This window comes from Arthrobacter sp. 10N44_2 (assembly GCF_056394385.1).
The window spans coordinates 1-223,504 of record NZ_JBFTHT010000001.1; the positions used below are offsets into that span (position 1 = coordinate 1).

Genomic DNA, 223,504 nt, shown 5'->3' on the forward strand with positions numbered 1-223,504 from the left:
AATGTACTGGGCACGTTCGGTGCCTTGTTCCTGAATCAGGGTATCCAGGGACTCCAGCCATTCGGCGGTCTCTTCCGGATCACGATCAGGCAGCTGGTTTGTCAACCCGCTGAGGATATGGGAGGTATCTTCTCCTGCAGCCACGTCCAACCTCTCTTTGAGCGCATCTATCGGCACCCTCAGCTCCGGGCAGGGTGACTGCCTGGCGTGAACGCGACGTGTGCGACATATCGGTTACATCAGCCCGGTCGTATGCGCCGGGCAAGGTCCAATCACGGTACGCCTGCCTGTATTAGCCGGGCGGTTGCCCGCGCAGGCGTAGTCGTCATCAGCCACTCTAGCCGTGCGGGCTGATGGATGCGTAGCCGCCCTATGGACCCGCCGCCGTATTTCACGGGCATACTGGTTGTGTGACGAAGCGCTGCCCGGCAGCCTCCGGATCGTCCTGTGTGACGCAGAATATGGCGGATCGCGGTACCAACAGCTTGAAGCGAGAGCCCAAAGGGTGTTGGCTTGGAGTAATGGAAATCACTAGTGCCATTGAAAACATGAAGCAATTCAAAAAGCATAGGAGCAACACGTGAGCGAGGCCGACGCCGCCACTTCGGTAAATGTGGCGGAGAAACTGGGTTTCAAAGACGGGGACCTGATTCAGGAATTCGGTTATGACGACGATGTCGACTTCGACTTGCGGGACGATATCGAAGATCTCACGGGCTCTGAGCTTCTCGATGAGGACGATCACGAGGTGGTCGATGCCGCCATTCTCTGGTGGCGGGCAGGTGACGGAGACCTTGTGGACACGCTGGTCGATTCGCTGACCACTCTCACCGAGGGCGGCGTTGTCTGGGTCCTGACTCCCAAGTCCGGCCGGGACGGCTACGTCTCGCCCGCGGACATCCAGGACGCCGCGCCCACCGCAGGGCTCCACTACACCACCTCCGCCGGCGTCTCGAAGGACTGGAGCGCCACCCGGTTGGTCACGCGGAAGAACAAGTGACCCAAGCGGTCCAGCACGAGGCCTCCGGGCCGGGCTCCGCCGTGAGCCCCGTTCCCGGTGCCGTTCCCGGCGTCGGCGATGCCGCGCCGGATTTCGAGCTCGCCAATCAATTCGGCGAACCGGTGCGCCTCTCAGACTTCCGCGGCCGCAACGTCGCCATAGTCTTCTACCCGTTTGCCTTCTCCGGGATCTGCACCGGGGAACTGTGCGAAATCCGGGACAACCTGGCACTGTTCGAGGATGCCGACGCCGCCGTGCTGGCAGTCTCGGTGGACAGCAAATTCGCCCAGCGTGCCTATGCCGAAAAGGAAGGCTACGGCTTCGATCTGCTGGCCGACTTCTGGCCGCACGGGGCCGTGGCCTCGGCTTACGGTGTGTTCGACCCTGACAGTGGCATGGCGCTGCGCGGCACCTTCATCATCGACGCGGCGGGAATCGTCCGCTACGTCGTGGTGAATCCGCGCGGCCAGGCCCGGGACTTCGCCGAATACCGGGCGGCCCTCGCGGGACTCGGCGGGAGCTGATCCGGTGAGGCAGCGGCGGCCAGGAATCGGCATGACCGGGTTTGCCAGCCTCCCGCCGGTCACGGCCGCCGGGAGCGCCGCGGAACTCCAGCGCACCGAGTTGGAGGCCCTGCAGGACATCCATGGCCTCCTGTCCGGGGAGCAGTTCGCCGTGCTGACGGGTGCCGGCCTGAGTACGGATTCAGGCATCCCGGACTACCGTGGGCCCGGCGCCGCACCGCGGACCCCCATGACCTACCAGGAATTCATCGGCGAGCCGGGAAACCGGCAGCGCTACTGGGCCCGCAACCACATCGGCTGGTCACATCTGCGCAGGGCGGATCCGAACGATGGCCATGCCGCTGTAGCCCGGCTGGAGCAGCGGGGGCTTCTCACCGGCCTCATCACCCAAAACGTGGACCGGCTCCACGAGGACGCCGGCAGCGTCAACGTCGTGGACCTGCACGGCCGGTTCGACCAGGTGGTGTGCCTGGACTGCCACCGGCGGTTCAGCCGCCGGATGCTGGCCGGTGTCCTGGAAGAACTCAACCCCGGGTTCCTGGAACGGGCGCAGGCGGCCGGGGTGGTTGAAATGGCACCGGACGCCGATGCCGCCGTCGAGGACGCCGAACTGATTGGATCGTTCATCGTCGCCCGCTGTCCGGCCTGCGGCGGCACCCTGAAACCGGACTTCGTGTACTTCGGGGAAAACGTGCCCAAGGACCGGGTGGAGCGCTCGTACGCCATGGTCGACGCCGCCCGGGCGCTCCTGGTGGCCGGCTCGTCGCTGACCGTGATGAGCGGCCTGCGTTTTGTCCGCCACGCGGCGAAGCAGGGCAAAGCCGTGGTCATCATCAACAGGGGACCGACCCGTGGGGACGGCCTCGCCACCATCAAGCTGGAGGCAGGCGTCAGCGGGGCCTTGACCTGGCTCGCCGCCGAGCTGCCGCCCCTGTAGCGACGGCCGGGCCGATTGGCGCTTGGCCGGTGACATCCGGTACAGTAGCTGTTCGTTGGTTGAAGCGCTGAGGCGCGGAAACCGCGGTTTGGGTCTTTAGCTCAGCTGGTAGAGCGCCACGTTTACACCGTGGATGTCATCGGTTCGATCCCGGTAGGACCCACCACAGAAAACCCCGTCATTCCGGACCACATGGTCCGCAAGGGCGGGGTTTTGTGCATCTCGGCAGGTGGATGCTGCCCCGCCCCGAAAAATGTCAGGGCTCCGCCTTACTGTGACGGGCATGGAGCACGTGATGGTGAAAACAGGCCCGGACGGGCGGCCCTTGGCCGTGGTCCGCGGGGGCAGGGAATGGTTGATCGGCGCCGAGCCCGTGCGTTGGTTCGAGCGGGTCAGCTGGTGGGAGGCCGAGCGCCGGATGCCCAAGGGCCTGAGCCGCGTGGATGTTGAGGTCTGGCAGGTCCAGGCGAGGCTCGGCCGCAACCGCGGATCTGCCCTGACCACCATGGAACTGATCCGGGATGGCCTCGGTGGGGGCTGGCGGCTGCGGGGGGCCGTTGCGGACGCCGCGTAGGCTGCCTGCGCGGGCAACAATCGCCCGGCCCGGCCCGCTAAAAAGGGGATCCCGGACCCTGGTATCACCCGGGCATTGGAAAAGCCTTCCACCGCGACTATTGGGGGATGCCGCGGTGGAAGGCTTGTAATGAATATACCGTGAACGCTTGGAAATGTGAAACACCGGCGGTGTTTCTGCGCGCCAGAATTACGCCAGTCGATGGCCTAATCGCGGCCCCCGGGAGTCCGCCGCCTAGGATGTTTTCATGACCGCCACGAGTGCCCGCCGAATCGCCAGAGTCCGCCCGCTTTCCCCGGCTGCCGGGGACGAAAACTTCTTCGTCGCCAACGACGCAGCGGATTTTGGCAGTGCGGCGGGCAGGGTGTGGACGGTGACACCCTCTCCGTTCCCGGGTTCTGCCGCCAATGCCGGCAGCCTGCCACGCAGTGGTTGGGAGGTCGGCGCGACAGTGGAGGAAGCGTCGTTCACGTTCCTCGCGCCCTGTGTCCCGGCCAACGTCCTGGGCATGGCGCACAATACCGGTGCCGCCGGTCGCGGGCTTCCGCCGCAGGCCTTCCACAAGGCTTCCACCAGCGTGGTCGGCCCAGGGGACGCGGTTGAACTCCGGCCAGGCGTGGGACGCGTCGAGCCGGAGGCCGAACTGACCCTCGTGATCGGGAGCAGCGCCCGCGGACTGACGCCCGGCAACGCCATGGGCGCGGTCCTGGGCTACACCATAGGAAATGACGTCTCCGCCAGGAACCTGCAGGAATCCGATCAGCTGTGGATCAGCGCCAAGAGCCAGGACACCTTCACGCCCGTGGGGCCCTGGATCGTCACGGACCTGAACGGTGACGACCTGGCGATCGGCATCAAACACAACGGTCAGGAACTCCAGGCAGCCAGCTCCGCCGACCTTGGCTGGAAGGTCGAGGAAATCCTCGCCTATCTCACATCCTTCATGACCCTTCACCCGGGTGACCTGGTGCTGACGGGATTCCCCGCCGAGTGTGCGCCGATCGTCCCCGGCGACACCGTCACGTGCCACATTGCCGGCATCGGCGAGCTGACGAATCCCGTGGTGTCTGCCGCCTAAGGGGCCGGCGGTCCCCGACGAGGCCCGCCGACGGGGAGCAATGGATGCGCGGGCCCTGCCGGTCCCGGTTCAGGGCGCCAGACATTATGATGGTTAGTGTTCAGCTGACTGGACGGCATTCGAACGAGTGGCGCGGCGACTTGCGCGCGATACCTGAAGGAGAATCATGGCCGATTCCCGAGTTTCCCGACCCTCCGACGGATTGGGGAGCGCGTCACCCGCGCCGGCTGTCACCCGTGCCGCCGCCGTGCTGGAAGCCCTGGCGGCATCCGCGACCGGACGCCTCACGCTCAGTGATCTGTCCCGGGAACTGGGAATCCCGAAGTCCTCCACCTCCAACCTCCTGCTCGCGCTCGAGGAGGCGAGGCTGATCAGCCGCCAGGGCGCGGAGTTCACCCTCGGCCGGAAGTTGGTTGAGCTCGGCGCTGCCTACCTCAGCCGCCTCGACGAGGTCCAGGAGTTCTACCGCTTCTGTGAACAGGCCCCGACGCTCTCGGGAGAGACGGTCCGGATCGCCATGCTGGACGGAACAAATGTCATCTACCTGGCCCGCTACGAAGGGCACCCGGCGGTGCGCCTGACGTCCAATATTGGCGACAAGATGCCCGTGTCCCTCTGTGCCGTGGGCAAGGCCCTGATCGCGCGGCTGCATGACCACGACGTCGACGAGATGTTTCCCGACGACGCCACTCTTCCGGTCCTGACGCCGAAGTCGCTGCGCACGGGTGCCGAGCTCAAGGCGCAGCTCACGCTCATCCGGGAGCAGGGGTATGCGTTCGAGGACGAGGAATCCACCACCGGAGTCGTGTGCCTGGCCGTCGCCGTCCCGACCCGGGGCGCACACGGGCCCAGCCTAGGCCTGTCGGTCACCGCGCTGAAGGCGACTTACTCGCAGGAGCAGGGCGCCCTGATGGTGAAGGAACTCCAGGACCTCGCCCGGTCCCTCGGCAATCCCATGGGCTAGGGGCCCGCGCCGCTGGGCGTTTCGGGACGCCCCGGAATAATCTGATTATTCATTGGCTAGCCGATCACTATGCTGTACGCTGTTCAGCATAGTGATCGACTCCTTGGGGTTGCTCACACCCACCAGACCAACGGGGGTCTGGAGTGTTCTTGAGGGAGTGCTTGTGACAACTAGTACTAATACACCGCTCGCTGAAGCGGACGGCGCCGTCGTCGATCCGGAACAGCTGCGACGGGCAACGCTTGCCAGCTCTGTGGGCTCCGCGCTGGAGTACTACGACTTCTACATCTACGGGCTGGCCTCCGCCCTGATCTTCGGCCCGCTGTTTTTCAAGCCGCTCGGCGAGGACGGGGCCCTGATTGCATCCTTCGCCACGTACGGTGTGGGCTTCGCGGCCCGGCCCTTCGGCGGGATGGTCTTCGGCTACATCGGCGACCGGTTCGGCCGCAAGATGGTCCTGATCCTCACCATCGGCCTGATGGGGACCGCCAGCTTCGCCATCGGCCTGCTGCCGACGTACGAACAGGCCGGCATGCTCGGCGCCGTTCTTCTGGTGACGCTGCGCATCCTGCAGGGACTGGGTGCCGGCGCTGAACAGGCGGGCGCCACCACGCTCATTTCCGAAGTCGCGCCGCGCCGCCGTCGTGGCTTCTTCGCGTCGCTCCCGTTCGTCGGCATCCAGCTGGGGACCCTGCTCGGCGCCGGAACGTTTGCGCTCATTGCCATGGCAGACAAGGCCGTCCTGGAGGGCTGGCTGTGGCGGGTGCCCTTCCTGGCCAGCGTGCTCCTGGTTGTGGTGGCCATCTTCATTCGGCTCCGTCTGAAGGAAACGCCCGTCTTCCAGGAACTGGAAAAGCACAAGAGCGTGGTCAAGAACCCCATCGGCCAGCTGTGGAAGCACTCGAAGAAGAACGTGCTGATCGGCATCGGCCTGCGGATGGGCGAAAACGGCAATTCCTCGATCTACTCCGCGCTGCTCATCGCGTTCCTGGCGGCCAAGGACGGCGTTTTTCCCGGCGACAAGTTCATCGGTCCGGTCGGCCTGCTCATCGCCGCGGGCTTCGCGGCCGTCATGGTGATCACCTTCGGTGCGCTGTCCGACAGGTTCGGCCGGGTGCCCGTCTACCGCTACGGCGCGCTGTTTCAGGCGCTCATCGCGCTGCCGGCGTTCTACCTGGTGACGCTGGGCAATGTCACGCTGGTCTGGATTGTCATGGTGGTCGGCATCGCCCTCGGCGTTCAGTCCATGCTCGGCCCGCAGTGCCCGCTGCTGCCTGAACTCTTCGGCTCGCAGTACCGTTTCACCGGCGTGGCCATGAGCCGGGAGCTCTCCGCCGTCCTGGCCGGCGGCCTGGTCCCGCTGGTCGGCGCCGCGCTGCTGGCCGCCACGGACCATTCCTGGCTGGTGCTCGCCATCTACTCGCTGGTCCTGGCGCTGATCTCGTTCGTCACCACCTTCTTCACGCCCGAGACGGTGGGACGCGACCTTCTCCTGACGGAGGATGCGCGCTAGGCGGAATCCGGGCTCCAGACCCTCCGTCCGCGCCGCACAGGCCGTGGCCCCTTCCACCCAGGAAGGGGCCACGGCCGTTTCTGCGCCACGGAAAGCGCCCGGCGACGCGCACTATGCGCGTCGCCGGGCGGATCCCGCGGCGCAGGCACGGTCCGGCGTCGCTGGGCAGAACCTTCCTCGCCCAACGCAAAGGGCGGCCCAACCGTTTCCGGTGGGCCGCCCTGTGTGCGCTGCGGCGCTGGTGCAGTGCGGAAGAGTGGACTCAGTAGAAGTGCACCGTGTCCACCAGGTGGGGGAGTTCGCCGCCGTCGAGGTAGGTCCGCAGGTTGCTGCAGAAGCGTTCGGTGATCAGCCGGTTTTCGGCGGCGCTGAGCGCCGAGGTGTGCGGGGACACCATCACCCTGGGGTGGTTCCACAGCGGGCTGTCCTGCGGCAGTGGCTCCACGGCGAAGACATCGAGGCAGGCATAGGAGACCTGGCCGTTGCCCAGGGCCTCCAGAAGCGCCTCTTCATCGACCACGGTGCCGCGGCCCACGTTGACGAAGACTGTTCCGGGCTTCATGGCGGCGAAGACGTCGCGGCTGAAGAGCTTCTCGGTGTACGGCGTGCCGGGCAGGGTATTGACGACGGCGTCTGCGGTGCCCAGCAGGCCGGCGAGGCCGTCGTTGTCCGTGACCGTCTCGATCCCGTCGATGGCCTCCACGGTCCGCTTGGTCCCGCTGACGCTCATGCCCAGGGCGCGGGCGATCCGTGCGGTCTCGAGCCCGATCTCGCCGAGCCCGGTGACCACCAGGCGGGAGCCGTTGACCAGGCGGGTGGGGGTGCGGAGCTCGGGCCAGAGCTTGGCCGCCTGGTCCTGGGCCAGCTCGGCGCTGCGCTTGAAGCCGTTGAGGATGCCCAGGGCGGCGAACTCGGCGAGCGGCAGGGCGTGCACCCCGGCCGAGGTGGTGACCCTGAACTTCTGCAGCGTCGCGGCGTCCAGCCCCGATGCCTTTACGGCACCGCCGGCGCCGGCCGCCATGGCATGGATCCACTCAAGCCGGGGATTGCTGCCGGCGATCCGGGCGAGGCCTGCCGGGCTTTCGTTGGGGAGCCCGTACAGGACCTGGGCCTTGTTGAGCATGTCCCAGTAGCGCTCTTCCTGCTCCGGCGTCCGGCGGAAGTCCGGGTCACCCGCATGGTCGGCGGGAAAACGTTCCGGCGGCAAGAGCTCGGGGTCGTAGAGGACGGTCACGGACGGATCTGCGGCGCGGATGCGGTCCACCAGCTCTGCTTCGAGCGGGACGGCGATCGCGACGGTGGTTTTGGTCGTCATAGTGTTCATCATACTGAATGGAGGCTAGGATGCTGAACAGAATTCCAAGATTAACCACGACGAAGTGAGGGCAACGCTATGGAGATGGACCGCAGGGAGGCCGGGTTCGTCGGCCTCGGCCTGATGGGCGCGCCGATGGCCGCCAACCTCCTCGCGGCAGGATGGACCGTCACGGCCTGGAACCGTTCGCCGGCGGCGCTGGACGCCTTCGAGACCCTGGGCGGCTCGCGTGTGGCCAGGGTCGAGGCGCTTCGAGACCAGCCAGTCATTGTCTTCATGCTGCCGGATCTGTCCGACATTGAGGAGGCGAGTGCCGCGCTCCTGGCCGGCTGGACCGCCAGCCCGCCCGCGCCCGGAACCGCCGTCGTGGTGATGAGCAGCGTGTCGCCGTCCGGCGTGCGGGACTTCGGGGCACGGGTCGCGGAGGCGAGCGGGGGCAACGCCGTCGTCGTCGATGCGCCGGTCAGCGGCGGCACCAAGGGCGCGGCGGACGGCACCCTTGCCATCATGGCGGGCGCCAGCGACAGCGACTTCCGCCGGCTCCTGCCGCTCTTTGGCGCGATGGGCAGCACCGTGCGGCGGCTGGGACCGCTGGGATCGGGGTCGCTCGCCAAGGCGTGCAACCAGCTGATCGTGGGAACCACGACGGCGGCGCTCGCCGAGGCCGCGGAGCTCGCCGAACGCTCCGGCATGGAGGTGCCCGCCCTTTACGAGGTGCTCGCGGGCGGACTGGCGGGCAGCCGGGTCCTGGACATCGTGGGGCCACGGCTCGCCGCCAGGGACTACGAGCCCACCGGGCCCGCCAAGTTCATGCACAAGGACCTCTCCTTCGTGCTCGAGAGCGCCGCGGCCGCGGGTGCCGCAGTGCCGATGGCGGCCGCCGGCGCCGAGCTCTACGCTGCCCTGCTGCGCCAGGGGCTGGGGGACCGGGACCTCGCCGTCGTGCGGCAAACCATCGCCAATCTCAGCGACAATGCACGTGACAACCCCAGCGATAAGCCAACAGCCAACACAGCAGCAAAGACCAAATGAGGATCAGTGAACCATGAGTGGACTTTTTGACCTGACCGGGCGTGTGGCCCTGGTGACCGGTTCGAGCCGGGGGATCGGCAACGCCCTGGCCCGGGCCCTGGCCGACGCCGGCGCCACCGTGGTGCTCAACGGCATCAACCCCGAGCGGCTCAAGGCCGCCGAGGCCGCGATGGCCGCGGACTACGCGCCGGGCCGGGTGCACAGCTGCGCCTTCGACGTCACCAGCGACACCGGGGCCGCCCGGGGCATCGCCTGGGTGGAGGAGAACGTCGGCCCGCTGGACATCCTGGTCAACAACGCCGGCATCCAGCACCGGGTGCCGATGCTCGAGCTCGACGTGGCCGACTGGGAACGGGTGATCTCCACGGACCTGACCAGCGCGTTCCTGGTGGGGCGGGAAGCGGCCCGGCACATGATCCCTCGGGGCCGGGGCAAGATCATCAACATCTGCTCGGTCCAGACCGACCTCGCCCGGCCCACCATCGCGCCCTACATCGCGGCGAAGGGCGGCCTGCGGAACCTGACCCGGGCCATGACCGCGGAATGGGCCGCCTCGGGCCTGCAGATCAACGGGATCGCGCCGGGCTACATCCACACCGAGATGACCCAAAACCTCGTCGACGATGAGCAGTTCAACGCCTGGATCCTGGGCCGGACCCCCGCGCACCGCTGGGGGACCGTGCAGGACCTGGCCGGACCCGCAGTGTGGCTGGCCTCCGACGGGTCCGACTTCGTCAACGGCCAGACCATCTTCATCGACGGCGGAATGACGGTGGTGGTCTGATGGGCGGCGTGGCAGCACTTCCGGCCACGGCCGCGGCGGTGGTGGCCCACGCCGCGGGCGACCTGCGGATCGAGGACATCCCCGTGCCCGCGCCGGCCCCCGGTGAAGCCGTCATCGACGTGGCCTTCGGCGGCATCTGCGGCTCCGACCTGCACTACTGGCTGCACGGCGCCGCGGGCGAATCCGTCCTCAAGGCTCCCATGGTCCTGGGCCACGAGATTGTAGGGACCGTGATCCGCGCCGCCGCTGACGGCTCCGGGCCGGGGCCCGGCACGGCCGTCGCGGTGCATCCCGCAACGCCGGGCCCGGGCGGCGCCCGGTACCCGGCGGAGCGTCCGAATCTGTCGCCGGGCTGCACGTATCTGGGCAGCGCCGCACGGTTTCCGCACGCGGACGGAGCGTTCAGCCGGTATGTGAACCTGCCGGCCCGGATGCTCCGGCCGCTGCCGGCGGGGCTGGACCTGCGGACCGCGGCACTGGCGGAACCGGCCAGCGTCGCCTGGCACGCCGTGTCGCGCGCCGGCGACGTGGCGGGAAAGACGGCGCTGGTGATCGGCAGCGGTCCCATCGGTGCCCTGGCCGTGGCCGTGCTCAAACGTGCCGGCGCCGGCCGGATCGTGGCCGTGGACATGCACAAGCTGCCGCTGGAGATAGCCCGTGCCGTGGGGGCCGACGCGGTCCTCAAGGGGGACGACGCCGGGGCGATCGCCGCGGTTGAGGCGGACGTCGTCATCGAGTCCTCGGGCAGCCACCAGGGCCTGGCCTCGGCGATCACCGGCGCGGTCCGTGGCGGCAGGGTGGTGATGGTGGGGCTGCTGCCATCCGGCCCGCAGCCGGTCCTGATCTCCCTGGCCATTACGCGCGAGTTGGAGCTGGTGGGCTCCTTCCGCTTCAATGACGAAATCGATGAGGTCATAGCGGCGCTCGCCGACGGCTCTCTGCGGGTGGACCCCGTGGTGACCCACACCTTTGGCCTGGACCGCGGACTGGAAGCGTTCGAGGTCGCCAGGAACGCGGCTGTTTCGGGGAAGGTGCTGCTGGACTTCAGGCGGGCCCCTGCGTGAGGAGCTCCGCCGTCGGGCCCGGGACGGCCAGTGGCGGGTTAGTGGCGCTCGACCGGGACAAACACCCGCGGCTGGTTCTTCCAGCTCGGCTCCATCTCCGAGATGGTCTCGCGCATGATCCGGTTCGAGGCCTCGCGGGCGGCGGCGGCATCCCCGGCGGCGATGGCCTCGGCGACCTCCACGTGCCAGCGCAGCGCCGTCTCGCGCGGGTGGTCCGGCATCAGGCCGTGGATGGTGCGGCCGGTCAGCGTCTCGGTCACCTGGCCCACCATGTTGGCGAACATCTCGTTTCCCGAGCCGGTCAGCAGCAGGGAATGAAACAGGATGTCCAGCTCGAGGAACCGGGGCACGTCCCCGGCCTGCCCGGCGTCGCGCATGGCGTGCGAGATCTCCACGAGTTCGCGGCGGAGCTCCTCGGGGGCGTTGGCCGCGGCCAGCTCGGCGGCCACCGGCTCGACGGCGGTGCGGAGTTCGGCCAGGGAGCGCAGCTGGGCGCCGCGGCCTTCGCCGGCCAGCCGCCAGCGGATCACGAGCGGGTCGAAGGGGTTCCACCGGTTCGAGGGCAGCACCCGGATGCCGACGCGTTTGATGGTCTCCACCAGGCCCAGGGACTGGAGGACCCGGACCGCCTCCCGGACCACCGAGCGGGAGACCTTGAGTTCGTCCTCAAGGTGCTCGGCAAGCATGACGTGCCCGGCCGGAAGCTCGCCGGCCACGATCCGGGTCCCGAGGTGCTCAATGGCACGGTGGTGGAGGCTGGTTGACATAGTCGTAAGCATAATGCGGTGGGCCCGGTCCGGGCCGACCGGAGGGGCGGACGCCGGTGATCATAGACTGTTTATGACGCGCAGCATTCCGCTCCGTGGGCGCGGCTTTCCCGCGGCCCGCGGAAATACATATGGTTTAAGGACAGCCACAATCCTCAAGAGTGGGTTCCGCCCTCCGCGGCGCAACCTGCCGAGTCCTAGATGAACGTCTGAGACGAATCGCCGTACACGTGGTCTACAGAAATCATCGTGTACAAAAATGAATTGGAGTTTTTGATGTCAGCACACATCGGTGTTACCGGCCTCGCGGTGATGGGGGCCAACCTCGCACGCAACCTGGCCCGGAACGGCTTCACCGTTGCCCTGCACAACCGGTCCGTGGAAAAGACAGACACCCTGCTAGCCAAGTATGGCGATGAGGGCGACTTCGTCCGCACCGAGACCCTCCAGGAACTCGTTGATTCGCTGGAGAAGCCGCGCCGCGTGCTGATCATGGTCAAGGCCGGCAAGCCGGTCGACTCCGTGATCGAGCAGCTCGAGCCGCTGCTGGAAGCGGGCGACATCATCATCGACGCCGGCAACTCGCACTACGAGGACACCCGCCGCCGCGAGGCTGCGCTGGCCAAGAAGGACCTGCACTTCGTCGGCATCGGTGTCTCCGGTGGCGAGGAGGGTGCCCTCAACGGCCCCTCAATCATGCCGGGCGGTTCCAAGGAGTCCTACGACGCCTTGGGCCCGCTGCTGGAAAAGATCGCCGCGCACGTCGACGGCCAGCCCTGCTGCGCCTGGATCGGCACCGACGGCGCCGGCCACTTCGTCAAGATGGTCCACAACGGCATCGAATACGCCGACATGCAGGTCATCGGCGAGGCCTTCGACCTCCTGCGCTCCGGCGCCGGGATCGAACCGGCCGAGCAGGCCAAGATCTTCGAAGAGTGGAACAAGGGCGACCTCGCCTCCTTCCTGATCGAAATCTCCGCCGAGGTCCTCGGCCACGTCGATGCGAAGACCGGCAAGCCGTTCGTCGACGTCGTGGTGGATGCCGCCGGCCAGAAGGGCACCGGCCGCTGGACGGTCATCTCCGCCCTTGAGCTCGGCTCCCCGACTTCGGGCATCGCCGAGTCCGTCTTCGCCCGGGCACTGTCCTCCCAGGCCGAGCAGCGCGTGCTGGCACAGGAGCTGCTGGCCGGCGGCGAGGCCGCCGTCGAGGTCCCCGAGAGCTTCGTCGAGGACGTCCGCCAGGCGCTCTACGCCTCCAAGCTGGTCTCCTACGCCCAGGGACTGGACATGCTCACCTCCGCGGCCAAGGAATACGGCTGGGACCTGAAGCTGGATGAAATCGCCTCGCTGTGGCGCGGCGGCTGCATCATCCGTGCGGAACTGCTCAAGGAGATCACCAAGGCCTACGCCGCCGCGGAGAAGCCGGCCAACCTGCTCTTCGCCCCGGCGTTCACCAAGGCGATCGCCGAAGTCCTCCCGGCCTGGCGCCGGGTGGTGTCCACCGCGGTGCAGCTCGGCATCCCGGTGCCGGTGTTCTCCTCCTCGCTGGCCTACTACGACGGCCTGCGCCGCAAGCGCCTGCCGGCCGCCGTCATCCAGGGCCAGCGTGACCTCTTCGGGGCGCACACCTACGGCCGCGTCGATGCCGAGGGCACGTTCCACACCCTCTGGGGCGAGGACAAGTCCGAGATCGAGGCAGTCGACACCCACTGACCCACCCCGTTCCGACGCGACGGCCGGTACTTTCCAGATACGCTGGGAGGCGCCGGCCGTCCGTGATTCCGCACCGCTCCGACCCCAGGAGTTCAGCGCCCAAGGAGTTCAACTCATGCCCCAGCCCGTAGCGTTTGTCACCGGAGCCTCCACCGGCATCGGCTTCGAAACCGCGAAAAAGCTTGCCTCGGCCGGCTTCACCGTCTATGCCGGGGCCCGCCGGGTGGAGCTGATGGAGCCGCTGAAGGCATCCGGGGTCAAGGTGGTGGCACTGGACGTGACCGATGAGGCCTCGATGAGCGCCGCCGTCGGGGACGTGCTGGCCGCGCACGGCCGGATCGACGTCCTGGTCAACAACGCCGGCTACGGGACGTACGGTTCGCTCGAGGAGGTCGAGCTGGCTGAGGGCCGGCGGCAGTTCGACGTGAACGTCTTCGGTCTGGCGCGCATGACGCAGCTCGTGATCCCCGCCATGCGGGCCGCCGGTGCGGGCAGGATTATCAACATCTCATCGATCGGCGGCAAGATGTACGAGCCGTTGGGCGCCTGGTACCACGCGACCAAGTTCGCCGTGGAGGGCCTGAGCGATTCGCTGCGGCTCGAGCTCAAGCCGCACGGTATTGATGTGGCCGTCATCGAGCCGGCCGGGACGCAGTCCGAGTGGGGCGCCATTGCGGCGCAGGGGCTGCTGGCCAGCTCCGGAAACGGTCCATATGCGGCCCAGGCCAAGGTGGTGGCGGCGGCGCTGGGCACCACGGACAACCCCGCAACGTCGTCGCGGCCCGAGCTCGTGGCCGAGGCGATCCTGCACGCAGCGACCGCCCGGCGGCCCAGGACCCGCTACCCGGTGGGTGCCAGCGCCCGCGGGATCCTGCTGCTGCGCCACCTGCTGCCGGACCGGGCGTTCGACGCCGTCCTGTGGAACATCTACAAGAGGTTCCCGGGTAGGGCTGCCTAGATACCGGTTCAGCCGGGAGCCGGTCGGGAGCCGGTCGGGAGCCGGTCCAGAGCCCGGTCTAGATCCGGTATTCGATCAGGTACTCGGCCGGGTCGACGGCGGGCTTGGTCTCGCGCTGCGCGTCGCGGTGCCGCCAGGTGGCCGGCACGCCGGTGACGATTGATTCGGCCGGAGCGTCCTTGACCACCACGGCGTTGGCGCCGACGGCGCTGTCCCGGCCGATGGTGATGGGGCCCAGGATCTTGGCGCCCGCGCCGATCACCACACGGTCCTCGATGGTGGGGTGGCGTTTGATCTTGGCGAGCGAGCGGCCGCCGAGGGTCACGCCGTGGTAGATCATGACGTCCTCGCCGATCTCGGCCGTCTCGCCGATGACCACGCCCATGCCGTGGTCGATGAAGAAGCGCCGGCCGATCGTCGCGCCGGGGTGGATCTCGATGCCGGTCAGGAACCGGGCGAGCTGGGAGATCAGCCGCGCTGGGAACCGCAGCGCCGGGTTCTGCCACAGCCGGTGCGTCAGGCGGTGGAACCAGATCGCGTGCAGGCCGGAATAGGCGAAGAAGTTCTCAAAAGAACCTCGAGCCGCCGGGTCGTGGGACCGGGCGGCGTCGAGGTCTTCCTTCAGTCTTGCGAAGAAGCTCACAAAGACCTTTCTGGGCAATCGTGGGTCAGCGGACTTAGCCGCGGATGTCGTCGTACAGCACGGTGGAGATGTAGCGCTCACCAAAGTCGCAAACCACAGCAACAATGAGTTTACCGGCGTTTTCCGGGCGCTTGGCGAGCTCCAGGGCCGCCCAGACGATGGCGCCGGAGGAGATGCCGCCCAGGATGCCTTCCTTGATGCCGAGTTCGCGCGCCACCCGGACGGAATCTTCCAGCGTGGCGTCGATGACCTCGTCATAGACGTTGGTGTCCAGGATGTCGGGGACGAAGTTCGCGCCGAGGCCCTGGATCTTGTGCGGGCCCGGGGCGCCGCCGTTGAGGATGGCGGAGTCCTTCGGCTCGACGGCCACGATCTGGACCTCCGGCTTGCGTTCCTTCAGGACCTGTCCGACGCCGGTGACGGTGCCGCCGGTGCCGACGCCGGCGACGAAGATGTCCACCTTGCCGTTGGTGTCGGCCCAGACTTCCTCGGCCGTCGTGCGGCGGTGGATCTCCGGGTTGGCCTCATTGGCGAACTGCTGGGCCCAGATGGAGTTCTCCGTGTTGGCCACGATCTCCTGGGCTTTCTCCACGGCGCCGCGCATGCCCTCGGAACCGGGGGTCAGGACAATCTCGGCGCCGTACGCGCGCAGCATGACCCGGCGCTCGGTGGACATGGTTTCCGGCATGGTCAGGATGACCTTGTAGCCGCGGGCCGCGCCCACCATGGCCAGCGCGATTCCGGTGTTGCCGGACGTGCCTTCGACGATGGTGCCGCCGGGCTTGAGTGCACCGGACTTCTCGGCGGCGTCAACAATCGCGACGCCGATCCGGTCCTTGACGCTGTTGGCCGGGTTGTAGAACTCCAGCTTGACGGCCACGGTGGCGTCAAGGCCTTCGGTCAGCCGGTTCAGACGGACCAGCGGAGTTCCGCCTACCAGCTGGGTTACATCGTCATAGATCGGTGCCATGTATGTATGCCTGTCTTTGAAGAGGGTTGACTGAGGTCAGCCTAACGAGCGCCTACAGGCCCTAGCTAAGCATTAAGCCATGCAGAGTAATATTTCCTCGCCTTGGCCAGCTTGGGGTTAATGATGACCTGGCAGTAGCCCTGCTCCGGGTATTTGGCGAAGTAGTCCTGGTGGATTTCCTCGGCCACATGGAACTGGGGCAGCCGGCTGACCTCGGTGACGATCGGGTGCCGCCACAGGGCCTGGTTCCGCTCGATCGCCTCCTCGAACAGGATCTTTTCCTCGGTCGTCTCGTAGAACATCGAGGAACGGTACTGGGTTCCGACGTCGTAGCCCTGCCGGTTCAGCGTGGTGGGGTCGTGGAGGGCGAAGAACATGTCCAGGATGACCTCGGCGGGAATGACGTCCTCGTCGAACGTCACTGCCACCACCTCGGCGTGGCCTGTGGTCCCGGAACACACAGAGTAGTAGTCGGGGCTGCGGTCATGGCCTCCGGTGTAGCCCGACACGACCGAGCTGACGCCCTTGGTTTTCTGGTAGACGGCGTCGAGGCACCAGAAGCAGCCTCCGCCGAGGACAAAAGTTCTCATGATCTCTTCAATGGTTCGAGGGCCCCGATGATTCCCCACCCACCTTACGAGAGTGTTACGAGTGACCGGGCCGCCCGCGGATAGGGTAAAAATGGGGGTATGGAACCTGTGAACACCGATGTTTCAGCGGAATCCGACCGCCCTGCTGCCGCCGTCGACGCCGGTACCGGCACCGGGGAGGACACCGGCGCCGCGACGCTGGGCCTGATCCAGCTGGCGGTGGAGGAGCTCTGGCCCGAATCCCTGGCCGAGGACTGGGATGAGGTGGGTCTGGTGGCCGGCCACCCGAACGCCGAGGTGCGCCGGGTCATGTTCGCGGTCGATCCGACAATTGACGTGATCGAGGAAGCGATCGACTTCGGTGCCGAGCTGCTCATCACGCACCATCCGCTGCTGCTCAAGGGCGTGACGTCCGTGGCCGCGAATACGGCCAAGGGCAAGGCCGTGCACCGCCTCATCGAGTCCGGGACCGCGCTGCTGACCGTGCACACCAACGGTGACTCCGCCGTCGGGGGCGTTTCCGACGTCCTGGCCGACGCGCTGGGCCTGCAGAACGTGGCCCCGCTGACGCCGGCCGCGAACGGGCTCCCCGAGGAAGGCATCGGCCGCGTCGGTGACCTCGACGAGGTCCTGACGCTGGGTGATTTCGCGGCCCGCGTGTACGGCATCCTGCCCTCGGTGGCCGGCGGCGTGCGTGTCTCGGGGGACCGGGACGGGCTGATCCGGCGGGTGGCTGTCTGCGGCGGCGCCGGCGATTCCCTCTTCGGCGAGGTGCGGGCGAGCAACGCGGACGTCTACGTCACGGCGGACCTGCGGCACCACCCGGCATCGGAAGCCCGGGAGGCGGCGGTCAATGACCGGCCGTACCTGATCGACGTTTCCCACTTCGCCAGCGAATGGCTGTGGCTGCCTGCGGCCGCCGAAGCGCTGGGCAATGTGCTCACCGACCAGGGCCACGACGTCGAGATCCGGGTCAGCACCACCAACAGCGACCCGTGGGACTTCATTCTGACTCCGGGCTAAGCCTGGCGTGCGAGGGGCCCCGGGTGAGCGTAGCGAGGCCGGGGAGCACGCTAGGCGCTAGAGTCTAAGGAGCGCCGGGACGGTGCCCGGCTTCGGCCGGATTGGATTTAGCGGAGGTAAATAGTGGCCAAGGCAGCACCGGCGGAACAGTTGAAGTTGCTCGAATTGCAGGGACTCGATGCCAAGCTCAAGTCCTTGTCCAACCGCCGGCGAAGCCTTGAAAGCGACTCCCGCATCACGGACCTGGAGGCCGCCCTCAGCGTGGCCAACGGTGAGCTCGGTGCCGCGAAGGTGGCCGTCCACGACGCTGAACTGGAGCTCAAGCGCTCAGAGGCCGACGTCGAGCAGGTTGCCTCCCGGATCGAACGCGACGAGGCGCGGCTCAACAGCGGCACGGGCCTGTCCAAGGACCTCGTCGCCCTGCAGCGGGACCTCGTCTCCCTGAACAAGCGCCGCTCGGACCTCGAGGACGTGGAGCTTGAAGTCCTCGAACGGCTCGACTCGCTCCGCGCCCGCCAAGGGGCGCAGCAGCAGATTGTGGACGATATCCAGGGCTCCTTCGGCTCCATCCGTGCCGAGCTGGACGAGCAGCTGGCCGAGATCGCCGCCGAAGCCACGGTGGTGCGCGGGCAGCGTGCCGAGTTCGCCGCCGGACTCGACGCCGGCATGCTCGCCGTCTACGAGAAGACCCTGGCCAAGCGTGGCGTCGGCGCTGCCCGGCTCTTCCACGGCACCTCGGAAGGCTCCGGCATGCACCTGAGCCCGGGCGACCTGGCCGAGATTAAGGCCGCGGCCGAGGACGACATCGTGTTCTGCCCGGACTCCGGCTGCATCCTGGTCCGCTCGGCCGAGTGGGCCTAAGCGGTTCCTAGCCCGGCAGGATGATGTTCAGGGTGTGCGGCTTCCGGGCCGTGCCCTCAACGAGTTCCGCAACCCACTTCTCCGCCGCCGCCTTCTGCAGCTGCGCCGGGGTTTGGGGCGCCTTGCCCCGGCGGCTGAGCAAATGCCGTGCCAGTTCGCCCCGGGTGTGCTTGGCAAAGTGGCTGACCACCTTGCGCACGCCGGCGGTCTCGGTGAAGACGTTCACGGCCACCGTCTGTTCCGGCGGGGGAGTCCACGCCGCGGCGTAGGTGCTGGACCGGCAATCCACTAACAGCTCACCCGTAGTGGCCGCCGCCAGGGCGTCGTTCAGTTGCGGCTTCCAGAATGAGGCGAGCCGTCCGACGTCGGGCAGCGAAGTCCCCATCGACAGCCGGTAGGCGGGCACGCGGTCGGCGAAACGGATGGCGCCCCACAGGGCGGAGACCACCAGCACCGATTCGTCGGCCTTCCTCCGCTGCGACGGGGTCAGCGTGTTGTAGCCGAGGGCGTCAAAGAGCACCCCGGAATACACCTGGTGGGCCGGGGCGGCAGGTTCCGCGTGCAGCCGTGTATTGCGTTCGACGTCGGCGCTCAGTGAAGCGCCGACGCCCAGCAGTGCCAGCGCGTCCTCGTGGGCGCTGACGGTGCCGAGCGCCTCCAGGACCTTGGCGCGGGAGCTGTTGAGGGCGGGAAAGCTCAAGGCGCCCCAGTCGGCGGCGTCCCCGCGCACAGCGGGAGTCTTGCCCTCGGAGGGCGGCAACAGAATTAGCACCATACGATCCTACCGGCGGCGCGTGCCGTGGGTTCCGCGATAATTAGGTCTGGCGGTCGGGGCTACGCGGCCTTGATCGGTGGTGCCGGCGTCGTTGTCGGTGCCTCTGGCGTCGCCGTCGCCGTCATCGCCGTCTTGGCCACATGGTCCTCGCGTGCCAGGAAAGCGGCCAGTTCGGCGATGGTGCTCATCAGGGGCGCCGGGAAGACGACGGTTGAGTTCTTGTCCACCCCGATCTCCACAAGGGACTGAAGATTCCGCAACTGCAGGGCGACCGGGTGGGCCATCATCGTGTCAGATGCCGCGCCGAGCGCCACGGCGGCGATCGCCTCTCCTTCGGCCGAAATGATCTTGGCCCGCTTCTCCCGCTCGGCCTCCGCCTGCCGGGCCATCGCCCGCTTCATGCTCTCCGGGAGCTGGATGTCCTTGAGTTCGACGAGTGTCACTTCGACACCCCATTCCAGGGTCATCGCGTCCAGGATTATCCGAATGTCGCTGTTGATGCGCTCAGTCTCCGACAGCGTCTGGTCCAGGCTGTGGCGGCCGACCACTTTCCGCAGGGTGGTCTGGGCGATCTGGTTGATGGCCGCGGCCACGTCTTCGATCGCCACGACGGACTTCACGGAGTCGATCACTCGGTAGTACGCCACTGCCGAGATATCGACGCTGACGTTGTCCTGGGTGATGATGCCCTGTGACTGGATCGGCATTGTCACGATCCGCAGGCTCACCAGCTGAAGCCGGTCCACCACCGGGATGATGAACCGCAGGCCGGGCATCCGTACCGCGACCACCCGGCCCAGGCGGAACAGGACGCCCTGTTCGTACTGGCGCACAATCTTGATCGACATCTTGGCGAGAATAGCCACCAGGACGATGGCCAACAGCCAGATGATGATGGCGGTCCAGTTCATCGGGATCACTCTTCCTTGACTAGCAGGAACGCTGCTTAAATTCTCCCACCGGCAGCCCCGAAAGGCCGCGGTGCGGCTGCGACGGCCGGGAGAACGTAGAATGAACAGCGGATGGGTTGACCAGGCGGCCGCGCGTCACGCAAGTGGCTCGAGGAACGTCCGGGCTCCGCAGAGCAGGGTGGTGGGTAACGCCCACTCGGGGTGACCCGCAGGCCAGTGCCACAGAGAACAGACCGCCTGCGTGGGGCGTGTGCTTGCACAGGCCGCAGGGCAGGTAAGGGTGAAACGGTGGTGTAAGAGACCACCAGCTTCCCGGGTGACCGGGAAGGCTAGGTAAACCCCACCCGGAGCAAGGCCAGACAGGACACGTTTGAGGGCTGCTCGCCCGAGTGTTCGGGTAGGCCGCTGGAGGGCGTCGGCAACGGCGTCCGTAGATGGATGGTCGCTACTCCCGCGCCGGCAACAGCGCGGGAACACAGAACCCGGCGTATCGGTCAACCCATCCACCCATTGGCCTGATTCCCGCGTGAGCTCGGGGACTTTCGGCTATTCTCCGGGGTCCACCGTCCGTTGGCTGGCCCTGCAGTATGGCACGTACATGCGAGTAGGAATGATGTTCTCTGCGGAAGACGTGGAGGCGCTGCTCTATAGGATCAGGAATCGGACTCCTGGGGTTCCTACCAACGTAACGCAGGGCCCATAGCCCCGCGAGTCCGCTGCAGGGAAATTCAAAGGCCGCATGCCTATTGTCGTGTCAGGTCGGGGCCCACGAGCCCCTTGGGGGGAGCCGTTCAGCATCATACGCACAGGGTGCCGGTTGGCACTGGCGATGTTGACGCCCCAGATTCGGACCCGTGGTCTTGAAATCATGGGGCTGACTCGCCCTTTTTCGGCGGCATTCTGGAGCCTATGCAGTCACGAACCCGGGCAGCCGTTGCCACAACGAATGGCCCGGAGCTGCTCCGGGCACCGCGGGCAGTCCTCTATCTCCCATTCGGAATCGGAGACGCGACAGACGTTGCCGGCCGGGATCCAGGCCGAATGCGCGTGGTCCCCGTCGTCATCCCAAGACGCGAGGAATGCGGGAGGGGTTCCAGCGCTCGGTGGCGACGAAGACGTTAAGGACCAGGGCAGGGCTTCATTTATCGTCCTCAAGGGACGCTGCTAATCTTGGGCCATGCCCAGAGACTCCCAAGACGTTGACCTCGTGACCATCACTTTCGAGGGAGACATCCGACTTACGGTCCTCCAGATCCTCTCGGTGGACCGGCTCCTGGACCACTCAAATATCGGCCGATACATCGTTGTGCTGAACGGACAGGACAACGCCCGGCTGGAGGGCTTCCTGAAAACCAGCACTGAATCCCGCATCGCGCCCGGGCTGGCGGCGAAAATCGACTACGTCAAGGCTTCTACCTTGCTGCCCGGCCACGACCCCCTAGGATGGCGGGGGCAGCAACTCCTCAAGCTCGTAGTGGCGAACCATTTGGCCGCCCGCTATTACTTGGTACTGGATGCAAAAAACCACTTCGTACACCGAACGCTGGTCCGGGACTTCTTTACCGAAACGGCAATCAAGACTTTCCGTCGAGCTGCGCCCCAGAACTACCACTCCCACATCAAGAAATCGTTCGGCGCATTCGCTGCAGAGGACCGAGCCGGCGAATTCGCGGACTCCGCGATGCCCACCATTACCCCCTACCTCATGGATGCCGGACTCGTGCGGGGACTAATGTCAGAGCTGGAGACCATATACGCCGGCAGGTCTCTTGAAGATCTCTTTGAGAAGGAGCTGTCCGGGACCACCGAGTTCTTCCTCTACTGCGCCTATCTCGTCACCACCGGCCAGGAGAGCTTGTACGAGCACAGCGCCAAAATGGCAGCCACGCTCTTCACCAAGTGGCCCCGGGAGCACAAAGACGTGATGAAGCTAGTCAACTCGGCAAGATCTAACAAGGTCGCGATTTTCGGACTTCATCGCCGGCGTCTTCCCCAGTTGAATAGTGAGCAACGGGACAACATCGTGAAACTTTGGAACACCGAACTCTTGGCCGCCGACGAGAACGCGGCCTGGTTCATGGAGACCGATAGCCCCATGTCGACGCCGTGACTGTGCCTTGTCGTAGTATCCGCGTGTCGCTAATGGCTGGCCACGGCTAGGGGAACGCACAAAAGCGCGAACTTCGCGCAATGGGAGCTGATGGTGTTGACGTGGGACACGGACGTCGCCATGACACCGGTGGCAAAGTGGAACTGGCCATGTTCGTCGGCGTGTGTCTGCGACATGGCAGCAAGCTTCACGTCTTCTAACGTGCACCTAGCGGTCGAGCCATCACCGCTCACGGTCACGGTTCCCGAGGCGACACCGGTCATCAGCCCGGTGACGTCGCGGACGCCTGCGTAGCCACGCGATACGCCCGGCGGATTTGTCAACGGTGAAGTCAAGATCGGAGCCGGTAAATAGGGTCAGTGTGGGATCGGCCATGAGTTGGTTCGTTACCAAGTTGAGGACGGGTGTTGCTGCGGATAGAGATTGCGGCGTCGCCCGGACGACAAGCTCCCCGGAAGGTAGGGATGGCGTAGTAAGTGCCGGCGGTGGAATCCCAAACCCAGGCGCCGGGTTCAAGGCGCACACATTTGGCTGCCTGCTTCGCTGCGGCTGAGGCGGTCATCCCCTTCCGCGCCGCCGGACGGGCTGGCACGAGCTCCGGCACTAAGAAGCCGCGCAGCTGATCGCCTGTGGCATGTCCCCTGTGGCCTTGGCCCCACCGGCTAGGGCACAAAGAGGTTACTGAGATCCTCCAGACGTCCGCCCACCTATGGCCGGACGATGCCACCACGCGCCAGCCCTCACGGATGGGCTCCTAGCCTTTGATGACCCCGGTTTACCCCGGGCCTAGCCCCCACCCCTTTCTGGGCAACTAATCGTCCAGAACCCGGCGTGTCGGTCAACCCATCCACTTAACGTGGCCCGTTTCCCTGTCCTGCCCGGAGCGGGATTCCGCCGTCACAGGCTGCCGGCCGGGGGTCGCGTGCCTGCACAGTTGCAAGCTTGGGAAAACCTTGAGGCATGCTTGACATCATCCCGGCGAGCCCCGACACTTCAATGAACGCTTCAGATAACGGTGCATGCGATGGTTGAGGAGTCATAGTGCCGGATGACGCAGCATACGACTATGTCATCGCCGGCGGTGGCACAGGTGGCAGCGTTCTGGCCGGCAGATTGAGTGAAGACCCCTCAGTCCGTGTGCTTCTGCTCGAGGCGGGCAGGTCCGACCGCCATCCCTTCATCCATATGCCCGCGGGCTTCCCGAGATTGAAGGGAGGACCGTACCAGTGGGCCTATAGCAGTGTTCCGCAAAAGCACAGCAATGGCCGGAGCATCCCGCTCCCTCAAGGCCGCGGGCTTGGCGGCGGCGGGTCCATCAACTCCCAGGTCTTCACCCGGGGCGTGGCTGGGGACTACGACGGGTGGGCCGGGGACTATGGATGTGAGGGCTGGTCCGCCGCCGAGGTGTCTAAGTATTTCATTCGCTCGGAGTCAAACACCAGGCTCTCAGGACCCCACCATGGAACCACAGGGCCGCTCGGCGTCTCTGACCTCCGGCGTCCGCACACGCTCTCGGCGGCATTCGTGCAGGCGGGCCAGGAGTTCGGGCTGCCCTACAACAGCGATTTTAATGGGGCGAAGCAGTTGGGCGTTGGCTTCTACCAGACCACCACCAGGAATGGGCGCCGGTGCAGCGCAGCCGTCGCGTATCTGAAACCCGCGCGCAGGCGGCCCAATCTCACTGTCCGCGTCAACGTGGCCGTCTCCAAGGTGGTCATCAAGAATGGCCGCGCCGTCGGCATCCAGGCGATTGAAGGCGGAGTCGCGCGAACCTACGGTGCCCGGCGCGAGGTGCTGATCGCCAGCGGCGCGTTTGGCTCGCCCAAGTTGCTGCAGCTTTCAGGCATCGGCGACCCGGCAGACCTTGCTGCCGCCGGCATCGACGTGATCCACGCCCTGCCCGGGGTCGGGAAGAACCTGCAGGACCACCTTGACCTGGACATCATTTACGAACTCACCGATGACCACAGCCTGGACCGGTTCAATCGGGTGCGCCCGGCGACAATGCTGGCGGGCCTCGAGTATCTGGCTTTCCGCTCGGGACCGTTCGCGTCCAACCTCGTCGAGGCCGGTGGCTTCAGCTACGCCAACACAGATGAGAAGACCCCGGACCTGCAGTTCCACTTCCTGCCCGCGGCGAGGTCGGAGCCGGGCATTGCGTCGCTGCGGCCCGGATTCGGGGCGACGCTCAACTCGTACTTCCTGCGCCCCCGCAGCCGGGGGACAGTTCGCGTCGCGTCCTCAGATCCCACAATGACACCGCTCATCGATCCGGATTTCCTGGCGGATGACTACGATCTGGAGATGACGATCGCCGGGGTGCAGCAGAGCCGGCAGATCATGGAGCAGTCATCGATGGCGGCGTTCATCCAGAAGGAGCACATCGGCGACGGCTCCCGGGTGGCAACCCGCGACGAGTACGTGAATTTCGTGCGCTCCTACGGGCGGACCTCGTACCACCCGGTCGGCACTTGCGCCATGGGTACCACCGACGATTCCGTTGTCTCCCCGCGGCTGAAGGTCCACGGGCTGGAGGGATTGCGGGTCGTTGACTCCTCGATCATGCCCCGGCTGGTCAGTGCCAACACCCAGGCACCCACCATCATGATCGCGGAAAAGGCCGTCGACATGATCCTTGAGGACGCGGCGGGGCTGACGCCCGGCGCGGATGGTTTTGCCGACTTCGACGTGGCCCCGGACAGTGTGTGAGTCAATTCACGCGCAACAGGCACCCCACCCTGGCTGGCCGCCCTTAGAATTGATGGTGAACGTAGAAGTTCTGCCGCCGGGTCTGCGTTCGCAGCCGGCGGTTTTTCTTTGCGCTCGATGAGGCGCCCGGGGTGGACCGAATCCCCGCCGGTGCCCGGTACCGGACACCCTCCGGCGGCCGACTTCCCCCTACGAGGACGTAGGGGGTGGATTCTAGGAAGGTAGTTCTGTGAGCCAGACGTCAGATTCTTGTCTTGATACGTGGATGGGCCGTGAGGCACTCGCCGAGGCGATGATCCCCGTGATCGGCCGGCTGTACCGCGAGAACAACGTGGTGACTTCAATCCACGGACGCAGCCTGATCAACAAGTCCACCATGAATATCCTCAAGGCCCACCGCTTCGCCCGCCGGATGAGCAAGGAAGAACTGCGCCTTGAGGAGACGGCCCCGCTGCTGGAGGCCCTGACCAAGCTGGACCTCGGCGCCGCGGCGATCGACATTGCCCGCCTCACCGAGAAATACCGCGCCGAGGGCGACGGCGCCAGCCTGGATGAGTTCCTCCGCGCCGAACTCGCCGAGGTTGTCGGCAAGCGCGGCGGCGACGACCGCACCAGCACCGATGTCGTCCTCTATGGCTTCGGCCGCATCGGCCGGCTCCTGGCCCGGCTCCTGATCGAAAAGGCAGGCGGCGGCCACGGCCTGCGCCTGCGTGCCATCGTGGTCCGCCGCGGTTCAGACAACGACCTCAGCAAGCGCGCGAGCCTGCTGCGCCGCGACTCCGTCCACGGCTCCTTCGAAGGCACCATCAAGGTTGACCTCGAAAACGACACCATCACGGCCAACGGTGTCCAGATCCAGGTCATCTACTCGGACAACCCCTCGACGGTGGACTACACCGCCTACGGCATCCAGGACGCGCTCGTCGTGGACAACACGGGCCGCTGGCGCGACGCCGAGGGCCTGTCCCAGCACCTGTTGAGCAAGGGTGTTGCCCGCGTTCTCCTCACCGCACCGGGCAAGGGCGAGTTGAAGAACATCGTGCACGGCATCAACCACGGCACCATCGACGACTCGGACACGATCGTCTCGGCGGCGTCCTGCACCACGAACGCCATCACCCCTGTGCTTAAGGCGATCAACGACCGCTACGGCGTGGTGCACGGCCACGTGGAGACGGTCCACTCCTTCACGAACGACCAGAACCTGATCGACAACTTCCACAAGGGCGACCGCCGTGGACGCTCTGCCGCGCTGAACATGGTGATCACCGAGACCGGTGCCGCCAAGGCCGTGGCCAAGGCCCTGCCGGAACTGCTCGGCAAGCTCACGGGCAGCTCCATCCGCGTCCCCACCCCGGACGTCTCGCTGGCCATCCTGAACCTGAACCTGGAGAACGGCACCACCAAGGACGAGGTCAACGACTACCTGCGGGAAATGTCGCTGCACTCCGAGCTGCGCAAGCAGATCGATTACATCGATTCGCCCGAGGTTGTCTCCACGGACTTCGTCGGCTCACGCCGGGCAGGCATCGTCGACGGCCTGGCCACCATCTCCAACGAGAAGAACCTCGTCCTGTACGTCTGGTACGACAACGAGTTCGGCTACAGCTGCCAGGTGGTCCGCGTCATGGAGGAAATGGCCGGGGTCAACCCGCCGTCCTTCCCCGCTAAGGACGCTGCGTCCATCCTCGAGGCCGCAGGGCTGCCCGTCGAGGTCTAGTCAGGGCGAATGTCCCTGACCGGGACATGTTCCTCCTTTCCCGGCCGATGCACTGGAATCGGCCGGGAAAGGGAACCACAATGGAGCCATGGAACCGAACCCGGCTGTTGAACACGAGACCACCCTGGAACACGCGCTGGACGTCGCGCGGAGCAACGCGAAAGAAGCGAAGCGGCTGCTGGACGACGCCCTCGTCAAACGCCAGTCCGGTGAAGTCAACGACGACCGGGTGACCCAGCTCCAGGGCCTGCTGGATCTTGCCAACGAAGACCTGAAACGGGTCACACGGGAGCAATAGGCCCCCGCGTTCCGCCACCGGTCCCCAACACTGTGGACAACCGCCCGAGTGGCATGGCGTCCGCATAGGCTCAGGGCGTGCAGCCAGAACGCCGCGAGCGGCCGCCCACATGACCGTCACCTGGATGGATTTCCGCCGCGCCCGCCGCCACTCCCGCCAGGCCTGGATTCTCCTGGCCGCGGCCGGCCTGGCCGTCCTGGGCGGTCTGGTCTGGTTCTTCACGGCTGGCCAGTTTGCCGCCGCGGAGCCGCAAATCGCCGGCCCCCGCGAGGCCCCCGTCATTGCCCGAGGGTGGATGAACGCGGTGGACGCCGTCCGGGCCGTGCCGCAGGGAAGCGCTGCCGGCGTGCTCGACACCCTCGCGGTCAAGGGACGGTCGGCGAAGAACAACTATGACCGGGGCGCCTTCGGCCAGGCGTGGCTCGACGTCGACCGCAACGGCTGCGATACGCGCAACGACATCCTCCGCCGCGACCTGGCGGCCGCCGAATTCGTCAGTGGCTCCCGCTGCCAGGTGGCCGGCGGCACGTTCCAGGAACCGTACACCGGCCGCATGATCGTGTTCCGGCGCGGCGCCGAAACCAGTGCTGCGGTGCAGATCGACCACGTCGTGGCGCTGGGGGACGCGTGGCAAAAGGGCGCCCAGCAGCTCACCTCGCAGCAGCGTGAACACCTGGCCAACGATCCGCTCAACCTGATCGCCGTCGACGGTCCCGCCAACCAGGACAAGAGTGCCTCCGACGCCGCCACCTGGCTGCCGCCAAACAAGGCTTTCCGCTGCCACTACGTCGCCCGCCAAATTTCGGTTAAGGCGGCCTACCGGCTGTGGGTTACTGCGGCAGAGAAGGAGGCGATGAAACGGATCCTGGCCTCTTGCCCAGGGCAACAGACGATCGTGCCGCGCTGACGCGCCCGTCCCGGCTTCCGGGCTGGAGGACCCTTGCAGCCGTTCTGATGCACGGCGAGAATGGGCGCGGCGGGACAAACCGCGCGCCCCAAATGCTGGAACGGAAACCATGGCACATCGCACGGACAAATCAGGCAAGGGGCACGCCGGCCACAAGAAGGGCTCCGCACGGCGGCCGGCCCGGCTCGATGCCGGAATCTACGAGGCCGAACTTCTGCGGCTCCAGGCGGAACTGGTTGCCCTCCAGGAGTGGGTCCGGAGCACCGGGGCGCGGGTCCTCATCATCTTCGAGGGGCGGGATGCAGCCGGCAAGGGGAGTGCGATCAAGCGGGTCACCGAGTACCTGAATCCGCGGTTTGCCCGGATAGTCGCCTTGCCGGCGCCGACTGAGCGCGAACGCGGTGAATGGTACTTCCAGCGCTATGTGGCGCATCTGCCGGCCGCCGGGGAAATCGTCCTGATGGACCGCTCCTGGTACAACCGCGCCGGCGTCGAACACGTGATGGGCTTTTGCACCCCGGCGGAGCACAAACGCTTCATGGCCCAGTGCCCGGTTTTTGAACGGCTCCTCATCCAGGACGGCATCCTCTTCTTCAAGTACTGGTTCTCGATCAGCCATGGGGAACAGGAGCGGCGGTTCAAATCCCGGATGGATGATCCCATGCGGCAATGGAAGCTCTCGCCGATGGACCGGGAGGCAATCCTGCGCTGGGAAGACTACTCAAGGGCCAAAGACGACATGTTCGTACAGACAGACACCGCGGAATCTCCCTGGTACGTGGTGGAAGCCGAAGACAAACGCCGGGCAAGGATCAACCTCATCGCCCACCTGCTCTCCAGCATCGACTACACCGAAGTACGGACAGAACAGGTGACCTTGCCGGAGCGGCCGAAGGCCGTCAACTACACGCGCCCGCCGCGGGAACTGTTCCGCTACGTCCCGGACTTCGCGGCGAGCCTCGAAAGGCCGGCCAAGGACTGAGCAGGATCGATTGGCTCAGTAGACTGCAGCATGGACATTGTGAAATACGTGACACCGTTCCTTGGCGCCTGGCAGGGACAAAACCGCTTGCGGCTCATGCCCACGGACGACTACAAGGCTTCGGCGGCCACCGCCACGGTGACGGTGACCGCCGCACACTTCGCGAGTGTCGCCTACACCTGGTCAGACGGTGAGAGCCCGCAGGAAGGCCTCCTGATCCTGGCCGGCGGCGCGTCCGGCGCGGATCCCGCCACCGCTGTGTGGCTGGACTCCTGGCACACGGGCAAGGCGCTGATGCAGTTCTCCGGCACTGTGGGCGGCGACGGTGTCCTCCGGCTCAACGGCTCCTATGAGGCGCCGACCGGCCCGGACTGGGGCTGGCAGATCCACCTGCACCCGGCGGACGGCACAGGCGGACGCATCACCATGCACAACCTGGTCCCGGGCGAGGACCCATATCAGGTGGTGGAGCTGGTACTCGACCGGTAGGGTACCGGCATGGACATCATCCTCGTACCCGGATTCTGGTTGGACGCCTCGTCGTGGGCGGACGTCACCCCGCCGCTGACCGCGGCCGGGCACAAGGTCCATCCGTTGACCCTGCCGGGCCTGGAGTCGGCGGATGCGCCGCGCGCCGGGATCGGCCTGCGCACCCACATCGACGCCGTCGTGGAGAAGATCGATTCCTTCGACGCGCCGGTGGTCCTGGTGGGCCACTCCGGCGGCGGGGCCATCATCCACGGCGCCGTCGACGCCCGCCCGGACCGGGTGGCCCGGGCTGTCTACGTGGACAGCGGACCGCTGGGGGAGGGCGGGGTCATCAATGACGAACTCCCGGCCGACGGCGACGAGGTGCCGCTGCCGCCGTGGGAGCTCTTCGAGGACCAGGACCTCACCGACCTGACCGACGAGCTGCGCGCCATGTTCCGTGCCCGTGCCATCCCGCAGCCCCGCGGCGTGGCCCAGGACCGGCAGCAGCTCTCGGATGAACGCCGCTTCGAGGTTCCGGTCACCATCATCGCCTGCGAATTCCCGTCCTCGATGCTGACGGAAATGGTTGCCGGCGGCCACCCGTTCGTGGCGGAGCTCGGACGGATCCGCCAGGTCGACTATGTGGACCTGCCTACCGGACACTGGCCGCAGTTCACCAGGCCGGCCGAGCTCGGCGCCGCCATTCTGGCCGCCGTCGACCGCACCTAAAGGAACCGGCTGGCCGGGTCACTGCTGAACTGGGGAAATCCCGCCGAAATTCCCCACCTTTGGGACCCGCCGCCGGCGCGTCCCGCCAAACCGCCGGCGATTTCCTGCGCATCGGCGTCAAACGTGGGGAAATCCGCGTGCAGCAGCGCCCAGCCGCGGCCGTCAGTGGCCGAACGGGTCCGGGTCCACTCCCGGCATCCAGGTCAGGCCGGGAACGCCCCAGCCGCTGCGCTTGGCCTGCTTCATGGCCCGGCGGGCATAGCGGTCAATGAGCCGGTTGACGTAGAGCTTGCCATCGAGGTGGTCGTACTCGTGCTGGATGACCCGGGCGAACCAGCCGGTCGCCTCGAATTCCACCGGCTTCCCGTCACCGTCGAAGCCCTGGACCCTCGCCCATTCCGCCCGCTTGAGCGGATACTGGCCGCCGGGGAAGGACAGGCAGCCTTCCTCTTCCTCGTCGGGGTCCGGCAGGGCGCCGGAGATCTTGGAAAGTGTCAGGACAGGGTTGACCACGACGCCGGTGGGCGCGGCGCCGTCGTCGTTGTCGTACTTGTACACGAAGAGCCGCTTGCCGACCCCCACCTGGGGGGCCGCCAGCCCGACGCCGTTCGCGGCGTCGTTGGTCTCGAACATGTCGGCGATCAGGCTGCGGAGCTCGTCGTCGAAGACTTCGACTTCCGCGGCCCGGCGGTGCAGCACGGGCTCGCCCCAGATCGTGATGGGCAGGACGGTCATATCAGGAAAGTTCCTCGGGTGCAGGTGGAGTCGCGGCGTCTCAGCCGGCGATGGTGCGGCCGACGACGTCGCGCATGATTTCGTTGGTGCCGCCGAAGATCGTCAGCAGCCGGGCGGCGAGGTAGGCCTGGGCCACCGGGTATTCCATGATGTAGCCGTACCCGCCGTGCAGCTGCAGGCAGCGGTCCGTGACGGACTTGGCGCGCTCGGACGCCCACAGTTTGGCACGGGCGGCGCCTGCGGCGTCGAGCTCTCCGGCGTTGAACGCCAGGATGGCCTGGTCCACATACGCTTCGGTGACCTCGACCTCCGTGAGGATGTCGGCGAGTTCGAAGCGGCTGTTCTGGAAATCGATGATCCGCTCGCCGAACGCGTTGCGGTCCTTCGTGTAGCGGACAGTCGCCTCGTAGGTGGCGCGCACGACGGCGGAGCTGGCCACGGCGATCGCCAGCCGGCCCTGGGGGAGCTGTTCGGCCGCGTACTGCAGGCCCTTGCCCTCCTCGCCGACGAGGTCCGCGTGCGGGACGCGGACGTTGTCGAAGAACAGCTCGGCCGTGTCGGAGGCCTTGAGGCCCATCTTGTCCAGCTGTTTGCCGGTGTTGTAGCCCTCGCCCTTCTGGACCATGAAAAGCGAGAACGAGTCGCGGTTTCCGCGTCCGGTACCGCCGTCGGTGCGAGCCAGGACCAGGGAGGCGTCGCCGGAGATGCCGTTGCCGATAAACGTTTTCTGGCCAGTGATCAGCCAGTCGTCGCCGTCACGGACCGCCTTGGTGCGGATGCCGCGCAGGTCGGAGCCGGCCCCCGGTTCGGTCCAGGCGACCGAGGTGACCTTTTCGCCCGAGACCATGCCCGGGAGCCAGCGGGCCTTGAGGTCATCGGAGCCGTAGGCCAGCAGGTGGGGGAGGACCATGTCATCGTGCAGGTGGAACGCCAGGCCGACCGCGAGGTGGTTGCTCTTGGCGAATTCTTCATCGAGCACTGTCCGGAAGCGGTAGTCGGACATCCCCATGCCGCCGAACTCTTCCGGCACGGCCAGGCCCAGCAGGCCCTGCTCGCCGGCAGCGGACCACAGTTCCCGGGGCATCATGTGGTCCTCGTCCCACTGGGTGTAGTGGGGAGCGACCGCGCGCGCGTTGAACTCGGCGGCCATCTCACGGAACATCTCGTGGTCTTCTTCAAACAGCTTGCGCTTCACTGCGATTCCTTCCCATACAGACAACAAAGGCCGCACCGGATAACCGGTGCGGCCTTTGGAAAAGGTCGGACAATCACTGCCGTCCTTCATGAGGGTGAGCGACGGGGGTTGAACCCGCGACCTCCTGGACCACAACCAGGCGCTCTGCCAACTGAGCTACGCCCACCATGTGCCATATCAGGCCCTCCGGCGAACCGGCTGGCTGGAAAGGCAACGACAAATAGCTTACCTGCTGTTTGGGGGTGGTTTTGCCACTTTTGCGATTTTCGCCGAAATTTCCGCGAAACGTGGCGCAGATTACTTTTCCGCGCCACGTCCCCGGCGACGTTTCACCGGCCCCGCTGCGCGGAGGGTAGGTGTGCGGCCGCTACTCCGCCGGGGTGGGCTCGGCTGGTTCGCCGCCCATGACGCGTTTGGCGATCCGCTGCGCCGTGGCACTGTCCGGGCCCGGCGCGGGGACAAACACGGCCTCGCGGTAATACCGGAGTTCGTCGATGGAGTCCTTGATGTCGCCGAGCGCCCGGTGGCCGCCCAGCTTGGCCGGGGACTGGAAGTAGGCCCGGGCAAACCAGCGGCGGGAGAGTTCCTTGATGGTGCTCACATCGATGACCCGGTAGTGCAGGTGCTCCACCACGTCGGGCATATCGCGGACAAGGAACACGCGGTCGGTGCCCACCGAGTTGCCGCCGAGCGGCGCCTTCCGGGGATCCGGCACCCATTTCTTGATGTAGGCGAGCACCGCTGCCTGCGCTTCGGCCATCGTCTTGCCGTGCGGAAGCTCCGCCAGCAGGCCGGAGCGTGTGTGCATGTCGCGGACAAAGTCGTTCATCTGGGCCAGCGCGGCGTCGTCGGGCTTGATCACGACGTCGACGCCGTCCCCCAGGATGTTGAGCTCCGAATCGGTCACCAGCGCGGCCACCTCGATAAGGGCGTCATTCTTGGTGTCCAGGCCGGTCATTTCGCAGTCGATCCAGACGATGCGTTCGTTAGTAATAGGCACCCGCCCAGCCTACCGTTCCGACGCCACAGAGCCGTCCGGTGCTAGGATTTCGAATACGCGGCCGCCGAATTATTTCGGCACTGATTTCTTCGACGCGGCGCCCCGGGCCGGACACTGCGGCCGGCTGTGGGCGGAATTGTGGCCCACAACAGATTGGACGATCCTGACATGACGGCGCCTGTGCCTGCGGCGGGGGAAACGGCTGCCGGTACGTCCCGCCCGTCCACGTCCCGCCCCTCCGCGTCCGGCCGGACCGCGCTCACCCCGGCTGTGGCCTCCACTGAGGGGGAAGGGGCCGTCGGCGACGTCGACAACCCGCGGTCCCCGATCCTTGCCGGGTTCCTGGGCTCGCTGTTCATGACGATCGGTTCGATCGGCGTCGGCTGGCTTGCCCCCGCGTCCGAACTCCGCCGCGTCCCGCTGTTCATCTTTATGCGCACCGAGGCCCTGGGCGTCGCCCTCTGCATTGTCCTGCTGGCCTTCGGCGGCATGCTGCTGGTCCGCGCCTGGCTCCGGCTCGGCCAGCGCGTCCGGGTCTGGGGGGCCGGCGCCCGCAAGGCCACGCTCCAGGCGACGGCGGCGTGGGGGCTGCCGCTGATGTTCTCTGTGCCGCTGTTCAGCCGCGACGTCTACGCGTACATCGGCCAGGGCCGGCTCATGGTGGAGGGCTTCAACCCCTACGAAAACGGCATTTCGGCGCTGTCCAACTACTTCCAGCTGGGCGCCGACAGAATGTGGACCGAAGCCCCCGTCCCCTACGGGCAACTGTTCCTGTGGATCGAACAGTTCGTGGTCTGGGCCACCAACGTGCACCCTGAAGGCAGCATCATGCTGTTCCGGATCGCGGCCCTGGTGGGCGTGGTCCTCTGCGTGATCTACGTGCCCAAACTGGCCGAACTGCACGGAGTGAACCCGAACCGGGCCCTGTGGCTGACGGCGGCCAACCCGCTGTTCCTCACCAACTTCATCGCCAGCGTCCACAACGATGCCCTCATGATCGGCCTGGCCCTGGCCGGCCTTTATTACTGCGCCACGCGCCGGGTCATCCTCGGCATCGTGCTGGTCACGCTCTCCATCTCGGTCAAGCCCATCACGGTGGTCTTCCTGCCGTTCATCGGCCTGCTCTGGGCGGGCAAGGGCGCCAGCTGGCCGCGCAAGTTCGTCTTCTGGGCCCTCACGGCCGGCATCAGCCTGGCCTTGCTTTATCTCATGAGCCGGGTCAATGGCTTCGGCTTCGGCTGGATCAACGGGCTGTCCGCCCCGGGCAGCATCTGGATCTGGTACGCGCCTGTTGGCCTGGTGGGCCTGATCGTGGCCTCCATCTCCAACGCCTTCGGGCTCGACGGCTGGGGACTGGCCAAGTGGGCGTTCGACGCCGGCAAGCTGCTCGCCGTCGGCATCGTCGCCTGGCAGATTTTCCGCGGCGACTACGACCGCCTGATGCGCCGGCTCACCCTGGCGTTCGCCGCCGTCGTGCTGCTGTCCCCGATGATCCAGTCCTGGTACATCGTCTGGCTCATCCCGCTCTTCGCCGTCACGGGCATCCGCGACGACTGGCAGGTCAAGGCGCTCTACTTCATCGTGTCCTTCTTCATGGTGTACGCGATCTCGGACCAGCTCGACGTCTTCCCGTACCTGCAGACCGCGGATCTGGGCCTGGCCCTGGCGCTGGCCCGCAACGCCGCGGCGATCATTGCGTTGCTGTTCGCGCTGTACCTGATCTTCCTTGACCCGAAGACCAAGCTGCTGTTCACCAAGTCGGACGAGCCGGTCACGACGCGGCCGATCATCTAGCGCTGATTCTGGCTAAGCCGCCAGATTTCTGAGCGCTTCCTTGCGCGAGAGCGGACTGAGCTGGTCCGCATGCCGCCGCACGAACGCTTTCACCCAGGCCGGATCCGTCCTGGCGTACTGGCGCAGCGCCCACCCGATCGCCTTGCGGATGAAGAACTCCCGGTCCTCGAGGTTGGCCTCGATCACAGCGGCCAGGAGCTCCGTGTCCGTGGCGCCCTTCGCCCCCAGCTGTGCGGTGATCGCGGCCCGCCGGACCCAGAAGTCCTCGTCCCGGCTCCAGCGTTCGAGCACCGGCGTCAGTTCTGCCCGGTGGGCCTGCAACAGGGCGCCCAGCCGGTGGGCCACCCCGTCCACCAGGTCCCACCAGGCTCCGGTGCGGATGATTTCCTCATAGAGGGCCAGCATGCTCAGTTCCCCGGCTGCGGGCTTGAGCCCCGTGAGCTCGATCGCGGCATAGCGTTCCTCACGGTGGCCGGCGTTGCGCCACAGCACAAGAACCGCGGACTGCAGTTCCGCCAGGCTGCCCGGCGGGTGGTTCGCGGCCGCGGCCCTGACAATGCTGCGAATCTCGGGAACCCGCACGCCCAGGGATGGCATCTGCGATTTCATGTAGGCCTGTGCCCCCGCGGCGCGGCCAGGATCGGCAGCAGCCTGGAGGCTGCCGCGGATCGCGTCAATGAGTTCCGTGGTGGTCATGAGGCCACTGTAGACACGCCGCGGCGGGCTTTAGAGTTGAAGCCAGCAAGCCGCGGCTCCGCGTCGGAAGGGAAAGCCATGTCCATGATCAAGAGTCCCGAAGAGATCGCACTGATGCGCGAGGCCGGCCGGGTGGTCGCCACCACCCTCGCCCGGGTCCGGGAGGCGGCCGCCGTCGGCGTTTCGCTCAAGGAACTGGACGATGTCGCCGCAGCGTCAATCGCCGACGCGGGAGCCACCCCGGCGTTCCTGAACTACCGGCCGCGGTGGGCGTCAGTGCCGTTCCCGGGGGTCATCTGCACTTCCGTCAACGACGCCGTCGTGCACGGCATCCCCAACGAGTACCGGCTCCAGGACGGGGACCTCCTGAGCGTGGATTGCGGCGCGTTCCTGGCCGGGTGGTGCGGCGATGCGGCAGTCAGCTTCATCGTGGGGACCGTGGACCCGGTGGACCAGGCCCTCATCGACGCCACGGACGCCGCCCTGGCCAGGGGGATCGAAGCGGCAAGGATCGGGAACAAGATGGGGGATCTCGCCTACGCGATCGGCGGGGCAGCGCGCCGGGCAGGCTACGGGCTGCTCGCCGACCACGGCGGCCACGGGATCGGCCGGACCATGCACGCCGAGCCGCACGTGCCCAACGACGGACGTCCCGGTCGCGGCATCAAACTGACCGAGGGCCTGGTCATCGCCATCGAGCCAATGCTGATTCTCGGCCGCAAGGACGACTACTACCATGACGACGACGAATGGACCCTCCGCTCAGCGAACGGCCGCCGCGCCGCGCACAGCGAACACACCGTTGCCATCACCGCCGACGGGCCGGTGATCCTGACCCTGCCTTAGCGCCCGCGGTTCCTGCCGGGCCGGGGCACCGTCAGGCGGACGACGGCGCGTCCCGGCACCGCGCCGCTGACCACTTCGCCGCTGACTACTGTGAAGCCGGCCGCCAAAAAGAGTCCCAGCGTGCCGTGGTAGAGGTCTGCCGGGCCGGCCTTGGGCCGTTGCGCGGGGTCGACCGGATAACCCTCCACCACCGTGGCGCCGTGCGCGGCGGCGTGTTCGACGGCGGCGGCAAGCAACGCCCCCGCCACGCCGGTCCGTCGGTGGCCGGGGGAGACGACAAAGCAACTGACGGACCACACATGGTCCACGCCGGGATCCCGGGCGGCGTCAGGGGCCGACGCCAGCACCTTCGAGCGCAGGATCCTTGGGTAGCACCCGCGGGGCTCGACGGCGCACCAGCCCACCGGATTCCCGTCGCGGAAGGCCAGGACCCCGGGCGCCGGCTGGCCGCCGTCGAACTTGTCCCGCAACTGGTTCTTCCGCTCCTCCGGGGTGGACGCGGACCACTGCAGGCCGGTCAAGGCAAAGAACCGGCACCAGCATCGTGAGGGCTCGCCGCGGACGCCAAAGAGACGCTCGACGTCGGGCCAGTCCGCCGCGGCGGTGGTGATGGCTGCCTGGGCCCGGGGTTCTGCGTCGCGCATGGAAAGAGGGTAGCGCCTGGCGGTTTCCGCGTCAGCGCGTGCGCGTGCCCGGGCTGGCCTGCCGCCGGACGCGGTGCGCGGCGAGCCGGAGCTGAATGATGCGGGCGGCTCCGGCGATGGCGACCAGAACGCCGCCGCCGACGGCCGCGATGAACAAGGCGATGCCCAGCGGGACCGAGCCTTCGAGGCCAAAGAACTTCACCTGCACGTATTCCTGATTCTGCAGGATGAAAGCGATCAGCAGGATCAGCACCACGAGCGCGCACGCAACCGCGGCCCAAACCATTCCCGCACGGGTGACCTGGCGCGTGTCCGGAGCGGGAGCCGGCGCGGGAGCCTGAGCCGTGGGTTCCTCGGGGCGGGAGGTTTCGGCGCGCCCCGCCGTCGTGGCGGCCACATCGGTGCCGGTCGCGGCCACGTCCGTGCTGAGGCCCTGCTCGGCGGACGAGGGCCCGGGCGTGGCGTCAGCGGACCCCGCGTACTGGGAGGTGGAGGCGTCGTCTGGATTGGTGGGGTCGAATCTGCGGGGTGTCTCGGTCATGGCGGCCGTACCTTTCGATTGCGGGCAGGGCGCACAGGCTATCCCTGCCGGCCTGCCAGTCCACTCAATACTAAGCGTGCTGAGGGCTGGCGGGGCTCAGGGCAAAGGGTGTGCACGGTTCGGGCGATCTGCCCCAAGCCAGCATCTGTGCGTTGGAGCCCTGGCGGCGGCCGTCGGCGTAGTTCTTCCCGGCAGTCTTTCCGGGGAATGTTCCCGGAAAACCAGCGGCGCCCACGGGGCAGTGCGGGCTGTTGGCACCGGCCCGGGGACGGTATAACGTCACAGCAAAGCGAATGCCTTGAAGAGGAGGCGCGGCCGTGACGATTATTGACAACGCCGTCTATGTGGACGGTCACCGGACCGCCGACCCGGAAGGGCTCGAGGAGACGTACTTTTTGCTGCGGCAGCGCCAGGGCATGGCCTGGATCGGGCTCTACCGGCCCGAAGCCGAGGAGCTGCGCTCTGTGGCCGAGGAATTTGACCTGAGCCACCTGGCCGTGGAGGACGCGCTCGCCGGCCACCAGCGGGCCAAGCTGGAGCACTATGGCGAGACGTTGTTCCTGGTGCTGCGGCCCGCGCGGTACCTGGACGACGTGGAGAAGGTCGAGTTCGGCGAGATCCATGTGTTTTCCGGCCCGGACTTTGTGGTGACTGTCCGCCGGGCGGAGTCTCCCGACCTGGCCCGGGTGCGCCGGCGGATGGAGTCCGAGCCGGAGTTCCTGGCGCTTGGACCGGATGCGGTGTTGTACGCGATCCTGGACCAGGTGGTGGACGAGTACGAGCCGGTGGCGGCAGGGCTGGAAAACGATATCGATGAAATCGAAGACGACCTGTTCGCTGCCGACCCCGGCGTATCGCGCAGGATCTATGAACTCTCCCGCCAGGTCATCACGTTCCAGCGTGCCACGGCCCCGCTGGCCGGAATCCTGCAGAGCCTCATGGGCGGCGGACCGGACGGCGTGCCGGACCCCGAACTGCAGGATCATTTCCGCGACGTCCTGGACCACGCCATCAGGTTGGGGGAGCGGGTGTCTGCCTTCCGGGCGTTGCTGCAGAACGCGCTGGCCGTCAACGCGGCCCTGGTTGCCCAGCGGCAGAACGACGAAATGCGGCTCCTGACGGAGTCGAGCTTCGCCCAGAACGAGCAGGTCAAGCGGATCTCGTCGTGGGCTGCCATCCTGTTTGCGCCGACGTTGATCGCCTCGATTTACGGCATGAACTTCCGCGACATGCCCGAGCTCGACTGGATCTTCGGCTATCCGATGGCACTCGCGCTCATGCTCGGCATGGGCGGGATCCTGTTCCTGACGTTCAAACACAACAAGTGGATCTGATGTTCTGGTTGAAATCGGAGTTGGCGTAGGAAGCGGCCCTGACCTTGCGTTGTCGCAGGTCAGAGCCGCTCTCTTGTGCCCCAGGAGGGAATCGAACCCCCGACCGGCGGATTAGAAGGCCGCTGCTCTATCCCCTGAGCTACTGGGGCGCGCTGGCGCCCACCGGCTGCTGCCGGTGACGCCTCAAAAAGTTTACAGTGCCGGACGGCCGGTGGAGGTCAACGCCGTCCGGTTGGCTGGCCCTGCCGGCCCTGACTTCTCCCCAACACGGTCCCCACACCGTTGCCGGCAGCCGGTTATCCACATGGCACAGCCGGGTCCTCCCCGGCCACGGTCCACGGCGGGATGCTGGAACTGCCCGGCAGGGCACGACAATTCGAGACAGGACATGAGAATGAGCGACAACATTACGGTCCGTGGCTTCGTCGCCTCGGAGATCAGAAGCTCGACCACACCCGGTGGCGTGGCCACGGCGTCCTTCCGGTTCGGCGCCACCGAGCGCCGGTACGACCGCGGCTCCAGCACCTGGGTGGATGGCAACACCAACTGGTTCACCGTCCAGGGATACCGGCAGCTGGCTGGCAACATTGGCTGCAGCATCAAGAAGGGCCAGCGGGTCATCGTGGTTGGCAGGCTGAAGATGCGGAGCTGGGAGAAGGACGGCAGGGTCTACCACGTCGCCGAAATTGACGCGGAGTCAGTTGGCCACGACCTCATGTGGGGCTCTGCCAACTTCACCCGCTCAGCCGCAGCCGGAAGCCAGGCGGCCGCCGGACCCGGTTCCCCAGACGCGCCCGGTAGCGGTGACGGCGACGGCGGCGGACCGCAGAGCCCGCCAGGGGACGACGACGGGGACGGCGACCACGGTGCCGACCACCACGGGACCTTCATCCATGACGACAGCGGTGAGGAGGAGGAAGTGGACCAGGAAACCGGAGAACTGAAAGGGGCCGCAGCCTGAATCCGCTAGACCGGCGGGCAGCGCCGTGGACGCCGGGACTGGGCACCGGAACGCCGGAACGCGGCACTGCCGCGTGGCAGAATTGCCCGATGCAACACGCCAGGATCGCTGCGGGACGGGCGGGCCCCACTCGCACTGCGGGAGGGGACGCCCGTCGCGGCGGCTGGGCCGTTCCGGCCGCCGCAACCTTGGTGCTCCTGCTTTCGGCCTCCGCCTGTGCGACGCCGGCCGGCAGCAGCGGAGCCATGGCCTCTGAAGCCGCGGATTCTCAGGGGACACCTTCCGCAACGTCCCCGGCACCGGCAGCCACTGCGTCGCCGCTGGCGAAACCCGGCCTGAAACCCGACGGGGAATCCGCCATGAAGTCCACGGTCGCGGCGGTCCTGAACGCCGTCATCCGCGCCGGCGGTCAGCCCGAAACGGCGGGCCTCCGCGCGTCGTTGATTAAGGCAGGGATTCCGGCCGACGCTGTGGAAGTCACAGCCGGGCGGACGCCCACCGGTTTGGCTGTCGACGCCGTCGAGGCCGGAGTGCGCGACGGCAGCGACTGCATCGTGGCCCAGATCCGCACCGGCAGCGTCACCGTCGCTGTGCTGCCGGGTCTGGCCTCCGGCGGCTGCCTCGTGGGCGTCCGGGACTGAGCCGAACCCCCGGACGCCGTTAAGTGGCCGATCCGGGCTCACGGAATGTGAGTTATCCCGCCCGAACCACTAGATTTGTAGGCATGGCGGAATTTATCTACACAATGACCAAGGCCCGTAAGGCTGTCGGCGAAAAACTCATCCTCGATGACGTAAGCATGTCCTTCTTCCCGGGGGCCAAGATTGGCGTTGTCGGCCCGAATGGTGCCGGTAAGTCCACCATTCTCAAGATCATGGCCGGCCTGGACACTCCCTCCAACGGTGAGGCCCGGCTCAGCCCCGGCTACACGGTAGGCATCCTGCTGCAGGAGCCGCCGCTGAACGAAGACAAGACCGTCCTGGGCAACGTCCAGGAAGGCGTCGGCGAAATCTACGGCAAGATCCAGCGCTTCAACGCGATCTCCGAGGAAATGGCCAGCCCCGACGCTGACTACGATGCCCTCCTCGAGGAAATGGGACAGCTGCAGGAAGCGATCGACGCGGCCGACGCCTGGGACATCGATTCCCAGCTGGAACAGGCTATGGACGCACTGCGCTGCCCGCCCGCCGACGCCGACGTCACCCTGCTCTCCGGTGGTGAGCGCCGCCGCGTCGCGCTGTGCAAGCTCCTGCTGCAGAAGCCGGACCTGTTGCTCCTCGACGAGCCCACCAACCACCTTGACGCCGAGAGCGTGCTGTGGCTGGAACAGCACCTCTCCAGCTACTCCGGTGCCGTCCTTGCCGTCACACACGACCGGTACTTCCTCGACCACGTGGCCGAGTGGATCGCCGAAGTCGACCGCGGCCACCTGTACCCGTACGAGGGCAACTACTCCACGTACTTGGAGAAGAAGCGCGCCCGACTGGAAGTCCAGGGCAAGAAGGACGCCAAGCAGGCCAAGCGCCTGACCGAGGAACTCGAATGGGTCCGGTCCAACGCCAAGGGACGACAGACCAAGTCCAAGGCCCGTCTGGCCCGCTACGAGGAAATGGCTGCCGAGGCAGACCGTACCCGCAAGCTCGACTTCGAAGAGATCCAGATCCCGCCGGGCCCGCGCCTGGGCGGACTCGTGCTGGAGGCCAAGGGGCTCCAGAAGGGCTTCGATGACCGCACCCTGATCGACGGACTGTCCTTCAGCCTGCCCCGCAACGGCATCGTCGGCGTCATCGGCCCCAACGGCGTCGGCAAATCGACCCTCTTCAAGACCATCGTGGGCCTGGAACCGCTCGACGGCGGCGAACTGAAGATCGGCGATTCCGTCAAGATCTCCTACGCCGACCAGAGCCGCGGCGGCATTGACCCGAACAAGACCCTGTGGGAGGTCGTCTCCGACGGCCTCGACTACATCCAGGTCGGCCACGTCGAAATGCCGTCCCGCGCCTACGTGGCCGCTTTCGGCTTCAAGGGCCCGGACCAGCAGAAGAAGGCCGGGGTGCTCTCCGGTGGTGAGCGCAACCGCCTCAACCTGGCGCTGACCCTCAAGCAGGGTGGCAACCTGCTGCTCCTCGACGAACCGACCAACGACCTCGACGTCGAAACCCTCAGCAGCCTCGAAAACGCCCTGCTCGAATTCCCGGGCTGCGCCGTCGTCGTCTCGCACGACCGCTGGTTCCTGGACCGGGTGGCCACCCACATCCTCGCCTACGAAGGCGACGAGGAGAACCCGTCCAAGTGGTACTGGTTCGAGGGCAACTTCGAGTCCTACGAGGAGAACAAGGTCGAGCGCCTGGGCCCGGATGCGGCCAAGCCGCACCGCGTAACCCACCGCCGCCTCACCCGCGACTAAGCCCGCAAGGCTTACAGCGCCACGAAAAAAGCCGGCTCCCGCCTGAACTGTTTCAGGGGGAGCCGGCTTTTTGTGTGCGGTGGGCCTGTGTGCCGTTGACGCTATGTGCCGTTGACGCCGTGTGCCGAGGACACCGTGTCCCAGCCGCTGCTGGGGAGTACTGGCAGCCCTTGGCCTTGCGGATCTGGTGCTGCAGCGCCCTCGATCAGACGGCGGCCTGCACGGCGCCCTTCTCCGTGTTCTTCAGGTCGGTGTTTTTGAAGTCGTTCGGGACGCGGATCATGCCTTCCTGGGCCACCGTCGCCACGTGCCGGCCGTCCCGGCTGAAGATTTTGCCCGTCGCGAGGCCCCGTGCGCCCTGCGCGCTGGGCGATTCCTGGACGTACAGGAGCCACTCGTCGACCCTGACCGGCCGGTGCCACCACATGGCGTGGTCCAGGCTTGCCACGGACATCCCCGGCGTAATCCAGCTCATGCCGTGCTTGCGGAGGATGGATTCGAGCAAAGTGTAGTCGCTCGCGTAGGCCAGGGCCGCCCGGTGCAGGCCGGCGTCGTCGGGCATCGGACCGAACGTCTTCATCCACACGGCGTTGCGGGCTTCCCGGGGTCCCTTGGCCGAGACATACAGCGCCGGATCGACGTGGCGGATGTCGAACGGCCGCTCGTAGGCCCAGTGCCGGGCCACGGGGTGATCGAACTTGCCCAGCAGGTCGGCCGTGCTCGGCAGCGATTCGGGGTCCGGGATCCCGGCGGGCATCTCGGACTGGTGCTCGATCCCGTCGTCCTCGGCCTGGAAGGACGCGATCATCGACAGGATGGGCATGCCCTCCTGATAGGCGTGGACCCGGCGGGCCGAGAAGGACCGCCCGTCGCGCAGTCGCTGCACACCGAAGGTGATCGGCTTGTTGGCGTCTCCGGGCCGGAGGAAGTAACCGTGCATGGAGTGCACGCTGCGATCCGGATCGACGGTGCGGCTGCCGGCTATCAGGGACTGCGCCAGCACCTGGCCGCCAAAGACGCGCTGCTTGGGCTGTTGCTGGGAGGGACCCATGAAGATGTCCTCGTCCGTCCGGGCGCCCTCGAGCTCGCCGAGGTTGAGAAGTTGGATGAGCGAGGAGGTGGGGTCCTGGGTCGGGAGCCCCAGCAGTCCGGCTTCGGCTTCAGTCATGGTCTGACTCTAGACGGCGTCCAGCGCCGCTCCAAAGAAGCGCAGCCGGTAGAGTCAGTAGTGTGTCTGATGTCCTAACCCAGCCCCTGCAGTTCACCGATCCCCGCGACCTCGACGACCTGCGCACCTTCGCGACGCGCGCCAGGTCCATTGACGACGGCGCCATCCGGCTCCAGGCCGCGGGCCCCGTCCTGGCCGCCTACGTCTGCGTCCTGCGGCCCCGGCTCCTGGGCGAATCCACCCCCACCATCCTGGGCCTGCGGACCATGGCGCTGGCGCAGCCGGCGGACACTGACGTGACAGTGCCGCTGTCCGCCGTGCTGGACCGCCTGGCACGGGCGGGGGAGCACGACGTCGAACTTCCCGTCCCGCCGGTGACCGTCAGCGAGTCGTGGGCCGGGATCGGCGCGCCGCGGGCCGGCTGGGAACTGCTCGGCACCGTCCAGGACACTGCCCTGCGGACCGCAGCGGAGGCCGGGATCAGGGAGATCGCCGCGATCATTCCGGACAAGCCCGGTGCGCTGATCGTCAACAACGCCAGGGCAACGGTCTGGGGCCGGGAACTGCCCGACGCCGGCGGCCTGCCGGCCGGGGCCGCGTTCGCCGCGCTCACCCTGGGTTTCCTGGCAGAGAGCGAACAACGGCTCTACCGCGCCGGGCGCTGGTTCCGGCTCAGCGGCACCCGCGGCCACGTGCTGGTCCGGACCGGCACCGGGCTCTAGGAAGCTCCGGCGCCCTCCGCACTCAGGCCTCTGACGGGCTGTTCACCATGGACAGGGCTGCCCGCTCCATGTAATCCCAGAGCGTTCCCTCATACAGCGGCGGCAGTTCCAGGGCATCCACCGCGGCACGCATGTGGAACAGCCAGCGCTCCTTGGCCTCCGGCGTCACCCGGAACGGCATGTGGCGCATCCGCAGCCGCGGATGCCCGCGCTCCTCGCCGTACGTCGTCGGCCCGCCCCAGTACTGTTCCAGGAACATCAGGAAGCGCCGCTTGGCCGGGCCAAGGTCCTCTTCCGGGTACATGGCGCGCAACAGCGGATCTGTTGCGACGCCGTCGTAGAAGACGTCGATGAGCTTCACAAATGTCTCGTGGCCGCCCACGGCGTCATAGAAGTTGTCCGTGTAGCCGGGCTGGCTGAACGGATCGTTCTGCAGCAGCTGCCTGGGCTGGCTGGGGTCGCTGGCGCTGGGAATCGTCATTTCACTATTCTCCGGCCTTCTGCTGGGGTGCGCTGTCGGCCTCGTCCGCCGGGGACGTCTCGGGCGGAATGTATGTGCCCTGGGAGCGGTTGCCCACGCGCAGGATTTCGCCGTTGCGCAGGTACCAGATGGTGCCGTCGTCGGCCCGGACCCGGGTGATCCGCAGGTTCATGGCCTCGACCGTGCCCACCACCTCGGAAGTCTCGATAATGTCGCCAATGCCGTACTGGTCCTCGAAGGTAATGAAGATGCCGGCGAGGAAGTCGCGGATCAACTGCTGGGCACCGAAGCCGATCGCCACACCGAGGATCCCGACGCTCGTCAGGATGGGAGCCACGTCCACGTTCAGGTACTTGAGCACGTACACGATGGTGAGGACGGCGATCAGGACGCCGACCACGCTGCGGAGCAGTGCGCCGATAGTCTCTGCCCGCTGGACGCGGCGTTCGTGGTCCAGGGCGCGGAACGCCGGAGCCACCCAGCGGAAGTGCGACTTCTTGAAAAGTGTGCTGCCCGCCGCGACCCGTTTGGTGATTCCGGTGATCACGAAGGATGCCACCAGCCACACGGCGACGCCGATGCCCAGGCTGATGAGGCCACCTGGCAGGTTGACAGCCGAGATGTCCGGCGCGGTGATTGGTTCGATGGTGGTCAGGCTGATCATCGGTGAGGGAAAACTCCTTGTTTACTGCAGCCCTGCTGCCGGCCGGCAGCAGGGCTGGGCGTCCGGAAAGACGGCTGGCGTTCGCCGGGCGCATAACGCTCTGGTCTACTTCAACATTAGCGCCGTAGCGTGGCCCCATGCGCATCCTGGTCGTTGGCGGCACCGTCTTCCTGTCAGCTGAAATAGCCCGGCAGGCCCTCGCCGCCGGTCACGACGTTACATGCCTGGCCCGCGGTACCGCCGCCGCGCCGCCCGACGGCGCCACCTGGCTGCGCGCGGACCGCGCGCAGGGGAAGGCCGCGTACCAAGGGGCCGCCGGCAGCGGCGGGTGGGACGCTGTCGTCGACGTCTCGCGGGACCCCGCCCAGGCACGGGAGGCCCTCGAGACGCTGGCCGGCTCGGCCCGGCACTGGACCTTCATCTCCAGCTGCTCGGTCTACGCTGACCACTCAGTGGCCGGCGAGGCCGAAGACGCCCAGATGCTCCCGCCGCTGGCCCCGGGCACGGAACTGACCATGGATAACTACGGCGAGGCCAAGTCCGCGATCGAGCACCTGACCCGGGAACTGGCAGGGGACAAGGCGCACCTCTGCCGCGCCGGCCTGATCGGCGGCCCCGGGGACGGCTCCGACCGCTACGGGTACTGGCCGGCCCGATTCGCCCGGGACAACGATCCCGTCCTGGTCCCGGACATCCCCGCCGACGCCACCCAGATCATCGACGTCCGCGACCTCGCGGCCTGGATCCTCACCGCCGCCGAAAACGGAACCACAGGGGCGCTGAACGCCGTCGGTGAGCCGGTGCCCTTTGCCGCCTACCTGGAGGAAGCCCGCCAGCTGGCCGACGCCGAGTCAGAGGTGGTTGTCGCCCCCGAGGACTGGCTGGCGTCGCACGGTGCGAACTACTGGGCCGGCCCGGACTCGCTGCCGCTGTGGCTGCCGCCAGGCCACGAGGGCTTCGCGACCCGCAGCAACGACGCTGCCCGGACAGCAGGGCTGCGGCTTCGGCCCTGGATGGACACGCTGCGGGACACCCTGGCGGATGAACGCCGCCGCGGACTCGGCCGTGAACGCAAGGCCGGAATGAGCCCGGAGACGGAGCGCCGGCTGGTGTCCGAGTACCGGGCAGAGGCCTCGGCCGGCCCGGCTGACGGCGCCGCCTGAAAACTATTCAGTCAGCCTGGCCCTCCACCACAGCCGTCGGCTCGTGCAACACCGGGAAGTTCACGCTGCGGGCGATGAAACAGACCTTGTTGGCCTCCACGTGGAGTTCCTCGAGGACATCCGGTGCCGCCGCTTCCGCCACCGTCACCCGGGGCCTCAGCGTGACGGATTCGAACTGCCCGCTGCCGTCCCTGTTGGTCCGCATCAGGCCCTCGGCCCGGTCCTCGTAGGCCGTCACCACAACGCCGTGCTTCACGGCCACGTGCAGGAAGGAGAGCATGTGGCACTGCGAGAGCGCGGCCAGCAGGAGCTGTTCGGGGTTGTAGCGCTCCCGGTCCCCGTGGAAGGTCGGATCGGCCGAGCCGCGCAGCACCGGCAGCCCGGGGATCTCGACGTCGTGGTCCCGTGAGTAACCGCGGTACGAGGACGTCCCGGCCCCGCGGTTCCCGGTCCAGCGGACGGTCAGCGCATAGTGATGTTCGTCAAGGCTCATGACTCCAGCCTAGAACGACAGAACCCCGGCGCCGCACAGGGGCGGCGCCGGGGTTCCAGGCCTTCGGGGGTCCGGTGCCTTGGTCGTTAGCCGACGTCGGCCTGGCGGGCGCGCAGGGCGCGGGCAACGCCGTCGCGGTTCTCCAGCATCATCCGGCGCAGCGCCGCACTGCCCTCCGGCAGCGAGGCCAGGAACTCATCCGTGCGGTCCACCGTGGCCTGCGTGGTCAGCTGGGCCGGGTAGAGCCCGACGACGATCTGCGAGGCCAGCGCGTGGGTGCGGCTTGCCATGATGCCGGGGACGGCCTCGAAGTACTTCTCGGCGTACGGCTCGAGCAGGGACGTGTCCAGGACCCGGGTAAAGCCGGTCACCGCGGAGCCCTGCAGGGCGTTGGACAGATCGCCCTTGACCACGATCGATTCCCAGGCCGCGGCCTTGGCCTCCGGGGTGGGGATGGCGGCCGTGGCCAGGGCCGCCGCGTTCTGGCCGTTGGAGGTGTTGTCGTGCTCCAGTTCCTCGTCGATCCGCTCCTGCCCGGCGCGGCCGCCTGCCACGAGGGAGGCCAGCAGCTCCCACCGCAGGTCCTGGTCCACGCTCAGCCCATCGAGGGAAAGTGAGCCGTCCAGCAGCCCGGAGACCGTGTCCAGCTGCCCGGCGCTGCGGGCCAGCAGGGCGTAGGACTTCACGAACTGGAGCTGGGCGTCCGAGCCGGCCGGCACCGCCGAGGCGAGCTCCCAGAGCTTGTCGGCCGCGGCGACGGCGGTCGCCTCCTGGTGCTCCCCGGCCACGTAGAAGGTCAGCGTGGTGGCCAGCTGCCGGAGCTGGACCAGGATCACGGAGGAATCGGATTCCTCGGCAATGTTGGCGAGGATCAGCTCCACGTACCCGCGGGCCGGGGACTCGCCGTCGCGCGCCGCATCCCAGGCCGAGCCCCACACGAGCGTGCGGGGGAGGCTCTGGCTGAAGTCCTTCAGGTGCGCCGTTGCGGTGGCGAGGGACTTCGGATCCAGGCGGACCTTGGCATAGGCGAGGTCGTCGTCATTGAGCAGGATCAGGTCCGGCTGGGCCAGGCCGGCCAGGGCCGGAACTTCGGTGCGCTCGCCGTCGACGTCGAGCTCCTCGCGGTGCACCCGCTCCAGCTTGCCGGCCCCGTTGAGGTTGTAGAAGCCGACCGCGAGGCGGTGCGGGCGCAGGGTCGGTTCGCTCTCGATCGCCGACTGCACGATGGCGAAGGACTCGATGGTGCCGTCCGCGGCCGCCGAGATTTCCGGTGTCAGGGTGTTCACGCCGGCGGTCTCCAGCCAGAGCTGCCCCCACCGTTCCAGGTCGCGGCCGCTGGCCTTCTCGAGTTCGGCCATGAGGTCGCTGAGCTCGGTGTTCTGCCAGGCGTGCTTGCTGAAGTACTCCCGCACCCCGGACATGAATTGCTCCGGGCCCACCCAGGCGACGAGCTGGCGCAGTACCGACGCGCCCTTGGCGTAGGTGATCCCGTCGAAGTTCACCTCGACGTCCTGGAGGTCGTTGATCTCGGCGAAGATCGGGTGCGTGGTGGGCAGCTGATCCTGCCGGTAGGCCCAGGACTTCTCCACGGACGCGAACGTGGTCCAGGCGTGGCCGAACTCGGTGTTCTCGACGGCGGCCAGGTGGGACATGTATTCGGCGAAGGACTCGTTGAGCCAGAGGTCGTTCCACCAGCGCATGGTGACGAGGTCGCCGAACCACATGTGCGCGAGCTCGTGCAGCACGGTGATGGCGCGGCGTTCCACCTGGGCGTCGGTGACCTTGCCGCGGAAGACGTAGCCTTCCAGGATGGTGACGGCCCCGGCGTTCTCCATGGCGCCGGCGTTGAACTCCGGCACGAAGAGCTGGTCGTACTTCTCGAACGGGTACGGGCAGCCGAACTGGGCCTCGAAGAACTCGAAGCCCTGCCGGGTGAGTTCGAAGATGTTGTCCGCATCGAGGTATTGCATGAGCGACTTGCGTGCGAAGATGCCCAGCGGGGTGACCTTGCCCGCCGCCGACGTGACCTCGCTGCGCACCGACTGGTACGGCCCGGCGATCAGCGCGGTGACATAGGAGGACAGCCGCGGTGTCGGCGTGAACTCCCAGACAGAGCGGGCGCCCCCATCCGCGCCGGGGATGGTCTCCACCGGCACCGGGGTGGGGGAGTTGGACACGACATCCCAGTGCGAGGGGGCGGTGACGGTGAACGTGAAGCTGGCCTTCAGGTCGGGCTGTTCGAAGACGGCGAACATGCGCCGCGAATCCGGGACCTCGAACTGGGTGTACAGGTAGACCTCGTTGTCCACCGGATCCACGAAGCGGTGCAGGCCTTCACCGGTGTTCATGTACGGGGCGTCGGCGACCACCAGCAGGTGGTTCTCGGCTGCGAGGTCCGGGAGCTGGATCCGGACGCCGTCGGAGACCTCGGCCGGATCCAGTTCGCGGCCGTTGAGGCTCACGCTGTGCACGGCGTGGGTGACGGCGTCGATGAAGGTCGACGAGCCCGGTTTGGCACGGAACTTCACGGCCGTGGTGGAGCCGAAGACCTTCTCGCCGCGGGTCAGGTCCAGGCTGACCTCGTAGGAGTCGACGTCGATCAGGGCGGCGCGCTCGCGGGCTTCGGCGCGGGTCAGGTTCATACCGGGCAAAGGGGCCTCCAGAAGAAGATGGATACTGCCGGCCGGCCGCGGCCGCGGTCGCCGGCGATACTGTGAAATTATTCTTTCACGTTAGCGGCCCTTGGCAAGTTTGCCCGTTCACAACCGGCCCCAAGGCCTCGGCATCCAGCCCACGATTTGCCACGAATGGCCGCTAAGCCGATGCCCTTGGCGGCCATTCGTGTCAGATGGGTACGGTTGGGGCGGCCACGTTGACGTTGCCCCGGCGGTCTCTTCTTGCTCGTGGCGAGGTCCGGGCGCCGGGCTACGTGCCTGATCCCACATTTGCTTCCCGTCCACCTCCTGACCTGCGCGCACGTCCCCAGATCCATCAAGGTGCGTCCGCGGTAGCGTTGGAGCATGGGAAAGATCCGTGACTCCGTCGATGCCAGGGCGTTGCGCTTTGCCATCGGTTTCCCCCTGATGCTGGCGGCAGGATTCGTGGTGTGTGCGCTTCTGGTACGCCCGGATCTGCCCGAGCCGCTGGCCGTCCGCTGGACCGCCGCCGGTGCCGCCGACTTCGCGCCGTTCGTGACGGTCGCGGGAGCCGGGGCCTCGCTGATCGTGGTGATTGGCTGGGCCGTGCTGCTGCAGGCCGTGCCGCTGTCGCGCCCCGCGATGATGCGCCGCATCATGATGGGCGCCGGCCTGTCCATGAGCCTGTTCGTCACCACAGTCCTTGCCGCCGTGCTCGTGGGCCAGCTGGGCCTGCCCGATGCGCGGGGATCCCATGTGGACGCCTCGGTCCTGGCCCTCGGCAGCGGCGCGGCCCTCGGTCTGGGCGTCGTGATGGGTTTTGTCTTCAAGGCCGACGAGCGCTGGTCCGTCGATGACGACGTCGCCGTCCGGCAGGCCCTTGAGCGCGAACAGGATCCGGATTTGGCCAGGGACCGGGTCAGCCTCTGGGTCCACGCCCGCAGCTCCATCTTCGTCATGCTCGGCATCGCAACGCTTCTGCCGGCCGCCCTCCTGACCGTTGCCGTGCCGTGGCTGTCTGTCCTCCTGGTGGCGGCGGCCCTGGTGGCCGCGGCGTTCCTGGTGGCCCGGATCCGGGTCGACCGCGGCGGCCTGCACGTCTTCGCGGCAGGCTTCGTCCGGGTCATGGAAGTTCCGGCCGCGGCCATCGACGCCGCGACGCCCAGGGACGTCACGGCGGCTGACTATGGCGGGTGGGGCTACCGGACCCATGGCAACACCACCGCGATGTTGGTCAGCAGCGGCCCCGCGGTGGTCATCGACCGCTCGGACGGGCGCCGGCTGGCGGTGAGCGGCGGCAGTGCCACCGCGGCGGACAATATCGCCCAAACGCTGTCCCGGGTGGCGGACAGGGCCCGGCGGAACGGTGGGACCACCGCCGTGTAGCACGGCCGTGTAGCACGGCGGTGTCGGTCCCCGGTGGAGTAGGACGGCGGAGCAAGACGGCGGAGTACGACGGCGTGCCGGGCCTGTGTAACACGACCGTCCAGTGAGGGGTCCGGCGGGCTGCAGCAAGGTCCCGGGAGGCCCGGCCTAGTACGCTTGGACCAGACCCCAACCGCCCCGGCCGCCGCCCGGCGCCGCAACCGAACGGAACAGCCGTGACCATTTCTGACCTGCCCCGCGTGCACATTGCCACCGACCACGCCGGAATGGAGCTCAGCGCCCACCTGGTCAGCCACCTCGGCGCCAAGGGCTATGAGGTGGTGGACCACGGACCGAAGGTCTACGACGCCCTGGATGACTACCCGTCGTTCTGCATCAACGCCGCCCTCGCCGTCGTCGCGGACCAGGAGGCCGGAACCCACGCCCTCGGCATAGTCCTCGGCGGCTCTGGCAATGGCGAGCAGATCGCCGCCAACAAGGTCAAGGGCGTCCGTGCCGCGCTGGCCTGGAACCTGTCCACCGCCCAGCTGGCACGTGAGCACAACGACGCCAACGTCGTCGCCGTCGGCGGCCGCCAGCACAGCGTCGACGAGGCCACGGAAATCATCGAGGCGTTCCTGGCCGAACCCTTCAGCAACGATGAGCGCCACGTCCGCCGGATCGGCAAGATCGCCACGTACGAGCGCACCGGCGAGGTCATCGACTAGTGCCGGAGGGGCATTCCGTCCACCGGCTGGCCCGCCAGTTCGGGGACGTCTTCGCGGGGGAGCGGCTCGCGGTCTCCAGTCCGCAGGGCCGGTTTGCCCAGGGCGCGGCGCTGCTGGACGGCCACACCCTCGTCAGTTCCGTGGCGCACGGAAAGCACCTCTTCCTGGAGTTCGGGCACGGGCTTCTCCTGCATGTCCACCTGGGCCTCTATGGCGCCTGGGATTTCGGCGGTGACGCCACCTTCCGCGGCGCCTCCAGCATTGGCGCGCCCCGGAAGGTGGGGGAGCGGGAAGTCTACGACGACGCTGAGGCGGCCGGGCTGGCCGCATATGAGGGCCCGCCCGCGCCGGTCGGTGCCGTCCGCGTCCGGCTCGCCGGCGCGCACGGCTGGGCCGATCTCCGCGGCGCGACCACGTGCGAGGCGATCACGGACGCGGAAGCGGCGGCCGTACTGGCGCGGCTCGGCCCGGACCCGCTGCGGAACCTTCCGGGAGACCGGGACACCTTCAGCGCCAGCGTGGCGGCCAAACGCACACCGCTGGCGGCCCTGCTGATGGACCAAAAGGTGATTGCCGGCGTCGGGAACGTCTACCGGGCCGAACTCCTGTTCCGGCAGCGGCTCAACCCCTGGCTGCCCGGCGCCGAACTGTCACCGGACGCGGCCCGCCGGCTCTGGGACGACACCGCGGCCATGATGACCGACGGCGTCCGGGACGGCCGGATCATCACGACGCCGCCGCAGTACTGGAACGGGGCCGGAGCCGGCATATCCCGCGGCGTCCTGCCGGCCCCGGAGGAGGCGCACTTCGTCTACCGGCGGCACGGACTTGGCTGCAGGGACTGCGGAACGCCGGTGGCGCTGACCGAGCTCGGCGCCAGGAAGCTTTACTGGTGCCCGGCCTGCCAGCCGGCCTGAGCCGGTACGCCTGCCCTTGCACGCCTGCCCTTCCAAGCCCCGGCCGCCGGGGCCTGGAGGGCAACGGAAAAAGCCCCTCCGGAGAGGGGCTTTTTTCGTCATATTTCTGAGGGGACGACGGGAATCGAACCCGCGTAATCAGTTTGGAAGACTGAGGCTTTACCATTAAGCTACGTCCCCGGGATCTCACTGGAACTCCAGCAAAACTTCCGGGCGGCTGTTCAAGCCGGATACAACTAAACCCAATTCAAGGCCCCGGTGTCAAATGTGCAAATCGGCACAGTATGACCGTAGACTGTTCTGTGCACTTACGGGGTGTAGCTCAGCTTGGCTAGAGCGCCTGCTTTGGGAGCAGGAAGTCGCAGGTTCAAATCCTGTCACCCCGACTCTGCAAGCACTGCCAGCACGTGGCAATGCAGAACCCCATACCCCCCACACCAGGAGTACTTAGACTGTGAAGAGCGCTGTCGAGAACCTCACCCCCACGCGGGTCAAGCTCAATGTTGAGGTCCCCTTTGAGGAATTGAAGCCCAGCATCGCAGAGGCATACAAGACTGTTGCTTCGCAGATCCAGGTCCCCGGTTTCCGCAAGGGCAAGGTCCCCTCCAAGCTCATTGACCAGCGCGTTGGCCGCGGCTACGTCCTGGAGACGGCCATCAACGAAGGCCTCAACGGCTGGTACCAGGCCGCCGTGCAGGAAACCGGCATCCGCCCGCTGAGCCGTCCCGAGGTCGAGATCACCGAGGTTCCGGACCCGTCCGCCACCGACGGCGAGCTCAAGTTCCACGCCGAGGTTGACATCCGCCCCGAAATCGAACTGCCCGACTACGCAGGCATCAAGGTTGAGGTCGCCGCCGCCGAGTCCTCCGACGCCGACGTCGACAAGGCCCTGGACGAGCTCCGCGGCCGCTTCGGCACGCTGAAGTCCGTGGACCGCCCGGCCGCCGATGGCGACTTCCTGACGATCGACATCGCAGCCTCGATCGACGGCGCCGATGTTGACTCCGCTTCCGGCCTGTCCTACCAGGTTGGCGCCGGCACCATGCTCGAAGGCCTCGACGAGGCCGTCACCGGCCTCAGCGCCGACGAGGACGCCATCTTTGACACCACGCTGGTCGGCGGCGAGCACGCCGGCGAGTCCGCTCAGGTCAAGGTCACCGTCAAGGCCGTCAAGGAGCGCGAGCTCCCCGTCGCCGACGACGACTTCGCCCAGCTCGCCAGCGAATTCGACACCCTGGCCGAACTCCGTGAGGACCTCGCCAAGCAGGCCGCTGAGTCCAAGATTGTTGACCAGGGCGTCGAGGCCCGCGACAAGGTCCTGGACAAGCTCGTTGAGCTCGTCGAGGTTCCCGTCCCGGCGTCGATCGTCGAAGAGCAGCTCGAGCAGCACTTCAACGCCGAAAACGCCCACGGTGAAGGCGAGCACGACACCGAGGAACACCGCGCCGAGGTCAAGGCCAACACCGAGCGCGCCTTCCAGAACGAGATCATCCTCGACGCCATCGCGGAGAAGGAAGAAGTCAACGTCAGCCAGAACGAGCTGATCGACTACATCGTCACCACCGCCAGCCAGTACGGCATGGACCCGAACCAGTTCGCCCAGATCATCGATCAGAGCGGCCAGGTGCCCATGATGGTTTCCGAGGTCCGCCGCCGCAAGGCACTGGCCGTCGTGCTGGGCCAGGCCGAGGTCACCGACTCCGAGGGCAACAAGGTTGACCTGAGCGACTTCGTCCGCCCCGGCGACGAAGCCGCCCCGGCCGCCGAGACCGTTGAGGACGAAGCGGCTTCGGCAGAAGCCAGCACCGAGGCCACGCCGAGCGATGACCCCGCAGCAGTGAAGTTCTAGCAGTCACTGAGACTTAGAACAGTCGGCCCCCGGATCACCGATCCGGGGGCCGTCTGTTTAAGCCCCCGCCTTCGGCCATGCCCGGCCGGCACGGTCTGTTCGGGAGCCGGGAAGGGCCCGCATCCAGGACCCGGCGCGCGGGGTCCCGGCAATCGTGCGCCGTCAGCGAACAGCCCGGCGCCAGCGAACAAAGCGGGCGTGAAAACGGTTAGTGTCGCTGTAGGAAAGTTCAGTGATGTCGTCCAGTGGCGTCACCGTCGCCAGCGAGAGGTAAGTACATATGTCACAGCAAGCAGGGGCACCCCGGATGGCCACGGTCGATCCGGCAGCCCAGGATAACTACATTTACAACCGCCTGCTGAAAGAGCGCATCATCTGGCTCGGCTCCGAGGTCCGCGACGATAACGCCAACGCGATCTGCTCCCAGCTGCTGCTGCTCTCGGCGGAGAATCCTGAAAGGGACATCTACCTTTACATCAACTCACCCGGCGGCTCCGTCACCGCCGGTATGGCCATCTACGACACCATGCAGTTCATCCCGAACGATGTTGTCACGGTCGCCACCGGCCTCGCCGCGTCCATGGGCCAGTTCCTGCTCTCCTCCGGCACCAAGGGCAAGCGCTACGCCACCCCCAACGCCCGCATCCTCATGCACCAGCCCTCCGGCGGCATCGGCGGCACGGCGTCGGACATCAAGATCCAGGCCGAGCTGATCCTGCACATGAAGAAAGTCATGGCCGAGCTGACCGCGGACCAGACCGGCCAGAGTGTGGACACCATCCTCAAGGACAACGACCGCGACAAGTGGTTCACGGCCCCGGAAGCCCTCGAATACGGCTTCTTCGACAAGATCGCCGCACACGCCGGATCCGTGGCAGGCGGCGGCGGAACCAACGCCAACGGCTCCGGGAACAGCGGCGGCGCTGCGACAGCCACCGAGAACTGACCGGCAGGTAGACAGCAATGAATTCAGGAGCAATGAACATGAACTACAACTTCGGTTCGACTGCCGGCAACCTGCCGAGCAGCCGCTACGTGCTGCCCCAGTTCGAAGAGCGCACCCCCTACGGCTTCAAGCGCCAGGACCCGTACACCAAGCTGTTCGAGGACCGCATCATCTTCCTCGGCGTCCAGGTCGACGACGCCTCGGCCGACGACGTCATGGCCCAGCTGCTGGTGCTCGAGTCCACCGACCCAGACCGCGACATCACGCTCTACATCAACTCGCCTGGCGGTTCCTTCACCGCCATGACCGCGATCTACGACACCATGACGTACATCCGGCCCGAGATCCAGACCGTCTGCCTCGGCCAGGCGGCCAGCGCCGCCGCCGTGCTGCTCGCGGCCGGCACGCCGGGCAAGCGCCTCGCACTGCCGAACGCCCGCGTACTGATCCACCAGCCTTCGCTGTCCGGCGGACAGGGCGGGCAGGCCTCGGACCTCGAGATCCAGGCCGCCGAGGTCATGCGCATGCGCTCCTGGCTCGAGGACACGCTGGCCAAGCACTCCGGCCGGACGCCGGAACAGGTCAACAACGACATCGAGCGGGACAAGATCCTCACGGCCGCCGAGGCCATGCAGTACGGCCTCATTGACCAGGTCCTCGATTCCCGCAAGATCAAGCCCCAGGCAATCGCGCGCTAATCAGCAATCCGCGGCGCCGGTGCGGCATTTTTACTTGGCCGCACCGGCGTCCGCTTTCCACCCAACGGGCCCAAAGTGACCTAGAGTGGAACATGTCACAGCCAGCAGCAAGCTACTAAAGGGGTTCACACATGGCTCGGATTGGCGAGAGCACAGATCTGCTGAAGTGTTCTTTCTGCGGAAAGAGCCAGAAGCAGGTCCGCAAGCTCATTGCCGGGCCCGGCGTCTACATCTGCGACGAGTGCATCGAACTCTGCAACGAGATCATCGAAGAGGAACTCGCGGAAGTAGCTGACCTGGGCAGTTTCGAGTTGCCCAAGCCCCGCGAAATCTTTGATTTCCTGCAGGAATACGTGATTGGCCAGGAACCCGCCAAGCGTTCGCTCGCCGTCGCGGTGTACAACCACTACAAGCGGATCCAGGCCGGCCACGCGCCGAAGAGCGGCAGCCTCGCCGACGGCGTGCACCACGACGACGTCGAGATCGCCAAGTCCAACATCCTGCTGATCGGACCCACCGGCTGCGGCAAGACCTATCTGGCCCAAACCCTCGCCCGCCGCCTCAACGTCCCGTTCGCCGTCGCCGACGCCACGGCCCTGACCGAAGCCGGCTACGTCGGTGAGGACGTTGAAAACATCCTCCTCAAACTCATCCAGGCCGCCGACTACGACGTCAAAAAGGCCGAGCAGGGCATCATCTACATCGATGAGATCGACAAGATCTCACGCAAGAGCGAGAATCCGTCCATTACCCGGGACGTCTCGGGGGAGGGCGTGCAGCAGGCGCTCCTGAAAATCCTCGAGGGCACGGTGGCCTCGGTCCCGCCGCAGGGCGGACGCAAGCACCCGCACCAGGAATTCATCCAGATCGACACCACCAACGTGCTCTTCATCGTGGCCGGCGCCTTCGCGGGGCTCGAGGACATCATCGGTTCGCGGTCCGGGCGCAAGGGCATCGGATTCGGCGCCCCGCTCAACGAGGTCAAGAACACCACGGATTCCTACGGCGAGGTCATGCCGGAAGACCTGCTCAAGTTCGGGCTGATCCCGGAGTTCATCGGCCGGTTGCCCGTCATCACCACCGTCTCCAACCTGGACCGCGCCGCGCTCATCCAGATCCTCTCGACGCCGAAGAATGCCCTCGTCAAGCAGTACCAGAAGATGTTCCAGCTCGACGGCGTCGAGCTCATCTTCGAGGACGAGGCCCTCAACACCATTGCCGACCAGGCGCTTGAGCGCGGCACCGGGGCCCGGGGGCTGCGCGCCATCATGGAGGAAGTCCTGCTCCCGGTCATGTTCGACCTCCCCAGCCGCGACGACGTCGCCAGCGTCGTGATCACCGAAGAGGTCGTGACCAAGAAGGCGACGCCCACGATGATCGCCCACGACGAGGTCAAACGGCGCAAATCCGCCTGATCCGGAATATTAACGCGGCCAAGGTCGCTGTAATTTTTAGCGCGCCGTGTGCGTGATCCGCGCCGGCGCTTTCCCCGCAGACTTCCCTAAGGAGAACACCTGTGTCTGAAACCATGACCAACAAAGCCGACTTCTGGTTCGACCCGATGTGCCCCTTCGCCTGGGTCACCTCCCGCTGGATCGGTGAAGTCGAAGAAGTCCGCGACATCAAGACCGAGTGGCATGTCATGAGCCTCGCCGTGCTCAATGAGGGCCGCGAGGAACTGCCCGAGCAGTACCGCGAGTTCATGAAGAAGGCGTGGGCTCCGGTCCGCGTCATCACCGCCGCCGCTGAACAGCACGGTGCCGAATTCATCAAGGCGCTCTATGACTCCATGGGCACCAAGATCCACAACGAAGGCATCAAGGACATTGACGAGGTCATCGCCAAGTCGCTGGCCGAGGCCGGACTGCCGGCCGAGCTTGCCGCCGCGGGCCAGAGCGACGAATTCGATGCAAAGCTGCGCGCCAGCCACGAGGCAGGCATCTCGCTGGTCGGACAGGACGTGGGCACACCCGTCGTCGCCTTCAACGGCACGGCCTTCTTCGGCCCGGTCCTGACGCGCATCCCGCGCGGCGAGGAAGCAGGACAGATCTGGGACGCCACGGTGACCCTGGCATCCTTCCCGTACTTCTTCGAAATCAAGCGCAGCCGTACCGAAAGCCCGGTCTTTAACTAGGCCTGAACACGCCGGGCCGGGCCGCTGCCCGGCCTCCCGGGAGCCCCGGCAGAACTACTCCGATGTAGTTCTGCCGGGGCTCTTGTGCACGGCAGGCCGGGGGACAACAATAGGACTTACCCACTTCGAAAGAAGAGGGACGCAGGAACCAAAGATTCAGTGACACTCATCCGACGCAGCCTTCGGCAAAGTCAGATGATGGCTACCAGTGACGAGGTAGGAAGACCTGGAAGTCTAAGGATCCCGCCAGATTGTCTAAGACGTCACGTGACAATCGAAAAGTCGAAGCCCCACCAACGGCTAACGCTGATGGGGCTTCCCCTTTGCCCAAAAACACTTTGCTTTGCCCAAAAACACCGTGCCCAAAAACAGTGCGGCCCAAAGCAGTGTGCTCAAATTCGGCAGATCGCAGTCCCGGGATGTTTCCCCGGTTGGGGGAGCGGGCATTGTGCAGGTGCGCACGACCCAGGCGGGTCCTGCGCACCTGCGGGTGCCCGGGGCCGCCTCCGCGTCGTCAGTCGCGGGGGTCAGCCGAGGGTGTTAGTCGCGGCGGTCTTCCCGGCGGTCGCCGCGGTCGTCACGGCGGTCTTCCCGCCGGTCGCCGCGACGGTTGATCCCGTGGGCGACGACAACGGCCCCGCCGACGGCGGCTGCGGTCCTGCGTCTGCGTCGTGCTGCCAGTGGCATGTCAGGCTCCTTCTATCGCTTCTTCAGGGGACTGGTCTTCGGCGTCGGCCTGGAAGGCGGCGATGACGGCCTGGGTCGGGATCCGGCCGCTGGCCACGAGTTGGCCGCCGGCCTTGCGGACTGCCGTGCCGAACGGGGCCGCCCACAGGTTCTCCCAGACGAGCACCGCGGCGGAGTGGCCGGGCGCGATCGTCTCGGCCAGGTCCATGACATCCTGCTCAGAGAGCACCATGGCCAGGTCGGCCTCGGCCGTGCGCACCTCGCCGAGCTCGCTCGGGTCCAGGTCGGAGATCTCCGCCGTCTCGAGCGTGCCGTCCTCCATCTTCCTCAGGAACACCATGTCGAGCACCCTGACGAGGTCACGCTGGACCAGGTCCTCCAGGAACGGGGCGATCTGGCCCTTGCCGAAATCGGGTCCGGGGAATTCAACGACGATCCAGTCGACCGGCCCCAGTTCATCGAGTGTCTCAGTCATGCGTATGACCTCCGCTTCTTCTTGGGGTTCGAGGCGATCCGACGGACCGCTGCACCTTCATTCTGTGCCCCCGGTGAGGTGCGGCGCCTCACCCGTGCCGGGTGACCTCACGCCTCAGCGGTAGGACTTGCTTGTGCTGCCCCGGTTTCCGGGCCGAAGGAACAAGCCCGGCGGCCCGGCTGTTGCTTCCAATGACGGGGCAGCGGTCCCTGTGCCGTGATCTCCGGGCAACCCGCCCGGTTGTACCCGGTTTTGTCCTGTCCCCACCTGCGAACATTGGAGCGCCATGCCTGTTACAGCCCATCTCGACTTGAACGTCAAAGCCGAAGCCCTGCCCACGGCGCCCGCGGTGCTCCGCGATATTCTCTCCGATACGCGCGCCTTTGACGGCTGCCTCGGCGTCGACGTGCTGGTCGACAGCGCGGATCCGGCGCATTTTCTCGTGGTCGAACAGTGGGTATCGATGGAACACGACGCCGCCTATCGCGCCTGGCGCGCAGGCGACGGCGCTAGCGGGCTGGCAGAACTCCTGGCCGCCCCGCCGGTGCTGACGCACTTCGAGACGTCCTTCGCGGTCTGAGCCTCCCCGCGACGCCGAAGGGGCCCCGCCGGATCAGAATTGCTTCTCTGAACCGGGCCGAGGGCCCCTTCGTGTTGTTTCCGCCGGAGACTACGCCTGGACGGGCGGCTCGGCAGGTGCCAGCACGACGTCGCTGACGGCCAGTTCACCCTCGCCGGCGACAAGCGCCAGTTCACGGGCGTTGGCCGCGGCCTTGAGGTCGGCGAGGCCGGCCTTGAGCTGGGTCGTGAGGGATTCCGAGGCCGTGATCGTCGCGGACAGCACCTCGGTGCGCTGCTTGACCTTGGCCTCGGACTTGGCCTTGCGAATGCCGCTGAGCGCGGTGCCCACCGTGGCCAGGAGGGTAGTGTCGCCGTCGACCGCGATGGCGGAGGGCCACTGGGCGCGGTGCACGGAACCGGTGCGCCACCAGCTCCAGACTTCCTCCGTGGCAAACGGCAGGAACGGCGCGAAGAGCCGCAGGAGGGTGTCCAGGCTCGTCGCGAGGGCGGCCAGCACGGATGCCTGCTGCTCCTCGCCGGCCGCACCGTAGGCACGGTCCTTGATGAGTTCCACGTAGTCGTCGGTGAAGTTCCAGAAGAAGCTCTCGGTGATCTGCAGCGCCCGGGCGTAGTCGTAGCCCTCGAATGCCTTGGTCGCCTGCTCGACGACGTCGGCGAGCTGGGCCAGGACGGCCCGGTCTAAGGGGTTGCTCAGCACGGACAGGTCGCCGGAGACGACCGAGTCCTCGGTGGCGCCCAGGTTCAGGACGAACTTGGAGGCGTTGAGCAGCTTGATGGCCAGGCGGCGGCCGATCTTCATCTGCGCGATCTCGTAGGCGGTGTCCGCGCCGAGCTTGGCCGAGGCAGCCCAGTAGCGCACGGCGTCGGAGCCGTACTCCTCCAGCACATCCGTGGGCACAATGACGTTGCCCTTGGACTTGGACATCTTCTTCCGGTCCGGGTCCAGGATCCAGCCGGAGATGGCCGCGTGCTTCCACGGTGCGGTCTTCTGCAGCGCGTCGGCGCGGACGGCGGAGGAGAACAGCCAGGTCCGGATGATGTCATGGCCCTGCGGGCGCACGTCGAAGGGGTAGACCTTGGCGAAGAGCGCCTCGTCGGTGCTCCAGCCGCCCACAATCTGGGGGGTCAGGGAGGACGTGGCCCAGGTGTCGAGGACGTCCGCGTCGCCGGTGAAGCCGCCGGGCACGTCGCGCTGGGCTTCCTCGTAGCCGGGGGCCGCATCTGCCGCGGGGTCCACGGGCAGCTGCGCGTCCGACGGGACGATCGGTGCGTCGTATTCGGGGTTGCCGTCGGCATCCAGGGGGTACCAGACCGGTACCGGCACGCCGAAGAAGCGCTGGCGGGACACGAGCCAGTCGCCGTTGAGCCCCGAGATCCAGTTCTCGTAGCGGGAGCGCATGAAGGCGGGGTGGAACTCGATCTCGTTGCCGCGGCCGATCAGCCGTTCGCGCCGGTCCTCGTCGCGTCCGCCGTTGCGGATGTACCACTGGCGTGAGGTGACGACCTCGAGGGGCTTGTCGCCCTTCTCGAAGAAGTTCACCGGGTGCATGATCTTCTTGGGCTCGCCGTCAAGCAGTTCCGCGGCGGCCAGGAGCTCCACCACGGACTCCTTGGCACTGAACACCGTCTTGCCGGCGATGGCCGCGAAGTTGGCGCGGCCTTCTTCGGTGGTGATCCATTCCGGGGTCTCGCCGATGATGCGGCCGTCGCGGCCCACGATCGCGCGGGTGGGCAGCTGCAGTTCGCGCCACCAGGTGACGTCGGTGAGGTCGCCGAAGGTGCAGACCATGGCGACGCCGGAGCCCTTGTCCGCCTTGGCCAGCGGGTGGGCCTTGACCTCTACCTCGACACCGAACAGGGGAGAGGTGACCTTCTTGCCGAACAGCGGCTTGTAGCGCTCGTCGTCGGGGTTGGCCACGATCGCGGCGCAGGCGGCCAGCAGCTCGGGGCGGGTGGTTTCGATGAAGATCTTTTCGCCGTCTTCGGTGAAGAAGGGGTAGCGGTAGTAGGCGCCAGCGACTTCGCGGTCTTCGAGCTCGGCCTGGGCCACGGCGGTGCGGAACGTGACATCCCACAGGGTGGGGGCCTCTGCCATGTACGCGTCGCCTGCGGCCAGGTTGGCCAGGAAGGCGCGCTGCGAGATGGCGCGGGACTTGTCATCGATCGTCCGGTAGGTCAGATCCCAGTCCACGGACAGGCCCAGGGTCTGGAACAGGTGCTCGAAGACCTTCTCGTCCTCGACCGCGAGCTCCTCGCACAGCTCGATGAAGTTCTTGCGGGAGATGACGTCGAAGTCGCGCTGGTTCTTGGCGGGCTCGGCCGGGGGGCGGTAGCCGGCGTCGTAGGCGATCGCGGGATCGCAGCGCACCCCGTAGTAGTTCTGCACGCGGCGCTCGGTGGGCAGGCCGTTGTCGTCCCAGCCCATGGGGTAGAAGACGTTCTTGCCGGTCATGCGCTGATAGCGCGCCAGGACGTCGGTCTGGGTGTAGGAGAACATGTGTCCCACGTGGAGGGATCCCGATGCCGTGGGCGGGGGAGTGTCGATCGAGTAGACCTGCTCCCGGGTGGTGTCCGGGTTGAACTTGTAGGTCCCTTCGCCAAGCCAGCGCTGCGTAAGCGCCTCTTCCAGCCCCTCCAGGGCGGGCTTGTCCGGAACGTTGATGGGGGCGGTGGTGGGCGTGTCTGTACCCTGATTGTCTTCAGCCATGGGCCAATTCTTCCACTAACTCCCATCCCCTGATGTACGGGATGCGGCCGGCGGCGGGATCTCCGGGTGTGGGCGCCGCCCAAGTAACGTGAAGTAGCATGCGCAGATGGGCAATTCTCAGGGTAATTCTGCCGGAACCTTCGTGATCAAGCGCATCTACGACGACCCTTCCGACGACGACGGCTGCCGGGTCCTGGTGGACCGGCTCTGGCCCCGCGGAGTCAGCAAGGAACGGGCCCACCTGGAGCTCTGGCTCAAGGACGTGGCACCGTCTGCACCGCTGCGCAAGGAATTCGGGCACATGCAGGAACGGTTCGCGGACTTCCGGGCGGCCTACGAAGCCGAGCTCGAGGGCAACCCGGCCGTGCAGGCGCTGTACGGACTCGCGGCGGAGCACGGGAAAGTGACGCTGCTGTTCGGTGCACGGGACCCGGAGACCAACCATGCCCGGGTGCTGCAGGAGTTCCTGGAGCACGGCAGCAGCAGCAGGAAATGAGCCCGGCATTGCCGTTACTGTGGTGCCATGACTGAGGGAATCGACAACAACACACAAGAATTCACTGCAGCAGGAGCCAAAGCAGCAGTAGTCACCGGCGCCAGCACCGGAATCGGCGAGGCCACGGTGCGTGCGCTCCGCAAGGAAGGCTGGACCGTGTTCGCCGTCGCCCGCCGTGCCGACCGGCTCGAAGCGCTCGCCGCCGAAACCGGCGCCGTCGCCCTTCCCGCCGATGTGACCGACGACGCCGATGTGGCCCGGCTGCTCGATGAGGTGACCCGCGCCGGCGGCATCGACACGCTGATCAACATCGCCGGTGGTGCCCGCGGCGCCGACAAGGTCGCCGGGGCCAAAACCGAGGACTGGGAATGGATGTTCCAGGTCAACGTGCTGGGCAGCATGAAGCTGATCCGCGCGTTCCTGCCCATGCTGCGTGCCTGCGGCGAGGGAACCGTGCTGAACCTGACCTCCACGGCCGGGCTCGCGGCCTATGAGGGCGGCGGCGGCTACAACGCGGCCAAGTTCGCCCAGCACGCCCTGACCGGCGCCCTGCGGCTCGAAGAGGCCGAGCACAACCTCCGCGTGATCGAGGTGGCCCCCGGGCTGGTGCAGACCGAGGAATTCGCCCTGAACCGCCTCGGCGACCAGGACGCGGCGGCCAAGGTGTACCAGGGAGTCGAGAAGCCACTGACCGCCGAGGACGTGGCCGATGTGGTCCGCTACGCCGTCGTCGCGCCGCACCACATCAACCTGGACCAGATCGTGATCCGCCCGGTGGCGCAGGCGGCCAACTACAAGCTGATCCGCAAGAACCAGTAGGGCGGGGCCAGGAGCGGGGCCAAGGGCGGGGCAAGGGGCCGGGACATCCGGCTGCGACACCTGACGTTCACCGAGGCGTGGGGCGCAGGTCAGGCTGCGCTGGTCCGGAGTTGGCCGGGGTTGGGCAAGGTGGCGCATGCAACTGCACACCACCAGAGTGGAGAACTTTCCCATGCGAACCCCGACGAAGCTCGGCGCTGCCGTACTCAGCGCAGCCCTGCTCCTCGCCGCCGCTGCCCAGGCAAACGCCGCCCAGGCAAACGCCGCCGAGGCCCACGCGGCCGACACGAACCCCAACAGCCAGGGCAACCACTTTGACCTCGAGGCCCATCGAGGCGGCATCGGCTTGACTGTCGAGTCAACCCTGGCGTCCTTCGCCAAGGGGATCGAGACCGGCGTTTCCACCCTCGAACTGGACCTCCAGATCACCAAGGACGGCCACGAGGTCATCACCCACGACCGCAAGATCAGCGGCCAGAAGTGCCTGGATACGGCTCCTGTCACGCCGAACGACCCACAGTTCCCCTACGTGGGCAAATACATCAAGGACCTGACGTTCGCGCAGGTCCGCAGCCTGGACTGCGGCACCCTCACGCTGCCCCAGTTCCCGGGCCAGGTGGCCTCGCCGGGCGCCAAGATGCCCACGCTGGCCGAGGTCTTCGCCCTGGCGGACTCGCACCGCGCCAGCCAGGTGAAGTTCAACATCGAAACCAAGGTCGAGGCAGGGGCGCCGCAGGAAACGGCCCCGCGGGAGCAGTTCGTCGACGTCGCGCTCCGCGAAATCAAGGCCGCCCACATGCAGAGCCGCGTCTCAATCGAGAGTTTCGACTGGGGCTCACTGCGCCTGGTCCAGCAGCGCGATCCCCAGATCCGCACCGTGGCCCTGACCAACAAGGACTTCCTCCAGGCAGGCCAGCCCGGCAAGTCGCCGTGGCTGGGCGGCATCGACGCCGATGACTTCGGCGGTGACCTCGTCGCCGCAGCCTCGTCCCTGGGCTTCGACGCCATCTCTCCCGTGCACGGCACGCCGCAGGACGGCGCCGTGACGGATCCGGGCTATGTTCCCTACGTCACCGCCGACATGGTCCGCCGTGCCCATGCGGCAGGCATGCAGGTCATTCCGTGGACCGTTGATGACAAGCCCACCATGCGGGCGCTCATCGGTGCCGGCGTGGACGGGCTGATCACGGATTACCCGGACCGGCTCCGGGACGTGATGGCCGAGTCCGGCATGAAACTGCCGCGCAGCTAGTCCGCCGCGGGGACGGACAACGTGGCCAGGACCGCCGCGTGGTCCGTCCCGGCCACCGGCAGCACGGCATAGCCGCTGCTGCCCACCTGCGGGCTGGTCACGATGTGGTCGATCACCACGCCCGGCAGCGGGGGCCCGGCCATCGGCCAGGTCGGAACCAGCCGTGCCAGGGCGGCGGCGCCCGCGTCGACGCGGGGGCCGCCGGGCCCGGTGCCGTCAGGGCCCTGAAGGATCTGGCGGAACTCGGCGTGGTCGAGGGTGGCGTTGAAGTCGCCCAGCAGCAGCATGCTGCCGGGACGGGCGGCAAGGCGGCCCAGGGCAGCCAATTCACTCCGCCACTGCCCGGCCCGGCCCCACACCGGAGCCTTGGTGTGCACGTTGGTCACGGTGAGGGGGGCCGGCCGGCCGCCGGCGTCGAGCTCCAGCTGCACCGTTGGCATGTGGAAGGCGGAACCGTCCACGGAGTCCACCGGAATGATCGGGCGTGAGGAGTACACGGCGCCGCCGCCCGCGCCGTCCCTCGAGCGGCTGATCCGGTGCGGAAGCAGCGCGTCCAGCCCCTCCGCGTCCAGCCGTTTTTCCAGGTCCGGGGAGAGTTCCTGGACGGCGAGCAGCCCGACACCGTTTTCACGCACCAGCCGGACAACTTCCGCGGCGTCCGCCTGGCCTTTCCAGGCGTTGAGGCTCATGACCGTAAGTTCCGCCGTCGCCGCCGGGGCTGTGGACTGTGCCTGCCCCGTGCTCCGTTGCTCGCCAGGCAGCGAATCCGCCTGCCGGGGCAGAAGCCTGTCCGCCACCCGGTCCGGCGGGAACAGCCACAGCAGCTGGAGGGCCAGGAGGGCGCCGGCCGGGAGGGCCGCCCAGGGACGCCGCCCCGGCAGCGCGAGCAGGAGGGCCGCGCCCGCAGGGAGCGCGAACCAGGGCGTGAAGGCCACGAGCTGGACCACCGGGGCCGGCCAGGGCCCCGGGACCGCCCGGAAGATGGATACCACCGCAACGGGCGCGGCGCAGAGGACAGAGGACACCTGCCACCGGCGGCTGGCGCTGCGGCGCTTCACGGGTAGGCCCGGGGCGGCCGGGGGACGGTCATGGCATGAGTCTATGCAGTCGGACCGCCGGCGTCGCCCCTCACAGCGGAGTTAGTAGCTGTGAAATGCAGTCGCACTGCCCGTCACTGCAGCGGGGCAGTGAAACGCACTATTTTCTCCGGTACCATCGACGTAGCAGCTTTGACCCGGCCATCACCGGTGAGCTTCCGGAAGAACACCCTCGCGTGAGGTGGAGATTTAGTCGCCACGGTGCGTGCACGGGCCAGTAGAACCGGACGGGTAAGCCCGTCACAGCAGTAATGAGCGGCCGACGCCGGTGCAGAACCTTTCGCGAAGGGGAGCGGACCGGTGGCGGTAAGTGAGGTGGTACCGCGGTCCGTGGTGTCGGAAGACAACAGGGCCGTCCTCGCATCCTGAATGCATGTGTTCACCAGCTCAACCCAGGATGTCGAGATGACTTATTACCCCAAGGCCTCCGCCACAGGCGCCGGCTCCACCACCTCTGCGTCAAACGCGGCTTCCAACGCAGTTTCCAACACCTCCGGTGTGTCTGCCTCCGTGAAGTTCCCGGAGATCGAAGAGCGCATCCTCAAATACTGGGACCAGGACGGCACCTTCCAGGCGAGCATCGACCAGCGGGATGCTGGTCAGGACGGGTCCAACGAGTTCGTCTTCTACGACGGCCCGCCCTTCGCCAACGGCCTGCCGCACTACGGCCACCTCCTGACCGGCTACGCCAAAGACCTCGTGGGCCGCTACCAGACCCAGCGCGGCCGCCGCGTGGAGCGCCGCTTCGGCTGGGACACCCACGGCCTGCCCGCCGAGCTGGAAGCCATGAAGCAGTTGGGCATGACGGACAAGACCCAGATCGAGGCCATGGGCATCGACAAGTTCAACGACGCCTGCCGCGCCTCCGTCATGAAGTACGCCGACGAATGGAAGAGCTACGTCACCCGCCAGGCGCGCTGGGTGGACTTCGAAAACGACTATAAGACGCTCAACGTCGAGTACATGGAGTCCGTGCTCTGGGCCTTCAAGCAGCTGCACGAAAAAGGCCTGACCTACAACGGCTACCGCGTCCTGCCGTACTGCTGGAAGGACGAGACGCCGCTGTCCAACCATGAGCTGCGCATGGACGACGACGTCTACAAGAACCGCCAGGACCAGACCGTCACGGTCACGTTCCCCATCACGGCAGGGGACTCGGAGCTGTCCAGGCAGCTCGCCGGGGTACAGGCACTTGCCTGGACCACCACGCCCTGGACGCTGCCCACCAACCTGGCGCTCGCCGTCGGGCCCGACATCAGCTACGTGGTCCTGCCTGCCGGCCCGCACGGGATCAAGGCCGCGGCGGCCGACGCCCCCGTCACGGGCAGCTTCCTGCTGGCCGCGGACCTCCTGGCCGCCTACGCCAAGGACCTCGGCTACGGCGACGGGGCCGAGGGTGCCGCCGCCGCGGAAGCCGCGATCACCTCCCGCCACACCGGCGCCGAGCTCAACGGCTTGAGCTATGAGCCGCTCTGGGACTACTTCCACGACGCCGAAAAGTACGGCACCGAGAACGCCTGGCGCTTCCTCGTGGCCGACTATGTCACCACCACCGACGGCACCGGCATCGTCCACCAGGCCCCCGCTTACGGCGAAGACGACCAGAAGATCTGTGAAGAGGCCGGCATCCCCGTTGTCCTCTCGGTCGACGAAGGCGCAAAGTTCCTGCCGCTCTTCGGCCACGGCGACCTCGCCGAAATCGCCGGGCTGCAGGTATTCGAGGCCAACAAGCCCATCACCCAGGTGCTCCGCGCCCAGGGCCGCCTGGTCCGCCAGGCCAGCTACGAGCACAGCTACCCGCACTGCTGGCGCTGCCGCAACCCGCTGATCTACCGCGCCGTGTCCTCCTGGTACGTCGAGGTCACCAAGTTCAAGGACCGCATGTCCGAGCTCAACCAGGACATCAACTGGATCCCGGGCAACGTCAAGGACGGCCAGTTCGGCAAGTGGCTCGCCAACGCCCGCGACTGGTCCATCAGCCGCAACCGCTACTGGGGCAGCCCCATCCCCGTCTGGCAGTCCACCGACCCGGACTACCCGCGCACCGACGTCTACGGCTCCCTGGCCGAGATCGAGGCCGACTTCGGCCGCCTGCCGCTGAACAAGGCCGGCCAGGTGGACCTGCACCGGCCGTTCATCGACGAGCTCACCCGCCCGAACCCGGATGACCCCCGCACTCCGGAAGAAGGCCAGTCCGTGATGCGCCGCGTCGAGGACGTCCTGGACGTCTGGTTCGACTCCGGTTCCATGCCCTACGGCCAGGTCCACTACCCGTTCCAGAACGAGGAATGGTTCGACACGCACAACCCGGCGGACTTCATCGTCGAGTACATCGGCCAGACCCGCGGCTGGTTCTACATGCTGCACATCCTTTCCACCGCGCTGTTCGACCGTCCGGCCTTCCGCAACGTCATCAGCCACGGCATCGTGCTGGGTTCGGACGGGCAGAAGATGTCCAAGAGCCTGCGCAACTACCCGGACGTCTCCGAGGTCCTGGACCGCGACGGCTCCGACGCCATGCGCTGGTTCCTGATGTCCAGCCCGATCCTGCGCGGCGGCAACCTCGTGGTCACCGAGCAGGGCATCCGCGACGGCGTCCGTCAGGTCATACTGCCGCTGTGGAACGTTTACAGTTTCTTCACGCTGTACACGAACGCGGCAGATGGCGGGCGCGGGTACGACGCGAAGCTCCGCTACGACGGCTACGCCGACACCCTGGACCAGTACCTCATGGCCAACACCGGGGACCTGGTCCGGAACATGACCGCCCAGCTGGACGGCTACGACATCTCCGGCGCCTGCGACGAGCTGCGCAGCTACCTGGACATGCTCACCAACTGGTACGTCCGCCGCAGCCGCCAGCGCTTCTTCGACGAGAGTGTGGACGCCTTCGACGCGCTCTACACCGCGCTGGAGACCGTCACCCGCGTGGCCGCCTCTCTGCTGCCGCTGATCTCCGAGGAGATCTGGCGCGGCCTCACCGGCGGGCGTTCCGTGCACCTGGCCGACTGGCCGGATGCCGGACTGTTCCCGGCCAACCCGGGCCTGGTCGAGGCGATAAATAGCACTCGGGAAATTGTGTCCGTCGGTTCAAGTCTTAGAAAAGCCGCGAATCTCCGTGTGCGTCAGCCGCTCCTTGACATGACCATAGTCCTCCCGGAGAGCCTCAAAGCAACGCTCGCCGCGGTGCAAAAGTCGATGGCCGATGCCTTTGCTCCGACTATGAAGCGGGTGAGCGACGACATCGTCAGCGCCATTCAAAGCGAGCTGAATATTCACAGAGTTAACCTCATGGACGCGATTTCGACGGCGATGGAGGACTACGGCATCGAGCAGAAGCTCGTGGTCAACGCCCGGGCCGCCGGCCCGCGGCTGGGCAAGAACGTCCAGCAGGCAATCAAGGGCTCCAAGTCCGGTGACTGGTCGGTCAGCGAAGCCGGGGTGGTCACCGCCGGCGGCCTCGAACTCGAACCACAGGAGTACAGTCTCGAAACAGTCGCTGCTGGCGCTGGTGTCGAAGGGGCGGCAACTAAAGCGGTGGCCGTCCTGCCAGGTGGAGGATTCGTCGTTCTAAATACTCAGCTGACACCCGAGCTTGAGGCGGAAGGTCTGGCTCGGGACGTGATCCGTGCGATCCAGCAGGCAAGGAAAGATGAGGGGCTGAACGTTAGCGACCGAATCCATACTCTTATCCGAGCAACTCGCGAGGCGGCAGCGCGACTATCACCCTTCGAGAAACTGATCTCTACTGAGACACTCACTTCGGATCTGACGTTTTCGTCTAGTGAGCCAACGACATTGTCCAACTCGCAGGTGGTTTTGGTGGCCGAGGGCGTCGAGAGCGTGTTTGTGAAGAAAGTTGGAGCCTAAACCATGACCGATGAATTCTCCGTTGAAAGCGTCTACGCCGAGCTCCTGGGCCGGGCGCCGGAAAACAAAATAGAGCCGCGGCTCGCCCCGCTGCACCGGGCCATGGAAATCCTGGGGGAGCCGAACAAGGCGTTCCCGATCATCCACGTCACCGGCACCAACGGCAAGACCTCCACGGCCCGGATGATCGAGGCCGGGCTGCGCGCCCACGGCCTGAGCACCGGCCGCTACACGAGCCCGCACCTGTCCAAGGTCACCGAGCGGATCAGCATCGACGGCGCCCCGGTGCCGGATGAGACGTTCGTCCGGATCTGGGACGAGATCCGTCCCTACCTGCAGATCGTGGACGGCGAACTCGAGGCGGCGGGCCAGCCCCGGCTGACCTACTTCGAGTGCCTGACCATCCTGGGCTTCGCGGTCTTCGCTGACCAGCCGGTCAACGTCGCCGTGATCGAAGTGGGCCTGGGCGGCATCACCGACGCCACGAACGTCGGCGATGGCCAGGTGGCCGTCATCACCCCGATCTCGCTGGACCACACCGATCTGCTGGGCGACACCACCGGGGACATCGCCTACGAGAAGGCCGGCATCATCAAGCCCGGCAGCTTCCTCATCAGCGCGGCGCAGCCGGTCGACGCGGCCCAGGTCCTGCTGGAAAAGGCCAAAGAGGTCAACGTGCCGTTCCGCTTCGAGGGCGTGGAGTTCGGCGTCGAATCCCGCACCGTCGCGGTCGGCGGCCAGATGGTCACCATCCAGGGCATCGCCGGACGCTACGAGGACCTGCTGGTGCCGCTGCACGGCGCGCACCAGGCCGAGAACGCCGCCGTCGCCATTGCCGCGCTGGAAGCGTTCTTTGGCGGGGAAAAGGCGATCGACGCCGAGATCCTGCAGGAGGCCTTCGCCTCCGTCACCTCCCCGGGTCGGCTTGAGGTGGTCCGCACCGCGCCGACCATCATCGTGGACGCGGCCCACAACCCGGAGGGCATCCGGGTCTCCGCCGAGGCCATCCACGAGGCCTTCAACTTCACCAAGCTGGTGGTGGTGGTCGGCGTGCTGCGGGAGAAGGACGCCGAGGAGATCCTGCGCCAGCTCAAGGAATCCCTGGGCGGCCTCGCCACCGAATACTGCTTCACCCAGTCCAACTCGCCCCGGGCCGTCCCGGCCGAGGACCTGGCCGAAATCGCGGTTGACCTGGGCTTCGGCGAGGAGAACATCCACGTCGCCGGGAAGCTCGATGATGCCCTCGAATGGGCCGTGGAACGGGCCGAAGCCGATGACGAGCCCGCCGGCGGGGTCCTCGTGACCGGTTCCATCACGCTCGTCGCGGACGCCCGGATCCTGCTCGGAAAGGCGGACGCTTAAGCGATGGCGAAGCTCACCAAAGCCCAACGCGAATGGCGCCCGGGCATGCCCAAAAAACGACGGTCGACGAAGGTCATGTTCGCCTCCACGGTCCTGCTGCTGGAAGCGTTCGTGGTGCTCTTCGGCACACTGGCCGTCTTTGGACTGCACCGGAACGAATACCCTGCGGCCCTGGTCTTCTCGGTCGGGATCGGCCTGTGCCTGGTCTTCGTCTTCACCTGCGCTGTCCTCTCGAAGCCGTGGGGAGTGGCCCTGGGCTGGGTCCTGCAGCTCGTGCTGATCCTGGGCGGCATCGTGGAACCGGCGATGTACCTCGTCGGCGCGCTCTTCGCCGTGGCGTGGTGGTACGGGATCCGGACCGGCATCCGGATTGACCGGGAAGCTGCCCAGCGGGAGCGCGAGCAAGCTGACTGGGATGCCGCCCACCCCCAGGGCCCCGCGCCGGGAAAGAGCGCCTGAACCTCCATCCCGGGCACCTGGCCCGAACCCCGTAGACTTGACCCAAATCCCACCCCAACACATTGGAGCAGCTGTGAGCATTGAGCGCACCCTCGTCCTGATCAAGCCCGACGGCGTCGCCCGCAACCTGTCCGGCGCCATCCTGAGCCGGATCGAAGCCAAGGGCTACACCCTGGCCGAGCTCAAGAAAGTCGACGCAAGCCGCGAACTGCTGGAGCAGCACTACGAGGAGCACGTCGGCAAGCCGTTCTACGAGCCGCTGGTTGAGTTCATGCTCAGCGGCCCCGTGGTCGCCGCGATCTTCGAGGGCCACCGCGTGATCGAGGGCTTCCGCACCCTCGCCGGCACCACGGACCCGACGACGGCGGCGCCCGGTACCATCCGCGGCGACTTCGGCCGCGACTGGGGCCTGAAGGTCCAGCAGAACCTGGTCCACGGCTCGGATTCGGCGGAATCCGCCGAGCGCGAGATCAAGATCTGGTTCTAGCCCGAATTTCGGACGCCCTCCGCCACCGAGGGGACAGTTAAGGCCAATGTTCGTACCGGACATTGGCCTTAACTGTCCCCTCGCGCTCTGGCACCTCGCTGCGGGTGGGGCTTCACGGGCCGCTCCGGGTCCGGAGACCTCTCATCGGCTGGCGAGGCGCACTAGATTCGAGAACTGACGGGTCTGCATGACCCAATGCGCGGGCTCCAGCATGGTGATGCTCAGGATGGGTTGCAGCCATTGTGGCTGTAGCGACCAGTAGCCGCTGACTACCAGCCGGGTGCGCTCACCCGCGGCCTCCCGCAGCTCGAATCCCCAGAGCGAGTCGGTGCAATAGCGCGGCCGGGTTCGTGCCGGGTCGAAGGGACGCCCGCGGAGATCGACCGACATACGCAGGCCCAGGAACCTCTCGGGTTCAAGCGCCGCGACCGCCCACCACTCGCTGCCGTCGGGCTTCGCCGCCAGACGGTCATCGATGGCGATGTCCTGCCACTCCGGATGGATGCGCCCTGCGCTGCGGCGCCCGAAATTATCGAGACGGTCCCAGCTGTACCAGCCGGCGCGATCCGTTCCCATCTGCACCAGCCAGGGCCACACGCGGGAAGGGGGCGCATCGATGGTCACCGCCATGGTCGCGCTTCGGGTGCTGCCCGGAATCAACCCGGCGCCCGGGTAAGGTCCCCGCGCTTCGTCAACGGTCGCACCCCAGCGAAGCAGGCGTGGCCGCGCAACGGCCAGGTATCCGGTGGTGAAAACGGCCACGGCACCCGCTGCCAGCAGGGATCCCCTCGGTGCAGGGTGCATCATCGCGCTTCCCCCTCAGTGATCAGGTGTTCCCGGAAGAACCCGAGGATGCGCAGGCGCGCGTCCTCGGCGGAGGGTTCGTGGTAACCGGCAGCGACCAGCTTCGCGAGCAACTTGTCCCCGAACGTGAGCTCCGACGGGCCATGCCTGTTGAGGAAGCCGTGACCGGCGTCGGGATAGACCTTGATGTCATGGTCTATCCCGGCGTCGGCGAGCAGCGGCTCCAGACGCGCCGGGACCTTGCGCACTCCGGGCCAGCGGTCCCTGGCGCCGTAGCTGCCAACGATGGGGCAGGCGCGGGGCATTGCGCGGGCGGTCCCGTCATCGAGTCCGCCGTAGTTGACGCTTGCCGCGGCGAAGTCATGGTCCGGGGCCAGCATGAGGGCGAACCCGCCGCCCATACAGAAGCCGATCACGCCGATCCGGCCGGTGCAGCCGTCCTGTCCGGCCAGCCAGGCGCGGGTGAGGTCCAGGTCGCCGAGGGGCCGCCAGCCGCGGATGAGGGACCACAAGCAGGCCGTCCTGGTGCCCCAGTAAAACAGGTCAGGTGCCACGGCGAGGAACCCCTCGCCGGCCAGCCAGTCGGCCTGGTCTCTGGTGTCACGGCTCAGGCCGAGTGCGTCATGGATGACGACGACGCCGGGCCACGGACCGGTACCGGCCGGCGTCGCCGCGTAGGCAGGCATGTCCCCTCGTTCGGCGTGAATGCTCACAATGGTCATGGGTCCTCCCGGGCACGCCCCACCGAGCCGGGCGCCGCGGCCGGGATGCGCAGTCCCGACGGCATTAGCCTGTGATGCTGCCTGAAGACGTGGACGAAGCAGGTTTAGCGAGTTGGGCCGTAATCTGATCCGTCCATTCGTCGACTGCCGCCCAGTCCCGCAAATCCCCAAATCGGCCGCCGGTGAGCCGGAACAACACCCGGAGCGGTGCCGGCATCTGGCCTGCCTGGTAGACGCCGGAGAAGAGTTTGTGGCCTCGAAGTGGAACTTCTTTGATCAGGACTTCTGCCAGACGTTCCTGTTGCAGTGCCGCGCCGCGCCGGCGTATGGGCTTGGGCAGCGCATCCGCCATCCCTACACTGAAGGCCCAGACGGGCCGACTGGCCAACTCGCGGGCGTGGTGTTTGAAGAACAGCAAAGCCGGGGGCAGCCAGGCCTGGTTGTGGACGGCGCTGCCGACGACGACAGCCTCATAGCGGGAGAGGGCCCCGACGTCCTCCACGGACCGGCACTCTACCTCGCCCAGTGCACCCGCCATGCGGGATGCCATATGTTGTGCCATCTCCCGGGTGGAGCCCAGGGCGCTTGCGTAGGCAATTAGAACAGTCATCAAGAGGCCTCCGGTCTTCCTTCCTCCAGCCTTATGTAACCTGCGCGCGCGGGGTCGTGCCATAAGTCCCGACATGGGCCCGGACCCTCTCACCGAAGAGACGGCTAAGGCCAATGCCCAGCGCGAGCATTGGCCTTAACTGTCTCTTCGATGCGGTTGGGGCGTTTAGTAGCCGGAGGTTCCGATGAAAACCTGGATGAAGGCGAAGAAGATCGTCGCGACGACGGCGACGTACAGCAGCGCCGTAATGATCCAGCCGGAGTCGCCGATCACCTTGGTGGGACCGGCGGGCAGGGCAATCACGCCGTGGGAGATGTTCCGGACGCTCACCCAGACGAACAGCGGGATCATCACGGCCCAGACGATCATGCAGAACGGGCAGAGGATGTGGATGGCGTACAGGGCCTGGGACCAGAGCCAGACCACGAACGCGAAGCCCAGCGTCACGCCCACCTGAAGCCCCAGCCAGTACCACCGGGAAAACCGGGCGCCGGCCAGGATACCCATGGCCGTGGTGATGATCACGGCGAAGGCGACAATCCCGATGAACATATTGGGGAAGCCGAACACGGAACTCTGCGGTGTCTGCATGACCTGGCCGCAGGAGATCCACGGGTTCACGTCGCAGACCGTGACGTGGTTCGGGTCCTTCAGGACCTCCAGCTTCTCCAGCACCAGGGCCCCGGATGCGAGCCAGCCGATGACGCCGGTGATCAGCAGGAGCCAGGCGAACGGGCGGTCGCGGGTCATCGTGGGAAGGGACCGCGCCGCGGGGGCCGGGCCGGAACCCGGTTGGTGCACGGTCGCGTCGCCGGCAGTGCTGGAGATGCTGGGCATGGAAATTGAGTCCTTTTTTAGTCGTCTTGACCGGGTGCTTCTTGCCCCGATTGTAACGCCGGAGGCTGAGCAGCGCCGGAGAACGGCCCCGCCCGCCACGCCCGGCCGCGCCTGTTGCACTTCCGGCCCCGCCTGCCCCTGCTTTCACGGCTCCTGTGAGACAATGATCGTGGCTGGAACCCGATCCACATCCGGATTCCGGTCCGGCGATTTTGTTTCAAGACCGCCAATGATGAGCAGGGAGCTGCGGATCCTCTGATTCCAGCTGTCCCGCAATGCCATTGGACGGCACCTGGTTGTGGCGTGTAGGTCAACGGGTTCCAAAACAATCTCGCCGGCCCTCCAGGGCTGCCGCACCCCACTGCCGGTGCGAACCTGAGGGTATTCAATTGACTTCTGTCAATGCCTGCGGGTGTTGACGCATATTTGCCCCCAAGGGGCGCCGAATGTGGCGGCGCATCAGGGGCAGGAGTGTCGCCACATATGGATAATGACCAGGTAGTAGCCGGAAACGAAGAACTAGTAGTCACCGGGGAAGCGCAGGGAACTGCGGAAGCAGAGGCTCCGGTAGCGCCGAAGAGGGCCGTACGGACCCGCCGGAAGGCGCCCGTCGCCAAGGTCAACGCCGCGGAGGCGGCCGAGGCTGTTGCCGAAGCCGCGGCCCTGGCCGACGCGGCCGGTTCAGATGAGCCCGTCCGGGGCCGCCGTAAGCCGGCCAACGTCGAAGCAGCCGTAACTGAAACTGTTGAACCCGAAGCTGCTGTATCTGAAACTGCTGTATCTGAAACTGCTGCCGCCGGGACTGCGGCCAAGGCGCCCGCGCGGCGCACCCGGACCCGGAAAGCTGTAGCAGCCCCGGAACCGTTGCCTGCCTTCGCCGGCGACGCCGAAGCCGGCGCACCTGCCGCGGCTGAGGCCCCCGCAGCAGCTGGCACTGACGCAGCTGCCGCCGCAGAAGCCCCCGCACAAACGGCCGCAGAGACGGTTGCAGAGAAGCCGGTCCGCCGCCGTGCCAGCCGTGCCAAGGCCGCCCCGAAGGCCGAAGAAGCACCCGCGGCAGTACTCCCGGCCGAAGAAGCCGCCGCGGCGGAAGCATCCACCGCGGAAACCGCCGCAGCCCAGCCTGAAGAGCCGGAAGCCCGCCCCGAGGAAAGCCCGGCCGCGTCGCTGTTCATGGAACCGGGTGCCCTCACTTCCGTCATCTTCCAGGCCCCGGACCTGAGCACTGTGGTGCGTCCGGCCCCCGTTGCCGCCGCAGCAGCTGAGCCCGAGGACGAGGAAGGCGACGAGGACGAGGACGCCGGCAACCGCCGTCGGCGCCGCAGCCGCGGCCGGCGCGGCCGCACCCGCACCTCTGCCGAGTCCGACACCGAGTCGGAAGGCACCGAAGAAGAGGGCGACGAAGGCTCCGAGTTGATCCTTGAAGACGGTGTGACCTCCCGCCGCCGCCGCCGCCGTCGCCGTGGAGACCAGGACCTCGAGCTGACCGGCGGGGAAGGCGACGATCCGCCCAACACGGTGACCCGCGTCCGTGCGCCGCGTGCCATGGCCGAGGCGCCGGTGAACAACCGCGTCACTTCCGTCAAGGGCTCCACCCGCCTGGAAGCCAAGAAGCAGCGCCGCCGCGAATCCCGCGACACCGGCCGCCGCCGTACCGTCATCACCGAGGCCGAGTTCCTGGCCCGCCGCGAGTCCGTGGACCGCCAGATGATCGTCCGCCAGCGCGACGACAGAATCCAGATCGGTGTCCTTGAAGACGGCGTCCTGGCCGAGCACTTCGTGTCCAAGACCCAGCAGGACTCCCTGATCGGCAACGTCTACCTGGGCAAGGTCCAGAACGTGCTGCCCTCCATGGAGGCCGCTTTCGTGGACATCGGCCGCGGCCGCAACGCCGTGCTCTACGCCGGTGAAGTGAACTGGGAGTCCGTCAACCTCGAGGGCAAGCAGCGCCGCATCGAGAACGCGCTGAAGTCCGGCGACTCCGTGCTGGTCCAGGTCACCAAGGACCCGGTCGGCCACAAGGGCGCCCGTCTCACCAGCCAGATCTCGCTGCCCGGCCGGTACCTCGTGTACGTGCCCGGCGGTTCCATGACCGGCATCTCCCGCAAGCTGCCCGACGTCGAACGCAACCGCCTCAAGCGGATCCTCAAGGACCGCCTGCCCGAGGACGCGGGCGTCATTGTCCGCACCGCGGCCGAGGGAGCTTCCGAGGAAGAGCTGACGCACGACATCAACCGCCTCCGCGCGCAGTGGGAAGGCATCGAGAGCCAGTCGACGTCCACCAAGATCCTCGCCCCCGAGCTGCTCTACGGCGAACCTGACCTGACCATCAAGGTGGTCCGGGACGTCTTCAACGAGGACTTCTCCAAGCTGATCGTCTCCGGCGAGGAAGCCTGGGACACCATCGAGGCCTACGTCACCTACGTCGCGCCGGACCTCGTGGGCCGGCTCGAGAAGTGGACCAAGGACACGGACATCTTCGCGGCCTGGCGCATCGACGAGCAGATCCACAAGGCCCTGGACCGGAAGGTCTTCCTGCCCTCGGGCGGTTCGCTCGTGATCGACCGCACCGAAGCCATGACCGTGGTGGACGTTAACACCGGCAAATTCACCGGCTCCGGCGGCAACCTCGAGGAAACCGTCACCAAGAACAACCTGGAAGCGGCCGAGGAAGTCGTCCGGCAGCTGCGCCTGCGCGACATTGGCGGCATCATCGTGATCGACTTCATCGACATGGTGCTCGAATCCAACCGCGACCTCGTGCTGCGCCGCATGGTGGAGTGCCTGGGCCGGGACCGGACTAAACACCAGGTGGCCGAGGTGACCTCGCTGGGCCTCGTGCAGATGACCCGCAAGCGGATGGGCACCGGGCTGCTGGAAGTCTTCGGCGAACAGTGCGAAACATGTGCGGGCCGCGGCATCGTCACCCACGACGAGCCGGTGGAGCACCGCCGCGCCAACACGGTCGCCGCGGAGCACTATGTGCCGCGCACCGAGGCGCAGCCTGCTGCCCGCCCGGAACGCAAGAGCCGTCGCCGCGGCCGCGGAGGCCAGGGCGGAGAGACCGCGCCGGCCGCACCCGCGCCCGTCCACGCCGAACCCACCGAGGCCGAACGCCACGCCAAGGCCGAGGCCACCCGTGCCGCGCTGGCCAACATCGCTGCCGCAGCGCACGCCGCGCACCTGCACGACGGGGAGGCAGCCGCAGCCAGCGACGCCGGGGCCCGCCAGGCCGCCGTCGACGCCGTCACGCAGCTCGCAGCCGCCGACGAGGCAGCCGGCCGCCCCGCAACGGTGCTGACGTTTGGCGGCGAGCAGGTGGCCCTGCCTTTCGTCGAGCACGCGGAGGACGCGCCGTCACCGGCCCTGACCCTGGACCTGCTGACCGAGGCCTTCGCAAACCTGGGCGAAGCCGAGGCCGGCAAGCCGGATCAGGCCGCCGGCCTGGCGGCCGGTCAGGCAGCAGCTGTTGCCGCACCGGAAGCCACGGCGCCCGAGGCGCCGTCGGCCGTCCGCGCTGCGGAGGCGCCGGCGTCACGCACAGCTGACACCACGACGCTGCGCGGCCGCCGCGGGCGCCGCAACCGGAGTGCCAGCCGCGCCCAGGGCGCAGCCAACGAAACCTCCGTGGAGCACCGCGAGGCAACCCGGCCGGCCGCGGCCGGATCGGTCCACGAGGCCAAGGCTCCCGCCGCGGCCGGGCCTGCGTCCATCCCGGCCGGCAACGAGCCGATCATCCTCGGCGTCGGCGTGCCGGCGTCGGAGCTGTAGTCCTCCGCGACTGACCACGTCCCCGTCCGGTCATTATTTCGACTGGTCGGGCTGCGGGTCCGGGTCAGGGCAGACGTAACATACGTCCGCCCGGGCCCGGGCCCGCTCGTGCGTTAACGGGTCCTCCGGGTGGCAAGGGCTAGGCTGGAACACTGACACGGGGTGCCGGGCACCGGGCCGGCTGAGATCCAGACCCGTTGAACCTGTCCGGTTAGCACCGGCGAAGGGATGTCTTCCTTGTCCGCGAGATCGAATCCGTCCGAGTTCCTCCCGCCCAATTTTCTGCACAACGAGTCTCTGCCGGCCCCGCCGCGCATTCCCCGCGTGCTGGCCATCGCCGGCTCCGATCCCTCCGGCGGGGCCGGAATCCAGGCCGACCTGAAGAGCATCGCGGCGAACGGCGGCTACGGCATGGCCGCCATCACCGCCCTGACAGCGCAGAACACCCAGGGCGTGCGCGCCGTCCACGTCCCCCCGGCGGCGTTCCTCACGGCGCAGCTGGACGCCATCAGCGACGACATCGGCATCGACGCCGTCAAGATCGGCATGCTCGGTGACGCCGCCGTGATCGACGCCGTCCGCAGCTGGCTGGAAAAGGTGCGCCCCGCCGTCGTCGTCCTGGACCCGGTGATGGTCGCCACCAGCGGGGACCGGCTCCTGCAGGAATCCGCCGAGGCCGCCCTGCAGGCCCTCCTGCCGCTGGCGGACCTCATCACGCCCAACCTCGCCGAACTCGCCATCCTGCTCAAGGAACCCGTCGCTGCCGACTGGACCGAGGCCCTGGCGCAGGGCAAGCGGCTGGCCGCCCTGACCGGCACCACCGTCCTGGTTAAGGGCGGACACCTCCAGGGCGCCGGGCGGGGGGACGGGCATGCCCACGACGCCGACGGCCACGACGCCGACGCCGGCACCGGCTGCCCGGATGCGCTGGTCAACACCGGCGGCCTGCTCGGCCAGGAAACGGTGGTGGTGCCGGGGGAGCGGATCGCGACGCGCAACAGCCACGGCACCGGATGCTCCCTGTCCTCGGCCATGGCCACCGTGCAGGCCCGGGTGGGGGACTGGGAAGCGGCGCTGCGGGAAGTCAAGCCGTGGCTGCTGGGCGCGCTCCGCGGAGCCTCGGCCCTGGACGTCGGCTCGGGCAACGGCCCGGTCCACCACTTCCACCACCTGCAGCACCTCCAGGCCGGGCACGGTCCGGCGGCGGGGGAGTTCGCCGCAGCCCTGCGCGCAGGAGCCGCGGATGATCTTGAGGCGATCTACGCCCTGGACTTCGTCCGCGGACTGGCCGACGGCACCTTGCCCGAGCACGAGTTCGCGTACTACCTCGCCCAGGACGCCATCTACCTCAACGGCTACTCCCGGGTCCTGGCCCGGGCCGCGGCGATTGCCCCCACCGAGGCCGAGCAGCTGTTCTGGGCCCGTTCGGCGCAGACCTGCCTGGAGGTCGAATCCGAGCTGCACCGTTCCTGGCTCAGCACGCGCCCCACGGCCTCCACCCTGGGCCCGGTCACGAAAGCGTATGTGGACCACCTGCTGGCCGCCTCTGTCTCCGGCAGCTATGGCGTCCTCGTGGCGGCGGCGCTGCCCTGCTTCTGGCTCTACGCCGAGGTCGGTTCCACGCTGCACCGGGAGTTCCTGGCCGGCGGCGCCCCCGGGGAGCACCCCTACGCCGGCTGGCTGCGGACCTACGCCGACGAGGACTTCGCCGCCGCGACCCGGCAGGCCATCGCGTACACGGACACGGCGGCCGGGCGGGCATCGGAGAGCGAGCGGCAGGCCATGGCCCTGGCTTTCCGGCAGTCATCGCGCTACGAAGTGGACTTCTTCGACGCGCCGCGGCTGTACGCCTGACGCGAGCTGGTCCGGACTACCGGTACGATGGTGGGGCACGGTTCCGGAAGTCGTTGCGGCAACACAGCTCAAGATGGTCAAGATCCCGGCCAAGAACATTGGCAGGGACTTTGCATCAAGATGTTGTGGCGCCTATCACGGACTACCCGCCGGAACCAGCCTCATTTGCGGCCGAAGGCAAAATTAGCGTATTCTAGATCTTCGGTGCTTACGCCAACACTTGGGTTATGACCCTGAGAACGGTCCGCTTGGAATTCCAAATGGATTTGTTCCGGGGATAGCTCATGGGTTCCCCCGGGGAATCCACCGGCGTTGAGGCACAGCGTGAGCCGGTCCAAAGAATTTGGCCCCTGGTTCCGCACGCAAATCTAGTAATAAACGTCGAGAGAAGTGAGTTCCCCAGTGGTGTACGCGATTGTCCGCGCAGGCGGCCGCCAAGAGAAGGTTTCCGTTGGAGACTTCGTTACCCTGAACCGCGTCCCCGGTGGAGCCGGCAGCACCTTTGAGTTGCCCGCACTGCTCCTGGTGGACGGTGACAAAGTCACGTCTGCTGCTGCGGACCTGGCCAAGGTAACGGTTACGGCTGAGATCCTCGAAGACCTCCGTGGTCCGAAGATCGTCATCCAGAAGTTCAAGAACAAGACCGGTTACAAGAAGCGTCAGGGCCACCGTCAGGAACTGACCAAGGTCAAGATCACCGGTATCAAGTAACTCTTCGTTACTGTTCAGGTTCCAGCAGATTCCCCAGAATTTTTGAAGGCAGGCATTTCAAATGGCACATAAAAAAGGCGCGAGTTCCACTCGCAACGGTCGTGACTCCAACGCCCAGTACCTCGGCGTAAAGCGCTTCGGTGGCCAGGTAGTTTCCGCAGGCGAGATCATCGTCCGCCAGCGCGGCACCCACTTCCACCCGGGCGCCGGCGTAGGCCGCGGCGGGGACGACACCCTGTTCGCCCTGACCCCCGGTGCTGTCGAGTTCGGCACCCGCCGTGGTCGCCGCGTTGTGAACATCGTGGCTGCTGCAGCTGCAGAGTAACAATAAGTTCTAAATCGGTGGGGCGGGCCATTAGGTCCGCTCCACCGGTGTTTTAACCGCATTACAATCATCTTGGGCGCCTTTGGGGGTCCGGGGAACAGCACTGAGGAGATCCACGTGGCGAGCTTTGTAGACCGGGTAGTACTGCACGTATCCGGCGGTACCGGCGGCCACGGCTGTGTCTCCGTCCACCGCGAGAAGTTCAAGCCCCTCGGCGGTCCCGACGGCGGCAACGGCGGCAACGGCGGTGACGTCATCCTGCGCGTGGACCCCCAGACCACCACCCTGCTCGACTACCACCACGCGCCCCACCGGCACGCCACCAACGGCGGCCCTGGCATGGGCGACTGGCGCGGCGGCAAAAACGGCGAAACCCTGATCCTTCCGGTGCCGGTGGGCACCGTGGTGAAGTCCAAGTCCGGCGAAGTCATCGCCGACCTCGTGGCCGAAGGCGACGAATACATCGCCGCCGCCGGCGGGATTGGCGGCCTCGGCAACGCCTCGCTGTCCTCCCAGAAGCGCCGCGCGCCCGGCTTCGCGCTGCTCGGCATCGAAGGCGAATCCAGCGACGTCGTCCTGGAACTGAAGTCCATCGCCGACATCGCCCTCGTCGGCTTCCCCTCCGCCGGCAAGTCCAGCTTGATCGCCGCAATGTCCGCCGCCCGGCCCAAGATCGCGGACTATCCCTTCACCACCCTCATCCCCAACCTGGGTGTCGTCCAGGCCGGTGAAGTCCGCTTCACCATTGCCGACGTCCCCGGCCTGATCGAGGGCGCCAGCGAGGGCAAGGGTCTCGGCCACCACTTCCTACGCCACGTCGAGCGGTGCGCCGCCCTGGTGCACGTGCTGGACTGCGGCACGCTCGAATCGGACCGCGATCCGCTCTCCGACCTCGCCATCATCGAGGCCGAGCTGGAGAAATACGCCGTCGACATGAGCTACAGCGGGTCCGACGGCGAAGTCGTACCGCTGAACCACCGCCCGCGCCTCGTGGCCCTGAACAAGGTTGACCTGCCGGATGGCAAGGACATGGCCGAGTTCGTCCGCCCGGAGCTCGAATCCCGGGGCTACAAGGTCTTCGAAATCTCGGCGACGAGCCACGAAGGCCTCCGCCAGCTTGGCTTCGCCATGGCTGAAATCGTCAAGGCCGCCCGCGACGCCGTCGCCGCGACCCCGCCGAAGGTACACGCCCCCGTGCTGCGCCCCCGCGCCGTCAACGAGACCGGCTTCACGATCCGCCGCGAAGAAAAGAACCTTGAGCCGCTCTTCCGCGTCCTCGGCGACAAGCCCGTGCGCTGGGTCAAGCAGACCGACTTCACCAACGAGGAAGCGATCGGCTATCTCGCCGACCGCCTGGCCAAGCTCGGCGTCGAAAATGAACTGTTCAAGCAGGGCGCCAAGCCGGGCGACATGGTGGTCATCGGCGAGGACGACGGCGTCGTCTTCGACTGGGAGCCGACCATGATGGCCGGTGCTGAGCTGCTCGCCTCGCCCCGCGGCACCGACGTGCGCTTCGCCGACATCGGCGACCGCCCGACGCGTGGCCAGAAGCGCGACGAACAGCAGGAACGCCGCGACGCCAAGGCCGCCGCCCGCGCCGAGCTCGAAGCCGAACGCAAGGCCGGCATCTGGACCGAATCCGTCAGCAGCCGCCGCGCGCGGCAGCCGCTCAAGGAGAGTGGACTGGGCGAAGCCGATGACGAGTAAGGCCGTCGTCGAGCACCGGTCCCAGCCGCTCAGCGCTCAAGACCTCAAGGCCCAGACCATCAACGCCCCGGACCGCACCGCGCTGTCCGGGGCGCGCCGGATCGTCGTCAAGGTCGGCTCGTCCTCGCTGACGTCCATCAAGGGCGGGATCTCCGAAGAGGCCCTGACCGGGCTCGCCGACGCCCTGGCGCACAAGCGCAACGCGGGCGCGGAGATCATCCTGGTGTCCTCCGGTGCGATCGCCGCCGGCCTCGCCCCGCTCGGCCTTGAGAAGCGCCCCCGCGACCTCGCCACCCAGCAAGCCGCCGCCAGTGTGGGTCAGGGCCTGCTGATGGCCCGCTACACCCACGCCTTCGGCGCGCACGGGGTTACCGTCAGCCAGGTGCTGCTGACCGCCGATGACTTCATGCGCCGCAGCCAGCACACCAACGCGTTCCGCGCGCTGGACCGGCTGCTGAACCTCGGCGTTGTCCCGGTGGTCAACGAAAATGACACCGTAGCCACCCACGAGATCCGCTTTGGCGACAACGACCGCCTCGCTGCCCTGGTGGCTCACCTGGTCCGCGCCGACGCGCTCGTGCTGCTCTCCGACGTCGACTCCCTGTACGACGGTCCGCCGTCGCACGGCGCCAAGCGGATTCCGCACGTCTCCGGCCCCCACGACCTCGACGGCGTCTCGATCGGCAGCACCGGCAAGGCCGGCGTGGGCACGGGCGGCATGGTCACCAAGGTCGAAGCCGCCAGCATCGCCGCGGGGTCGGGCATTCACGCCCTCGTAACATCCACGGCCAATGCGGCCGCCGCGCTGGCCGGCGAGGACGTGGGCACGTGGTTCTCCGTCAACGGCGCGCGCAAGCCGATCCGGCTCCTGTGGCTGGCCCACCTGGCATCCGTGCGCGGCACCCTGGTGCTCGACGACGGCGCGGTCAAGGCCGTCCGCGACCGCCGCACCTCGCTTCTGCCGGCCGGAATCGCCGCGGTGAAGGGCGACTTCGAGGCCGGCGACGCCGTGGAGATGGTGTCGCTGGACAACACGGTGATTGCCCGCGGGCTGGTCAACTATTCGGCCGCCGAGCTGCCCCAGATGCTGGGCCGCTCCACCCATGAGCTCGGCAAGGCACTGGGCCGCGGATATGACCGCGAAGTTGTTCATGTTGACGACCTGGTGCTGGTCTAGGTTCCCCCGACGCCTAAACTGGAAGCATGACTGAGGCCCTGACTTCCGCTGCCGTGACTGATGTGCCTGCCGGCACCGTTCCCGCCGGTAACGCCGCGCCCGCCCAAGGGTTCGCGGCGGCGCCGGATCCGGCAGCGGCCCCTGGCACGGCAACGGAGACCGAAGCAGCCGTCCACGCGGTCGCAGACCGCTCACGCCACGCCGCCCACAGGATGGCACGCGCCAACCGGGCCTGGAAGGACCGGGGCCTGCGCGCCGTCGGCAAGGCGCTGGTGGATCACAAGCACCAGATCCTGGCCGCCAACGCCAAGGACGTCGCGGCCGGCCGGGCCGCCGGCACCAGCGCCGCCCTGCTGGACCGCCTGACGCTGACCGAGTCACGCATCGCGGCCCTCGCCGCCGCACTGGAAAACCTCGCCACCCTGCCCGACCCCGTCGGGAACGTGGTGCGGGGCCAGACTCTCCCCAACGGGCTGCGCCTGCGCCAGATCAACGTACCCATGGGCGTGGTGGCCGCGATCTATGAGGCCCGCCCGAACGTCACGGTCGACATCGCCGGACTGGCCCTCAAGAGCGGCAACGCCGTCATCCTGCGCGGCGGATCCGCCGCCGCTGCCACCAACGCCGCCCTGATCACCATCCTCCGGGATGCGCTGGAATCGGTGGGCCTGCCCGCCGACGCCGTCCAATCCGTGGACCAATACGGCCGCGACGGCGCCAACGCGCTCATGCGGGCGCGCGGCCGGGTGGACGTGCTCATTCCCCGCGGCGGGCGCGAGCTGATCCAGGCCGTCGTGACGAACTCCTCCGTGCCGGTCATCGAGACCGGTGAAGGCAACGTCCATATCTTCCTGGACGCTTCCGCCAGCGAGGAAATGGCCGTGGACATCCTCCTCAACGCCAAGACCCAGCGGCCCAGCGTCTGCAACACCGTCGAAACGCTCCTGGTGCACTCCAAGTCCACTGTCCTTCCCGCGGTAGCCGCCGCATTGCGGGCTGCCGGGGTCACCCTGCACGTGGACCAGCGCATCCGCGCCGCCCTGCCGGCCTCGGTCCAGTCCGTGCCGGCCACGGAAGACGACTGGGCCACCGAATACATGAACCTGGACTTGGCCGTGGCCATGGTGGACAGCCTGGACGAGGCCGTCAGGCACATCCGCAAGTGGTCTACCGGCCACACCGAAGCGATCCTGACCAACGACCTCGCCAACGCCGAGCGCTTCATCGCCGAGGTCGATTCGGCGGCCGTGATCGTGAACGCCTCCACCCGCTTCACCGACGGCGGCGAGCTCGGCCTCGGCGCCGAAGTGGGCATTTCCACCCAAAAACTCCATGCCCGCGGCCCCATGGGACTGACCGAGCTGACCACGACCAAGTGGATCGTGCAGGGCGAGGGCCAGATCCGGGGCTAGCAACGCTGTAACATGGAACGGAAGACCGGAACGGCGGACACCTCCGCCGTCGTCAAATTTTGAACTCACTAGGGGAGAACATGCTGTCGCAGCAGATCGCCACTTTCGTCGCCGCCGCCGGCGAATCGGGCCACGAGGAACTCGCACCGCTCATTGCACCGCCGTTTGTCATTGGCGGCACCATGTTCGCGATCCTGGTGGTCCTGCTGCTGATCACCCTGTCCTACTCCAACCTGGGACGGCGCCACGTGGCTGTCGAGGAGCACTCGGACCCGCACCGCCAGCACCCGAACAAGCACGATCACGGCCAAGGTCACTAATATTTCCGCCCCCACGAAGCAGCGCGGCGCCCAGCGCCGCCTGCGTCTGGGTGTGATGGGCGGCACGTTCGACCCCATCCACCACGGACACCTTGTCGCGGCCAGTGAGGTCGCGGCCAAGTTCGACCTCGACGAAGTCGTTTTTGTGCCCACCGGACAGCCCTGGCAGAAGATGGCCAAGAAGGTCAGCGAAGCCGAGCACCGGTATCTCATGACAGTCATCGCCACGGCCTCGAACCCGCGCTTCACCGTGAGCCGCGTGGACGTGGACCGTCCGGGACCGACCTACACGATCGACACCCTGCGTGACCTGCGGACCCTGCGTCCGGACGCCGATCTGTTCTTCATCACCGGCGCGGACGCCCTGGCCCAGATTTTGTCCTGGAAAGACATCGATGAACTCTGGTCCCTCGCGCACTTCGTGGGTGTAACCCGGCCGGGCCACGTCCTGGACGGCATGGGCCGCAAAGACGTCAGCCTCCTGGAGGTCCCGGCCATGGCCATTTCCTCCACGGATTGCCGCACGAGGGTGGCCGAAGGCAACCCGGTCTGGTACCTCGTGCCGGACGGGGTGGTCCAGTACATCGCCAAGTACGGCCTGTACCACGCCAGCCCCGACGCCGATCGCCTCGAGGCCGGACACGCCGGGACCGCCAACGCCGGAAACGGCGCGGCAGGGACTGCCCCCGCAGAGCACGATCCAGCCTTTGAGATTACCCAACCAGCCAGCACTGAATGAGTTTGCCATGAGTCAGGAACAGCCTCCCATCCGCAGCCGCCGCGAATTGCGGCAGGCCAGAGATGAACGTCTGGACACTCCGGGCCCGGGCGAGCCGACGGAGGCCGAAATCACCGGCCGAAGCCGTCGCGTTGCCGACGCCCCGGTGGACTCTGTGCCCGCTGATTCTGTGCCCGCTGGCACGGAGCGGTCTTCCCAGGTCCGGGCACGGGACCGCGCCGCGCTGCGGACCATCAAGGAACTCGCCGAGAAGGAAGGCCAGCTGGCCGGCGGAGGGCCGCCCACGCGACGCCAGTTGAGGCTTTTGGAGCTGGCGACCGAAACGGCCCCGGCCACCCAGGCCAACACCATTGTCCCGGTGTCGCCGCGGACCCGGGCCACCCCGGTGGTTCGCCCGGCCCCGAAGGATGCTGCTCCGAAGGAGGCTGCCCCGGCTGGGGCGGCCGCCCCGGCACCCAAGGCCCCCGCTGCGCCCAAGGCTCCCGCGGCCGACGGCGCCGGACCGGGCGGGGCGATGCCCGAGGGCATGACCCTGGAGCAGGCGCTGGCCGCCCGCGAACTCCTCGCGGAGCAGGCCAAGAACCAAGTGGCCAAGATGGAACACATTGCGGCCACGGATCCGGATGCCGTTGATCCGGCCGTCCTGGCCGAGCAGATCGCCCTCGCCGAGCGTGCCGCGATCCTGAACCGCCGCGCCGCCGCCAAGCAGAAGCTTGCCGAACAAAACAGCCAGCCGGCGGCGCCCCGCAACGATCCGACCACGGCCAACAACCTGGCCATGGTCACACCCTTGGAATTCGAGAAGGTTCCCGGCGTGGAGCGGCCCGTCATGAAGCGCCCTGCCACGTCGTACGTTCCGGTTGTCACCAACCCGGGTCCGCGCGTGGACGCGCCACGGAAACCCGGCCTGCGGCGGCCGGGCATCGCCCGCCAGAAGGCCGCAGGTCCCGCGACGGGCTCTGCCGCTGGCAGGGCCGGCGTCCTGGCCCGTGCGGAAGCAGCCGCGAAAGCCGGAACGGCCCGGCCGGCAAACGCTGCAAACGCGGCAAATTCGGCGGGGGAGGCCGAGGAAAGACTCGTGGGCGGGGAACCCGTGGCCGCGAATGCCGCCTACGGGCTCGAACCCCTGGATGCCGCCACCGCCGGACTCGGCCGGGCGCGCCGCCTGCGCATGCTCCAGCTCGGCGTCCTGGCGGTGGGGATCGTTGCCCTCATCGCCGGCATCACGCTGATCGTCACCGGGCTGGCCCACTAGGTCTCAGGCCGCCACTGGCGCCACATTTTCAACACCATAATTTTTCATCACTACAAGGAGTCCCGTGACTGCAACCGATTCATCCATCACTACCGCCCGCCACGCAGCCCGCGCTGCCTCGGAGAAGCTTGCCGAGGACATCGTGGCCCTGGACGTCAGCGAACGGCTGGCCCTGGCCGACGTCTTCCTGATTGCCTCGGCCCCGAGCGAACGCCAGGTCAACGCGATCGTGGACGGCATCGAGGACGAGCTCTCCAAGTTTGACCAGAAGCCCGTCCGCCGCGAGGGCCGCTCCGGCGGCCGCTGGGTGCTGCTGGACTACTCCAACGTCGTCATCCACGTCCAGCACGAGGAAGACCGCGTGTTCTACGCCCTCGAACGCCTGTGGAAGGACTGCCCCGTCGTCGATCTGCAGCTCGGCGACGACGCCTCCGCCAAGGCCACCGCCGGCACCGACACGGAGTAACGCCCGCGTTCAGGCCACCTCCGGACGCCAAACCGGGCCGAATATGCCCGATTTGGAATTTTCCGGAGGGCTGGTCTAAGATATTTGAGTTGCTTCGGAGAAATCCGGACAAAAAACCGGAACATCGCACGTCGGCAGACATGCTCGGAGCAGCGAAAATTCGGGGCTGTGGCGCAGCTGGTAGCGCACCTGCATGGCATGCAGGGGGTCAGGGGTTCGAGTCCCCTCAGCTCCACCGGATAATCCGCCGGAATCGAAAGATTCCGGCGGATTTTTTTGTGCCCGGTTCCATGCTGGATTTTGTGCCCCGTTCCACGCCCTGTTCCATGAGTCAGCGCGCCGATTAGCGCGAACGCGATTTGTGGTTTAGGCTATTCAGGTTGCTTCAGGGAGGACGAAACTTCCAGGCAAATGAGGGGCTGTGGCGCAGCTGGTAGCGCACCTGCATGGCATGCAGGGGGTCAGGGGTTCGAGTCCCCTCAGCTCCACCAGAAAGGGAATCACCGCCAGGCGGTGGTTCCCTTTTTCGTACCCTCTGCAGCTGTGCAGGACTTCGAAAGTCGCATACGTCAAGACCGTCTCATGACCGGACGTCATAAACTGTCATTTAGGCTCTCCACCCTGAGCTGGACCTTGCTATCGTCGCTAGGAGACAGCCGCCCTGCGGCTTAGCTGGAAGGCCATTTCCGGCTCCACGACTAAGGAACATCATGAAGCGCACACGACTTTCCGTTATTGGCCTCATCGCCGCTGCAGGACTCGCCCTGGCAGGCTGCGGGTCGGCGTCCACCACCCCGGCCAGCTCAGCGCCGGCAGCCGGTGCGGACACCTCCCTCAGCGACGTCAAGAGCGCAGGCGTGCTCAAGGTCGGCACGGAAGGCACTTACAAGCCGTTCACGTTCCACGCCAACGGCAGCGGTGAGCTGACGGGCTACGACGTGGAGATCATGAACGCCGTCGCCGCGAAGCTGGGCGTCAAGCCCTCCTACCAGGAGACGCAGTTCGACGCCATCTTCGCCGGCCTCGACGCCAAACGGTTCGACGTCGTCGCCAACCAGGTTTCCATCACCGACGAGCGCAAGGCGAAGTACGACTTCTCTACCCCGTACACGGTGAGCACCGGCGTGATCGTCACGAAGTCGGACAACGACAGCATCCACTCCTTTGACGACCTCAAGGGCAAGACCACGGCGCAGTCCCTGACGAGCAACTGGTACAAGCTGGCGCAGCAGAGCGGCGCGAACGTCGAGGCCGTCGAGGGCTGGGCGCAGGCAATCACGCTGCTCAAGCAGGGCCGCGTCGATGCCACCATCAACGACAAGCTGACCTACCTGGACTCCCAGAAGACCGACCACGACGCCGACATCAAGATTGCCGCCGAGACCACCGACAAGTCGCTGAGCGCGTTCACCCTGCGCAAGGGATCCACCAGCCTGACCGATGCCATCAACAAGGCCCTCGGCGAGCTGGCGGCCGACGGCACCCTGACGAAGATCTCCCAGAAGTACTTCGACGCCGACGTCTCGAAGTAGCCCTGTGCAAGCCGCAGAGAAACGCCGCGTCCGGGCATGAGCATCAACTGGGAACTCGTGTGGTCATCGCTGGGCCCGCTCCTGACGGGTGCGATCTTCGGCACCATTCCCTTGGCACTGGCCTCGTTCAGCCTGGGCCTGCTGCTGGCTCTGGTGGTGGCCCTCATGCGGCTGAGCCGCAACCGCCTGGTTTCGGCGGTGGCGCGGACCTACATCTCCGTCATCCGCGGAACCCCGCTTTTGGTCCAGCTGTTCGTCATTTTCTACGGGCTCCCTTCCGTCGGAATCACCATCAGCCCCTGGCCCAGCGCCATCATTGCGTTCTCCCTGAACGTCGGCGGCTATGCCGCGGAGGTCATCCGGGCGGCCATCCTGTCGGTTCCGAAGGGCCAGTGGGAGGCCGGCCACACCATCGGAATGTCGCGCCGGCAGACGCTCGTGCGGATCATCCTGCCGCAGGCCGCCCGGGTCTCGGTTCCGCCGCTGTCGAACACCTTCATCAGCCTGGTCAAGGACACGTCGCTGGCGTCGCTGATCCTCGTCACCGAACTGTTCCGCGTGGCGCAGCAGGTGGCGGCCTTCAGCCAGGAGTTCATGCTGCTGTATCTGGAGGCGGCCGTGATCTACTGGGTCATCTGCCTCGTTCTCGCCAGCGGACAGTCCGTCCTGGAGAAGAGATTGGACCGCTATGTCGCCCACTGAACCGCAACCCTCTGACGTTCCTGTCCCGGACGAGCCGCTCCTGACCGTCACGGGCCTGCGCAAGTCGTTCGGCCACCATGTTGTGCTCAAATCCATCGACCTTGAAGTCCGCCGCGGCGAAGTGGTCACGTTGATCGGGCCGTCCGGATCAGGAAAAACGACAGTCCTGCGCTGCCTGAACGGCCTCGAAGTGCCCGACGCCGGCGTCGCCGAATTCGCGGGGCAACTGACCGTGGACTTCGCCACACCGGTGGCGAAGAAGCAGGTGCTGGCCTTGCGGGACCGCAGCGCCATGGTGTTCCAGCATTACAACCTCTTCCCGCACAAGACCGTCCTGGAGAACGTGATCGAGGGCCCGGTCCAGGTGCAGAAGCGGCCCAAGGCGGACGCGATCCAGGAGGCCCGGGACCTGTTGGCCCGCGTCGGCCTGACCGGCAAGGAGAACAGCTACCCGTTCGAGCTCTCCGGCGGCCAGCAGCAGCGCGTCGGCATTGTGCGTGCCCTCGCCCTGCGCCCGCAACTGCTGCTCTTCGACGAGCCCACCTCTGCGCTGGACCCCGAGCTCGTGGGCGAGGTCCTGACCGTCATCAAGGAACTCGCTGACGAAGGCTGGACCATGGTGGTGGTCACCCACGAGCTCGCGTTCGCCCGTCAGGTGGCCGACGAGGTCATCTTCATGGACGGCGGCGTGGTGGTCGAACGCGGCCACCCCGACACCGTTCTGCGGGACCCGCGGGAGGAACGCACTCGGCAGTTCGTGGACCGCCTGCTGAACCCGTTCTAGGGCGCCCCGCCAGCGGCGAGAAAAAGCGGCGGGAATAAGCGGCAAGAATTCGGGCGGGCACAGGCGGCGACTAAACTTGGTCGGGTGAACGACTCCCTGCCCCCGTGCCCCGAATGCTCCAGCGAATACACCTACGAAATGGGGGCGCTCCTGGTCTGCCCGGAGTGCGCGCACGAATGGTCCGCATCCGCGGAGACTGACACAGAGGCCGACACCCCCGCGGCCGCGGTCATCAAGGACGCGGTGGGCAACGTCCTCGCCGACGGCGACACCGTCACCGTGGTCAAGGACCTGAAAATCAAGGGCAGCTCCACCGTCATCAAGGTCGGTACGAAAGTCCGCGGCATCCGCCTGGTCAACGGTGTTGGAGACCACGACATCGACTGCAAGGTGGACGGCGTGGGCCCCATGCAGCTCAAGTCCAGCGTCGTCAAGAAGATCTGACCGGGGACACGACCGTGACCGCAGAGACGGTGCGGGCGGCCGACGTCGTCGTGGTCGGCGCCGGCCAGGCGGGCCTGTCGGCGGCCTACCACCTTCAGCGCCGCGGCTTCGTCCCGGCCGGCGCTGACCCGGCCGGCCCGGCCGCGGCCGGGACGTACATCGTGCTCGACGCCGAGGACGGGCCCGGCGGAGCCTGGCGGCACCGCTGGAAGAGCCTGCTCATGGCCACGGTGAACGGCATCAGCGACCTCCCGGGAATCCCGCAGCCCGATGTGGACCCCGCCGAGGCCAGCTCCAGTTTCCTCACCCGCTATTTCGGCGGGTACGAGCACGACCTCGGCCTCGCGATTGAGCGGCCGGTCAAAGTGCAGTCGGTGAGCCGCGAGGACGATGACCCCGCCGGGCGGCTGAGCATCGCAACCTCCCGCGGCCGGTTCTCTGCCCGCGCCCTCATCAACGCAACCGGCACCTGGACCCGGCCATTCTGGCCCATCTATCCGGGCCAGGCCAGCTTCCGCGGCCGGCAGCTGCACGTCGCCGACTACGTTTCCGCCGACGAATTCCGCGGGCAGCACGTCATCGTCGTCGGCGGCGGGATCTCGGCCGTCGGGCTGCTCGATGAGATCTCCAAGGTCACCACCACCACATGGTTCACGCGCCGGGTACCGGTCTGGCGCGAGGCCGCGTTCGACCGGCAGGCCGGCCACGACGCCGTCGCCCTGGTCGAGGAGCGGGTGCGCCAGGGCCTGCCGCCGCAGAGCGTCGTCTCCGTGACGGGCCTGATCTGGACCCCGGCCCTGCGCGCCGCCGCCGCGCGCGGCGCCCTGGACCGGCACCCCATGTTCACCGCGATCGAACCCGACGGGGTCCGGATGACTGACGGCAGCTTCCTGGCCGCCGGGGTCATCCTGTGGGCCACGGGATTCCGGGCCGAACTCGAACACCTCGCCCCGCTGCACCTGCGCGGACCCGGCGGCGGCATCGCGATGAACGGCACCCAGGTCGCGGGCGAGCCGCGGGTGCACCTCGTCGGCTACGGGCCTTCCTCGTCCACCATCGGCGCCAACCGGGCCGGCCGGGCCGCCGTCGCCGGAATCGTCACCCTGCTGGCCCGGTCCGGTATAACGTAAAACGTAAGACCTGCAGAGCAGCGCCGGGGGAGGCCTCACACCCGGCTCCCACTGCCAGCACCCATACCCAAGCCCGACAAGAAACGGCGGCACAACGCGCGTGGCGGACAACAGCTTCGAATCCCTCTTTGCCCGGCTGAGAAGATTCCCCGACGTCGAGGCCGACAACCTGCAGGCCTGGGACGCGACGGACAGACTCCTGCTGGACTCTGCCCTTGAGATGCCCGCGGCCGGCCTGCTGCAGCCCGGCGGCCGGCTCGCGGTGGTGGGGGACCGGTACGGTGCCCTCACCCTCGGCGCACTGAACCTCGGGGCGGACGCTGTGCGCGTCCAGCAGGACCTCATCACCGGTGAACGGGCACTGCGGGCGAACGCCGGGGCCCTGGGCATCGACGGCGGCTTCAAGCACCTCCCGTTGGGCGCCGAACTGCTGGAGGGAGCCTCCCTGGTCTTGCTGCAGTTGCCCCGGTCCCTGGCGGAACTTGAGGAAATCGCCGACGCCGTGGCCCGCTATGCGGCGCCCGAAGTGGTGCTGGTCGCGGGCGGACGCGTCAAACACATGAGCCTGGGCATGAACACCGTCCTGGCGCGCTACTTTGAGGATGTCCAGCCCCAGCTGGCGCGGCAGAAATCACGGCTCCTGCTGGCCCGGAGCCCCAAGCCGGTCCCGGCCGCGCTGCCCTTCCCGGTCACTGAGGTCAACGCCGAACTGGGCCTCACGGTCTGCGCCCGGGGCGCCGTCTTTGCCGGCACCGGGCTGGACATCGGGACCAGGTTCCTGCTGGACTTCCTGCCCCGGATGCCGCACGCCACCCATGCCGTCGACCTTGGCTGCGGCACCGGAATCCTCGCCGCGATGTACGCCCGCGCCAACCCCGGCGCCCGCGTCACCGCGACCGACCGGTCCGCCGCAGCTGTCGACTCAGCCCTGGCCACCTCCCGGGCCAACGGCCTGGACGGTCGGATCGACGTGCTTCAGGACGATGCCATGAGCTCCCTCCCGGACGCCAGCGCGGACCTGGTGCTGCTCAACCCGCCCTTCCACCTGGAAGCGGCGGTCCACTCCGGCGCGGGGATCAAGCTGATCGAAGCGGCCGGCAGGGTGCTTGCCCCGGGCGGGGAGCTCTGGACCGTGTTCAACAGCCACTTGCACTACCGGCCGGCCCTGGAACGGCTGATCGGTCCCACCCGCGAGGCCGGCAGGAATCCAAAATTCACGGTCACGGCCAGCACCCGGCGGCCTTGACGCAAGAAACTTTGTGTCGGTAAAGCGCAAGTGTGGGCGCACGCCTGCACGTAACGTACGATTCTGACAACTGCTGTGCGTGGCCAAAACGTTTAGAGGTATCAGTGACCGAGTTCCGGCAACCCTCGCCGAGGCGAGGGACCAACCTACCGAAGATGGGCGACTTCAACCTCACAGTCATCCTCGACGCCATCCGCCGCACACCCGGCGGGCTGAGCCGGGTGGAACTGGCCCAGATTGTCGGACTCTCGCCGCAGACCATCTCCAACATTTCCCGCCGCCTGCTCGACCAGCACCTGATCGTCGAAGCGGGCAAGGAAGGCACCGGACCGGGCAAGCCCAGGACCATGCTCCGGCTGAATCCCGCGGGGATGTATGCCGTGGGCGTCCACCTGGACCCGGCCGTCCTCACGTTCGTCGTGCTGGACCTCCTCGGCGCCGTCGTCCGGCACTCACGGATCACCACCCCGCCCGGCACCGACCCCAGGGCTGTCATTGACACCATCGCGGGCGAAATCAAGAGGCTCATCCTGGACTCCGGGGTGGACCCGGACCGGATCGCCGGGCTCGGGGTTGCGTCGCCGGGGCCCATCGACCTCAACGAGGGCGCCGTCGTGGACCCGCCGCTGCTGCCGGGCTGGGACCACGTGGGGCTGCGGGATGCCCTCGCGGAAGCCACGGGCCTGTCGACACTCATGGACAAGGACGTCACCAGCGCAGCCGTGGCCGAAACCTGGGCCGGGGGCCCCAGCGGCGAGGGCAGCTTCGTCTTCATGTACATGGGGACCGGGATCGGCTGCGGGATCGTGCTCAACGACGAAGTCGTCCGCGGGACCTCGGGCAACGCCGGAGAAATCGGGCACATCATCGTCGACCCGGGCGGTGCCCTCTGCGACTGCGGGCAACACGGCTGCGTGAAGTCCTCCGCCATTCCGCAGGTCCTCGTGGCGCAGGCTGAGGCGGCCGGGATATTGAATGGTTCACTCCAGGACAGGAGCGCGCCGGCAGTTCAGGAACGTTTCGCCGAGTTGTGCGCGATCGCCGAAGCCGGCAACGACGCAGCCAAGGAAATCATTCGTGGGTCCGCAGTGCTCGTGGCCCGTGCGGTGTCGGTCGTCACCAACGCCCTGGACGTGGACCGGGTAGTGTTTGGCGGCCCGTTCTGGACCTGCCTCTCAGCGGCTTACCTCGAGCTGGTCCCCGGTCTGGTTGAGGCGAACAGTGCCACCCGGAGGATCCATGGGATCGAAGTCGTGGGCACGGGGGTAGGCGAGGACGTCGGCGCCGTCGGTGCGGCCTGCCTTGTGCTCGAACACACGCTGGCCCCGCGTTCCCAGCGGCTGCTCCTGGGCGACTAGACAGAGGCCACCCGGGCTCAGTCGATGTCCTCAACCACCGTCCCATACGGGATGGTGTCATCCAGATGCGCCTGGTGGCCATGCGGAAGCACGAGAATCCGGACCCCGTGCAACCTCTCTGCGGCCGACTGCATGAGGACTGGCCGAACCGTGTTGATGAAGCTCTCGCTCTTGCCGGCGAGGTACTGCTGATAGCTGGCTGGAAGCTGAATCATGGCAACAGGATAGTCCTGCCCGGATGCGTTGGGGAGAGCGGGCCGCGTGGGGCGAAAATGGCACCTTGGGCGAACATTGTTCTGCCCGGCGCCGCAAACGGCCGTAAAGGTGCGTCTTAATTCGGGGACCGACTTGAAGGGCCCCACGGCCCGGCCTTAGAGTTCTATACAAGTTACCTCAGTAACGTGTCAGCGATCCTCCGCTGAAAGCTGCCCCCGGGCGGCCCAGGAGGGTGTGGGTGCCCCCATGTGGGCCTGACATTTGCTCACGGACAACTTCGTATCAGGCGTAACAGTCGCGGCTGCGCCCTGCTGAAGTTCCCTCCGTGTTCCCCAAACTCAATTCACTGACGACGGAGTTTCCGTTTCTGGTTCCGGTCCTTCGGGGCTTCCGGATCTCCCGGCGGCAGTGTTCAAAGCCAAGGACGCAAATGTCACCACCAAGCCTTATCGATACCCATCCCAATCTTGCCGGCGCGGCCCCTGTTGCGCTGTCCTACGAGCTGTTCCCGCCGCGGTCGCCCGCAGCCGCGGAATCCCTTTGGACCACCATCGGCGAACTGGAAGCCACAGACCCGGACTACGTGTCCGTGACCTACGGCTCCAACGGCTCCAACCGCAGCACCGCCGTCGATCTCGTCAACCGGCTCGTGCAGGAAACGACGCTCCGGCCCCTGGCCCACCTGACCTGTGTGGGGAATTCCCCGCAGGAACTGGCGGAGATCATCGGCGAACTGCTCGACGTCGGCGTCCGCGGCATCCTCGCCCTCCGCGGCGACCGGCCCAAGGATGGAGAAACCCCGCCGCCGGGATCGCTCCGCTACGCCCAGGACCTGATCGAACTCATCCGCCGCGTGGAGCAGCGCCGTTCGGCGCTGTTGTGCGCCGGCAGGGTCGCGGTCGGCGTCGCCGCCTACCCGACCCGGCACCCGGAATCCCCGAGCGAGGCGCACGACGTCGAGGTCCTGCTGGCCAAGCAGCGCTCCGGCGCCGACTTCGCCATCACCCAGGTCTTCTTCCACACCGAGCAGTACGCCGACCTCCTGGCCCGGGCACGCCGGGCCGGGGTGACCATCCCGATCATTCCCGGGGTCATGCCGCTCACCAGCCTCCGGCGGCTCGCCCGGCTCGGGGAACTGACCGGCGTCGAACCGGCCCCGGAACTCATCGAACGCCTCGCGGCTGCCGACACCGACGCCGAACGGACCCGGATCGGGGTCAGCGCCACCGTTGATCTCGCCAACGCAGCCCTGGACGCCGGAGCCCCCGGCATCCACCTCTACACGTTCAATGAGCACGCCGCGGCACTGGACGTGCTGGACAAACTCGCGCTGCCCCGCCCGCACCGCGGCAACAAGAACGGCGGCAACCGGCACACGGCCAGCCGCCGCCAGCTCGCCAGCTGACCGCGCCAGGAAAACACAACTTCCCTCCGCACCACACCACCAACACTTAGGACTTCCCATGACTGCACTGAACACACTCAACCCCACTCCGTTCCCGGCTGCCTCGATCCTGGGCTACCCGCGCATCGGCCGCCGCCGCGAACTCAAGAAGGCCGTCGAGGCCTACTGGGCCGGCAAGATCGACGCCGCAGCCCTGGACGCCGCCGCCAAGGAAATCCAGCTCGGCACAGCCAAGCGGCTCCAGGGCCTGGGTCTGACCGAAGCCGCCGCGGTGCCCGGCACCTTCTCCTACTACGACCAGGTGCTCGACGCCGCCGCCCACCTCGGTGCTGTTTCGGCCCGCTTCGGGAACCTCCTCAACGCGCAGGGCCAGCTCGACATCGACGGTTACTTCACCCTGGCCCGCGGCAACAAGGACCAGCAGCCGCTGGAAATGACCAAGTGGTTCGACACCAACTACCACTACCTCGTGCCGGAAATCGGGCCGGAGACCAACTTCGCGCTGACCTCGAACCGGATCGTCGAGGAATTCGAGTACGCCCTCGCCAACGGCGTCGAGACCCGCCCGTACATCGTCGGCCCGGTGACGTTCCTGCTGCTGAGCAAGGCCTCCGACGACGCCCCGGCCGGCTTCAGCCCGCTGTCCCGCCTGGAGGACGTCCTCCCGGTCTACACGGCGCTGCTTCAGAAGCTCGCCGCCGCCGGCGCCAGCTGGGTCCAGCTCGACGAGCCCGCCCTCGTGGTGGACCAGGACACCCCGGCCGTGGAAATCCAGGCCGCCGTCGCCCGCTCCTACGAGGCCCTGGCCGCCGCGGCCCGGCGTCCGCAGCTTTTCGTCTCCACCCCGTACGGCGCGCTCAACGGCCAGCTCGGCACCCTCGCCGCCACCGGCATCGACGCCCTGCACCTGGACGTCTTCAAGGGCGAGGTCCCGTCCGCCGCTGCCCTGGCCGCGCTGGGCAACAAGACCCTCGTCGCCGGCGTCGTGGACGGCCACAACATCTGGCGCAACGACCTCGCCGCCTCCGCGAAGAAGATCGCCGAACTGAAGAAGTCGGTGGCCAAGCTGGCCATCAGCACCTCCACCTCCACGCAGCACGTCCCGCACGACGTCGACGAGGAAGTCCAACTCTCCGAGCAGCTGCGTAGCTGGCTGGCCTTCGCCGACCAGAAGGCCGTTGAAGTCGTCACCCTCGCCGGTCTGCTGACCGACGAGGCAGCCGTCCAGCCCGCCATCGACGAGGCCACCCGCGTCATCGCCTCCCGCGCCGGGGCCGAGGGCGTCCGCCGCAGCGACGTCCGGGCCCGCACCGCCGCCCTGACGGGCGCCGACTTCAACCGCTCCGCCTACGCTGTCCGCGAGGCAGCCCAGGAGAAGGCCCTGCACCTGCCTCCGCTGCCCACCACCACCATCGGCTCCTTCCCGCAGACCGGCGAAATCCGAACCGCCAGGGCCCGCGCCAACCGCGGCGACCTCACCTCGGAGCAGTACGAGCAGCTCATGAAGGACGAGATCAAGCGCGTCGTTCAGCTGCAGGAAGAGCTGGGCTTCGACGTCCTGGTCCACGGCGAGCCCGAGCGCAACGACATGGTCCAGTACTTCGCCGAGAACCTCGATGGCTTCGACGTCACCGTCCACGGCTGGGTCCAGTCCTACGGCTCGCGCTGCACCCGCCCGTCCATCCTGTGGGGCGACGTCACCCGCAGCGCCCCGATCACGGTGAAGTGGGCCGAGTACGCGCAGTCCCTGACCAGCAAGCCGATGAAGGGCATGCTCACCGGCCCGGTCACCATCCTGGCCTGGTCCTTCGTCCGCGATGACCAGCCGCTCGGCGAGACCGCCAACCAGGTGGCGCTGGCCCTCCGCGACGAGATCGCCGACCTCGAGGCGGCCGGCATCAAGGTCATCCAGGTGGACGAGCCCGCCCTGCGCGAGCTCCTGCCGCTGCGCAAGGCCGACCAGGCCGCGTACCTGGACTGGTCCGTGAAGTCCTTCCGGCTCTCCACCGCAGGTGCCGCGGACGCCACCCAGGTCCACACGCACCTGTGCTACTCCGAGTTCGGCGCCATCATCGACGCGATCGACGGCCTCGACGCCGACGTCACCTCGATCGAGGCCGCCCGCTCCCGCATGGAGGTCGTCCACGACCTCGAGTCCCACGGCTTCGGCCGCGGCGTTGGCCCGGGCGTCTACGACATCCACTCGCCCCGGGTCCCGGGCGAACAGGAAGTCACCGAACTGCTCAGCACCGCCGTCAAGCACGTCCCTTCCCGCCAGCTCTGGGTCAACCCGGACTGCGGCCTGAAGACCCGCGGCTACGCCGAGACTGAAGAGTCGCTGCGCAACCTCGTCACGGCCACCAGGACCGTCCGCGCCGAACTGCTCTCAGCCGCCAAGTAACAGGCCACCAGGCAAGCAGCCGTCAAGGAGCCCGCTCCACGCACAAACGACGCCGGCCGGTCACCCTCCAAGGTGACCGGCCGGCGTCGTACGTTCTTGATCATCGATTGCTGGGCAGCCGCCGTTTTAAGCGCCCGGAAGGGCATATACGGAGCAGTCGATGCAGGACTGCCAGCGACTCAGGATGCCCGGGTCAGGACTCCCAGAGGATTTCGTCGTCGACGACGCCGTCCTCATCCGCAGAAGCGACGAGGACCTCGTCGGTGAAGTGCTGGCCCAGCGTGAAATCGAGGACGAAGTAGCGTTCCGGCTGGCCGGGGTAGATGCCCACGTGGCCGAGCTTGAGCGCCTTGAGGAAGACCTCGTCGGTCAGCTGGCTCTTGTCCTCGACGCCGAAGACCTTCTTGAGGTGTTCGTCCTTGATCGCGTTGCAATGGAAGTGGCGGTACTCCTGCGGACTGGTGCCTTCCTGGTCCAGTTCCTCGGCGATCATTTCGCGGACCTGATCCACGAGTTCGGGCAGGAAGCGCAGGCGGTAGTCAACTTTATGCATGGCCGCTTCATCGAAATGGTCATGCGCGTTGACATTCAGGTCAAGCTCCACGGTCTGGCCCGCCAGCTCATGCGTGGCGGTGAGATTATGCTCCCGTCCGTGGTTGAGCTCGACCTCGCCGAAGTGCTTGCTCGCTACCTTGTTCATATCTTCAACATAGTCCTGAAAACCGGACCATTCCAGCGTTGGCAGGGTTTTCCGTACCGGAGTCACCGGTACCGGACCGGCGGACGGCCGCATGACTGTACATTGATCGGATGCAGCATGTAATCTCACCCGTCGGCCGTGCCCGGGCCGCGTTCGACGCCGGGACCACCCGCCCGCTCACCTGGCGGCTGGATCAGCTGCGCCGGCTGCGGCGCATGCTCGCGGAGCGGCACGCGGACTTCGCCGAAGCCCTCTCCCGCGACCTGGGCAAGCACCACACCGAGGCGCAGCTCGCGGAGATCGGGTTCGTGGACGCCGAGGCGGCGCACCTGGAGCGGCACCTCGAAGGCTGGCTCCGGCCCCGCCGCGTGCCGGTGCCGCTGGCAGTGCGGCCGGCCCGCGCCTGGACCGAACTCACCCCGCTGGGCGTGGTGCTGGTGATCGGGCCGTGGAACTACCCGCTGCAACTGCTGCTCGCCCCGCTCGCCGGCGCCCTGGCCGCGGGAAACACCGTGGTCCTCAAGCCGAGCGAACATGCCCCGGCCACCTCGGCCGTACTGGCCCGCTGGATTCCCGAATACCTGGCCGGCGCCGCCGAAGTGGTTGAGGGCGGCATCCCGGAGACCACCGCCCTCCTGGCCGAACGCTTCGACCACATCTTCTTCACCGGGGGAGAAGCCGCGGCCAAGGTGGTGATGCGCGCGGCGGCCGAGCACCTGACCCCCGTGACGCTGGAGCTCGGCGGCAAGTCCCCGGCCTACGTCGATACATCCATGGACCTGGCCACGGCGGCCAAACGCATCGCCTGGGGCCGGTTCATGAACGCCGGGCAGACGTGCGTCGCACCCGACTACGTCCTGGCCCGGAAGGAGATCCTAGAGCCGCTGCAGGCCGAGCTGATCAAGGCCGTTACGGCGCTCTTCGGACCGGACCCGGCGGCGAGCCCGTCGTACGGCCGGATAGTCGATGACCGCCACTTCGCACGGCTCGCGGCCCTCGCCGACGCCAGCACGGTGGTGCACGGCGGACAGCGCGACGCCGCCAGCCGCTACTTTGCGCCGACCCTGCTGCGCCCGGCGCCCGGCGACGCAGTCATGGCGGAAGAAATCTTCGGACCCCTGCTGCCACTGGTGCCCGTGGACGGGCTCGACGCGGCCATCGAGGAGGTCAACGGGCGCGCCAAGCCGCTGGCACTCTACGTCTTCAGCAACGATCCGCAGACGCGCCGCGCCTTCGCCGGGCGGACCTCGTCGGGGGCCCTGTGCTTCGACGTTCCGGCGGCCCATCTGTCAGTCCCCGGGCTTCCCTTCGGCGGGGTCGGCGGCAGTGGCATGGGGGCCTATCACGGGGAACATTCGGTGCGGACGTTCTCGCATGAGCGCCCCACCCTGGACAAGCCGCTGTGGCCGGACACGCTGGAACTGATCTACCCGCCGTACACCCGGACCAAGCACCGGATCATCGACGCACTCGTGGCGCCGGTCGGGAAGCGGGCCAGGCGGCGCTGAACGGCGCCGGCCTAACGGGGGCTTCAGCTCAGTCCCTTCCCGTGGTCCCGGGCCGGTGCATCGTTTCGGCCAGCAGCTCCACGAACAGCTGGACCTGGGCCGTCCGCTTCTCGTTGATCAGCAGGGCGAAAACATTCCGTGCCAGCCGGATCTCCGGCACATCGAGGACCACCACGCCGGCAGGCCGGTGCCGCAGGGCGAGGTCGGGGACCAGGGCGGCGCCGAGCCCGGCGGCGGCCATCTCAAGGCTCGCGTGGAAGTCATCGCTGTAGGCCACCACGCGGGGGTGCAGGTTGCAGCTCGCGAAGAGCCGTTCAATCACCGTGGCGTCGGACGTGCCGGGGTGGTGCATGATCCAGGGCATGTCCGATAGATGCGGCGCGGCGACCTTGGAATCCGCGCCGATGCCCCAGGCCGCCGGCAGCACCACGCGGAAGTCGTCGTCTCCGATCCACTGCCGGTCCACGGTGTGCGGCCAGGCGAGGCCGGACTGGCCCACCTGGTACACCAGGGCGACGTCGAGTTCGCCGCCCGTCCGCAGCCCCTGGATGGTCTGGGCCGGTTCCGCGACCGAGACCCGCAGGTCGATGCCGAGCTTCTTCCAAGCAGGGTTCCGCAGGATCGGCGGCAGCACATAGGTGGCGAGGCTCGGGAAGATGCCCAGCCGCAGCTCCTGGCTGGGACTTTCCTGCGCCCGGGAGGCGGCGGCCATCAGCGTCTCGATGTCCGTCAGGACCTTGGCGGCGTGCCGGGTCATGACGACGGCGGCTTCGGTCGGCTGGATGCTGCGGGCCGCGCGCTGGAACAAGGTGACGCCGGTGTCGCGTTCCAGTGCCGACATTTGCTGGGAGACGGCCGAAGCCGTGTAGCCCAACCGGGTGGCGGCGGCCGCAAACGATCCAAGCCGGATCACTTCCACAAGGGTCCGGAGATGGACGGGGTTGATCAAGGGCTGCCCTTCGCCTGGTTGCGGGTCCACGGAGACGGGACCGGAATTCCCGCTTCATTGTGGCATATCCGGCCCTCCGGCGGCCGTGCCGGTCTGCGTGCTGATGTGTCTGCCGGAATGTCCGCACGGAAAGTCTGCGCTGCGCGGCCGGGCCCATGCAGGAGAATCCGAGGAACCCAACTCGAGTGGCAGCTGACGGCGTCACTGGCGAGGGTCTGACAGCAGAACTGAAAAATCCCACATTCATACTCATCCGGCCGCCCGACGGCACCGAATTGCCCATAAGAGACTTCGGGCCAGACAACAGGAGCAGATCAGTGTCGCAAGCAGCAGGGATTCCGGCAGGCCGGCGCGTCGCCGTCATCGGCAGCGGAGTGGCGGGGCTGACCGCCGCGTACGTGCTGAACGGGCAGGACCGGGTAACGCTCTTCGAGGCCGACTCCCGGCTCGGCGGCCACGCCCACACCCACGATGTGCCGCAGCAGAACGGACCCACGCTGGGCGTGGACACCGGCTTCATCGTCCACAACGAACGGACGTATCCCACGCTCCTGCGCCTGTTCGCCGAGCTCGGCGTCGAAACCCAGGACTCCGAAATGAGCATGTCCGTCCGCTGCGACGGCTGCGGGCTGGAATACGCCGGCGCACGGGCCAAGGGGCGCGGGATCATTCCCCGGCCGTCCACCCTGCTGCGTGGACGCTACCTGCGGATGCTGCTGGAAGTCACCCGGTTCCACCGCCGGGCCCGCGCCCTGCTGGCCGAACCCGCCACAGGCACGGCAGTCGCCGGACACGAGCTCACCCTGGGGGAGTTCCTGGCCCAGGAGAAGTTCAGCAGCTATTTCATCTCGCACTTTATGACCCCCGTGGTCAGCGCCGTTTGGTCCTGCGACCCCACCACCGCGCTGGCCTACCCGGCCCGCTACCTGTTCACCTTCCTGGGCCACCACGGCCTGCTCGGCGTCAAGGGCTCCCCGCAATGGCGGACCGTCACCGGCGGCTCGCGCAGCTACGTCAACAAGGTCGCCGCGACCCTGCCGGACATCCGGCTCGCCAGCCCGGTCACCACGGTGCACCGGCACGCCGACGGCGTCGACGTCACGTCCGCGCTCGGTGCCGGGACCGTGCGCGAGACCTTTGACGCCGTCGTCATCGCCACCCACCCGGCGCAGGCCCTGCGCATGCTCACCGACGCCTCGGCGGCCGAGAGGGCCGCCCTTGGCGGCATGCCGTATTCGGTGAACCAGACGCTCTTCCACCGGGACGAGGCCGTGCTGCCGGCCAGCCCCAACGCCCAGGCCTCTTGGAACTACCGGCTTCCGTCCTGCGACGCCCGGCCGGACAAGGTCCTGGTCAGCTACGACATGACCCGGCTGCAACGGCTGGAACCCGTCGACGGCGGCCGGTACATCGTCAGCCTCGGCGAATCCGAGCTGATCGACGACGCCACGGTCCTGGACCGGATGGTCTACGAGCACCCGCAGTACACCCCGGAGTCGCTGGCGGCGCAGCAGCGGATCCTCGGACTCGGCGACGGGCGGCTGGCTTTCGCCGGCGCGTACCACGGCTGGGGATTCCACGAGGACGGCGCCCTGTCCGGTCTCAAGGCGGCCGCCCGGCTCGGCCGCGACTGGGACCAGCTTCCCGTTAACATCGGCACGGTGGCCGTGGACCCGGACCTCGCCCCGCCCGCAGTCCAGCCGGCCGCGGTTCCGCCGGCCGCGATGGAGGTGCCATGAGCGCGCCGGCCACCATCCATCCGGCCGGCCTCCACGGCGCGGCCATCTACCGCACTGCCATCGCCCATGTGCGGCGGACTCCGCTGCGCAACGCGTTTACCTACCGCAGCTACAGCTGGTATGTCGACGTCGACCATCTCCCGCAGTTGCCGCGCCTGCTGCGGCCGCTGGCGGGATTCCGGGTGGAGGACCACCTCGGCGATCCGGACGGCACCCTGCGCGGCAACGTGGAAAGCTACCTTGCCACCCAGGGGATAACGCTCGACGGCGGGCGCATCACCATGCTTGCCAGCGCCCGGGTGTTCGGGCACGTGTTCAACCCGCTGAGCGTGTTCTGGTGCCATAGTGCCTCCGGTGAGTTGCGCTGCGTCGTCGCCGAGGTTCACAACACGTACGGGGAGCGGCACTGCTACCTCCTCGAAACCGACGCCATGGGCAGGGCGAGCGTCCCGAAGGCGTTCTACGTCTCGCCGTTCAACGACGTCGACGGCGAGTACCGCATGAAGCTCCCCGAACCCGGCGAACGGCTCGCCGTATCGATCGTCCTGGAACGGGAGGGACAGCAGCCCTTCATCGCCACCATGGACGGCGTCCGGCACCAAGCAAGCGTGCGGAAGGTCGTGTCCGCGGCGCTCGCCGTACCCGCGGCCCCGCTGCGTGTCGCGGCGCAGATCCGCTGGCAGGGCATCAAACTGTGGGCGCGCCGCCTGCCCATCATCAAAAAACCACACCACCCTTCACAGGAGGCAGTTCAGTGACAATGACCGAAGCGACCGGATCCGGTACGGGACGGGCACAGGGCACCACTCACAGCAGCGCAGTAAACGACAGCGCAGTTGCCGGCAGCGCCGTCGACAGCGGGCTCGTCACCAGCAGGGTGCCGTACACCGTTCCCCAGCCTCCCGCTACCATCGACGCCGCCATCTGGCCCAGCATCGCCACGGTGCCCTCGAGCCTCAAGGCCCGTGTGGCCGGACGCGCTGCGGACGCTATCTTCAAGGCGGCCGTGCGCAGGCTGCCGCTGGAAGTCCGGTACCCGGACGGCACAGTATTAGGCAAAGCAGCACCGGGCACGGCTCCCTCCGACCAGGTACCCGCCGGCACCGCCTCTGGCGAGGCTGCCGCCGGCTATCCCGTCATGACCATCAACCGTCCCGTTGCCTTCGCCACCCGCCTCGGCGACGGCGGCCTGATCGGCCTGGGCGAGTCCTTCATGGCCGGCGACTGGGACGCCGATGACCTCACCGCCGTCATGGAGGTGTTTGCCTCCCGCGTCGGCACGCTCGTTCCCGAGCCGCTGCAGAAGCTGCGCGGCCTGTACCTGCCGCGCCAGCCGCGCAGGGAACGGAACACGGAGAAGAACACCCGCTCCAACATCTCCCGGCACTACGACCTCTCCAACGAGCTCTTCGCCTCGTTCCTGGACAGCACCATGACGTACTCCAGCGCCCTCTTCCCGGAAAGCGGCGACGCCCTGCGGAACGTGGCCTGGGACGGGCTGGCCGCAGCGCAGCAGGCCAAGATTGACCGGCTGCTGGACAAGGCCGGCGTGAAGGAAGGCACCCGGGTCCTGGAAATCGGCACCGGCTGGGGAGAGCTTGCCCTGCGCGCCGCCGCCCGCGGCGCCACCGTCTACTCCGTGACGCTCTCCAGCGAGCAGCAGGAACTGGCCCGCCAGCGCGTGGCCGAGGCCGGCTACGCCGACGCCGTCACGATCGAGCTCAAGGACTACCGCGCCGTGGAGGGCGAGTACGACGCCGTCGTCTCGGTCGAAATGATCGAGGCCGTCGGCTTCGAATACTGGGCCACCTACTTCCAGACCATCGAGCGGGTCCTGGCCCCGGGCGGCAAGGTGGCCATCCAGGCCATCACGATCGCCCACGACCGGCTCATGGCCACCCGCACCAGCTACACCTGGGTGCACAAGTACATCTTCCCGGGCGGGGTCATTCCGTCCGTCCGGGCCATCGAGGACATCACGGCGAAGCAGACCGGACTGCGCGTCCGCGAACGCCTCGCCATGGGTGAGCATTACGCCCAGACGCTGCGGCTTTGGGAAGAGCGGTTCATGGCCCGCGAGGACGAGGTGGGGGCCATGGGCTTTGACGCGGTCTTCCAGCGGATGTGGCTGTTCTACCTCTGCTACTCCCGGGCCGGGTTTGAAACGGGCTACCTCGACGTGCAGCAGATCGTGCTCGACTCCGCCGCCTAGCCCCGGTGTTAGAACAATCACGAATCGCTTGAGGCGGGCACTACGGTGCCCGCCTCTTTCGTGTGCCCGGACACCAGATGTAGTGGCCGGCGCCACCAACCCGGGTCCCCGCGGCGGCGCGCGACACGCCGTCTGCGGTGCGACACGCGGGCGTGATTAATGTGGCTAACTACTCCACAGGGTGTGGATTTCGTCCGCCAAAATGGCGGAAATCCGGACATTTGGAGGGCCCCCTCCTGTGGATTAAAGGTGGGTTAAATGACATACTTGTAATACATCATCTTGGGGTCCACATGAGGCTCTTGCACTACATGTAGTATCGACATACAGTTCCAGCAGAGCATCAGCGCGGGACATCCGGAGCCGGGATTGCGCTCCACAGAAGACTTCAACAAAGGGGACAGGACCATGACCGTTACGGTTTACACGAAGCCGGCCTGCGTTCAGTGCAACGCGACCTACCGCGCGCTGGACAAGAAGGGCATCGCCTACCAGAGCGTCGACATTTCCCAGGACGCGGAAGCCCTTGAGCGCCTGAAGTCCCTGGGCTACATGCAGGCCCCCGTTGTCGTCACCGACCAGGACCACTGGTCAGGTTTCCGCCCGGACAAGATCGAAGAACTGGCGCAGGCTGCCGCCGTCGCTGTAGCCTGAAACGCCCTGTCGCCTGAAAAGCCCAGGACGCCGCTACCAGGGAAGAATTCACGGTAGATGAGGTGACCACCGTGGCTGTAACAACTGAAGATCGGGTGGCTGCCACGGCTGACGGCGGGGAAGCGGTCAGCACAGCAGCACCGGCCACCACCACCCACTGCCGGCTCATCTACTTTTCCTCCACCTCCGAAAACACCGCACGCTTCGTTGCGAAGCTGGGCGTCGACGCCGCCAGGATCCCCCTTTACCCGAGGGACGCTCCGCTGGTGGCCCGGGAGCCCTACGTTTTGTTGCTCCCGACCTATGGAGGCACCGGGGGAGAGGGATCTGTTCCAAAGCAGGTCATCAGGTTTTTGAACGATCCGGGCAACCGGAAGCTGATCCGCGGAGTGATCGGCGCAGGAAACACCAATTTCGGGGACAACTTCTGCATGGCAGGGGACATCATCGCCGCCAAGTGCAAGGTCCCACACCTATATCGCTTCGAACTCATGGGGACGCCGGAAGACGTCAACCGCGTACAACAAGGATTGGAAGAGTTTTGGACACGACTGTCGCAGACAAAGCAGTAACTGAAGGCGCAGGCCTGCACACGGGCTCCGGCACCGCCGCCGCCGCCGCTGTTGAGAAGAAGCACGAGATGCCGGCCGCCTACAAGGGCCTGGGCTACCACGAGCTGAACGCCATGCTGAACCTCTACGGCCCCAACGGAGAAATCCAGTTCGAGGCCGACCGCGAGGCCGCGCACCAGTACTTCCTGCAGCACGTGAACAACAACACCGTGTTCTTCCACGACCTCGAGGAAAAGCTCGACTACCTCGTCAAGAACGAGTACTACGAGCGCGAAACCCTCGACCAGTACACGATGAACTTCATCCGCGAGCTCTACAACCGCGCGTACAAGAAGAAGTTCCGCTTCGAGACCTTCCTCGGCGCGTTCAAGTTCTACACCTCCTACACGCTGAAGACGTTCGATGGAAAGCGCTTCCTGGAGCGCTACGAGGACCGCGTCTGCATGGTGGCCCTGCACCTGGCCCGCGGCGACGAGAAGCTCGCCACCCAGATGGTGGACGAGATCATCGAAGGCCGCTTCCAGCCGGCCACGCCGACGTTCCTGAATGCCGGCAAGCGCCAGCGCGGCGAGCTGGTCTCCTGCTTCCTGCTCCGCATCGAAGACAACATGGAGTCGATCGGCCGGTCCATCAACTCCGCCCTGCAGCTCTCCAAGCGCGGCGGCGGCGTCGCCTTCGCGCTGACCAACATCCGCGAGGTCGGCGCGCCGATCAAGCAGATCGAGAACCAGTCCTCCGGTGTCATCCCCGTGATGAAGCTCCTCGAGGACAGCTTCTCCTACGCCAACCAGCTCGGTGCCCGCCAGGGTGCCGGTGCGGTGTACCTGCACGCGCACCACCCGGACATCTACCGCTTCCTGGACACCAAGCGCGAGAACGCGGACGAGAAGATCCGCATCAAGACCCTCTCGCTCGGCGTCGTCATCCCGGACATCACCTTCGAGCTCGCCAAGCGGGACGAGGACATGTACCTGTTCTCCCCGTACGACGTCGAAAAGGTCTACGGCATGCCGTTCTCCGACGTCTCGGTCACCGAGAAGTACTACGAGATGGTGGACGATTCCCGGATCAAGAAGACCAAGATCAAGGCGCGCGAGTTCTTCCAGACCCTCGCCGAGATCCAGTTCGAATCCGGCTACCCGTACATCATGTTCGAGGACACCGTGAACCGGGAAAACCCGATCGACGGCAAGATCATCATGTCCAACCTGTGCTCGGAGATCCTCCAGGTCTCCCAGCCCACCACGTACCACGATGACCTGTCCTACGACCAGACCGGCAAGGACATCTCCTGCAACCTGGGTTCGCTGAACATCGCCAAGACCATGGACTCGCCGGACTTCGGCCTGACCATCGAGACGGCCATCCGGTCCCTCTCGGCTGTCTCGGACATGTCCAACATCACCTCGGTGCCCTCGATTGCCCGCGGTAATGACCAGAGCCACGCGATCGGCCTCGGCCAGATGAACCTGCACGGCTACCTGGCCCGCGAGCGGGTCCACTATGGTTCCGAAGAGGGCCTGGACTTCACCAACATCTACTTCTACTCGGTGGTGTTCCACGCGGTCCGCGCCTCCAACCTGCTGGCCATCCAGACCGGCCAGACATTCGGCGGCTTCGAGAAGTCCAAGTACGCCTCCGGCGAGTTCTTCGACAAGTACACCGAGCAGGAATGGGTCCCGCAGACCGAGAAGGTCGCCGGGCTGTTCAAGAACATCCACATCCCCACCCAGGATGACTGGCGCGAGCTGAAGGCCTCCGTCATGGAGCACGGCATCTACAACCAGAACCTGCAGGCCGTTCCGCCCACCGGCTCGATCTCCTACATCAACAACTCCACCTCCTCGATCCACCCGGTGGCGTCCAAGATCGAGATCCGCAAGGAAGGCAAGCTGGGCCGCGTGTACTACCCGGCGCCGTACCTGACGAACGACAACCTGGAGTACTACCAGGACGCGTACGAGATCGGCTACGAGAAGGTCATCGACACGTACGCCGCCGCCACGCAGCACGTGGACCAGGGCCTGTCCCTGACGCTGTTCTTCAAGGACACCGCCACCACGCGCGATATCAACAAGGCCCAGATCTACGCCTGGAAGAAGGGCATCAAGACCATCTACTACATCCGTCTCCGCCAGCTCGCGCTGGAAGGGACCGAGGTAGAGGGCTGCGTCAGCTGCATGCTGTAGCTTCAACTAAATCGTGACAGTACGACGGCGGGCGCCCGCCCGCCGTCGTACGCTTTAACTAAGAACTAAACCCAACATTTAGGGGATGACATGACCGAAAAGGTCAAGCTGCTGAGCCACGTCGAGGCGATCAACTGGAACCGCATCCAGGACGACAAGGACGTGGATGTCTGGAACCGCCTGGTCAACAACTTCTGGCTGCCGGAGAAGGTGCCGCTGTCCAACGACGTGCAGTCGTGGGCGACGCTGACCCCGGACGAGCAGCAGCTCACCATGCGCGTGTTCACGGGCCTGACCCTGCTGGACACCATCCAGGGCACCGTCGGGGCTGTCTCGCTGATTCCGGACGCACTCACCCCGCACGAAGAGGCTGTCTACACGAACATCGCGTTCATGGAGTCCGTGCACGCCAAGAGCTACTCCTCCATCTTCTCCACGCTGGCTTCCACCAAGGAGATCGACGAGGCGTTCCGCTGGTCCACCGAGAACGAGAACCTTCAGAAGAAGGCCCAGATCGTCATGGACTACTACCAGGGCGACGACCCCCTCAAGCGCAAGGTGGCCTCCACGCTGCTGGAGAGCTTCCTGTTCTACTCGGGCTTCTACCTGCCGATGTACTGGTCCTCACGGGCCAAGCTGACGAACACGGCCGACCTGATCCGCCTGATCATCCGCGATGAGGCCGTCCACGGCTACTACATCGGCTACAAGTTCCAGAAGGGCCTGGAGAAGGTCTCCGAGGAGCGCCGGCAGGAAATCAAGGACTACACCTTCGAGCTGCTCTTCGAGCTGTACGAGAACGAGGTCCAGTACACGCACGACCTCTACGACTCCGTCGGCCTGGCCGAGGACGTCAAGAAGTTCCTGCACTACAACGCCAACAAGGCCCTGATGAACCTGGGCTACGAGGCCATGTTCCCGGCCTCCGTCACCGACGTGAACCCGGCGATCCTCTCGGCCCTGTCACCGAACGCTGATGAGAACCACGACTTCTTCTCGGGTTCGGGTTCGTCGTACGTGATTGGCAAGGCTGTCAACACTGAGGATGACGACTGGGACTTCTAGTCTTCTTCTCCTCCTGTCGTCCTCCTTTCCTTCGTAACCCGAAACGACCCCGCACGGAGACGCGTGCGGGGTCGTTTCATTCAAAGGTCATTTATTGTGTGCTCATGTTCCGACACGAAGACTGGCCTAGTTGGCGGTGTGTGTGAAATTCGGAGCTAGTTGATTTCTTTCGGACCAAGTTGGACCAATTCTGGTCAACCTGACCTCGGTGCAACTTGGTCCGAATCTGGCGCCTCAGGTGAGATGGCGCGTAAGTGGAAGAACCCGTCCCGACCTATGTGGGTGCACTCTTCCTCGTCCAGTCAGAAGTCTTCCACTGAGGGCAAACAGCCATCCGGCCCTGACGATGCCATCGGGGACAACGGCTCTGAGCGGGGGAGCGCGGTGGTGGAATTCACTTTTCTGTCTTTGCTGCTGATGGTCCCGCTGGCCTAGTTCGGACCAATGGTCTGGTTGTCCAGTATGTCCGTAGATTAACAATTCCTTTTCGAGATATTCAGTAACGTAGCAATTGCTAATTTCGAACCGGCGGAGCATTCCACTGGCTACTCGGCGGCGCTTCCGCGGGAGCAGAACTGGCGGATCGCCGCGCTGCAGGCGTTGCGGTAAGGACGATGACCGTGGCGGTGGCGGAACCGGCGCGAGTGGCGCCTGGGCTGGGATTGTTGGGATGGGATAGGCCCGCGTGCCGAGCGGCCTCTGGCTGAGGTTGCCGCGTTCACGGTGGGAAGACCTCCCTCAACTCCCGGCTGTGCAATCAGCTCAGTGGCAGAGGTTGTCGAGGGTTTCCTGGGCAGCCTGTTCCATCTGCGTACCGAGCAGGTCGATGCGGCTTGCGGTTGCCGGGTCCTGCCAAGGCATCGGCCGAACTGCCATGGCCATCGTGACCTGGCTGCCGCCGTCGGCGCTCGTGACGGAATTACTCATGTAACCGAATATCGCCCCGTGATGGCCGTAGCGGAATTCGCCGGAACATGCGTCAGGAAACCGGCTTAGACCGAGCCCGTATTCCGCGAAGCCGGCCTTCTTCTTCATTTCCTCCAGCATGGCGGGGGAAAGCAGCTGGCCCTGGAGGAGGGCCCGGTAGAAGGTGTTGATGTCCTGCGTGGTGGAGATGACGCCGCCTGCGGGGGAGCCGACCCAAACCTCGGCCTGGGTGACATCGACCCGTTCGCTGCCATCCATGATGTAGGCGTGGATGTTGTCCGGAGCCCCGCGGTCTGGTTCGGCCAGCGACGTGTGCTGAAGTCCCAGAGGGGCAAAGATGTCTTGATTGAGCACGTCGGCGACGGGACGTCCGCGGAGCTTTTCGATCAGCTGGCCAAGAGCCAGGTAATTGGAGTTCGAGTATGAAAAGCGGTCCACATTCTTGGACTCCCACGGGAGCGTGGCGGCCAGCTCGAGTCCCCGCTGCAGGCTGAGCCGCGTGTTCATAACCTGCTGCAGTGGTTCCGCCTCGTGTTCTGCGTCTCCGTAGTCGGGCATGCCGGAGTTGTGGTCCAGCAACTGGCGGACGGTGATCGGTCCGGGCGGCCGCAGCGTGGTCCGGAAACTCTCCAGGACGCCGTTCACCGGGTCATCGAGCCCAATGAGTCCCTGGTCGACGAGTTTCAGGACGGAGACGGCGACCATCGACTTCGTAATGCTGGCTACCGATACCCGGTCCTGCGGCTGGGCCGGGTCATTGGTATCTAGGCTTCGCACCCCGTAGGCCTTGGACCATTCCCCGCCAGGCCATCGCAGGTGCACAACAAAGGCCGTCGCACCACCGTCCATGAAGTGCTGGACCCTGCGTTCCAGAGAATCAGTCGCTGCCTGGATCGCGGCGGCGCTCGGCGGAGTCGGCCCGGAAGGGGCCGGGCCGGGAGGGGCTCCCACGCAACCGCTCACAGCGACAAGCAAAACCGCGGAAAACGCGGCACCGATCAGACGAAGACGCGTCCGCCACCAAGCAGGCAAGGCACCCATGAACATCCTTTTACGCTCAAATGTGTCTTCTGGATAGGCATGGCTCTCAAAGTCCCTCCGCAGGCAGCCTGCTGAGTCGGCCAAGCCCGGTCTGAGACCGCCTCCTGGTCAGGGCGTTGCTGAGTACCATGGCGATCAAAGTTCTTCGCTTTGGCATCGATGCAGATCAGCGCGCAATGGTCGCCGGTTTCGTCAGGAATCTGGACGGGCATCTCAACAGTTTGAAAGGAAATGCTGCGCCTCCTAGTCGTAGAGTCGAGCCTTCCGCCGCCCAGGTCCGATTTGCTAACTTACAGGCGGAAAGCCGGTCTGACAGGTTGTTAATGTCCGCGTGAAAAGGCCGTAACCACAAGGACCGATTGTTAATCTTTGGCCGTATTGGACACTGGTTGTCCAGTACACTCGAAGATTAACAGGTCCGCGTGTAGATTTTCCGCACTTTAACAATTGTTAATTTCGGACCGCCTGGAAGCGGCAGCAGGCTAGTTTTCCGCCTGCTCGGTTCCTGGAATAGGGGAGACAACTACCACGCTTCGAGGCTTCTCCTGCAACCGAATTGCAGCACTTGCTCAAACGAGAGGCCAGCAAGGCGAACTGGCCGATCTCCTGGGGAGATTCCTAGATGCTGTGACAGGCGGAGCGCCGTGATTCGTCGCCTGTTCTCGCATTCTCGGGTAGGGACAGGCCGGTGTTTATTGCCGTCGGACCTCAATGTCGCGGTGGTTCTTCTCGACCCAGTCGGCCATCCGGTTGCCCCGCAGCGCTATGAACTTCAGCGAGGCTTCCTGAACCCTGACGTACTCGTCCTTCGTGACCGGGACGCCGAGGCGCGTGAAGACCTTGTCCTCATCCTCCTCGAGGAAGAAGTCGATCTTCCCCTCCGGCGTCACGAGATCCTGGAAGTGGAAGAACTCCACGAACTTCTCGAACGTACAGAAGAGTTCGAAGAAGTCCCCATAGTTAGTGGTGACGTCGGCGAGGGGGCTGCCTGGCTCCTTGGCGTAGTGGCGCCGGATGCATTCCAGAGTCAAGTCCATCCGGTCCGCAATCCGTATCCGCATTCCCCTGGCGGTGTTGAGGGTGGGCAGGTGTATTGTCCTGACGGGCCAGATCATGGCGCTGCCGATCGTGTACGGCGGGTCGAAATAGCGGCGCTTCTGCTCCTCACTCAACTCGGCCTTAGCCTCGACCAAGGCCTTGGGCTTCCCCCACCTGGTGTAGGAGTTCGTGATGGCGTCACTGCCGACCGTGAACCACTTGTCGGGCGTCTGCTCGAACATCAGGTAGTTTTTCCGACGCACCTTGGGAACTTCCGAGACCGCCAGTTCGAACAGCTGCCCCTCGCATAGCTCCTTCTTCCAGAGCAGCTGATGGTCAGCCTTGAGCCGCGGACTATGGGAGTCCGGGTCCCTTCCTGGAGGCGTGGTGTCGAGCAGGTAATTGAAGGCAATGTCGAAGACGCGCATGGAAGGAAGTCTATGTGCCCGCCTTTTGCGAACCGCGGAACCTGCAGCTGAAACAACTGCACGGTCGCGCAAGCACTTGGATGATAATCTTCGGCGGCATTGGGCTCCTCCAAGGACCCGCGGCCACCCCTTTAGCCAATCCCTTGGTGAGAACCTGGCGCCGGGCCTGCAGAGCATCGGGCCGCCTACGACAAGCTTCGCCCTGATTTGCTCTGGTTGATGAGTTCCCCTATATCCACGCCTTCCCACACGGGCTAGCCTGGCTCCGCTTCAGTGTGCTGCGTGCTGATCGAACGCGAACTAATCAAGCTGCTGACCATACTTGGCCTGATCAACCGCGCTCTCCCTGTATGGCCGTCCGTCCTACCGCGTCCCGCTGGCGGGCATCTGCTGGTGCGCACAACACTTGCGCCGCTTCCCGGGCAGTGAGGCCACCCTGCCCAGCGCCGTGACTCTGACGTTCGAGGCAGTACGTCAGCTTGCCCTCCATAAGGTCAAACGCCGCCGACACCCTACGCGGACCGGCAGTCCTGGTATTTATCTATATGGATGACGTCAGCGACGGCCGTGTCTTCAACGGCCTCTTTTTCGGCCGACATCTCGACTATGTGGTTGGTACTGTGCCGGAAGGCCGCGGGCGGGTTGGCGGTCTCGGCTGCGAACTCAGGAGCATCTCCGTTCACGGTTGGGACCTCTGGCTCGCTCAGCTTCGGGCGGAACAATCGCTGCGCAAGCCGTTTTCCCCCCCGGGCACGACTTTGGTGTCCCACAATGGTCTGCCCTTGGTGTCCCACAACTTAGTCGCACCCGGAATGAGGTAATTTTTCGTCAACGGAATCACGTACTTGTCAATGAGAAGCAGAGTGCGGTCGAAGTTTGCTGGCGACGACGCTCTTCGGCCTCTTCTTCGCGCCTGCGGCGCGCGTCGTTCTCGCGGCTCGACCGATCGTCGGCTCTAGGCTGGTTGGCCGGCTTCGGACGCCTCGGGTTCCGGTATTGGCTGCGTGGTCCTCAGTCCCAATTCTGACTATGGCAGTTTGATTCAGGACCGGTGTGACGGCTTGAACCAGGACCACCCACGACTCGCCGGTTGCTTGTGACGGTTTGAGTCAGGACCACCCCCATTTCCGCCCTGCACCTTCATTCCGTTCTGGCCGGAATTGGAGCACGGCCCAGCCTGTGTCAGGTCATCGGCGGCTCGCTACCGACGTGGGACATAAACCCTCGGCATCGCGAGAGGTTCCGGCCGTACAGTGCGGGGCAGTTGGAGAATCGAGTCCCTGGTGTCACGACTGGGCCGCCTCTAAATCTCAGGACGAGCAAAAGGAGGCGGATCCGGAACCACGACAGGAGCATAAAGGACCATCTGGTTTGTCCATGTCATGGCGCGCACGGGCTCCTGCGATCGCGGAAATACGCGGTAGCGAAAGTGGTCCTCGGTACCAAGTAGCCTGTCCATCTACATCAGTTCATTGTGAGATGTCGACCTAGTAGTTGGAAGAATGGCACCCTATTTGGAAGAAACGCATCGTCTAGTTGGAAGTCTTCCAAATAGCTACCACTAAAGCGGGCCCTGCACGGCAAATCGTGCAGGGCCCGCTTTGTGCGCTCTCAGCGGCTCTTGGCTTGATGTCGACTGCGCAGGGAGTCGGTTCCAGCGGACTTTTTGGAGTGCAGGCAGCGCATCGCTCGCTCCTGTTGTGCTCATGGAAACCTGGACGGCCCCGCACGCCATACGCGTGCGGGGCCATTTTTGCGGGACGCGACCCCAACATTTCCGCTTCATGGGCAAAGCTCACCCTTCAGGCGCTCACCGCTCAGGCCAGTGGCGCGCCGATCCTACTCCGCCGTCCGTTACGGGCGGTCATTCCCGTCCGGTTCGAGGAGGGCCTAATTGGCGGCGTCGCAAAGCCTCGATAGCCGGGCGGCGCTGGTGGAGTGTGACGGGTTTACCCTAGTTGCATGGAGAACCAGAGGGGCCCATTGTATCTGGACGTCGCGGCGAAGGGTCTGTCCCTGGCGGGCGTTGTGATGATGGTTTTTGGGCATGGCGGTTGGTTCACCGTCGGTCTTTCCCTCGTGTTCATCGGCGTGCTGATTGGGGTATGTGCCGTGGTGACCGTCCGTCGGGTGCGGTCGCCTGCCGGTCCCGCCCGCCCCACACTTTTCGGCTCGTGGGGCCGAAGGGGCGGCTCCTCGGACGAGGATACGGGCTCCTGAACCGCGGGGCGGATCGGCTGCTTGCGGCTTCGCCGAGCAGTATTGTGGCAAGCTAAGGGGCGCTGAATGGCGAAGGTACCGATTGTTTACAAGAGCACGCACCGGGTCAAGTTCTCCGAGCTCGACCCCTACAACCACGTGAGCACGGGGGAATACGCGACCTATTACGCAGATCACCGGATGGAGGGCCTGCGGGACTATGTCGGTTGGGATCTGGAAACGCTGGGCACATTGCCGTTCATGGTCTGGGTCCGGAGAGTGGAGATCGACTTTCTGCGGCCTGCTCGGGGCGATCAGGAGATCACCATCACGTCGTTCGTGCGCGAGTTCCGCGGGCCCGATGCGCTTATCGAGTGCGCCATGGTCGATTCCGGCGGAACGAACGTGTCGCGCTGCGTCATGACCGTTGCCCACGTCGACAAGGAAACGAGTCGCGCGACGGACTGGCCGGCCGACGTCATGGCGCTGTTCTTCGAAAAAGAAGCCCCATGAGCGCTTCGGGTCGGTCTATGAACCATTTATCGGTGACGAATGGTAACCACTCTCGGAACCAGGGACGAACAGGACCTTGGTTGTCTACCTAGAGGCCGGAGTCGCCGTCTCCAAGTGTCTTCGCCAACTAGGTCAGTTATCCGACAGCGTTAGAGGCCGGAGAAAACCACGGAATGACGGTGATTAGTATCTGGCAATTTCCGCCAACTAGCCTCGGGTCTCACACTTCCCCGGGTCTCTTCTCCTTTCTTCCTCTCTTCTGACCGGTTCCGGTCTCGACATCCATCCAGCTCGAAGGCCGTCGGCCGATCTAGTTAGTTTCGGCCGTGATCGCCCCAGCAGGCCCCGTACGTCTTTTAGTGCGGGGCTTGTTGCATCGGCGCCCAATGCGAAACCTTGCACAAGTCCGTCCATGCAAACTCGGAGCACGACGTCGCACGTTCGAAAAAGCGTCTACGTTTCGCAGGCCTGCCTTAGCTGGTTCAGGAACCTGGTCGCTTCGACATCGAAAGTGCGTTGTCCTGAACCGCGGGCAAGGATGGTTTCCACATTTGCACATTCTTTGGCCACCGGGTCCGCGGCCATAGCCGGAGGCGCGGTGAGTGGAAGTGAGGCTATGACTCCAGCGAGTGCCGCAGCGGTAAGATCTGCAGGGTTTTTAGGCGCACAACTGTTATCCCCAATAGTGCTGAACGGAATGCCGCCTTGTTCTGCGGCCCAAAGCGGTGGATGCGGCCTGGATGCTCTCACAGCAGCCATTGGCTAGATATATTCACCGGGTATTTTCTGCCGGTTATTGGTGGGGCCGCACTGTGAGAATAGCGAGGTCGGATTCGTTTTTGTCGGGGCTGATGACATTGATCATGTAGTCATACTCTCCGTCATTGCCGGATGAACTGCAGACCGTTGCGACCCCAATGTCGTTGGAGCGCCTCGAGCATGTCCCGTCGGTTTTCATCTCGACTCCCGCTTTCGAAACCACAGCTTTGAGGTCATCGGCGGTGATTTCCTTACCGGTGTTCCACCTGCGGTAGATGCTCGGGCACGGGTTGGTATCGAAGCAGAGGAACATCTCCCCCCGCGCGACGTTGTCCTCCAGCTTCCAGTCTGCCGGAATGGAGAAACGCTCAGTCCGGGAGACCACATCGGCGGTGACCTTGTCTTCCGCAGAGCGCATAAAAATGACACCCGCGGCTGCAGTGACAAGCACCGCCGCAAGGATGATCCATATTTTTCGCTGCACTGTGTTCCCCCAAGACTTCAGTGCCGGCACCGTATCGTCCAGCGGCCGGCGGCTGCTGAGTGCATCGTATCTGCATGCGGATCGCTTGTCTGTCGGGGTGAAGTGCCAGTGCACCGCCTGGCCTGGCACGAAGAAATTCCGGATTCACGTCATCCGGGCACGTGTCGCGCGCCAGATTCGCCGCACACATGTATTCGATTACGTCTGCCATATTCCGGTGCAGACGGTCCATCGAGTAGACGAGGACGAATTCCACGACCCGGTCTACCATCAGCTGACGGAGTTCGGGTACGCGGGTCGCAGTCTTAACCGCTGGCAGAGATGTCGTTGACTTGCAGTTCGGCCCCAACCTCAAGGCGTGATCTGGGCGCCGGTCCACGGATTCGTGGGAGAGCTTGATGGGTTGATCGAGCTCCACCCGCACCCGCACGAGGATTTCTCGGTCCCTGGCTTTGAGCGGCATCGGAGGCTCCGAGTTCGGTGGGCTGGTAGAGGAACGCTCCCTGTGTCCGGCTCAGTGGGATAGGGCCGCGCCGTGCCCTTATTTGGCCAGCGAGATTTGGCCAGCGAGAATTTCAACGATGCCATCCGGGCCTTGGGCTCCGGTCGATCTGGCGCGACTGGAATGGATTGAGCCCAAACCCTGCGGCGCCCATCTGCCCGTGGTTCTGGTTCGGGCTGTCAAAGCGTTCGTGGACCCTTACCTAAAGGTCCGGCCCGGCCGCCAGTGAGGCGGCCGGGCCGGATCCGAAGGCTCAGGTGTAGCTCAGGCTGAGCAGCAGTGCTTTGAGTTGGGTGTATTGGTCTGTCGCCATCCAGGCTTTCGCGGCCTCCCTGTTCGGGAACCCCGGGTCGCCGAAAAGGACCCGGGTGAACAGTCCGCCGTTGGCGGTGGAGACGAGATTGCACCATGATGCGACGCCCTCGCCCTCCTTCAGCGACCGGGGATCAGTTAGCCCCATGAAGTAGGCATCGCCATCACCAAAGGATTCCACAGCGAATCCGAAGACGGGCTTCTTGCCGTCCGGCGCCGTCATACCGGAAACTGCCTTGTGATCGAACACGTGACGCGTCACGGGACCGCCAGTGCACCCTGCAGTGACGCCGTTGGCCAGGAAGAGCAGATCGTTTCCCGCACCGTCAGCAACGGTGACCTCAACGCCGGGGAGGCCGGCGGGCGGGTGCACGGTTCGCACGGTCCAGGTCTCCGGATAGGCGAAGGAGATGTGTCCGTCCGGGAACGTGAAGGTCTTCAGCGCGGGAGACCCGTGCTTAGCCGCTGAGGCGGGAACCTCCGACGCCGGTACCGCCCTGGCGGCAGGCGCCGTCGGTCCTGCAGTGGAAGCAGGTGGGAAAGTTAAAGTCGCCGTGCGGTCTGCCATGGTACTCACGACAAGGCTCGAAGCGGCGGCGGGAGCCCCTGGCTGTGGCCCACAGCCGGCAAGGGCGAGGCCGATGGAAGAACCTGCGATGGTGACGGCAGTGAAGAGTCTGGCGCGATGTGAATGCATTGTGTAGCCCCCAATTCTTATGACGGCGGGCCGAACGTCCCGCTTGAAAGCAAAGTTTCCGGGACGCTGCCAGTAATTACAGCCAGGGCAAGTTATTTATGCCTTCCGATCGCCCACACACCTCAGATGGCCGCCGCCTGCCTCCCCGCCGGCACCCGTGACAGGAAGTCCTCCACCACCGCGGCGAACTCGTCGGGCCGTTCGATCTGCGGCATGTGCCCCGTCTTCAAGAATGTGTACGACTCGGCGTGTGGCAGCGCTGCCACTGCCGCCTCGAGGTGGCTGAACGGGAGGATGTGGTCGTGGTCGCCCCAGACCACGAGCGTGGGAGTCTCCGACTGCGCCAAGGCCCCGAGGAGGGCCCTCCGCCACCCGGCCCTGACGCCAACGATGGTTCCGAGGTCGCGGGCGACGTCGAGGAGGGTTTGGCGGTGGGACGCCCGCTGCGACAAAGCGAACGCGTGGTCAACGCGGGCGTCGGTCACCAGTGCTTTGTCGTAGAAGATCGACTGGACGGTGCGGCGCGAAGCCACTGGATCCGGACGCAGCAGCAACGCCGCGAGCGGCCCGACCGCGAGCAGGCGCAATACCAGCGCAACCTCCTTGCCGAACCCGGCACTGTTCGCAAGAACCAGCGCCGAAACACGGTCCGGGTGTTCGGCGGCCAGTTTCATGGCGACGGCCCCGCCCAGCGAGTTTCCCATCACGGGGAGCGGCTCGTGCACCCCGACGGCGTCGAGGAAAGCCGGCAGGACGTCGGCCAGCTTCGCCAACGTCGCCGGCCCGGAAAGCCGTTCCGAGTAAGCAAATCCGGGCAGGTCCACGCTGTAAACGGCGTGGCGTGCCGAGAGCCGCTCGTGCTGCCCGTTCCAGTCCTCCAGGCTCTGGCCGATCCCGTGCAGGACCAGCACCGGGTCGCCGCTGCCGGTCTTCCGGTAGCGCAACTGCGTGCCTGCGACGTCGACGTATCCCGTCCCCGGGAGCGCCAGGGGATCCCGGCGCACAAGTGGCGCCCCACCGGACGCCCGCACCTGTTGTCCGCGCCGACCGAAACGGACCCGGTCGGTCAACCTGCCGGCCCTCAGGAGGGCAAAGTCCCGGAAGTAATTCTGGTGCAGCCGCCACGGTGAACCGGCACCCTGCCGGGGCAGCTGATCGGCCCCGCGGAATATGTAGCCGGCCTTCAGGTCAATCAGGGAGGACAGCTCACCGTTGGCGGCTTCGGCAGGCGCCGCGGGCACCACCCAATGCAGTCCCCGCCGGTCAAGATGCTTCAGCAGGCGGCAGACGTAGCCTGCGACCAGATCCGCCTTCAGGGTCCACGATGCATTGGTGTACCCGATGGTGAGCGCAAAGTTGGGCACGCCGTCGAGCATCATGCCCTTGTAGGTCAGGGTCTTGCCCACGTCCACGGGCTCGCCGTCGACGGTGAGCGTCATCCCGCCAATCACCAGCAGATTCAATCCCGTCGCCGTGACGATGACGTCGGCCGGGATCGACCCGCCCGAGACCAGGTCAATCCCGTCCGGCGTGATCCGGGAGATCCTGTCGGTCACGATGTCGGCAGTGCCTGCGCTGATCGCGCGGTAGAGGTCCCCGTTGGGGATCGCGCAGACCCGCTGGTCCCACGGCTGATACGACGGCGCCAGGTGCGTGTCCACCGCAAAGCCCTGCGGCAGCTTGGCGACCGCCGATTTGCGCAGGATCGCTTTCATGGTCTCCGGCCGCCGTCGGCTGAGCTGGTACGTGAACATCGAAAAGAGAATGCTCTTGACCCGAACGACGTCGTACGCCAGTTGCGCGGGCAGCTTGCCCCGGAGGCGGTCGGCCAGGTGGTCGCGGGACGGCACGGGGGCGATGTACGTGGGGGAGCGCTGCAGCATCGTCACCTTCGCGGCCGACTTCGCCATGGACGGCACAAGTGTAACCGCGGTGGCCCCGCTGCCAATGATCACCACCTGCTTGCCTTCGTAGTCGAGGCCAGCCGGCCAGTGTTGCGGGTGGATGATCGGTCCGGCGAAGGTGTCTGCACCTTCGACGGCCGGGGTGAACCCCTCGTCATAGCGGTAGTACCCCGAACAGACGGACAGGAACGAGCAGGTAAACGTCACTGTCTCGGCGGCGTCGGGTGCCGAGTCGCCCTGTCGGTATTCGCCGCCGGTTGTGCGGACGACCGTCACCGTCCACAGAGCGGTGTCGCTGCACCAGTCGGCAGAGACGACCCGGCTGTTCAGCCGGATCTGAGGGGTGAGGTCCTCGTCCGCAACCGTCGCCTCGATGTACTCGCGAATCGAATCGCCGTCGGCGATCGCCTTTGCACCGGCCCAAGGCCGGAAGGAATAGCCGAGCGTGTACATGTCGCTGTCGGAGCGGATACCTGGGTATCGAAAGAGATCCCAGGTTCCCCCCACCGCGCCGCGGGACTCAAGTATCGTGAACGTCTTCCCCGGTACTTCGCGTTTCAGCCGGCTGGCGAATCCGATGCCGCTCAGCCCGGCGCCAACAATCAGCACATCCACGTGTTCGCTCATCAGGCCAAGCTATCGACTAAAAGTTGAGAGAGTCAACACGGTGTCGAGAAGCCGGGCTAGGATGAGCGCATGGTTCAGCGAGGAAGACGTACCGCCCGGGTCACGGGGGATGAGCGCCAGGACGCGATCCTGCTCACCGCCGAGGCCCTCCTTGCTGAGCGGGCTTTCGACGACATTTCGATAGAGCAGCTGGCCCGCGGCGCCGGCATCTCGCGCCCCACCTTCTACTTTTACTTCTCCTCCAAAGACGACGTGCTGCTGGCCCTCCTGGACCGTGTGATCACCGAGGTGGAACACCGCGTCGGCGGCTTGCCGCGGGACTTCGAAAGCGACCCCGCGGCAGCCTGGACACGGTCCATCGGCATGTTCGTCGAGGTGTTCGTGTCCCACCGCGGCGTCGCCACCGCGGCGATTGCAGCGCGGGCCCGCAACGACGAGGTGCGCGCCCTCTGGTCCAAATCGATGCAGTCCTGGGTCGATTTCTCGAGCGATGTCATCTCGTCGGAGCAAGCCCGAGGGGCCGCGCCGGACGGCATCGACGCCCATGACCTGGCCGTAAGCCTCAATCTCATGAACGAGCGGGTGATCACCGCCGTCCTCAACCGGGAGATTCCCGCGATCGCGGAGTCCCATGCCCTGGACGTGTTATCCACCATCTGGATCCGCAGTATCTATGGGTCCGTCAACCCCGGCCGTTCCTAGCGCCCGGGTGGAAAGGAAGAACCCGCATGCCCCACCAGATCAAGACCCTGACCGTGCTCGGCACCGGAGTGCTCGGTTCCCAGATCGCCTATCAGGCCGCCTTCCACGGATTCGCTGTCACCGCCTACGACGTCGACGGCGACGCCCTGGAGAAGGCCCGGGCGCGCTTCGCCCGGCTTGTCGGCATCTACCGGGCGGCCAACGTCGGCGGTGCCGGAGAGAGCAAAGCCGAGGCAGCTCTTGAAAACCTCCGCCTTACCTCCAACCTCGGGGACGCCGTCGCCGATGCAGACCTTGTGATCGAGGCCGTTCCTGAGCTGCTCGAGGTGAAGCGGGACGTCTACCGCACGCTCGCAGATCTGGCCCCCGCCAAGACCATCTTCGCCACGAACTCATCAACTTTGCTGCCCAGTGATCTCAAAGATTCCACCGGCCGCCCCGACCGCTTCCTCGCCGTCCATTACGCCAACAACATCTGGGCGCAGAACATCGCCGAGGTGATGGGCACCGACGAAACCGATCCCGCAGTCTTCGACGCCGTCGTCGACTTCGCGCGAAACAGCGGGCTGGAGCCAATCCAGATCAGGAAGGAGAAGGCCGGCTACGTGCTGAACTCCCTGCTGGTCCCGCTCCTGAACGCGGCCGCCGGCCTGCTGCTGCAAGGCGTCGCCAGCCCGGAAACGATCGACAAGACGTGGCGCATTGCCACCGGAGCGCCGAGCGGTCCGTTCCAGATCTACGACGTCGTCGGGCTGGGAACCGCCTACAACATTGCCGCCTCATCGCCAGACCCCGGATCTCAGGCCTTCGCTCGGTACCTCAAGGCCAACTACATCGACCAGGGCAAGCTCGGCGTCGAGACGGGCGAGGGTTTCTATACCTACTAGGTCTTCGCATGGGCTGACGGACGGTGCTAACGGACGGTGCTGACGGACGGTCTAGCGGAGGGGAGTGGCTGTGGAACCGCTTTTTACACGGACCCGTTCAGCCCTGGCGGTTCGTGTCCAGGACGGTGACGTCCAGGGGCATGCGCTTGGCGCGACGGAGGCGTCCGGCCAGCACGTTGCGCACGCCGCGGGTCACCATGGTCGTCTTGGTCAGATACCGGAACTCGGCGGCGTCCGACGTTACCAGGTCCAGCAGCGGCCGCGCGGCGTCGTCAGGGGTCTGCCCCCACAGCCCGACGACGACCTGCAGCCCGCCCAGTCGATGCTCGTACCCGGGCTGGGACGTGACGTGCCCCAGCATGTCCGTGATCACCAGGCCTGGATTCATGCCGTGCACCCGGACGCCGGTGCCCTTGGTCTCCACCCGCAACGTCTCGGTGAACTGGCGGACCCAACGCTTGCTGGACGCGTACGCGTTCTGCAGCGCCACCGGCCCCTGGTCGCCGTGGCCGTACACGTTGACGAGGTCGCCGCGACCTTGGCCGATGAACACCGGCAGCGCCACCCTCGACCCGTGGAACGTGCCGAGGATGTTCGTGCGCACCACTTGCGTGAAGTCCTCGACCGGCGTGGAGGCCGTCGGCCCGAAGACACCGGAAGCTCCGGCGTTGTTGACCCAGATGCCGAGCGTCCCGCGGCTAAGGGCCTCGTCGCGCAGGGCCTCGACGTCGGCCAGTTCACCGGTGTCGCAGTGACGCCCGGATGCCACGATCCCTTCAGCGTGCAGCCGCTCGACGGCGGCCGCGACGTCGGCGTCCGACCTGGACGCCAGCACCACCGTCGCACCCTGCTGCCCCAGCAACCGGGCCATGGCCAACCCCAGGCCGCGCGTCGAGCCAGTCACGACTGCCACGCGACCGCGGAGGACATCTCGTTGCGAACCCATGCCTCTCTCATACGCGTAGTGGCCGGGGAGAGCAAGGGCGCAGGCGTGGTGACAGTTCCGAGGTGGTTGTCCGCCGGGTGCTTCCCCGGCGGCGCTGTTCCATCGCAACGGGGCAATTGCCCGGGGTCTGTCGGGACGCCGCGGACGGATTTAGACTGAATCATTTCGCGACGCTGGCGGCGTCTGCCTCGGGTGGGGGACGAAGATCAGCGGCCGCCTTGTCGTACGTAGTCGGCGGGATCGTAGTGGATCCTGAGTGTCGAGATTTTGCCGTTGTCGAAGCGGAAGAACTCTGCGAGCCGGACAATCCCGGCCGGCATGCGGGCGTCGTAGAGTGTCGCGGAGCCATCTGCGCCGTGGACCTCTTGGATGATCTCGAGGTCCGACACCGTGGCGATGAACCCTTTTACGCCTTGGCAGAATCCGGCTGCCCCTGTGCGCTTCCCTGCGATCGGGCCTTCAAATTCGAGGTCGTCGACGAGCAAAGTGCGAAGCTCGCCGTCGGGGTCGAACGCATCTATGCCGGCGGCCAGGATCCGGTAGTAGCGCTGGAGTACGTCTGGCGCAGCCTTGCTCAGCGTGGACATCGGCAGTCCTCCTTAAGATTGAAATCTTCAAGCTCTGCACATCGATGAGGCGGAGAACGCGGTTCAATTTGGACCGGATCGTCGCCGGTCAGGTTATAGCCGTTGAGTACAGAAGTCACGACGTCGAGGAGGGCTGCCGCTGCGGAGTGGTGCTCGCCGTCGTCTGCCTGGGATGCACGAAGGTTGAGGCGGAGACGCGGCGGCGTGGCGGGGCTACAGTCCCCGGAGTCGTTCAGGCGTTCTGCCGGTTCGCGGCCGTCAGCGTCTTGCCTAGAACTGGGTAGTGCCGCGCAGCCGGCGGGGGCGGCCGTCTGGGTCCAAGAGAAGGCGGCTCATCGGATCGGCCCAGAGGCGTTGGCGGGCTGACACCGGCTCTGGAGTGTGGTGGCGCGCGTGTCCCGCGGGTCGGGGGGAACGGCGGCCGCCTTCATGCCAGCGGTCGAGAGCGTCTGCGGTGGTGTTCCAAAGTTTGAGCCCGGCCGCCGGGTCGACGAGCTGGGGATCGTTCTGCTCCAGGCCCAGGTGTTCGGCCCAGAGTTGGAGCCGGAGCTCGTGGGCCAAAGGCCGGAATGTATCGCGGCTGTTGTCTGTGCCGGGCGCCTCCCGGTTGTCGACAGTCGTGTCGAGTACGGCGCAGGTGAGCTCGCTGTCGTTGGTCCAGGACCGGCGGTTGAAGTTGTCTGAGCCGCAGGTGAACCAGGTGTCGTCGATGATGCAGATCTTGGCGTGGACATAGATCGGAGTTCCCGCGCGGTTCTCCAGGTCGAACACGCCGACCCTGTCGGGCGCGACCCGACGCAGCATCCTGATGGCACGCAGTTGCCCGATCCGGGCCGCAGGCCCTGCGAGAGGCCCGTCAGCGTCGGGGTAACGGGGTACGACGGCGATCACGTTCAGGTCGGGATTCCGGTCGAGGGCCTCCGCGATTCCGGCTGCGACCTCTTTCGACCACAGGTACTGATCCTCGACGTAGATCAGCGAGCGGGCGCGGGCGAAGGCTTTCGTGTAGGCGCGGGCAATGCTGCGTTCCCCGTCGGGCGCGAATGGGAACGGGGGACGTTTCACCCCGTAGGTGCGCAGCAGCTGCACGGCGTGCTTGCCCGCCGGTGGCGGTGGCGGTGCAGTGGCCGGGAGCGGTTCGGGGTGCCGGGGCATACGGGCCAGACGTTGCAGCAGCATCCGGTAGGGGGTGCGCCGGTCCAGAGGATGGGGGTCGTTCCACCGTTCAGCAAATACTGCCAGGACATCTGCCACCACGGGGCCGCGCAGTTCGAGGGCGGCATCGTGCCATGGCGGTCGTTTCCCGTACCGGGAATCCATGCTCACGGCTTGCGGGTCTCCCGCGTGGTCGGCATCGTCCCGACGGCTGTGGGAAAGGTCGATCCCGCCAACGAACGCGACATCCCGCGACGGGTTGTCACGACGGCGGATGACGAAGATTTTTTGGTGATGGGAGCCAAACAGGCGTACACGCTGATCCAGCAGCACCTCTCCGCCCGCGTCGTTGACCTGACGGCTTAGGAGCTCATTGGATCGGCCGCTGATCGGGGCCGACACGCGCTCTCCATGGGATCTCCAGACAAGGCCCCGCACTTCCACACCTGCGCCGGCCAAGCCAGCGAGCACCTCACCGATCGACGGTCCGTCCGCCAGCAGCCGCTCGTCGGCGTCGCCACGCCAGTCGGTGAACCACACCCGGTCTCCCGCCTGCAGAGCCGTCAACTCCTCATGCAGCCGGGCGAAGTAGGTCGCACCATGAATCAGGGGCCGCACAAGATTGCCCTCCGACCACGGCGGCGATCCGGCACCGCCCGCGTGTACGTCTGTGGCCAAATTCCCCCGCTCAGCGCGGCTCAGAAACCACGTACCAGCATCACTGTCCACTCAGTCCTTCTTTCGGCGCCCGAGCCTAGGGCACTAGTGTCCGGTCTTCAACGTAGCGACTGTGCTGCCCAATGTCACCGACCGGGTCAAAGGCGCCGGTATCAGAGGACCCGTGGAACACCCGCTCCTATCGGGCGCCCACTTGAACTGATACGTAGGGACTGCTTGTAAGGAAGTCGGCGCAGCACCGGATCAAAGCCGCTCTCCGGCCCTACCGGGATGACGCTGGACGGCCTATCGTGGTCCTGACATAGCCCGAGGGAAAGGAACGACGATGTTCACCCTGCAGATTAGCTACCCGGTCCGGGACTACGAGGCCTTTAAGAAGGTCTTCGACAGCGATCCCGCAGGCCGAGCCGCCTCCGGCGCCCTGTCTGTCCGCCTGTTCAGGGATACGGAGGACCAGAACAGCGTGGCCGTGCTCCTTGACTTCGACACCAGGGACGCCGCGACCGGCTTTCTGGATAAATTGCGCAGCCAGGTGTGGGACAAACCCGAGGTGATCGGGCAGCTGATGACGGCAGCGCCGACAGCCAGGATTCTGGAAGAAGTGGCCCGCGAGGGCCAGGGCGCGGGCTGACCGCTGAGAATCATGCTGGACTCGCGGTGGCACAAGAAACCGCGACATCCCGTGGGTGCCAATGCTGGCTCTCGGGCAGGTTTGGGCGCTATGAGAGCGTCGAGTTCAAAGCCCACGTAATGCCCGCATGGAGCCCGCGTTATGCCTGCCGGGAGTATGAGGAACCCGAGGCCGTCCGTTCCAGTAGTCCGAAGTCGATCATGTAGCGGCGCAGCATGACGACGTCATCGGTATAACTGAGCAGTCGTTCATTAACCTGCTTTTCCGTTAGGTGTTCGCCCGGCTCAAAAGCTTCGCTGACGATCCAGGCCAGGAGCTCCCGCCGTTCCGTCATGTTGGCTGGATACCTCTCGATCCGCACCAAGCGCATGAAGCGGGCCAATCCGGTCTGCGGCTGCCGCCGGGGTTGCTGCCTGAGGAGGTCGCGGAAGATCGCCTCGGGTGCCTCAAGGTCACTGGCGGCATTGCTTTCCACGAGTCCTGACTCAAGGAGGGCAGCGATAGCCCGGTTTCGCCGGTGGTCATTCAGGTCAGCAAGCACGTCGGGGAGCTTGGCGCCGAGCACTATCTGCGCGTAGGCGGTCCGAGCGTCCGTGTTAGCGAGGGCTGCCACTACACGCCGCCAGTGCGGTCCACTCACCATCGTCGTTCCGGTCACAGCGTTTTCCTCACTCTGCATTTGCCCCGGGGGCAGGCCGGCTTCGGGATCCAGGTCCGGTTCAGCCGACCTTGAGGGTCAAACGAAAGTCGTCGCAGACTTATACCAACACGCTTGCTTCGACGACTTTTGCGGTGTCGACAAATTGTTCGAAGCGGACGATGAGTCCGCCGCGGACGATGAAATGGTGGGCCACCCGGACGTTCAGGGGGTTCCCGGTTGACCGGTGCGTGGCGGTGTACCTGGCGAGGACCACTACGTTTTCACCTTCTACGATGTACGTGTCGTCGTGGGCTACCCAGCCGTCCCAGTCCCGGCCGAGAATTTCCATGACATTGGAAGTGACCCCGTCGGGGGTGCGGTAGGTCCCTGCGAGGGGGAAGCCGGCCATCTCAGTCCATTCAACATCCGGGGCCATCGTGGCGCGGAGCGCTTCGAGGTCACCGGCTGCTGAAGCCAGATACTGCCGGCGGACGACATCGCGCGGGGAGGTTGAGCGGGCAAGTTCGGTGATGTCACTCAGCCCCATGTCATTTCCCCCTTGGCGACCTTGGGTCCGATTTGCGCCGCGATCAACATCCCGGAATTCGGGTAGCTTTCGATCAGGGCAGCCGTAACGGCCGCGGCATTTGCTGAGCGGGCGAGGATCCGTTCGAATTCCTGGAGGTAGGACCGTGTGTAGTCGATGGCTGTGGAATCGTTGGCCGTTCCCGGCAGCCGGTGGCCTGCGATGACGAGATCCGGGTTCAGGGCCCGCATCTGGTCAAGTAGTTCGATCCAAGCCGAGCGCTGTTCGGGGGTGGCCGTGTCTGCGGTCCAGACGTGTTCTTCCTGGAAGACAAGGACTCCACCGACGACTGCATTCTGATCGACGTTGTAAAGGTAGTGCCTGTCAGGTAGCAGGTCAGAGCCGCCTCGGAGTTCGAAGCGGTACCCGTCGAGTTCGATCGCGTCTGCACTCAGGGGCGCGATCGTTGCCAAGCGGGTCGGAAGATTGGCACCCAGTGCTGCCCACGCCTGGAGTTTGCCTTCGTAGGTGGCCTGGATGTGCTCGATGACGATCGGTGTCGCCAGGACTGTGGCATTTGGGAACGCATCGGCGATGACTTCCAGGCCGAAGTAGTAGTCAGGGTCAGCGTGGCTGATGAAAACGGTTTCCAGTTCTTTACCGGAGTCCAGGATGGCCGCGACGAGACGGTGACCGTCGGCCCGGGTGAAGCCGGCGTCCACGAGGAGGGCCTTTGATGGGCCGGTGATCAACGTTGCTGACTTGTTGGGTGAACCTGCGGGGAAGTCGAGATCCAAGACTTCAAAATGCAGCGACATGCTGGTGAACCTTTCTCGGATGCCCCGGAGTGTCCGAAGCGAGTCGCGCAGATACGCTTACTCAAATCCAACAATAGCTGACTAGTCAGCTATTCCCTAGGGGTATATAGCGTTCGATCATGGCATGATCGGCAGGTGCTGTGCAGCGTTTTTGCTGATCTTCTTCACGGCCGCTGAGAACACCTCGGCTTCTGCAGGTGAGAGCAGGTCGAGCATGTACCGTTCAATATTTTCCACGTGGCGGGTGCTTGCCCGGAGGAGGACGTCTTCGCCATGTGTGGTGAGGCGGATGAGCTGGACCCGGCCGTCGACAGCAGAGCTCTCGCGTTCAATAAGGCCCAGCGCTGACGCCCTCTGCACCAGTCGGGTGGCTCCGCCGGACGTCAATACCCGCGCCTGCGCGATGTCACGCACTGGAATTCCCTTGTTGCCGCCCCTTGCCGCCAGGAGGAGAAGTTCGAAGAGTGAATGGCTGAGCCCGAACTCCTGTTCCAGGGCGCGGCCGAGGAGAAACTCCAGCCGGTTCGCCGCACCCAGTAGGCGCCCGAAGACCAAGATGCGATGATCGTTGGCAGCCTCTTGGCCTGATCCAAATTCCGTTGCATTGTTCACCGTCCAACACTAAGCGGAACTAACGGGGTGTCGCTTGCCTCTTGTCTAATTCGGGGGGCGAGAATCAGGAACAGCACGAATGTCTATATCCGCGATTTCCTGCGTGCGGGAAGTCCATGAGTAATTCTGGCCCGGCGGCCCGACCCCTCGCAGGCCGTTCACCCCGGCACAAACTGGCCCGTCTGGAGGCCTATCAGCGGGCCTGGCCGGAGGGTCGAATCGAGCCGGCGGGATCGTGGTGGACAGCTTGGCGGCCGACTTAGCGGGAAAGCCAGCCCCCGTCGACATTAATGACGGTTCCCGATAGATAGGTGGACGCCGCGGACGCGAGGTAGACCGCGGCCCCGCCGATTTCGTCGGGTTGTCCCCAGCGGCCTATAGGAATGCGGCTGCGCATGGCCTGGTACCGCGCAGGGTCTTCGCGGTGGGCTGCGGTGAGCTCTGTTTCCATGTATCCGGGGGCTATACCGTTGACTCTGATTCCATGGGGGGCCCACTCGTTGGCGAGGGCACGGGTCACTCCCAGGAGTCCGTGTTTGGATGCCGCATAGGAGGGTACTTCGACGCCTCCTTGGAAGGCATTGATGGAGAGGATGTTAATGATGCTTCCAGGCCGGTCCTCGTCGATCAGGGAGCGCGTGAACGCTTGGGAGAGCACGAAAGGTGTAGTCAGGTTCAAACCGATCACGGATTCCCAGTCTTCGAGGGTGGTTGTGAGCGCAGGACCGCGCCGGATCAGTCCGGCGTTGTTGACGAGGATGTCGGGCCCTTTCCCGGTTTCCTTGCTCCAGGTTATGATTTCTGCGGCCTGGTCCGGCGAGAGATTGGCAAGGTTCTGCGACCGGATCCGGCACCTGACGCCTTGCCCTTCCAGTTCGTCCTTGAATTCGTTCAGAGGCGAGAGGTCCAGCGCCATGACTTCTGCTCCGGCAAGTCCTAGGGCAGTGGCTACCGCACGGCCCAGTCCTCTGCCGGCGCCTGTGACGAGGGCAGTTTTGCCGTGCAGGGAGAAGGGGTTCGCCACGAGTGGCTGTCCGGCCGCAAGGGTTGCAGTGTTCCCCATTGCTGAACCGGGTCCGGCGGGCTTCATTTCGTGGTCTCCGGTTCGAGTACGCGGTCGTGCCGCAGTGATGATTTGGCGGTTTCCTTTGCCACAAGTGCTGCAATAAAGGTGATTGTTGCCGCTGTGCCGAGGTAGATGCTGACACCGAGGGTGTTTTTCTGGTCCACGCTGCCGAGAATGGCGATGGAGATGAGGGGTGCCAGTCCGCCGGCGAAGACCGATGCCAGCTGGTAGCCGAGGGAGGCGCCGCTGTAGCGGACGCTGGTGCCGAACAGTTCAGAGAAGAACGCTGCCTGGGGAGCGTACATGAACGTGGTGCAGACGAGGCCGACGACAATGGCAAGGATAATAAGTCCGTCGTTACGGGTGTTGATGAGCGGGAAGAAGACAAAGCCCCAAAGACCCGTGCCCGCCGCTCCGGCCAGGTAAAGGGGCCGGCGGCCTACGCGGTCGGACAAGGATCCGATGACCGGAGTGAGCACGAACTGGGCCACAGAGCCGATCAGCACGCCGGCTATGGCGACGTCCTTGCGCATGCCCAGATACGTGACCATGTAGGTGATGACGACAATGCTGAAAATGTAGTAGGCGATGTTTTCGGCCAGGCGCATGCCCATGGCGATGGCAACCTCACGCGGGTATTTGCGCAGGACCTCGAAGATTGGGGCCTTGGTCTTCTCGCGCATGGATGCTGCCTTCTTGGCTTCGGCAAAGACGGGGGACTCCTCGATACTCAGGCGAACCCAGAGCCCGACAAGCACCAGCAGGGCGCTCAGGAGGAAGGGGATGCGCCAACCCCAGGCCAGGAAATCGCTGTCTGACTGCACTGCGGCCAGCACCCACAGCACGACTGCGGCGATCAGGTTGCCCAGGGGTACGCCGGCCTGGACCCAGGAGGACCAGAATCCACGGTGCCGGTCATCGCCGTGTTCGGCGGCCATGAGGACAGCTCCGCCCCATTCACCGCCCACTGCGAAGCCTTGGAGCAAGCGGCAGAAGACGAGAAGCAGTGGAGCGGCAACTCCGATCATGGCGTAGGTGGGCAGCAGGCCAATGGCGAAAGTGGCCGCACCCATGAGCACCAGGCTGATGACGAGCATCTTCTTGCGGCTTACGCGATCTCCGAAGTGACCGAAGATGATGCCGCCCAGCGGCCGCGCGACAAAGCCGACAGCGTAGGTGCCGAAGGCCAGAAGCACTCCGGTTGCCGGGTCCTGGCTGGGAAAGAATACCGCTCCGAAGACCAACGCTGCGGCTGATCCGTAGAGAAAGAAGTCATACCATTCGATGGCCGTTCCGATAAGGCTGGCAAATACGACCTTGCGGATGGGCGTCCGTGCGACGGCGATGGACGTCTGGGTGTGTGCGTTAACCATGGGGGTCTCCGTTGGATGCGTCACGATGCTTGATGATGGCTTCTGGTTACGGTCAGCGTTGACCTGCAGGCGCCTTAGGGAAGGAGCACGACCTTGACGGCTTCGGCGTCGGCTGCCGCTTGGAGTGCGCGAGTGCCCTCGGTCAGCGGGAAGGTAGTCACCAGTGACGCCCACATGTCAGGCGCTGCCTCCAGCGCTGCCAGCGCGTTACGGTAGTCTAGGGCGACTGAGCCGTAGCTCCCGACAAGTTGAATCTCGTTCCTGGCCAGCACATTGATATCCACTGCCGGGATCGACGGGAACAGTCCGGCGACGACGATGGTTCCACCCGGGCCAATATTTGCCACCGCAGATGACAATGCCTGGGCCGCGCCCGATGCTTCCAGCCAGCCGTGCAACCCTCCCGGGGTCACATCCTCTGCCAGGATGGTATCTAGACCAAGTAACCGGGCCAGGGGCAGGCGCTGCTCTTCGTCGCGTGCTGCGCCGAGAAGCGTAACCCGATGCCCGCGCTGGTTCAGGAGCAACGCGGCCATGAGGCCTATCGGCCCGGGACCGCTAACCATGACACGGGCCTGGGCCGGTATTGATTGCTCCAGGCGTGTCACCGCGCGCAGGGCCACGGACAGCGGCTCTGTGAGGGCGAGAACCGCAGCGGGCAGATCATTGTCCACCGGCACGGCGCGGTATTCAGGGATGGAGAAGAGATCTGCGGCGGCTCCGTCAAATGAAAGCCCCAGCACGGTTCGATCCAGGCAAAGTTGACGAGTTCCACGACGGCACAGATCGCAGGATCCGCAGCCGTCGATGGCAATGGGCACAATGCGTTGACCGATCCACTGGCTGTCCGTTCCCGCTCCGATACCTACAACGACGCCGACCGCTTCATGACCCAGTGTCACCGGGCAATGCACCCATTCGTAACCCGTATCCTGACGCCACGCATGCACATCGCTGCCGCAGAGGCCGCAGGCCAGTGTCTGGACAAGGAGCTCGCCGGGAGCCGGGTCGGGCTTGGGATGCTCCTGCACCTGCACGTCTTTCGGTGAGGTGCTTTGTTTTCTAAGGGCTTTCACGGTCAACCCTGTACGAATTTGTTCATCGGTTCTTCTCCTTCGAAGTTCCGCAGTCGGTGGTAACGGCTGGTCCGTCGGCGCCGAACAGCGCCGGGGCAGGTTGACAGCGTCATTGATGTATCTGGATGCCGCCCGGTGCCGCTCCTGGCTGAAGTGGCCGCAGGAGCAGCACCGGACTCGGCCCCGGGTTGCGGCCGGTTGGTGGCGATTCCGGGAATCGCGGTCCGGCCCCCGAGGGGAGAGGAGGCCTCTTAGCGGATGAATTGGTCGACGTAGTCGGCGCCAAGGCCTACTGCTTCGTAGTGTGCCCGGGCAAGGGCAATCTTGGTGAAGACATCCTCAATGCCCGTCGGGTTGCCGTCGGGATCCACGTAGATGTAGGTGCCTGTGACGTGGAACAGGGTGGCCATTTCCTCGACCCCGTCAGGAACGACGAGCGTGTGGATATCGCCCGGTGTTTCGAAGGCGTAGGTGCCTTCTTCGGCCCACCATTCGTGCTCCAGGTAGTGCCATCGACCCTTCAGGGTGATCGCGTGAACCGGCCCGGCGTGCCTGTGGCGGGAGAGGATCCCGGATTTGCGCACGCGCAGGATGTTCACGAAATATCCCTGGCTCGCCGAGAGAATCAGCGGGCGGAAGGACACGTCCCTGGACTGGGGCACCCACAGGCGCTCGTCCGCGTCCAGGTCGAGTGCACCGGGCACGATGACGTCATCGATGATGCCGTAGGGCTGCTCGCCGCGGTAAGGAACGGCAGCCTCATCCATGGTTGCTTCAGCAGCATTCGCAGTCATTCTTCTCCTTCGAAGTTTAGGAACCGATGTGGATGTCACATCACTTGCGGAACTGAATCGATTAAGTTCGAACATGGCTAAAACCCGTTTTGCTGAATCGATTAAGTTAAGTATTCATGCCATCGACCCGGTGCGCAAGAGCTCTCGAGGATTTTTCTTGCCGGCTCACATTCGAGTGTGACTTAGCGTGTTGTGTCCCTGACTTGAAGGACGTGGGGGAGCACTATGCGCTCGGGGGGCCCGTCGTATCCCTGGATTCTGCGGAGCAGCAGTTCGAAGCCGCGCCGGCCCATCATTTCGCGGGGGACCGTCACTGTGGTCAGCTGCAGCGGCCCGGCGCTGGAGAAGCTCATGTCGTCGAATCCGGCGACCGCCAAATCCTCCGGTACCCGGAGCCCCCGTTCCCGGCAGACGTCGAGGACACCCACCGCGATCATGTCGTTGCCGCACAACACGGCATCAACCTGATGCCCGGCGCTCAAGAGCGTCCGGGCCCGAGCGGCCCCGGATTCCCGGGTCAGCGCACCCCACAGCCCGTCCTCGTTCACAACGGTCGCTCCCGCCATCGCCAGGCCCTCCCGGAAGCCCCGCTCACGGTCTCGGGAAACACTAGACGCGCCGGCGCCGCCGAGCACCGCGACTCTTGTCCGGCCTGTCTCCGCCACATGTTGTGCCAGCTCCCGGGCCGCAGCCAGATTGTCGACCACCACCGAATCGGCGGCAGCTCCCTCGAGCACTCGATGCAACTGTACGAAGGGGACACCGCGTCGGGTGAGGCTTTCAAGCAAGTCGCGGTCCTGATCGGCTACAGAGGTGAAGAGCAGGCCGGCCGAATTCCTGTCAAGCTGGGCCATTGCCGCTTCGGTCTGGCGCTCCCCATTTATGCCGACGTTGGAGACGAATACCTCGAAGCCCTCCAGGGTGGCTGCGGCGATCACTCCGCTGGCAAGATCAGGGTAAAACGGGTTGGCTATGTCGGCGAAAAGCAGGCCGACGGCATCTGTCCGTCCGCGGCGCAATTGCTGGGCTACTTTGTTGGGGCGGTACCCCAGGTCTTCCGCAGCAGTGAGGACGCGATCGCGTAGATCATCACTAACCCCGGGCCGCCCGCTCATTGCATAGGACACTGACGCGGATGAGACACCCACCCGCTGTGCAACGTCGCGGATGGTAACGCGCACGCTCTTATCCGGGCCTGACCGTGCTTCCGTCACCATAGACATCAGCTTATCCGTTTAAGAAGATTTGCGAGATGCGCTTTCTCCTTCGGCGGCGCTTAGCCATTTGGGCGTTTCTCCTGAGGTGCGCGCCGATGCGGCTTTCCTCTCCACGGAAGCCGGCCACCTGCTAGCCCGTTGCCGAGTTTAGGACTTCGGGATACAGCAACTCGTCGGCTTGCCATCTCATCAAAGGATCCCTACTGAGACGGAACAGTGGCCTCAGGAGGCTAAGCGGGCCTCGCACGGAAACGGACCACGTGCTGGCCGGCTCTCGAGCTTGGGCCTATATTCCTTCAGCCAGCTGTGGCTTTAGCCGGTAGGGCGCGTGGGATTGCTGGGCCGCCGTCCGTCATGCTTCTTTCAGCCACGCCGCGGCCTCGGATGCCCAATACGTGAGCATCATGTCGGCCCCGGCGCGTTTAATCCCAAGCAGCGACTCAAGGACGGCGCCGCGGCGGTCGATCCAGCCGTTGGCGGCCGCAGCTTCGATCATCGCGTACTCGCCCGAGATCTGATATGCCGCGACCGGTACTGTGCTTGTTGCGGCGACGTCCGCCAGGATGTCGAGGTAGCTCATCGCGGGTTTGACGATCACGATGTCGGCGCCTTCTTCGACGTCGAGTCTGACCTCGGTCAGTGCTTCGCGGCGGTTACCGGCGTTCATCTGGTAGGTTCGCCTGTCCCCGGTCAGTTGTGAATCGACAGCCTCTCTGAAGGGGCCATAGAACGCTGACGCGTACTTCGCTGCGTAGGCCATCACGGCGGTGTTCGTATGGCCCGCGCTCTCCAGCGCCCGGCGAACGGCCCCGGTGCCGCCGTCCATCATGCCGGAGGGAGCCACGATGTGTGCCCCGGAGTCGGCCTGGGCGATGGCCATCCGGCCATAGAGTTCCAAGGTGGCGTCATTGTCCACGTATCCCGTGTCGTCCAGTACGCCGCAGTGTCCGTGGTCGGTGAACTCGTCCAGACACAGATCACTCATCACGACGAGGTCATCGCCCACCTCCGCCCGGACATCGCGGATAGCTGCGTTCAGGACACCCTCGGGGTCCAGGGCGGCCGAGCCAACAGGGTCCCGGTGTGCCGGAATCCCGAACAGCATGATGCCGCCCAGTTCCTGTTCGGCGGCTCGTGCGGCGGCTCGCTTGAGCGAGTCTGTGGTGTGCTGCACGACGCCGGGCATGGAGCCTATGGCTGCGGGTTCGGTAAGGTCCTCCCGGATGAAGGCCGGCAGGATCAGTTCAGAGGCAGTGAGGCGGTACTCGGCTACCAAGCGCCTGATGGCGGGCGAACGACGGAGGCGCCGGGGTCGTGTCCGGGGAAAGCTCATGTCCTGTCCTTTTCTCTTTTATTGGCGGGTGTAGGCCCGTGTGTGGGCTTCGGCGGTTGATTAGCCGAGCAATCTGGGGGAAGAGTTGTTCGAGGTGACCTCCACGTTGAGCGTGTGACGAGGAGGTCGATGTGTAAGGGCGCAGCCATTTTGGATCGGGCTGACGATCTGTTGTTGCCCATCTTGCAGGGCGCCTCAACGGCGCCCCGATGATGTACCTACCGGGCGGGCAGCGCCGCGAGCAGGAACCGGGCCGCGTCGTCGAGGGCCTTGCGCCCCTCGGGGAGCCGGTCCTGGTGCATGTGCCAGACGTGGAACATCTCGGGCCAGACGTCCAGGCTCACTCGCACGCGATTCTCGGCCAGGTGCCCGGCGAGCCGGACTGCGTCGCTGAGCATGAGTTCGTTCTCCCCGATTGTGACCAGGATCGGGGGCAGTCCGCGTACGTCGGCGAAGACCGGGGATGCGTCCGGGTCATTCGGCAGTGCCCCGCCTAGGAAACTGCGTGCCAGCAGGTCCAGGACGGCCTTGCTGTTCAGCGGGTCGAGGCCTTCCCGGCTGGTCATCGACGCGCCTGTGTGCTCCAGGTTCGCCCAGGGTGACAGGGCAACCCCGGCTGCCGGCAGCGGCAACCCCAGATTGCGTGCCTTGATCATCACCGTGACTGTCATGGCGGCGCCGGCCGAATCACCTGCGACCATCAGACGCTCCGGGTCCTGACCCTGCTCCAGCAGCCAACGGTACGCGTCGACGGTGTCATTGATCGGCGTGGGAAAGGGGTGTTCCGGAGCCAGCCGGTAGTGCGGCAGGAACACCCGGGCGTTTAGTCGAACTGCAAAGTTTCCGGCGAGGCCGTGGTAGCCCGCCGGGCTGCCGACGATGTAAGCACCTCCGTGGATGTAGAAAAGGGCCCGGTTGTCCTCCACGGTCTCGGGCGTCACCACGATTCCTGGGATCCCTCCCATGTCCACCTCTTCGACGGTGACCCCTTCCGGGGTGGGATGGGCGGCCAGCATCTCGTCGTATGCGGTGCGCAGTTCATCGAGGGTCGTGTCCGACGGTTCTCCGCGGAGTAATGGGGGAAGGGCGGCCAGGCTGGAGCTCCAGTTGTGAACAGCGGTGGAAACTTCTGTGGTGATAGGCATGTTCGTTCCTTTCGAGGGGGGAGGTTTAAGTTCTAGCACGTTCATCGGTAAATTGCGATATAACGATTTTGAGGTAGTCTTATGGAGTGCCTACAGATGAGAACCCCGGGACCCAGCTCCAGCAGGATGAGCTGCTTGCAGCACTGCGCGCGCTCTCCAACCCACACCGCCTGGCGATCCTGCAGTGGCTCCGCGACCCCGTGACGAATTTTGAAGAACAGAAAGTCGACGCCACACGCTACGGGGTGTGCGTCTCAAGCATCAGGAAGCGTTGCGAGGTCTCCCAGTCCACCGCCTCGCAGTTCATGGCTACCCTCGCAGACGCGGACCTCGTGCAGACCACCCGCATTGGACAGTGGACGTACTTCGCCCGCAATGAGGCGGCCATCGACCGTTTCCGGTCCTCCGTGGCCACGGCTCTCTAAGCCTTCACAACCACTCGTCGCGGGAAAAGTGAGTGAAGGCAATAAGCCTGCTCGGCATCCCGGTGGGGCGCGTGCCGGGGCACCGGCCGTGCTGACAGCACTACGCCGTAACCACGGGCGCGTCCAGGACGCGGTAGGCCGGCGCTTGATATTCCGGCGCGGGTGCCTGGGCAGGTGCAGGCGCGTACACCGGCGCCTAGCAGGGGTTGGGGTTCTGGAAGAATGAGGGGCTTGGGGTGCCGGGGCAGCCGTGCCGCCCGCGTTGAAGGTGCCGATTCCGCCGGTACCTCCGCCGCTGAAGACCGAGCCGCCGCCCATTTCGTTCCCGCCTTGGCCGGCCGGCCGGTCAGATTCCGGCGCTGGCCGGCACGGACGTGAGCAGCGGGCCGGCCGCAGCCAGCAGGACCGCGGCAGCGGTACCTGAGGTCTTCAAAGTTTCTCCCCAATGACGGGCCTTGATCGGCGGCCCCTGAGTGATTCTGGCCGATGACCGGCGCGGACTCGAGGCCAGCGCGCTGGCCTTCGCGAACCGTGGCAAGTACGTGGGTGACCCCGCTTTTGTCGGTGTCCCCACTGCCGCGCTCACTGACCCGATTTTCGGCCAGGAGCGCGCCTGTCAGATTGACCCGCTGCAGGGGGCGCTAGCCGGGATTCCTGCCCCACCAGCCGCAGTGGCCGTTCGCCCAACTGGACCGTGATTTCCTGACCCCAGGATGCGGTGAGGTGGTCGTCTTCCATGCCGTCGCCGAACACCACGAGCTGGTCGGATGCAACGGTGACGCGGAGTTTTTCGCCTGCCTCCAGCGCACCCTCGGTCAAGGATGTGCCGGTGATGGGGGAGGGCCATGCCTCCCGGACGAACCACGCCAGTCGGGGGTCTGTTGGCGCCGGCAGGGTGCGCCCGCCGCGTTCGAGGGCGATGGAGGCGCACCAGCCGGTGGCGCCCGTGCCCGTGGAGACGATCAGGCCCGAGGAAGAGTGACGTTCAGCCTGGCCGGCCGGGGTCGTGAGCTGGTATCGGGCCGACTGGTGCGAGGCGTGCCCGATGAAGACCTCGTTGAGCCCCGAGAGCTCCTGCCCGTCATCGAGCCGTGCTGTCACTGTGGCGAGGTCCTGGCACTGCAGCCGCTCAACGGCGCCGGCCACAGCGGCGTCGTGCAGGAGCCTTGCGGCCGCCTCGGGCGAGTGTCGAACCAGAACCCCCGGGTTTGCTCCCGGTTCCGGATCGATCCCGATGACGGGCTGGGCGTTGAGGTACTTCGCCATGTTGGCCACGAGCCCGTCCTGACCGACCACGGCGATGACGTCCTCCGGTGTAAGCAGGAACCTGCTGAGGTCCGCGCGTTCCACTTCGGCGTGCCGCCATTCGGCCGGAACTGCGGCGCGGACCGTCGCCAGGGCCGTGGTGAGCCGGTCGTGGCGCTCCTGCACGTCTTGGAGGGTGCGGCCACGGGTACGGAGGAAGAATTCGGCCTGGCCGCGGGTGGCGTGCCTGTCCAGGAGTTCCTGGAGTTCGGTCCGGCGGTGGACGATGACGAGGCGGGGGTTTGCCATGTCGGGATCCTAGTGCTCGAAGCTGCCGGCGGTGCTTGCCGCCACGCCGGCGGCAGCAGCCGGAGCCGCGCCGCTCGCGGGCTCCCTGAACAGCCCGGCCAGTGCCCCGCTGAGAAGGTCCGGCGTGATGGTGAGGTTGCCAATGTTGGGCAGTGATCCGGCTGCGTCGCGCAGGGCCAGTGCCAGCAGGGTGGCCTGTTCCATGCCGCTGTAGACCTCCATGGTGGCGGCCTCACGCGCCGCGGTTGCTTCGCCGACAACCCGGACCTGGTTCGCTTCGGCCGTTGCGCTGATACCCTTGCGTTCGGCCGAAGCCTGCGCCTCGATGAGTCCCGCTGCGGCTTTTTCCTCGGCCTGACGCCGGGCGTTGGCGCCTTCCTGGGCAACCAGGTGTTCGCGTCTGGTGGCCAGCTCGATCTGGCTTGCCATCTCATTCTCGGAGATGGTCCGTTCGCGTTCGACGGCGACCGCCCGGCGTTCGTACACGGCGCGGTCTGCCTCGGCCTGGAGCTGTTCCCGGACCGGCGTCTGCAAGGCCCGTTCGACGTCGGACTCCGGCCGGACCGCCAAGACCTGCACGCCCAGGATCTCGATGCCGGTGGACAGGAGCCGGGCGTCAGCGCTCAGGGCCCCGGTGAGGACGGTGCGGAGCTGGCTGACTCCTCGTTCCAGTGCCTCGGCCAGCGTGGTGGTGGCGATCTGGTCGATGGCGTGGCTCTGGCACAGCTGGCCGATGATCGTGGCCACCTGCTCCTTCCCAGTCGCAGGCGCCGCAGCGGCCGTCTGGAGGCCGAAGTCCAGCCGGTTGGAAACGGCCACCGGGTCGATGAAGCGGTAGGTCACGTTGGCTTGGACGCTGACGTCTTGGTGGTCACGGGTGATGGCGTGGAAGAGGGTGGGCAGTTCCTGATCATCCACAGGAACCTCGCTGAGCACAGAGTTGGCCGGCCGGAACCAGAAGGCCTGGCCGACTCCCCGGTGCCGGACCTCGCCCTTCTGCAGGTGGACGACATAGCCGGTGGGGCTGCCCAGGAAGTGGCTGATCCAGGGGTAGCGCTTGATGCTGGCCATGTGATTCTCCTAAACCATTCGATGTTGTCGTCAATCTGACGATAACTAACTTTAGGGCTGCTTTTGAATTATTGTCAAGATGACGATAAGTGCCTACGATGGGTTCATGCCTGAATCCCACCCGGCGCCAGCGCGCTTCCCGGTGACGGTCGACGTCGTCGCCCTCACCGTGACCGACGACGTCCTGAACGTCCTGCTCATCACCCGCCTCATCGAGCCCTACCGCGGCAGGCTCGCCTTGCCGGGCGGTTTCGTGCTGGCGGGTGAGGACCTGGCGACCGCGGCGAGCCGCGAACTTTCCGAGGAAACCGGCGTCGAAGAGGTCCCGGGTCATCTGGAACAACTGGGAAGCTACGGCCCGAAGGGGCGCGACCCGCGCGGGGATGTGCTCACGGTGGCCCACCTGCTGCTCGCACCCAACTTCCCCGTCCTGTCCGCCGGGAGCGACGCCGAGCATGCCGCGTGGTACCCGGTCAGCCAGGTCCCGGGCGGCGAATTGCGGCTCGCTTTCGACCACGAGCAGATCCTCGCCGACGCCTTGGAGCGGGCGAAGTCAAAGCTCGAATACTCCCCGTTGGGGGCCGCGTTCTGCGGCGATGAGTTCACCATTGCCCAGCTCCGGGCCGTGTACGAGGCCGTCTGGGGCACGCGGCTGGATCCCCGGAACTTCCACCGCAAGGCCACAGGAACGCCGGGTTTTCTGGAAGACACCGGGCGGATGACGACGGGCGAGGCGGGCCGCCCGGCGGCGCTCTTCCGGCTCGCCCGAGCAGCCCGGCCGACCGCTGGCCAGCCGGCCCGGGCCGTGCTCAACCCCCCGCTGATGCGCCCGCGCGACTGACGCTCCATGGAGTCAGGGCTGATGGTGTGGGCCCAGGGCGGGTGGGTGGCCCGCAGGGCCATCGAGTGGGTGCGGGCCGGAGGAGCCGCGATCCCGGAGACTCCCCCCGATGTTCCAGAAGGCCTCTGTTACCGGAGTGTGCTCCGCGGCGAGTTGTGGGAATGCGTGGGGGCCGGTCCTGCGATCACGAGAGTTTTCGCTCCCGCTTGCTGTGGCATCGCCGGGCGGTCGCCTTCGCGCAGCCAGTCGTCAAAGAACGCGTCGAGCTGCTGGCCGGAGGCCTTTTCCATCACGGCTTCGAAGTCTTCCGTCGTCGCCGTCGAGTCGTTGTAGCGGCTCAACCACGTCCGGGTGCCGCTGAGGAATGCCGCGTCCCCGATCTTCGCGCGCAGCGCGTAGAGGGCAGCCGCACCGCGGAGGTAGACCTGGCCCGCGAACAAGTTGTCACGGCCCGGGTCTGCGATGTTCAGCGCCCAGCGGTTGTTCGCGTCGAGGTATGCCACCGCGTCCCCGAACTGTTCCGGCATCGTGGCCGTGCCTTGGTGTTCGGCCCACAGCCACTCGATGTACGTCGCCCAGCCCTCGTTCAGCCAGATGTCCTGCCAGTCGGACGGGCTCACCGCGTCTCCGAACCACTGGTGCCCGAGTTCGTGCACCACCGTGTATTCGTCCGCAACCTCCGAGTAGACCGGCCGCGTCTGCGTCTCCAGCGCATAGTCGACCGTGTCGTCGTCGACAATCGCGCCGAAGGCCTCGAACGGGTACCGCCCGAACTGGCCCTCAAGGAATGCGATCATCTTGGGCTGCAACGCAAGCGACGCCTTCGTCTCGGCCAGTGCCGCTCCCGTCACGTCCGCGTCGATCGCATTGATGATGGGCAGCCCGTGCGGACCGACGTCGTACGACAGGGCAAAGTCGCCGACGTTCGCCGTCGACAGATAGCTGGCCATCGGGTCCGAGGCCTTCCACGTCCACGTGGTCCATCCCGCCTTCGTCGCCGGCCGGCCGACGGGCAGGCCGTTCGCCACGGCCGTCTTCCCCGCCGGCACCGTGATGCGGAACGTATAGGTCGCCTTGTCTTCAGGGTCGTCATTCACGGGGTACCAGGTCGCCGCACCCTCGGGCTCATTGACGACCATCGCACCGTCAGCGGTGGTGACCCAACCGTAGAGCGCTCCGGTGGTGTCGAGCGGCCGGCCGGTGATTCCGCCGTACTCGATCACGATCGACGTCGTCTGTCCGGCCTTCAGCTTCGGCCGCAGCCCGACCGTGAGTTCCCAGATCCGGTTCGCGTCGTTCTGCACCTGGGACCACTTGGCGGCCTTGCCGTCGACCCGGACCGACGTGACGCCGAGGCCGCGCAGGTCGAAGTTGAGCGACTCCAGGTTCTGCTTCGCACGGAGGGTGACAGTCGCGACCCCGCTGAGGCGGCCTGCGAGCACCGCGGGATTGGTCGGTGGCGAATAGCGGAGGGCGAGGTCGTAGTGCAGGACGTCGTATCCGCCGTTGCCGGCGAACGGGAAATACGCGTCCCCGCTGCCGGGAGCGCCCGCCGTGTAATGGGAGTTGTCGTGGCTGGGCGCGGCCTGTGCACCCCCGCTGATTGCGCCGACGCCGGCCACGGCCAGCACGAGGATGACCGCTGTCCGACGCAGGAGCCCTCTGAAGTGCTGCCTCATCACCGATTTCCTCCATCCAGGTCTCGGGATGTCCATTTGGGTGAAACAGCAGAACCGTTGTCCCGAAAAACGATCTCGGTCTGAGAAGTCATGACCGTGCCCCCAATGCAGTTCTGGAATGTCGCCCATGATCCCCACCGCAACTTTGGAAAACCTTGGTACCGGTCCGAAGTGAGGCCGCCGGGCCCACGAAAGCCTGCCGCCGATGCGCTGGACTCCGACTATGTACTGAGTGTATAGATGGAGGTGTGAACAACTCTCTTGCCCTCCTCGGGCTGCTGAGCCGGGAGCCCAGCTATGGGTACGACCTGAAGCATTCCTATGACCGCTATTTCGGCACCCAGAAACCGTTGGCATTCGGGCAGGTGTATTCCACGCTGGCCCGGATGTTCCGTGACGAGCTGATCATCGCCTTGGGCGAGGAGAGCGGCGGCGGTCCGGACCGCAAGAAGTATGAGGCCACCGTTGCCGGCAGGGACAAGGTGCGGCAGTGGCTCTTCACCCCCGATGTGCCCTCCGAAACCCTGCAGAGCGAGCTGTTCGCCAAGACCGTGGTCGCCTTGCTGCTCGACGACGACGCCGACCGGTTGTTGGATGCGCAGCGCGCCGAGCACATGGCCCGGATGCGCGAACTGACCCGCCTCAAGCGCGACGCCGACCTGCTGCAGGTGCTGATGTGCGACTACGGCCTCTTCCACATCGAGGCTGACCTGCGCTGGATCGAGCTGACCAGTGCCCGGCTGTCCCAACTCCGAAAGGAGCTCCAGAGCGCATGAGCACGATCGACACCACTGCACCCATCCTCAGCGCCTGCGGTGTCCGCCACGCGTTCGGACAGACCGAGGCGCTGCGCGGTATCGACGTCGACGTTCACGCCGGTGAGGTACTCGCGGTCATGGGCCCGTCGGGGTCGGGTAAGTCCACCCTGCTGCACTGCCTGGCCGGCATCCTTGCCCCGGACGGCGGCGCCGTGGCCTATGCGCCCCGCGGCCAGGAGCCCGTCAGCATCAGCGGACTGGGTGAGGCTGAAAGGTCCCGGCTGCGTCTGACCGACTTCGGCTTCGTTTTCCAGTTTGGCCAGCTGCTGCCCGAACTCACGGCGCTGGACAATGTCAGCCTTCCCCTGCTTCTGGGCGGTACCAAACGGGCCGAAGCACGCCGGCGCTCGCAGGAAGTGCTCGAACGGCTCGGGCTGGACGGATGCACTGCCAAGCTGCCGGGGGAGCTCTCGGGAGGCCAGGCCCAGCGGGTGGCCATCGCCCGTGCCCTGGTGACCTCTCCCGCAGTCTTGTTCGCCGATGAACCCACCGGGTCCCTGGATTCCCTGGCGGCCGAGAACGTCCTGACGCTGATGCTGGACCTTGTCCGGGAAGCCGGCACCACCGTAGTGATGATCACCCACGACGCCCGGACCGCCGCATATGCCGACCGGGAAGTGATCGTGCGCGACGGAAGCGTCGCTGCCGGCCACCGGGTGCCGGCATGAACCCGGCACTTCTGAAAATAGCGCTGCTTGGCAGCAGGTCCTCTTGGGGCCGGATGGCCGGTGTAGGCGGCGGCGTGGCGATCGGCGTGTGCCTGGTGCTCTTGCTGTGGAGTGCGGCGAACGGTCTGGCCCAGCGCGACGCGCGGGGCGCCTGGCTCCGCGAGCTGGGCCAGCCCTCGGTCACCCTTGCGCTGGCAGCCGACGGGCTCACCGCCAGCGGCCGTCCGGAACCGATCCCGTTGACACCGGACAAGATTCTGCTGGGATTCCCGGCGGATATCTTCCGTGACCAGCTCATCAGTCATCGCGACGTCGCCGCGCTCCCCACAACCACCGTGAAAATTCCGGGCATCGAGGCCCCGCCGGCACCGGGAGAGTACTACGCCTCGCCCGCCCTGCAGCGACTGATCGAATCGACTCCGGCTGAGGAGCTGGGGGACCGGTACGGTCAGTTTGCGGGCGTCATCGACGACGCCGCCCTCCCGGGCCCCGATGCCTTGGTGGTCATCACCGGCGTTACGGAGGCCCGGCTCCGGCAGGGTCCGGCGGCAATGTTCGTCACGGACTTCACCACCAATCCCTACGGCGAGAGCGCCAGCCTGTACCGCACGGCGCTGCTGGTCGGCGGAATCGCGGTGCTGTTCCCGGTGCTCCTGCTGGTCAGCATCGCGACAGGCCTGGGCGCGGCCCAGCGCCGGGAACGCTTTGCCACCCTTCGCCTCATCGGCGCGTCGCCGCGGCTGATTTCAGGAATGGCGGCCGTGGAGACCGCCATCCCCAGCGTGGCCGGTGCCCTGCTCGGCGTCGTTATGGCGGCTGTGTTCGGGCCGGTCGCAGCCCAGATCCCCGTCAACGGCACTAGAGTGTTCGTGGCGGATTTCACGTTCGGCGCGGGATTCGCGGCGACCGCCGTAGTGCTCGTGGTGGCCGCCTGCGCGCTGGTCGCCGCCGGCCGCACCGCCAGGACGGGCATTGGCCCGCTGGGAGTTACACGGGCCGTGCATGAGAAAGCGCCCACGCTGTGGCGGGCCGTGCCGCTGCTGGCCGGCCTGGCGGGCATGGCCACAGGCGCCGTGTTGGCCAGGATCGACACGGACGGCAACCCGTGGACTTCTCCGCTGCTGCTCGGCGGCTTCGCGCTGACCGCCGCCGGCATCGTCACCATCGGCCCGTGGCTGACCCGGATGGCCAGCACCATCGGCCTGCACCAGGCGCGCAGCGCAGCCTCGGTCATCGCCGCCAGCCGCATCAGCAGAACGCCCGTTGCCACCTTCCGCTCCGTGTCCGGGCTGGTCATTGCCGTCTTCATGGTCTCCGTCTTCGCCGGAGGCGCCAGCGCAATTGAAACCGCTGAACCGCCTGAGGCCCGTCCGGGATTGCTCCTGCCCACCAGCGTCTACGCGCTCGTGGCGCCCGGACACGCTGCCGGCCAGGTGTCGGCCGCTGCCCAGAGGGCTGGGGAACGTGCCGGAATCCGCGACGTCACCATCGGCTACGCCCCTGCTGCCCCCGGACCGACGGGCATCGATGACATATACATCGCGGCCGGGGATGCACCATCACTCGGGTTCCCGGAGAGCCGGGCAGAGCACCTTGCGGCCTTCGATGCGTCGTTCTTGAATTCCTGGACCACCGCGCCGGTCCCGCTCACGGCCGCGCCCGTCCAGAGCCTGGCCGGCCTGGCTCCGGTGGTCATGGTAGCCGGTACCGACGGGACACCTGCGGCGATTGACCGGGCGCGCACGGCCTTGAATACGTCGGGGGTCACTGCCACGCCCGCCACCTCCCGAGCGGACACCGCAACGACGAGCAGCGCCCGGCTCATCCAGGGGCTGGCGGCCCTTGCCTACCTCGGCGCCTTCGTCGCCGTAGTCATCGCCGGCATTTCGCTGGCCGTGTCCACGGCTGCCGCGATCCTGGACCGAAAACGCGTGCTGGGCCTGATGCGGCTGATGGGCATGCCCGTTGAAGTTGTTCGCGGGATCATCGCAAGAGAGGCCGCGGTTCCCCTTGTGGCAGTGCTTCTGCTGTCAGCCGGGCTCGGATTCTTCGTGGCCTGGCTGATGGTTATCTCATTTGGCGGGGGCCGGAACATCACCTGGCCCGGCCCCGGATATTACGCCGCCCTGTCCTTCAGCATCCTGCTCGCACTGGCCGCAGTGGCAGCTGCCTTCGGCCTGGTCCGTTCCAGCACCGCTATCCCGGCCACCCGATTCGAGTAAGAACACGGACCTGGCTTTGGGCCTTCCCCGCTTCTAGCCCTCGCAGTCCGTGCAGTAGATATCGGTGCCGGACCGTCGGGCGATCTGGGAACGGTGCCGGACCAGGAAACAGGAGCTGCAGGTGAACTCGTCGTCGGCCTGCGGGATGACCTGGACAATCAGCTCTTCGGCGATGAACTCGCCGCCGGGGACTCCGGCCCCGTCCAGCCCGTCGGCCTCGTCCAGTTCCTGGACGACGCTGCGGGCGTCCGGTGCGTTGGCGGACTGAAGTGCTTCCAGGGAGTTTTCCTGGGTTTCCTTAACGTCCGAGCGGACTTCGTCGTAATCGGTTGCCACGTGGCTTGTTCGCTTTCTCGAGTCTTAACTAGGCTAAGTGCAACGTACGGCACCCCGCGGTTGTTCCGCAGGCGAGGCCAGAATCCACGCCGTGCGGCGTTCGCAGGCCACACCATGGGCGCGGTGCCGGGCGCCGCCGCAGTTCGGGCCTAGGATCAACGGCATGATGCAGGGACCAATCGACGCCGCCGACGGGAAGAACTCGCTCAGCGTCGATGCTGGGATACTCGAGAGCGTCTGGCGCCCGGGTTCCTTTGTGGACGCCGAAGATGCCAGGGACGCCATGCTTGCCGTGGACCGGATCAGTGGCGGGACGCCGATGCCAATGCTCTCCGAGATGACCGACGTGGTGTTCAGCGCGGCGGCCAGATACCAATTCGCACAGAGCAGGGGCGTGGTGGCCATCGCGGTCCTCGGATCCAGCACAGTCGACAGGGTGATCGCTTCCGCCACGAGCCGGGAGACCAAGTACCCGCACGAGTTCTTTACATCCAGGACCGACGCAATCGCATGGCTGAAGGAAGTCATCCAGAGCCGCGATTAGGAATTGCCACAGGGCCTGGCACCGCAATCAAATCCACTCCCGATCCGAGACAGACCGGTCTTTCCCGTTGTAAAGTGTCTTCACGGTCTTCCGCCCCGCTGGCTCCAGGAATGTATGCAGGGCTCTCGGGATCGTGGCCGGTTCCGGGCTCTGCCGGAACGGGAACAAAGGAATCGCCAATGTCCATTGACTTGTCGTCCCGTGCGGAACCCTCACACGGACACACGCCCACGGACGCGTCGGTCAATGGGCCGGAGGACAGCTGGGCGCGGGGGATACGCCTGCAGGCCACCGAGATCATCGCCGAAGTGCTGTCTGATTCTTCGCCGGGGCAGGCCCGTGCACGGGAGCAGCTGTGCCGTTTGCTGCAGGCCAACCCGGGCCGGCCGGAAGCAGCGCTGGCGGAACACCTGATCGCCCTCCGGGAAGAAACTGCCCGGGACCGCCGAACCAACCTGACACTCGTCAAGGACGAAGGGGCGGCGGAAACGCCCGCACAGCCCCCGACATCAGGCGCCGGACGGTCGACCGGGCGCCGTTCAGCCGCCCGCCAACCCCTGCTGCATCACCGTCCCATCGAGCGCGTGCGCTATGGCCGCGCGGATGCGGGCGTGCTCGGAGGCTTTTCCGGGGAGGGAGCCTAGACCGGGCGGCCAGCTCGACAGGCTCACGGTTCGCGTCGATTCGCGGCAGCCCGGCTCCGCGGCAACAGGAATCCGACGGCAACAAGCCAGAGGAGGCCGCCGAACCGCCCGACGGGCAGCAGGAACTGGAGCGGCTCGATCACCATGGAGAGGAAACTTAGTTCGGACAGGGCGGCGATGACCAGGCCGGCCCAGGCCAGCCAGCGCGGCACGAAGCGCAGGATGAGGGCGGGGACGGCGATTCCGGCGATGAGGAGTCCCAAACCGACGACATAGGCGACGCCGCCCGTGATGAATGCGAGAAACGACAATGCATGGGTCAGCGGCACATCCGTGGTGATTTCCGGGCGGCTCAGGACCCACCCCACGGCGGCCGAGAGCATGAGGAACACCGAGGCTGCAATGCCGCCAAAGAAGCCGATTGCGGGCCCGGGGACGCGCACGCCAAGCCGGAGCTGCCGGGCGTAAACGGTGGCCGCAAAGATGCCGAGCGGGACCGCTGAGCCGAATTGGAACAGGCTGGCGAGCCGCACGGCGTCGGTGTTCCCGTGAAAATATGCCGCGACCTGGCCGGCGGGGGAGAAGGGCGAGACGTAGGCCTGCCCGTTGGTGAGCATCGCGCTGCTGAGCAGGGCTGCGATCGTGAGTCCCAGACTCACGGCCGCCAGGATGCCCGGGTTGGGGCCGCCGGATCGCGTCGACGGAGCAGTGTGGTGGGAGGACAGGTCAGTCATGATCGCTTCTTTCCGATAATTACGTCACAACTAAAATGATTCACCTGTTGAATGATTCTGTCAATGGCGTAATATTGGGGCATGGACTCACCGGATCCGCCGCGGCCGAAGCGAACCGCTTTCCTGCTGTCCCAGCTCGGGGCGCTGGCATCGGCACGCTTCGCCGAGCGCACGCGCGAACTCGGCCTGACCCCAAGCGACGCGGGTGTCCTCCGCCTGCTCGGCCGCAGCCCCGGACTGAGCCAGCGGTCCTTGGCCGACCGCCTGGGCGCGGTGCCGAGCCGCGTTGTTCCCCTCATCGACTCGCTGGAAACGCGAGGGCTGGTGGCCCGCGTGCGCAGCAGCGCCGACCGGCGGAACTACGAGCTCCGGCTGACGGCCGAGGGCACGAAGGTTCTCGGAGCACTGCGCGGAATCGCCGAACGGCACGAGGCCGAACTCCTGGCCCCCCTGACCAGCGAACAGTCTGCGCAGCTGGGGATCCTGCTGGCCAGGTTGGCCAGCGCCCATGCCCTCGACACGGACCTGCATCGGGACACGAGGCCGGAATGAACCCGGCGTGCCGGCCGGTTCTTCGAGGCGATAGCCGTCCTTTTCAGCCGGCGGGCAGTGTGGGATCATCCCGGTATGGGCGAAAATACTGAACCGCGGGTGACCTTGCCCTCCGGCCCCGAGCGCCTGAAGGGCACGCATCACCGCGACGTTGATGGCTACGGAAATCCGATTACGCAGCAGCTGCGCATCATCGGTCAGCGGCGCCGCGAAGCCGAAGAAAAGCTCGACCGGCACCTGCAGGACGCACGCAAGAGCCACTGAGCGCGGCATGGGCGATGGTAAAGGCAGGCACCCGTGGGGTGCCTGCCTTTCCTTTCCGTGCCCGTCTACTTGGCGGCCACTGCGAACGGCGACGCCTTCTCGGGCGCAGCCACGGGCCCTGCCGCGGCTCGGAACGGGTTGCAGATCCTTACAGCCAGGCGGGCGGACTTTTCCGCGGACCGGGTCCGGGATTTCAGTCGCCTGCGGGCCCAGCTGGTCGAACCCGACTCGGAACTCGCGCTACGCATTTCCGGAATTTCACCCGCAGCGGGTGAGGCCCATGCCGGACCTAATGCAAACAATGGTCATACCCTCCAAAGAGAGGGCTGAGGGACAGGCCGTCCCGGAAACGAGAACGCATCTTTGAGAGCAGGAAAAGCAAATGAGTTTCCGGGAAGACTATTGGGATATTTTGACGGAACCAAGAGCCGGGTGCTGGTCTGACGGCGTTCGCGCCTTGAAGTACGTTTAGGCAGCCGTGCGCGGATTCTTCCAGGACGCGGAAACGTTTGCCTTGCTCCTGCTGGCGGCCCACATATTACTCGTGACCGTCGCAGCTGTCCTGGTGTCGATGAATCGCCGTCCATCCTCTGCCATTGCCTGGGTGCTCGCCATAATTTTCATACCGATCCTTGGTGCCGTCGCATATTTCTTCGTTGGTTACTCGAAACTGCCCAAGGCGCGCAGGGACAAACAGCGCGAAGTTAACGCTCTGGTCCTGTCACGGACTGAAGGCAGCCCGTTCATTAGCCGCGGCCTTGATTGGCCGGAATGGCTGCATTCGGCGGTGGTGTTGAACAGCAACCTTGGGGCCCTCCCTATGGTCTCGGGCAACAGTGCGACCCTGTTGGGCGAGTACAACGGAGCTTTCGATGCCATGATCGCTGATATTGATTCGGCCACAAGTTATGTGCACGTGGAGTTTTACATCCTCGTGCTGGACGCAACGACAGAGCCGTATTTTCAGTCGCTGGCCCGGGCACGACGGCGCGGCGTTGACGTGCGGGTTCTGTCCGATCATCTGGCTGGCCTGAAGTTCCCCGGCCGGAAAGAAACCCTGGAGTTCCTCCAGGAGATAGGGGCGGAATATCGCCCCATGCTGCCGGTGCGGCCGTGGCGTGGCGAATGGCAGAGGCCGGACCTGCGCAATCACCGGAAGATCTGCGTCGTCGATGGCCGCGTGGGATTCACGGGGTCCCAGAACCTCATCGACGCGAGCTACGACACGAAGAGCAACCTGAAGCGCGGGCTTCAGTGGCACGAACTGATGATGCGCGTTGAAGGACCAGTGGTCCGGGAGCTGGATGCGGTCTTCGCGACAGATTGGTACAGCGAAACGGGTGTGATCCTGCCACTGGATTCCAGCGCCATAGGCGTCAGTCATCATTCTGCACTCATCGACGCACAAGTCCTGCCCAGTGGCCCCAGCTTCGACAACGACAACAATTTGAAGCTCTACGCGACGCTTATCCACAAAGCTGAGCGTCGCGTCAGCATCACCAGTCCATACTTTGTCCCGGACGAATCCATCCTCATGGCTATTGTCACGGCAGCTGCGCGGGGGCTAAGCGTCGAGCTCTTTGTTTCCGAGGTCGGCGACCAGAGTATGGTCTATCACGCGCAGCGTTCGTACTACGAAGCACTGCTCCGCGCGGGCGTCAGGATTTACCTTTACCGGGCGCCGAAGGTGCTGCACTCCAAGCACTTCACTATTGATGAGGAAGTTGCGGTGATTGGCTCCAGCAACATGGATGTGCGTTCCTTCAGCCTCAACATGGAGGTATCCGTACTTGTGCACGGTCGCGATTTTGTGGACGCAATTCGCGGGATCGAAGACGGGTACCGCGTGGAAAGCCGCGAGCTGCAGCTCGAGGACTGGATCCGGCGGCCCGTAGCCCAAAAGGTATTCGACAATCTGGCGCGCCTGACCGCGTCTCTTCAATAGGGAACAGGTTCAGAGCCGACGGCGCTGCAAACACCGAGGCCATGGCCCGGAAACCCCCGGACGTGCTCAGGCTCAGTCGGTGCTACCCGGAGGGCCGGTATTCCTGGGCCGTAAGGTGCCAGACGGCTCCGGTGGTGCTGACTATCAGCGCGTATGTCCCCGGAGCCAGGCTGATGCCGATCGCCCCGGCGCCGGCCTTGGCCAGGGACAGCACGGCGAGGGCCGGTCCTTTCACGGGTTGGAGATAGGCAATGGCGGCCCCGGTGAAGGTGTACTCGATGTGAAGCCTGCCGGTGAGGGTTACGAGTGGGCCCGGGAGTTTTGTGCCGGAGGCCTCCGCGACGGTGACCCATTCTTTCACCGGGGGCGGCGCGGCCGGATGCAGCAGTGCGTTCATCGCGGCAACTGTGGCGCTGACAGTCCTGGTGACGGGGGCGGCGCTGACGCAGACCACCGCACCGGCGAGCGTGACGACCAGGACAGTCGAGGCCAGGCGCAGGCCGCGTCGCAGGGAGTTGGTCCCGGCCAGCGGCATGGATGCCCCGTCGGCAGCGTACTCATTGGTGATCCGGAATAGGTCAATGAGCCACCAGATGCCGGCGCCGCCCAGCGTCAACAGCTTCAGGGTGCCGGTAAACGGCTTGTGGAGGTAGAACCTGTCTGCGCCGCTGAAGCCCAGGAACAATGACAGCAGCCACGCCGTGCGCAGGGAACGCATCGGCGGCAGGTCACCGTCGAAGACAAGCCCGTACTGCTCGGTTATGGGCACATTCCCGATTCTGGAACAGCCACGTCCGGATGTCCACGGTCATGCGGTGTGCGCTTGCGACATGCACCGTCACGGTCCGTCCTGCGACTCGCGTTCCGGAGGCATGGTCGCTGCGGTGGCCGCAGCCGGTTCCGCCGGACGTTTTCCGGTGGCACTCCAGCTGGTGAGGAAGTCGAGCTGGCAAAGAGGGCGCGGCCCGAATGCCTAAAGTTATGGCCCGGTTGCGGGCAGGGCACTCAGTCCATCGATTAGGGTCGGGGCATGACCTTGAGCTTGGACGGCCCGCCGGACATTCGTGAGCAGGAATGCTCCTGTTGCGCATGTCTACCGGAGGGACACGTCGAAGAGCCCCTGGACCGGGCGGATGACACACGATGGCGCCAGTCCGGGTTTTTGGACAAAGGTCCGTAAACGCCTGGAAATACGCCGTTAGCCAGCGCCCCGTCAGTCTCTTAGGATCCCACCCGCGGAGAATGCGCCGAGCCGTCGGCTCTTCATGACCGGATATTCTCGGGTCGAAGCTTATGAAGGCCCGGTCACCATCAGAGCTTCAAGTGCGCTGGAAAGTTCGTCACGCAGTCCTGTCAGGTCCGGGCAAGTCCCGGGATCGGCGATTGTGGTGATGGTCAGCGTGCCGGCGTAGGAGAAGACTGCAAAGGCAACCGTTACGTTACCGCTGATCGCTCCGAGTGGAATGATCCCGGTTACCGGCCTGCCCGCGATCGCCAGGGCGCGTTCGGGCCCCCGCAGGTTCGTGACGAATGTATGGACAAGGTGTTGGTGGTCTATGACGAAGCGGTAGGCGCCAAGGTGCGCTGCGGCCCGGGATATGGGGCCGATGATTGCAGTGGAGGCCCCGGGAGGCCGCTGCTTGACACTCCTCATCGTTGCGGCAACAGTTGCCACCCGGCCCTTGGCCGGACCGACCGCGGGAACGGTCACCGGGATGATGCCGCTCCGGTTCCCCAGATAGGTGATTGTCGTGTGGCGGCGTGCCGAAAACAGCACAGAGATGACGAACTCTTCGACATATTCGCCCCGTGCCAGGAGCAGGCGGTGCAGGGCGGTAGCGACGGCGGTGAGGATGAGATCGTTGACGGTCGCTCCCTGCATGTGCGCGGCGTCTCTGACGGCCTCCATGTCGCAGCGGAGGACGGCAAGCGTCCGTTGCGGACCTGTCGGGCGGTTGAGTGAGGTGCGGGCAGCCCGGGGTTTGCCCGTCTGCCGCAGTTCGGAGGCTCCGGCGGCTGCGGTCCGCAGTGCGGCCGGCAGCCGGGCCAGTGCGTTGAATCGGCTCCTTGCAGCATCAAGGGCCAGGTAGAGCGCCGAGTATGGAATCTCTGGCTCCCGGCGACCGTCCCACCCGGCTTCCGCGGCTGCCAGGGCCTCCAGGACGGCGAGGCCCCCAATTCCATCTGTGAGGACATGATGGAAAACGAAAACAAGCGCTGACCGGTCCTGGCTCACGCCGGTGATGAGCTTGGCTGACCAGAGAGGACGGTCGCGGGACAGCGGCGCAGCGAGCATTTCGGCTGCAATGTTGAGCACGGCTTCCTCACCAACGGGCGCCGGACAGGCGATCACGCCCAGATGGTGTGCCGGATCAAAGCCGGAATCATCCGCCCAAATGGGCCGCCCGCAGCCGAAGGGCACAGACACCAGCCGCTGGCGCAGCCGGGGGACAGCGCCGAGCCGACGCGCCAGTGCTTCCAGGAGGGGTGCCGAATCGTCGCTGCCGTCCGTGCTGAGCATGAGGATGGCCCCGACTTGCATTGGCGCTGAGCCGATGTCCGCGTCCAGGGACATCATGTCCTCGGCGCTCACCCGGTCAACATGTTGTCTTGGCGTCATTTTCGGTCCCCGGAACCAGATCTCTGAATTCTCTGCACTCCTGGGAGGGAAGAAAACAGCAACCCACAAGTTGCTGAGCAGAGACAGCCTGCGACCCGACGTGGTCGTCATGTCCTCACTGTTGGGTCTTTGGGGCCCAGACGCTAGGGCAGAACGTCCCGCTTGCCCGCCATAGCCGAAGAGCCACCAGCGGCGCTGGATGATTTGGAGCAACGACGGCGGCAGGCTCCCGCCGCTAGGACGCTTTCGCGCTGGTGGTACCGGGGCCGGCGTTGACTGCTGCCGCCACCAGGCGGTCGAAGCTGGCGGTTCCGTTCTCCGGAGGCACAACCGTGAACACCGCAACCCATTTCTCGGGGGCATGTTTCTCCAGCGTTGACGCCCGGGCCACATGCAGGTTCAGCCCGGGTACGCCGCTGACAAGGAGCGGAAGCTGCTCGCCGGTCTTGGTCATGTGCCGGAACTGCCTGACCGACAATTGGTCACCCGGGCTGCTCGTGACCTCTGCGAGGGTGTCATTGATCCTCTTGGTCAGCCCCCGCAGGAAGCGCTGCTGGGCCATGACCGTGCGCACCGTCAGAAGCGCGGCGAAGAAGAGGGTGAACAAAACCAGCGCACCGAAACTTCTGAGGAAGGGCAGAAAGATCATCAGGAACAGGCACAGAATCAGCCCCAAAATACTCGACATGATGAACTTGAAGACAGGGTTTTCGCCCGGTTTTTTTGACCAGCGAACGAGGGCGACGATGTCCTTCCGGGGCTGATCGCGCCGTGAAATTTCCATGATTAGTACCCCTTCACTTCCATGAGCGCTTCGGCCAGGATGATTGCCTCGCGTGCTTCCTTGAGATCGCCCAGCAACCCCATATCGGGAATGGCTCCTTTGGCCGCGGTGGAGCCGGCGATTTCGGAAAAGATGCTGCTCAACTTTTCGCGGTCCTGTGACAGCATCCGGGACGACGTCAGCTTAATTCGGCTCAGCTCAAGCTCCAGCAGTGACTTGTCGATGGCCTCACGACGCCCTTGCATGACCGCCAGCTTCTCGGTGACACGCTGGACACGGCCGCGGAGCATTGATTCCATCTTTCCTGCCACGACGTGGAGCTCGCACAGCGCGGTGTACGACTGCGGGGACCCGGAGTGAACGGCGAGCTGCTCACCGACGTAATGGCGCCGTCGTTCCCATTTCCGGACGGCGGACTCAGATGGTCCCAAGAGGAGGGAAACGGCTGCCAGTGCTTTGTCCAGCGACGCGGCCCGGGTGCTCAGGCTGCTGGTGGCGGCGTCCAGCCTCGACAGGAACGCGTCGTAGTTGTCGTGGGGCTGGGCGCTATCGGGATTCATGAGCCACCCGCGCGCGGTGGCGCGATTCCCCTCGCCGGAAATTGGCCCCGTCTCCCATGGCAAGAGGATAGAGGCTCCGGGCCCCGTTGGCATAGAGTGCGGTTTTGGATCCGGAGCATTTCGGGCCAGTGTCAGCGACACAACGCACCACTAACACCGGGGAAGCACGGCGTGCGGGTCGTCGGGGGCGTGCGGCTCGCGGAGGGCGTCCGGGTCATTGACTCCGGCGGCGCCGGGAAGGGGGCGGTGGGGTAGTAACGGGCGACCTGCCGCATGTAGTTCGCCCACTGCGGGCCGGCGAGCATGTAGCCGTCAATGGCCTTGTAGAACTTGCCGTTGATGGTGATGTTCTGCCCGGGCCTCTTCTGGCCCTCCAGGGCGTCGCCGAAGAAGGAAGCCGTAGCGAGGCCGCTTGTGTAGCCCACCACCCAGGTGGCGCCATTGGTATTGGACGTGCCTGTCTTGGCCGCGACCGGGAACCGCTCCTGGACCTTGGGCTTGATGTAAACGCCGGACCCGCGTTTCAGCACGTCCTGCAGCACGGCGTTCACTCCGCGGGCGACCTCGGGCTTGATCGCCTTGTGACAGGAGCTGGTCTCGGCCGGCAGTTTCTGTCCCGCCGCGTCGTTCACTGCCGAAATGGCAATCGGCGTGCAGTAGGTTCCGTCGTTGGCAAAGGTGGCAAACGCGTTGGCCAGATGGAGAGGCGCCACGCCAATGGCGCCCAGCAGATTGCCCAGCTGGTGCATGTTGATTTGGGCGTTGTCCACGCCGCTGTGGAGCCCGGCGGCATCGACCATCTTCTGGATGCCGCAGAAGTCGAGTTGCGCGGCCTCGGCGAAGGTGGCGGTGTTGATGGAGTTATACAGCCCGTAGTCCACGCGCATGCGGCGGTAGTACCCGGCGTCGTTGTTCTGGAGGTCGTCCGCCGCGCCGAGGCTCTTCTGGCTGGTGCTGTAGGCCCCGAGCACCCTGCCGCAGCTTGATCTCCAGCGGAACCCGAGCGGATAGGAGCGCCGGGACGCGTCCACCATGGCGGAAAGGGATTTGCCCTCGTTGAGCCATTCGGCAAACGTGAACGGTTTCATGGTGGAGCCGGGCTGGAACCCGCCGGCGCCGTTGAGGTCGTTGCCGTTGGCGTCCTTGGAATCGACGTTGAAGTTCAGTTGCGTGTCGAATTTGCCAGGTGCCGGGAGAAACACGGTGTTTTGCGCCATCGCCAGGATCTTGCCGGTGCCGGGTGCGATGGAGACCATCGCGGCGCCCCACTTGTCCGGGTTGGCCCCGGCCGTGGCATCGACCTGCGCCTGCGCGGCCACTTGGAGCCGGCTGTCCAGGGTGGTGGTGATGGTCAGGCCGCCGCGGAACAGCTTCCGCTCGCGTTCGGCAATATCCGCGCCGTAGGCCGGATTGTTGAGAATGAGGTGGGAGACGTAGTCGCAGAAGTACGGTGCCATTTCCGCGCCGGCGCATCCCTGCCTCCCGGGGGTGATCTTGAGATCCACCGGGGCGGCCACGGCCGCTTCGTGCTGCGCTTGGGTGATGGCGCCATAGCTGAGCATCTTGGCGAGAACCTGGTTGCGCCGCTGGACGGCGTTTTCCGGATGGACGTCAGGATTATAGAAGCTGGGGCTGTTCACGAGGCCGGCCAGCAGGGCAGCCTGCGGCAGGGTGAGGTCCTTGGCAGTGGTGTTGAAGAAGTAGCGGGACGCAGCTTCGATGCCGTAGGCGTCCCGGGCGAAAAACACGATGTTCAGGTACCCCTCCAGGATCTGGTCCTTGGTGTATTTCTTCTCCAGTTCGACGGCGAGCCTCATCTCGCGGATCTTGTCGGCCATGCTCTTTTGCCCGTTGAGGACAATCTGGTCGCCCTTGTCCGCCGACACGAGGGATTCATTGAGCACGTTGGTGACGTACTGCTGGGTCAGGGTGGAGGCACCCTGCCTTCCGCCGTTGGTCAGGTTGGACACCAGCGCCCGGAGAATCCCCTGGGGGTCAATGCCGGCATGTTCGTAGAATCGCCGGTCCTCGATCGCGACGATCGCGTCCTTGATGTACGGGGACATTTGGTCGAGCCGGACCTTCACGCGGTTTTCAGCATAGAAGGTGGCGATCGGTTTCCCGTCGGCGGTGAGCACCCTGGTCGATTCCGACGGCGGATCAACAGTCAGTTCCGAGGGGAGGCTGTTGAACAATTTGATCGAGTCGCTGACGGCGACGCCGGTCGCGGCCACGGTGGGCACCAGAAGGCTGGCGGCCAGGACGCCGCACACCGCGCTCGCCGTCAGGAACCCGAATAGCCTCCACAGGGTCGTGGCTACTAGGGATCCGGTGCTTTTCCTGGGCGACATGCTGCCTGGACAGGCTAGGTCAATGAGTCGATGGCGACGGTGATCGCCAGGAGGAGCGGGACGTCCTCGCCGCCCGCGACTTCGACGCCGTAGGACTCGCGCACGCGGAACCACTTCTTGGAGATCGTGGCGACCGTTTGGCCGTCGCGCTCGATCTCGTACTCGTGGTCGACGATGTTGCCGTGTGCCTTCATGTCGGGGCCGCCTTTTACGTCGATCGAGAAGCGGTCCCGGAGCCCAACCAGGGCCTTGTGGACTGTCGCGGCGGTGTCGCCGCCGCGTTCGATGGCCACCTTGTCCCGGACCGAGAGCTTGCGCTCCTGGATGCTCGCCACCTCGTTTCCCGAGGTGTCCTCCAACACGAACGTGTCCCGGATTCGGACCGCCTTGCCGTTGACCTTGTAGGCGCGTTGGCCGTGGCTGTCTTCGATCCAGAAGTCGTCCCCGATCGACAGCAGTTTCTCGCGCATCTGAAACCGCTCGCCTATGGGTTCGTCATGCCGGTGCCGCAATAGTCCCATGCCCTGACCATAGGACCGCTCCGCCGGCCGGCACCTCACCCGAACCGGATGGTCCGGGCGGCTGAACTGTCCCCGCTGGTAACCTGAACATCATTGTTTGAGTAGTTGAATGGGCTGGGAGGGCCGGTGCCGGAAGTGCAGAAAGAACGCACCAAGCGGGCGGACGCCGTCCGGAACAAAGATGCCATCATTGACGCCGCGTTGACACGCCTCAGTGACAATCCCGGGGCAAGCATGGCTGAAATTGCTCGAGTTGCGGGGGTGGGCAGGGTGACCCTCTACGGCCACTTCGCAGACCGGAAGGACCTGGTTGGCGCGGTGTTCGAGAGGGCCATGGACCGCGCCGAGGCCGAACTCGCCGCTGTAGACATCGAGCAAGACACCTGGAACTCCCTGCAGGAGATCGTCCAGTCATCCTGGCGGGTCCTCCATCAATTCAACGCGCTGTTGGCGGCGGCCGAACCATACCTCTCAGCCGACCAAATCAGGGCTCACCACGACAAGCCGCTGGCCAGGGTGATGTCGGTGCTGGAAAAGGGCAGGAGTGAGGGGATCTTCCGTACCGATCATTCCCTCACGTGGCAGGCTGCCTGCTTCTACGCCATCCTCCACAGCGCGGCGGCCGAAATCCGGGCGGAACGACTGGATGAGGTCGCGGCGGCAAAGATCCTTCCGTCAACGATCCGGGCCCTCCTGGTCCCGCCGGACCTGCCGACCGATAAGTCTCTCCACTAGATCTACCGGGTGCCGCCGTGGCGCAGGAACTCGGTGATCTTCGTTGCCATGGCCTTGGACTGCGTCCAGTGCAGGTAGTGCTCGCCCCCAAGGACCACCAGCTCGTGGCGCCGTACGTTGGCCAGCTGCCGTTCGTGCGCGCCGTACCAGTCCGGCTGCTGGTTCATCGTGTCCTGTGACAGGAAGTAGAGCACCGGAAGTGCGTCGGGGTAGCGGAGATCCTGGAGCATGGCGGCATTCTCGCCCATCCGGAGAGTTTCATCAGTGACCGCCGCGTTGCCGAAGTTCCAGCTCGTTATCTGACGCATTTGTTGGCGTTCTGCTGCCGTGAAGCTGCCGCCGCCGGGTTCTCCAAAACCCAGCGCCGTGGCCCAGCGGACCAGGCCTGTGGTCGACGGTGCGTGCGCCCACCAGTAGTCCGCTGCAGGAGCCTCGGCGGGGTCGGTGGTTCCGCCTACGGACATCCTGCTGGCCGGAACGGTGGGGTCGATGCCGATAACGGCGGACACCTCCGCTGGATACTTGTTCGCGTAGTACAGCGTGGAAAAGCCGGCGATCGAGTGGCCCATGAGAGTGTAGGGCGCCCTGATGCCGAGCTTTGACAGCACTTCATGAAGTTCTTCGGCGATGTTTTCAACGGTCCTTGGCCGGGCAGTCATGTCGCTTAAGCCGTAGCCGAATCCCTCAACAACCACTGTTCGGAAGCCGCGCATTTCCCGGACCAGGGGGGCAAAATCGAGCCCCGGGGCAGGGGTCCCGAGTCCACTGAGCAGCACGACCGTCGGCCCGGTCTCGCCGGTGCGGGTGACATTGATGGTTCCCTCATTGAGGTGAACCATTTCGCCGTATGCGACCGTGTGGGACTTTTCGATCTGTTCCAGGATGAGATTGGCCGACGTCGAGGCGGCGAGCAAGCCGGCAATGCTCAGCGCCACTACCCCCGCCATGCGATGGCCCCGCCTCCACCGACGCTTGCGGGGCGGATTGTCCAGGACTGGGAGGGTAGGGCGCGGCATCATGGCAAGACTCCAGGACGAAGGAACTGAGGTAGGCGGTGCGACGTCTCCGCGCTGGGACCGGTCCGGTCAGGTACTTTTGCTGACCAAAATAAATTATACAGCGCTGTTTGAGATAAAGCTCTGGTTGATCATGCCCAAGCTTTTTACAACCCCCGCCCACTAGGGTCGGCGGATGACCTAAGCCCGCGTCTCGACTCATGGCCGCAGCCGGAGCGGACATACTCAAGGTCGCGGAGCTCTCCTCCTCTGACCATCAAACCGCGAGGATCGCCATGAGAATTAACTCCGTTCGCTCAGCCGTAACCACCCTGATCCTGACGGCCGGCTGGTTGGCGGTGGGCCTCCCGGCGCCGGCCCAGGCCGCGGGCACTACGTACTTCGTCAGTGCCTCGGGGAGTGACACCAATCCGGGAACCTCCAGCGCTGCGCCGTGGAAGTCACTGTCGAAGGTCAACTCGATCGTCCTCAAGCCCGGCGACACGGTCAGTTTCCGCAGGGGCGACACCTGGGCCGGAGGCATTGTGACCACCCAGAGCGGAACCGAGGCCGCACCCATCACCTTGACCGGCTACGGGACCGGCAATGCCCCGACGATTACCGGCGGCAAGTCTGGAAACTGCATCAGGATCAACGGCAACTTCACCACCGTTGACGGACTTCGGGGCGTCTCCTGCGGCTACGCGGGCATCAGCGTCACCGGCGACCGCAATACGGTCCGGAATTCCAGTGCCTCCAACAACGCTGTTGGCATCAAGGCGGGGACCGGGTCTGACTTCGGGAAATACACCGGCAACGTCCTGACCAACAACAACGTCATGAACGTCCTGACGCAGGGCACGAACTGCGGGACACCCCAGGCCGTGAACTGCAATGACGACTCGGGCGCTTCCGGCGTGCTGATCAACGGCAACGACAACGAACTTTCCGGCAACACGGTCAGCGGCTCCACTGCGTTTTCCTACGATTACACCCGCGACGGCGGTTCTTTCGAAATCTACAACGGCAGCCGGAACTACATCCATCACAATGTGTCCTTGGACAACAACAACTTCTCCGAGATCGGAAGGTCCTCCGGGACGGCCGACGGCAACACCTACCGCTACAACCTGGTCCGGTCGACCTGTGGTGCCAACTGTGCCCAGGCCAAGGGCTTGATCGCCCGCGGTGCAGGGACGTCCTTCGGGCCGACGAACGGCACAGTCTTCGAATTCAACACCGTGTATCTGAACGGGCCACAGTCCCAGGCCGTTGTCTGCCATGCGGGCTGCCCTGCATCGACCGTGATCCGCGGCAACATCCTGGCGGGCGTCAGGAACTCCTTATGGATCAACGGCTCGGGTTGGACCGAGAACCAGAACGTCCTCAATGGCCCGGTCAACTTCGTACCGAACAGCACGTCCACCACTGCGTCTGCGCGCTTCGTGAACGCACCGGCCGATCTCCGCCTGACCGGCACCAGCCCGGCCATCGACCGCGCCGGAACGAGCCTGTCCGCCGTCGACCTCGCCGGAAGTCCGGTGCCCCAGGACGGGGACTGCAACGGGACGGCCGCTGCCGATTCGGGGGCCTACGAGTTCGACTCGCCCAGCTGCTGACCTACGTTGCGCCCGCATCCGCTCAGCTGGTGCCGGCGTGGCTCCAGCGCTGCTCGATCCGGCCAAATTTCCAGACGGCGAGCGCGATCAGCCAGATGATGACGAAGAGTCCGACGACGATGTACCCGACGTTTTCGAGGTCCAGCGAACCGATGGCGGCCGCCGGCCCCGATTCGAGTCCCAGTTTGTCCGCCACGAGCCCAAGCAGCACGGTGACACCGACCACCAGCGCCACAATCACCGAGAGCACCGTGACTGTGAGGTTGTAGAAGACCTTGCGGACCGGCTTCAGGAACGCCCACCCATAAGCCCGGGACATGAACACGCCGTCGGCGGTGTCGAAAATGCTCATTCCGGCGGCAAACAGCACCGGGAGGACCAGGATGGCGTACCAGGGCAGGGAGAAGGCCGCGGAACCGGCGGCGAGCACGAGCAGGGCTACCTGGGAGGCGGTGTCGAATCCCAGGCCCATCAGCAGGCCGACGGGATAGATGTGCCATGGCTTGATGATCCGCCGGATGGTTCCGCCGAGGAGCCTTGCCAGGAAGCCCCGGTTGTTGAGCTGGTGCTCAAGCTCAGCCTCGTCCAGTTCCCCGGTCCGCATCCCGCGGAACACCCGGGCGATGCCGACCACCGAGGCGAGGTTCGTCAGACCGATCAGGATCAGGAACGTTCCAGCCACGACGCTTCCCACCAGTCCCAGCGTCTGCACCAGTGCCGAGTCCCCGTCCCGCACGGTGCCGGCCATGGCCCTCGCGCCGAGGGCCAGGAGCAGCGCCGCGCCGAACACCACGGTGGAGTGGCCCAGCGAGAACCAGAAGCCCACCCCCAGCGCGGCCTTTCCCTCACCGACCAGCTTGCGGGTGGTGTTGTCGATGACGGCGATGTGGTCGGCGTCGAACGCGTGCCGCACCCCCAGCAGAAAGGCGGTAACGCCCAGCCCCACCCCGTACACGCCGGAGCGGCCCAGCGCGAAGTTCTGCGGAGCCACGGCCAGGGTCAGCACACTCCAGCCGACCACGTTGAGCAGGAGGACGAAGCCGGTGATGCCGGCGAGATGGAACTTGTCACGGCGTTCCCAGCGACTGGACGTCGCCCGAACCGGCTGCGCTACAGGCAACAAGTTGCTCATAATCCGTAAGGGTAGGCGCGGGGGTCGCCGCTGCCAAGACCTCGCGGACTGCGGAACTGCGCGTGGCCGTGTTGCCCCCGTCATCGTCTCCGCGTGCGCCGTTGACACGGCGACGCCCGGCCCTATCCGCCGGTGCGGCCTCCATGCAAGCATGGGGATCACCGATCATGCAAGCACTCCGATCATGCACAGGGAGGGGACTCGATGAAATCCAATGAACTGCTGCTGGATGCCTTCGGCCGGATCCGTGAGACGGTGGCCGCGGCCCTGGCCGGGGTTGATGATGCCACCCTGCTCCGACGGCCGGGAGTCAACGGGAATTCAATGGCCTGGCTCATCTGGCACCTCAGCAGGGTCGAGGACGCGCAAGTCGCCTCCGCCGCGGGCCTGGACCAGGTGTGGACCTCGGAGGGGTTTGCCGCCCGCTTCGGCCTGCCCCTCTCCAAGCGGGACACCGGCTACGGCCATACGAGCGGCCAGGTGGACGCGGTGCAGGCACCGCCGGAACTGTTGCTCGAATACTACGAAGCCGTCCACCGGCAGACCGTGAATTTCCTGGAGCACCTCGGCGACGACGACTTCGACCGCATCGTCGATACCCGCTGGGACCCGCCCGTCACCCTCGGGGTGCGGCTGGTCAGCACGATTGCCGACTGCCTCCAGCACGTGGGGCAGGCGGCCTACGCAAAGGGCCTGGACTCCGCGCGCGGGCACGGCTAGGCGGTCCGTGCCATGCAGGCGGCCGAAATTCGCGGACTCTTCCCGGGGCTACAGGAAACCATCTATCTCAACACCGCCTCGATGAACGTCGGCTGTGCACCCGCCCGCGAGGCGTACGAGCTGGCCGTCAAGCGATGGTCCGCCGGCAGGTTCGACTGGATGGATGCCGAGCGGGCAGGGGAGGAGGCCCGCACCATGTTCGCGGAGATGGTCGGGGCGACGGCGGGGGAGATCGCGATCGTCCCGGCCGTGAGCTCCGCCGCCGGGATAGTGGCCGCCAACCTGCCGCCGGCGAAGCGCGGCGAGAACGTCGTGGTTGCCGGGAACGAATTCGCCTCGAACTACTACCCCTGGCTCCTGCTCCGGAACCGCGGTTACGAGGTCCGCGCCGTGGCACCGGGCGGGGACGGCGTGACGGCCGAGGAATTTGGCCAGGCGGCCGACGGCGGCACCCGCCTGATCGCTGTGAGTGCCGTCCATTCGGCCAACGGCTACCGTGCGGACCTGGCCGCGCTCAGCCGGGTCGCGGCCCGCTCCGGCGCCTGGTTCTTCGTCGACGCCTGCCAGGCCGCGGGCGCGGTGCCCCTGGATGTGGTGCGCGACGGCGTGGATTTCCTGGCCGCCGCGAGCCACAAGTTCCTGCTCGGCTCCCGGGGCATGGGCTACCTCTATGTCCGCAGCGGACTGCTTGACCGGATCCAGCCCGTCGGTCCCGGCTGGAAGGCCGCGCGCAACCCGGCCGAGAGCTTCTACGGACCGGCCATGGACCTCTCACCCACGGCCTCGAAGCTCGACGCCTCCTTGGCCTGGTTTCCCGCCCTGGCCGAGCAGGCGGCGCTCGGCATCTTCCGCAGGTTTGGGATCGGGGCCTTGCTCGATCGCAACGCCCGGCTCGCCCTTCACCTTCAGCAGGCCCTGGCGGCGCAGGGCTCCTCGTTCCGGCCGTTCGCCGAGCAGCACCGCTCCACGATCTTCTCCGTGCCGGTGACAGACACTGAGGCGGTCCTGGCGCGGTTCCGCCAGGCCAACGTGGTGGCATCGGTCCGGGAGGGCAGAATCCGGCTGGCGGTACATTTCTACAATCTGGATGAAGAACTCGATCGCGTGGCCGGGCTGATCGGGCGAGGGTGAGCGGCGGCCGTGCCTCCTCACGGAAAACTGGGGCCGCCCCAGCACCGTTACTATTCGCGCCCGTGGTCCTTGTCGTCGCTGGCGTAGGCGAGGCCGATCTGGCGCCGAACTTCGTCCATGGCCTCCATGACCTGAACGCTCTGCCCGGGCGGCAGGATGTCGTTGGCAATGGAGCCGGCCGCAATGAGCCGCTCCATTTCCCGCGCCTGGTATTGCATGCCGCGGCCGGTGACGGGTTCATCGAATCGCTCGACGATGTTTCCGTCGGCGTCGTACCTGGTGAAGGCCGACGGCGTGTACCAGACTGACGGGATCTCGATCCGGCCTTCGGTTCCGATGATCGAGGCCTGGTTTGGTCCTGCCGTGTCCAGCGCGCAGTGCAGCACGGCCTGCTGCCCGTCACCGTATTCGAAGATCATCGCGGTCTGCCGGTCAACTCCGGTTTCAGTCATGCTGGCCGCTGCCCGGATCCCGGTCGGCACCCCGAAGACGTCGAAGGCGAAGGAGACGGGGTAGATGCCCAGGTCCAGGAGCGCTCCGCCGCCCAGCGCCGGGTCGTTGAGGCGGTGCGCCGGATCCTTGGGCAGATTCTGGTTGTGGTCAGCGATCACTGTGCGGACCTCGCCCAGGGCGCCGGACCGAATCAGCTCACGGATGCGGACCATGTGCGGAAGGTAGCGTGTCCACATGGCCTCAAGGGCGATCAGCCCCTTCGTCTCGGCGAGCTCCACGATCTCCCGGGCCTGCCAGGCGTTCATGGCGAAGGGCTTTTCGATCAGCACGTGTTTACCGGCGTCCAGGGCCAACAGCGCATTCTCGTGGTGGAACGGGTGCGGCGTAGAAACGTAGACAACGTCGACGTCCGGGTCGGCCACGAGGTCCGCGTAGCTTCCATGGGACGTGGGGATCTGAAACCGGGCCGCGAAATCGGTCGCGGATGCCATGGTCCTGGAGCCGACGGCCTGGACCACTGAGCCGTTGTCGATCAGGTCCGGCGTTTGCAGCCCGGCGATAAACCCGGTGCCGAGAATTCCCCATCTGGCCTGGGGCGTGGAGAGACCTGCGGTGCCGGGTGTGGCGTGCTCTGACATGCGTTTGGGTTCCCTTCGAACATGCGGTCACGAAAGCATCGGGCGGCTCGTGGAGCGTCCACGGCTTCGCGGGACGTGTTCGTATCCTAATCCCGATGCCGGAACTCACGGTGTGAGCGGACCCCGAAGCACACGCAGGGCCGCGGCGGCGTCACCTTCAATGACGGCGTTCTCTGCCAGGTTGGATCGACCCCAAAGACCCAGATACATCACCGGCAGCGGGGCGGAAATCAAGGCCACGGCGGCGCCAGGTCCCAGTGTCCAGCTGGCGGCCCCTGGCACCTGGAAGGTCACAGCTTTGTCCGGGGGCGGCATCCGGTCCAGTCGCAGCTGCCGCGGCGCGAACATCGCCAGGACCTCGTCGACACCGTCGAGCATGAAGTTGTCGGCCAGCGCGGGGATCTCCAGGCCAAGCGCCTGGCAGGCGTCGACCAGGTGGATGGCATGTTCGTGGGCCTGCCGCCGAAGCCAGAACCGGGCGGTGCGCGGAGGCGGGCCAAAGGTCCAGCATTCGCTCTCCGGATCAAGGCCCGTCATCGTCTCGAGGAAGGGTGCGGTGCCCGCGAGAAACCAGGCCGCGGCGCCCTCGGCCGGCGGTGCAGGTTCCTGGACAAAGGTGCCCGTCCGGACCACCCCGGCTGCCCACCTCTCGATTGAACCGAGATGCCCGAAGAGCTGCTCGAGCGTCCAGGTGGGGCACGCCGGAACGGCGCCGGCAAGAGTGCCCCGCGGCTGCCGGGCGAGCGTGCCGAGGTGGTCCAGGGAGTTGGCCAGTTCGGCCAGGAATTGATCGGGCGGCATGGGAGGAGCCTAACGCGACGCGGCAAAGATTCCGGCGCGCCGACACCCACGCAGCGTGGGCGGGCCTCGTGCCAGCAACATCCCTCGCATGCGTCCCACAAGGCGTCGAGGCATTGAGCGGACACCCAGCACCTGCGCCTGACCGAGCGGTTTGCGGCCCAGTCCGTGATTGAGGAGCTGCTGGCAGTCCAGGCGTTCGTTCCGCCGCGTTCGCTGCTCAGGCGGATGTTCGGTGCCAGTCCGTTGAGCGACGCCAGCTCGCCCTGGTACCGGGGTGCGCTGGGCGAAATCGCTGAGGGCCGGATCCTGGCACGCCCGCGGTGCCAGGCAAACCGGATGACTTCATAGGGAATTTCGCCGCCCTCCGGCGGTTGGTTGACCAGGCACGACGCCGGGTTGCGTGGGTGCTTGGTGTCCCCGCCGTCGGCTTCTTGTTGTTGGCCCCAGCAGGACCGCTGGGTGCCGCAATCCTGCACGCATTGATGAACCGATAGGGGAGACCGTCGAGCGAATGGCGCTCGCCGCCGTCGTGAATCAGCCCTTGGGCTCGAAACGCTGAGACATTCCCACGCCCGCTTCGCCCCCGTTGGGGACCGCCCGGATTTTCGGGGAAGCAAATAAACAACCGCGTTCGCCCAAGTAGCGGCCAAGTAGCGCCCGAAATAAAACGCGAATTGCCCGGGAGAAGTCGAGTGGCAACCACTCGCGCGCTCTTCAAACCCCGCTTCTAGGCTCCAGAGTACTGGGTTTATAAAGTCAATGTAGTGGTCAGAAACGGGTCTCAGCCATGTTTGATCAAACAGAATTTCGGGTGTCGTCCAGCCATTTTAATGGCCTTCTTCGCGGTGGACTTAAGGGTTGGGCACCGCATCTCCGGAAGCACCGGGCAGCCACGATCCACGCAACTCCGCACCGACACCGGCCGTGGTCCCGAGGCGCCTGGGCATCACTGCTGTCGGCAACGCTCGCACTCGCAGCGCTTTCCGTCGGCCATACCGCCGTCGCGGATGTGGGGACCATCGCCCACGATTCACTGCGGACAGGCTGGGACAAAAACGAACCCGGGCTCTCGCCGTCGGCGGTCGCATCATCGAACTTCGGCAAACTATTCTCTGCAACCGTGGACGGGAAGGTCTACGCCCAGCCGCTCGTAGTAGGCGGTACCGTGATTGCGGCGACGGAAAACAATGCCGTTTACGGGCTGGACGGCGCCACGGGTGCGGCGAAGTGGACCCGTAAACTTGGGCCGGCGTGGCCGGCGTCGACCGTTCGCTGCGGCGATCTCACGCCCAACATCGGAATTACTTCGACGCCGGTCTACGACGCGGTGACGAAGAGCGTCTTCCTGCTGGCGAAGACGAATGACGGGGCCAACAATCAGTTCCCACACTGGTACATGCACTCCCTGGATGTTGCGACCGGCGCGGAGAAACCCGGATTCCCCGTCACAATCCAAGGCGCCCCGACAAATGACCCCACCCGCCCGTTCAACCCGATGACGGCGATGCAGCGCCCAGGGCTGCTGCTCTTGAACGGGGTCGTGTATGCAGGGTTTGCCAGCCATTGCGACTACACCCCCTTCGTAGGTTATGTCGTCGGCGTATCGACCGCCGGGCGACAGACGACGATGTGGGCCACCGAATCAGGCAACGCCAATGCGGAGGGCGGGATCTGGCAATCTGGCGGTGGACTGGTGTCCGACGGTCCCGGTCAAATACTGCTCACCACGGGAAACGGGATTTCCCCGAAGCCCGGCCCGGGATCGAAGCCCCCCACCACCCTGGCGGAGGCGGTGGTCCGGCTCCGAGTCGGCAGTGACGGCAATCTGAAGGCCACCGACTTCTTCAGCCCGGCCGACAACGCGAAACTGAACAGGAACGACGCCGATCTGGGCTCCGGCGCTCCCGTCGCGATCCCGGACGGCTATGGCACGGCTGCACACCCGCACCTGTTGGCCCAAATCGGTAAAGACGGCACCATGTACCTGCTGGACCGGGACAACTTGGGCGGCATGGCGCAGGGGCCGGGCGGAACTGACGCCGTCCTGGACAAAGCCGGACCGTACAGCGGAGTTTGGGGCCGGCCCGCGTTTCTTGGGACGCCCAGCGGCGGATATCTCTACATCGTCGAAAGCAACGGGTACCTGAGGGCCTTCAAGCTCGTGCCGGGCGCCAGCGGTGGGATTAGCCTGGCAGCCGTCGGAACGTCCGCTGGTACGTTCGGGTTCAGCTCCGGCGCCCCGTCGGTGACATCCACCGGCACGGACGGGTCCTCCGCCCTTGTCTGGGTGGTCTATGTCAGCGCAGGTACCGGGGCCGATGCGGAACTGCGCGCATACCGGGCAATCCCGGATAACACCGGGAACCTCAGGGAAGTGTTTAGCGCCCCGCTGGGCATAGGGGCCAAGTTCTCCTCGGTGGCCACTGACAAGGGCCGCGTCTACGTGGGCACGCGGGACGGGCACGTCTTGGGCTTCGGCGCCCCGACGACATCGGCGGTAGGGGCAAAGAACACCGATCTCGGCACCGCCAAGGTGGCCACCTCCGTGACCGGAAGCGTGACGATCACCGCGTCGCGGGCGGTAACGGTCAGCTCCATCACGACGCGCGCCCCGTTCAAGATCGGAACCGGGCTCACGATGCCCCGGAAGTTGGCCAAGGGTGCGAGCCTGACCGTACCCGTGACGTTTTCGCCGACTGTTCCGGGCCAGGCGGACGGCACCTTGACGGTCAAAACTTCAGACGGCGAAACCGACCTCCTCGGCGTCCACGGCATCGGCACGAAGGAGGGCCTGGGCGCGACTCCGGCCACGGTGCAGTTCACCGACGTCCCGACAAAGACGGTCAGCCGGCAGACGGTCAACATCGTCAACACCGGCACCACAGTCGCCAAGATCACCGGCGTCGCGTTGCCGGTCAGCGCACAGCTCAAGGTCGACCCGGCCACGGTGCCGGTGGTCGGCAAGACCATCCAGCCGCTCGCGTCGATTGCGGTGTCCTTGACGTTCAGTCCCACATCGGCGAGTCCGGTGACCGATACCCTCGTCGTCACCAGCGACCGCGGGAAGGTGACCGTCAACGTGGCCGCGACTGCCGTCTCCGGCGCGGCGCACCTGGAGATGCCGCGCGCCCTGGACTTCGGTGACGTCCCTGTCGGGACGTCGGTGACCAGGGCTTTCGAGATAAAGAACACCGGCAACGTCCCGATGACCATCACGAAGGCCAAAGCGCCGCAGGGCGTCTTCTCCACTACCAATCCCATTTCCGAGGGCTTGAAAATTCCCGCCGGTGAAACCGCATACCAGACCGTGACCTTCGCGCCCGCGGCCGTCGGGCAAGCAGGGACGAGCGAGACCTTTTACCTGATCACGGCGGACGACGGCCAAGCTGCGAAGAAGGTCATGCTCACAGGGAACGGTACCGACGACCCCATCGCTGCCTATGCCTGGAAGATCAATGCGGGCCGCCCCGGGTCGAGCCTTGGCCGGTCGCTGACCGCGGAGTACGCCGTGGGCGTAGGCAAGTGCCAGGACTACGTCGGAGGGGTGATCTGTTGGTCACCCAAGACCGGGGCGCATTCGGTCCGCGGCGAGATCAGCCGCCGCTACAAGGCAGCCGGCGGTGCCGCCGGCATCCTGGGCTTCCCGACTTCCGACGGGCAAGCTTCGCCGGACGGCGTTGGTGCGTACAGCCACTTCTCCGGTTCGGACGGGTCCTCGATCTACTTTTCTCCGACGACCGGAGCGCACTTTGTCCTTGGGTCGATCCGATCGAAATGGATGGCACTGGGCGCGGAGACAGGGCCGTTGGGCTATCCGATCACTGACGAGAAGCACGCCCCGGACGGAGTGGGACGGTACAACCACTTCTCCGGTGCGGGTGGGGCCTCGATCTACTGGACACCGAAAACCAAGGCCCACTCGGTGACAGGGCCGGTCCGTGCTAAGTGGGCGTCGCTGGGCTGGGAGTCGGGCCTGGGCTATCCGACCTCCGACACTACGGCGTCCGCGGACAAGGTAGGGCGGTTCAACCACTTCTCAGGTGCGGGTGGAAACTCGATCTTCTGGTCGCCGGCGACGGGGGCCCACTTTGTCCTTGGGTCGATCCGATCGAAATGGGCGGCACTTGGCTGGGAGACCGGGCCACTGCGGTATCCCATAACGGACGAGAAGGGCACACCGGACAAGGTGGGCCGGTACAACCACTTCTCCGGTTCGGGTGGGGCATCGATCTTCTGGACGCCGACTACCCGGGCGTACTCGGTGACAGGTGCGATCCGGAATAGGTGGGCCTCGCTCGGCTGGGAGACTAGCCGGTTGGGTTATCCCACGAGCGACTCGTATACGGTATCCGTCGGCCGGGCAACGGATTTCCAGCGCGGGCGGCTGACGTGGAACGCGACGGCCAGGAAGGTCACCGGCTAGCGGTGCCCGCGTCAGTTCAGGAATTCCCGGACCGATTGGCGCCTGGACCTCACCGGTCTGGGCCCGATCGGTCCGGACCTGTGCGGCCAGACCTAATCGGTCTGGAACCGGGCGACGGCGGAGGCGTACATTGACGATGCGGGCTGGCCGGATCCCGGCCCTAGTGGGGGCCCGTTAATGGGCCTGTGCATGAAACACAGCACGAGCTCCGCCACACCGAGGAGTGATCACATGAGCCAATTTATCCAGCGCCTGCTTGCTGCGTTCAATGACCACGACCTTGAGGCAGCGGCCGCGTTGTTCCATGAGTCGTACAAAAGCGTGCAGCCGGTCCACCCGGGCAGGGCATTTGTGGGACGGGCGCAGATGCACGCGAACTGGGCAGCGATGTTCGCTGGCGTTCCCGATTTTCAGGCAGAAGTGGTCCGCTCCGTGGACGACGGTAATACCACGTGGAGCGAATGGACCTGGGCCGGCACCCGGACTGATGGGCGGCCCTTCGACATGCGCGGGGTGACGATTTTCGAGATCGAGGACGGCCTCATTACGAGCGGAAGACTCTACATGCAAGAGATTGAACGAGGGGATGAGGGCATCGCAGAGGCAGTCCAGACGCTGTCGGGGCGCCGGCCTGCCCGGCCCTCGGAACCCGAGGACTGAAATGGCTGGCCTCAGGCGGCTGGGAGAAGGCTGCGCGCGCGTTTGACCGTTGTGGCCTGGTGCCGGGGCTGCGTCGAGGCGTCGTCGTTGTTGGGAAGTGGCGCCGTCGGGCCGGCCTGTGCAGGACCCTTGCCGGACATCTGACTTCGGAGGAGGATGATCGGCACACTGAGGAGGCCCGCCATGACCCAGCTTGGCAAGTTTGAGAAGTACCTGATTGAGGAATTCTTCGACGACTACCGCTCGGGCGCCATGAGCCAGCATACGTTCACGCGCCGGGTGGCGTTCATCACCGGCAGCATGGCGGCGGCCTCGGCAGCGATGCTCCTGGTGGGCTGCACGCCCGAGGAGGTTCCCCGCAGTACCGATCCCATGCCGACGCCGACGTCGTCCGCGCCGGGGTCCGGCACAGCGTCCGCGGGCGCGGTGCCGGGGGCCAAAAGCCCGTTATCGGTCCCGGAGGGCGCGGCCGGACTGACGACGGCGACCGTGCAATTCGCATCGGGCGGCACCGACATCAGTGGCTATCTCGCACGGCCCGACCACGGGGCCGCCGGACCGGCCGTGCTGGTCTGCCACGAGAACCGCGGGCTGACACCGCATATCCAGGATGTGGCGCGCCGCTTCGCCAAAGCCGGATACGCGGCTCTGGCCCTGGACCTGCTGAGCAGGGAAGGCGGTACCGCTGGCATGGACCCGGATGCTGTCCCGGGAGCACTGACCCAGGCCGGGGCGCAGCGTCACGTTTCCGACTTCACGGCCGGCTTTGACTACCTGAACGCCCAGGACTTCGTTGATCACGGGCGGATCGCCATGAACGGCTTCTGCTTCGGTGGCGGCATCACGTGGCAGTCGGCGACGGCGATCCCGGGCCTGTTGGCGACCTCGGCGTTCTACGGACCCGCGCCTGACCTGGACAAGGTCCCGGCCATCAAGGCGGCCGTCTTCGGCGTCTACGCCGAACTGGACCAGCGGATCACCGGCGCCATGCCGGCGCTCCGGGATGCCCTGGCCAAAACCGGTGTCCGGAACGAGCTCAAGAACTATCCCGGCGTGGACCACGCCTTCCACAATGACACCGGGCCGCGCTACAACCAGGAGCAGGCCACGGCCGCATGGAACGACACGCTCGCCTGGTTTGGCAAGTATGTGTGAAGGCAAGTTTGCCTGAAGCATGGCCCGGACATGTCCCGACCGGATGGAGACGCGATGTTCGCAAACCGCAGGACCGCGGCGTTGAGCGCTGCAGGCGCCTTGGCCCTTGCCGGGTGTGGTGCCGCACCAGTGTCCAGGGAACGGGCGCCGGCGATAGACCGTGCGGCCGCCGTGACGGCCGGGACGCAGGCCGCCGTCTCCGACGGGACGCAGGCCGCCGTCGTCCGCGGCTGGGGCCCAGTGGTGGCGGGGGACGAATTCAGTTACGCCGGGCCGCCTGACCCCGCGAAATGGAAGGTCTTCAAGGGGCCGGGGCACGCGGGCAAGGGGATCCGGAGTCCGGATGCGCTGGTTGTAGGCGGCGGGGTCTTGACTGTCAGCGGCGACGCCGCGGGCACCACCGGCGGCATGTCCGCCAGGTTTGCCCAACAGCGGTACGGCCGCTGGGAGGCCAGGATGAAAATTGGCCAGCGGGATCTGCAATATCACCCCGTCCTGATCCTGTGGCCGAACAACAACATCTCGTCCACGTGCGCCGAGATTGACTACGCCGAAGGGAGCGCTGACACCGCCCAAATCAAGTTCTTCCTGCACTACGCCTGCGGTGGCCCGAACTTCCAGACCACCGCGGCCAAGACGATCGACACCACACAGTGGCACAACTATGCGCTCGAGTGGACCCCCGCCGGGATCGAGGGATACGTCGATGGGTCCTTGTGGTTTGTGGACACGAACCCGGCGCATCAGCCCACGGTCGGGATGCACCAGACGGTGCAACTGGACTGGTTTCCCAACGGGACGCCCACCAAACCCAGCCAGATGCAGGTCGACTGGATCCGCGTTTACAAGTAAGCGTTGCGCTTACTCGCCCGAGGCAAATTCCGGCCGGAACGGGCCGTCAGCCTCCGACGTCCCTTCTCGGTGCCCGCCCAAAGCCTTCAACGCCGCAAGGTGCTCCAGCAGGGCCCGTTCCGGATGTCCGGGATGCGCAGCCAGCTGCTGGCGCAGCAGCTCCCGTGCGCGGGCTTGTTCCGGGGCACTGTCGTCGAGGACGGCGTCAATGATTCTGGCGGCCTGATGTCGGATTCCGGCGGCAGATGCGGCATGTTCCGCACCGGATACCAGGTTCTCGGGATCCTGTTCTTCGAGGCGTCCTGGAGTGGACGACGGCTCCACCGACATGGCTGTTCCTTTGGTCATCGTTCCGGCTGAGTCCGGAACCGGCCTGCCGCCTTCCCCCAATCCCGGGTACTGTACCCGGGTCCTAAGACGGGCCACCGTGACAAACCTACAACGACGCCGGGCCGCCAACCCCACACGGGAGCGAAGTTTTCGCCAAGTTTCATGCACAAGGCACGGTGACGCTGCCCGCGGAATGCTAACGGCCGCCGGCGCCACGGGGCGTATCCGCTGCAGCGCTTGTGTTGGTCATCTGCCCGAAAAGACGCGGAAATACTCGCCGGGTAGCCTCGCACCAACGAACCCGTTCGAAAGGTTGTACGCCATGCGTGTTGGACTGATCCGGGTGATGACGACGTCGGACCGACGCCTGCTCCACGCCCACGGGAAACTCCTCCAGGAAGCATTCGGATTTACCGTCACATCCCGCTGTATTCCGGACCAGCCGTCCGGCGTCTACGACCAGGCGTCGCTCGAATCTGCGGCCCCCAAGGTCGTCCGCCTGGCGAGGGACATGGCGGGGGACGCTGACGCCCTGATTATCAGCTGCGCCTCCGACCCCGGGCTGGCCGCCACCCGGGCAGCCGTGGATATCCCGGTCATCGGAGCGGGCTCCGCAGCCGCGGCCGCGGCTCTGACCTTCGGCGGCCGGATTGGAGTTTTGGGTCTCGGCGCACACGTACCGGGCCCGATCTCGGATGCACTGGGCGAACGCATGCTGCTCATTGACGGGCAGGGAAGGATCGAAACACCCGACGCCTTCCTCATGCCTGCCGGGATTTTCGACGCCCTCGCCGCGGCCCACATGCTGGTTGACGCCGGCGCCGACATGATCGTCCAGGCCAGCACGGGCCTGAGCAGCATCGGCATGGCGGACGTGCTCCGCCGCCGGCTCGGGGTTCCGGTGATCGACGCCGTGACGGCAGCCGGTTCGATGCTGGTCTCAGCGGTAGCCGCCCGGGAACTTCAAGGGGTTTGAGTCCTGCCGCCTGTAGCGGCGCGTCCTCGGCCAACACCAAGGCAGCCCCGCGCCGCAGTACGGCGCGGGGCTGCCTGGCGATTTGCCGGTCCTACTTGTAGACGCGGACCCAGTCGACCTGCATCTGTGAAGGCTTGGTGGCCGACCCGTCGGGGAACCAGTCCAGCTGCAGTGTCTGGTGCATGCCCACGGAGGGCAGGTGCGCGGGGTTCGTGTCGGAGAAGGTCTTGACGCCGTCGATGTAACCGGTGATGCCGGCCGGGGTCCACTCCACTGCGTAGTTGTGCCACTGGGTGGTGTCGATCGTCTTGGCCGCCGTGGTCTGGAAGTTCGAGCCGCCGCAGGCATAGTGCAGGAAGAACTTGATCTGTGCGGTGTTGGTGCTGCCCTCGGCGTAGTCGATCTCGGCGCAGTTGGGGGAGGTGTTGTTGTTGGGCCACAGGATCAGCACGGGGTGGTACTCCGGGTCCCGGGCGCTGGTCCGCATGCGCGTCTCCCACTTGCCGTATTTCTGCTGGGCAAATTTAGCCGACATGCCGCCCGTGGTGCCGGCCGAGTCGCCGCTGACTGTGGCCACGCCATTGGCAACCGACCAGGCCTGCGGGCTCCTGACACCCTTGCCGGCATGTCCGGATCCCTTGAAGACGCTCCACTTGGTGGAGTCGGGGGCGCCGGCCTTGGAGAACTCGTCACCCGCGACAACCGAACCCCAGCCCCGTGCCGTGGCGGCCTGGGAACCGTCGCCGGTCGCGGCGACGGCAGCCTGGGCAGCGACGGGCGCCGTTACCGCCGTCGGCGCCGGAGCGGCTGCCGCTTGGGCGCCAGCCGCAGGCGCGACCGGCGCGGCGGCCCGTGCAGGTGCCGCATCGGTTCCGGGAGCCGCAGGTGCACCGGTGGTGCCGGTGGCAGGCTTGGGGGCCGAGGGGACCGCCGGGTTCGGCGCTGCGGCCACCGAGGCTGGGGCCTTCGCGGCAGGATGCGCGGCCTGGGTTGCCGCCGGGGACGTGGAGCCCGCAGCAGAATGCGCGGCCCCGGTGGCCGGTGAAACGGCTGCGGCGCCCGTCGTGGGACCGGCGCTGCAGCCGGTCAGGGACAGTGCGCCCAGGCTCAGCACAATCGCTACTTTGTTGAGCTGTGGTGCAGTGGAGCGTGCCTTCGGCCGTGCATCTTTGAACGTTGATTTATTGAACAGCGGTGTTTTCTTGAACAACGGACCCCTCCGGGCTTTCGTGGCTGGCACGCACAACCGACGCTGCCTGGGCGGCGGATAATGCGGGAAGTTTCATCCGGCCCCTGCCGCAAGGCATGGGCGAGCAGACGCCGAACGGCGCAACGGGGCCCTGCAAAGGGGCGGTCCGGGGCCCTGCATTCGGGCCGGGCCTCACGGCCAGCCGCCAACGTTACCGGACCGTTACCTCAGCCCGCAAACCTCCCGGATCCGGGACGTTCCGCATGCCGCCTCCGCCCGGGGTGCCGCGCTACACGCAGCTGGGCTGATACGCCGGGTTGCCCGGGCGGCCGGCCGGCTGACCAAGAGCGTCGGACACGAGACGCTGGGTGACGGGGTCGTTGGGCGCCTGGTCATGGTCAATCACATCTGCCGGGCACTTGTCCTGGATGGTGATATTGGTGACCTGCTGGGCCGGGCCGGCGAGGAACTGGCTGGGGTAGGGCGTCACCACCTCGTCGTGCGTCGTGGAGATCACCGTGTAGGCCGGACCAGGAACCGTGTCGCCAATGGAGTTGAGCTCGGTGAGGAATGGTGAACCTGCCTGCTGGTCGGCGCAGGCCTGGCAATTCGACCCTCCCACTGAGGTGGCCGGCGGAACGGCGTCCGGTGTCGGCGTGATGAGCCCGCGGGTTCCGTGGTTGGACGGGGCGATGCCCACAAGGTGGTTCACCTTGTCCGCGCCTCCAAGGAAACCGAGGTAGTAGCGCGGCATCATGCCGCCCTGGCTGTGGCCCACGAGATCAATTTTCCTGGCACCGGTCGAGGCCAGTACCTTGTCGACAAACGGGGCGAGCTGACGGGCTGAGTCTGCCACCGGGCCCGTGGCGTCGACGCCGTTGGTCGCACCGTAGTTCAGCGCGAAGACGCAGTAGCCCTGGCTCTTTAGCGCCGGCGACATCGTCGCCCAGTTCTTCGCCATGTTTTCGAAGGTTCCCGGCACCAGGACCACCGGGTAGGGGTGGGCTGCCGAGGGCTTGCAGGACCAGTCATTCGCGCCGGGCGGCGAAACGTCAACGGTGTCGGCCTGGGCCGCCGGCACACCCATCAGGGATGCGCCGAGCAGCGCCAAGGTCGCAGCGGCCAGGGTTGCGAGTGCTGCGGGCGTTTTCGGGTGTGGCACGGATTACCTCTTCGGTTGGACGCGTCATCTGTGACGGTCTGTGGAAATGGAAGTGAGGTAGGGGATCAGCCCCCGCTGTGATCCGACTCACGTCTCTCAATTCACGCTAGGGAAGGTGCTCCGCGGATCGCTCCAACATGCACGTTTGTGCATGCATTTTTCGACGCCGCTGGTGCCAGGTGGGGTTGCGTGGAGAGACTGCTGCACAGTTGTGCAGGTAGGGGCATGCCGCCCGCCGTCGCCCCCGGTCACCTCACTCTCCGGTCACCTCACTTCTCCGGTCACCTCACTCTCCGGGCGGAAAATCATAGGAGGCCTGGATCGTCGCCGGCGCTGTGCCGTAGGACAGGACGATCTCGTCGTGCGCCTTGAACGGGAGGTCCCGGATCCCGGCGTCGAACTTCCGGCCGTTCACGTAAACGGTCCAGCCATCCAGCGAACCCCCACCGGTGCCGGGGGCGCCGTTGCCACCGAGGACGCCCCACTCCGTCAGGAGCTGCCCGAGGGTGAAGACCTGGCCGGCGGTGGGGGACTCGATGTGGACCACGCCCGTGGTGTCGTGGGTGTGCAGGGCTGAGATGCCGTTGGCCCTTTGGTCAGCTCCGGTGGTGATGCCGATATTGGCCGGCACCGCGATGGGCTTGCCGTCCTTCAGCACGTCCAGATGTGCGTGATAGTGGTCCACGTTGCCCTCCGCCGTCAGCACAGTGAGGCCGGCCTGGGCGATCCGGCCGGGCGCCCCCGTGATGTCTAATGCGAAATCAGGGGCCGGCGCCGCGGATGCCGCAGGTGACTCAGGCGACGGTGCGGTAGATGGCGCAGGGGCAGCGCATCCTGCCACCCCCAGCGTCATGGCGGAAAGTGCGATGGCGAGTGTCAGCTTGGTGTGCATGGTTGCGTAAACCGCTTTCGATCGGAGGCTTGCCAGTTCAGTCTAGGCAGATGGTCCGGGCCCACCGCCCAGGAGGGCTTGGCACCGCGTTTCCGCCGCGAGCCGCGAGGGGAAAGAATGGACAGGTGAGTGATGCCGGCGAATTCATCGACCTCTCGCTGCAGCGCGAAGCTTCCTGGCGCCGCGCTGAGCAGCTTCAGGCGCGGCTGGAAACGGAGCCGGCGGGCAGCGGCCTCCGGTTCTACGGCACGTCCGTGGGCGCCGTGCGCGGCACGGTCCGGGATGCCGGCCGCCGCTATCCCGGGCTGTCCCGCGATGAGGTCACTGCGCTGAGTTCCGAACTGTGGGGCTCCGCGCTCGGAGGCTCCGGCCCGGGGGCCGCGCCGGTTTTCGAGCGCCGGCTGGCCGCCGTGGTCCTGCTGCAGGCCAACGTGAAGCTGCTGACCAACTCGGACCTCACCCGGCTGGAGGGCTTCATCCGGCAGGCGCGGGTGCGGGACCTTGTGGATCCGCTCGCCGTCGACGTCGTCGGGCCCCTGGTGGACGGACTCGATGTTCTGGCCAGGGTGCGGGCCGACAGCGTGCTGGACCGGTGGGTGCGCGAGCCCGATGCCTGGCTGCGCCGGGCCGCGCTTCTCTCGCCGTTGCTGGCGCTGCGCGCGGGCGCGGGGGACTGGGACAGGTTCCTCCGGCACGCCAACGAGGTGCTCGGCGAGCCGGGCGGGACGTTCGACGCCGACGGCACATCAGTCCGGGATGCCGTCTCCCGGGTCCAGGCAGAGATGGCAAAGTGGAGGCCGGAGCTGCAATTCACGTCAATTGGAGAATGACCCTCCGAAATTTCGCCGCCGGCTCGGCTTTGGCCCAGGCATTTAGACATTCGGACTGTCAGGCCTTCGGACCCCCCGGATCGCCCTGCCCAACGGCGCTGCCGGAATTTCCGGACTTGCCGCCGGCATTTGCCGGGACCGCGAAAGTCCTCGCCGCCCGTGACCCGGCGACGGCGCCCGCGGCTATGGTGACCAGCGCTCCCACCAGCAGGGCCGCGGCCTCGCCCGGGAGCAGGACCTGAAGCTGCGTGCCGATGCTCGCCGCAGCCACCGGTACGCCAAGCTGGGCCGCCGACAACACCCCGAGCGACAGCGGGAGTCCCAGGAAAGCCAGGTCGGCGTGGGCCAGCAGGGCCCCGGCCCCCAGCAACAGGCCGAGGGCCATCATGTCCGGGTGCCCGGCCAGGTCCCTTAGAGTCAGCGATGCACCCAGCCACACGAAGAAGAGCGGACCCAGGAAGCCGTCGCTGAGCGCGAACAGTTGCCGGGCCAGCCGCCGCGGTTCGCCGACCGCAGCCATCACCAGGCCGAAAGAAAAGCCTGCCATCATCACAGACACATTGCTCCACGTCGCGACACCGGCCAGGGTGAAGAGCACGGCCAGCTGGATCCGTAGCTCCAGGGCAAACTTGCGGCTTTCCGAGAGCCGGTGCACGCGCCGACGGATTCCCTGGCGCTCCAGCCAGCGCAAGCCGACAAAGAGCACTACCGCGCACCCGGTCACCGCGAGGACACCCAGCGCCGCCTGGACTGCGTGGGGCGGATCCACCAGGAGCGGCAACGCCACAATGCAGGCTGTGTCGGCTATTGCCACCTGCGCTGTCATAGCGACGACATCTGGCCCGCCGAGGCGCAGGGAATCGACGATTGGAAGCACCAGGGCGGCCGACGAGGAGGCCAGCAGCACGACGTAGAGGGGAGCATGTCCAGTCCCGAACAGCAGTCCGATGCTGGTTCCGATCGCCACCGCTGCCGCTGCGGCCACCATCGCCCGGCGGGAGCCTTTGCCGAGGGCGCCACGGATGTGCGGATCCCGCACGGGAACGTGGGTGCCTGCCACGAACATCATCAGCGCAAACCCGATATTGGCCAGCAGGGTGAACGTCGGGTCCGCGGGGTCCACCAGGGCCAGGCCTGAGCGCCCGATCGCGATGCCGGCCAGCAGCTCACCCAGCATGACAGGCAAGTGCCAGCGCGCCGGCAGGGCCAGCAGGGGTCCAGCCAAGGCGATGACGGCGATCAGCGCCAGCGACAGGAAGGTCACGGTTCGCGGCGGCCGGCCGGCGTCGGGCCTGACCGCCGTTCCACCACCGCATAGGCCTTGCCGTCCAGGAAAGCCCAGTCGTTGACAACCATGTACCCGAGCGCGTCCACCCGGTCATTGAGGATGTGCTCGTCGAAACCCCCGTCGCGCGGTTCCGCGTCCCATGTGCTCACGTGGACGTCCCCGCCGTCGAGGATCAGCAGCTCGGTGTTGACGTCGAAATCCTCTTGGGGCTGAGTGCTCAACTGGCAGATGGCGACACAATGGCTGTTCATTTTCGGGCCTCCGCTTCCGGTGGTGCTGATGGCATCATCCTATGTTCGGAAACGGCGCCGCCCTATGGGCAAATTGCGGCCCGGCATCACGGCTCCGTTACCTGAATGTGACTTTCGGGTGCGGTTCGCGCTACGGTTGATGAGTGCCTGTTGTCTCCGATACGGGCGCTCCCCAGCCGATTGCCTAACTCTGCCGCGGCCCGGGGGTAACTCGCATCAACGTCCGGCAGAGACGGGGAAACCACTTTTGATCTGCTGATATGCAGGTCTTGGGGTGAAGCCGCACAGTGCCCGCAACGACGGGCCCGGGAGTGCGGCCGGGTGCCTCCCATCCGAATCCGACAGCTCACCTCGCAGGCATTGGGAGAGGCTACATTTTTCATGACTTCAGTCAATACTTTTGCGCGCCATGCCGCCGTCCTCGCCGCCGCATCCGGCCTGGTCCTGACCAGCGGAATGGCCGCCAACGCCGCCACCGCCCCCGTGCAGCGTGACTCTGCTCCGGCGTCGAACGTCGACGTCACCGGACAGGTCAGTGCCCCCGTCAGCGCCGATTCAAGCGTCAAGATCAGCTTCGAGCGCCCCGCAGTGGATTCTGTTGCCGCGCCGGTCATCGAACAGCCCGTCGCACCGGCTCCGGCTCCCGCTGCAGCCCCGGCGGCAGCGCCCAAGGCTCCGGCCAAGCCGGTCATCCAGGTGCAGGCCGCTCCGGCAGCAGCTCCGGCTGCAGCGCCGGCTGCAGCGCCGGCCGCGGGCGGACGCAACGCCATCATGCTCTCGGCCGCCTACAGCCAGGTGGGCATCACCCAGGACTGCACCGCCATGGTGGAAAAGGCCCTTGGCGCCGCGGGTAAGCCCGTTGGCGACATCGGTCCCCGCGCGTTCCTTGGCCTTGGAACCGTTGTGGCGACGCCGCAGCCCGGTGACATGGTGGTCCAGTCCGGCCACGTCGGCATCTACGCCGGCAACGGCCAGGTGGTCAGTGGCGGCATGAACGGCAAGAACCAGACCATGGTCCACCCGCTGTCCTGGCTCACCGCGACCGGCGGCGTGACGTTCGTCCGCGCCTAAGCCGCACGGCCCCGACCCGGGGCCAGACAGTCCGGAAAGACCGGCGCTCGAGTTCCCTTGGGGGCAACTCGACCGCCGGTCTTTCCTGTCTTCGCATTCGGGAGTCCGGGATCCCGACGGCATATCTTTCCCCGGCGGATGGACCTCAGGGATTCCCGCTGCCCATGAGCGGAAGCGTCAACTTCATGACGGTTCCCTCGTCGCCCGTCGCGGCCACTTCGACGCTGCCCCCGGCCGCGACAGCAATCTCCCGGACCAGGGCCAGGCCGATGCCAAAGCTCCGCTGTCCCTGTGAGGTGCCGGTGCCGGCCGTCCGCACGAACCGGTCAAAGATCCGGGCCTGATCGACGCCGGTGATTCCGGTCCCGGAGTCCGCCACCGTGATCACGGCGCGCTTCTGCTCGATTGAGGTCGTGATGGACACGCGGCCGCCCGGAGGCGTGTGGGCCAGCGCGTTGTCCGCCAGGGCCAGCACGGCACGCCGCAGCGCATTCTTCTCGATCCGGGCCAGCGGCCGGGCATCGGCAGAGAATTCCAGACGCACCTGGCGCTGCTCTGCCACCTGCTGGAGGCTGCCGGCGACGCTGGCGGCAGCGTCGGCGAGGTCGGCAGGGGGCGCGGAACGGTCCGGGGCCTCCGCGGTTGCCGCGAGGAGCAGTTCGTTGACAATCCCTGTCAGCGTCGCGGCGTCCTCCCGGATCCGGGCCAGGTCGTGGCTTTGCCTGGAGCCGGGCACAGTGTTGCGCTGGGCCAGCTGGATCCTGGTGTCCAGGATGGTCAATGGCGTGCGCAATTCGTGGCTGGCGTCCTGGACAAAACGCCGCTCCCTTGCCAGGGCATCACTGAGGGGACGAATCGCGCTGCGCGCACTGAGCCACCCGACGATTCCGGCCAGCAGGATTCCCGCCACCCCGGCGATGATCATGGCTTCGAGGACGTCCTTGGAATCCAGGTAGGTGTAGGCCGTCCCGGCCCCCGCCGTGCCCGGCACTTCAGGATGGGCCAGTTGGTTCGTGAGGTATAGCGCCGTGGCGGCGAGCAGCCCGAGAACCATGACCGCGCACGCAGCACTGATCCGCACCGCGACCTTGAGGGAAGCCTTGCGCAGGATGGAGTGGTCCGGATTTCCGCCGGCCGGCCGTCCGTCACTCATGGGCTTCGCCGATCTGGTATCCGAGGCCGTGCACCGTGCGGATCACTGCTTTGGAGATCTTCCGGCGCAGGTGATGAACATAGGTATCGATCACGCCGGGCTGTTCCGAGGCGTGGAAGCACGCCGCGAGGAGCTCATCCCGGGTGAAGACGCGGTCCGGTTCCGCGGCCAGGGCAGCCAGCAGCTGGCCTTCCTTTGCGGTCAGTGACACCGTTTGCCCGTAGACGGAACGGACGGAGCGCTGCGTTGGATCCAGTTCCCAGTCCCCGATCGCCACCGGTGCCGGGGCCGGGGGAGTGAAAGTCCGCGTCAGTGCGCGCAGGCGTGCTGCCAGTTCGCCGGCGTCGAACGGCTTGGTCACGTAATCGTTGGCGCCGGCGTCCAGGCCCCTGACTTTTTCGTCGGCATCGCCCAGCGCGGTCAGGATCAGGATGGGCGTGGCAATGCCTTTCGAGCGCAAAGCCGTAATGAGGGCGATGCCGTCCATGCCGGGCAGCCCGCGGTCCACCACCATGATGTCCCAGCTCCCGGTCAGCCCCTGGTGGAGGCCGTCGCGGCCGTTGGTGACCAACTGGACCCGGTAGTCCGGGTCCAGGAGCTCGGCGATGAGCGGTCCCAGGACGGCGTCGTCCTCGACGAGCAGCAGGGACGGAAGGTCAGCGGAGGTCATGTCAGCTATTCTTCCGCGGCCATTTCCTCAGTCCGCAGTCCGGCCCCGGGTTCTTCTGCCGTGTCGCCGGCGGCTTTGTCTGCGGTTGCGGCTGCGCCGCGGGAGTTCCGGCGGCGTTTGAGGAGCTGCACCACCCCCGGCACGACGGAGACGAGCACCATGGCCACGACGATGGCGTCGATGTTCCTGGCGATGATGTCAAAGTGCCCCAGCCAGGTGCCAAGCATCGTCACGGAGGCTGCCCACGCGACGGCGCCGGTGATATTCCACAGGGTGAAGGATTTGTAGTCATAGCGCGCGGTCCCGGCGGTCAGCGGAGCAAACGTCCGGACCATGGGGACGAAGCGGGCCAGCACGACGGCGGCCCCGCCGTGGCGGCGGAAGAAGTCCTCCGTGGTGGTCAGGTGCGCTGTCTTCAGGATCCGGGCGTCGTCCTTGAACCATCGCCGGCCAAATTTCCGTCCGAGCATGTAACCGACCTGGTCCCCGGCGACCGCGGCCGCGGTGACGACGCCGATCAGCACGGGCAACGTCAGTTGCAGCTGCTGGTGCAGAAGTCCTGCTGTGAACAACAGGGAGTCGCCGGGCAGGAAGGGAAAGAGCACGCCCGATTCGATGAAGACCATCACCGCGATCACACCCAGGGCGGCCGGGCCCAACCCGGCGAGCAGGCTTGCGGGGTCCAGCAGGGACAGTGTTCCGGCGGCGTGTACGGCCGGAAGGGCGGCAAAAACGTCCATGGCGGGCATTCTCATTTCTCCTCACTGCCCAGCGGCCGGCTGCCCGAACGGGCCCGAATCCGCTCCGCTATCCGCGGCGCGAGAAGGTTCCACAGTCCCGCGAGCAGGACCACGGCCGCGCTCGAGGCCAGGAACGACGCCGCGACATCAGTGGGGTAGTGAACGCCGATGTACAGCCGTGACCAGGCTACGACGAGGGCCATCACGGCCGCCGCGAGGGCCGTGACCTTGGCCCAGCGGGTTCCACGGGCCAGGAAGCACACTGCGAATCCCAGTGCCACCGCAAAGGACACGTGGCCGCTCGGGAAGCTGTTGGAACCCGTTTCCGGAGCCAGGGGATCGAACAGCAGGGCAGGGCTGGGCCGCTGGCGGGCCACGAGGAGCTTGAAGAATTCACTTGCCACCCAGCCGGATGATGCCACGAGGCCGAAGGCAATCGCCTTGGCCAGGCCGCCGCGGAACAGCCAGATGTACAGCGCCGCGGCGCCGATCAGCGCGAGGCCCGCCACCGGGCCAAACACAACATTCAGCGCCATCGCGACGGCGGTCAGGGCGGCGGCGTGGTGCTGGCTCAGGTCCTGATCGACCCCGAGCTCGGCGGCACTGAAGCCGGGTGTCAGCTGCGCCGCCAGGCCCAATGCCACGACGGCGGCCGACAGCAGGACGCCCAGCACTAACCAGTGGCGGACCTGGGGGAGGGCCCACAGCCGGGGACCCGCGGCGGGGCGCACGGCGTCGGGACGGCTTGGTGCTCCACTTCGGCTGAGTGCTCCAGCACCGCCCAGCGGCGCATCGCTCTTAACAGGGGCAGGTCCAGTCATGGGATCCTCCGGCTCGGGACAAGGGCGCCCGGACAGGCGACGACTCCCACTCTTCCGCCAGCCCGTTAAGAAACGCTTAAGAAAGTGACGCAGCGCCGGCCGCAGCGCCGGCCGCAGCGGGGTGCCGCAGGCCCGGCTGCTCCGTGCCGGCTACGCGGCGTAGCGCAACAGCGCCACCCCGTTGCCGAAGGCGCGCGTCTCCAGCAGCCGGAGCTGGGCTTTGCTGTCCGCAGCCTTGAGCAGGGGCCGGCCCCGTCCGATCAGGACCGGATGGACGTACAGCCAGTATTCGTCGATCAGCCCGAGCCGCCGGAAGGTGTCGGCCAGTTCTGCCCCGCCGAGGGCCAGGTCCCCGCCCGGCCGCTCTTTCAGGGCCAGCACTTCTTCCGGCACCACATCCCGGACCACGGTGGTGTTCCAGGCGGCGGATGTCAGCGTCCGGGAATACACGATCTTGGGCATGTCCCGCCAGATCCGGGCGAACTCGGCCATCACTGCGCCGGCGGCCGGGTCCTGGTCCGCGGTGGGCCAGAACTCTTCCATCAGCTCGTAAGTGACGCGGCCGTCAAGGAAGGCACCCATGGTGCTGAGCTGTTGGTTGAAATGGCGGTGCAGCTCGTCGTCGACCATGTGCCAGCTGATGTCGCGGTCCGGGCCCTCGAAGAATCCGTCGAGGGACACCTGCATGGCCAGGATGATTTTGCGCATCGCCGCTCCTTACGTTTTCACCAGCGTACGCCGCTGCTTCGGATGGCAGACCCACTTTTTCCCGGAGACGTGCCCTTGCGCGGGAAGCCGCTTGCGGGAAGAATGCTGGAAGTCTATGGCCCCACCGCGGTCAGTCACCTTCGGGGAAGTATGATGCCTTCGAACGATTCGAACAACAGCACGGGGCCGGTCCCGAAGCCTGAGGCGGCCCCGCGGCACTACCGCTCCGGCGGGCACCGGGCCAACGACGGTTCCCGGCCCGGTCTGCGGTCCCGCGCCCGGCGTGAGGGGAGGACCCGGCGACAGTATCTGACGGCGGCCGCCGTCGCACTGGCCCTCGTGGCTGCCGGCGTCTATGCAGGCGTCCAGGCGGCGCTACCCGTTGACCCGCCGGCCGCCGCAGCGACGCCGACGGCGCCGGTCACGGATGCCGGCCGGACCGTTCCGCCGGCATCTGACCTGCCCGCAACTGCTTCGCCAACAACTGCTTCGCCCGCGGCCGGCGCCGTCCCGGCGGCCGCCGGGAAGCCCGCTGAGATCCCCGCCGTGCCTGCCGTCGCGGTCCCGGCCATTGACCCGGAACTGGACAGCCAGATCAACGGGATCATCGCGGCCAACAGTGCCTATGCCCTGGGGGTGTCCTTGATCGATGTCTCCGACGGCGTGGTCCACGGCTACGGGATCCAGGACAAGTTTGTGGCCGCCAGCACGGCAAAGATTCTGGCCGCGTCGGCGTATTACCACCTCGTTGAGACCGGCCGCGCCTCGCTGACCGCCCCCATGGGCAACTCGACTGCCGGCACCCAGATCCGCCGGATGGTCCAGCAGAGCAACAACGATTCGTGGGCGCTGATCCTGCGGGCGGTCGGTGCGCGGGGCATCACGGATTACGCCGCCTCGATCGGGATCACCTACGACCGCACGGTCAACCTGCTGACGCCCGCAGAAATGGCCAGGACCCTCCAGCTGCTCTACACGGGACAGCTGCTCAATGCCCGCAACACCGCCCAGCTCCTGTCCTATATGCAGAACACCAACTTTGAGACACTGATCCCGCCGGCGGTTCCGCCCGGGGTAGGGGTTCACCACAAGTACGGGCTGCTGTTCGGAAACCTGCATGACGCGTCCGTCCTGGACAAGGACGGCCGGGCCTTCGTGTTCGTCGTGTACACCCGCGGCAGGAATTACTCCGATATGGGCCCCCGCACCCAGATCATTCAGCAGCTCACCCGGACCGTGACCGCCGCCCTGTTCTGATGGTTGAGGTTCTGACGCCTGCCGCTGTTAGACGGACACCGGCCCGTCGGCAGCGCGCTCCCTCTCCCTGGTCTTCCTGGACTTGGCGAACCGGAGATAGAGCGAGGGCACGATGAACAGATTGAGCAAGGTGGAGGTGACCAGGCCGCCCAGGATAACCACGGCCATGGGGTGTTCAATTTCATGGCCCGGGATGTTGCCCATGACAACCAGGGGTACCAGGGCCAGCCCGGTGGCCAGGGTAGTCATGAGGATGGGCGAGAGCCGCTCCGCCGCCCCGCGCATCACCAGGTCGCGGCCAAAGGTTTGGCCTTCATAGGTTTCCAGATGCTGGCAGTGGTTGATCAGCAGGATGCCGTTGCGCGCGGCGATCCCCATCACCGTGAGGAAGCCAACGAGGGACCCGAGGGACAGGACGCCGCCGGTCATGTAGGCGGCTATGACCCCGCCCACCAGGGCTACCGGCAGCGTCAGCAGCGACAGGACGGCCAGCCGCCAGCTGCGGAAGGACGCCTGCAGCAGCAGGAGGATCAGGACAAGGGCCGCCGCGGAGTAGATCATCAGGCGGTTCGTTGCCGCCTCGCGCTCGGTGTATTCGCCGAGAAGCTGCACGCTGTATCCTGCTGGCAGATCCAAGTTCTCCAGCCGCGACTTCAGCTCGCCGGCTACGGTTCCCAAGTCCGCTCCCTGGGCCAGGAAGGATCCCACCTCGACGCGGCGGGATCCGTTGGTGCGGTCAATCTGGTTCGGCGTCGCCTGCAGGCTCACGTCCGCGACGTCGGCGAGGCGAACCCGCGCTCCGCTGGGCGTATCGATGGGCAGATCCTCGATGGCGGTGACGGACGAGCGGGTGGCCGGGGTGCTCCAGACCTGGACGTCGTAGGCCCGGCCGTCCCGGAAGACGTCGCCGACCTCCTCGCCTGCCACGAGTGTCGCGGCCGCACGCCGGACATCTCCCGGTTTGAGGCCGTACTTCTGCGCCGCGGCCAGGTCAACCGTCACGGCGATCTGGGGGACTTCCACCTCGAGGGAAACATGCGGGTTCTCGGTGCCCTGAATCGAGTCCATGATGGTCTTGACCCGTTGCGCCTGTTCCCGGAGCACGTTGAGGTCGTCTCCGTAGACCCGGACCAGGATGGGTTCGCTGGCGCCGGTGATGACCTCTTCAATCCGCTCCTTCAGATAGGTCTGGACGTCACGGTGCAGCCCCGGGTAACCTTTGACCACTTCCTCCACGGCGGCCACCGTCTCGTCGTAGTCGGCGTGGCGGTCGATGCTGATCCAGTGTTCGCCGGCATTGACACCGACGATTTCGTCCGCGGCGAATGCCTGCCCGATGTGCGTGCCGCAGTTCAGGACGCCGGGGACCTTGAGGAATTCCTCACAGCCGCGCTGGGAGATCCTGAACTCTTCCGCGGCAGAGGTTCCCGGTTCCGAGATCCAGTGCATCAGGAAGTCCCGTTCCTTGAACGTGGGGAACAGGGACGAGCCCATCAGGGGAGCGAGGAGCAAGCCCACGACGGCAAGCACGCCAAAGCCTGCGTAGCCGAACCGGGGCCGGTTCATGGCCTTGGACAGGGCGGCGTGGTAGCCGCGTTTGAGCACACGGACCAGCGGCGCATCGCGTTCTTGCAGTTTGGCATTGCCCAGCAGAATCAGGGCAAGAGCCGGCGTCACTGTCAGCGCCACGAACATGGAGGCCAGGACAGCCAGGGTGTAGGAGACGGCCAACGGCCGGAAGAAGACGCCGGTCAGCCCGTCCAGGAAAAAGATCGGTACGGCGGCGACCACAATGATCAGGGTCGCGTAGACGATCGGGCTCCGCATCTCCAGGGAGGCTTTCAAAACCACCGACGCCGCAGATTCGTCACTGCCCCGGGCGCGTCGCTGCCGAAGCCGGCGCATGATGTTCTCGACGTCGATGATCGCATCATCGACCACGACGCCCACGGCTATGACCAGCCCCGCGAGGACCATCGTGTTGATCGCACTGGAGGTGAAATAGAGCACCAGTGCGGCGGTGAGCAGGGACAACGGAATGGCGACGATGCTGATCAGGGCCGTGCGCCACTGGAAGAGGAACGCCACGAGGATCATGACGACCAGCAGGCAGCCCAGCAGCAGCGCGATGCTGAGGTTGGAGATCGCCTCCTCAACGAAGCTGGCCGGGCGGAAGATCGTGGTGTCGAAGTTGATACCGCTCAGGCCCGGCTGCAGCTCGTGGAGGGCCTCCTCCACGCCTTTGGTCACGTCCAGTGTGTTGCCCCAGGGCAGCTTCTCGACGATCAGCATGAGCCCGTGACCGTTGTTGATCACGGCGTCACCAATCAGCGGCTGATGGTCCTCGACAACCTGGGCAACGTCGCCCAGGTGCAGCGCCACGCCGTCCTTTTCCCGAATGGTCACCTGGGCCAGATCGGCGGGGGTCTGGATCGGCTGGACGTGCCGGACCCCCATCCTTTGGGTGGGACTGTCAATGAAGCCGCCGGTGCCGATGAAGCGTCCGGGCGAGTATTTCAGCAGCCCGGCGTCGAGGGCGCCGGCGGTGACTTCCATGACCTGGTTGAGGGAGACGTTCTGGGCCTTGAGCTTGTCAGGTTCCACCTGGACCTGCAGCATCTGGAGCCGCTCGCCCCAGATGGCCACGTTGGCCACCCCGGGGACCCGCAGCAGCCGGGCCCGGATGGTCCAGTAGGAAAGCATGGACATTTCGATGAGCGAATGTTCCGACGACGTCATCCCGATCTTCATCACGCGGCTGGTCGCGGACAGCGGCTGCAGCATCACCGGCGGGGCGGCCCACGTGGGCAGCGCCGCAGTCACCGAAGCCATCCGTTCCGATACGAGCTGACGGGCGTTGAGCAGGTCAGTGCCCTGATGGAAGAGCAGCACGATCGAGGACAGCTGGGGTACGGACTTGGACCGAATCTCGTCCAGGCCCGGCATGCCGCTCACGGCGGCCTCGATCGGCACGCTGACGAGTTCTTCGACTTCCTGGGCGGTCAACCCGAGGCACGCGGTCTGGATTTCCACGCGTGGCGGGGCGAACTCCGGGAACACGTCCACGGACGCGGAACCCAACTGCAGGGAACCGAGCAGCATCACGGCACACGCGAGGGCCACAACAACCGTCTTGAAACGGAGGCTGATCCCGATGAGCCAGCGCATGTCACTCGGCCGTATCGAATTCGGTGCCGAGAAGTTCCTCGGCCCCTGTCGTGACAACCACGGTCCCTGCCGGCGGCCCGTCCGTCAGGACGGCGACGTCGCCGTTGATGCGCTGGACGGTGATGGACTGGCGGACGTAGACCTGGGGCTCGGGGTTGGTGTAGACCCATGCGTTGCCCGAGCTGTCGTAGAGTATGGCCCCGTAGGGGACGGTGAGCTTCCCGGTCTTGGGATCTACGGCAATCACAGCTGTCGCGATCCCGACCCGTTCAATGGCGTGCTCGGTGAGGGTGAGCCGGTGAAGGTCCGTGCCGGGGACTTCAGCGATAGCCGCCGGTTCGCCTTCGGACGGTGCGGCCTCCGGCGCCTGGGCGCAACCTGTGGCGGAGAGAGCGGTGAACGCCGTCACGAACAGCGCAAGGATGAAAACCGCGACCTTGTGGCCCCGCGGCGAAAGTGTGGAGTTCACGGCGCATCCTGGCTTTCAGTTGGTGCTGCGGTGCCCTGACCGGTCCGCGCGCTGGGTGCTTGCTTCGGCTCGAACCGAAGCAGCACAGCGGGCACAACAAACAGGGTGAAGAAAGTTGTTGTCAGCAGGCCGCCCCAGACGATCACGGCTAGCGGCAGGATAATTTCCGTTCCGACGACGCCGCCCAGAAGGACCAGGGGCAAAAGCGCCAGGGCCGTGATCACGGTCGACAGCAGGATGGGTCCCAGTCTCTCCTTGGTTCCGCGGACCACCAGCGCAGGCCAGGGCGCCGAAGCATCTGTTGCCCGTAAATCCCGGACCTGGCCCGTCAACAGGAGTGTGCCGCGCACGGCGATCCCCAGCACAGCGGCGAAGGCGACCAGGGCCACCAGCGAGTTGACCCCGCCCGTGGCCTGGGCGGCCAGCACACCGCCGGACAGTGCCAGGATCAGGCCCAGGAAGAGCGGGCCGGCGAGCCGCCAGCTCCCCGTCGCCGTCTGCAGCAGCACCAGGATGCCGGCCGCGGCAACCGCCGCGAGCAGCCAGAGCCACTGGTAATTGTTCTGCTGCTGGGCGTATTGGGTGAGGATCTCGGCGTGATAGGAAATCGGGAACTGCATCTGCTGCAGGGCCGTGTTGATGTCTCCTTCGATGTCGCCCAGCGGACGGCCCTGGATGTCGGCCTTCACATCGATGCGCCGCGAGGTGTCGTCGTGCAGGATCACGGACTCGTTCCCGACCATGGTCACCTGCGCGACGTCGCCGAGGCGGGCGTGCCCGCCGGTAGGGGTGTCAATGATCAGGTTGCGGACGCTGTCCAGGCTGCTGCGGGTGGCCGCATTCCCCTTCACAATGACAGAGAAGACCTTCTGCTGTTCGTACAGGTTGCCGACTTCGATGCCTTGCAGCAGGGCTGCAGCCGCGCGCCGTACATCACCGGGGACGACGCCGGCTTTTTGGGCCGCGGCGAGGTCCACTCTGACCTCGGCGATCGGCTGTTCGGGGGGCAGGTCGACGTGGGGATTGACGACGCCGGCTGTGTGCTCCAGGATTGTTTGGACCTCCGCCGCCTTCCGCCGCAGGACTGTCGGGTCCAGGCCAAAGACCCGGACGGCAAAGCCGCTATCGGCTTCTTCGCGGATCCGGTCGATGCGTTGTTGCGGGTAGGTGGAAATTTTGCTGGTCAGGCCCGCGTAGCCTGCGATCACGCGGTCGACGGCGGCGGCCGTGTCCGGGTAGGACGCGTCCGGGGCCACGGTCACCCACAGCTCGCCGGAGCTGACGTCACCGACCTGATCCGAAGTGATCGCGCGCCCGACGTGTCCTCCGACATTGGCCACGCCCGGGACGGTGCGCAGTTCTACGGCAGCAGCCTCGGTGATCCGGCTCATTTCCTGGTCCGAGGTGCCTGCTATCGCGCTCCAGTGCACCACCAGCGTCTTGTCCGCCAGCACCGGCACCACAGGACGGGTCCCGGCCAGTTGGGGTGCGAGCGCCAGTCCGGCCACCGCCAGCACCGCCGCGGCTGCGAATACCCACCGCGTCTTTTGCGTCAGCCGCGTCACGGTCCGGCCGTAGGCGCCTTGCAGCCGCGCCAGGGAACGCCGTTCCGGCGCCTTGGAACCGACCGGAAGGACGAACGCCAGTGCCGCCGTGACCGTGAGCGCCACGATCATCGAGACAACCAGGGCCAGCAGATAGCTCTGGACCAGGGGTCCGAACAGGGCGCCGTTCTCACCGGAAATAAAGAGCGCGGGCATGACGGCCAGCGCCATAATCAGCAGCGAGTAGAGCATTGGCGTGCGGGCTGCCCGCAGAGCGCCCGGGATCACGGAGTCGCGTCGGCGCTCGTCCTGTGACTGGTCCTGGCCGGCCTCCGTCCCGCCGTCGGCAGTTTCGTGGCCGGACCTGGCCGCGGCGCTGCGTGCCCGCGCGATGCCGTTCAGGTCTTCCGCGACGTCGCCTACGATGACGGCCAGGGCAAGCACCATGCCGGCCAGGACCATGGTGTTCATCCCGGTGCCACGCAGATCGAGCACCAGCGCTGACGCGGTCAGCGATACGGGAATCGTGATCAGGGTGATCAGGGCCGTGCGCCAGGAACGGAAGAAGGCCCCAAACAGGGCAACGATCAGCAGCAGCGCGATCAGCGCAGCGACGCCGAGCGTCCCGACCTCTTCGTCGATAAAGGAGGCCTGCCGGTAGACGCTGGTATCGATCACGACTCCGGGCAAGCCGGGCTGGAGCTCCCGGAGGACCTCGTCAACGCCCCGAGTCACGTCCATCGTGTTGGTCTCCGGGAACTTTTCGATGACCAGCAGCAACTCGGCTTCATTGCTGAGCAGGGCGTCGCCGATCAGAGGCTGGTGGTCGGTTGCCACCGTTGCCACGTCTTTGAGCAGGAGATTGCCGGCCGGACCTTGGACAGGAACCTGGCCCAGGTCTTCCGGCGTGGTGATAGGCAGGACATGCTGGACGCCGATCCGCTGGTGGCCCGTCTCGAAGAAACCGCCGGTGCCCGGTGTGGATGCTTCCAGGTAGCTAAGTGGCGAAACCCACACGGAGTTGCCGGTCGTCTTGATGATTTCGTCCAGCGTGACGCCCTTGGCTTCGAGCTGTGCCGGGTCCACCAGGACTTGAAGCTGCTGGTCGCGCTGGCCCCAGATCGCCACGTTCGCGACGCCGGGAACGGCAAGGAGTCCGGGCTTCATGGTCCAGCGAGCCAGCACGGACATGTCGATGGCGGACATGTTTTTGGACGTTAGCCGGACCATCATGACCCGGCTGGTCGAGGACAGCGGCTGCATGAGCACTGGAGCCGCCGAAACATTCGGCAGTGCACGCGCCTGGGTCAGCCGTTCCGAGACGAGCTGGCGCGCCCGCAAAATGTCGGTCCCCGGCTTGAAAACCATCTGGATCGACGAAAGGCCGGGCACGGATTTGGACCGGATGGCTTCAACCCAGGCCACCCCGTTCAGCAGGTCGGCCTCCATGGGCGAGGTGACGAGTTGCTCAACCTCGGCGGCCGAGAGTCCCAGGGCTTCAGTCTGGATCTCTACCTGCGGCGGGGCGAATTCCGGAAAGGCGTCCACGGACATGCCCGGCAGATTGGTGAGCCCGAGGGCCAGGATTCCTGCCGCGGCGGCCAGGACCAAGAGCCGGAACTGCAGCGTCCAGCGCACGATTGCATTCATCATGGCCGGTACCCCGCTGGCTCCTCCGTGGTGCAGGGGCTGGCGGGATTACGTCCGCGTCGGCGTCGCCGGTGTCCCGGGCCGTCGGGGTGGGCGGAGGGAGGGGGCGGGTCGTGGCGCGGTCCTGCCGCGAAACCGATCACCGGGAAAAGGGTGCTGACTGCTTTTCCTGCTTGGCCAACTGCACATTTACCATTCACGGCGCGGCTCCTCAACCTCAGGCCATAGCGCCCCCCAGCCGATAAGAGCCATAATGATCTTCGGGCACACAGGCGTCAATAGGGATACAGGTGACCGCCATGAAGGCAACCGCAGGGGACCGCATCATCATCCGGGGGACGACGGTCGAGTCCACGGACCGGCACGGTCTGATCCTTGAAGTGAAGGGTGCTGACGGTGCGCCGCCGTACCTGGTCCGGTTCGACGACGGCCACGAAACGATCATGTTTCCCGGTGGGGATTTCGCCGTCGAAAAGGCCGCGGGCGGGCCCTAAGTCCGTAGACGCGCCCTAGAAACTCGACGAACTCCCGGACCCGGAAAAGCTTCCGCCGCTGGACCCGTACCCGGTGGTGGCGCCGCCGCCGCGCGCGCTGCTGACGCTGCTGACGCCGCTGCTGAAGCCGGTGTTGAAGCTCGGGACCGAGAAGAAGTAGTAGGACGGGTACACCGTTCCGAGGATGCTTGGCTCGTACGTGCGGCCGTATTTTGCCTTCGTTCCCGCCTGCGCGCTGTCCATTTCCTCGCGCATGAGCCCGGCTTCCTTCTCATTGCGGGCAAAGGCCTGGATCAGGGTGTCGGCGTGATTTTTCAACAGCTCCGAGAGGTGGGTCCGGGCGTCACGCAACCTGTCCAGCGCCGATTCCGGTGTGATGGAGCCGTCCGCCAGTTCCGTCGACCAGCGCTCCATGTCGCGCCGGCTTTCATCGCGGAAGGACCGCAGTGCCAGCGCCGTCCCCGAGGTTCCCTCGGCCCGGCGCTGGCTGAGCAGGTCTTCCACGCCGTCCAGATCGTTGCGGAACGGCGCGAGCTGGCGGTCCCAGGCGGCAGGCCAGGACGAGCCCCGGTTGAGCAGGGCATTGGTATCGGCGATCACGTCGTCCAGGGCGTCGAGTTCGGCCGCGGCGTCGGCGTAACTCCGGACCAGTTTGAGGTTGGGCCGGCGGCTCAGGTCCCTGCTGCTGAGGGCGTGTACCTGGGTGGAAAGTTCGGTGGCCGTACCGTAGCGGTTCAGGAACGTGCGGTGCTTTTCCAGCACCGTGCTCCCGTACCGGGAGGACTCGGGAATGGTGCTGGCGTTGAGCTCGGTCACCTGCAGGTCCATGCTGACATTGGCGTAGCTGGCGTCGCCCCGGGCCAGTTCCTTCCGGCTGGACACCCGGGTCCGCCACCGCACGATCAGCCAGGCCGCGGCTGCGCAGACCGCGGCGGCCACCGCCGCCCAGGCTGTGACGAGGAAGGCTGTGGAACGGTACCACGGCTGATTGATGAGTTCGGCGCCGCGGCGGATCCCGGCAATGGTGCCCTCGGTCCACTGCGCATCGCGAAGCAGCTCCTTGGCGGCGTTCTGGATGTCCTCGCGCTGTTCGGGCGAGACCTTCCGGTCCTCACCCATGTACGTCCCCACATGCCGGCCCACCGGATCCAGGGCGAAGATGAACAGTCCGTCTGCCCACTTCTGCCCGTCGGCACTGATCCATTCGGGATGTTCGGTGCGGGCGAACCGCAGGACTTCTTCGTTCAGATTGTCGGCGGCAGTGCCGTTATAGGTGTAGACCGCAACTTTGGTGGGCTCATAAAAGTCGGTGGCCTGAACCGCCGGCAACAGCGTCCGCTGGTCCAACACCCCGGCGCGGTCTTCAATGACGACGGCGGTCGGCGTCGTGGCGAGCGCGGCCGGAGCCCCGCCGAGAAGGCCGGCCATCAGCACAACAGCAGCGGCGAGGGCTTTGCGCATGATTCCCATTTTCCGAGCGTAGTGGCTGGCTTTGGCTGCGTCGACGCGGACGCCGCGGAAAGGGGACGAAAGACATCGTGACCGTGCGCTGGACGGCGTCCATACTTGCGCCATGAGGCCGCCGCCTGAAGGACTGCCGGAGGAACCCCGCCCGGAGGATCCCGGCCCGGAAAAGCCGGGGGAGGCGGGGGAGCCGCGCCGCACCAGGCCTGACCGGACCCTGCTGGCCATCATGGCCGCGATCGCGGTGATCGTGGTCATCGCGCTGGCAGTGGTCTTCACCCGCGGGGAGCCCGCGCCCCTGGCCGAGTCAACGCCCGCCGGCGTCGCACAGCGCTATGCCGCCGCCGTCATTGCCGGGGATGAGACGGCCGCCTCCGCCTACCTGACGCCGGCCGCCCGGAGCAAGTGCACAACCGGGGCCCGCCCCTCGGCCCGGAACCTGCGAGTCACGCTGGTGTCCACCACCGAGCGGCCGGAATCCGCGGACGTGAGGGTGCTCATCACCGTGTCCGAGCCGGGCGGTCCCTTCGGCAGCGCCGAATATCAGGTGGAGGACGCGTTTGACCTCGTTCGGGCGGGCAACGGCTGGCTGATCGACACCGTGCCCTGGCCCCTGGCAGTGTGCACCGGCGAGGCGAAGCAATGAGCGCCCAAGGGACAGTGCGCCGGCTCATCACCTACGCGCTGCTGTTCGCACTGGTGGTGACCACCGCCGTCGGGCTCAGCGGACTGCTGGGCCGCCTGCTGGTGGCGGGGACAGAGCTGGCCCCGGACGACGTCGCCGGGCTCGCGCGCTCGCTGGCGTTCGCCCTGATTGGCGGCCCGCTCGCGGCCCTCTTGTGGTGGGCGGTTTGGCGGCGGCTCGAGGACCCGGAGGAGCGGTCCGCCATCGGCTGGGGTCTCTACCTGGCAGGCGCCTACCTGCTCGCCCTGCTCATCGCGGCCACTAACGTGCTGACCACTCTGTCCTCGCTGATCGGCGGGCAGGGCCTTCAGTGGCGGCTGTCCCTGGCCACCGGTCTGGTGTGGGCTGCGGTCTGGGCCTGGCACCGGTGGATGTGGCGTGACCCCTGGAAGAATCCGACAGTCCTCTCCGGTGTCCCTACGGTGCTCGGCTCGGTGCTGGGGCTCGTGCTGGGCGTGGGCGGCGCCGTCGCAGCCTTATCCACCTTGCTGGATGCCGCCCTGCGGGGAGCCGCGACGGAGGTGTCGGTGGGCAAACCGTGGTGGGTGTCGGCGCTGCAATCCCTGGTCTGGGCCGTCGGCGGAACCATTATCTGGTGGTGGCATTGGAATCACGACGGCGGCCGGAGGCTGCGGACCGGGCTGGCCGACGTCGCGCTCATCACGGTCGGGGTGCTTGGCGCGGGCGTTCTGACCTTGGGCGGAGCCGGCGTGGCGCTCTTCGTGGTGCTTCGCCTGTTGTTTGACCGTTCCGAACCGCTGGAGCTCCTGCTGGAGCCCCTCGCGCCGGCTGTGTCCGCGGCCGCCATCGGCTGCCTCGTCTGGGTCTACCACCGCAATGTCGCGCGCGGGCGCTCAGAGGCCACGCTTCAGGGCGGCAGGCTGGTGACCTCCGGCGTCGCCCTGGTCGCCGCAGCGTCCGGGATCGGCGTGATCGTCAACTCGGTCCTCGCCATGACGGCGACGCCGCTGGCCGGCGCCGGGGCGCGGACGCTGCTGCTTGCGGGAATCAGCTCGCTCCTGGTTGGCGGCCCGGTCTGGTGGCTTGCGTGGCGGCGCGTGGAGCAGGCGGCGGCGGCCGGCGCCGGCCTGAACGCGCGCCGGATCTACCTGGTGGCCGTGTTCGGCCTGAGCGCCGTGGTGGCGGTGGTCACGCTGCTGGTGATCGGGTTCCGGATGTTCGAGTTCGTCCTGGGCGAGGTCAGCGGGGGAAGCCTCGTGGACCGCATCCGCGCACCCCTGGGGCTCCTGGTCGCCACGGGACTCGTGTTCGGGTACCACTTTGCCGTGTGGCGGCAGGACCGTGCCGTGCTCGCCGCGGCCGGTCCGGTCCGTCCGCGAACCATCGGCCACGTGTTCCTCGTGGCGGGATCCGACCCCGCACCGCTGCGGCGCGTCATCGGTGAGGTCACCGGGGCCGGCGTCACGGTCTGGAAACGGGCCGACGGCGGTGCCGGCGCTTCCGGCACTGCCGATGCTGGCCGCGTTGCCGGTGGGGACTTCGCGGGCGATGCCGGGGCCCAGGAGAAGCGGTTGGCGGCCGCACTGGAGGGTGTGGCGGCGCCCCGGGTTCTGGTCGTTGCCGATCAGCACGGGGGAATTGACGTCATCCCGCTGCAGGGCTGACCGGCCTGTCGTGAGCCTGGTCGGGCCGGGCAACCGAAGGACTCTGGTCAGCCGGTTGCGGCGGGGCTAATCTGATCCGTGCCGGCTCCCCGGCCGGCCACAACAACGGAGAAATCAGGGATGCAGCATGGCTGGCAAGTATGAGGTCTACAAAGACAAGTCCGGCGGATTCCGGTTCCGGCTTAAGGCCTCCAACGGCGAGGTGATCGCCTCCTCGGAGAGCTACAAGACCAAGGCGAGTGCCATGGGCGGGGTCGAGTCCGTCAAGAAGAACGCGGCCTCGCCGGTGGTCGATCTGACGGAGGCAGCCGCTGAGAAGGGGTGAACCCGCAGGGCACGCGCCCGGTTGGGCCGGTCACCGCCTAGGATTGCCGCATGTCTACTTATGAAGTTACCCGCAGCGCAGTCATTCCAGCCCCGGCGCAGGAGATCTTTCCGCTGGTCAACAGCTTCCACGAATGGACCAAATGGTCCCCTTGGGAGGCCGTTGATCCGGCCATGGAACGGAGCTACTCCGGCAGCGAATCCGGCGTCGGTGCCAAGTACACCTGGAGCGGAAACCGCAAGGCCGGCTCCGGCACCATGGAAATCGTGGACACGGCCGAGCCGCGCGACATCAAGATCCGTCTGGAATTCACCAAGCCCTTCAAAGCGGTCAACCCCACCTCCTTCACGTTCACGCCCTCCGGTGACGGCACTCAGGTCACCTGGACGATGACCGGGGAGAACAAGGGCATCGGCAAAGTGTTCGCCCTGTTCATGAACATGGACAAAATGGTCGGCGCCGACTTCGAAAAGGGCCTGGCCTCGCTGGCCGGCGCCGTGAAACAGCGACAGGCCTGAGTCGGGACGCCGCCGGGCCGCCCCGGCGGCCCGTCATTCCCGGCACGTTGGCCGGTGAACTGCTGCCGTTCAGGTCTGCCCGGCGCTCCGGACCAGTTCCGGGTGATGAATCCGGGCGACCTCGGGGTGGGCCCGCAGCCAGCCTTTGAGCACGTTTGCGCCGTAGGACGCGAGCATCGGATTGTCCGGATCATCGGTGACCCCCCGGGACCGGGCCGCGAGTGCGGGCGGCAGGGGCACTGGCTCAATGACGGCATCGAGCCGGGGCGAGAAGAAGAAGGGGACCGTGTAGCGGTCGACGCCGGCCGGGGGCGCCTCGACGCGGTGGATGGTGGCGGCCAGGTAACCCTGAGTCGCGACTTCGAGCATTTCGCCCAGGTTGATGACCAGGGCCCCCGGAATGGGTTCGACCGGAATCCAGCTGTCCGTGCCCGGCGGGAGTACCTGCAGGCCGCCGACCTGGTCTTGGAGCAACAAGGTGACAAAGCCGTAGTCCGCGTGCGCGCCGACACCCTGCGGACCGGCATCAGCGACGACGCCGCCGACGTAGTGGACCAACTTGGCCATCCAGGCCGGTGAGTCCCGGAAGGGTTCATCGAAGTATCCTTCGGGCAGTTCCAGCGACACGGCGATGGCGCTGAGCAATTCGGCCCCGACGCCGGACATCCGTTCCGCCCAGGCCATGCACACGGTGCGCAGCTCGGGCAGCGCCCGGTCCGGCAGCAGGTTCGGCCCTTGGACCAGCCAGTACGGTTGGTCCGGCGGGTAGTCCTCCACGGCGGGGCGCTCCGGTCCAAAATCCAGCTGCTCCCGCGCGTCCGGCCGCCCCTGGGTGATTTCGTGGCCCAGCCGCGTGTAACCGCGGAAATGGGGCGAGAGCCGGTTGTCCAGTTCCAGCCGTGATGCAAGCGGAAGCTCGAAGAAGCGCCGCGTGACGTCGAAGAGCTCATCCACCTCGGCGGCCGAGGCCCCGTAACCGGTCAGCTGGAAGAAGCCCACCCGGTGCGTGGCGTCGCGCAGTGCATCAATAAACGCCGGGTCAAACGTGCCGTCGCGCCCCCTGGCGGTACTCAGGTCCAGGAGCGGAATGGAATCCGATGGTGCGCCCATGAGTGCAAACTACCACCACAGCATTCGCTACTGAACTCATTCCCAGCAACTGTGCAGGGTCCTCGCGGGTTTTCTTGACCGCGGTGTGAAAGAGTGCAGACACTGAAGCCGCCAAATCCACGCTGACAGGTCAATCAGAAAGCCGGAATCCATGAGCCGGACTGCCACGAAAAATCATCGACGAATCGCCGCGCGGCTGCTTGTTGCAGCAGTCCTGGTGGCGTCGGCAGCGGCGTGCGAGCCGGGGCCGCCGGGCGCCAGCCCGGGTCCCACTGCCGGGGGCACCGCCACCGCGGGGGCGGCGTCGAAGCCCGGGCACGTGTTCGTCATCAATCTCGAGAACAAGGGCTACAACAAGGTGTGGGGCGCAGGCTCGGAGGCCCCCTACCTGTCGCGGACGCTCCGCAGCCAGGGCGTCCTGCTTTCCAAGTATTACGGGATCGCCCACAATTCGAACCCGAACTACCTGGCCCAGATCTCCGGCCAGCCGTCCAATGCCATGACGAGGGAGGACTGCCCCACCTACGCCGCGTTTGAGCTGACGGGGACGGGCGCGCTCGGCCTGGCGGAGGGCGCCGGCTGCGTCTATCCGGCCTCGGTCCCCACGGTCGCCGGGCAGCTCAGTGCCGCAGGCAAGACCTGGAAGGGTTACATGGAAGACATGGGCACGCCGTGCCGTCATCCCGAACTCGGCGGGCAGGACACCAGCCAGGGCGCCAAGGTGGGTGACCAGTACGCAACGCGGCACAACCCGTTCGTGTATTTCCAGGCCATCACCTCGTCACCGGACTGCCAGAGCAACGTGGTGGACTTCAGCGAACTCCGCGGCGACCTCCGGTCCGTAGCCACCACCCCGAACCTGTCCTACATTTCGCCCAATCTTTGCAATGACGGCCACGACAACCCCTGCGTCGACGGCAGCGCAGGCGGACTGGCCGCCGCCGACACTTGGCTGAGCCAGCAGGTTCCGGCCATCCTGGATTCCCCGGCCTTCCGGCAGGACGGGATGCTGGTGATCACCTTCGACGAGTCCGAGGGCAAGACAGTTGGGCCCTCAGGGCTGCTGCCCGGAGGGACGGCCGGCGGCAGGATTGGTGCGCTGGTCCTCTCGCCGCTCACCAAGGGCGGCACGACGTCGGACCGGCCCTACAACCACTTCAGCCTCCTGGCCAGCATCGAAGACGCCTTCTCGCTCCCGCGCCTCGGGTACGCCGGGGCGCCGGGTCTGGACAGTTTCGGCGGAGACGTATTCAATGCCGGGTCCTAGCGCGCGTCACCCCTGGACGCCTGCGTTGTAGACGTCGAGTCCGAAGCGGTTCAGTCCAGGGGCTCCCGCATAGCCCAGGTACGGCAGGCCGAAGGTGTCTTCGATGCTGGCCAGCAGGCTGTAGTGGTTATAGGGAGTGGTGGACCAGGTTCCGCCCTTGGTAAAGGGTGAGATCACGAGCGCGCCGACGCGGCCGCCGCCCGGGCCGGTGATGCCAGGCTCGGGAGTGTTCGGGCCGGCGGTTTCGCCGCAGCAGGCGGTGGCGTCCGACTGCGGGCCGTCGGACTCGTCGAAGGTGACCACCAGGACGCCGTCCTGTTTGAACGCCGGGGAAGAGGTGATGGCCGGCACCCACTGCCTGAGCCACTCGTCGGCGCTGGCCAGGCCACCCGGTTGTCCGTCCACGCACGGGGCGTCGTGGCCGTCGTGGCAGAGGTTCGGCGTAATCATGGACAGATTGGGGGTCGTGGCGGTCGACGCGAGGTCTGTCTTCAAGGCGCTGAGGTCGACGTCGTTCTTGGCGCAGTCCGGGGAGCCGGTGATCCCGGCGAAGTAGACGAAAGGGTTGTGACGCGTCGCGTACTGGTCCCCGACCTTGGCCTTCTGAGTGTCGTCCACCGCGCCGAGGGCCGGATGCCGGCAGGGCGTTCCCATGTCTTCCATGTAGCCCTTCCACGTCTTGCCTGCAGCCGTCAGTTGGCCGGCCACCGTGGGCACGCTGGCCGGGAAGACACAGCCGTCTCCGACCGCCTGGCCGGGACTGGCCGTGCCACTTCCGACAAACGGTGAGTAGGTCTGGCAGTCGGCCTGCATTTGGGGGTTGGGGCCTTGGCCGGAAATCTGGGCGACGTAATTCGGCTGAGAATTGTGGGCCGTGCCGAAGTACTGGTTCAGCAGCACCCCCTGGCCCCTGAGCGTCTGGGACAGGTATGGGGCGGCCGACGCCGGGCCCCACGTCCCGTCGTAACCCTTGTTTTCCAGGTTGATGATGAAGACATGTTTGGCGCCGGGCAGGTAACCCTGGCCCGAGGTGGCTGTCGGAGCGCTGGCTGTGGCAGCCGGCTGGGCCGGTCCGCAGCCGATCGCCGCCGCCGCCAGCAGGACGATGGCCGCGGCGGAGGCCCGCAGAGCTGGCCTGCGGACCCGCCGGAGGGGCCCGGGGGCCGCCGTCGTGGTTTCTGTGGTGGTGGGGTTCACGGGAGTTTCCATCCGTCGGCGAGTGCTTTCTGTTTGAGTCCGGACCATTCCTCGGCTGGCGGCGGCCCCACGGGGGTGCAGGCCGGGCCGGCCACGAAGGGCGGGACCAGGTAGGTGGGAGCGGTCAGGTTTGCCGGTGCGCCGAAGTCCAGGACTTCGGCGATGTTGCGGGCCGCGCTGTCCCGGGGCGTCAGCGGAGGCAGGTTCCACCGCCATTCGATGGCCTTCAGTACGGACGTGTGATCGTAGATGTCGTGGGCGACGTACCGGCGTCGGGCGCGCGGGGAGATGACCACGGACGGCACCCGGAAGCCCCTCAGCGCCGTCGCGGCGCTCATGTCCGGGGCCGTACCGGGGGCGACGTGGTCGTAGAAGCCGCCCCACTCGTCATAGTTGATCACCAGCAGCGTCTTGGCCCACCCCGGGCCGGTGGTGACGGCGTTGTAGACCTCGGCGAGAAATGTCTCTCCGGAGCGGATGTCCGCGTGCGGGTGGTCATCGCCGGATGTTCCCGATCCCTCGTCGGTGAACCGCGGATCCACGAAGGACACCGCGGGCAGGCTGCCGGCGCCGGCGTCAGAGAGGAATTCGGAGTAGTGGTGCGAGATCCCGAGGTACTTCGTGCCCCAGAGCGCGGTGAACGGGATATCGCCGTAGTAGTACTTTCCGTCCACCCCGGCGGCGGCCAGCCGGTCCCAGATGGTCGGGAGCGTGGATGTCACGGTGGAGTTGTGCAGCCGGTCGGTGGCCGCCGCGTGCTGGTAGAACCTGTTCGGGTAGGTTTCGGCCATCGTGGCGGCAAAGTACCGGTCGCAGACCGTCCAGTCCGGGCCGGCCTGCCGCCAGAAATCGAGGTCGGCGGCGTCGTAATAGCCGACGGCGAACTCGTCGTTTTCCCCGGCCAGGAGCCAACCGTTGTTCTTGCCGCCGTTGTACTGGATCCGGCCGCCCTCGTACGAGTGGTCCGGGTCCGGGTGCCCGCAGCCCTGGAAGTCCGTCAGGTGGTGCGTGGTGTGCGGAGTCCCATAGCGGTCCGTGTAGCTCAGGCCGGCCTGCTGGCCGTCTGAACCGGGCAGCCAGCCCAGGAAGTGGTCGAAGGAACGGTTTTCCATCATCAACACGATGATGTGGTCAATGCCGGATGCGGCGGCCGGGGGCAGGGCGGCAGTGGCGGCTTCCGCTGCCCGCCAGCTGTTGCCGGCGGCGAGCGCTGTGGCTGCGGCCGTTCCGGCGGCGGTCAGGAACGTGCGTCTTGAGAAGTTCACGCCCAGCAGTAGATCACAGGCAGATTACGAGAAGCCTGCTTTCGATGCCCGGTTCACCGGGTGTTCACCGGGTGTTCGTACCCCCGGACCGGCCGCTAAGGCTCCGCGGGTCCTGAACCGTTGGGGGGCGCCTCCTGGCCGTATTCGGCCGTGATCAGGATGGGAAGGTGGTCCGACGCGCCTCGGGCCAGGGTTTCCACGCTTTCGATCTCCAGCCCCTGGGAAGTGGCAAAATCGAAATGGCCCTTGAAGACCTTGTACCGGGTGTAGGTGCGTCGGTCACTCATCGTGAGGTCGTAGCCGGCGTCCTTCATCTGCGCTGTCAGGGACTTGGTGAAGAACGGATAGTTGAAGTCGCCCACCATCAGGGACATCAGCCCACCGCCCATGCTGAGCAGCTCGGCGTGGGCGGCATGGATCTGGTTCCGGCGCAGTGAGTTCGATGCCGTCAGCGGTGCCGCGTGGAAGGACGCGATGACGAGTTCGTGGTCGGTCTCGTTGTCGGTCACACGCGTACCGATGAGCCGCTCGTGCGCGGGGGAGAGGACACGGTCGTGCATGGACTTCTTAAGGGCGAAGGTCTTGGTCTCGTAGGCCGTGAAACGGCTCATGCGGTAATAGATCGCCAGGCCCAGCCGGTTGCCCTTGGTGGAATCGGCCAGGTGCAGATCCCCGATGGTCTCCGGCAGGTCGTCCGTATCGCACTCCTGGAGGCACAAAGCATCAATCTCGAAATCACGTGCCAGATCGACCAGCTCGCCGCTGGCCGCGTGCTTGCGGAGGTTGTAGCTGATGACTCTAAGCAGGGGGAGCACCTCTTCGGTGAATAGTCGTTAAAACCTCACCCGAGTCTACCCAGTCCGAGCGGATCGGTTGGGAACAAGCGCAACGCGCGTCCGGGGTCCGCGCCGGATCGGAGCCGGAAACACAGCGGCCGGGAACACTGAAAGCGCAGCAGGATAGTGTGTTCTGGAATCACCAGCCATGCGAAAGGGCGGACGTTGACTGCTGCACTACCGGAACTTGCCGAGGGCGATTTCTACTACGAGGTCCTGGGGGACGGGCGGTTCCGCTCCACCATCCACGCCCAAGGCGCCTGGAACGAACACGAGCAGCACATGGCCCCCGCGTCCGGCATCATGGCCGACCGCCTGGCCCGGCATGAGCCCCGCGAAGACATGCGCATGGCGCGGCTCAGCTACGAAATCCTCGGGCTGATCCCCGGCGGTGAGTTCGAGATCGTGACCTCCACCCTGCGCCCGGGACGGACCATCGAACTGGTGCAGGCCGAGCTCGTTTCCGGCGGGCGCACGGCCATTCGCGCCACGGCCTGGCGGATGATCACCTCTGACACGTCCGCCATCGCGGCCTTCGAGGATCCCAGGATTCCGGCGCCGGAGGACTGCGAGCCGTACGACGCCGCGGCCGTCTGGCCCGGCGGCTACATCGCCTCACTGCACATGCGGATCGCCGAGGGCCACCGGGCGGGCTCGGGAACCGTCTGGCTCCGCACCGACTACCCGCTGACAGACCGGGCGGACAGCGGCGACCTCGCCCGGCTGGTCGGCCTCGTGGACACGGCGAACGGCATTGCCGCCCGGGTCCCGCCGGGCAAGGGCAGCTACGCCTTCCCCAACCTGGACCTGCAGATCCACATGTACCGGCAGCCGGAGGGGGAGTGGCTGGGGCTGGACAACGAAGTCACGTTCGGTACGGACGGGATCGGGCTCACCTCCACGGTGCTGCATGACCTCACAGGCCCGTTCGGACGCGCGGAACAGATCCTGACGCTGCGCAGGTCCTAGTTCGAGTGGAAGACGAGCCAGCCGGCCAACGTGGCCAGCGCCGTCAACACGGCACCCCAAAGGATGTCCACAACGATCAGCTGCCACGGCCACGTCTTGAGCGTGGCGGCATTTGTCAGATCGTAGGTGGCGTAGCCAAACACGCCCAGCGCGGCACCGTAGCCCACAGCGCTGAGCCAGCTGCCGCCGTCGAGCGCTGGCGTCAGGGCAAAGAACACGATCCCGGCAATGTAGATCACGTAGAACACCACCGCGTAACCTAGATTGGGCTTGACGGCCATCAGGTCACCGATCTGGCGGCGGTAGAACGGGTTCATCGTCTTGAGCCAGATGGCGTCGATGATGGCGAATGCGGCGGCTACGACGAGGAATTGCAGAATGACCATAAGGGAGCATAACAACATGCCGCAGGCGCCAGCCGGGTCCCGGACACTTACGGTGGTGCGGCAGCAGGAATCACTTGGCGCCGCGGCCGACCTCGACTTCGCGCTCGGGCTCCTCCAGAAGGTCAAAACCGGCTCGCTGGGTCCCACCTTGCGGCTGTACCGGCCGGTTCCCACGGTCGCCTTCGGCCAGCGCGACACGCACCTGCCCGGCTTCGAGGCCGCCGCCAACGCCTGCCGGCAGCTGGGCTTCGAGCCGCTGGTCCGCAAGGCCGGAGGCCGCGCGGCGGCGTACCACGAGCGAACCCTCGTCATCGACCACCTGGAACCCGATGCGGACGCGATTGCCGGGGCCAAGGGGAGGTTTTCGCGTTTCGGCGAACTGCTCGCCGGGGCACTGCGCGACGCCGGGGTGGATGCCGGCGTCGGTGAGATCCCGGGGGAGTACTGCCCCGGGGAGTTCAGCGTGCACGGCAGCGACCCGGAGGTCCCCGAGCACCGGATCAAGCTGGTCGGCACCGCCCAGCGGGTGGTCGCCGGCGGCTGGCTCTTCAGCTCCGTGATCGTGGTGGCGGACTCCGCCCCGATCCGCGCGGTCCTGGAGGCCAGCTACGCCGCCCTCGGCCTCGAATGGGACCCCGCGACGGCGGGCGCGGCCGATGACCTGGTGCCGGGCCTGGACGTCGAGGCGGTCGAGGCCGCGGTGATCGCCGCCTACGGACGCTACGCCCCGCTCAGCCACGCGGAGTTCTCGAGCCTGCTCTGAGCCTCATCTAGCGGTGACCCCGCCGGGCGGCGTCCCTCCGCCGGCGCAAGGACGCTGCCCAGGTTGCGGTACTTCGCCAGGCGCCGGGGGAGCAGTTCGTCGACTCCTGCCTTGGAGAGCGTGGCGAGTTCGTATTCAATGGCGCGGCCGAGGCGACTGCAGAAGGCCAGGGCCTCGTCGGCGGCGTTGGGGCGTTCGTCCACGACGTGCTCCACAAGTCCGTTGGCGTGCAGCGACGCGACGTTGACGCCCTGGGCCTCGGACATGGCCGCGGCGAAGCCGGTGCTCCGATGGACGATCGCGCTCGCGCCTTCCGGCGGCAACGGCGACAGCCAGGCGTGCTGCGCGGCGATGGTGCGGTCCGCGGGCAGGAGGGCCAGTGCCCCGCCGCCGGCCCCCTGCCCGAGCAGCACGGACACCGTGGGTGCGTTAATCCCGATGAGGTCGTGCAGAGAGCGGGCGATCTCGCCGGCCAGGCCGCCTTCCTCGGCTTCCTGGGACAGGGCGGCGCCGGCGGTGTCGATGACGGTGACCAGCGGCAGCCCGAGCTCCTCGGCTAGGCGCATGCCGCGCCGGGCCTCCCGGAGGGACGCCGGCCCCATCGCCGTCTGTCCCAATGCCGTCTGTCCCATGCCTGTCGGCCGCGTCGCCCGGGGCCTGGTGTGGCCGATCACGACGCAGGATTCCCGGCCGAAACGGGCCAGGGCCAGCTGGAGGCCGGGGTCCTTTTCGCCCTGGCCGGTGCCGTTGAGCGGAAGCACGTCCCGGGCCCCGTGCGCCAGCAGCTGCCGGACATCCGGCCGGCGGGGGTCGCGGGAAATACCGATCGACTCCCAGGCGCCGGCGCCGGACGGCTTCACGGACAGCGTTGCGGGCGCGGCGACCGGCGGGCGGGGGCCGGTGACCAGGATGCCCAACGCGCGGTCGACGACGTCAGACAGCTGCCAGGGCGGGACCACCGCATCAATCAGCCCCTTGTCGAAGAGGTTCTCCGCCGTCTGGACGTTCTCCGGGAACGGGGTGGCGTGGAGGGCCTCGTAGACCCGGGGTCCGAGGAAGCCGAGCAGGGCGCCGGGCTCGGCGGCGGTGATATGGCCGAGGGACCCCCATGAGGCCATGACGCCTCCCGTGGTGGGATGACGCAGGTAGACCAGATAGGGCAGACCGGCCTTGCGGTGGGTGCGGACGGCGGCGCTGATCTTGACCATGGAGAGGAACGCGACGGTCCCTTCCTGCATGCGGGTCCCGCCCGACGCCGGACCGGCCAAGAGGGGCAGGCCCTCGCGGGTGGCCCGTTCGACGGCGGTGACGATCCGCTCCGCGGCGGCCTGGCCGATGGAGCCGGCGAGGAACCGGAACTCGCTGACGATCACGGCCACCCGGCGGCCGCGGATCAGGCCTTCGCCGGTAAGGACGGATTCGTCCACGCCGGTCCTGGCCCGGGCGGCGGCCAGTTCCTGCCGGTACTCGGGGCCGGGATCGGGGTCCAGCACGGGCGCGTCCCAGCTGCGGTAGGACCCGGGATCGAGGACCGCGGTGATGAGTTCGGTGGCGTCCAGGTGCCGGACCTTCTGCCGGGTCAGCATGACCGGGGGCCTTCCTGGCCGGTGACTGTGGCCGTGCCCGCTGGGGCGCCCGCTGGGGTGCCGGGTGTCAGCCCCAGCCACCGCCGGATCTGCTCCCCGTCCTGGTCCAGCAGCGGCGGCGCGGTGTGGGATTTCAACGTGGTTTCGGTGGTGCCGGCGGCGCTGAAGAACCGCAGCGGCGGGCCGGGCAGGCTCACGGTGCCGAGGATTTTGTGCTCGACGTCGACCACCAGACCCTGCGAGTGGACCTGTTCCCATTCGTAGACTTCGTCCAGGGTTCTGACCTTGCCGGCCGGAATGCCGGCGTCGTTGAGTTTGGTGAGCAGCGGCTCCGCCTCGAAATCGGAGAACACCCGCTCCACTTCCTCGATGACTTTCTCGCGGTTGCGCACGCGGTCCGCATTGGTGGCGAACTCCGGCCGCGCGGCGTCGATCCCGAACGTCGAGGCGAACGTTTTCCAGAGCTTTTCGCTTCCCACGCTGATCTGCACCCTGCCCTGCCGGCAGTGGAACAGTCCGTAGGGGGCAATGGACGGGTGCTGGTTGCCCTGGGCCTTCGGCACTTCGCCCGCAACCGTGGCCCGGGTGCCCTGGAAGGCATGGACCCCGATCAGGGCCGCGAGCAATGAGGTGCGGACGATCTGGCCCTGGCCGGTCCGCTCACGCTGGAGCAGCGCCGCGAGGGTCCCGAACGCCCCGTACATGCCGGAGAGGAGGTCGGCGATGGGAACCCCGACCCGCTGCGGATCGTCCGGCCCGGATCCGGTCAGGGACATCAGCCCGGCCTCGCCCTGGAGGATCTGGTCGTAGCCGCTGCGCTGGGATTCGGGCCCGTCGTGCCCGAATCCTGTGATGGAGAGGACCACCAGCGCCGGATTCAGGGCGTGCATCTGCGCGGCGGAGAATCCGAGCCGGTCCAGGACGCCGGGACGGAAGTTCTCGATGACCACGTCGGCGCGTTCCAGCAGCTCACGCAGCACTGCCCGCCCGTCGTCGCTCTTCAAGTCCAGGGCAATCGATTCCTTGTTGCGGTTGCAGGAGAGGAAATACGTGGCCTGCGGATCATCCTCGGGGCCCACGAACGGCGGTCCCCAGCCGCGGGTGTCGTCGCCGGTACCGGGGTTCTCCACCTTGATCACCCGCGCGCCGAGGTCAGCCAGCATCATCCCGGCATGCGGGCCGGCGAGCGCGCGGCTCAGGTCCACTACGAGATAGCCGGTGAGGGGGCCTTCGGCGTCGGGCATGGGTTCGGTGCTCATGGACGTGTTCCTTCTTTGGTCGGTCGTGGCGGGCGCGCGGTGGGCTTGCGCGGTTGGTTGATTTGTCGGCTGCATCCAGCGGTCACATCCAGCCCGGGACTACCATGACCAGCCAGGCGACGGCCGGTCCGACGGCGACGACGATGCCGCTGTAGGCCAGGATCTGCTTGTAGAACCTGTCCCTGTCCACGTCCTCGGGCGCGTTGGCCAGGACCAGGGCGCCGTTGGTGGAGAACGGGGACACATCCACGATCGTGGAGGCCACGGCCAGGGCGGCGATCACGCCTACGGCGCCGACCTCGCCGGTGGCCAGGAACGGCACCGCCAGTGGAATGAGGGCCGCGAGGATGGCAGTGGAGGAGGCGAAGGCCGAGACGATTGCACCGATGTAGCAGATCAGCAGCGCGGCGAGCAGGGGCATGCCGAGATCCGCCACTCCGCCGGACACGAATGCGATGGTGCCGGCTTCTTCGAGGACGCCCACGAACGTGAGCATGCCGCAGATGAGCAGGACCGTGGACCAGCTGATCTTGTTGACGGCGCCCTTCTGCGCGGCGGGAGACACGAGGGCGAGGACGATCGCGATGGTGATTGAAACAAAGCCGACGTCCACCTTGAATCCGAGCGAGATGACGGCCAGGGCGATCAGGCCAAGGATGGTGATGAGCTGGGGCATGGATGCACGGGCGCCGCCGGCCGGAGGTGCGACGGCCGGGGCGGGACCGGCAGCCGAGGATGTGCCGGAGCCTGAGGTGCCCTTGGCCGAGACGCCGGCGGCGGAGATGTCGGATCCGGACCCCTGCAGCGTGACGCCGGCCGCGCGCGCACCCACGCTGACGGACAGGCGCTTTTCTGCGGCCTGTTCCACCAGCCGCCCGCCCGGGGTGGACAGCAGTTTGCCGCCGCCGAGGACGACAAACAGCACCAGCGCGATGGCCAGGTTGAAGAGGAAACTCGCCAGGAAAATCGCCACCGGGTTGGCGTCCAGCTCCGTCCTGGCAATGATGCTGTTGACGGTGACGCCATAAACGGCGATGGGGGAGAAGCCGCCGGCCTGCGCGCCGTGGATCACCATCATGCCCATCATGAGCGGATTGATTTTGTGTTTGGCGGCGAAGCTGAGGGCGATCGGCGCGATGATGGCCACGGCGGCCGGGGAGAGGGCGCCGACGGCGGTAATCACCGCGGTGATGGCGAACATGACCCACGGGATCAGGGCAACCTTGCTGCCGACCAGCCGAACGGCGCCCCGGACCAGCAGGTCGATGGTGCCGTTGTTTTGCGCGATGGCGAACAGGTAGGTAACCCCGACGATGGTCAGGAACAGGCCGCCGGGGAAGTTGGCAAGGATCTCGTTGGTGGACATCCCCAGCACCACGGAGCCCAGCAGGAAGGCGCCGACGAAGGCCAAGGCACCCATGTTGAGCGGCAGCACCGTGGCCAGAAGGAACATCACCGCCAGGATGATGATGGACAGGACGGGAGCGGACATCGTTGTTCCTCCGGATCGAAGTGGTTCATGACTGGCTTAGTGGCCTAGCCTCCTAGACACTAGGTGTCTTTGTCAATAGTTCTCCGGTAGTCTTAGGGGTCAGGACAGGCTGGAAGGACGCGCATGGCAAAGCAGGCGGCAACGCATCAGATTTCCCGCGTTTCGCGGCCCCGGCTTTACGAGCAGCTGGTGGAGCAGATCATGGACTTCATCGAGTCCGCCGAGCTGGGCCCCGGGGACACGTTGCCGGCCGAGCGGGAACTTGCCGAGCGGTTGGGGGTTTCCCGTGCCACCTTGGCGCAGGCCCTGGTGGCCCTCGAGGTGCTTGGCGTGATCGACGTCCAGCACGGCACCGGAGCGGTGCTGGTCTACCGGCCGAACGTTCCCTCCGTGATCAAAGGCCTCCGCGAACACCGGAGCCGTCTGCCCGAGATCGTTGAGGCGCGGAGCACGCTGGAGGTCAAGCTGGCCGAACTCGCCGCGGCCCGCCGCACGGAGCAGGACATGGACGCGATCGATCACGCCCTCGAAGCCATGGCGTTAGAGGTCGCCTCGGGAGACCGCGGCGCACGCGGCGACGAGCTGTTCCACCAGGCCGTCACCGCCGCGGCCCACTCGGCGGTCCTCGCCCAGCTCATGACCTTCATTGCCGGCATGGTCCTGGAAACGCGCCTCGAATCGCTCGCACAGCCCGGCCGGCCGGAGCAGTCGCTCGCCTCCCACCGCAAGATCGCCGACGCGATCAGGTCCCGGGACTCGGCGGCCGCCGCGGCGGCGATGCTGGAGCACATTGATCTTGTCTCCGACGTTGCCCTCCTGAAGAACAGCTAGACCGGAATGAACGTGAACCTTTCCTTCGATCCGCCGTGTGGCCCGATCACCGGATGGCGCGACGGCGCCGTCGTGCGTGCCGCCGGCATTCCCTACGCCACCGCGGAACGCTTTCAGCCGCCCGCGCCGGCACCCGACTGGGCCGAGACGCTCGAGGCGACATCCCTGTCTCCGGCATGCCCGCAGGCGCCGGTGCCCTTCCTGGATGACGTGCTCGGCACCCGCTACGGCGAACTTCCGGGCAGCGAGGATTGCCAGCGCCTGACCATCACCCTGCCTGCCGATCTCCACGACGGTGAACGGCTGCCGGTAATGGTGTGGCTGCACGGCGGGTCCTACACGTCCGGTTCCGGGGATCTGGCGATCTTCGACCCCGCAGCGCTGGTAGCCGAAACCCGGGTGATCGTCGTTTCGGTAACCTACCGGCTGGGCCTCTTCGGATATTTGTCCACCAGCACCGGCCGTCCCGCCAATCTGGGCCTGCTCGACCAGATCGAGGCGTTCCGGTGGGTGCAGCGCAACATCGCATCCTTCGGCGGCGATCCGGGCCGCGTCACCGCGTTCGGGCAATCCGCAGGGGGCGACGCCGTCGCGCACCTCATGGCGACCCCTGACGCGGCGTCGCTCTTCCAGCGCGCCATCATTCAAAGTGCGCCGCTGGGCATTACCCGGGGGCGGGAAAGGATGACCGCCGCCATGGGGGTGGCCGCGGAGGCGGTTACCGCCGCGACTCCGGCGATGGACGTCGTCGCTATTGAAGAGGACGTGGCGCGGGCGGCGAGGAAGTTCGGTCTGATGGCTGCCATGCCGTTCGGGATCCAGTACGGGCATTCACCCCTGCCCGAGGAATCCGGGCTTGACCGGGCCTGGAATGCCGCTGCCCCGGCGATCGACATCCTGATCGGCTACACGGCGGAGGAAGCCCGGCTGTTTCTGCCGCGAAGCCCGCGCCTGGGCCGGCTGGCGAGGATTCCCGTGGTCGGCAGCGCAGTGCTCAAGGCAGTCACCTGGGTGGTTACGGAATTGGTGTACGGCAAAGCGGCCAGGCAGTTTGCCAGGCGGCATGTACGTGCGGGCGGCCGGGCCCACAGCTACGTGCTGTCCTGGCGCGCACCGGGAAATCTCTATGGCGCCGCGCACACAGTCGACCTGCCCCTGCTCTTCGGCCACCAGCGCACGTGGGAAGGTGCCGGACTCCTGGCGGGGGCGACGTGGGACGAGATCAATGCCCATGGCCGGGCGATGCGGGCGCTGTGGGCACAGTTCGCCTACGGGGAAGGCCTCGGGTCCCGGGGAGAGATTCCCGGCTCGCTCCGGTACCGCTCGGTCTGAACTCCCGAGGCCTTGCCCGGCGTGCGCTGTCACCCCCGCTGGATCTGGACCGCAGCGATCACCCAGAGGAGCGCCGCGACGCCGGTGGCGAGAACCGGGCGGTTCCACGTCGTGGTCACTGTTCCACCAGAGGAGTGGAGTCCAGCGGCGCGGGCGTCGTGCCACGCCTGGGCGATCCTGTCACGGCCGGTGACTACCTCCGGCTGCCGGATGCGCTCATTGCCGGGGAGCATGCTATGTGGCCGGCTCTTCAGATCGCTGACATGCTGAAAGCCGGAGTCGAACGAGCCCGGCGGGGTCGGAGCGCCCCAGCTGACGTACTTCTTGCCCGCGGCCCTGACGGTGACGGCATAGCGGACCTCGATGTCCTCAACCGTATCGAACGGTATCCGGTGGTCGCGCAGTCCGTTGATCAACACAAACCCGCCGCTCTCAACGCGGAGGCACGGGCGCCACTGGGCTGCATAGACGAACCAGGACACCAGAACCAGCCAGGGTGCGGCGTCCATCACGGCACTGGGTTCTCCGCTGGCCGCCAGCCAGTACAGTGTGCCGGCAGCACCGGCCCATACGGTTGCGGCAACGGGCCGGCCCGACGCCGAGCGGTGCGTCCGGGCTCGCCGCGCGGACCGCTGAGTGGATGCTGGGCAGTCCGTCCGCGGCAGGTGCAAATTCTCTTTTGACGCTTTCAATGGTCCCCCTCCATCGCCCGGGCCGTCGCCGGGTTGAGAGCAATGTAGCGCACGCCGTGTCCGGATCGGTGGTCAAGGGTGAAGCCCGGATACTCGGTAAAGTCGCCCACACGATCGGGGGTGAAGCCGAGTGCCTCGTAAAAGCCGATGGCGGAGGGACTTGCCTGCCAGTCCAGGATCATTGGCTGTGGCCTGGCCCGCGACCAATCGAAGATGAAGTTCATGAGGGCCCGGCCGGTGCCGGCCAGACGCGTGTCGGGGTCTACAAAGACGTCATGGACCCGGCCCGTCGTGAAGTCAGCCCGCAGGCCCGGCCCGAAATCCTGAGCGAGGCCGTAGCCGAGCAGCCTGGTGCGTGCCGGAGCCACAGGGAGGCACCATGAGGCGTCGGCAAGGAACCGGGCGAAACGGCTATGGAAAACCTCCGGCGGAACCTCCTGTGCGGCTGGAGTGAAGGCGATGGACAACCGGCGCACCTCGGCCGCGTCTTCCGGCCTCGCTGCGCGCACCACCAGCCTCTCGAACGTCACAGGGTGCCCCTATCCGTGAGCCATCGCCGACATTTGATCAATCCTGTGGACGGAATTGGGGTCGTGGCTCTGCCGCTTCAGCGGCCGCGGCCTCCGCGCGAAGCAGACCAAGGTCCAATTTCAAACCCCCAGAGTTGATGCCGCGTTTGCGGCTCAGCGCAGCATAGATGCTGCAGCGACTATTGACATAGTCAATTTCAGCTGCGGTGACCCGGCCGAAATACGGGAGTGCTTACTCAGTGAGCTCGGCCAGAACTTCGGCCGCGTCCGTATTGCCGGCGGATGCCAGACGCCGAAGCTCGTCCAGATCTTCCTTCTCAGCGGCGAGTTCAACCAGCTGATCCTCAGCGTCGCGGCTGCCGCCGTCGGCAAGTTGGCGCAGCTCCTCGAAATCTTCCCGCTCCGCGGCCAGTTCGATGAGCTCGCCGATGGCGTCGTTGTCACCGCGGGCAGCCCGCTCACGGAGAATGGAAAGTTCAGAATCTGACATGGCGTGGCCTTCCAAGAAAACGGATCTGCTGGACTCTTCTGGCCCGAGGAGGGATTTGACCTCATGGCGATCGGGGGAGAGGCATACAGGGTGTGAGTGCAGGCTACCGCGCCAAAGGAATCGGCCGAAAGCCTCTGTTCCTTTTTCCAACCGGTCGCTGGGTGGGATAGCACTTGTTTCCTTGTTCGAAGATGCCGTCCGGAAGCCGCAGCTTTGAAACGAATAGACTGCCAGGATGCTGACCGGACAAGCAAAAAATCTGGTGATCAATCCGGCGACAGCCGCTGATACGGATCACTTCACAGCCGACGCGCCATGGGCCAGAGCAGATGAATGGCGTCCCGGGGGATCATCGCTGGTGGCAAAGTTCGGTGCAGAGCCAGTGGGGATCGCTGTCTCAGCCACCAACCGCGTCCATCCAACTCGGGACACGGTCAACGTTTTCGTGCGTGAGCAATACCGGCGGCAGGGTATCGGTTCGGCACTGGTGAAATCCATTCAAAGGCGTCGTTGGATGCCACTGTCCGTCAAAGCCCATCCGGGCACGGTTGCGGACGAGTTTTACAGATCGCTGGGAGCTGTGCGCTATCAAATGTGTCCGCCCGAGCAGATCGATACCGCGAGTATTGAAGTGCTCCGATGGGCAAACGAAAACCGCTGTGGCGGCATCCTCACAGGAGATCGATTAGCTCTGGATCAACTGAATGAAGCATGGACGGAAATGTATGAAATCGTGCACGCGCCATGGTCACCTACTGGGTCGCGCGCGACACTCCTCGCTGAATTCCGCCCCATGATCCAGAAAGAACTGGACCGGTCCCGAAGCGTATTCGTCGTCAGGAATGACCGGATTGCTGCGGCGTGCTTTGTCTTCGGTACTGACCGGGATCCGGAAGTGGAGGCAATATGCGAATCCTTGGACCAGGCCAACCGCTTGGCGCGTCTCGACGTCGCCGCATGCATGGCAGAAGTTCTGGTGAGCGCCGGCGGTACCCCAGTCCTGTTTGACGGACACATCACCGACCCACACTTCTTTCCGATTCTCCAACTAATTCCGGGTGTTTCGGGCCGGGCTCTGGAACTCCTCGAAATTCCAAGGAATCGGGTCTCGCCGCAGGAGTCGATTCGTGCTGTGATGTCTGCGTGGCTCCTCGCCGCAGCCAGCGTCCTCGTCATCGGCGACCTTGCCCGCCGCCTCGCGCGCGCCGCCCGGCACCGGTGACCGCAGTTGATAGATTCTGGACCATGACCACTCCGGACATCAGTGTCAGGGCAGCAACCGTGCACGACGCCGCACGGCTGGCCGAGATCCACATCGCGGCCTGGCGGGCCACTTACCGCGGCGTCATGACCGATGAGTACCTGGCCGGTCTCGACGTCGACCGCGCGGCATCCGCCTGGCGCCTAAACATCCTTGAACCCAGGCAAGGGACCATTCACCTCGTCGTTCAAAGCGCCGATGCGGTTGCCGGGTTCGCCATCCTCGGCCCTGCTGCCGGCGACCCGGACCCGGGAACCGGTCAGCTCCACGCGATCAACGTGCATCCGGACTGCTGGGCGCAGGGCGTAGGTTCCGTCCTGTTCGCGGCCGCGGAACAACAGCTGATCGAACTCGGCTATGACCGGGCATTTCTCTGGGTGGAGAAAGGCAACGATCGGGCTATCAGGTTCTACACCAACCGCCGTTGGCTCGACGACGGAGGGACCCTGGAAGATACGAGATTCGATCCGGCTGTGGCCGAGAAGCGCCACAGCCGGGTCCTCCCGCCCGGAACGGTCCCGTCTGCCATGCAGTGAGCTCTTCGGCTCCCGGGCGGCTGCCCGCAGCGGTGACTGCCGCCATCATGCGAAGAGACCTTCGCCGATGAAGCCTCCCGCCCGGATGCCCGGCGGAACCGCGAACAGGCCCGAGCCGGTGTGCTTGAGGTATTCCAGGGCCAGTGTGTCCTCCTTCGCCATGGCCAGCTGCATGGGCACATAGTGGGTCCTGGGGTCCGTGACGAACGCGATGAAGAACAGTCCGGCGTCGAGGTGCCCCAGGCCGTCCGAGCCGTCGGTGTAGTTGTAGCCGCGCCGGAGCATCTTGACGCCGTCGTTCTGGCTCGAGTGCGCGAGCCTGACGTGGGCGTCCAGCGGGATCAGTGGTTCCCCGCCGCGCCCCTGGAGCTCGAAGTCGGGGGCGGTGAATTCCTCGCCGCCGGAGAGCGGGGCCCCGGCGCCCTTGGTGCGACCGATCAGCGCTTCCTGCTCCCGCAGCGACGTGCGGTCCCAGATTTCGATGTGCATCCGGATCCGGCGCGCCACGAGGTACGTGCCGCCGGCCATCCAGCCCTCTTCCGGGCGCGTTCCCTGGCCTGCCCACACGTGCTCCCCAAGCAGGGCGGTGTCCTCGGCTTTGAGGTTGTTGGTGCCGTCCTTGAAGCCGAAGAGGTTTCGCGGGGTGGCCTGTGACCTCGACGTGGAGGACGTCCGCCCGAAGCCGAGTTGGGACCAGCGGACGCGCGACTGCCCGAAGCCGATGCGGGCAAGGTTGCGGATCGCGTGGACGGCCACCTGGGGGTCGTCGGCGCAGGCCTGCACCACGATGTCGCCGCCGGTGCGTCCCGGCTGGAGGTCGTCGCCTGGGAAGTGCGGCAGGCCGATCAGTGCGTCCGGGCGGCGCCCCTCGAGTCCGAAGCGGGCCTTGCCGTCCTTCTCGAACAGGCCGGGGCCGAACCCGAAGGTGAGGGTGAGTCTGCCGGCGCCGAGGTCCAGGGCCTCACCTGTGTCCTCGGGCGGGGCGTCGTAGGGGCCATCGACGGCGCCGCTGCTGCCCGTGCTGCGCCCCTCGGTCATCGCCACGGCGGCGGCCGTCCAGTTTTTCAGAAGCCGGATGAGCTCTGCACGGTCCTCCGTGACGAGGTCGAAGGCTGCAATGTGAAGGCGGTCCTGGGCCGGCGTGACGATGCCGGACTGCCGGTCACCGTGGAAGGGGATGATGTCGCCGGGCTCTGCCACTGGGGCGGCCGCGGCCTCGACGGCGTCGTGGCTGAGGAAGCCAACCGCCAGGCCGGCGACGGCGCCCGCGCCGCCGGCTCCTGCCAGGGACAGGAGCCCGCGGCGGGACAGCCGGCCCTTTCCCGAACCGGGGGCTGCGGGCGGCGCGGGCATGGCGGCGGCTCCCGGTGACTTGGCTGGTTCCGGTGCGCTAGCTGATTCGGGGGCGCCGCCGTCGGGGGTCTGGCGGGGGCTGCCGCCGAAGGGGCAGCCGGTCACAGGGCTATTGCCGAAGTGAGCTTGGCCAGGGGCTCGCCCAGGGCATCAACCAGGGAGGCGAGTTGCTGCACCTGGGCCTGGCTGAGGTCGTTGTAGTACACGAAGCCTGCGCCGGTGGAATGCTGCTTGAGCCCGGCCTGCAAGGCAGCGAACTTGGCCTCGAGCGCTTCGGCCAGGGCCGGGTCCTTCTGCTGCAGCGCAGGCAACAGGCTCTCGAAGGCGGTCCGGGCTCCGTCAACGTTGGCCTGGAAGTCCCAGAGATCGGTGTGGGACCAGATTTCTTCCTCCCCGGTAACTTTGCCGGTGGCCACCTCGTCCAGGAGTTCCTTGGCGCCGTTGCCGATCTTGTCCGCGGAGAGTTCCACGGTGCGGGTCCGCTGGGCCAGGTCCTCGGTGTCGGCAACAAGCTGCGTGGCGATGGCGGCACGCTCCGTCGGTGCGAGGGGAGTGTAGCCGGCCGGCGGGAACAAGTCCTTCTCGGCCCGGTGCCAGCCGGTCCATTCCTGGCCGGGTGCGAGGTCGGCTTCACGGGCATCGAGCTTGGGGTCCAGGTCCCCGAACGACTCGGCGACCGGCTCGATACGCTCCCAGTGCATGCGCGTGGCGGCATAGAGTCCGCGGGCCTTCGTCGCATCCCCGGCGGCGTAAGCCGCCGCGAATGACCTCGTGCCGGTAACCAGCTGATCGGTCTGATCCACGACGAAAGCCGAGTATTGCCGGGTGCCGGTGTCCAACAGGCCCTGAAGATGGGCGTCGACGCCGGTACTGCTCGTGACCTGGATGGGTCCGGCGGCGCCCGGGTCCTTTGGGTTGCCCATACAGCCGGCCAGGGCCAACGGAACTGCGGTTGCCGCGGCCAACAGGGCAAGCGTCTTCCGGAACCGGGGGGCGTTTTTGGGCAGGGGGATGCTGGGCATGGTGTTTCCTTGGATCGGTGGGGTGGAGCAGTGCGGTGCGGGGGAGTGGAGGCAGGGGTACGGGACCGAGTGGGCTTCCCCGGCAACATTGCCGATGCAAGCCCGACTTAGGTACACCTAAGTAAGGAGGATACCGATCCGCGGCGATTACGCAAACCTTTCGTACCCTAATTTGGATTAGGTAAGCCTAATCTAATAGCATCGTCCGGGTGACCACGCAGCTTGACTACATGCGGGTGCCCTTTGCCGCCGATCTTGCGAGCTACGGGGACAGCCCAGCCATCCTTACCGACACCCTGGCAATGACGTACCGGGAGCTGGCGGGGCGGGTCGATGCCTTCGCCCTCCGGCTTGGCACCACGCGGCGCCTCGTGGCGCTCGCCGCAGCCAACGACCTCGACTCTCTGGTGGTCTATCTAGCGGCCCTGGCCGGCGGCCACCCGCTGATCCTCCTGCCGGAGGACAAGCCGGCCGCCCTGGAATCCCTCGTCGCGGCCTACGACCCCGACGTCGTTGTCCAACCCGGCAACGGGCAGCTCCTGCTGGACGAACGCCGGACCGGCACCCGCCACGAGCTTCACCCGGACCTCGCGCTCCTGCTCAGCACCTCCGGATCCACCGGCTCGCCCAAGCTCGTGCGGCTCTCGCATGCGAACCTGCAGTCCAACGCCGAGTCGATTTCCGAGTACCTGAACATCGGGCCCGACGACCGCGCGGCCACGACGCTGCCCATGTCCTACTGCTATGGGCTGTCCGTGATCAACAGCCACCTGCTCCGCGGCGCCGGACTGGTCCTGACCGATCTTTCCGTGGTCGATCCGTGCTTCTGGGACCTCTTCCGAGGCCGCGGGGCGACGTCTTTCGCGGCCGTTCCGTACACCTTTGAACTGCTGGAACGGACCGGGTTCGCGGACATGGATCTGCCCGGCCTGCGCTGCGTCACCCAGGCCGGGGGCCGGCTGGGGCCGGATTCGGTGCGGAACTACGCCGAACTGGGCCGCCGAAATGGCTGGGAATTTTTCGTGATGTACGGCCAGACCGAGGCGACGGCCCGGATGGCGTACCTGCCTCCGGAGCTGGCGGCCGAGGTGCCGGGCGCGGTGGGCGTCCCGGTGCCCGGCGGCTCGTTCCGGATCGACCCCGTGCCGGGGCTGGAACACGGCGAACTGGTCTACAGCGGCGCCAACGTCATGCTTGGCTACGCCGAATGCCCGGCGGATCTCGCCGCGGGCCGGACCGTTGCGGAGCTCCGCACCGGCGACCTCGCCAGGCTGCACCCGGCGGGCGTCTACGAAGTGGTGGGCCGGCGCAGCCGGTTCGTCAAGATCGTGGGGCTGCGCGTGGATCTGGGACAGGTGGAGCGGCTCCTGGCGGATCTCGGTGTGCGGGCTGCCAGCGCCGGGACGGACGACGGCGTCGTCGTCGCTGTTGAAGGCGACCACGACGCGCACCTGCTGGGCAAGGTCCTCGCCCAGGGCATGGGGCTGCCGCGAGCCGCCCTAGAGGTCCACGCCGTCGACCATCTCCCGCGCCTGGCAACGGGCAAGCTCGACTACAGGGGCGTCCTGGCCCTGTCCGGGCCGAAACCCGGGCCGGCACCCGCCCCTGCAGCGGAAACCGGCGCGCCGGACAACAATGCTCCGGACAGCGTCCGGAAGATTTTCCAGGACGTGCTGGAGTGCGCCGACATCGCGGACAGCGACACGTTCGTGTCCCTGGGCGGGGACTCATTGTCCTATGTGGCCGCGTCGGTGCGGCTGGAACAGGCGCTGGGCCATCTCCCGCGGGACTGGCACGTGACGCCGGTCCGGGATCTGGAGCCCCGGCCGCGCACTGCACCGGGCCGTAAGCGGAGGAGATTCTTTGCGCCGGTGGAAACGAGCATCGTGCTGCGGGCCGTCGGGATCGTCCTGATCGTCAGCACGCACGTTGGGCTGTTTAGCTGGCAGGGTGCGGCCCACGTGCTCATGGCGGTGGCAGGCTACAACTTCGCACGCTTCCAGCTCTCCGGGAAGCGGATCCCGCGGCTGCGGAGGCAGCTGTCCAGCTCGGCACGAATCATCGTGCCGAGCATGGCGTTCATCGCGGTGGCGTACCTGATCACCGACAACTACTCACCCGCCAATATCGTGCTG

206 protein-coding genes, 7 tRNA genes, 1 other RNA gene and 2 riboswitches (1 of these 216 cut by a window edge) are annotated in these 223,504 nt (G+C 66.4%); of the genes, 118 read left to right on the top strand and 96 right to left on the bottom strand.

Features of this window, described 5'->3' with window-relative positions; all coding sequences use genetic code 11:
• Positions 1-580 precede the first annotated feature (580 nt).
• From AC1DBX_RS00005 to AC1DBX_RS00040, 8 genes are all read left to right on the top strand, one after another.
• Positions 581-1,000, top strand: a complete 420-nt coding sequence (locus tag AC1DBX_RS00005) for a DUF3052 domain-containing protein (protein WP_018773429.1) — start codon at positions 581-583, stop codon at positions 998-1,000.
• A 41-nt stretch (positions 1,001-1,041) separates the two neighbouring features.
• Positions 1,042-1,524 (top strand): peroxiredoxin, encoded by a 483-nt coding sequence (locus AC1DBX_RS00010; RefSeq protein WP_476849018.1) that lies wholly within the window; start codon positions 1,042-1,044, stop codon positions 1,522-1,524.
• A 4-nt stretch (positions 1,525-1,528) separates the two neighbouring features.
• Entirely contained in the window at positions 1,529-2,461 is a 933-nt protein-coding gene (locus tag AC1DBX_RS00015; RefSeq protein WP_476848976.1) for an NAD-dependent protein deacetylase, read from the top strand.
• A gap of 90 nt (positions 2,462-2,551) precedes the next feature.
• Positions 2,552-2,627: transfer RNA gene (locus AC1DBX_RS00020), tRNA-Val, on the top strand.
• Positions 2,628-2,756: 129 nt separating this feature from the next.
• Complete coding sequence (locus AC1DBX_RS00025) at positions 2,757-3,035, top strand: hypothetical protein (protein ID WP_018773424.1); 279 nt, start codon at positions 2,757-2,759, stop codon at positions 3,033-3,035.
• A gap of 247 nt (positions 3,036-3,282) precedes the next feature.
• Positions 3,283-4,113: a fumarylacetoacetate hydrolase family protein gene (locus tag AC1DBX_RS00030; protein ID WP_476930777.1), complete on the top strand. Its 831-nt coding sequence runs from the start codon at positions 3,283-3,285 to the stop codon at positions 4,111-4,113.
• A 166-nt stretch (positions 4,114-4,279) separates the two neighbouring features.
• Positions 4,280-5,077 carry an IclR family transcriptional regulator gene (locus AC1DBX_RS00035; protein ID WP_476856943.1) on the top strand — a complete coding sequence of 266 codons (798 nt, stop codon included), beginning with the start codon at positions 4,280-4,282 and terminating at the stop codon, positions 5,075-5,077.
• Positions 5,078-5,330: 253 nt separating this feature from the next.
• Positions 5,331-6,590 carry an MFS transporter gene (locus tag AC1DBX_RS00040; protein WP_476886657.1) on the top strand — a complete coding sequence of 420 codons (1,260 nt, stop codon included), beginning with the start codon at positions 5,331-5,333 and terminating at the stop codon, positions 6,588-6,590.
• 262 nt (positions 6,591-6,852) lie between these two features.
• Here the strand turns inward: AC1DBX_RS00040 and AC1DBX_RS00045 are convergent, their stop codons facing one another.
• Positions 6,853-7,917, bottom strand: a complete 1,065-nt coding sequence (locus AC1DBX_RS00045; protein ID WP_476930778.1) for a D-2-hydroxyacid dehydrogenase — start codon at positions 7,915-7,917, stop codon at positions 6,853-6,855.
• A gap of 72 nt (positions 7,918-7,989) precedes the next feature.
• Between AC1DBX_RS00045 and AC1DBX_RS00050 the strand changes: the two genes are divergently transcribed.
• Genes AC1DBX_RS00050 through AC1DBX_RS00060 form a run of 3 tightly spaced genes read left to right on the top strand, consistent with a single transcriptional unit; the run spans position 7,990 to position 10,785 of the window.
• Positions 7,990-8,937, top strand: a complete 948-nt coding sequence (locus AC1DBX_RS00050) for an NAD(P)-dependent oxidoreductase (protein ID WP_476930779.1) — start codon at positions 7,990-7,992, stop codon at positions 8,935-8,937.
• Between the two features lie 13 nt (positions 8,938-8,950).
• A complete protein-coding gene (locus AC1DBX_RS00055) occupies positions 8,951-9,721 on the top strand; it encodes an SDR family oxidoreductase (protein WP_079554757.1) in 771 nt (256 codons plus the stop codon).
• Entirely contained in the window at positions 9,721-10,785 is a 1,065-nt protein-coding gene (locus tag AC1DBX_RS00060; protein ID WP_476856939.1) for an L-idonate 5-dehydrogenase, read from the top strand. Before AC1DBX_RS00055 ends, AC1DBX_RS00060 begins: the two co-directional genes overlap by 1 nt.
• A 38-nt stretch (positions 10,786-10,823) precedes the next feature.
• Here AC1DBX_RS00060 and AC1DBX_RS00065 read toward each other — a convergent pair whose 3' ends face one another.
• Complete coding sequence (locus AC1DBX_RS00065) at positions 10,824-11,552, bottom strand: FadR/GntR family transcriptional regulator (RefSeq protein WP_028277812.1); 729 nt, start codon at positions 11,550-11,552, stop codon at positions 10,824-10,826.
• Positions 11,553-11,828: 276 nt separating this feature from the next.
• Between AC1DBX_RS00065 and gndA the strand changes: the two genes are divergently transcribed.
• Entirely contained in the window at positions 11,829-13,265 is a 1,437-nt protein-coding gene (gene gndA, locus AC1DBX_RS00070; protein ID WP_018773415.1) for an NADP-dependent phosphogluconate dehydrogenase, read from the top strand.
• 115 nt (positions 13,266-13,380) lie between these two features.
• Entirely contained in the window at positions 13,381-14,223 is an 843-nt protein-coding gene (locus AC1DBX_RS00075) for an oxidoreductase (protein WP_476858297.1), read from the top strand.
• Between the two features lie 58 nt (positions 14,224-14,281).
• Here AC1DBX_RS00075 and epsC read toward each other — a convergent pair whose 3' ends face one another.
• From epsC to msrA, 3 genes are all read right to left on the bottom strand, one after another.
• Positions 14,282-14,866, bottom strand: coding sequence for a serine O-acetyltransferase EpsC (gene epsC, locus AC1DBX_RS00080; RefSeq protein ID WP_018773413.1), 585 nt, complete (start codon positions 14,864-14,866; stop codon positions 14,282-14,284).
• 34 nt (positions 14,867-14,900) lie between these two features.
• Positions 14,901-15,836: a cysteine synthase A gene (gene cysK / locus AC1DBX_RS00085; RefSeq protein WP_459385078.1), complete on the bottom strand. Its 936-nt coding sequence runs from the start codon at positions 15,834-15,836 to the stop codon at positions 14,901-14,903.
• 65 nt (positions 15,837-15,901) lie between these two features.
• Positions 15,902-16,426: a peptide-methionine (S)-S-oxide reductase MsrA gene (gene msrA, locus AC1DBX_RS00090; RefSeq protein ID WP_476848984.1), complete on the bottom strand. Its 525-nt coding sequence runs from the start codon at positions 16,424-16,426 to the stop codon at positions 15,902-15,904.
• Positions 16,427-16,525: 99 nt separating this feature from the next.
• Between msrA and AC1DBX_RS00095 the strand changes: the two genes are divergently transcribed.
• Both AC1DBX_RS00095 and AC1DBX_RS00100 read left to right on the top strand, forming a co-directional pair.
• The gene (locus AC1DBX_RS00095; protein WP_476848985.1) at positions 16,526-17,449 is read left to right on the top strand and encodes a Nif3-like dinuclear metal center hexameric protein; all 924 of its coding nucleotides are present in this window, start codon (positions 16,526-16,528) and stop codon (positions 17,447-17,449) included.
• Between the two features lie 123 nt (positions 17,450-17,572).
• On the top strand, positions 17,573-18,310 hold the full coding sequence (locus AC1DBX_RS00100; RefSeq protein WP_090578614.1) for a zinc ribbon domain-containing protein: 738 nt from the start codon (positions 17,573-17,575) through the stop codon (positions 18,308-18,310).
• 7 nt (positions 18,311-18,317) lie between these two features.
• Here AC1DBX_RS00100 and AC1DBX_RS00105 read toward each other — a convergent pair whose 3' ends face one another.
• Together AC1DBX_RS00105 and AC1DBX_RS00110 are read right to left on the bottom strand one after the other, a co-directional pair.
• Positions 18,318-19,082 (bottom strand): YaaA family protein, encoded by a 765-nt coding sequence (locus AC1DBX_RS00105; RefSeq protein WP_476931039.1) that lies wholly within the window; start codon positions 19,080-19,082, stop codon positions 18,318-18,320.
• Between the two features lie 62 nt (positions 19,083-19,144).
• Positions 19,145-19,996, bottom strand: a complete 852-nt coding sequence (locus tag AC1DBX_RS00110; RefSeq protein WP_223917477.1) for a slipin family protein — start codon at positions 19,994-19,996, stop codon at positions 19,145-19,147.
• Between the two features lie 112 nt (positions 19,997-20,108).
• On the opposite strand from AC1DBX_RS00110, the gene rnpB reads away from it, so the two are divergent.
• Both rnpB and AC1DBX_RS00120 read left to right on the top strand, forming a co-directional pair.
• An RNA gene (gene rnpB, locus AC1DBX_RS00115) (RNase P RNA component class A) lies at positions 20,109-20,502 on the top strand.
• Between the two features lie 671 nt (positions 20,503-21,173).
• Entirely contained in the window at positions 21,174-22,106 is a 933-nt protein-coding gene (locus tag AC1DBX_RS00120) for a DUF6492 family protein (protein ID WP_476930780.1), read from the top strand.
• 29 nt (positions 22,107-22,135) lie between these two features.
• Here the strand turns inward: AC1DBX_RS00120 and AC1DBX_RS00125 are convergent, their stop codons facing one another.
• The gene (locus AC1DBX_RS00125) at positions 22,136-22,282 is read right to left on the bottom strand and encodes a hypothetical protein (RefSeq protein ID WP_476930781.1); all 147 of its coding nucleotides are present in this window, start codon (positions 22,280-22,282) and stop codon (positions 22,136-22,138) included.
• An 865-nt stretch (positions 22,283-23,147) separates the two neighbouring features.
• On the opposite strand from AC1DBX_RS00125, the gene AC1DBX_RS00130 reads away from it, so the two are divergent.
• From AC1DBX_RS00130 to AC1DBX_RS00160, 7 genes are all read left to right on the top strand, one after another.
• A complete protein-coding gene (locus AC1DBX_RS00130; protein WP_476930782.1) occupies positions 23,148-24,815 on the top strand; it encodes a GMC family oxidoreductase in 1,668 nt (555 codons plus the stop codon).
• A gap of 229 nt (positions 24,816-25,044) precedes the next feature.
• On the top strand, positions 25,045-26,535 hold the full coding sequence (locus AC1DBX_RS00135; RefSeq protein WP_476856933.1) for a glyceraldehyde-3-phosphate dehydrogenase: 1,491 nt from the start codon (positions 25,045-25,047) through the stop codon (positions 26,533-26,535).
• An 88-nt stretch (positions 26,536-26,623) separates the two neighbouring features.
• Complete coding sequence (locus AC1DBX_RS00140) at positions 26,624-26,833, top strand: hypothetical protein (RefSeq protein ID WP_018773403.1); 210 nt, start codon at positions 26,624-26,626, stop codon at positions 26,831-26,833.
• Positions 26,834-26,942: 109 nt separating this feature from the next.
• The gene (locus AC1DBX_RS00145; protein WP_476930783.1) at positions 26,943-27,740 is read left to right on the top strand and encodes an HNH endonuclease family protein; all 798 of its coding nucleotides are present in this window, start codon (positions 26,943-26,945) and stop codon (positions 27,738-27,740) included.
• Positions 27,741-27,849: 109 nt separating this feature from the next.
• Complete coding sequence (ppk2, locus tag AC1DBX_RS00150) at positions 27,850-28,722, top strand: polyphosphate kinase 2 (protein ID WP_476873712.1); 873 nt, start codon at positions 27,850-27,852, stop codon at positions 28,720-28,722.
• A 30-nt stretch (positions 28,723-28,752) separates the two neighbouring features.
• Complete coding sequence (locus tag AC1DBX_RS00155; protein ID WP_476930784.1) at positions 28,753-29,211, top strand: DUF1579 family protein; 459 nt, start codon at positions 28,753-28,755, stop codon at positions 29,209-29,211.
• 9 nt (positions 29,212-29,220) lie between these two features.
• Positions 29,221-29,922, top strand: a complete 702-nt coding sequence (locus tag AC1DBX_RS00160; protein WP_476930785.1) for an alpha/beta fold hydrolase — start codon at positions 29,221-29,223, stop codon at positions 29,920-29,922.
• Positions 29,923-30,084: 162 nt separating this feature from the next.
• Here AC1DBX_RS00160 and def read toward each other — a convergent pair whose 3' ends face one another.
• From def to orn, 4 genes are all read right to left on the bottom strand, one after another.
• Positions 30,085-30,657, bottom strand: coding sequence for a peptide deformylase (gene def / locus AC1DBX_RS00165; RefSeq protein WP_476848995.1), 573 nt, complete (start codon positions 30,655-30,657; stop codon positions 30,085-30,087).
• 40 nt (positions 30,658-30,697) lie between these two features.
• A complete protein-coding gene (locus AC1DBX_RS00170) occupies positions 30,698-31,852 on the bottom strand; it encodes an acyl-CoA dehydrogenase family protein (protein WP_476848996.1) in 1,155 nt (384 codons plus the stop codon).
• A 93-nt stretch (positions 31,853-31,945) separates the two neighbouring features.
• A tRNA-His gene (locus AC1DBX_RS00175) sits at positions 31,946-32,018 on the bottom strand.
• A gap of 201 nt (positions 32,019-32,219) precedes the next feature.
• Positions 32,220-32,852 (bottom strand): oligoribonuclease, encoded by a 633-nt coding sequence (orn, locus tag AC1DBX_RS00180; protein ID WP_476848997.1) that lies wholly within the window; start codon positions 32,850-32,852, stop codon positions 32,220-32,222.
• A gap of 168 nt (positions 32,853-33,020) precedes the next feature.
• Between orn and mptB the strand changes: the two genes are divergently transcribed.
• On the top strand, positions 33,021-34,646 hold the full coding sequence (gene mptB / locus AC1DBX_RS00185; RefSeq protein WP_476930786.1) for a polyprenol phosphomannose-dependent alpha 1,6 mannosyltransferase MptB: 1,626 nt from the start codon (positions 33,021-33,023) through the stop codon (positions 34,644-34,646).
• 12 nt (positions 34,647-34,658) lie between these two features.
• On the opposite strand, the gene AC1DBX_RS00190 is transcribed toward mptB, so the two are convergent.
• Positions 34,659-35,342 (bottom strand): DNA alkylation repair protein, encoded by a 684-nt coding sequence (locus AC1DBX_RS00190; RefSeq protein ID WP_476930787.1) that lies wholly within the window; start codon positions 35,340-35,342, stop codon positions 34,659-34,661.
• Positions 35,343-35,420: 78 nt separating this feature from the next.
• Between AC1DBX_RS00190 and map the strand changes: the two genes are divergently transcribed.
• A complete protein-coding gene (gene map / locus AC1DBX_RS00195; protein ID WP_459385064.1) occupies positions 35,421-36,188 on the top strand; it encodes a type I methionyl aminopeptidase in 768 nt (255 codons plus the stop codon).
• Here map and AC1DBX_RS00200 read toward each other — a convergent pair.
• Complete coding sequence (locus AC1DBX_RS00200; RefSeq protein ID WP_476930788.1) at positions 36,185-36,832, bottom strand: GNAT family N-acetyltransferase; 648 nt, start codon at positions 36,830-36,832, stop codon at positions 36,185-36,187. The genes map and AC1DBX_RS00200 overlap by 4 nt on opposite strands.
• Positions 36,833-36,863: 31 nt before the next feature.
• A complete protein-coding gene (locus tag AC1DBX_RS00205) occupies positions 36,864-37,373 on the bottom strand; it encodes a LapA family protein (protein ID WP_476849002.1) in 510 nt (169 codons plus the stop codon).
• A 317-nt stretch (positions 37,374-37,690) separates the two neighbouring features.
• Between AC1DBX_RS00205 and AC1DBX_RS00210 the strand changes: the two genes are divergently transcribed.
• Positions 37,691-38,707 (top strand): magnesium and cobalt transport protein CorA, encoded by a 1,017-nt coding sequence (locus AC1DBX_RS00210; protein WP_079554707.1) that lies wholly within the window; start codon positions 37,691-37,693, stop codon positions 38,705-38,707.
• A 76-nt stretch (positions 38,708-38,783) separates the two neighbouring features.
• Here the strand turns inward: AC1DBX_RS00210 and AC1DBX_RS00215 are convergent.
• Positions 38,784-38,856 (bottom strand) — tRNA-Arg (locus tag AC1DBX_RS00215).
• A 245-nt stretch (positions 38,857-39,101) separates the two neighbouring features.
• Here AC1DBX_RS00215 and AC1DBX_RS00220 point away from each other — a divergent pair.
• The 3 genes from AC1DBX_RS00220 (at position 39,102) to ettA (ending at position 42,075) form a co-directional block, all read left to right on the top strand.
• The gene (locus tag AC1DBX_RS00220; protein WP_476930789.1) at positions 39,102-39,668 is read left to right on the top strand and encodes a single-stranded DNA-binding protein; all 567 of its coding nucleotides are present in this window, start codon (positions 39,102-39,104) and stop codon (positions 39,666-39,668) included.
• Between the two features lie 359 nt (positions 39,669-40,027).
• Positions 40,028-40,309 (top strand): DUF6993 domain-containing protein, encoded by a 282-nt coding sequence (locus AC1DBX_RS00225; RefSeq protein WP_476930790.1) that lies wholly within the window; start codon positions 40,028-40,030, stop codon positions 40,307-40,309.
• A gap of 83 nt (positions 40,310-40,392) precedes the next feature.
• Positions 40,393-42,075 carry an energy-dependent translational throttle protein EttA gene (gene ettA, locus AC1DBX_RS00230; protein WP_026266424.1) on the top strand — a complete coding sequence of 561 codons (1,683 nt, stop codon included), beginning with the start codon at positions 40,393-40,395 and terminating at the stop codon, positions 42,073-42,075.
• Positions 42,076-42,280: 205 nt separating this feature from the next.
• On the opposite strand, the gene AC1DBX_RS00235 is transcribed toward ettA, so the two are convergent.
• Positions 42,281-43,243, bottom strand: a complete 963-nt coding sequence (locus tag AC1DBX_RS00235; RefSeq protein WP_476873719.1) for an acyl-CoA thioesterase — start codon at positions 43,241-43,243, stop codon at positions 42,281-42,283.
• Positions 43,244-43,305: 62 nt separating this feature from the next.
• On the opposite strand from AC1DBX_RS00235, the gene AC1DBX_RS00240 reads away from it, so the two are divergent.
• Positions 43,306-43,965, top strand: coding sequence for a DUF8185 domain-containing protein (locus AC1DBX_RS00240; RefSeq protein WP_476856923.1), 660 nt, complete (start codon positions 43,306-43,308; stop codon positions 43,963-43,965).
• Positions 43,966-43,987: 22 nt separating this feature from the next.
• On the opposite strand, the gene AC1DBX_RS00245 is transcribed toward AC1DBX_RS00240, so the two are convergent.
• Positions 43,988-44,446, bottom strand: a complete 459-nt coding sequence (locus AC1DBX_RS00245; protein WP_476873720.1) for a globin — start codon at positions 44,444-44,446, stop codon at positions 43,988-43,990.
• Positions 44,447-44,450: 4 nt separating this feature from the next.
• Positions 44,451-45,110, bottom strand: coding sequence for a mechanosensitive ion channel family protein (locus AC1DBX_RS00250; protein WP_028277840.1), 660 nt, complete (start codon positions 45,108-45,110; stop codon positions 44,451-44,453).
• A 137-nt stretch (positions 45,111-45,247) separates the two neighbouring features.
• Here AC1DBX_RS00250 and AC1DBX_RS00255 point away from each other — a divergent pair, with 137 nt between their 5' ends.
• Complete coding sequence (locus AC1DBX_RS00255) at positions 45,248-46,273, top strand: NAD-dependent epimerase/dehydratase family protein (protein ID WP_476930792.1); 1,026 nt, start codon at positions 45,248-45,250, stop codon at positions 46,271-46,273.
• Positions 46,274-46,280: 7 nt separating this feature from the next.
• Here AC1DBX_RS00255 and AC1DBX_RS00260 read toward each other — a convergent pair whose 3' ends face one another.
• Together AC1DBX_RS00260 and pepN are read right to left on the bottom strand one after the other, a co-directional pair.
• Positions 46,281-46,766, bottom strand: a complete 486-nt coding sequence (locus AC1DBX_RS00260; RefSeq protein WP_243177217.1) for an OsmC family protein — start codon at positions 46,764-46,766, stop codon at positions 46,281-46,283.
• Between the two features lie 86 nt (positions 46,767-46,852).
• Positions 46,853-49,408, bottom strand: a complete 2,556-nt coding sequence (gene pepN / locus AC1DBX_RS00265; protein WP_476858751.1) for an aminopeptidase N — start codon at positions 49,406-49,408, stop codon at positions 46,853-46,855.
• A 378-nt stretch (positions 49,409-49,786) separates the two neighbouring features.
• Here pepN and AC1DBX_RS00270 point away from each other — a divergent pair, with 378 nt between their 5' ends.
• From AC1DBX_RS00270 to AC1DBX_RS00280, 3 genes are all read left to right on the top strand, one after another.
• The gene (locus AC1DBX_RS00270; RefSeq protein WP_230009138.1) at positions 49,787-50,788 is read left to right on the top strand and encodes a hypothetical protein; all 1,002 of its coding nucleotides are present in this window, start codon (positions 49,787-49,789) and stop codon (positions 50,786-50,788) included.
• Between the two features lie 215 nt (positions 50,789-51,003).
• Positions 51,004-51,495 carry a ribose-5-phosphate isomerase gene (locus tag AC1DBX_RS00275; RefSeq protein ID WP_290370304.1) on the top strand — a complete coding sequence of 164 codons (492 nt, stop codon included), beginning with the start codon at positions 51,004-51,006 and terminating at the stop codon, positions 51,493-51,495.
• A complete protein-coding gene (locus tag AC1DBX_RS00280; RefSeq protein ID WP_476930793.1) occupies positions 51,495-52,412 on the top strand; it encodes an Fpg/Nei family DNA glycosylase in 918 nt (305 codons plus the stop codon). The genes AC1DBX_RS00275 and AC1DBX_RS00280 overlap by 1 nt, the downstream gene beginning before the upstream one ends.
• A 109-nt stretch (positions 52,413-52,521) precedes the next feature.
• Here the strand turns inward: AC1DBX_RS00280 and AC1DBX_RS00285 are convergent.
• A tRNA-Gly gene (locus AC1DBX_RS00285) sits at positions 52,522-52,592 on the bottom strand.
• A 131-nt stretch (positions 52,593-52,723) separates the two neighbouring features.
• Here AC1DBX_RS00285 and AC1DBX_RS00290 point away from each other — a divergent pair.
• The 6 genes from AC1DBX_RS00290 to AC1DBX_RS00315 all read left to right on the top strand — a co-directional run bounded on the left by AC1DBX_RS00290 (position 52,724) and on the right by AC1DBX_RS00315 (position 58,039).
• Positions 52,724-52,798: transfer RNA gene (locus AC1DBX_RS00290), tRNA-Pro, on the top strand.
• Positions 52,799-52,866: 68 nt separating this feature from the next.
• Positions 52,867-54,261: a trigger factor gene (gene tig, locus AC1DBX_RS00295; RefSeq protein ID WP_476850146.1), complete on the top strand. Its 1,395-nt coding sequence runs from the start codon at positions 52,867-52,869 to the stop codon at positions 54,259-54,261.
• A 307-nt stretch (positions 54,262-54,568) separates the two neighbouring features.
• Positions 54,569-55,207: an ATP-dependent Clp protease proteolytic subunit gene (locus AC1DBX_RS00300; protein ID WP_028277848.1), complete on the top strand. Its 639-nt coding sequence runs from the start codon at positions 54,569-54,571 to the stop codon at positions 55,205-55,207.
• Positions 55,208-55,245: 38 nt separating this feature from the next.
• Entirely contained in the window at positions 55,246-55,905 is a 660-nt protein-coding gene (locus AC1DBX_RS00305; RefSeq protein ID WP_026266422.1) for an ATP-dependent Clp protease proteolytic subunit, read from the top strand.
• A gap of 131 nt (positions 55,906-56,036) precedes the next feature.
• Complete coding sequence (gene clpX / locus AC1DBX_RS00310) at positions 56,037-57,320, top strand: ATP-dependent Clp protease ATP-binding subunit ClpX (protein ID WP_476856918.1); 1,284 nt, start codon at positions 56,037-56,039, stop codon at positions 57,318-57,320.
• Between the two features lie 113 nt (positions 57,321-57,433).
• The gene (locus AC1DBX_RS00315) at positions 57,434-58,039 is read left to right on the top strand and encodes a mycothiol-dependent nitroreductase Rv2466c family protein (protein WP_459386006.1); all 606 of its coding nucleotides are present in this window, start codon (positions 57,434-57,436) and stop codon (positions 58,037-58,039) included.
• A gap of 540 nt (positions 58,040-58,579) precedes the next feature.
• Here the strand turns inward: AC1DBX_RS00315 and AC1DBX_RS00320 are convergent.
• Together AC1DBX_RS00320 and AC1DBX_RS00325 are read right to left on the bottom strand one after the other, a co-directional pair.
• Positions 58,580-58,726, bottom strand: a complete 147-nt coding sequence (locus tag AC1DBX_RS00320; protein ID WP_155855732.1) for a hypothetical protein — start codon at positions 58,724-58,726, stop codon at positions 58,580-58,582.
• A gap of 1 nt (position 58,727) precedes the next feature.
• Positions 58,728-59,201, bottom strand: coding sequence for a DUF6325 family protein (locus AC1DBX_RS00325; RefSeq protein ID WP_243177222.1), 474 nt, complete (start codon positions 59,199-59,201; stop codon positions 58,728-58,730).
• A 286-nt stretch (positions 59,202-59,487) separates the two neighbouring features.
• On the opposite strand from AC1DBX_RS00325, the gene AC1DBX_RS00330 reads away from it, so the two are divergent.
• Positions 59,488-59,781 (top strand): putative quinol monooxygenase, encoded by a 294-nt coding sequence (locus tag AC1DBX_RS00330; protein WP_290370347.1) that lies wholly within the window; start codon positions 59,488-59,490, stop codon positions 59,779-59,781.
• Between the two features lie 90 nt (positions 59,782-59,871).
• Here AC1DBX_RS00330 and valS read toward each other — a convergent pair whose 3' ends face one another.
• Positions 59,872-62,490, bottom strand: a complete 2,619-nt coding sequence (gene valS, locus AC1DBX_RS00335) for a valine--tRNA ligase (protein WP_476930794.1) — start codon at positions 62,488-62,490, stop codon at positions 59,872-59,874.
• Positions 62,491-62,596: 106 nt separating this feature from the next.
• Here valS and AC1DBX_RS00340 point away from each other — a divergent pair, with 106 nt between their 5' ends.
• The 3 genes from AC1DBX_RS00340 to AC1DBX_RS00350 all read left to right on the top strand — a co-directional run bounded on the left by AC1DBX_RS00340 (position 62,597) and on the right by AC1DBX_RS00350 (position 65,057).
• The gene (locus AC1DBX_RS00340; protein WP_476930795.1) at positions 62,597-62,986 is read left to right on the top strand and encodes a DUF488 domain-containing protein; all 390 of its coding nucleotides are present in this window, start codon (positions 62,597-62,599) and stop codon (positions 62,984-62,986) included.
• A gap of 27 nt (positions 62,987-63,013) precedes the next feature.
• A complete protein-coding gene (locus AC1DBX_RS00345) occupies positions 63,014-63,805 on the top strand; it encodes an SDR family oxidoreductase (protein WP_223917446.1) in 792 nt (263 codons plus the stop codon).
• A gap of 172 nt (positions 63,806-63,977) precedes the next feature.
• Positions 63,978-65,057, top strand: a complete 1,080-nt coding sequence (locus AC1DBX_RS00350) for a glycerophosphodiester phosphodiesterase (RefSeq protein WP_476930796.1) — start codon at positions 63,978-63,980, stop codon at positions 65,055-65,057.
• On the opposite strand, the gene AC1DBX_RS00355 is transcribed toward AC1DBX_RS00350, so the two are convergent.
• On the bottom strand, positions 65,054-66,115 hold the full coding sequence (locus AC1DBX_RS00355; RefSeq protein WP_476858317.1) for an endonuclease/exonuclease/phosphatase family protein: 1,062 nt from the start codon (positions 66,113-66,115) through the stop codon (positions 65,054-65,056). The genes AC1DBX_RS00350 and AC1DBX_RS00355 overlap by 4 nt on opposite strands.
• Before the next feature lie 444 nt (positions 66,116-66,559).
• Here AC1DBX_RS00355 and ileS point away from each other — a divergent pair, with 444 nt between their 5' ends.
• The 4 genes from ileS (at position 66,560) to ndk (ending at position 72,332) form a co-directional block, all read left to right on the top strand.
• On the top strand, positions 66,560-70,024 hold the full coding sequence (gene ileS / locus AC1DBX_RS00360; protein WP_476930797.1) for an isoleucine--tRNA ligase: 3,465 nt from the start codon (positions 66,560-66,562) through the stop codon (positions 70,022-70,024).
• Positions 70,025-70,027: 3 nt separating this feature from the next.
• Complete coding sequence (locus AC1DBX_RS00365; RefSeq protein ID WP_476930798.1) at positions 70,028-71,386, top strand: bifunctional folylpolyglutamate synthase/dihydrofolate synthase; 1,359 nt, start codon at positions 70,028-70,030, stop codon at positions 71,384-71,386.
• Between the two features lie 3 nt (positions 71,387-71,389).
• Complete coding sequence (locus tag AC1DBX_RS00370) at positions 71,390-71,845, top strand: DUF4233 domain-containing protein (RefSeq protein ID WP_476856911.1); 456 nt, start codon at positions 71,390-71,392, stop codon at positions 71,843-71,845.
• A gap of 73 nt (positions 71,846-71,918) precedes the next feature.
• Positions 71,919-72,332, top strand: coding sequence for a nucleoside-diphosphate kinase (gene ndk, locus AC1DBX_RS00375; protein ID WP_018773361.1), 414 nt, complete (start codon positions 71,919-71,921; stop codon positions 72,330-72,332).
• 141 nt (positions 72,333-72,473) lie between these two features.
• On the opposite strand, the gene AC1DBX_RS00380 is transcribed toward ndk, so the two are convergent.
• From AC1DBX_RS00380 to AC1DBX_RS00395, 4 genes are all read right to left on the bottom strand, one after another.
• Positions 72,474-73,139: a hypothetical protein gene (locus AC1DBX_RS00380; protein WP_476930799.1), complete on the bottom strand. Its 666-nt coding sequence runs from the start codon at positions 73,137-73,139 to the stop codon at positions 72,474-72,476.
• Positions 73,136-73,858: a dienelactone hydrolase family protein gene (locus tag AC1DBX_RS00385; protein WP_476930800.1), complete on the bottom strand. Its 723-nt coding sequence runs from the start codon at positions 73,856-73,858 to the stop codon at positions 73,136-73,138. The genes AC1DBX_RS00380 and AC1DBX_RS00385 overlap by 4 nt, the downstream gene beginning before the upstream one ends.
• A 64-nt stretch (positions 73,859-73,922) precedes the next feature.
• Positions 73,923-74,468 carry a flavodoxin domain-containing protein gene (locus AC1DBX_RS00390; protein ID WP_476856908.1) on the bottom strand — a complete coding sequence of 182 codons (546 nt, stop codon included), beginning with the start codon at positions 74,466-74,468 and terminating at the stop codon, positions 73,923-73,925.
• 165 nt (positions 74,469-74,633) lie between these two features.
• On the bottom strand, positions 74,634-75,305 hold the full coding sequence (locus AC1DBX_RS00395) for a vitamin K epoxide reductase family protein (RefSeq protein ID WP_476930801.1): 672 nt from the start codon (positions 75,303-75,305) through the stop codon (positions 74,634-74,636).
• Positions 75,306-75,788: 483 nt separating this feature from the next.
• On the opposite strand from AC1DBX_RS00395, the gene AC1DBX_RS00400 reads away from it, so the two are divergent.
• The 20 genes from AC1DBX_RS00400 to AC1DBX_RS00495 all read left to right on the top strand — a co-directional run bounded on the left by AC1DBX_RS00400 (position 75,789) and on the right by AC1DBX_RS00495 (position 96,238).
• Positions 75,789-79,076, top strand: a complete 3,288-nt coding sequence (locus AC1DBX_RS00400) for an Rne/Rng family ribonuclease (RefSeq protein ID WP_476930802.1) — start codon at positions 75,789-75,791, stop codon at positions 79,074-79,076.
• A 148-nt stretch (positions 79,077-79,224) separates the two neighbouring features.
• Positions 79,225-79,322, top strand: a riboswitch (TPP riboswitch).
• Positions 79,305-80,930 carry a bifunctional hydroxymethylpyrimidine kinase/phosphomethylpyrimidine kinase gene (locus AC1DBX_RS00405; RefSeq protein ID WP_476930803.1) on the top strand — a complete coding sequence of 542 codons (1,626 nt, stop codon included), beginning with the start codon at positions 79,305-79,307 and terminating at the stop codon, positions 80,928-80,930. It overlaps the preceding riboswitch by 18 nt.
• A 402-nt stretch (positions 80,931-81,332) precedes the next feature.
• Complete coding sequence (rplU, locus tag AC1DBX_RS00410) at positions 81,333-81,641, top strand: 50S ribosomal protein L21 (protein ID WP_018773353.1); 309 nt, start codon at positions 81,333-81,335, stop codon at positions 81,639-81,641.
• Between the two features lie 61 nt (positions 81,642-81,702).
• Positions 81,703-81,966, top strand: coding sequence for a 50S ribosomal protein L27 (gene rpmA / locus AC1DBX_RS00415; protein ID WP_009372867.1), 264 nt, complete (start codon positions 81,703-81,705; stop codon positions 81,964-81,966).
• A gap of 117 nt (positions 81,967-82,083) precedes the next feature.
• Positions 82,084-83,673 carry a GTPase ObgE gene (obgE, locus tag AC1DBX_RS00420; protein ID WP_079555434.1) on the top strand — a complete coding sequence of 530 codons (1,590 nt, stop codon included), beginning with the start codon at positions 82,084-82,086 and terminating at the stop codon, positions 83,671-83,673.
• A complete protein-coding gene (proB, locus tag AC1DBX_RS00425; RefSeq protein ID WP_476886351.1) occupies positions 83,663-84,850 on the top strand; it encodes a glutamate 5-kinase in 1,188 nt (395 codons plus the stop codon). Before obgE ends, proB begins: the two co-directional genes overlap by 11 nt.
• A gap of 26 nt (positions 84,851-84,876) precedes the next feature.
• Positions 84,877-86,262, top strand: a complete 1,386-nt coding sequence (locus tag AC1DBX_RS00430) for a glutamate-5-semialdehyde dehydrogenase (RefSeq protein ID WP_476930804.1) — start codon at positions 84,877-84,879, stop codon at positions 86,260-86,262.
• Between the two features lie 80 nt (positions 86,263-86,342).
• Positions 86,343-86,582 carry a hypothetical protein gene (locus tag AC1DBX_RS00435; RefSeq protein WP_230011093.1) on the top strand — a complete coding sequence of 80 codons (240 nt, stop codon included), beginning with the start codon at positions 86,343-86,345 and terminating at the stop codon, positions 86,580-86,582.
• A 55-nt stretch (positions 86,583-86,637) separates the two neighbouring features.
• Positions 86,638-87,321, top strand: a complete 684-nt coding sequence (nadD, locus tag AC1DBX_RS00440) for a nicotinate-nucleotide adenylyltransferase (RefSeq protein WP_476930805.1) — start codon at positions 86,638-86,640, stop codon at positions 87,319-87,321.
• Positions 87,322-87,328: 7 nt separating this feature from the next.
• A complete protein-coding gene (locus AC1DBX_RS00445) occupies positions 87,329-88,576 on the top strand; it encodes a hypothetical protein (protein ID WP_476930806.1) in 1,248 nt (415 codons plus the stop codon).
• A 64-nt stretch (positions 88,577-88,640) separates the two neighbouring features.
• Positions 88,641-89,042, top strand: coding sequence for a ribosome silencing factor (gene rsfS, locus AC1DBX_RS00450; protein WP_018773346.1), 402 nt, complete (start codon positions 88,641-88,643; stop codon positions 89,040-89,042).
• Positions 89,043-89,204: 162 nt separating this feature from the next.
• A tRNA-Ala gene (locus AC1DBX_RS00455) sits at positions 89,205-89,277 on the top strand.
• A gap of 180 nt (positions 89,278-89,457) precedes the next feature.
• Positions 89,458-89,533: transfer RNA gene (locus AC1DBX_RS00460), tRNA-Ala, on the top strand.
• Positions 89,534-89,752: 219 nt separating this feature from the next.
• On the top strand, positions 89,753-90,574 hold the full coding sequence (locus AC1DBX_RS00465) for an amino acid ABC transporter substrate-binding protein (RefSeq protein ID WP_230008769.1): 822 nt from the start codon (positions 89,753-89,755) through the stop codon (positions 90,572-90,574).
• A gap of 36 nt (positions 90,575-90,610) precedes the next feature.
• On the top strand, positions 90,611-91,276 hold the full coding sequence (locus AC1DBX_RS00470) for an amino acid ABC transporter permease (RefSeq protein WP_476856903.1): 666 nt from the start codon (positions 90,611-90,613) through the stop codon (positions 91,274-91,276).
• The gene (locus AC1DBX_RS00475; protein ID WP_476850130.1) at positions 91,263-92,060 is read left to right on the top strand and encodes an amino acid ABC transporter ATP-binding protein; all 798 of its coding nucleotides are present in this window, start codon (positions 91,263-91,265) and stop codon (positions 92,058-92,060) included. The genes AC1DBX_RS00470 and AC1DBX_RS00475 overlap by 14 nt, the downstream gene beginning before the upstream one ends.
• An 84-nt stretch (positions 92,061-92,144) precedes the next feature.
• Positions 92,145-92,504, top strand: coding sequence for a zinc ribbon domain-containing protein YjdM (locus AC1DBX_RS00480; protein ID WP_230008766.1), 360 nt, complete (start codon positions 92,145-92,147; stop codon positions 92,502-92,504).
• A 14-nt stretch (positions 92,505-92,518) separates the two neighbouring features.
• The gene (locus AC1DBX_RS00485; RefSeq protein ID WP_476850128.1) at positions 92,519-93,634 is read left to right on the top strand and encodes an NAD(P)-binding domain-containing protein; all 1,116 of its coding nucleotides are present in this window, start codon (positions 92,519-92,521) and stop codon (positions 93,632-93,634) included.
• Positions 93,635-93,734: 100 nt separating this feature from the next.
• Entirely contained in the window at positions 93,735-94,880 is a 1,146-nt protein-coding gene (locus AC1DBX_RS00490; RefSeq protein WP_476930807.1) for a class I SAM-dependent methyltransferase, read from the top strand.
• A gap of 155 nt (positions 94,881-95,035) precedes the next feature.
• Positions 95,036-96,238 (top strand): ROK family transcriptional regulator, encoded by a 1,203-nt coding sequence (locus tag AC1DBX_RS00495; protein WP_476856899.1) that lies wholly within the window; start codon positions 95,036-95,038, stop codon positions 96,236-96,238.
• A 17-nt stretch (positions 96,239-96,255) separates the two neighbouring features.
• On the opposite strand, the gene AC1DBX_RS00500 is transcribed toward AC1DBX_RS00495, so the two are convergent.
• Positions 96,256-96,453, bottom strand: a complete 198-nt coding sequence (locus AC1DBX_RS00500; protein WP_018773338.1) for a hypothetical protein — start codon at positions 96,451-96,453, stop codon at positions 96,256-96,258.
• A 431-nt stretch (positions 96,454-96,884) separates the two neighbouring features.
• On the opposite strand from AC1DBX_RS00500, the gene AC1DBX_RS00505 reads away from it, so the two are divergent.
• Entirely contained in the window at positions 96,885-97,859 is a 975-nt protein-coding gene (locus AC1DBX_RS00505) for a methylenetetrahydrofolate reductase (protein WP_476930808.1), read from the top strand.
• Between the two features lie 58 nt (positions 97,860-97,917).
• Positions 97,918-100,260, top strand: a complete 2,343-nt coding sequence (metE, locus tag AC1DBX_RS00510) for a 5-methyltetrahydropteroyltriglutamate--homocysteine S-methyltransferase (protein WP_476930809.1) — start codon at positions 97,918-97,920, stop codon at positions 100,258-100,260.
• A gap of 193 nt (positions 100,261-100,453) precedes the next feature.
• On the opposite strand, the gene AC1DBX_RS00515 is transcribed toward metE, so the two are convergent.
• Positions 100,454-100,960 (bottom strand): DUF2004 domain-containing protein, encoded by a 507-nt coding sequence (locus tag AC1DBX_RS00515; RefSeq protein ID WP_026537142.1) that lies wholly within the window; start codon positions 100,958-100,960, stop codon positions 100,454-100,456.
• Positions 100,961-101,070: 110 nt separating this feature from the next.
• Here AC1DBX_RS00515 and AC1DBX_RS00520 point away from each other — a divergent pair, with 110 nt between their 5' ends.
• Positions 101,071-102,468 carry an aldehyde dehydrogenase family protein gene (locus AC1DBX_RS00520; RefSeq protein ID WP_476930810.1) on the top strand — a complete coding sequence of 466 codons (1,398 nt, stop codon included), beginning with the start codon at positions 101,071-101,073 and terminating at the stop codon, positions 102,466-102,468.
• 28 nt (positions 102,469-102,496) lie between these two features.
• Here the strand turns inward: AC1DBX_RS00520 and AC1DBX_RS00525 are convergent, their stop codons facing one another.
• A complete protein-coding gene (locus AC1DBX_RS00525) occupies positions 102,497-103,417 on the bottom strand; it encodes a LysR family transcriptional regulator (protein ID WP_476930811.1) in 921 nt (306 codons plus the stop codon).
• A 317-nt stretch (positions 103,418-103,734) separates the two neighbouring features.
• Between AC1DBX_RS00525 and AC1DBX_RS00530 the strand changes: the two genes are divergently transcribed.
• From AC1DBX_RS00530 to nrdF, 7 genes are all read left to right on the top strand, one after another.
• Positions 103,735-105,156, top strand: coding sequence for an NAD(P)/FAD-dependent oxidoreductase (locus AC1DBX_RS00530; protein ID WP_476930812.1), 1,422 nt, complete (start codon positions 103,735-103,737; stop codon positions 105,154-105,156).
• Positions 105,153-105,914 carry a DUF1365 domain-containing protein gene (locus tag AC1DBX_RS00535; protein ID WP_476930813.1) on the top strand — a complete coding sequence of 254 codons (762 nt, stop codon included), beginning with the start codon at positions 105,153-105,155 and terminating at the stop codon, positions 105,912-105,914. The genes AC1DBX_RS00530 and AC1DBX_RS00535 overlap by 4 nt, the downstream gene beginning before the upstream one ends.
• A 2-nt stretch (positions 105,915-105,916) precedes the next feature.
• On the top strand, positions 105,917-107,368 hold the full coding sequence (locus AC1DBX_RS00540) for a class I SAM-dependent methyltransferase (protein WP_476931040.1): 1,452 nt from the start codon (positions 105,917-105,919) through the stop codon (positions 107,366-107,368).
• Positions 107,369-107,776: 408 nt separating this feature from the next.
• The gene (gene nrdH / locus AC1DBX_RS00545; protein WP_018773329.1) at positions 107,777-108,022 is read left to right on the top strand and encodes a glutaredoxin-like protein NrdH; all 246 of its coding nucleotides are present in this window, start codon (positions 107,777-107,779) and stop codon (positions 108,020-108,022) included.
• A 167-nt stretch (positions 108,023-108,189) separates the two neighbouring features.
• Complete coding sequence (gene nrdI, locus AC1DBX_RS00550) at positions 108,190-108,594, top strand: class Ib ribonucleoside-diphosphate reductase assembly flavoprotein NrdI (protein ID WP_476931041.1); 405 nt, start codon at positions 108,190-108,192, stop codon at positions 108,592-108,594.
• 68 nt (positions 108,595-108,662) lie between these two features.
• Positions 108,663-110,783: a class 1b ribonucleoside-diphosphate reductase subunit alpha gene (gene nrdE / locus AC1DBX_RS00555; RefSeq protein ID WP_476931042.1), complete on the top strand. Its 2,121-nt coding sequence runs from the start codon at positions 108,663-108,665 to the stop codon at positions 110,781-110,783.
• Between the two features lie 90 nt (positions 110,784-110,873).
• On the top strand, positions 110,874-111,848 hold the full coding sequence (gene nrdF, locus AC1DBX_RS00560) for a class 1b ribonucleoside-diphosphate reductase subunit beta (protein WP_223916933.1): 975 nt from the start codon (positions 110,874-110,876) through the stop codon (positions 111,846-111,848).
• A 762-nt stretch (positions 111,849-112,610) separates the two neighbouring features.
• Here nrdF and AC1DBX_RS00565 read toward each other — a convergent pair.
• The 3 genes from AC1DBX_RS00565 to AC1DBX_RS00575 all read right to left on the bottom strand — a co-directional run bounded on the left by AC1DBX_RS00565 (position 112,611) and on the right by AC1DBX_RS00575 (position 115,965).
• Complete coding sequence (locus AC1DBX_RS00565; RefSeq protein WP_476871711.1) at positions 112,611-113,822, bottom strand: serine hydrolase domain-containing protein; 1,212 nt, start codon at positions 113,820-113,822, stop codon at positions 112,611-112,613.
• 686 nt (positions 113,823-114,508) lie between these two features.
• On the bottom strand, positions 114,509-115,282 hold the full coding sequence (locus tag AC1DBX_RS00570; RefSeq protein ID WP_018773303.1) for a DUF6994 family protein: 774 nt from the start codon (positions 115,280-115,282) through the stop codon (positions 114,509-114,511).
• Positions 115,283-115,794: 512 nt separating this feature from the next.
• Positions 115,795-115,965 carry a hypothetical protein gene (locus tag AC1DBX_RS00575; RefSeq protein WP_476930814.1) on the bottom strand — a complete coding sequence of 57 codons (171 nt, stop codon included), beginning with the start codon at positions 115,963-115,965 and terminating at the stop codon, positions 115,795-115,797.
• Positions 115,966-117,568: 1,603 nt separating this feature from the next.
• Between AC1DBX_RS00575 and AC1DBX_RS00580 the strand changes: the two genes are divergently transcribed.
• Positions 117,569-117,994: an acyl-CoA thioesterase gene (locus AC1DBX_RS00580; RefSeq protein WP_476930815.1), complete on the top strand. Its 426-nt coding sequence runs from the start codon at positions 117,569-117,571 to the stop codon at positions 117,992-117,994.
• Positions 117,995-118,787: 793 nt separating this feature from the next.
• Here the strand turns inward: AC1DBX_RS00580 and AC1DBX_RS00585 are convergent.
• From AC1DBX_RS00585 to AC1DBX_RS00595, 3 genes are all read right to left on the bottom strand, one after another.
• On the bottom strand, positions 118,788-119,366 hold the full coding sequence (locus tag AC1DBX_RS00585) for a hypothetical protein (protein ID WP_476930816.1): 579 nt from the start codon (positions 119,364-119,366) through the stop codon (positions 118,788-118,790).
• Positions 119,367-119,992: 626 nt separating this feature from the next.
• Positions 119,993-120,628 carry a hypothetical protein gene (locus AC1DBX_RS00590; protein ID WP_476930817.1) on the bottom strand — a complete coding sequence of 212 codons (636 nt, stop codon included), beginning with the start codon at positions 120,626-120,628 and terminating at the stop codon, positions 119,993-119,995.
• 242 nt (positions 120,629-120,870) lie between these two features.
• On the bottom strand, positions 120,871-123,279 hold the full coding sequence (locus AC1DBX_RS00595; RefSeq protein ID WP_476930818.1) for an alpha/beta fold hydrolase: 2,409 nt from the start codon (positions 123,277-123,279) through the stop codon (positions 120,871-120,873).
• A 69-nt stretch (positions 123,280-123,348) separates the two neighbouring features.
• Here AC1DBX_RS00595 and AC1DBX_RS00600 point away from each other — a divergent pair, with 69 nt between their 5' ends.
• On the top strand, positions 123,349-123,981 hold the full coding sequence (locus tag AC1DBX_RS00600) for a TetR/AcrR family transcriptional regulator (protein ID WP_476930819.1): 633 nt from the start codon (positions 123,349-123,351) through the stop codon (positions 123,979-123,981).
• A 26-nt stretch (positions 123,982-124,007) separates the two neighbouring features.
• Complete coding sequence (locus tag AC1DBX_RS00605) at positions 124,008-124,868, top strand: 3-hydroxyacyl-CoA dehydrogenase (protein ID WP_476930820.1); 861 nt, start codon at positions 124,008-124,010, stop codon at positions 124,866-124,868.
• Positions 124,869-124,965: 97 nt separating this feature from the next.
• On the opposite strand, the gene AC1DBX_RS00610 is transcribed toward AC1DBX_RS00605, so the two are convergent.
• The 3 genes from AC1DBX_RS00610 to AC1DBX_RS00620 form a co-directional block, all read right to left on the bottom strand.
• On the bottom strand, positions 124,966-125,772 hold the full coding sequence (locus AC1DBX_RS00610; RefSeq protein ID WP_476930821.1) for an SDR family oxidoreductase: 807 nt from the start codon (positions 125,770-125,772) through the stop codon (positions 124,966-124,968).
• Between the two features lie 248 nt (positions 125,773-126,020).
• Positions 126,021-126,401, bottom strand: a complete 381-nt coding sequence (locus AC1DBX_RS00615; RefSeq protein WP_476873750.1) for a nuclear transport factor 2 family protein — start codon at positions 126,399-126,401, stop codon at positions 126,021-126,023.
• A 270-nt stretch (positions 126,402-126,671) separates the two neighbouring features.
• A complete protein-coding gene (locus tag AC1DBX_RS00620; protein WP_476930822.1) occupies positions 126,672-128,174 on the bottom strand; it encodes a phospholipase D family protein in 1,503 nt (500 codons plus the stop codon).
• Between the two features lie 385 nt (positions 128,175-128,559).
• On the opposite strand from AC1DBX_RS00620, the gene AC1DBX_RS00625 reads away from it, so the two are divergent.
• Positions 128,560-128,865, top strand: coding sequence for a hypothetical protein (locus tag AC1DBX_RS00625; protein WP_476930823.1), 306 nt, complete (start codon positions 128,560-128,562; stop codon positions 128,863-128,865).
• 139 nt (positions 128,866-129,004) lie between these two features.
• On the opposite strand, the gene AC1DBX_RS00630 is transcribed toward AC1DBX_RS00625, so the two are convergent.
• From AC1DBX_RS00630 to AC1DBX_RS00680, 11 genes are all read right to left on the bottom strand, one after another.
• A complete protein-coding gene (locus AC1DBX_RS00630; RefSeq protein WP_476930824.1) occupies positions 129,005-129,523 on the bottom strand; it encodes a DUF2087 domain-containing protein in 519 nt (172 codons plus the stop codon).
• Positions 129,524-129,623: 100 nt separating this feature from the next.
• A complete protein-coding gene (locus tag AC1DBX_RS00635) occupies positions 129,624-130,052 on the bottom strand; it encodes a nuclear transport factor 2 family protein (RefSeq protein ID WP_476886390.1) in 429 nt (142 codons plus the stop codon).
• Positions 130,043-130,849: an MBL fold metallo-hydrolase gene (locus AC1DBX_RS00640; RefSeq protein WP_476850092.1), complete on the bottom strand. Its 807-nt coding sequence runs from the start codon at positions 130,847-130,849 to the stop codon at positions 130,043-130,045. The genes AC1DBX_RS00635 and AC1DBX_RS00640 overlap by 10 nt, the downstream gene beginning before the upstream one ends.
• 117 nt (positions 130,850-130,966) lie before the next feature.
• Positions 130,967-131,461, bottom strand: coding sequence for a MarR family winged helix-turn-helix transcriptional regulator (locus AC1DBX_RS00645; protein WP_476930825.1), 495 nt, complete (start codon positions 131,459-131,461; stop codon positions 130,967-130,969).
• A 259-nt stretch (positions 131,462-131,720) separates the two neighbouring features.
• The gene (locus tag AC1DBX_RS00650; RefSeq protein ID WP_476930826.1) at positions 131,721-132,524 is read right to left on the bottom strand and encodes an SDR family oxidoreductase; all 804 of its coding nucleotides are present in this window, start codon (positions 132,522-132,524) and stop codon (positions 131,721-131,723) included.
• 23 nt (positions 132,525-132,547) lie between these two features.
• The gene (locus tag AC1DBX_RS00655) at positions 132,548-133,900 is read right to left on the bottom strand and encodes an MFS transporter (protein WP_476930827.1); all 1,353 of its coding nucleotides are present in this window, start codon (positions 133,898-133,900) and stop codon (positions 132,548-132,550) included.
• 74 nt (positions 133,901-133,974) lie between these two features.
• Positions 133,975-134,976 (bottom strand): alcohol dehydrogenase catalytic domain-containing protein, encoded by a 1,002-nt coding sequence (locus tag AC1DBX_RS00660; RefSeq protein ID WP_476850088.1) that lies wholly within the window; start codon positions 134,974-134,976, stop codon positions 133,975-133,977.
• 251 nt (positions 134,977-135,227) lie between these two features.
• Entirely contained in the window at positions 135,228-135,770 is a 543-nt protein-coding gene (locus tag AC1DBX_RS00665) for a 2,4'-dihydroxyacetophenone dioxygenase family protein (protein ID WP_476850087.1), read from the bottom strand.
• A gap of 182 nt (positions 135,771-135,952) precedes the next feature.
• Entirely contained in the window at positions 135,953-136,993 is a 1,041-nt protein-coding gene (locus tag AC1DBX_RS00670; protein ID WP_476930828.1) for a LacI family DNA-binding transcriptional regulator, read from the bottom strand.
• A gap of 346 nt (positions 136,994-137,339) precedes the next feature.
• Positions 137,340-138,320: a porphobilinogen synthase gene (hemB, locus tag AC1DBX_RS00675; RefSeq protein WP_476930829.1), complete on the bottom strand. Its 981-nt coding sequence runs from the start codon at positions 138,318-138,320 to the stop codon at positions 137,340-137,342.
• A gap of 218 nt (positions 138,321-138,538) precedes the next feature.
• On the bottom strand, positions 138,539-139,465 hold the full coding sequence (locus AC1DBX_RS00680) for an alpha/beta hydrolase (protein ID WP_476930830.1): 927 nt from the start codon (positions 139,463-139,465) through the stop codon (positions 138,539-138,541).
• Positions 139,466-139,551: 86 nt separating this feature from the next.
• Here AC1DBX_RS00680 and AC1DBX_RS00685 point away from each other — a divergent pair, with 86 nt between their 5' ends.
• Positions 139,552-139,890 carry an ArsR/SmtB family transcription factor gene (locus AC1DBX_RS00685; protein ID WP_476850084.1) on the top strand — a complete coding sequence of 113 codons (339 nt, stop codon included), beginning with the start codon at positions 139,552-139,554 and terminating at the stop codon, positions 139,888-139,890.
• Between the two features lie 582 nt (positions 139,891-140,472).
• Here AC1DBX_RS00685 and AC1DBX_RS00690 read toward each other — a convergent pair.
• Positions 140,473-141,444 (bottom strand): diacylglycerol kinase catalytic domain-containing protein, encoded by a 972-nt coding sequence (locus tag AC1DBX_RS00690; protein ID WP_476930831.1) that lies wholly within the window; start codon positions 141,442-141,444, stop codon positions 140,473-140,475.
• A gap of 9 nt (positions 141,445-141,453) precedes the next feature.
• Positions 141,454-142,515 carry an SPFH domain-containing protein gene (locus tag AC1DBX_RS00695; protein ID WP_476930832.1) on the bottom strand — a complete coding sequence of 354 codons (1,062 nt, stop codon included), beginning with the start codon at positions 142,513-142,515 and terminating at the stop codon, positions 141,454-141,456.
• 106 nt (positions 142,516-142,621) lie between these two features.
• On the opposite strand from AC1DBX_RS00695, the gene AC1DBX_RS00700 reads away from it, so the two are divergent.
• The gene (locus tag AC1DBX_RS00700; RefSeq protein ID WP_476930833.1) at positions 142,622-143,356 is read left to right on the top strand and encodes an NUDIX hydrolase; all 735 of its coding nucleotides are present in this window, start codon (positions 142,622-142,624) and stop codon (positions 143,354-143,356) included.
• Between the two features lie 128 nt (positions 143,357-143,484).
• Here the strand turns inward: AC1DBX_RS00700 and AC1DBX_RS00705 are convergent, their stop codons facing one another.
• The gene (locus AC1DBX_RS00705) at positions 143,485-145,035 is read right to left on the bottom strand and encodes a M1 family metallopeptidase (protein WP_476930834.1); all 1,551 of its coding nucleotides are present in this window, start codon (positions 145,033-145,035) and stop codon (positions 143,485-143,487) included.
• A 248-nt stretch (positions 145,036-145,283) separates the two neighbouring features.
• On the opposite strand from AC1DBX_RS00705, the gene AC1DBX_RS00710 reads away from it, so the two are divergent.
• Genes AC1DBX_RS00710 through AC1DBX_RS00720 form a run of 3 tightly spaced genes read left to right on the top strand, consistent with a single transcriptional unit; the run spans position 145,284 to position 148,743 of the window.
• Positions 145,284-145,811, top strand: coding sequence for a PadR family transcriptional regulator (locus tag AC1DBX_RS00710; protein WP_476930835.1), 528 nt, complete (start codon positions 145,284-145,286; stop codon positions 145,809-145,811).
• Positions 145,808-146,521: an ABC transporter ATP-binding protein gene (locus AC1DBX_RS00715; RefSeq protein ID WP_476930836.1), complete on the top strand. Its 714-nt coding sequence runs from the start codon at positions 145,808-145,810 to the stop codon at positions 146,519-146,521. Before AC1DBX_RS00710 ends, AC1DBX_RS00715 begins: the two co-directional genes overlap by 4 nt.
• Positions 146,518-148,743, top strand: coding sequence for an FtsX-like permease family protein (locus AC1DBX_RS00720; protein WP_476930837.1), 2,226 nt, complete (start codon positions 146,518-146,520; stop codon positions 148,741-148,743). Before AC1DBX_RS00715 ends, AC1DBX_RS00720 begins: the two co-directional genes overlap by 4 nt.
• Positions 148,744-148,776: 33 nt before the next feature.
• Here the strand turns inward: AC1DBX_RS00720 and AC1DBX_RS00725 are convergent, their stop codons facing one another.
• Positions 148,777-149,079, bottom strand: coding sequence for a DUF4193 domain-containing protein (locus tag AC1DBX_RS00725; protein WP_476850076.1), 303 nt, complete (start codon positions 149,077-149,079; stop codon positions 148,777-148,779).
• 163 nt (positions 149,080-149,242) lie between these two features.
• Between AC1DBX_RS00725 and AC1DBX_RS00730 the strand changes: the two genes are divergently transcribed.
• Positions 149,243-149,623 carry a DUF7793 family protein gene (locus AC1DBX_RS00730; protein WP_476850075.1) on the top strand — a complete coding sequence of 127 codons (381 nt, stop codon included), beginning with the start codon at positions 149,243-149,245 and terminating at the stop codon, positions 149,621-149,623.
• Positions 149,624-149,802: 179 nt separating this feature from the next.
• Positions 149,803-150,267 carry a hypothetical protein gene (locus tag AC1DBX_RS00735; protein WP_476930838.1) on the top strand — a complete coding sequence of 155 codons (465 nt, stop codon included), beginning with the start codon at positions 149,803-149,805 and terminating at the stop codon, positions 150,265-150,267.
• A gap of 23 nt (positions 150,268-150,290) precedes the next feature.
• On the opposite strand, the gene AC1DBX_RS00740 is transcribed toward AC1DBX_RS00735, so the two are convergent.
• Positions 150,291-151,001: a hypothetical protein gene (locus AC1DBX_RS00740; protein ID WP_476930839.1), complete on the bottom strand. Its 711-nt coding sequence runs from the start codon at positions 150,999-151,001 to the stop codon at positions 150,291-150,293.
• A gap of 81 nt (positions 151,002-151,082) precedes the next feature.
• Between AC1DBX_RS00740 and AC1DBX_RS00745 the strand changes: the two genes are divergently transcribed.
• The 3 genes from AC1DBX_RS00745 to cls all read left to right on the top strand — a co-directional run bounded on the left by AC1DBX_RS00745 (position 151,083) and on the right by cls (position 153,762).
• Positions 151,083-151,553: a MarR family winged helix-turn-helix transcriptional regulator gene (locus tag AC1DBX_RS00745; RefSeq protein ID WP_223916881.1), complete on the top strand. Its 471-nt coding sequence runs from the start codon at positions 151,083-151,085 to the stop codon at positions 151,551-151,553.
• 75 nt (positions 151,554-151,628) lie between these two features.
• Positions 151,629-151,817, top strand: a complete 189-nt coding sequence (locus AC1DBX_RS00750; protein ID WP_230011149.1) for a hypothetical protein — start codon at positions 151,629-151,631, stop codon at positions 151,815-151,817.
• Between the two features lie 478 nt (positions 151,818-152,295).
• A complete protein-coding gene (cls, locus tag AC1DBX_RS00755) occupies positions 152,296-153,762 on the top strand; it encodes a cardiolipin synthase (RefSeq protein WP_476850071.1) in 1,467 nt (488 codons plus the stop codon).
• 82 nt (positions 153,763-153,844) lie between these two features.
• Here the strand turns inward: cls and AC1DBX_RS00760 are convergent, their stop codons facing one another.
• From AC1DBX_RS00760 to AC1DBX_RS00785, 6 genes are all read right to left on the bottom strand, one after another.
• Entirely contained in the window at positions 153,845-154,531 is a 687-nt protein-coding gene (locus AC1DBX_RS00760; RefSeq protein WP_476930840.1) for a TM2 domain-containing protein, read from the bottom strand.
• A gap of 522 nt (positions 154,532-155,053) precedes the next feature.
• A complete protein-coding gene (locus AC1DBX_RS00765) occupies positions 155,054-156,355 on the bottom strand; it encodes a wax ester/triacylglycerol synthase domain-containing protein (protein WP_476930841.1) in 1,302 nt (433 codons plus the stop codon).
• Between the two features lie 262 nt (positions 156,356-156,617).
• Positions 156,618-157,166 (bottom strand): hypothetical protein, encoded by a 549-nt coding sequence (locus tag AC1DBX_RS00770; RefSeq protein ID WP_476930842.1) that lies wholly within the window; start codon positions 157,164-157,166, stop codon positions 156,618-156,620.
• 2 nt (positions 157,167-157,168) lie between these two features.
• Positions 157,169-157,726, bottom strand: a complete 558-nt coding sequence (locus AC1DBX_RS00775) for a hypothetical protein (RefSeq protein ID WP_223916843.1) — start codon at positions 157,724-157,726, stop codon at positions 157,169-157,171.
• A 131-nt stretch (positions 157,727-157,857) separates the two neighbouring features.
• Positions 157,858-160,077 carry a transglycosylase domain-containing protein gene (locus tag AC1DBX_RS00780; RefSeq protein WP_476858359.1) on the bottom strand — a complete coding sequence of 740 codons (2,220 nt, stop codon included), beginning with the start codon at positions 160,075-160,077 and terminating at the stop codon, positions 157,858-157,860.
• A gap of 14 nt (positions 160,078-160,091) precedes the next feature.
• The gene (locus tag AC1DBX_RS00785; RefSeq protein WP_476930843.1) at positions 160,092-160,598 is read right to left on the bottom strand and encodes an LURP-one-related/scramblase family protein; all 507 of its coding nucleotides are present in this window, start codon (positions 160,596-160,598) and stop codon (positions 160,092-160,094) included.
• Between the two features lie 234 nt (positions 160,599-160,832).
• On the opposite strand from AC1DBX_RS00785, the gene AC1DBX_RS00790 reads away from it, so the two are divergent.
• Complete coding sequence (locus AC1DBX_RS00790) at positions 160,833-161,333, top strand: TetR/AcrR family transcriptional regulator (protein WP_459385007.1); 501 nt, start codon at positions 160,833-160,835, stop codon at positions 161,331-161,333.
• 2 nt (positions 161,334-161,335) lie between these two features.
• Here AC1DBX_RS00790 and AC1DBX_RS00795 read toward each other — a convergent pair whose 3' ends face one another.
• Positions 161,336-162,280, bottom strand: coding sequence for an alpha/beta fold hydrolase (locus tag AC1DBX_RS00795; protein ID WP_476930844.1), 945 nt, complete (start codon positions 162,278-162,280; stop codon positions 161,336-161,338).
• A 344-nt stretch (positions 162,281-162,624) separates the two neighbouring features.
• Between AC1DBX_RS00795 and AC1DBX_RS00800 the strand changes: the two genes are divergently transcribed.
• A complete protein-coding gene (locus AC1DBX_RS00800) occupies positions 162,625-163,947 on the top strand; it encodes a right-handed parallel beta-helix repeat-containing protein (RefSeq protein WP_476930845.1) in 1,323 nt (440 codons plus the stop codon).
• 22 nt (positions 163,948-163,969) lie between these two features.
• Here the strand turns inward: AC1DBX_RS00800 and nicT are convergent, their stop codons facing one another.
• On the bottom strand, positions 163,970-165,079 hold the full coding sequence (gene nicT / locus AC1DBX_RS00805) for a Nickel transporter NicT (protein ID WP_476873932.1): 1,110 nt from the start codon (positions 165,077-165,079) through the stop codon (positions 163,970-163,972).
• Between the two features lie 204 nt (positions 165,080-165,283).
• Between nicT and AC1DBX_RS00810 the strand changes: the two genes are divergently transcribed.
• Together AC1DBX_RS00810 and AC1DBX_RS00815 are read left to right on the top strand one after the other, a co-directional pair.
• The gene (locus tag AC1DBX_RS00810; protein ID WP_476873931.1) at positions 165,284-165,799 is read left to right on the top strand and encodes a mycothiol transferase; all 516 of its coding nucleotides are present in this window, start codon (positions 165,284-165,286) and stop codon (positions 165,797-165,799) included.
• A gap of 12 nt (positions 165,800-165,811) precedes the next feature.
• A complete protein-coding gene (locus AC1DBX_RS00815) occupies positions 165,812-166,930 on the top strand; it encodes an aminotransferase class V-fold PLP-dependent enzyme (RefSeq protein WP_476930846.1) in 1,119 nt (372 codons plus the stop codon).
• 50 nt (positions 166,931-166,980) lie between these two features.
• Here AC1DBX_RS00815 and AC1DBX_RS00820 read toward each other — a convergent pair whose 3' ends face one another.
• Positions 166,981-168,021: a Gfo/Idh/MocA family protein gene (locus AC1DBX_RS00820; RefSeq protein ID WP_476930847.1), complete on the bottom strand. Its 1,041-nt coding sequence runs from the start codon at positions 168,019-168,021 to the stop codon at positions 166,981-166,983.
• Positions 168,022-168,126: 105 nt separating this feature from the next.
• A complete protein-coding gene (locus AC1DBX_RS00825) occupies positions 168,127-168,822 on the bottom strand; it encodes a maleylpyruvate isomerase family mycothiol-dependent enzyme (RefSeq protein ID WP_476930848.1) in 696 nt (231 codons plus the stop codon).
• Positions 168,823-169,609: 787 nt separating this feature from the next.
• Between AC1DBX_RS00825 and AC1DBX_RS00830 the strand changes: the two genes are divergently transcribed.
• The 4 genes from AC1DBX_RS00830 (at position 169,610) to AC1DBX_RS00845 (ending at position 175,912) form a co-directional block, all read left to right on the top strand.
• The gene (locus tag AC1DBX_RS00830) at positions 169,610-173,245 is read left to right on the top strand and encodes a choice-of-anchor D domain-containing protein (RefSeq protein ID WP_476930849.1); all 3,636 of its coding nucleotides are present in this window, start codon (positions 169,610-169,612) and stop codon (positions 173,243-173,245) included.
• A 231-nt stretch (positions 173,246-173,476) separates the two neighbouring features.
• Positions 173,477-173,905, top strand: coding sequence for a nuclear transport factor 2 family protein (locus AC1DBX_RS00835; RefSeq protein ID WP_476930850.1), 429 nt, complete (start codon positions 173,477-173,479; stop codon positions 173,903-173,905).
• A 183-nt stretch (positions 173,906-174,088) separates the two neighbouring features.
• Positions 174,089-175,060: a dienelactone hydrolase family protein gene (locus AC1DBX_RS00840; RefSeq protein WP_476930851.1), complete on the top strand. Its 972-nt coding sequence runs from the start codon at positions 174,089-174,091 to the stop codon at positions 175,058-175,060.
• 54 nt (positions 175,061-175,114) lie between these two features.
• Complete coding sequence (locus AC1DBX_RS00845; protein ID WP_476930852.1) at positions 175,115-175,912, top strand: glycoside hydrolase family 16 protein; 798 nt, start codon at positions 175,115-175,117, stop codon at positions 175,910-175,912.
• Between the two features lie 9 nt (positions 175,913-175,921).
• Here AC1DBX_RS00845 and AC1DBX_RS00850 read toward each other — a convergent pair whose 3' ends face one another.
• Positions 175,922-176,260, bottom strand: a complete 339-nt coding sequence (locus AC1DBX_RS00850; RefSeq protein WP_476930853.1) for a hypothetical protein — start codon at positions 176,258-176,260, stop codon at positions 175,922-175,924.
• 304 nt (positions 176,261-176,564) lie between these two features.
• Here AC1DBX_RS00850 and AC1DBX_RS00855 point away from each other — a divergent pair, with 304 nt between their 5' ends.
• Entirely contained in the window at positions 176,565-177,218 is a 654-nt protein-coding gene (locus AC1DBX_RS00855; protein WP_230010018.1) for an aspartate/glutamate racemase family protein, read from the top strand.
• Positions 177,219-177,309: 91 nt separating this feature from the next.
• Here the strand turns inward: AC1DBX_RS00855 and AC1DBX_RS00860 are convergent, their stop codons facing one another.
• From AC1DBX_RS00860 to AC1DBX_RS00870, 3 genes are all read right to left on the bottom strand, one after another.
• Positions 177,310-178,332: a glycoside hydrolase family 16 protein gene (locus AC1DBX_RS00860; RefSeq protein WP_476930854.1), complete on the bottom strand. Its 1,023-nt coding sequence runs from the start codon at positions 178,330-178,332 to the stop codon at positions 177,310-177,312.
• A gap of 364 nt (positions 178,333-178,696) precedes the next feature.
• On the bottom strand, positions 178,697-179,494 hold the full coding sequence (locus AC1DBX_RS00865; RefSeq protein ID WP_476886663.1) for an esterase/lipase family protein: 798 nt from the start codon (positions 179,492-179,494) through the stop codon (positions 178,697-178,699).
• 361 nt (positions 179,495-179,855) lie between these two features.
• Positions 179,856-180,461 (bottom strand): hypothetical protein, encoded by a 606-nt coding sequence (locus tag AC1DBX_RS00870; RefSeq protein ID WP_476886424.1) that lies wholly within the window; start codon positions 180,459-180,461, stop codon positions 179,856-179,858.
• A 125-nt stretch (positions 180,462-180,586) separates the two neighbouring features.
• On the opposite strand from AC1DBX_RS00870, the gene AC1DBX_RS00875 reads away from it, so the two are divergent.
• A complete protein-coding gene (locus AC1DBX_RS00875; RefSeq protein ID WP_476930855.1) occupies positions 180,587-181,291 on the top strand; it encodes a DNA alkylation repair protein in 705 nt (234 codons plus the stop codon).
• A 58-nt stretch (positions 181,292-181,349) separates the two neighbouring features.
• On the opposite strand, the gene AC1DBX_RS00880 is transcribed toward AC1DBX_RS00875, so the two are convergent.
• Entirely contained in the window at positions 181,350-182,555 is a 1,206-nt protein-coding gene (locus tag AC1DBX_RS00880) for a cation:proton antiporter (RefSeq protein ID WP_476930856.1), read from the bottom strand.
• The gene (locus tag AC1DBX_RS00885; protein WP_476873921.1) at positions 182,552-182,800 is read right to left on the bottom strand and encodes a hypothetical protein; all 249 of its coding nucleotides are present in this window, start codon (positions 182,798-182,800) and stop codon (positions 182,552-182,554) included. Before AC1DBX_RS00885 ends, AC1DBX_RS00880 begins: the two co-directional genes overlap by 4 nt.
• 201 nt (positions 182,801-183,001) lie before the next feature.
• Positions 183,002-183,204, top strand: a riboswitch (cyclic di-AMP (ydaO/yuaA leader).
• 7 nt (positions 183,205-183,211) lie between these two features.
• On the opposite strand from AC1DBX_RS00885, the gene AC1DBX_RS00890 reads away from it, so the two are divergent.
• Positions 183,212-183,901: a hypothetical protein gene (locus AC1DBX_RS00890; protein WP_476930857.1), complete on the top strand. Its 690-nt coding sequence runs from the start codon at positions 183,212-183,214 to the stop codon at positions 183,899-183,901.
• 145 nt (positions 183,902-184,046) lie between these two features.
• Here the strand turns inward: AC1DBX_RS00890 and AC1DBX_RS00895 are convergent, their stop codons facing one another.
• The 5 genes from AC1DBX_RS00895 to AC1DBX_RS00915 form a co-directional block, all read right to left on the bottom strand.
• Positions 184,047-185,054: a sensor histidine kinase gene (locus tag AC1DBX_RS00895; protein WP_476856850.1), complete on the bottom strand. Its 1,008-nt coding sequence runs from the start codon at positions 185,052-185,054 to the stop codon at positions 184,047-184,049.
• Complete coding sequence (locus AC1DBX_RS00900) at positions 185,047-185,724, bottom strand: response regulator transcription factor (protein WP_476856849.1); 678 nt, start codon at positions 185,722-185,724, stop codon at positions 185,047-185,049. Before AC1DBX_RS00900 ends, AC1DBX_RS00895 begins: the two co-directional genes overlap by 8 nt.
• 5 nt (positions 185,725-185,729) lie before the next feature.
• Positions 185,730-186,473 carry a DedA family protein gene (locus AC1DBX_RS00905; protein WP_476931043.1) on the bottom strand — a complete coding sequence of 248 codons (744 nt, stop codon included), beginning with the start codon at positions 186,471-186,473 and terminating at the stop codon, positions 185,730-185,732.
• Positions 186,474-186,475: 2 nt separating this feature from the next.
• A complete protein-coding gene (locus AC1DBX_RS00910) occupies positions 186,476-187,285 on the bottom strand; it encodes a phosphatase PAP2 family protein (RefSeq protein WP_476930858.1) in 810 nt (269 codons plus the stop codon).
• Positions 187,286-187,435: 150 nt separating this feature from the next.
• Positions 187,436-187,993 (bottom strand): dihydrofolate reductase family protein, encoded by a 558-nt coding sequence (locus tag AC1DBX_RS00915; protein ID WP_476930859.1) that lies wholly within the window; start codon positions 187,991-187,993, stop codon positions 187,436-187,438.
• Between the two features lie 150 nt (positions 187,994-188,143).
• Between AC1DBX_RS00915 and AC1DBX_RS00920 the strand changes: the two genes are divergently transcribed.
• Entirely contained in the window at positions 188,144-189,250 is a 1,107-nt protein-coding gene (locus AC1DBX_RS00920; protein WP_476930860.1) for a serine hydrolase, read from the top strand.
• Positions 189,251-189,277: 27 nt separating this feature from the next.
• Here the strand turns inward: AC1DBX_RS00920 and AC1DBX_RS00925 are convergent, their stop codons facing one another.
• From AC1DBX_RS00925 to AC1DBX_RS00935, 3 genes are read right to left on the bottom strand one after another with little or no spacing between them, the layout of a single operon-like run.
• Positions 189,278-192,418 carry an efflux RND transporter permease subunit gene (locus tag AC1DBX_RS00925; protein WP_476930861.1) on the bottom strand — a complete coding sequence of 1,047 codons (3,141 nt, stop codon included), beginning with the start codon at positions 192,416-192,418 and terminating at the stop codon, positions 189,278-189,280.
• Between the two features lies 1 nt (position 192,419).
• The gene (locus AC1DBX_RS00930) at positions 192,420-192,887 is read right to left on the bottom strand and encodes a hypothetical protein (RefSeq protein ID WP_476871642.1); all 468 of its coding nucleotides are present in this window, start codon (positions 192,885-192,887) and stop codon (positions 192,420-192,422) included.
• Entirely contained in the window at positions 192,884-196,084 is a 3,201-nt protein-coding gene (locus AC1DBX_RS00935) for an efflux RND transporter permease subunit (RefSeq protein ID WP_476930862.1), read from the bottom strand. Before AC1DBX_RS00935 ends, AC1DBX_RS00930 begins: the two co-directional genes overlap by 4 nt.
• Before the next feature lie 296 nt (positions 196,085-196,380).
• Between AC1DBX_RS00935 and AC1DBX_RS00940 the strand changes: the two genes are divergently transcribed.
• The gene (locus tag AC1DBX_RS00940) at positions 196,381-196,575 is read left to right on the top strand and encodes a DUF1918 domain-containing protein (protein ID WP_476850038.1); all 195 of its coding nucleotides are present in this window, start codon (positions 196,381-196,383) and stop codon (positions 196,573-196,575) included.
• A 15-nt stretch (positions 196,576-196,590) separates the two neighbouring features.
• Here the strand turns inward: AC1DBX_RS00940 and AC1DBX_RS00945 are convergent, their stop codons facing one another.
• Positions 196,591-198,045: a DUF5129 domain-containing protein gene (locus tag AC1DBX_RS00945; protein WP_476930863.1), complete on the bottom strand. Its 1,455-nt coding sequence runs from the start codon at positions 198,043-198,045 to the stop codon at positions 196,591-196,593.
• A 103-nt stretch (positions 198,046-198,148) separates the two neighbouring features.
• On the opposite strand from AC1DBX_RS00945, the gene AC1DBX_RS00950 reads away from it, so the two are divergent.
• The 4 genes from AC1DBX_RS00950 (at position 198,149) to AC1DBX_RS00965 (ending at position 201,192) form a co-directional block, all read left to right on the top strand.
• Positions 198,149-198,685 (top strand): LpqB family beta-propeller domain-containing protein, encoded by a 537-nt coding sequence (locus tag AC1DBX_RS00950; protein ID WP_476930864.1) that lies wholly within the window; start codon positions 198,149-198,151, stop codon positions 198,683-198,685.
• Positions 198,682-200,349 (top strand): DUF5671 domain-containing protein, encoded by a 1,668-nt coding sequence (locus tag AC1DBX_RS00955; protein WP_476930865.1) that lies wholly within the window; start codon positions 198,682-198,684, stop codon positions 200,347-200,349. Before AC1DBX_RS00950 ends, AC1DBX_RS00955 begins: the two co-directional genes overlap by 4 nt.
• A 127-nt stretch (positions 200,350-200,476) precedes the next feature.
• Positions 200,477-200,674, top strand: coding sequence for a YegP family protein (locus AC1DBX_RS00960; protein WP_223916785.1), 198 nt, complete (start codon positions 200,477-200,479; stop codon positions 200,672-200,674).
• A gap of 50 nt (positions 200,675-200,724) precedes the next feature.
• Entirely contained in the window at positions 200,725-201,192 is a 468-nt protein-coding gene (locus tag AC1DBX_RS00965) for an SRPBCC family protein (RefSeq protein ID WP_476850034.1), read from the top strand.
• Between the two features lie 69 nt (positions 201,193-201,261).
• On the opposite strand, the gene AC1DBX_RS00970 is transcribed toward AC1DBX_RS00965, so the two are convergent.
• A complete protein-coding gene (locus tag AC1DBX_RS00970; RefSeq protein WP_476930866.1) occupies positions 201,262-202,302 on the bottom strand; it encodes an isopenicillin N synthase family dioxygenase in 1,041 nt (346 codons plus the stop codon).
• Between the two features lie 151 nt (positions 202,303-202,453).
• Here AC1DBX_RS00970 and AC1DBX_RS00975 point away from each other — a divergent pair, with 151 nt between their 5' ends.
• Complete coding sequence (locus tag AC1DBX_RS00975; RefSeq protein ID WP_476930867.1) at positions 202,454-203,569, top strand: alkaline phosphatase family protein; 1,116 nt, start codon at positions 202,454-202,456, stop codon at positions 203,567-203,569.
• Positions 203,570-203,575: 6 nt separating this feature from the next.
• Here AC1DBX_RS00975 and AC1DBX_RS00980 read toward each other — a convergent pair whose 3' ends face one another.
• From AC1DBX_RS00980 to AC1DBX_RS00990, 3 genes are all read right to left on the bottom strand, one after another.
• Positions 203,576-204,766 (bottom strand): alkaline phosphatase family protein, encoded by a 1,191-nt coding sequence (locus AC1DBX_RS00980; RefSeq protein WP_476930868.1) that lies wholly within the window; start codon positions 204,764-204,766, stop codon positions 203,576-203,578.
• Positions 204,763-206,031, bottom strand: coding sequence for an alkaline phosphatase family protein (locus AC1DBX_RS00985; RefSeq protein ID WP_476871633.1), 1,269 nt, complete (start codon positions 206,029-206,031; stop codon positions 204,763-204,765). The genes AC1DBX_RS00980 and AC1DBX_RS00985 overlap by 4 nt, the downstream gene beginning before the upstream one ends.
• A gap of 95 nt (positions 206,032-206,126) precedes the next feature.
• Complete coding sequence (locus tag AC1DBX_RS00990; protein ID WP_476850153.1) at positions 206,127-206,837, bottom strand: endonuclease/exonuclease/phosphatase family protein; 711 nt, start codon at positions 206,835-206,837, stop codon at positions 206,127-206,129.
• 195 nt (positions 206,838-207,032) lie between these two features.
• Here AC1DBX_RS00990 and AC1DBX_RS00995 point away from each other — a divergent pair, with 195 nt between their 5' ends.
• Positions 207,033-207,836 carry a thioesterase family protein gene (locus tag AC1DBX_RS00995; RefSeq protein WP_230010034.1) on the top strand — a complete coding sequence of 268 codons (804 nt, stop codon included), beginning with the start codon at positions 207,033-207,035 and terminating at the stop codon, positions 207,834-207,836.
• On the opposite strand, the gene AC1DBX_RS01000 is transcribed toward AC1DBX_RS00995, so the two are convergent.
• Positions 207,833-208,222, bottom strand: a complete 390-nt coding sequence (locus tag AC1DBX_RS01000) for a DUF2177 family protein (protein ID WP_476930869.1) — start codon at positions 208,220-208,222, stop codon at positions 207,833-207,835. The genes AC1DBX_RS00995 and AC1DBX_RS01000 overlap by 4 nt on opposite strands.
• Before the next feature lie 16 nt (positions 208,223-208,238).
• Between AC1DBX_RS01000 and AC1DBX_RS01005 the strand changes: the two genes are divergently transcribed.
• Complete coding sequence (locus AC1DBX_RS01005; protein ID WP_476930870.1) at positions 208,239-208,985, top strand: lipoate--protein ligase family protein; 747 nt, start codon at positions 208,239-208,241, stop codon at positions 208,983-208,985.
• On the opposite strand, the gene AC1DBX_RS01010 is transcribed toward AC1DBX_RS01005, so the two are convergent.
• The 3 genes from AC1DBX_RS01010 to AC1DBX_RS01020 form a co-directional block, all read right to left on the bottom strand.
• Complete coding sequence (locus AC1DBX_RS01010; protein WP_476930871.1) at positions 208,943-210,571, bottom strand: carboxyl transferase domain-containing protein; 1,629 nt, start codon at positions 210,569-210,571, stop codon at positions 208,943-208,945. The two genes, AC1DBX_RS01005 and AC1DBX_RS01010, sit on opposite strands and share 43 nt — an antisense overlap.
• Positions 210,565-211,830 (bottom strand): CaiB/BaiF CoA transferase family protein, encoded by a 1,266-nt coding sequence (locus tag AC1DBX_RS01015; RefSeq protein ID WP_476930872.1) that lies wholly within the window; start codon positions 211,828-211,830, stop codon positions 210,565-210,567. Before AC1DBX_RS01015 ends, AC1DBX_RS01010 begins: the two co-directional genes overlap by 7 nt.
• 82 nt (positions 211,831-211,912) lie before the next feature.
• Positions 211,913-213,322: an SLC13 family permease gene (locus tag AC1DBX_RS01020; protein ID WP_476930873.1), complete on the bottom strand. Its 1,410-nt coding sequence runs from the start codon at positions 213,320-213,322 to the stop codon at positions 211,913-211,915.
• Between the two features lie 123 nt (positions 213,323-213,445).
• Here AC1DBX_RS01020 and AC1DBX_RS01025 point away from each other — a divergent pair, with 123 nt between their 5' ends.
• Both AC1DBX_RS01025 and AC1DBX_RS01030 read left to right on the top strand, forming a co-directional pair.
• Entirely contained in the window at positions 213,446-214,153 is a 708-nt protein-coding gene (locus AC1DBX_RS01025; RefSeq protein WP_476871627.1) for a FadR/GntR family transcriptional regulator, read from the top strand.
• Between the two features lie 6 nt (positions 214,154-214,159).
• On the top strand, positions 214,160-215,485 hold the full coding sequence (locus AC1DBX_RS01030) for a carboxylesterase family protein (protein WP_476886437.1): 1,326 nt from the start codon (positions 214,160-214,162) through the stop codon (positions 215,483-215,485).
• Between the two features lie 29 nt (positions 215,486-215,514).
• On the opposite strand, the gene AC1DBX_RS01035 is transcribed toward AC1DBX_RS01030, so the two are convergent.
• The 3 genes from AC1DBX_RS01035 to AC1DBX_RS01045 all read right to left on the bottom strand — a co-directional run bounded on the left by AC1DBX_RS01035 (position 215,515) and on the right by AC1DBX_RS01045 (position 217,197).
• A complete protein-coding gene (locus tag AC1DBX_RS01035) occupies positions 215,515-215,994 on the bottom strand; it encodes a hypothetical protein (protein ID WP_476930874.1) in 480 nt (159 codons plus the stop codon).
• A 179-nt stretch (positions 215,995-216,173) separates the two neighbouring features.
• The gene (locus tag AC1DBX_RS01040) at positions 216,174-216,707 is read right to left on the bottom strand and encodes an N-acetyltransferase family protein (RefSeq protein WP_476930875.1); all 534 of its coding nucleotides are present in this window, start codon (positions 216,705-216,707) and stop codon (positions 216,174-216,176) included.
• Between the two features lie 232 nt (positions 216,708-216,939).
• A complete protein-coding gene (locus tag AC1DBX_RS01045) occupies positions 216,940-217,197 on the bottom strand; it encodes a DUF1387 domain-containing protein (protein WP_230008836.1) in 258 nt (85 codons plus the stop codon).
• A gap of 235 nt (positions 217,198-217,432) precedes the next feature.
• On the opposite strand from AC1DBX_RS01045, the gene AC1DBX_RS01050 reads away from it, so the two are divergent.
• The gene (locus AC1DBX_RS01050) at positions 217,433-218,419 is read left to right on the top strand and encodes a GNAT family N-acetyltransferase (protein ID WP_476930876.1); all 987 of its coding nucleotides are present in this window, start codon (positions 217,433-217,435) and stop codon (positions 218,417-218,419) included.
• A gap of 23 nt (positions 218,420-218,442) precedes the next feature.
• Positions 218,443-218,994 (top strand): N-acetyltransferase family protein, encoded by a 552-nt coding sequence (locus tag AC1DBX_RS01055; RefSeq protein WP_476930877.1) that lies wholly within the window; start codon positions 218,443-218,445, stop codon positions 218,992-218,994.
• A gap of 45 nt (positions 218,995-219,039) precedes the next feature.
• Here the strand turns inward: AC1DBX_RS01055 and efeB are convergent, their stop codons facing one another.
• Both efeB and efeO read right to left on the bottom strand, forming a co-directional pair.
• Positions 219,040-220,452: an iron uptake transporter deferrochelatase/peroxidase subunit gene (gene efeB / locus AC1DBX_RS01060; RefSeq protein ID WP_476930878.1), complete on the bottom strand. Its 1,413-nt coding sequence runs from the start codon at positions 220,450-220,452 to the stop codon at positions 219,040-219,042.
• Positions 220,449-221,369, bottom strand: a complete 921-nt coding sequence (gene efeO / locus AC1DBX_RS01065) for an iron uptake system protein EfeO (protein ID WP_476930879.1) — start codon at positions 221,367-221,369, stop codon at positions 220,449-220,451. The genes efeB and efeO overlap by 4 nt, the downstream gene beginning before the upstream one ends.
• A 209-nt stretch (positions 221,370-221,578) precedes the next feature.
• Between efeO and AC1DBX_RS01070 the strand changes: the two genes are divergently transcribed.
• Positions 221,579-223,504, top strand: the 5' portion of a protein-coding gene (locus AC1DBX_RS01070; protein ID WP_476930880.1) for an AMP-binding protein. It continues 633 nt past the right edge of the window; the window shows 1,926 of its 2,559 coding nt (coding positions 1-1,926); the start codon lies at positions 221,579-221,581; the stop codon falls past the right edge of the window.

What these genes read in the sequence shown, in the direction of transcription:
- AC1DBX_RS00025 (WP_018773424.1), top strand. Translation starts at nt 2,757, where the DNA reads ATGGTGAAAACAGGCCCGGACGGGCGGCCCTTGGCCGTGGTCCGCGGG.
- AC1DBX_RS00030 (WP_476930777.1), top strand. Translation starts at nt 3,283, where the DNA reads ATGACCGCCACGAGTGCCCGCCGAATCGCCAGAGTCCGCCCGCTTTCC.
- AC1DBX_RS00035 (WP_476856943.1), top strand. Translation starts at nt 4,280, where the DNA reads ATGGCCGATTCCCGAGTTTCCCGACCCTCCGACGGATTGGGGAGCGCG.
- AC1DBX_RS00045 (WP_476930778.1), bottom strand. Translation starts at nt 7,917, where the DNA reads ATGATGAACACTATGACGACCAAAACCACCGTCGCGATCGCCGTCCCG.
- AC1DBX_RS00050 (WP_476930779.1), top strand. Translation starts at nt 7,990, where the DNA reads ATGGACCGCAGGGAGGCCGGGTTCGTCGGCCTCGGCCTGATGGGCGCG.
- AC1DBX_RS00055 (WP_079554757.1), top strand. Translation starts at nt 8,951, where the DNA reads ATGAGTGGACTTTTTGACCTGACCGGGCGTGTGGCCCTGGTGACCGGT.
- AC1DBX_RS00060 (WP_476856939.1), top strand. Translation starts at nt 9,721, where the DNA reads ATGGGCGGCGTGGCAGCACTTCCGGCCACGGCCGCGGCGGTGGTGGCC.
- AC1DBX_RS00065 (WP_028277812.1), bottom strand. Translation starts at nt 11,552, where the DNA reads ATGTCAACCAGCCTCCACCACCGTGCCATTGAGCACCTCGGGACCCGG.
- gndA (WP_018773415.1), top strand. Translation starts at nt 11,829, where the DNA reads ATGTCAGCACACATCGGTGTTACCGGCCTCGCGGTGATGGGGGCCAAC.
- AC1DBX_RS00075 (WP_476858297.1), top strand. Translation starts at nt 13,381, where the DNA reads ATGCCCCAGCCCGTAGCGTTTGTCACCGGAGCCTCCACCGGCATCGGC.
- cysK (WP_459385078.1), bottom strand. Translation starts at nt 15,836, where the DNA reads ATGGCACCGATCTATGACGATGTAACCCAGCTGGTAGGCGGAACTCCG.
- msrA (WP_476848984.1), bottom strand. Translation starts at nt 16,426, where the DNA reads ATGAGAACTTTTGTCCTCGGCGGAGGCTGCTTCTGGTGCCTCGACGCC.
- AC1DBX_RS00095 (WP_476848985.1), top strand. Translation starts at nt 16,526, where the DNA reads ATGGAACCTGTGAACACCGATGTTTCAGCGGAATCCGACCGCCCTGCT.
- AC1DBX_RS00110 (WP_223917477.1), bottom strand. Translation starts at nt 19,996, where the DNA reads ATGAACTGGACCGCCATCATCATCTGGCTGTTGGCCATCGTCCTGGTG.
- AC1DBX_RS00120 (WP_476930780.1), top strand. Translation starts at nt 21,174, where the DNA reads ATGCCCAGAGACTCCCAAGACGTTGACCTCGTGACCATCACTTTCGAG.
- AC1DBX_RS00125 (WP_476930781.1), bottom strand. Translation starts at nt 22,282, where the DNA reads ATGTCGCAGACACACGCCGACGAACATGGCCAGTTCCACTTTGCCACC.
- AC1DBX_RS00140 (WP_018773403.1), top strand. Translation starts at nt 26,624, where the DNA reads ATGGAACCGAACCCGGCTGTTGAACACGAGACCACCCTGGAACACGCG.
- AC1DBX_RS00145 (WP_476930783.1), top strand. Translation starts at nt 26,943, where the DNA reads ATGACCGTCACCTGGATGGATTTCCGCCGCGCCCGCCGCCACTCCCGC.
- ppk2 (WP_476873712.1), top strand. Translation starts at nt 27,850, where the DNA reads ATGGCACATCGCACGGACAAATCAGGCAAGGGGCACGCCGGCCACAAG.
- AC1DBX_RS00155 (WP_476930784.1), top strand. Translation starts at nt 28,753, where the DNA reads ATGGACATTGTGAAATACGTGACACCGTTCCTTGGCGCCTGGCAGGGA.
- AC1DBX_RS00160 (WP_476930785.1), top strand. Translation starts at nt 29,221, where the DNA reads ATGGACATCATCCTCGTACCCGGATTCTGGTTGGACGCCTCGTCGTGG.
- def (WP_476848995.1), bottom strand. Translation starts at nt 30,657, where the DNA reads ATGACCGTCCTGCCCATCACGATCTGGGGCGAGCCCGTGCTGCACCGC.
- mptB (WP_476930786.1), top strand. Translation starts at nt 33,021, where the DNA reads ATGACGGCGCCTGTGCCTGCGGCGGGGGAAACGGCTGCCGGTACGTCC.
- AC1DBX_RS00190 (WP_476930787.1), bottom strand. Translation starts at nt 35,342, where the DNA reads ATGACCACCACGGAACTCATTGACGCGATCCGCGGCAGCCTCCAGGCT.
- map (WP_459385064.1), top strand. Translation starts at nt 35,421, where the DNA reads ATGTCCATGATCAAGAGTCCCGAAGAGATCGCACTGATGCGCGAGGCC.
- AC1DBX_RS00200 (WP_476930788.1), bottom strand. Translation starts at nt 36,832, where the DNA reads ATGCGCGACGCAGAACCCCGGGCCCAGGCAGCCATCACCACCGCCGCG.
- AC1DBX_RS00205 (WP_476849002.1), bottom strand. Translation starts at nt 37,373, where the DNA reads ATGACCGAGACACCCCGCAGATTCGACCCCACCAATCCAGACGACGCC.
- AC1DBX_RS00220 (WP_476930789.1), top strand. Translation starts at nt 39,102, where the DNA reads ATGAGCGACAACATTACGGTCCGTGGCTTCGTCGCCTCGGAGATCAGA.
- AC1DBX_RS00225 (WP_476930790.1), top strand. Translation starts at nt 40,028, where the DNA reads ATGAAGTCCACGGTCGCGGCGGTCCTGAACGCCGTCATCCGCGCCGGC.
- ettA (WP_026266424.1), top strand. Translation starts at nt 40,393, where the DNA reads ATGGCGGAATTTATCTACACAATGACCAAGGCCCGTAAGGCTGTCGGC.
- AC1DBX_RS00235 (WP_476873719.1), bottom strand. Translation starts at nt 43,243, where the DNA reads ATGACTGAAGCCGAAGCCGGACTGCTGGGGCTCCCGACCCAGGACCCC.
- AC1DBX_RS00245 (WP_476873720.1), bottom strand. Translation starts at nt 44,446, where the DNA reads ATGACGATTCCCAGCGCCAGCGACCCCAGCCAGCCCAGGCAGCTGCTG.
- AC1DBX_RS00250 (WP_028277840.1), bottom strand. Translation starts at nt 45,110, where the DNA reads ATGATCAGCCTGACCACCATCGAACCAATCACCGCGCCGGACATCTCG.
- AC1DBX_RS00255 (WP_476930792.1), top strand. Translation starts at nt 45,248, where the DNA reads ATGCGCATCCTGGTCGTTGGCGGCACCGTCTTCCTGTCAGCTGAAATA.
- AC1DBX_RS00260 (WP_243177217.1), bottom strand. Translation starts at nt 46,766, where the DNA reads ATGAGCCTTGACGAACATCACTATGCGCTGACCGTCCGCTGGACCGGG.
- pepN (WP_476858751.1), bottom strand. Translation starts at nt 49,408, where the DNA reads ATGAACCTGACCCGCGCCGAAGCCCGCGAGCGCGCCGCCCTGATCGAC.
- AC1DBX_RS00270 (WP_230009138.1), top strand. Translation starts at nt 49,787, where the DNA reads ATGGGAAAGATCCGTGACTCCGTCGATGCCAGGGCGTTGCGCTTTGCC.
- AC1DBX_RS00300 (WP_028277848.1), top strand. Translation starts at nt 54,569, where the DNA reads ATGGCCACGGTCGATCCGGCAGCCCAGGATAACTACATTTACAACCGC.
- AC1DBX_RS00305 (WP_026266422.1), top strand. Translation starts at nt 55,246, where the DNA reads ATGAACTACAACTTCGGTTCGACTGCCGGCAACCTGCCGAGCAGCCGC.
- clpX (WP_476856918.1), top strand. Translation starts at nt 56,037, where the DNA reads ATGGCTCGGATTGGCGAGAGCACAGATCTGCTGAAGTGTTCTTTCTGC.
- AC1DBX_RS00315 (WP_459386006.1), top strand. Translation starts at nt 57,434, where the DNA reads ATGACCAACAAAGCCGACTTCTGGTTCGACCCGATGTGCCCCTTCGCC.
- AC1DBX_RS00320 (WP_155855732.1), bottom strand. Translation starts at nt 58,726, where the DNA reads ATGCCACTGGCAGCACGACGCAGACGCAGGACCGCAGCCGCCGTCGGC.
- AC1DBX_RS00325 (WP_243177222.1), bottom strand. Translation starts at nt 59,201, where the DNA reads ATGACTGAGACACTCGATGAACTGGGGCCGGTCGACTGGATCGTCGTT.
- AC1DBX_RS00330 (WP_290370347.1), top strand. Translation starts at nt 59,488, where the DNA reads ATGCCTGTTACAGCCCATCTCGACTTGAACGTCAAAGCCGAAGCCCTG.
- valS (WP_476930794.1), bottom strand. Translation starts at nt 62,490, where the DNA reads ATGGCTGAAGACAATCAGGGTACAGACACGCCCACCACCGCCCCCATC.
- AC1DBX_RS00340 (WP_476930795.1), top strand. Translation starts at nt 62,597, where the DNA reads ATGGGCAATTCTCAGGGTAATTCTGCCGGAACCTTCGTGATCAAGCGC.
- AC1DBX_RS00345 (WP_223917446.1), top strand. Translation starts at nt 63,014, where the DNA reads ATGACTGAGGGAATCGACAACAACACACAAGAATTCACTGCAGCAGGA.
- AC1DBX_RS00350 (WP_476930796.1), top strand. Translation starts at nt 63,978, where the DNA reads ATGCGAACCCCGACGAAGCTCGGCGCTGCCGTACTCAGCGCAGCCCTG.
- ileS (WP_476930797.1), top strand. Translation starts at nt 66,560, where the DNA reads ATGACTTATTACCCCAAGGCCTCCGCCACAGGCGCCGGCTCCACCACC.
- AC1DBX_RS00365 (WP_476930798.1), top strand. Translation starts at nt 70,028, where the DNA reads ATGACCGATGAATTCTCCGTTGAAAGCGTCTACGCCGAGCTCCTGGGC.
- AC1DBX_RS00370 (WP_476856911.1), top strand. Translation starts at nt 71,390, where the DNA reads ATGGCGAAGCTCACCAAAGCCCAACGCGAATGGCGCCCGGGCATGCCC.
- AC1DBX_RS00380 (WP_476930799.1), bottom strand. Translation starts at nt 73,139, where the DNA reads ATGATGCACCCTGCACCGAGGGGATCCCTGCTGGCAGCGGGTGCCGTG.
- AC1DBX_RS00385 (WP_476930800.1), bottom strand. Translation starts at nt 73,858, where the DNA reads ATGACCATTGTGAGCATTCACGCCGAACGAGGGGACATGCCTGCCTAC.
- AC1DBX_RS00390 (WP_476856908.1), bottom strand. Translation starts at nt 74,468, where the DNA reads ATGACTGTTCTAATTGCCTACGCAAGCGCCCTGGGCTCCACCCGGGAG.
- AC1DBX_RS00395 (WP_476930801.1), bottom strand. Translation starts at nt 75,305, where the DNA reads ATGCCCAGCATCTCCAGCACTGCCGGCGACGCGACCGTGCACCAACCG.
- AC1DBX_RS00400 (WP_476930802.1), top strand. Translation starts at nt 75,789, where the DNA reads ATGGATAATGACCAGGTAGTAGCCGGAAACGAAGAACTAGTAGTCACC.
- AC1DBX_RS00405 (WP_476930803.1), top strand. Translation starts at nt 79,305, where the DNA reads ATGTCTTCCTTGTCCGCGAGATCGAATCCGTCCGAGTTCCTCCCGCCC.
- rpmA (WP_009372867.1), top strand. Translation starts at nt 81,703, where the DNA reads ATGGCACATAAAAAAGGCGCGAGTTCCACTCGCAACGGTCGTGACTCC.
- proB (WP_476886351.1), top strand. Translation starts at nt 83,663, where the DNA reads ATGACGAGTAAGGCCGTCGTCGAGCACCGGTCCCAGCCGCTCAGCGCT.
- AC1DBX_RS00430 (WP_476930804.1), top strand. Translation starts at nt 84,877, where the DNA reads ATGACTGAGGCCCTGACTTCCGCTGCCGTGACTGATGTGCCTGCCGGC.
- AC1DBX_RS00435 (WP_230011093.1), top strand. Translation starts at nt 86,343, where the DNA reads ATGCTGTCGCAGCAGATCGCCACTTTCGTCGCCGCCGCCGGCGAATCG.
- nadD (WP_476930805.1), top strand. Translation starts at nt 86,638, where the DNA reads ATGGGCGGCACGTTCGACCCCATCCACCACGGACACCTTGTCGCGGCC.
- AC1DBX_RS00445 (WP_476930806.1), top strand. Translation starts at nt 87,329, where the DNA reads ATGAGTCAGGAACAGCCTCCCATCCGCAGCCGCCGCGAATTGCGGCAG.
- AC1DBX_RS00465 (WP_230008769.1), top strand. Translation starts at nt 89,753, where the DNA reads ATGAAGCGCACACGACTTTCCGTTATTGGCCTCATCGCCGCTGCAGGA.
- AC1DBX_RS00470 (WP_476856903.1), top strand. Translation starts at nt 90,611, where the DNA reads ATGAGCATCAACTGGGAACTCGTGTGGTCATCGCTGGGCCCGCTCCTG.
- AC1DBX_RS00475 (WP_476850130.1), top strand. Translation starts at nt 91,263, where the DNA reads ATGTCGCCCACTGAACCGCAACCCTCTGACGTTCCTGTCCCGGACGAG.
- AC1DBX_RS00495 (WP_476856899.1), top strand. Translation starts at nt 95,036, where the DNA reads ATGGGCGACTTCAACCTCACAGTCATCCTCGACGCCATCCGCCGCACA.
- AC1DBX_RS00500 (WP_018773338.1), bottom strand. Translation starts at nt 96,453, where the DNA reads ATGATTCAGCTTCCAGCCAGCTATCAGCAGTACCTCGCCGGCAAGAGC.
- AC1DBX_RS00505 (WP_476930808.1), top strand. Translation starts at nt 96,885, where the DNA reads ATGTCACCACCAAGCCTTATCGATACCCATCCCAATCTTGCCGGCGCG.
- metE (WP_476930809.1), top strand. Translation starts at nt 97,918, where the DNA reads ATGACTGCACTGAACACACTCAACCCCACTCCGTTCCCGGCTGCCTCG.
- AC1DBX_RS00515 (WP_026537142.1), bottom strand. Translation starts at nt 100,960, where the DNA reads ATGAACAAGGTAGCGAGCAAGCACTTCGGCGAGGTCGAGCTCAACCAC.
- AC1DBX_RS00520 (WP_476930810.1), top strand. Translation starts at nt 101,071, where the DNA reads ATGCAGCATGTAATCTCACCCGTCGGCCGTGCCCGGGCCGCGTTCGAC.
- AC1DBX_RS00535 (WP_476930813.1), top strand. Translation starts at nt 105,153, where the DNA reads ATGAGCGCGCCGGCCACCATCCATCCGGCCGGCCTCCACGGCGCGGCC.
- AC1DBX_RS00540 (WP_476931040.1), top strand. Translation starts at nt 105,917, where the DNA reads ATGACCGAAGCGACCGGATCCGGTACGGGACGGGCACAGGGCACCACT.
- nrdH (WP_018773329.1), top strand. Translation starts at nt 107,777, where the DNA reads ATGACCGTTACGGTTTACACGAAGCCGGCCTGCGTTCAGTGCAACGCG.
- nrdE (WP_476931042.1), top strand. Translation starts at nt 108,663, where the DNA reads ATGCCGGCCGCCTACAAGGGCCTGGGCTACCACGAGCTGAACGCCATG.
- nrdF (WP_223916933.1), top strand. Translation starts at nt 110,874, where the DNA reads ATGACCGAAAAGGTCAAGCTGCTGAGCCACGTCGAGGCGATCAACTGG.
- AC1DBX_RS00565 (WP_476871711.1), bottom strand. Translation starts at nt 113,822, where the DNA reads ATGTTCATGGGTGCCTTGCCTGCTTGGTGGCGGACGCGTCTTCGTCTG.
- AC1DBX_RS00570 (WP_018773303.1), bottom strand. Translation starts at nt 115,282, where the DNA reads ATGCGCGTCTTCGACATTGCCTTCAATTACCTGCTCGACACCACGCCT.
- AC1DBX_RS00580 (WP_476930815.1), top strand. Translation starts at nt 117,569, where the DNA reads ATGGCGAAGGTACCGATTGTTTACAAGAGCACGCACCGGGTCAAGTTC.
- AC1DBX_RS00595 (WP_476930818.1), bottom strand. Translation starts at nt 123,279, where the DNA reads ATGAGCGAACACGTGGATGTGCTGATTGTTGGCGCCGGGCTGAGCGGC.
- AC1DBX_RS00600 (WP_476930819.1), top strand. Translation starts at nt 123,349, where the DNA reads ATGGTTCAGCGAGGAAGACGTACCGCCCGGGTCACGGGGGATGAGCGC.
- AC1DBX_RS00605 (WP_476930820.1), top strand. Translation starts at nt 124,008, where the DNA reads ATGCCCCACCAGATCAAGACCCTGACCGTGCTCGGCACCGGAGTGCTC.
- AC1DBX_RS00615 (WP_476873750.1), bottom strand. Translation starts at nt 126,401, where the DNA reads ATGTCCACGCTGAGCAAGGCTGCGCCAGACGTACTCCAGCGCTACTAC.
- AC1DBX_RS00625 (WP_476930823.1), top strand. Translation starts at nt 128,560, where the DNA reads ATGTTCACCCTGCAGATTAGCTACCCGGTCCGGGACTACGAGGCCTTT.
- AC1DBX_RS00635 (WP_476886390.1), bottom strand. Translation starts at nt 130,052, where the DNA reads ATGGGGCTGAGTGACATCACCGAACTTGCCCGCTCAACCTCCCCGCGC.
- AC1DBX_RS00640 (WP_476850092.1), bottom strand. Translation starts at nt 130,849, where the DNA reads ATGTCGCTGCATTTTGAAGTCTTGGATCTCGACTTCCCCGCAGGTTCA.
- AC1DBX_RS00650 (WP_476930826.1), bottom strand. Translation starts at nt 132,524, where the DNA reads ATGGGGAACACTGCAACCCTTGCGGCCGGACAGCCACTCGTGGCGAAC.
- AC1DBX_RS00655 (WP_476930827.1), bottom strand. Translation starts at nt 133,900, where the DNA reads ATGGTTAACGCACACACCCAGACGTCCATCGCCGTCGCACGGACGCCC.
- AC1DBX_RS00665 (WP_476850087.1), bottom strand. Translation starts at nt 135,770, where the DNA reads ATGACTGCGAATGCTGCTGAAGCAACCATGGATGAGGCTGCCGTTCCT.
- AC1DBX_RS00670 (WP_476930828.1), bottom strand. Translation starts at nt 136,993, where the DNA reads ATGTCTATGGTGACGGAAGCACGGTCAGGCCCGGATAAGAGCGTGCGC.
- hemB (WP_476930829.1), bottom strand. Translation starts at nt 138,320, where the DNA reads ATGAGCTTTCCCCGGACACGACCCCGGCGCCTCCGTCGTTCGCCCGCC.
- AC1DBX_RS00680 (WP_476930830.1), bottom strand. Translation starts at nt 139,465, where the DNA reads ATGCCTATCACCACAGAAGTTTCCACCGCTGTTCACAACTGGAGCTCC.
- AC1DBX_RS00690 (WP_476930831.1), bottom strand. Translation starts at nt 141,444, where the DNA reads ATGGCAAACCCCCGCCTCGTCATCGTCCACCGCCGGACCGAACTCCAG.
- AC1DBX_RS00695 (WP_476930832.1), bottom strand. Translation starts at nt 142,515, where the DNA reads ATGGCCAGCATCAAGCGCTACCCCTGGATCAGCCACTTCCTGGGCAGC.
- AC1DBX_RS00700 (WP_476930833.1), top strand. Translation starts at nt 142,622, where the DNA reads ATGCCTGAATCCCACCCGGCGCCAGCGCGCTTCCCGGTGACGGTCGAC.
- AC1DBX_RS00705 (WP_476930834.1), bottom strand. Translation starts at nt 145,035, where the DNA reads ATGAGGCAGCACTTCAGAGGGCTCCTGCGTCGGACAGCGGTCATCCTC.
- AC1DBX_RS00715 (WP_476930836.1), top strand. Translation starts at nt 145,808, where the DNA reads ATGAGCACGATCGACACCACTGCACCCATCCTCAGCGCCTGCGGTGTC.
- AC1DBX_RS00720 (WP_476930837.1), top strand. Translation starts at nt 146,518, where the DNA reads ATGAACCCGGCACTTCTGAAAATAGCGCTGCTTGGCAGCAGGTCCTCT.
- AC1DBX_RS00730 (WP_476850075.1), top strand. Translation starts at nt 149,243, where the DNA reads ATGATGCAGGGACCAATCGACGCCGCCGACGGGAAGAACTCGCTCAGC.
- AC1DBX_RS00735 (WP_476930838.1), top strand. Translation starts at nt 149,803, where the DNA reads ATGTCCATTGACTTGTCGTCCCGTGCGGAACCCTCACACGGACACACG.
- AC1DBX_RS00740 (WP_476930839.1), bottom strand. Translation starts at nt 151,001, where the DNA reads ATGACTGACCTGTCCTCCCACCACACTGCTCCGTCGACGCGATCCGGC.
- AC1DBX_RS00745 (WP_223916881.1), top strand. Translation starts at nt 151,083, where the DNA reads ATGGACTCACCGGATCCGCCGCGGCCGAAGCGAACCGCTTTCCTGCTG.
- AC1DBX_RS00750 (WP_230011149.1), top strand. Translation starts at nt 151,629, where the DNA reads ATGGGCGAAAATACTGAACCGCGGGTGACCTTGCCCTCCGGCCCCGAG.
- AC1DBX_RS00770 (WP_476930842.1), bottom strand. Translation starts at nt 157,166, where the DNA reads ATGGAAATTTCACGGCGCGATCAGCCCCGGAAGGACATCGTCGCCCTC.
- AC1DBX_RS00775 (WP_223916843.1), bottom strand. Translation starts at nt 157,726, where the DNA reads ATGAATCCCGATAGCGCCCAGCCCCACGACAACTACGACGCGTTCCTG.
- AC1DBX_RS00780 (WP_476858359.1), bottom strand. Translation starts at nt 160,077, where the DNA reads ATGTCGCCCAGGAAAAGCACCGGATCCCTAGTAGCCACGACCCTGTGG.
- AC1DBX_RS00785 (WP_476930843.1), bottom strand. Translation starts at nt 160,598, where the DNA reads ATGGGACTATTGCGGCACCGGCATGACGAACCCATAGGCGAGCGGTTT.
- AC1DBX_RS00790 (WP_459385007.1), top strand. Translation starts at nt 160,833, where the DNA reads ATGGCTGAAATTGCTCGAGTTGCGGGGGTGGGCAGGGTGACCCTCTAC.
- AC1DBX_RS00795 (WP_476930844.1), bottom strand. Translation starts at nt 162,280, where the DNA reads ATGGCGGGGGTAGTGGCGCTGAGCATTGCCGGCTTGCTCGCCGCCTCG.
- AC1DBX_RS00800 (WP_476930845.1), top strand. Translation starts at nt 162,625, where the DNA reads ATGAGAATTAACTCCGTTCGCTCAGCCGTAACCACCCTGATCCTGACG.
- nicT (WP_476873932.1), bottom strand. Translation starts at nt 165,079, where the DNA reads ATGAGCAACTTGTTGCCTGTAGCGCAGCCGGTTCGGGCGACGTCCAGT.
- AC1DBX_RS00810 (WP_476873931.1), top strand. Translation starts at nt 165,284, where the DNA reads ATGAAATCCAATGAACTGCTGCTGGATGCCTTCGGCCGGATCCGTGAG.
- AC1DBX_RS00815 (WP_476930846.1), top strand. Translation starts at nt 165,812, where the DNA reads ATGCAGGCGGCCGAAATTCGCGGACTCTTCCCGGGGCTACAGGAAACC.
- AC1DBX_RS00820 (WP_476930847.1), bottom strand. Translation starts at nt 168,021, where the DNA reads ATGTCAGAGCACGCCACACCCGGCACCGCAGGTCTCTCCACGCCCCAG.
- AC1DBX_RS00825 (WP_476930848.1), bottom strand. Translation starts at nt 168,822, where the DNA reads ATGCCGCCCGATCAATTCCTGGCCGAACTGGCCAACTCCCTGGACCAC.
- AC1DBX_RS00830 (WP_476930849.1), top strand. Translation starts at nt 169,610, where the DNA reads ATGTTTGATCAAACAGAATTTCGGGTGTCGTCCAGCCATTTTAATGGC.
- AC1DBX_RS00835 (WP_476930850.1), top strand. Translation starts at nt 173,477, where the DNA reads ATGAGCCAATTTATCCAGCGCCTGCTTGCTGCGTTCAATGACCACGAC.
- AC1DBX_RS00840 (WP_476930851.1), top strand. Translation starts at nt 174,089, where the DNA reads ATGACCCAGCTTGGCAAGTTTGAGAAGTACCTGATTGAGGAATTCTTC.
- AC1DBX_RS00845 (WP_476930852.1), top strand. Translation starts at nt 175,115, where the DNA reads ATGTTCGCAAACCGCAGGACCGCGGCGTTGAGCGCTGCAGGCGCCTTG.
- AC1DBX_RS00850 (WP_476930853.1), bottom strand. Translation starts at nt 176,260, where the DNA reads ATGACCAAAGGAACAGCCATGTCGGTGGAGCCGTCGTCCACTCCAGGA.
- AC1DBX_RS00855 (WP_230010018.1), top strand. Translation starts at nt 176,565, where the DNA reads ATGCGTGTTGGACTGATCCGGGTGATGACGACGTCGGACCGACGCCTG.
- AC1DBX_RS00865 (WP_476886663.1), bottom strand. Translation starts at nt 179,494, where the DNA reads ATGGGTGTGCCGGCGGCCCAGGCCGACACCGTTGACGTTTCGCCGCCC.
- AC1DBX_RS00870 (WP_476886424.1), bottom strand. Translation starts at nt 180,461, where the DNA reads ATGCACACCAAGCTGACACTCGCCATCGCACTTTCCGCCATGACGCTG.
- AC1DBX_RS00890 (WP_476930857.1), top strand. Translation starts at nt 183,212, where the DNA reads ATGACTTCAGTCAATACTTTTGCGCGCCATGCCGCCGTCCTCGCCGCC.
- AC1DBX_RS00895 (WP_476856850.1), bottom strand. Translation starts at nt 185,054, where the DNA reads ATGAGTGACGGACGGCCGGCCGGCGGAAATCCGGACCACTCCATCCTG.
- AC1DBX_RS00900 (WP_476856849.1), bottom strand. Translation starts at nt 185,724, where the DNA reads ATGACCTCCGCTGACCTTCCGTCCCTGCTGCTCGTCGAGGACGACGCC.
- AC1DBX_RS00905 (WP_476931043.1), bottom strand. Translation starts at nt 186,473, where the DNA reads ATGCCCGCCATGGACGTTTTTGCCGCCCTTCCGGCCGTACACGCCGCC.
- AC1DBX_RS00910 (WP_476930858.1), bottom strand. Translation starts at nt 187,285, where the DNA reads ATGACTGGACCTGCCCCTGTTAAGAGCGATGCGCCGCTGGGCGGTGCT.
- AC1DBX_RS00915 (WP_476930859.1), bottom strand. Translation starts at nt 187,993, where the DNA reads ATGCGCAAAATCATCCTGGCCATGCAGGTGTCCCTCGACGGATTCTTC.
- AC1DBX_RS00920 (WP_476930860.1), top strand. Translation starts at nt 188,144, where the DNA reads ATGATGCCTTCGAACGATTCGAACAACAGCACGGGGCCGGTCCCGAAG.
- AC1DBX_RS00925 (WP_476930861.1), bottom strand. Translation starts at nt 192,418, where the DNA reads ATGCGCTGGCTCATCGGGATCAGCCTCCGTTTCAAGACGGTTGTTGTG.
- AC1DBX_RS00935 (WP_476930862.1), bottom strand. Translation starts at nt 196,084, where the DNA reads ATGATGAATGCAATCGTGCGCTGGACGCTGCAGTTCCGGCTCTTGGTC.
- AC1DBX_RS00940 (WP_476850038.1), top strand. Translation starts at nt 196,381, where the DNA reads ATGAAGGCAACCGCAGGGGACCGCATCATCATCCGGGGGACGACGGTC.
- AC1DBX_RS00945 (WP_476930863.1), bottom strand. Translation starts at nt 198,045, where the DNA reads ATGGGAATCATGCGCAAAGCCCTCGCCGCTGCTGTTGTGCTGATGGCC.
- AC1DBX_RS00950 (WP_476930864.1), top strand. Translation starts at nt 198,149, where the DNA reads ATGAGGCCGCCGCCTGAAGGACTGCCGGAGGAACCCCGCCCGGAGGAT.
- AC1DBX_RS00955 (WP_476930865.1), top strand. Translation starts at nt 198,682, where the DNA reads ATGAGCGCCCAAGGGACAGTGCGCCGGCTCATCACCTACGCGCTGCTG.
- AC1DBX_RS00960 (WP_223916785.1), top strand. Translation starts at nt 200,477, where the DNA reads ATGGCTGGCAAGTATGAGGTCTACAAAGACAAGTCCGGCGGATTCCGG.
- AC1DBX_RS00965 (WP_476850034.1), top strand. Translation starts at nt 200,725, where the DNA reads ATGTCTACTTATGAAGTTACCCGCAGCGCAGTCATTCCAGCCCCGGCG.
- AC1DBX_RS00970 (WP_476930866.1), bottom strand. Translation starts at nt 202,302, where the DNA reads ATGGGCGCACCATCGGATTCCATTCCGCTCCTGGACCTGAGTACCGCC.
- AC1DBX_RS00975 (WP_476930867.1), top strand. Translation starts at nt 202,454, where the DNA reads ATGAGCCGGACTGCCACGAAAAATCATCGACGAATCGCCGCGCGGCTG.
- AC1DBX_RS01000 (WP_476930869.1), bottom strand. Translation starts at nt 208,222, where the DNA reads ATGGTCATTCTGCAATTCCTCGTCGTAGCCGCCGCATTCGCCATCATC.
- AC1DBX_RS01005 (WP_476930870.1), top strand. Translation starts at nt 208,239, where the DNA reads ATGCCGCAGGCGCCAGCCGGGTCCCGGACACTTACGGTGGTGCGGCAG.
- AC1DBX_RS01010 (WP_476930871.1), bottom strand. Translation starts at nt 210,571, where the DNA reads ATGCTGACCCGGCAGAAGGTCCGGCACCTGGACGCCACCGAACTCATC.
- AC1DBX_RS01015 (WP_476930872.1), bottom strand. Translation starts at nt 211,830, where the DNA reads ATGAGCACCGAACCCATGCCCGACGCCGAAGGCCCCCTCACCGGCTAT.
- AC1DBX_RS01020 (WP_476930873.1), bottom strand. Translation starts at nt 213,322, where the DNA reads ATGTCCGCTCCCGTCCTGTCCATCATCATCCTGGCGGTGATGTTCCTT.
- AC1DBX_RS01025 (WP_476871627.1), top strand. Translation starts at nt 213,446, where the DNA reads ATGGCAAAGCAGGCGGCAACGCATCAGATTTCCCGCGTTTCGCGGCCC.
- AC1DBX_RS01030 (WP_476886437.1), top strand. Translation starts at nt 214,160, where the DNA reads ATGAACGTGAACCTTTCCTTCGATCCGCCGTGTGGCCCGATCACCGGA.
- AC1DBX_RS01035 (WP_476930874.1), bottom strand. Translation starts at nt 215,994, where the DNA reads ATGGACGCCGCACCCTGGCTGGTTCTGGTGTCCTGGTTCGTCTATGCA.
- AC1DBX_RS01045 (WP_230008836.1), bottom strand. Translation starts at nt 217,197, where the DNA reads ATGTCAGATTCTGAACTTTCCATTCTCCGTGAGCGGGCTGCCCGCGGT.
- AC1DBX_RS01050 (WP_476930876.1), top strand. Translation starts at nt 217,433, where the DNA reads ATGCTGACCGGACAAGCAAAAAATCTGGTGATCAATCCGGCGACAGCC.
- AC1DBX_RS01055 (WP_476930877.1), top strand. Translation starts at nt 218,443, where the DNA reads ATGACCACTCCGGACATCAGTGTCAGGGCAGCAACCGTGCACGACGCC.
- efeO (WP_476930879.1), bottom strand. Translation starts at nt 221,369, where the DNA reads ATGCCCAGCATCCCCCTGCCCAAAAACGCCCCCCGGTTCCGGAAGACG.